This is a genomic window from Citrobacter sp. MGH100, assembly GCF_001034465.1.
Taxonomy (GTDB): Bacteria; Pseudomonadota; Gammaproteobacteria; order Enterobacterales; family Enterobacteriaceae; genus Citrobacter; species Citrobacter youngae.
Genome location: NZ_KQ089800.1, coordinates 1,831,364 through 2,062,049, shown reverse-complemented (window position 1 = coordinate 2,062,049; position 230,686 = coordinate 1,831,364). Strand labels below are relative to the sequence as shown.

The following is a 230,686-nucleotide window of genomic DNA, read 5'->3' as shown; positions in this document are numbered from 1 at the left end:
TGGCATTTGCCATCCGGTAATTCATCAGGCGTAAAACTTCAGCCGTTCCGCCAGCAGATCGACAAATCCCTGGCGATCAACGTCCACCATCACGGTGGCGTTTGGCTTATTGCCGCTCAGGAAGTAGTAGTCCACCACGGTCATGCCCTGCGTGTATTTGCCCTGAGTTTCCACACCAACCCAGCGATCAACGGTGGTAAACAGTTCCGGTTTCAGCAGCCAGGCAATAGTGCAGGGGTCGTGCAGCGGCGCGCCGATGAATCCCCATTTTTCGTCTTTGTGATATTCAAAGAAGAAGTCGAGGAGTTCAGCAACGATCGTTGAAACAGGATTGCCAATAGCGCGGAACCGTTCGGTATCTTCGCGATGTATTTGCGCTTTATGCGTGACGTCCAGACCCGCCATCACCACCGGAATGCCCGACTGGAATACGATTTCAGCGGCTTCAGGATCCACGAAAATGTTGAACTCAGCGGCGGGCGTCCAGTTTCCGAGCCCCATCGCACCACCCATTATCACGATACGGGCGATTTTAGCGTGCAGTTCAGGATGGCTATTCAGTAGCAATGCCACGTTGGTTTGCGGCCCGGTGGAGACAATGGTCACTGGCTCTGGGCTGTCACGCAGGGTTTTCGCCATCAGTTCCACAGCGGTACAGGCCTGTGGCGCAAAGGCGGGTTCCGGGAGCGCCGGGCCATCTAACCCACTCTCGCCGTGGACGTTATCGGCAATAATCAGATCGCGCATCAGCGGTTTCACAGCGCCACCGGCGACGGGAATATCACTACGATTGAGCAGTGTTAGCATGCGTAATACGTTACGCAGCGTTTTGTCGGGCGTCTGGTTCCCGGCTGACGAGGTTACCGCTTTCACATCCAGTTCAGGTGAGGCGAGGGCGAGAACAATTGCGATAGCGTCGTCATGACCTGGATCGCAATCAAACAGGATCGGAAGTGCCATTGTTGCTCCTTGTAAGTGGGACTCTGTGACAAGGTTAACGCTGGGCTGTATCTGTTTCGAGAAGTGAAGAGGTAAATCGTGAGATGGCGCGCACATGGCGATGCGCGCCAGCAAGATTAGTGCAGGATTTTCGCGAGGAAGTCTTTGGCGCGGTCCGATTTCGGATTGGCGAAGAACTCTTCTTTCGGTGAGTCTTCAACAATTTTCCCTTCATCCATGAAGATCACCCGGTTCGCCACTTTACGCGCAAAGCCCATTTCGTGGGTTACCACCATCATGGTCATCCCTTCATTGGCCAGTTCAACCATAACGTCCAGTACTTCGTTGATCATTTCAGGATCAAGCGCCGATGTCGGTTCGTCAAACAGCATGGCGATAGGATCCATACATAGCGCCCGGGCGATAGCGACACGCTGTTGCTGGCCCCCGGATAGCTGGGCCGGGAACTTCTCGGCATGTGCTGACAGACCAACGCGTTCCAGTAACTTTTGCGCTTTGTCGCGGGCCGGCTTTTTATCGCGCTTAAGCACTTTTACCTGCGCCAGAGTCAGGTTCTCAATGATCGACAGATGCGGGAACAGTTCAAAGTGCTGGAACACCATACCAACACGAGAGCGCAGTTTGGCCAGATCGGTTTTTTTATCATTTACCACGGTGCCATCAACGGTGATGACGCCCTGTTGCACTGGCTCCAGGCCGTTTACCGTCTTGATAAGCGTTGATTTACCGGAGCCTGACGGGCCACAGACAACCACCACCTCACCTTTTTTCACTTCCGTGGAGCAGTCGGTCAGCACCTGAAAGTGACCATACCATTTAGAAACATTTTTCAGGGTAATCATTAAACTGTCCTTTTCTTCAAATAGCTGACCAACAACGATGCGCTCAGACTGAATACAAAATAAACGGCGCCAGCAAACAGGATCATTTCAACCTGCGTGCCGTCACGCTCACCAATGGTGGAGGCGGTACGGAAGAAATCTGCCAGACTCAATACATAGACCAGCGAGGTATCCTGGAACAGTACGATGCCCTGGGTAAGCAGCAGCGGCACCATTGCGCGGAATGCCTGTGGCAGAATGATCAGCTTCATCGACTGCCAGTGGGTCATCCCCAGCGCCAACGCGGCGCTGGACTGCCCACGAGAAATACTCTGGATACCGGCACGGATAATTTCGGAATAGTACGCGGCTTCAAACATCGAAAACGCCACCATCGCCGAGATCAGGCGAATATCGGTTTTTGGCGACAGGCCCAGCACGTTTTGCAGGAAGCCGGGCACAATCAGGTAGAACCACAGCAGCACCATTACCAGCGGAATAGAGCGGAATACGTTGACGTAGCCCTTCGCAAACCAGGCAATCGGCGCAAAGCTCGACAGTCGCATGACGGCAAGGATGGTCCCCCAGACGATACCAATGACGACCGCTGTAACGGTGATTTTCAACGTGATGATCAATCCGTCCAGCAGATACGGCAGGGAAGGGACGATAGAACTCCAGTCAAATTCGTACATTATTTGCCTCCCAAATTGCCAGGCAGGCGGATTTTGCGTTCGACGAGATTCATCACCAGCATGATGACGGCGTTAATCAGGACGTAGGCCAGCGTGATGGCGGTAAACGATTCCCATGCGTGGGCGGAGTAATCCAGCAGCTTGCCCGCCTGCGCCGCCATATCCACCAGACCGATGGTGGAGGCGATTGCGGAGTTCTTCACCAGGTTCATCATCTCTGAGGTCATTGGCGGAACAATCACGCGATAAGCGTTTGGCAGCAGGACGTAGCGATAGGCTTGCGGCAGCGTCAGGCCCATCGCCAGCGCGGCGTTTTTCTGCCCGCGAGGCAGGGACTGAATCGCGGCGCGAACCTGCTCACAGACGCGCGCGGCGGTAAACAGCCCCAGACAAAGCATAGATGAGAGGAAGAACTGAATGTTGGGATCCAGTTCTGACTTGAACCACATGCCAATGTTTTCCGGCAGCAGTTCAGGAATGACCAGATACCAGGTAAAGAACTGGACGATGAGTGGAACGTTACGAAACAACTCAACGTACAGCGTGCCGATCCCGGAAAGGAAACGATTTGGTACGGTACGTAAAATGCCGAATAAAGAGCCTATGAGGAAAGCGATAATCCAGGCGGTGATAGATAACGCGACCGTGACCTGGAAACCACTCCAGAGCCAGCCGAGATAGGTGGTGTTGCCGAACGGGGCCTGTTGTAAAAAAATCCCCCAGTTCCAGTCTATAGACATAAATCTACTCCAGAAAAAAAAGGGTAGCAGCGCTACCCTCGAAGATTGTTATTCGGCGTTTTGCGGTTTTCAGGCCTGATGGGGAACGACCATCAGGCTTATAGTCTGTCCGTGCCAAGTAACAATCGAGAGGGCAAGGTGAACTCGCCCCATTTATTTTAGTTAGTTAAGCGCTTTATCATTCGGTGATTTGAACAGAGCCTTCATTTCGTCTGACAGTTCGAAATTCATGTTCAGGTTCTTCGGTGGAATTGGATTTTTAAACCACTTATCAAACCATTTCTCAGCTTCGCCTGAGGTCTGAGCCTGGGCAATGGTGTCATCCATCAGCTTTTTGAACTCAGGGTCATCTTTGCGCAGCATACAGCCGTAGGCTTCCTGAGATTGCGGCTTGCCGACAATCTCCCAGTTATCCGGTTTCTTCGCTTTCGCGCGTTCGCCAGCCAGCAGGGCGTCATCCATCATAAAGGCAACGGCGCGGCCGCTTTCCAGAGTACGGAAAGAGTCACCGTGGTCTTTCGCGCTGATGATGCGCATATCCATTTTTTGTTCTTCGTTCAGCTTGTGCAGCAGGACTTCTGAGGTGGTACCTGAAGTCACGACCACGGCTTTGCCTTTCAGGTCAGCGAAATCTTTGACGTCACCGCCTTTTTTCGCCAGCAGACGGGTGCCGACAACGAAAATAGTGTCAGAGAAGGCTGCTTGTTTCTGGCGCTCAACGTTGTTGGTGGTGGAACCACATTCAAAGTCGAAGGTACCGTTTTGCAGCAGCGGAATACGGTTCTGAGAGGTAATTGGGATCAGTTTCACCTGCAGGTCAGGCTTGTTCAGCTTTTTCTTCACCGCTTCAACAATTGCGTTGGAGTAATCCTGTGAATAGCCGACCACTTTTTGCTGATTATCGTAGTAAGAAAACGGTACCGAGGATTCACGGTGTCCGACGACGATTACGCCATTTTTAGCGATCTTATCCAGCGTACTGCCTGCCGCTGGTGCTGCGTCTTCTGCGTGCGCCAGACCAGCGGACATTCCCATGACCAGCATGGCTGTGGCGAGCTTACGTAATTGCATATCCAACTCCTTTATCGTCTGCGCCGGTGACGCATTGATACCCATTGTGATGTTGTTATTGTTTGCTACTTAAACGTGCAGTCTTGTATATGTTTGTTAACATTTAGTTTGGATGAATGTAAAGAATTTGCTGTGTTATTGTTTATTTTTGCGAAGTGCGCCGCACCATTTGGGGGCAAAAATATCCTGTTGCACTTTTCGGGTGCTACCTTCGCTCAACTTTGGTGCGACCAGGTTGCACATTCAGCCAAAACAGCGTTTGCCTTGTAGAACAAAGCAATAGACGTGCCAGAATGGGATGTGGGAAATGTTTATGGGCCGGATAAGCAAAGCGTTATCCGGCCGGGGAGGGGAGGTTACTTACGACGTTGACGCAGGCTCATGACCACCGCACCAAAGCCAAACAGTGCGGTCAGCAGCCACAGCGGCCAGTTACCGGTACGAGCATAAGGGGTTAAGCCCGTGGTCGGCGTAATGCTGGTGGTCAGAACCTGACGGGTAAACTGCGGGATCATCGCCTGAATTTCACCCTGCGGGCCAATCACCGCGGTAATACCGTTATTGGTGCTACGCAGCAGCGGGCGTGCCAGCTCCAGAGAACGCATCCGCGCCATCTGGAAGTGCTGCCACGGACCAATGGACTTACCGAACCAGGCATCGTTGGAGATAGTCAGCAGGTAGTCAGTATCCGGACGGAAGTTATCCCGAACCTGTTCGCCAAGAATGATTTCGTAGCAGATGGCAGCCGTCAGCTTAAAGCCGTGCGCATGCAGCTGTGGCTGTACATAAGGTCCACGGCTGAACGAAGACATTGGCAGGTCAAAGAACGGCGCTAACGGGCGTAGGATCGATTCCAGCGGGACAAACTCACCAAATGGGACAAGGTGATTTTTGTTATAGCGATTGGTCGAGTCATAACTGTACGGACTGTCTTTACCCAACGTGATGATGGTGTTGTAGGTGTCGTAACGATTCTGTTTGTTCAGGCGAGCATCTACAATCCCGGTAATCAGCGTGCTGTTTTTCGATTTCAGCAGGTCATCCATCATGCTCAGAAAACGCTGCTGGTTAATTTCCAGATCCGGAATAGCAGATTCTGGCCAGATGATGAGCTGTGATTTACCCATCTCGGGCTGGGTGGCGTCGAGATAAATCTTCAGGGTGTTGAGTAACTGACTTTCATCCCATTTGAGCGACTGTGGAATGTCGCCCTGCACCATCGACACTTGCGTGGTTTTTTCCGGCTCCAGCGTATACCACTGGATATAGCGTAGCGGGAAGGGCAGCGCGAAAAGTATCACGGCCACGACCAGCGGACGCCAGTTACGGCTGACTAACGCCAGCACCAGCAGGCCGCTAACCATCATCAGCAGGAAGTTGATTGCCTCTACGCCCATTACCGGTGCAAGCCCTTTTAGCGGGCCATCAATTTGGCTGTAACCAAACTGCAGCCATGGGAAGCCGGTCAGGACCCAGCCGCGCAGGAATTCAGTTATCTGCCAGATAACCGGCGCGGCAATCGCTACCCGAATCCAACTGGTTTTCGGCCACAGACGCGACAGAATGCCAGCAAACAGACCGGTGTAGAGGGAAAGGTAGGCGGCAAGCAGAACCACGAGAAAAACGTTTACCGGCCCCGGCATGCCGCCAAATTGCGCGATGCTGACGTAGACCCAGTTGATGCCTGAACCAAACAGGCCCATTCCCCAGAAATAGCCAATGGCAGCAGACTGGAGAGGACGGCGGTTGAGGGTAAGAGCCTGCAGACCCATCAGCGAAATAATCGCGGCGGGCCAGATGTCATACGGAGAGAACGCCAGCGTCCCGCAGGCACCGAATAATAACGCCAGCAGCAGGCGCATGCGCTGGCGTTCAATTAATGGGGCAAATGCCATGTAGTCTATGATCCAGTTTCGGGTTTATTCGTCCAGTTTGGGCTGGGGTGAGTCGTCCGGAATTCTGACATGAACCTGAATAATACGACGGCTGTCAGCCATCGCCACTTTGAACTGGTAACCATCAATGTCGATGGTCTCACCGCGAGCGGGTAAATGACCAAAGGCCTGCATAACCAGCCCGCCAATGGTATCGACTTCTTCGTCGCTAAAGTGGGTCCCGAAAGCGTCGTTGAAGTCTTCAATCGACGCCAGCGCGCGAATAGTCCAGGTGTGGCGACTGAGCTGACGGAAATCAATATCGTCTTCTTCGTCGTACTCATCTTCAATTTCACCGACAATCAGTTCAAGGATGTCCTCAATGGTCACCAGACCTGAGACACCGCCAAACTCGTCGATGACGATAGCCATATGATAACGCTGGGAGCGGAACTCTTTCAGCATGCGGTCAACCCGCTTGCTTTCAGGTACGACAACCGCCTGGCGTAACACTTTCTCCATGCTGAAGGCTTCGGCATCGCTGCGCATAAACGGCAGCAGATCCTTGGCCATCAGAATCCCTTCAATGTGATCTTTGTCTTCGCTGATCACCGGAAAACGCGAGTGGGCAGACTCGATGATCACATCGAGACATTCGTCCAGGGTCTGGTTGCGTTTCAGGGTAATCATCTGAGAGCGAGGGATCATAATGTCGCGTACGCGTTGGTCCGCAATATCCATCACCCCTTCGAGCATATCGCGCGTATCTTCATCGATAAGGTCGTTTTGCCCGGAATCACGGATCAGCTCCAACAGTTCGTCGCGGTTTTTCGGTTCACCGTGGAAAAGTTGGCTCAGTAACAGGGAAAAAAATCCCTTTTTGCTGTTTAAGGTGTCACTACTGTGTGAATTGTCGTCGCTCATGGCGTCGTATGGGTTCTCATGTTAGTTAACAGGTCGCTCAATGCGCGTAAACTCAGCGCACGGCTTTATGGGAAGCCCGGGCAGATGCCCGACGGCTTATTCCTTCTCGGCAATGTACGGATCCTCATAGCCCAGAGCAAGCATAATCTCTGTTTCGAGGGATTCCATCTCTTCCGCTTCATCGTCTTCGATATGGTCGTAGCCGAGCAAATGCAGGCTACCATGCACCACCATGTGCGCCCAGTGGGCTTCAAGCGGCTTACCTTGTTCCTGCGCTTCTTTCTCAACGACCTGACGGCAGATGATCAAATCACCCAGCAGCGGCATCTCAATGCCTGGCGGGGCTTCAAACGGGAAAGAGAGTACGTTTGTTGATTTATCTTTCCCGCGATAGGTCAGGTTCAGCTCGTGGCTTTCAGCATCGTCGACCAACCGAATCGTGACCTCTGACTCTTCCTGAAACTGCGGGATCACGGCATCCAGCCATCTCTGAAACTGACTTTCTGGTGGTAAGCCGGATTCGTTTTCGCATGCCAGCTGTAAATCGAGAATAACCTGACTCATTTTTGTTCCTGCTCCTGAGCTTCGCGCTTGCGTTCTGCCGCCAGCTCGGCTTTGCGTTTTTGTTCTGCTTCTTCCCAGGCTTCATACGCCGTGACGATACGGGCAACCACCGGATGGCGAACCACGTCTTCGCTATGGAAGAAATTAAAACTAATTTCGTCGACTTCAGCCAGCACTTCAATGGCATGACGCAGACCGGACTTGGTGCTGCGCGGCAGGTCAATCTGGGTGATATCGCCGGTGATAACCGCTTTGGAGTTAAAGCCGATACGAGTCAGGAACATTTTCATCTGTTCGATGGTGGTGTTCTGGCTCTCATCAAGAATGATAAACGCATCGTTTAACGTACGGCCACGCATATAGGCCAGCGGCGCAACTTCAATGACGTTACGTTCAATCAGCTTTTCAACCTTCTCAAAACCGAGCATTTCGAACAGCGCGTCATACAGCGGTCGTAAATAGGGATCGACTTTCTGGCTCAGATCGCCTGGCAGGAAACCCAGTTTTTCACCGGCTTCAACCGCTGGACGGGTTAGCAGAATACGGCGGATCTCCTGACGCTCTAGTGCATCGACCGCAGCGGCAACAGCCAGATACGTTTTACCTGTACCCGCAGGGCCAACACCAAAGGTGATGTCGTGGTCGAGGATATTCGCAATGTACTGTGCCTGATTCGGCGTGCGCGGTTTAATCACTCCGCGCTTGGTTTTGATATTCACCGCTTTGCCAAATTCCGGCACGCTGTCTGCGCTTTGCTCAAGCACACGCGCTTCTTTAATCGCAAGGTGAATTTGTTCTGGCTCGATGTCCTGTGTCTGGCCGCGCATTGGGGCCGTATCGACATACAGGCTGCGTAAAATATCTGCCGCAGCGGTGACACAAATTGGACGACCAGTCAGTTTGAAGTGGTTATCGCGGCGGTTAATTTCGATGCCGAGACGACGCTCCAGTTGTTTTATGTTGTCATCAAATGGCCCGCAAAGGCTCAACAGGCGGGCGTTGTCTGCGGGTTCAAGGATAATTTCGCGAGTGTCTATGTTCAAACTGTTCCTCTTATGCATGTCTCGCCGGACGCTGAACATTTACCGGCATCTAAGGAAATTATTCACGCCATGGGGGAAAGGCGCAAGCATTGCAATAAATATGGGGGTGCCAGGGCAAATTACAAGGCCCGCCGGAGCAGCGAGCCAGGAAGTGTAGGCCCGATAAGCGTGGCGCCATCGGGCATTGTTTGCGTTTTTCAGCAGGATTAAGGCTGATAAGTACCCACGCCCAGATCGTTTTCTTTGCGGGTACGCGCAATGACCGACTCAGGGGATTCTGCGATGCGCAGGCCCATTTCGTCTTCGGTACGCACCACTTTGCCGCGCAGTGAGTTGGTCCAGACATCGGTAATTTCAACATCAACAAACTTACCGACCATATCCGGGGTACCTTCAAAGTTCACCACGCGGTTATTTTCGGTACGCCCTGACAGTTCCATCACGCTTTTCCGTGACGTACCTTCGACCAGAATGCGCTGGGTCGTGCCGACCATACGACGGCTCCAGGCCATGGCTTGCTGGTTAATACGCTCCTGCAGGATGTATAAACGCTGTTTTTTCTCTTCTTCCGGTACGTCGTCAACCATATCGGCGGCAGGGGTGCCAGGACGCGCAGAGAAGATAAAGCTGTAGCTCATGTCGAAATTGACATCAGCGATCAGCTTCATGGTCTGCTCGAAGTCCTGGGTGGTTTCACCCGGGAAGCCGACGATGAAGTCGGAGCTAATCTGGATATCCGGACGTGCTGCGCGCAGTTTACGGATGATTGCTTTGTATTCCAGCGCGGTATGGGTACGACCCATCAGGTTCAGTACACGATCCGAACCACTCTGTACCGGCAGGTGCAGGAAGCTCACCAGCTCTGGCGTATCGCGATAAACTTCAACGATATCATCGGTGAATTCGATCGGATGGCTGGTGGTAAAACGGATACGGTCAATGCCGTCGATCGCTGCGACCAGACGCAGCAGATCGGCGAACGAGCCGGTGGTGCCGTCGTAGTTTTCACCGCGCCAGGCGTTGACGTTTTGCCCCAACAGGTTTACTTCACGCACGCCTTGGGCTGCAAGCTGGGCGATTTCAAACAGAATATCATCCGCCGGACGGCTGACTTCCTCACCGCGGGTGTAGGGAACCACGCAGTAAGTACAATATTTATTGCAGCCTTCCATGATGGACACAAACGCGCTTGGCCCTTCAGCACGCGGTTCTGGCAGGCGGTCGAATTTTTCGATCTCCGGGAAACTGATATCAACTACCGGACTACGGGTGGTGCTTCCACGCACTTTGTTGATCATTTCCGGCAGGCGATGCAGGGTTTGCGGCCCAAAAATAATATCGACGTAATGCGCGCGTTGGCGAATATGATCGCCTTCCTGAGACGCAACACAGCCACCAACACCAATGATGAGCTTGGGATTCTTCTCTTTTAACAGCTTCCAGCGACCTAATTGATGGAAGACTTTTTCCTGAGCCTTCTCGCGGATTGAGCAGGTATTCAGCAGCAGCACATCCGCTTCTTCCGCCACGTCGGTCAGTTGATACCCGTGAGTGGCATCCAGCAGATCGGCCATCTTCGATGAATCGTATTCGTTCATCTGACAGCCCCAGGTTTTAATATGGAGTTTTTTGGTCATCGACTTGCTCTTGCGAAATTGTGGCTGAAATGCAGGGCGCATAGTGTACTGCTTTGGCGCGGTTGTGACCAGTATGACGGATGTCAGCCTCAAGGGGGAAAAAATCCTGTAAACTTACACAATACATGTAACAGGATGATTGACCATGACAAATCAACCAACGGAAATTGCCATTGTCGGCGGGGGGATGGTCGGCGGCGCGCTGGCGCTGGGACTGGCGCAGCACGGATTTACGGTAACGGTTATCGAGCATGCCGTGCCCGCGCCGTTTGTGGCTGACGGACAGCCGGATGTCAGAATTTCGGCTATTAGCTCCGCCTCCGTGTCGTTGCTTAAAGGGCTGGGCGTCTGGGATACGGTGCAGGGGATGCGCAGCCATCCTTATCGTCGGCTGGAGACGTGGGAATGGGAAAATGCCCATGTGGTGTTTGATGCAGCGGAACTTAAGCTGCCGTTGTTGGGTTACATGGTGGAGAACACAGTCCTGCAACAGGCGCTCTGGCAGGCGCTGGAAGCTCATCCTGACGTGACGTTGCGCGTGCCCACCTCGCTGATTTCTTTACATCGACATAATGACCGGCATGAACTTGAGCTGGCAGACGGTGAAAAAATCAATGCGAAGCTGGTGATCGGTGCTGATGGTGCCAACTCTCAGGTACGCAAAATGGCCGGGATTGGCATCCATGCCTGGCAATACGCGCAATCTTGTATGCTGATAACTGTCCAGTGTGAAAACGCACCCGGAGACAGCACCTGGCAGCAGTTTACCCCTGACGGTCCGCGTGCATTTTTACCGTTGTTCGACGACTGGGCCTCGCTGGTGTGGTACGACTCACCAGCTCGCATCCGCCAATTGCAAGCGCTAAATATGCCGCAACTGCAGGCGGAGATCGCTAAACATTTCCCTTCACGACTCGGTAGCGTTACGCCTGTGGCGGCGGGGGCATTCCCGCTTACGCGTCGTCACGCGCTGCAATATGTGCAACCGGGGCTGGCGCTGGTAGGTGATGCCGCGCATACCATTCACCCACTGGCGGGGCAGGGCGTTAATCTGGGTTTTCGTGATGTCGATGCGCTGATTGATGTTCTGGTGAGCGCCCGCAGCTATGGTGAGGCGTGGGCCAGTCAACCGGTGCTCAAGCGTTATCAGAATCGTCGTATGACCGATAACTTCATTATGCAAAGTGGGATGGATTTGTTCTACGCCGGTTTTAGCAACAACCTGCAGCCGCTGCGCATCATGCGTAATCTCGGGCTTATGGCCGCAGAGCGCGCAGGTGTGCTGAAGCGTCAGGCGCTGAAGTATGCGTTAGGGTTGTAGCTCAAGTGGAGCCTGATGGCGCTACGCTTATCAGGCCTACAAGTCATGTAGGCCGGGTAAGTCTTGCCGTTACCCGGCGTTATAAAAGCAAAAAGCTCGCCGAAGCGAGCTTTTTTAATATGGCTGGGGTACGAGGATTCGAACCTCGGAATGCTGGTATCAGAAACCAGAGCCTTACCGCTTGGCGATACCCCAACGGGTGCACCCACAGAGTGGACGACTTTTTGAAATTGGCTGGGGTACGAGGATTCGAACCTCGGAATGCTGGTATCAGAAACCAGAGCCTTACCGCTTGGCGATACCCCAACAATTTTTTGGATTTACCGAACGAGTCGATACGTCCTTAATATGGTGGCTACGACGGGATTCGAACCTGTGACCCCATCATTATGAGTGATGTGCTCTAACCAGCTGAGCTACGTAGCCTGATACTATCATATTCTTCGATGGCTGGGGTACCTGGATTCGAACCAGGGAATGCCGGTATCAAAAACCGGTGCCTTACCGCTTGGCGATACCCCAATGACCGTCGCGGTGAACCGCTATATCGAAGAAAAAATGGCTGGGGTACCTGGATTCGAACCAGGGAATGCCGGTATCAAAAACCGGTGCCTTACCGCTTGGCGATACCCCATCCGTGCAACGCTTACGGGTGAATGGTGCGGGAGGCGAGACTTGAACTCGCACACCTTGCGGCGCCAGAACCTAAATCTGGTGCGTCTACCAATTTCGCCACTCCCGCAAAAAAGATGGTGGCTACGACGGGATTCGAACCTGTGACCCCATCATTATGAGTGATGTGCTCTAACCAGCTGAGCTACGTAGCCATCTTTTTTTCGCGTAACCTTATCGGCGTTGCGGGGCGCATTATGCGTATTGAGCCTTGAAGCGTCAACCCCTTTTTCATTGAAAATAGCTGGAATGTGACTGTTTGGTTAGGTTGCGAACAGCATGACGCAATATTCGGCAATTATTAGTTATTAATTGTTTTTTAGCACAGAAAACAGACATAAAAAAAGAGCCCCAGGGCCCTTTTCTAAGGATTAACTTATTTATAAGCGGACTGGTGTACGCCAACCGCGCGACCAGACGGATCGTTCATGGTTTTAAACGCTTCATCCCATTCGATCGCTTTGGCGGAAGAACAGGCAACAGAAGGGCCGCCCGGAACACATTCCGCAGCGCTGGCAACCGGGAACAGTTCCTCAAAAATCTCACGATACAAATACGCTTCTTTCGACGATGGCGTGTTGTACGGGAAACGGAAGCTGGCGGTTTCCAGTTGTTGGTCGGAAACTTGCTCTGCAGCGACTTCTTTCAGCGTGTCAATCCAGCTGTAACCGACGCCGTCAGAGAACTGCTCTTTCTGCCGCCATGCGACGCTCGCTGGCAGGTAGGATTCAAAACATTCGCGCAGAACATGTTTTTCCATTTTGCCGTTGCCGCACATTTTATCCTGCGGGTTGATGCGCATTGCCACATCAAGGAATTTTTTGTCCAGGAAGGGCACGCGAGCCTCCACGCCCCAGGCTGACATGGCTTTGTTGGCACGCGCACAGTCGAACATGTGCAGCGCCTGCAGTTTACGCACGGTTTCTTCATGCAATTCTTTCGCGTCTGGCGCTTTGTGGAAGTAGAGATAACCGCCAAACACTTCGTCTGACCCTTCGCCCGACAGCACCATTTTAATGCCCATTGCTTTAATCTTGCGCGACATTAAGTACATCGGCGTCGAGGCACGAATGGTTGTAACATCGTAGGTTTCGATGTGATAAATCACGTCGCGGATAGCATCCAGACCTTCCTGCACGGTGAAGTGGATCTCGTGGTGCACGGTACCCAGATGGTTTGCTACTTCTTGTGCGGCTTTCAGATCCGGTGCGCCTTCGAGGCCGACGGCGAAGGAGTGCAACTGCGGCCACCAGGCTTCACTGCGTTCCTGATCTTCAACACGACGCGCGGCGTATTTTTTGGTGATTGCGGAAATGACCGAAGAATCCAGACCGCCGGACAGCAATACACCATAAGGAACATCTGACATCAGGTGGCTTTTCACCGCATCTTCCAGCGCCTGACGCAGCTCGTTTTTATCGGTAACGTTGTCTTTTACCGCATCGTATTCAAACCAGTCGCGCTGGTAGTACTGACGAATTTCGCCGTCTTTACTCCACAGATAGCTACCGGCCGGGAATTCTTTAATCGTACGGCAAACAGGAACCAGTGCTTTCATTTCAGACGCAACATAGAAGTTACCGTGTTCGTCGTAGCCCATATACAGTGGGATGATCCCGATGTGATCGCGGCCAATCAGGTAAGCGTCCTGCTCGCTGTCGTACAGCGCGAAGGCAAACATGCCTTGCAGGTCATCCAGGAACTCTGGGCCTTTTTCCTGATACAGCGCGAGGATAACTTCACAGTCGGAACCTGTCTGGAACTGATAGCGATCGCCGTATTCAGCGCGCAGCGCCTGGTGGTTATAAATTTCACCGTTAACCGCCAGGATATGCGTTTTCTTCACGTTGTACAGCGGCTGAGCACCGGCGTTGACGTCGACGATGGACAGACGTTCGTGTGCCAGAATGGCGTTATCACTGGCGTAAATACCCGACCAGTCCGGGCCGCGATGGCGCATCAGACGAGACAATTCCAGGGCTTTTTTACGCAGTTCAACTGCGTCAGTTTTAATATCGAATACGCCAAAAATAGAACACATAACCTTCTCCGTTAACCTGTTGCGTGATGCTTTTTATGTTTGCTTGATAAAGAAAATGCCGCAAAGCGGGAGAGGGCGCAAGCGAATTGCGGGTCAGAAAATAAAAAATGCAATGGTCATTGTGGATTGGTGAAAAAAGATTATGCAATGAACATTGTTATTGATGAATCAGCAATGAAATGGTGATTTTATTGAATAGATGAGATTCTGTAGGCTGGATAAGGCGTTTAGGTCGCCATCCGGCAATAACGCTGTAGAATTGCCGGATGGCGACGCGGGGGCTCTTATCCGGCCTACGGATTAAATGACGTCAATCTCGGCAACGGAGGGATAGATCCAGCTTGGTCTGAATGGCATGTTGTCAATATCGTCAAGTTTGGATACGCCAGACAGTACCAGGATAGTTTCCAGACCCGCCTGGAAACCTGCCAGAATATCGGTGCGCAGATTGTCGCCAACAATGACCGTTTCTTCTGAGTGCGCCTGCATTTTGTTGAGTGCCGCGCGAATAATCCACGGGCTGGGTTTGCCGACATAAAACGGTTTACGGCCGGAGATCTTCTCAATACCGGCGCAGAGCGCACCACAGGCCGGGTAAAAGCCGCGACCATGGGTATCAGGGTTAGTGGCGATAAAACGTGCGCCGTTAGCCACAAAGTATGCCGCTTTATGCATCATGTCCCAGTTGTACGAACGGGTCTCTCCGACAATGACAAAATCAGGGTTAACGTCGGTAATAGTAAAGCCAGCTTTATACAGCTCATGGATTAACGCACCTTCACCCACCACGTAGGCTTTTTTCCCTTCCTGACGACGGAGAAAATCAGCAGTAGCCATAGCGGAAGTATAAAAGACGCTATCGGGGACATTCACACCCGCGGTGGCGAAGCGGTTTGCCAGATCTTGCCCGGTCTGCGAAGGGTAGTTCGTCAGCAGGACTAACGGTAAACCTTTCTCCAGAATGCCGGTCAGAAAGTCTGCCGCACCTGGTACGGCAACATTGTCGTGCATCAGCACGCCGTCGATATCACAAATTACATTCTTAATGGTCATGGACAATCCGACATTAAAAAAAGAAGGCATTACTATACACAAAATACACTACATCATTCGAGTTGCATCAAGGCGGCAAGTCTGCGAACTCCTGGAGCTTACTGAAATAAGTGACCGGGGTTCGCAGATGCAGCTTGAAGGATGACGTGTATTAGCTTTCCAGCAAACGCTGCAGCAATGTCCCGTTGAGCATTGCGCGTTTCACCAGCGCAAATGCACCAATCGCTGAACGGTGATCCAGCGTGGAACGTACCACCGGCAAATTGTGGCGAAACGCCTTCAGTGCCTGATTATTAATGCAGCTTTCTATTGCCGGAAGCAGGACTTTATCTGCTTCGGTAATCTCACCGGCAATGACGACTTTTTGCGGGTTAAACAGGTTAATCGCAATCGCGATGGTTTTACCCAGGTGTCGACCAACGTGCTCGATAACTTCTGCTGCCAGATTGTCACCTTTGTTGGCTGCCTTACAGATAGCTTTGATACTGCAATCATCCAGCGTGAGCCGACTTGGATAGCCTTGTTTTAGCAAGTTTTGTACGCGGTGTTCGATAGAAGCATTGGCAGCAATGGTTTCCAGACAGCCGAAATTACCGCAGTGACAGCGCTCACCCAGCGGTTCTACCTGAATATGACCAATCTCACCCACGTTGCCATTGCGACCGATAAAAATGCGGCCATTGGAGATAATCCCTGCGCCGGTTCCGCGGTGAACACGCACCAAAATAGAGTCTTCGCAATCCTGACTTGCCCCGAAATAGTGCTCGGCCAGCGCCAGACTGCGAATATCGTGACCGACAAAGCAGGTAACCTTAAAGCGTTTTTCAAGTGCTTCGACCAGCCCCCAGTTTTCAACCTGAATATGGGGCATATAACGAATGACGCCACTTTCGGGGTCAACGAGGCCTGGCAGGATGACAGAAATTGCGATCAACTCGCGGATTTTCCGCTGGCAACTGTCAATAAAGGTGGCAATGGTGTTGAGCAGCGCGTGCTCCAGCGTTTCCTGGGTGCGCTCGGGTAGCGGATAATGCTCTTCGGCAACCACTTTGCTGCTCATATCATAGAGCGTGAGCGTCGTATCGTGACGGCCAAGACGCACGCCAATTGCGTGGAAATTGCGGGTTTCGGTGACGATAGAGATAGCGCGGCGGCCCCCGGTGGAGGCCTGCTGATCGACTTCTTTGATCAGCCCGCGTTCGATCAGTTGACGCGTAATTTTGGTTACGCTGGCGGGGGCAAGCTGGCTTTGCTCGGCAATCTGAATTCGCGAGATTGGCCCATGCTGGTCAATCAGGCGATAAACCGCCGCGCTGTTAAGCTGTTTTACGAGATCAACATTACCTATTTGAGCTTGTCCGCCTGGTGTCATTCTTTCTCTTACTCAGTAACGACCTCGTTGCCATTAACGATGGTCTTGATAATTTTAAAGTCGTGCGTGAACGCAGTCAGGTTGGCTACTTTGCCTGGCGCGATACTGCCGAGTTGTTTGTCGACGCCAATGGCGCGAGCAGGGTAGAGCGTTGCCATGCGCAGGACTTCGTCCAGTGCGATACCGCAATGTTCAACCAGATTGCGTACACCTTCGATCATGGTTAATGATGAACCGCTCAGCGTGCCGTTCTCATCAACACACAGTCCATTGCGGTAGTATATTGTTTTACCAGCGAAAATGAACTGCTCAATGTTTGCCCCCGCCGGCGCGGTCGCGTCGGTGACCAGGCACAGCTTGTCGCCTTTCAGGCGTTTAGCATTGCGTATGTTGGCATAGTCAACATGCATGCCATCGGCGATGATACCGCAATAAATATCTGCCTCATCCAGAATCGCGCCTGCCAGACCTGGTTCGCGACCGGTAATATAAGGCATCGCGTTGAACAGATGTGTTGCAAAGGAAATGCCTGCACGGAAACCGATTTTTGCTTCCTTCAGCGTCGCGTTAGAGTGGCCCGCAGACACCACGATACCGGCATTCACCAGTTGGGTGATCACTTCGACAGGAACCATTTCAGGCGCCAGCGTCACTTTGGTGATGACATCCGCATTATCGCACAGGAAATCGACAAGTGCAGCGTCCGGTTGACGCACAAATCCCGGATTATGCGTACCTTTTTTCACCAGGTTCAGCCACGGACCTTCAAGGTGTAGCCCTAATGCTTGATTTGGATGCTTAGCGAGGTATTCACGCATGACGCGAACGCCCTGCTTCATCAGGTCATCGCTGGTGGTGATTAGCGTTGGCAGATAGTTGGTGCAGCCAGATTTTTCATTGGCTTTTTGCATGATTTCCAGCGTCTCAACGGTAACGGCTTCTGCCGTATCGTTAAACTGTACACCGCCACAGCCGTTTAACTGCACATCAATAAAACCGGGGGAGACAATGGCTCCATTTAGCGAGCGCTGTTCAATCCCTGACGGCAATTCAGACAGTTGGCAAACGCTATCGATCAGGCCATTGGCGACAACAATCGCATGGTCATCAAGAATTTCGTGACCGGTAAAAATCCGGCCCTGGGTTAAAGCATACATTCCGACCCCCGATTTCAAAAAAATGCCGCCCTGCACGTTTTCGACAGGGCGGAGACATCATTACAGACCTTTAATATTTTCCGCTTCTAACTCGTTAAAGTATTTCAGCGTCTTCACTTTCAGTTCCATAGTGGAAGGTTCATCGCAGACCACAACTGCTTTCGGATGAAGCTGCAGACAGCTGATGGTCCACATATGGTTAACGTTGCCTTCAACAGCCGCCTGCAGCGCCTGCGCTTTCTGGTGACCCAGCACCAGGATCATTACTTCTTCAGCATCCAACAGGGTGCCCACGCCTACGGTCAGTGCATATTTAGGCACCTGGCTTACGTCGCCGTCAAAGAAGCGTGAGTTAGCAACACGTGTGTCGTGAGTCAACGTTTTGATACGGGTACGGGAAGCCAAAGAGGAAGCCGGTTCGTTGAACGCGATGTGACCATCGTTACCTACGCCGCCCATAAACAGATGGATTTTACCGTAAGAACGGATTTTCTCTTCATACTGACGGCATTCTGCATCAATATCCGGCGCGTTACCATTGAGGAGGTTGATGTTTTCTGCTGGAATATCAACATGATCAAAGAAGTTACGGTGCATAAAGCTGTGATAGCTTTCCGGATGTTCCTTCGGCAGGCCAACGTATTCGTCCATGTTGAAAGTGACAACATGTTTGAAGCTCACCTGGCCCGCTTTGTGCATTTCAACTAATGCTTTATAGGCAGTCAGCGGAGTGCCGCCAGTCGGCAGGCCCAGAACGAACGGACGATCTGCCGTTGGTTTGAACGCGTTAATGCGGTTAACGATATGGCGAGCAGCCCATTTGCCGACTTGTTCAGCGGTATTCAGGGGGATCAGTCTCATTCTTCACCTCAAAAGTAAATGTAAGCAGTTGGCGGATTGAGTCTCTGTACAGTATTAAGCGTAACCTGGTTTTGCATCGGTAAGGATCAATCCGTTTCGATTTTTTGAATGATAAAATAAGTTTTCGTAGTTAGCCAGTGTAAGGGAGGGTTAATAACGATATTTGGTGATTGGAATCACAAAAAACACGCTTTTAATTTGCGATACGAATTAATTTTTCACACACTCTGAATGTAGATGAATGGTTAATGTTGTTGTCCCAAAATCTCTTGCTGTTGCAGTTAGGAATGGTCGCACAATAAAAATATGGCTTCAAAGGAGCCTAATCGGGGTCTCGTAGGGGGAATAAAATGAATATTTTAGGTTTTTTCCAGCGGCTGGGTAGGGCGTTACAGCTCCCCATCGCGGTGCTGCCAGTCGCGGCACTGTTGCTGCGATTCGGCCAACCAGATTTACTGAACGTACCCTTCATCGCGCAAGCGGGTGGAGCTATCTTTGATAACCTCGCGTTAATTTTTGCTATCGGTGTGGCTTCCAGCTGGTCTAAAGACAGCGCGGGTGCGGCAGCGCTGGCAGGTGCGGTTGGTTATTTCATATTGACCAAAGCAATGGTTACCATTAACCCGGCGATCAACATGGGCGTGCTGGCGGGTATCATCACCGGTCTGGTCGGCGGTGCTGTGTATAACCGTTGGTCTGGCATCAAACTGCCTGATTTCCTGAGCTTCTTCGGCGGCAAACGTTTTGTACCCATCGCCACTGGCTTCTTCTGTTTGATACTGGCTGCTATCTTCGGCTACGTGTGGCCGCCGGTGCAGAATGCCATCCATGCGGGTGGTGAGTGGATCGTGGGCGCTGGCGCGCTGGGTTCTGGTATTTTTGGCTTCATCAACCGTCTGCTGATCCCAACCGGTCTGCATCAGGTGCTGAACACCATCGCCTGGTTCCAGATTGGCGAATTCACTAACGCTGCAGGTACCGTATTCCACGGTGATATCAACCGCTTCTACGCGGGTGACGGCACTGCGGGTATGTTCATGTCTGGCTTCTTCCCGATCATGATGTTTGGTCTGCCGGGTGCGGCTCTGGCGATGTACTTCGCCGCGCCGAAAGCGCGTCGTCCGATGGTCGGCGGTATGCTGCTGTCCGTTGCTATCACCGCATTCCTGACCGGTGTTACCGAGCCGCTGGAATTCCTGTTTATGTTCCTGGCTCCGTTGCTGTACCTCCTGCACGCCGTTCTGACGGGTATCAGCCTGTTCGTTGCGACGCTGTTGGGGATCCATGCGGGCTTCTCTTTCTCCGCAGGTGCTATCGACTACGTGTTGATGTACAACCTGCCGGCTGCAAGTAAGAACGTCTGGATGCTGGTCGCCATGGGTCTGGTGTTCTTCGTTATCTATTTTGTGTTGTTCAGCGCGGTTATTCGTTTGTTTAACCTGAAAACGCCGGGCCGCGAAGATAAAGAAGACGAGATTGTTACTGACGAAGCAAACAGCAATACCGAAGAAGGTTTAGCTCAACTGGCAACCAACTACATTGCTGCGGTTGGCGGTACGGATAACCTGAAAGCGATTGATGCCTGTATCACCCGTCTGCGTCTGACCGTTGGCGATTCTGCCCGCGTCAATGATGCGATGTGCAAACGCTTAGGCGCATCGGGTGTGGTTAAGCTGAACAAACAAACTATTCAGGTTATCGTGGGCGCGAAAGCTGAATCTATCGGCGACGAAATGAAGAAAGTTGTGGCACGCGGCCCCGTTGCGGCAGCGTCTACTGACAATGCCCCGACAGCGGCTGCCCCGATTGCAAAACCGCAGGCTGTCGCGAATGCGGTCACCATTGAAGCGCTGGTTTCTCCGATTACCGGTGATGTGGTTGCACTGGAGCAGGTGCCTGATGAAGCCTTCGCCAGCAAAGCAGTGGGTGACGGCGTGGCGGTAAAACCAACGGATAAAATCGTGGTTTCTCCGGCAGCGGGTACTATTGTGAAAATCTTCAACACCAACCATGCGTTCTGTCTGGAAACGGAAAAAGGCGCGGAAATCGTGGTCCATATGGGTATCGATACCGTGGCGCTGGAAGGTAAAGGCTTTAAACGTCTGGTTGAAGAAGGTGCGGTTGTTGCAGCAGGTCAACCGATTCTGGAAATGGATCTGGAATACCTGAACGCCAACGCACGTTCCATGATTAGCCCGGTTGTGTGCAGCAACAGCGATGATTTCGGTGCGCTGGTCATTAAAGCCGAAGGTCATGTGGTTGCCGGTCAGACACCGCTGTATGAGATTAAAGGTAAATAACTGCTCCTGAGTAAAGTGAGTTAAGTGCCTTAAGCGGCGGGGGAGATTCCTCCGCCGCTTTTTTTTGCAGCAAATACCCTCATATATCCTGTTGAAACACCTTTTTTGTGCAACTAATAGTTGTCTCCTGACGTCGCTTATAAGATCATGTTCCGTTATACGTTGTTTACGCTTTGAGGAATCCACGATGAGTGAGGCTGAAGCCCGCCCGAGTAACTTTATTCGTCAGATCATCGATGAAGATCTGGCCAGTGGTAAGCACACCACTATCCATACACGTTTTCCGCCGGAGCCAAATGGCTATCTGCACATTGGCCACGCGAAATCCATTTGTCTGAACTTTGGCATTGCGCAAGATTACCAGGGCCAGTGCAACCTGCGTTTTGATGATACGAACCCGGTTAAAGAAGATATCGAGTACGTTGAATCGATTAAAAACGACGTTGAATGGTTAGGTTTCCACTGGACTGGCGACATTCGCTACTCTTCGGATTACTTCGATCAGCTTCACGCCTATGCGGTAGAGCTTATTAATAAAGGCCTGGCGTACGTTGACGAACTGTCAGCGGAAGAAATTCGCGAATACCGTGGCACGTTGACTCAGCCGGGCAAAAACAGCCCGTACCGCGATCGTAGCGTTGAAGAAAACCTCGCGCTGTTTGAAAAAATGCGTACCGGTGGTTTTGAAGAAGGTAAAGCCTGCCTGCGTGCGAAAATCGATATGGCTTCGCCGTTTATCGTGATGCGCGATCCGGTGCTGTACCGTATTAAGTTCGCTGAACACCACCAGACCGGCAATAAGTGGTGCATCTACCCGATGTACGACTTTACCCACTGCATCAGCGATGCGCTGGAAGGCATCACGCATTCACTGTGTACGCTGGAGTTCCAGGATAACCGTCGTCTGTACGACTGGGTGCTGGACAACATCACCATTCCGGTTCATCCGCGTCAGTACGAATTCTCGCGCCTGAATCTGGAATACACCGTGATGTCCAAGCGCAAGCTGAACCTGCTTGTGACCGACAAGCACGTTGAAGGCTGGGACGATCCGCGTATGCCGACGATCTCTGGCCTGCGTCGTCGCGGTTACACCGCTGCCGCGATCCGTGAGTTCTGCAAACGCATTGGCGTGACCAAGCAGGACAACACTATTGAGATCGCTTCTCTGGAATCCTGTATCCGCGAAGATCTGAACGAAAACGCCCCGCGCGCGATGGCGGTTATCGATCCGGTGAAACTGGTTATCGAAAACTACCCGCAGGGCGAAAGCGAACTGGTCACCATGCCTAACCATCCGAGCAAGCCGGAAATGGGCAGCCGTGAAGTGCCGTTCAGCGGTGAAATCTGGATCGACAGGGCCGATTTCCGCGAAGAAGCGAACAAGCAGTACAAGCGTCTGGTGATGGGTAAAGAAGTCCGTCTGCGTAATGCTTACGTGATCAAAGCTGAGCGTGTCGAGAAAGATGCAGAAGGGAAGATCACCACCATTTTCTGCACCTACGATGCTGACACCCTGAGCAAAGATCCGGCCGATGGTCGTAAAGTTAAAGGCGTTATTCACTGGGTGAGCGCGTCCCATGCGCTACCGATTGAAATCCGTCTGTACGACCGTCTGTTTAGCGTGCCAAACCCGGGGGCAGCGGAAGACTTCCTGTCCGTTATTAACCCGGAATCGCTGGTTATTAAGCAGGGTTACGGTGAGCCTTCGCTACAGGCCGCTGTTGCTGGTAAAGCGTTCCAGTTCGAGCGTGAAGGGTATTTCTGCCTCGACAGCCGCTACGCAACAGCTGACAAATTGGTGTTTAACCGCACCGTGGGTCTGCGCGATACATGGGCTAAAGTAGGCGAATAAACCGTCGTTACGCATCATCTTTTCAAACGCCGCACTCTGCGGCGTTTTTTTTCGCCTGAAAATGGTTAGCAGACTCTATTTGCGCAGCGAAATAATTGTTATTCAGGAATGGTTTTTGCCGTTTATATTTTTCTAACAAAAACCTTGTTTTATCAGCCACTCTGGACTGAAACCGATTTTATCTTTATGGAAAACAAGCCTTTTTTCAATTTTTCAACGCTTTTTTAACTCCCAGTGAAAATGTAACAGAAAGCAATGAAATATGTGCGGTTGCTCATGTTCTTACATACTGGTTACAAAAAGAGATTGATAATTCGCGTCGCGAAAAATAGTCTATTCATTGTAGTCAATGAGGTTTTCTCAGCGCTACTTTTTTAATTTTTGCTTTTTCGCTGTCCGCTTTTATCGGCAGCATTTTTATGTCAAAGAGGATTAACATATGCGTACGTTTAGTGGCAAACGTAGTACGCTGGCGCTGGCTATCGCCGGTATCACAGCAATGTCGGGTTTTGTTGTCGCTCCCCAGGTTCACGCCGAAGGTTTTATTGATGACTCTACCTTAACTGGCGGCATCTATTACTGGCAGCGTGAACGTGACCGTAAAGATGTGACCGACCACGACAAATACAAAACCAACCTTTCTCACTCCACCTGGAACGCTAACCTCGACTTCCAGTCCGGTTATGCGGCCGATATGTTTGGTATTGATATCGCAGCATTCACTGCTATTGAAATGAACGAAAGTAGCGAAAGCGGCCATCCAAACGAAATCGCATTCTCTTCAAAAAATAAAGGCTATGACGAAGATTACTCCGGCGATAAGAGCGGGATTAGCCTGTATAAAGCGGCAGCCAAATTCAAATTTGGCCCAACCTGGGCGCGCGCTGGTTATATTCAGCCAACCGGGCAAACTCTGCTGGCACCACACTGGAGCTTTATGCCTGGTACCTATCAGGGTGCTGAAGCCGGTGCCAACTTCGATTATGGCGATGCGGGTGCGCTGAGCTTCTCCTATATGTGGGCCAACGAATATAAAGCACCGTGGCACACCGAAGTCGATAAATTCTATCAGGCCGATAAAAAGACCAAAGTTGATTACCTCCATTCAATCGGCGCAAAGTATGACTTCAAAAATAACCTGCTGTTGGAAGCAGCATTCGGTCAGTCTGAAGGCTACGTCGATCAGTATTTCGCCAAAGCCAGCTACAAATTTGATTTAGGCGGTAACCCGTTTACCACCAGCTACCAGTTCTACGGTGCCCGCGATAAGGTTGATGACCGCACAGTTAACGACATTTATGATGGCACGGCCTGGCTGCAGGCACTGACCTTCGGCTACAAAGTGGCAGAAGTCGTTGATCTGCGACTGGAAGGGACCTGGGTTAAAGCTGACGGGCAGCAGGGCTACTTCCTGCAGCGTATGACCCCGACCTATGCGTCTTCAAACGGTCGTCTGGACGTTTGGTGGGATAACCGCTCTGACTTCAACGCCAACGGTGAAAAGGCCGTGTTCTTCGGCGCGATGTATGACCTGAAAAACTGGAACCTGCCTGGCTGGGCAGTGGGCGCATCATACGTTTACGCGTGGGATGCTAAACCGGCTACCTGGCAGCTCAACCCGGATGCGTACTACGACAAAAATCGTACTATTGAAGAGTCGTCTTACAGCCTGGATGCGGTCTATACCCTGCAGGATGGCCGTGCGAAGGGCACTATGTTTAAACTGCACTTCACCCAGTACGACAACCATTCAGATATTCCGAGCTGGGGCGGTGGTTACGGTAACATCTTCCAGGATGAGCGTGACGTGAAATTCATCGTTATTGCTCCGTTCACCATCTTCTAATGCCGACAGAGGCAGGCCGCAAGCCTGCCGTTTTGTTGAGGAATGTGTTATGAAAAAGCTGATACTCATCGCCGTCATGGCATCAGGGCTGGTTGCCTGCGCGCAATCACCCGCGCCGAAAGAAGATAGCCGTCTTAAGGAAGCCTATAGCGCGTGTATCAATACCGCGCAGGGTTCGCCGGAGAAAATCGAAGCCTGCCAAAGTGTGTTGAATGTGCTGAAGAAAGAAAAACAGCACCAGCAGTTTGCGAATGAAGAAAGCGTGCGCGTACTGGATTACCAGCAGTGTATCCAGGCAACGCGTACGGGTAACGATCAATCCGTTAAGGCCGATTGTGATAAGGTCTGGCAGGAAATTCGCAGTAATAATACGGCGAAATAAAACGTGGTATGAACAAGAACGGGCGGAGAGATTTCTTCGCCCGTTTGCATTTTAGCGTCGTTTCTCAATTGCCCACTTGAGTAATGCCGCACAACGGTAAAATCCGTGGGCAAATTTTCCGTATGGGATGGTCAGAAATAGCGCCATCACGACACCAAGATGAATAGCAAGCAAAATAGCCATCCCTGAGGTATCTCTGCCTGCCAACAACGCTAAGCCCGTCAGACTCGTCAGTAGCAGCAACAGGATAAAACCGCGATCCATCGGTTTTTGCCGTGCGTCGCCATGTAGCGGTGAGCGCTTAAGGTTCAGCCATAACAAACCCGCTGGGCCGACAACCAGGCCAATGCCGCCTAATGTGCCCAGCATGACCGGAACGCTGAGGAACGGATAGGGCGCTTCTATGTCGGCAAAGTAGTGATAGCCCGTTGCCACCACGGTGGCGGCAAAGCAGAGCAGAAAACCGTAGAAGGTGAAGTGATGGAAACGGCGGCGCATCAGGGTGAAGGCATCATCTGCTTCGTTACACCCTTTGCCGTGCCCGCCATCGAGATATTTCAGCGTCAGCGCATTATGAGAGGCTTCAGCAATGTCAGAGGAACGCGGCATCCCCGGAGAAATCTCCCGCCAGAAGCGGATAACGCCCGCCATCAGCAGACCCATCGCCAGAATAAAGACTGAACCAAACATCCATGCCAGCAGGTTATGCGGGAAAATTTGGTAGAAATCTCCGGCCAGCGGGGGATGGAGTAACGTGCCTGTTAAACCTATAGCGAGGAGTAAAAACAGGATCAGACCGAAAACCAGCGACAGCGTCACGGTGACGCCTGCGCGACGATAAAGCGCGCCAAAGGCGGCGGGTTGCGTGTAGTGCTGATAGGTTTCCAGCCTTACTTCTGCCATTGCTTTCGGCACATTGATAGCAAATTCATGGGGCGGTGCGTATTGACACGCGTGCAGGCAGGCGCCGCAGTTATGGCACAAGTTGGCCAGATAGTTGATATCCGCTTTACCGAATTCCAGACGCTGAGTCATCGCCGGGAACACGGCGCAAAAACCCTCGCAATAGCGGCAGGCATTGCAGACTTGCATAACTCGTTCAACTTCCGCTTCCGGCTCGGTAAGCATTTTCGCTTCGATAATTAATTTCTCAAGCGGTTTCATGATGTGCCTCCTCACGTGCTGCCAGAGCGGCTTCTTTTCCGGCAATACGGCCAAAGGTGGTCCCAATCGACATGCCCACGCCTGCGGTGTAGCCCTTGCCCAGCACGTTGCCCGCCATCATCTCCCCGGCGACGAACAGATTGCGACTTGGACGCCCGGCAAAATGCACTGCGGCGTGTTCATTCACCTTTAACCCCAGGTAGGTGAAGGTGATCCCCGGACGTAAGGCATAGCCATAGTAAGGTGGCGTATCCAGTGGTCGCGCCCAATGTGTTTTTGCCGGTGTCAGATTTTGTGTTGCACAGTTATCAAGAGTGGTGTGGTCAAAGTGGCCTGGCAGGCAGGCGCTGTTGTACTGCATGACAGTATGGGTAAAGCGCTCAGTATCCAGTCCTAACTGACGTGCCAGCTCTGCTAACGTAGTGGCCTGTGCGCCAGGAAAAACCGGGGGCATGAAGTGACCGATGGCTTTACTGTCGATAATGGAGTAACCAATTTGCCCGGGCTGGTGGGCGACCAGACGTCCCCAGATGGCATAACGTTTGGGCCAGAAATCCTCGCCTTCATCATAAAATCGTTCTGCATCGCGGTTCACTACGATGCCAAGCGAAACACAGTCCACGCGGGTGCAAATCCCGCCGTCATATAAGGGGGCCCGGGCATCAATCGCCACGCAGTGTGACTGGGAGGGGTCGCCGATGATGTCCGCGCCGGCATCGATCATAAATTTGAGCAGTACGCCCTGATTAAAGCGCGTGCCGCGAATGAGGAAGTTATCCGCAGGCCATTCACCGCGGGCGTTCTCACCCCAGGCTTCTCTCAGCCATTCGCGGTTAGATTCAAACCCGCCAGCGGCAAGCACGCAGGTCTTTGCCGGAATGCGCTCTGCACCAGCCAGCGCCGCCACGAACTCGCCGTTGTGCAGTTCAAGCGCCTGCACCGGTGTGTTATAGCGGATTTGCACGCCTAACTTTTCTGCGCTGCGATAATAGGCATTCACCAGGGCTTTCCCACCGCCCATAAAAAAGGCATTGGTTCGCGCCACGTGCAAAGCGCCAGAAAGTGGAGGTTGAAAGTTAACGCCGTGCTGGCGCATCCAGTCGCGACACTGTGATGAGGTACGGATCACCAGCCGTGCCAGGACCTCGTTGGTATTACCTTCTGTTACACGCCAGAGGTCCTGCCAGAATTCCTCTTCTGGATAGCTCTCCACCAGTACATCCTGTGGCGCATCATGCATACAGCGTAAATTACGCGTGTGTTGGGAGTTTCCTCCGCGCCATTCACGCGGGGCTGCCTCAAGCAACAGTACCGAAGCGCCTTGCTCCCGGGCGGTTAAGGCGGCACATAGTGCAGCATTGCCGCCGCCAATCACCAGAACATCAACCATCGCATACTCCATTACCACTTAACCAATTGTTAAGTTTGTAATTAAAATGTATACGAGTAAGTTGTGTGGACGCTATGACGTGATGCTAAACAGCCCTTTAATTATTGTAAAGGATCGCACCTGGCCAGTGTCCAGATTCCACCAGTTGATGCATCACTTTGGCTAGTACCACACGGGCAGCGAGACCTGCTGGGGTGAGTTCATCGTCAGAAAGGCTGACCAAAAAGTTGGGGCGGCTAAGTATGGGATTATGGATGCCAATCACTCTTAATGTCTCTTTATCGAGATGGGAAATTGCCGCACCGGGCTGAAGTGTTGCACCGATTCCGCTGCGAACGGCGTGCATCAGTAGCGTCAGGCCGTCAATTTCTGTCGCGATCTCAATGTTCAGCGCATGCTCCTGGCTGATAGCATCCAGTCTGCCGCGCAGACCATGTCCTGGGCTTGGCATTATCAATGGAATACGTGCCAATTGGGCTGGAGCAATATTGTCATCGGTAATATCAGCCAGTAGGGCATGAGTACCAATTAAAAATAGCCGTTCTTCGAGAATCGGTCTGGCGCTCCAGCGCAGGATCTTTTCTTTTTGAAATACCACCGCCAGATCAATCTGGCGGGTATTAATCATTCGTTCCAGGTTACCAGAGAGGCTTTCCACCACATGCAGGCGGACATCACTATAGCTTTCCCGCATGGCGTTGATGAAAGGCATCCCAAGAACGGAAGCAGTACTGGGGGCCATGCCGACGCTGACGTGCCCGGAAAGTCTGGCCTCCCGTGCGGCGAGGATCGCATCGTCTGCGTGACGGAGCGCCAGCTGTGCCTGGGCGTAAAATGCCAGTCCAGCGCTGGTGGGCGTCACGCCACGCGAGGTACGTTGCAGCAGACGTATGGCGAGTTCGTTTTCCAGGCGGGTCATTTGCTGGCTGAGCGCCGAAACACCGATACTGAGGTCGAGCGCCGCGCTACCCATGCTGCCGGTTTCTACAATGCGCACAAAATAACGTAGCTGGCGAAGTTCCATTTCGACTCTCCGGAAGGGACAATTGATTTTTACATTAAAGCAACACAAGAGTGGAGGGAAGGGGAAACACGCTGATAACGCGCATAAAAAAAGCCAACCGGATGGTTGGCTTTTCAGAGAGCATTACATTACTTGCCGTCGTGCGCGTGCTCATCTTCGCGGCAATCGCCTTCAGCGCAGTGACCGTACAGATAGAGGCTATGGTTAGTTAAACGAATGCCATGTTTAGCCGCAATCTCACGTTGACGCGCTTCGATGGAGTCATCGCTGAACTCGACCACTTTGCCGCAGTCAAGGCAAATCAGGTGATCGTGATGATGCTGTTGAGTCAGTTCGAAGACGGATTTACCACCTTCAAAATTATGGCGGGTCACGATACCGGCATCATCAAACTGGTTCAGCACGCGATACACGGTCGCCAGACCAATTTCTTCACCCATGTCGATCAGGCGTTTGTATAAGTCTTCCGCACTGACGTGATGGTTATCCGGTTCCTGAAGAACTTCCAGAATCTTTAAACGAGGAAGCGTTACTTTCAGGCCAGCCTTCTTTAATGCGGTATTGTTGTCAGTCATGCGGAATCTGTCCTGTAGCTAAACGGTTCACTTCATTAACAGAAGTGACAGAAATTGCACTTGAGATAATGCGTATCATTATAGAACTGCCATGCCTAAATGAAAACTGCAAGTCTCTGGCAAATATTGTTAATCAAAACGTGGTATCACCAACAAACACACTGTGCAATACCCGATTGGCATCCAGCCATTGTACAGGGTCAGGCGAAAAAGTTACAAATTTGTAGCAATTATTTTGATTGGTTTTATCTATTGATGCGGCGCAGATGAATATCTACGCCGCACGAAATCAGGCATTGATGATTTCGTCGAGGTGCAGCTCTTCAGAGATCTGCTTAACCCATTTTTCTACGCGTTCAGCGGTCAGTTCCGGCTGGCGATCTTCATCGATAGCCAGACCGACAAAGTGGTCGTCATCTGCCAGACCTTTAGACGCTTCAAAATGGTAACCCGCCGTTGGCCAGTGGCCGACGATGGTGGCGCCGCGCGGCTCAATGATGTCACGGATGGTGCCTAACGCATCACAGAAATATTCTGCGTAATCTTCCTGGTCGCCACAGCCGAACAATGCCACCAGTTTACCGTTAAAATCAATGTCTTCGAGAGTAGGGAAGAAGTCGTCCCAGTCGCACTGCGCTTCACCGTAGTACCAGGTTGGGATGCCGAGCAGCAGAATGTCATACCCTTCCAGGTCTTCTTTGCTGCTTTTTGCAATGTCATGTACATCGGCAACGTCTTTACCAAGCTGTTTTTGAATCATTTTTGCGATATTTTCGGTATTACCGGTGTCGCTGCCGAAAAAGATGCCAGTGATTGCCATGAGTAAAATAACCTCTTGAAACTTATTGAAATGGTGGTGGCGCATTGCCCACGGATAAGGGCAATCATAGCAGAACAGTCAGGCATGCGGAAACAGCAAACACGCAGGACTGCACTCTGTGCTACACGATTTATGATTTAGAGCAGAAATTCAGACTAAGCCTGACCGCGCAATGCGGTGAGTTGGTTCATCAGCATCTCTTCGATGAGTTCACTGCGACTCATGTTGCGTGCCTCGGCCAGCTCGTTCAGAGCGTCAACGGCATCGGCGTTCAGTTTCAGTTCGACACGCTTAAGCCCGCGAACTTTGTCGCGTTTAAGCTGATTACGTTTGTTAATACGTAACTGTTCATCACGCGAGAGCGGATTAGTTTTGGGTCGTCCCGGGCGACGCTCCTGCGCGAACAGATCTAATGTCGTACGGTCCGTTTGTTCTTTGGCCATGATCTTGGTGACTTCGGGGAAACAATCAGCCAGGCGTCCGCCCGGATGGATAGCGCGCCATAATACATCAGCAGGGGAGGCGCGCCAACGCCCACGCGCGTAATCACGCGCGGACGCTGAGTTTTTAATCAGTTAACCTGCTCGCTCAGATAACGACGGATGGCGCGCAGCACCGCATCGGGTTTTTCCGCATGTACCCAATGGCCTGCGCCGGCAATAACGTGTGCGCGGGCCTGCGGGAATTGCGCCAGCAGCTGTTCGCGATACGCTTCGGTCACATAAGGTGAATTACCGCCGGGGATAAACAGCGCCGGGTGTTCCCACGCCGGAATGGTCTCCCAACCGACGATATGCGGATATTGATCCCACAATACGGGAACGTTAAAGCGCCACTCGCCGTCAACAAAGGATTTCAGCAGAAACTGGATAACACCTTCCTCTTGCAGGTGCTGGCGCATGACGCTTGCCGCCTGCTGGCGTGAGGACGCTTGTGCATCGGTTACGGCATTGATTGCCGCAAAAATCTCATCGTGGCGGCGAACATGGTAGTCAACGGGAGCAATGTCGATGGCGACAAGACGTTCGATACGTTCCGGAGCCAGCGCAGTCAGCGCCATGACGGCTTTACCGCCCATCGAGTGGCCAATAAAGATCGCTTTTTCGATCTGCCTGGCGTCCAGCGTATCCAGCAGATCTTGCGCCATAGCCGGATAATTCATCTCAGGCGAACGGGGCGAGAGGCCATGGTTTCGCATATCGACCTGGATGATGTCGTGGTCGGCTACTAGATCGCGTGCCAGGATCCCGAGGTTATCCAGACTGCCAAACAGGCCGTGAACCAGGACGATGGGAGAATTATTGTGCAGGTTTTGCGCAGATTGCGCTCGGATATTCAATTTCATGGCAAAGTTCTTTTTTTCACACTCACGGGTTAGGGTATCATGTTGACCATTCTGCCACATGGCTGCAACAACTACGGTTACTCTGAGTTTTGCTGGCCACCAGGCTTGACGCTATCCGCTGTTGGGATCTGCCTTTACACTACGTGTGTTTACCCCGACAACTTGTATTCAGCTAAACACTGCACTGGATTAAGATGAAAACGATTGAAGTTGATGATGAACTCTATAGCTATATTGCCAGCCACACCAAGCATATTGGCGAGAGCGCATCCGACATTTTACGGCGTATGTTGAAATTTTCCGCCGCATCACAGCCTGTCACTCCGATAGTCAAAGAAGTCCGCGCTGTGCAACCTGTCGTGGAAGCCAAGCCGGTTAACCCCGTAAAAGATAAAGTGCGCGCGATGCGTGAACTGCTGCTGTCCGACGAATACGCGGAACAGAAGAAAGCAGTAAATCGCTTTATGCTGGTGCTGTCTACACTCTATTCACTGGATCAAAACGCGTTCGCCGAAGCAACGGAATCGTTGCATGGCCGTACGCGCGTTTATTTTGCAGCTGATGAACAGACGCTGCTGAAAAATGGTAATCAAACCAAACCGAAACACGTGCCAGGCACGCCGTACTGGGTGATCACCAACACTAATACCGGCCGTAAATGCAGCATGGTTGAACACATCATGCAGTCAATGCAATTCCCTGCGGAATTGATTGAAAAGGTTTGCGGAACAATTTAATCCTTGCATTAGAAGGACCAGGCAATGGCAATCCACAATCGTGCAGGTCAACCTGCGCAACAGAGTGATTTGATTAACGTCGCCCAACTGACGGCACAGTACTATGTACTGAAACCAACGGCAGGGAACGCTGAGCACGCTGTTAAGTTCGGTACGTCCGGACATCGCGGCAGTGCAGGTCGTCATAGTTTTAACGAGTCGCATATTCTGGCTATCGCCCAGGCGATTGCTGAAGAACGTGCGAAAAACGGGATTACTGGCCCGTGCTATGTGGGCAAGGATACCCACGCGCTGTCTGAACCGGCTTTTATCTCTGTACTGGAAGTGCTGGCGGCGAACGGCGTTGACGTCATCGTGCAGGAAAATAACGGCTTTACGCCAACCCCTGCTGTATCGAACGCTATCCTGGTCCATAACAAAAAAGGCGGCCCGCTGGCTGACGGCATTGTGATCACGCCGTCCCATAACCCACCAGAAGACGGCGGAATTAAATACAACCCGCCAAACGGTGGCCCGGCAGATACCAACGTCACCAAAGTCGTAGAAGACAGGGCTAATGCACTGTTGGCTGATGGTCTGAAAGGCGTGAAGCGTATTCCGCTGGATGCTGCGCTGGCGTCCGGTCATGTTAAAGAACAAGACCTGGTTCAACCCTTCGTGGAAGGGCTGGCAGATATCGTCGATATGGCGGCAATCCAGAAAGCGGGTCTGACGCTGGGCGTTGATCCACTGGGTGGTTCCGGTATCGAATACTGGAAACGTATCGCTCAGCACTACAACCTGAATCTGACCCTCGTTAACGATCAGGTCGACCAGACTTTCCGCTTTATGCATCTCGATAAAGACGGCGCCATTCGTATGGACTGTTCCTCCGAGTGCGCGATGGCCGGTCTGCTGGCGCTGCGTGACAAATTCGATTTGGCATTTGCCAATGACCCGGACTATGACCGCCACGGTATCGTAACACCGACTGGACTGATGAATCCGAACCACTATCTGGCGGTAGCGATCAACTACCTGTTCCAGCATCGTCCGCAGTGGGGCAAAGACGTTGCCGTCGGTAAGACGCTGGTGTCATCGGCGATGATTGACCGTGTAGTGAATGATTTAGGGCGTAAACTGGTCGAAGTGCCGGTTGGCTTTAAATGGTTTGTTGACGGTCTGTTTGACGGCAGCTTTGGCTTTGGTGGTGAAGAGAGCGCGGGGGCATCTTTCCTGCGTTTCGACGGTACACCGTGGTCAACCGACAAAGATGGCATCATCATGTGCCTGCTGGCAGCGGAAATTACGGCAGTGACAGGCAAGAACCCGCAAGAGCATTACAACGAACTGGCGGCGCGCTTTGGCGCACCGAGCTATAACCGAATTCAGGCTGGGGCCACCTCCGCGCAGAAAGCGGCGTTGTCTAAGCTCTCTCCGGAAATGGTGAGCGCCAGCACGCTGGCGGGCGACCCGATCACTGCGCGTCTGACGGCAGCGCCAGGCAACGGCGCATCGATTGGCGGCCTGAAGGTGATGACCGATAACGGCTGGTTTGCTGCGCGTCCTTCTGGTACCGAAGATGCTTACAAGATCTACTGCGAAAGCTTCCTCGGTGAGGAACACCGCAAGCAGATCGAGAAAGAAGCGGTCGAGATTGTCAGCGAAGTGTTGAAAAACGCATAAATCACCTGCCGGATAAGACGCTAGCGTCGTCATCCGGTATGAATGATGAAAAAGCCGGATAGCGTATCAGCTGATCCGGCTTTTTTATTCAGTGCATATTCACGGCATAAACCGATAACCAATCCCGGTTTCGGTCAGAAAATGACGCGGGCGGGCCGGGTCCAGTTCCAGCTTCTGGCGCAGGTGTCCCATATAAATACGCAGATAGTGACTGTGTTCGACGGCGTTTGGTCCCCAAACCTGATTCAATAACTGACGTTGCGTCAGCACCTTCCCGGCGTTATTCAGCAATACCGCTAACAGGCGAAACTCAATCGGCGTCAAATGAATTTCTTCGTCACCCCGGTGTACGAGGCGGGCGGCGATATCCACTTTAACATTAGAAAAATGCACGACCGGTTCGGGAGACGTCCCGCTGGCGTGGCGACGCAATGCCACACGCAATCGCGCCTGCAGCTCGCCAATACCAAAAGGTTTGCTGAGATAGTCATCGGCTCCGGCATCCAGCGCGGCGATTTTATCGCTTTCCTCACTGCGGGCTGAAAGCACAATCACCGGGATCGCGCTCCATTGACGCAGGTCGCGAATAAAATCAATGCCGTCGCCATCCGGCAGGCCGAGATCGAGAATGATGAGATCGGGTTTTCGCGTGGCGGCTTCCAGCAGACCACGTTGCAGCGTTTCCGCTTCAAATACACGTAGCCCATCGGCCTCCAGCGCGGTGCGTAGAAAGCGGCGAATGGCCTGTTCATCTTCAACAATCAGTACGTTCGTCACATATCCTCATGAAAATCTTCAAGTTCAGGGGGAATTTCCTGGGGCAGTGTAACACGAAAACATGCTCCTCCCTGCGCGCGATTGTGGACAGAAATAGTCCCGCCATGCACGTCTACAATGGCCTGACAAATTGCCAGCCCCAGCCCAACGCCTGGCACCGATGACTCTTTATTTCCCCGGGAGAATTTGTCAAAAACGCGCTGTTCCATACCCGATGGAACACCCGGCCCATTATCCCAGACGTCCAGTTGCAGGTGTTCGCCATCAACGCTGGCATCAATACCGATCTGCGCCTGTGGGCCCGCGTATTTGACGGCATTTTCCAGCAGATTAATCAGCACCCGTTCAAAGAGCGGGCCATCGACGTGAATCAATGTCAACGGTTCTGGTAACGACAGATTTATCGGGGCAGAGAGACCTGGCTCCAGCATCTGCAGGGCGCTGCCGACCACCTCTTCCAGCGTTAACCACTCCTTCTTAAGATTAAAGCCGCCAGACTGTATTCGCGCCATATCCAGCAGGTTATTAACCAGTCGGGTCGTATTCAGGACGTGCTGGCGAATTTCGCTGGCCTGACGCGCATGCGGCGATCCTTCGCTTGCCAGATCCAGCGTTAAGATTTCTGCCTGGCCGAACAACACCGTCAGCGGTGTGCGTAAATCGTGGGAAAGGGCGGCGAGCAGGGCGTTGCGAATACTTTCGCGCTCGCTGGCAAATCGGGCCTGCTCTTCGCTGGCGGTTAGCGTCAGGCGTTCCAGCGCACTGGCGACCAGTAAAGTGAAGGTTTCCAGCAGGCGTTGCTGTTCGGGGATCATCAACTGGCGTAAATTTCCCGGTTCCACGACCAGCAGCCCATGCGTTTTGTCGGCGCTTTTTAACGGTAAAATTTGATACGGCACGCCGGGTAAGGTGTCAGTGCCTGCGCCGGCGGGTTGCCCTTTATCAAAGCTCCATTGGGCAATAGCGTCATCCCAGGGCGTCATGCCCTGTTGATGGGTGAGAGGGGCCAGCTTACCGTTCTCGCCGGGTAGTAAAACCTGGCTGCGGGCCTGAAACGTTGAAGCGATAAACTGTTCGCTGGTGGCGGCGATATCCTGTTGGCTGCGCCCTACAGCCAGTGCTTTCGACATCTCATACAAATGACGCGTACGCTGTTCACGATAACGTGCAACCCGGGCCTGATAACGCACCCCGGCGGTCAGATTGCCGATAACCAGACCTACCGTTAGCATCACGGCAAAGGTAAGCAGGTACTGGACGTCGGAAACGGCAAGCGTGCCGCGTGGCGCAATAAAGAAGAGATCAAAGCTGGCGACGTTGATAAACGTCGCCACCACCGACGGCCAGCGCCCGTAGAACAGGGCGATCACCACCACGCCCAGTAGATAGAGCATCACCAGGTTGGCTGCGTCAAATGCAACCAACCACTGCATGGCAATCAATGTCGTAACAGCACACAATGCAGCAGCGACCACACAACCCTGGATTTGTACCCGCCATTTATCCTTAAAGGTGCGGTTATCTGCGGTTTGCAGCACAGGGCGTGCAGGGGGCTCATCGAGGGCTACAATCATCAGATCGAGATCCGGTGCGCGATGGGCCAGCTTGTCAGCAAAGGAGTCGCTGCGCCACCAGCGACGCGTAGTTGGACGCCCGAGGACAATTTTCCCCAGATTATGCTCACGGGCATAGCGGATCACCGCTTTATCTTCGGCAGGGTCGGAGAGAGTGGCCGTTTCAGCCCCCAGTTCCTGTGCCAGTCGCAGCGCGCTTAAGATTGCCCGCCGCCGTTTTTCGGGTAGCCGGTGTAGCGCAGGTGTTTCAACATATACCGCATGCCAGACGCTACCCAGACGCGCCGCCAGGCGTGCAGCCGCTCGCACCAGTTTCTCGCTGCCGGTGTTGTGTCCAATACACAGTAAAATGGCATCGCGGGTATGCCAGACTTTTTCTTCTCCCGGACGCCCCCGCCAGGCACGCATCTGATCGTCCACCCGATCGGCGGTGCGTCGCAGAGCCAGTTCGCGCAGCGCTATCAAATTACCTTTGCGGAAGAAATGCTCGATTGCACGCTCTGCCTGACCGGCAATATAGACCTTGCCTTCGTTCAGGCGCTGACGCAAATCGTCGGGAGGGAGATCGACCAGTACCACGTCGTCAGCGGCATCGAAAAACGGGTCAGGAACGGTTTCGCGTACCTGAATACCGGTGACGCCGCTGACCACATCATTCAGGCTTTCCAGGTGCTGAACGTTAACGGTGGTAAAAACATCAATCCCGGCTTCCAGCAGTTCTTCAATATCCTGCCAGCGGCGGGGGTGGCGTGAGCCTGGCGCATTGCTGTGCGCCAGTTCGTCCATCAAAATCAGCGCCGGGCGGCGGGCGAGGGCGGCATCAAGATCGAACTCGCTGATATGCCGCCCACGGTGTGCCTGACGTTTCAACGGCAGCACGGTGAGACCGTCAAGCAGTGCGGCGGTCTCCTTGCGCCCGTGGGTTTCCACCACGCCAATCAGCACATCCAACCCCTGCGACCGCAGTCGCTGGGCCTCCGCCAGCATGGCCCAGGTTTTCCCCACGCCCGCACAGGCGCCGAAGAAAATTTTCAGTTTTCCCCGGTGCGGCGCGGTGGTCTGCTCCAGCAGGCGATCGGGGTTAGGACGTAGGGGTTCGCTATGCATGTCCTTTTTCTCAGTGCTTATCCAGCGCTAAATTAAGTTCTACCAGGTTAACTACCGGCTGGCCGATAAAACTGACCAGTGGCTTTTGCGTGTATTGTGCAACCAGGCGCGTGACCTCTTCAACGCTGAGGTTGCGAGCCTGCGCCACGCGGGGGATTTGCCAGGCCACCGCAGCTGGCGTCAGGTTGTTATCCAGCCCGCTGGCGGAAGCTGTTACCAGCTCTACCGGAACGGCAGGATTTGCCTGCGGGTTGGCGGCACGCAGCGCGGTAATCCGGCTTTGCAGCTGTTTATCCAGTTCCGGGTTGCTGGCTGCCAGATTACTGCCGCCTGAAGCCATTGGATTATAGGGCATTTCCGCTGTGGCTGAGGGGCGTCCATGAAAATAACCCGCGGCGGTAAAATTTTGCCCGATCAGTGCAGAACCGCGAATTATCTGACCCTCACGCAGAAGCGAACCGTTAGCCTGGTGGGGGAACCACCACTGCCCCAGCGCGGTGGTCAGCAGCGGATAAACACCGCCGGTGATAAGCATCAGGAAAAGCAATGTTGATAATGCAGGACGTAATCCACTCATCTGAAACCTCACACCAGACCCAGCAGGGTCAGCAGTAAATCAATTACTTTGATACCGATAAACGGCACAACCAGACCACCCAGACCATAGATCCACAAATTGCGGCGCAGCATCGCGGAAGCGGATAACGGCTTATAGCTCACGCCTTTCAGCGCCAGTGGGATCAGGAAGACGATGACTAGCGCATTGAAGATGACGGCGCTGAGGATCGCCGAATCCGGCGAATGCAGTCGCATGACGTTCAGTGCGTTAAGCTGCGGGTAAGTTGCGGCGAACGCAGCCGGGATGATGGCGAAATATTTCGCAACGTCGTTGGCGATACTAAAGGTGGTCAGCGACCCACGCGTCATCAGCATCTGTTTACCAATGTGCACCACTTCAATCAGTTTGGTGGGGTTGGAGTCGAGATCCACCATATTGCCCGCTTCTTTCGCTGCCTGGGTTCCGGAGTTCATGGCAACGGCAACATCGGCCTGCGCAAGGGCTGGAGCGTCGTTAGTTCCGTCTCCGGTCATCGCCACCAGACGACCTTCTGCCTGATACTGACGAATTAGCGCCAGCTTGGCTTCCGGTGTGGCTTCGGCTAAGAAGTCATCCACACCGGCCTCTGCGGCGATTGCAGCAGCAGTCAGGCGGTTATCGCCGGTGATCATCACTGTTTTGATGCCCATTTTGCGCAGTTGGGCAAACCGTTCTTTAATCCCACCTTTTACGATATCTTTCAGGGCAATCACACCCAGTACGTGGGAGCCTTCGGCCACCACCAGCGGCGTTGCGCCAAGGCGAGCAACGTTTTCGACCTTCTGCTCCACATCGGCAGGGAAGTGGCCGCCGTTAGCTTCGACGTGACGACGAATGGCATCAACCGAGCCTTTGCGGATCATCCGGTTGTCGATGTTGATACCGCTCATCCGACTCTGCGCGGTAAACGGCACAAAGGTGGCATGGAGCGACTGTACGTCACGAATACGCAGGTTAAAGCGCTGTTTAGCCAGGACAACGATGCTGCGACCTTCCGGTGTTTCATCGGCCAGTGATGAAAGCTGCGCGGCATCGGCCAGCGTTTTTTCGTCCACGCCGTGGGCGGGCAGAAAATCAGAAGCCTGACGGTTACCCAGCGTGATGGTGCCGGTTTTATCCAGCAGCAGTACGTCCACATCACCAGCCGCTTCTACTGCACGTCCGCTGGTGGCAATGACGTTCGCACCCAACATGCGACTCATCCCGGCGACGCCAATCGCGGAGAGCAGACCACCGATCGTGGTGGGGATCAGACAGACCAACAGGGCAACCAGCACCGTGATGCTGACTGCACTGCCGTCCCAGGCAGAGAACGGCCACAACGTGGCGGTTGCCAGCAGAAAGACGATAGTCAGGGCAATCAGCAGGATCGTCAGCGCGATTTCATTGGGCGTTTTACGCCGCTGTGCGCCTTCGACCATAGCAATCATTCGGTCGAGGAATGTTTCTCCGGGGTTGACGCTACACGCGATCACCAGCCAGTCCGAGAGAATGCGTGTCCCGCCAGTGACGGAGGCAAAATCGCCGCCGGATTCACGGATTACAGGCGCGGATTCACCGGTAATGGCGCTTTCATCTACCGACGCGCCGCCTTCGATAACTTCGCCGTCACACGGGATAATATCGCCAGCTTCCACCAGCACGATATCCCCTTTACGTAACTCTTCGGCTGGCACGTGATCCATTTGCGCACCATATTTCGGTTCACGAAGTTTGCGGGCAAAGGCGGTTTTTTTAACCCCTTTCAGGCTGTTGGCCTGCGCTTTACTACGCCCTTCAGCCAGCGCTTCCGCAAAGTTAGCGAACAGAACAGTCACCCACAGCCAGAGGCTTATCGCGCCGGTAAACAGTGGATTACCTGATATATGGCCTGTCGCCATCGCCACCGTTAACAGGGTGGTCAGCAGGCTGCCCAGCCAGACGATAAACATCACCGGGTTACGCCACTGAGTATGTGGACTTAATTTTTTCACGGCGTCCATCAGCGCTTGTGCGACCAGAGAAGGTTCGAACAGCGCCAGTTGCTTGCGACTCATAGTCATGTGCTCCGCATCACTCAACGTAAAGAGAGGTATTCTGCTACCGGGCCAAGCGCCAGCGCAGGAACAAAGGTGAGGGCGCCAACCAGCAACACGGTACCGATCAACAACCCAACAAACAGCGCACCGTGGGTAGGTAGCGTGCCGGGACTTGCTGGCTGGCTCTTTTTACCAACAAGTGAACCGGCAATCGCCATCACCGGGATAATGACGCCGAAGCGGCCGAAGAACATGCATAAGGCCAGCAGGCAGTTCCAGAACGGGCTGTTGGCGCTTAACCCGGCGAAGGCGCTACCGTTGTTGTTCGAGGCGGACGACACGGCATACAGCACTTCGCTAAAACCATGCGGCCCGGGATTGAGCATGGCGCTACGCCCGGCATCGCTCATCATGGCTATCGCTGTCCCAAGCAGAACCAGCGCAGGGGTAACCAGAATCGCCAGCGCGGTCATTTTCATTTCACGGACATCGATTTTTTTACCCAGATACTCTGGTGTGCGGCCAATCATTAACCCGGCGATAAATACCGCCAGCAGCACGAACAGCAGCATGCCGTACAGCCCAGACCCCACGCCGCCGAAGACCACTTCGCCAATCTGCATCAACCACATCGGTACCATGCCGCCCAGCGCAGTGAAGGAGTCGTGCATAGCAATGACTGCGCCACAGGATGCGGCTGTCGTGACGACTGCAAACAGACTACTGACCAGCACGCCAAAGCGGCTCTCTTTACCTTCCATGTTGATATTGCTGTCTGCGCCAAACGCCATCAGATGCGGGTTACCCTGCACTTCGGCCCACATTACAACCGCTACGCAAACAACAAAAATAAGCGACATAGCCCACAGCAGGGTGCGTCCCTGTCGGCGATCGCCCACGACGTCGCCGAAGGCGAAACACAGCGCCGTGGGAATTAAGAAGATTGCCAGCATCTGGACCAGGTTGGTCAGTGCGGTTGGGTTTTCAAACGGATGTGAGGAATTGGCATTAAAAAAGCCGCCGCCGTTGGTACCGAGCATCTTAATGGCCTCTTGTGAGGCGACAGGTCCCATCGGTAGCAGTTGTTTTGTCCCTTCGAGCGTGGTGATCGCCTGATAAGGCAGCAGGTTTTGCAGCGCACCTTGTTGGATGAAAAACAGCGCGATGAGCAGAGAAATCGGCAGCAATATCCACAGCGTAATGCGGACCAGATCCACCCAGGCGTTGCCCAGCGTGTTCATACTCTGGCGCGTAAAGGCGCGAGCCAGGGCAAAGATCACCGCAATACCGGTCGCCGCAGACAGGAAATTCTGCACGGTCAGGCCGGCCATCTGGCTGAAGTAGCTTAAAGTGGTTTCACCCGCATAGGACTGCCAGTTGGTGTTGGTCACAAAACTAACAGCGGTATTGAGCGCGAGATCCCACGATAGCCCCGGTAACTGTTGTGGATTCAGCGGCAGCAGGTTTTGCGCCATTAACATCGCAAACAGTATCAGCAGGCCGAGGATATTAAGTGCGAGGATCGCCAGCAAATAGTGCAGCCAGGTCATTTCCTGCTGCGAAATACCCAGCCCACGCCACAGCACACGCTCAACGCCGGCAAGGCCGGGTAAGGATGTGTTGTTGATAAGACGCGCCAGCCCAAAGCCCAGCGGCCTGGCGAGAACAAACAGCACCAGCAGGAAACTGGCGATGAGTAAAAATCCTTGCGCTGCCATCAGAACGCCTCCGCATTAATCAAGGCATACACCAGATAACCCAGTAACAAAAAGACCAGCACAATGCCGGTTATCACGCCTGCACTCACAGTGCACCTCCAGTGGCATAAATGTGATAACCAGAGCGTAGGTTTTTGGTTGCAAAGATTTCGCAAAAATCTGCGGGCGGGGTGTAAAAAAAGTATAAAAATGGCAAAGACCATTATTTAACTAATGATTAGTATTAATTTAACCTTTATGTAACTTAATTACGAATTTACGTTAAACGAAGCATCAATAGATAAAAATAAGTGGTCGGATGAGTAGCAAGATTACACACAAGGCGGTATTATTTTCATCAGTTAACCAAGTTTATTTTTCCGGTGCTATTCACCGAGCAGATATATGGGAGAGGATTATGGACTTTTATAAAGAATATCCAGCACACATTGTTTTCTTGCGCCGTACCTTTGCCGTACTGGCTGGTGTTCTGGCGCTGCCGGTCATGCTGTTCTGGAAAGACCGTGCCCGTTTTTACAGCTACCTGCATCGCGTCTGGTCGAAAACCAGTGATAAGCCGGTGTGGATGGAGCAGGCTGAAAAAGCCACCTGCGATTTCTACTAAGTTACCGTTCAGGCTCAAAAAAACCGCCAACAGCAATGTGGCGGTTTTTTTATACGTCGCAGTCTACACTTACCTGTGTAACGGATAAGGAGTGGCGATGAGCAAGAGAGTTCCTGTTGGTGTCCGCGCCTGTCTGACCGCAGAAGCGAACGATAAATTTCTGTTTGACGAGAATACGCTGGTACGTATTTATGCCTTGCATGAATTGCACCGACTGCGCCAGAGCGGATTATCACGTGGCGCATTGATTGATTTTCACACCCGTTACAAGCTGGTGTTACTGGCACACTCCCAACCGGAGTATCGTGAGCTCGGCCCTTTTGTTGCCGCAATCCACGAATGGGCAAGCCTCGATGCTTTTTATACGGAGTACCGTTTACGGTTGATTCATCTGTTGTTTAATAACGCGACCCGACGCAACCATACCAATGTCCTGATGCATGTGCAGGGCTATTTCCGTAACCAGCTCAATCTTCGTCAACGTCAGGAACTGACCTCAATAATCGATAACTATCGACGTGAGATGCAGCCGCTGCTTGCGCCATTGATGCTCCTCCAACACTATATGACGGAGCACCCGAACAGCTGGTTGTCCGGGCAACGTTACTTTGAACTCTGGCCTGCGATTCTGCGTTTACACGGCAAAGCTTAATTTTTATTTGGGAGTTTTATGACCACTCATCTGGTCTGGTTTCGGCGAGATTTACGTTTGCATGACAATCTTGCGCTGGCAGCGGCATGTCGGGATCGTTCGGCACGGGTATTGGCGTTATATATTGCCACGCCCGCACAGTGGAAAGCGCATGATATGTCACCGCGTCAGGCGGCGTTTGTCGGCAAGCAGTTGAATGCGCTGCAAACGGCGCTGGCAGAAAAAGGCATCCCGCTGCTGGTTTATGACGTCGGGGATTTCACAGCCAGCGTAGAGATAGTCAAAAATGTCTGCGCACAGCATGACGTTAGCCGACTGTTTTATAACTATCAGTACGAAATCAACGAACGCCAGCGCGATGCTCAGGTTGAAAAATCATTATCGCAGGTGGTCTGTGAGGGTTTTGACGATAGCGTAATCCTGGCACCGGGCGCGGTAATGACCGGGAATCATGAGATGTATAAAGTCTTTACACCGTTTAAAAATGCCTGGCTGAAGCGGTTAAAAGACAGTATCCCGGAGTGTGTTGCGGCACCAAAAGCCCGCGAAAGCGGCGCAATTCCCCCCCCATCAACGCCAATTACGCTCAATTATCCACAGCAGGATTTTGATGTGGCGCTTTTCCCGGTAGAAGAAAAATCGGTTATCGCGCAATTACGTCAGTTTTGCCAGCAGGGCGCGGCAGAATATGAGCAACAACGTGATTTCCCGGCAAATGAAGGCACCAGCCGGTTGTCGGCAAGCCTTGCCACCGGTGGGTTATCACCGCGCCAGTGTCTGCACCGTTTGTTAGTCGAGCAACCGCAGGCGCTAGAGGGAGGCGCCGGGAGCGTTTGGCTAAACGAGCTCATCTGGCGCGAATTTTACCGCCATCTACTGACGTACTATCCTGCACTGTGTCGGCATCAGCCCTTTATTCGCTGGACTGATCGTGTGCAATGGCAAAATAGCGTGACGCATCTTCAGGCATGGCAGACGGGAAATACAGGGTATCCAATCGTAGATGCGGCGATGCGCCAGCTTAACGGCACAGGGTGGATGCATAATCGTTTACGCATGATCGCGGCTAGCTTTTTGGTGAAAGACCTGCTGATCGACTGGCGAAAAGGCGAGCAGTATTTTATGTCACAGCTGATCGACGGTGATCTGGCGGCGAATAATGGTGGCTGGCAGTGGGCTGCTTCTACCGGAACGGATGCTGCGCCGTATTTCCGTATTTTTAACCCCACCACGCAGGGGGAGAAATTCGACCGTGACGGTGATTTTATCCGCCAATGGGTACCGGAATTACGCGATGTACCGGGAAAAGCTATTCACGAACCGTGGCCGTGGGCGGAGAAAATGCAGGTGACACTCAACTATCCTCGTCCGATTGTCGATCATAAGCAGGCAAGGTTAGCCACGCTGGCAGCCTATGAGGCGGCGCATAAAGGGTAAAGGCATGGTGGATTTTGCGTAATACCTTCCAACAGAATGAACATGTTGCAGTCGGGTGATTTTAGCGCTGAAGCGTGTGCTCAGTACCGTGAATACCCTGCTGCACAAGTTTTCTCTCAGCAGTAAATTTCCGTCATCTGAATGAAAATGACGGAAATTAATGACAACGCCAACGACCTCCACCCCGCATGATGCGGTGTTTAAAACGTTTTTACATCATCCCGAAACTGCACGAGATTTTCTCGACATTCACCTGCCAGCTGAACTGCGGATGCTTTGCGATTTGAATTCGCTGCAACTGGAGTCAGAAAGCTTTATTGAAGCGGATTTACGTTCGCGCTACTCCGACGTGCTCTGGTCTTTGCACACACGCAACGGTGACGGTTATGTCTATGTGGTGATAGAGCATCAAAGTTCAGCCGAGCCACATATGGCTTTTCGTCTGTTGCGTTATGCGCTGGCGGCGATGCAGCGCCATCTGGACGCAGGGCACAAGGAACTGCCGCTGGTGATACCGATGCTGTTTTATCATGGCTGCCGAAGCCCCTATCCGTACTCATTGTGCTGGCTGGATGCCTTTGGCGACCCCGTGGCGGCAAGACAGCTTTATTCCAGCGCATTTCCGTTGGTAGACATAACGGTGGTACCCGATGATGAGATCATGGCTCACAGGCGAATGGCGCTGCTGGAATTAATGCAAAAACATATCCGTCAGCGGGATTTGATGGGGCTGGTAGAGCAACTGACCACGCTACTACTTACCGGATGCGCTAATGACACGCAACTGCAGGCGATGTTTAATTACATCCTACGATCCGGCGATGAATCTCGCTTTAATGAGTTTATGCAAGAGATGGCACAACGGATCCCCCAACATAAGGAGAGGCTGATGACTATTGCGGAGCGGTTACGGTTAGATGGATTACAGGAAGGTTTACAACAAGGGCTACAACAAGGCAAAGAAGTAGGAAAGCGAGAAGCTGCATTACGTATAGCGCAAACTATGCTGGAGCAGGGAATAGATCGCGCAATGGTACTACTAGTGACGGGGCTTACTGAAGAGGAACTCGCTGCAAGTTATGCGTAATTACCCGAAAAAACAGGCCCGAATAGTATTACATCATCGGGCCCTTACACTCAGGATTCTACCGCCAGCGGACGGTTTCTGAACTTAAGCGACTGGTACAGCCAAATCATCAGCACCAACGCCACACAGGCCAGCGCGCCCCAGGTAATTTCGCTAAAGACATCAATATAGGCGTTGATGGAATAGTTGATAGCACCGGAAGCATCAAACGCGCCCTGTGATGTCTGGTCGGCAATCACACCCGCCAGGTAGTTGGCAATGGCCCCGGAAAGCAGCATATAGATGCCGGTTAATACGCCGGTTACCCCTGGGATCTCAATGCGTGTAATTTGTGACATGGCGACAGGGTCGATAAACAGTTCGGCAAAGCCCATGACCGCCAGCCCCAATACCATCAGCGGCATGGAAGAGTGGCCGTAAGCTGCGGACCAACGGGCGCTTAAGGTCAGAATACAGAAACCCGCACTCATTAACCCCAGACCGAGAGCAAACTTACCCCAGATACGAACGGTACGATTGCCACTCACGCTTTCTTTGACCACCCAAGCCAGCACGATACCGCACAACATAACGGCGAAGGCGTTTACCGACTGAAACATGGCAGTAGGGACTGAATATCCCATCACGTCGCGATTGACAAAGCGGTCGATATACAGGCTGATGGAGCTACCACCCTGCTGTGCAAAGGCCCAGAACAACAAGCTGAAGAAGGTCAGCGTGACGATAAGCCCCAGCTCTTTACGCTGTTTCTGCGTTTGCGCCTGACGGTAAATTTTTGCCAGAACAGCCAAACCAATGACGGTGGCGACAATCAGCGCGTACACGGACCACTCTTTCCAGAACAGGACGGTAATTAAAAGCGGTGCGGCGACCAGCAGAACCAGCAGCCAGGCCCAGTTCGGCAGAATGAGCGATTTGGCACACAGCACGGCTTTGTTGACGCCGGTGGTGTGAGCGAAATGACGATTCCCGCATAAGAAAATGACCAGCCCGGCCAGCATACCGATAGCGGCCAGCGCAAAGCCCATTGCCCAACTGTACTCTTCCTGCACATAGCCGCAGGCGATAGGGGCAATAATTGAACCAATGTTACCGGCGGCATAGAGCAGAGAGAACCCGCCGTCACGGCGCGGATCTTCTGGTTTATACAATTCACCCAGCAGGCAACTGATGTTGGATTTAAACAAACCGTAGCCACAGACAATAATGGCCAGAGATAAATAGAGAAACGCCGGAGCCATTTCACTGGCGCCCAGGACCAGATGTCCTACTGCCATCAAAAATGCGCCAATCATTACCGCCATGCGGTTACCGAGCACTTTATCCGCCAGGTATCCCCCGAGAATAGGCGTGACATACACCAGCGAACAGTAAGCACTGAACAGTTCATACGCATGATTATCGTTGTACTTAAGCTGGTTAGTGAGATACAGGATCAGCAGTGCACGCATGCCATAAAAACTGAAGTATTCCCAAATTTGCAGCGCGACGACGTAATAAATCGCGCGCGGCTGAGATGCTTGTTTATTCATTATTTTCTCGAAGTAAATGCCTCACGACGGGAGGAACGTGCCGTGTGAGTGTGTTTCCTTAAAGTTGTAACTTTGATACAGATCTGATTATTTTTGCAATATGCTGTCTGATTGCATAAATATACATGAATAAAATCTCATGGTGGTAAGCAATTTACGTTTACAGGCCGCGTGATTGTTTCTTGATGTGTCAGCGAAATGGCTATCGACGAACGGAGATGAGGACGCTATTTTAACTGAAGCTGTGTTGCTGATTGGGCAGGCAGAATTTATGACAACGAGGACGATGATGAAAAACACCGAGCTGGAACAACTGATTAACGACAAGCTGAACAGCGCAGCCATAAGCGACTATGCACCGAATGGTTTGCAGGTTGAGGGCAAAGAAACGGTGCAAAAAATCGTGACCGGCGTAACCGCAAGCCAGGCATTACTGGATGAGGCTGTTCGCCTTGGGGCCGATGCGGTCATCGTTCATCATGGTTATTTCTGGAAAGGCGAATCTCCGGTTATTCGTGGCATGAAGCGCCGGCGTCTGAAAACGCTGCTGGAAAATGACATCAACCTGTATGGCTGGCATCTGCCGTTGGATGCCCACCCCGAACTGGGGAATAACGCACAGCTGGCCACGCTATTGGGGATCACGGTGATGGGGGAGATAGAGCCTCTGGTACCGTGGGGGGAACTCTCCATGCCGGTTCCTGGGCTGGAACTGGCATCCTGGATTGAAGCGCGTCTGGGACGTAAACCGTTATGGTGCGGTGATACCGGGCCTGAAAACGTTCAGCGTGTTGCCTGGTGTACCGGGGGCGGTCAAAGTTTCATTGATAGCGCAGCCCGCTTTGGTGTTGATGCCTTTATTACCGGGGAAGTTTCTGAACAAACTATTCACTCTGCCCGCGAGCAGGGACTGCATTTCTATGCTGCCGGTCACCATGCTACCGAACGCGGCGGTATTCGTGCATTGAGCGAATGGCTGAATGAAAATACCGATCTGGATGTGACGTTCGTCGACATCCCTAACCCAGCCTGATAAAGAGGGACGAAAGTGCAGCGAGCACGTTGTTATCTGTTAGGTGAAACCGCGGTGGTTCTGGAGCTGGAACCGCCGATTACGCTGGCAACTCAGAAACGCATCTGGCGTCTGGCCCAGCGTCTGGCTGATGCTCCGAATGTACTTGAAGCCATTCCGGGAATGAACAATATCACGGTGATCCTGAATTCCCCGCAGACGCTGGCGCTGGATGCCATTGAACGTCTGCAACGTTGGTGGGAAGAGAGCGAGGCGATGGAGCCGGATTCGCGCTTTGTCGAAATCCCCGTTATCTATGGTGGCGAATACGGGCCCGATCTGGCCGAAGTCGCCCGGCACAGTGGTTTGAGCGACAAGCAGGTCGTTGAATTGCATGCGTCAGTTGATTATGTCGTCTGGTTTTTAGGGTTTCAGCCGGGATTTCCCTATCTTGGGAGCTTACCGGAACCATTGCATACACCAAGACGAGCCGAACCGCGCTTACTTGTTCCGGCAGGCGCGGTGGGGATCGGCGGGTCACAAACCGGTATCTACCCGATTGCAACGCCCGGCGGGTGGCAATTGATAGGACGTACCGCCGTTAAGCTTTTTGATCCGCAGCGCGAGGAGCCGATCCTGTTACGGGCTGGAGATACTGTACGTTTTGTCCCGCAGAAGGAGGGCGTATGTTAAACATCATTCGTGCTGGCCTGTACACCTCCGTACAGGATGGGGGGCGTCATGGCTTTCGTCAGTCAGGGATAAGTCACTGCGGCGCGTTGGACAAACCGGCATTGAACGTCGCTAATCTGCTGGTAGGAAATGATGCGAATGCTGCCGCGCTGGAAGTCACGTTGGGTCAGCTGGTGGTGGAGTTTGACGCGGATGGTTGGTTTGCCTTGACCGGCGCGGGATGCGAAGCGCATTTGGATCGTACTCCGGTATGGAGCGGTTGGCGGTTGCCGGTTAAAGCCGGACAACGCCTGGCATTAAAACACCCGCATCATGGTATGCGCAGCTACCTGGCGGTGGCGGGCGGTATTGATGTTCCCGACGTTATGGGATCGCGCAGTACCGATTTGAAAGTTGGTATTGGCGGGTTTGAAGGACGTTTGTTACGTGATGGCGATAAGTTGGCGATTGGCGTTTCAACACGACAATTCAATGGCCCACAAGGGGTAAAACAGTTGATGTGGGGCAACCACATTCGTGCGCTGCCCGGACCTGAATATCAGGAATTTGACGAGGCATCGCAGGCATCGTTCTGGCGATCGCCGTGGCGACTGAGCCCACAGAGTAACCGTATGGGGTATCGCCTGCAGGGGCAGCCACTGACACGCGCGACAGACCGCGAGATGTTGTCACACGGTTTGCTCCCCGGCGTGGTACAGGTCCCGCATAATGGGCAGCCAATTGTACTGATGAACGATGCCCAGACCACGGGCGGATATCCGCGTATCGCCTGTATCATCGAGGCGGATATGTATCACCTTGCGCAGATCCCTCTTGGACAACCGATTCACTTTGTTCAGTGCTCGCTGGAAGAGGCGTTGAAGGCGCGTCACGATCAGCAGCGCTATCTGGAACAATTAGCATGGCGACTTAACGATGAAAATTGATTTGAATGCAGATCTCGGCGAAGGCTGTGCGAACGACGCGATGCTACTCCAACTGGTGTCATCGGCCAATATTGCCTGTGGGTTTCACGCCGGTGATGCGCAGACCATGCTCTTAAGCGTGCGCGAAGCGCTAAAAAATGGCGTGGCAATAGGCGCGCATCCGAGCTTTCCGGATCGGGAAAATTTTGGTCGTAGCGCCATGACCCTGCCTGTGGAAACGGTTTATGCGCAAACGCTGTATCAAATTGGTGCGCTGGCGACCATCACGCGCGCTGAGGGCGGCGTGATGCGTCATGTCAAACCGCACGGCATGCTTTATAACCAGGCCGCAAAAGATCCTGTGCTGGCCGATGCGATAGCCAGAGCGGTTTATGCCTGCGATCCGTCATTGATACTGGTAGGGCTGGCGGGAAGTGAGTTGATCCGTGCCGGAGAACATTATGGCCTGGTGACGCGTCAGGAGGTTTTTGCAGATCGGGGGTATCAGGCTGATGGTAGTCTGGTTCCGCGTAGTCAGCCAGGTGCACTGATCGAAGACGAAGAGCAGGCGCTGGCGCAAACGTTAGAAATGGTGCAGTCCGGGAGAGTAAAAAGTCACAGTGGAACATGGGCAAGCGTAACCGCGCAGACGGTATGCATTCACGGGGATGGTGAGCACGCACTCGCTTTTGCCCGTCGTTTGCGCAGCGCCTTTAATGCCTGCAATATTCAAATTAGCGCGTAAGTTTATTTATACAAAACAATAAGATATTACACAACAACATAAAGGATTTAATTATGGGAGAGGCTATTTCTCTCTGGCCATTGGCGGGTATCGCCGTCATCGTGGTCGGATTTCTTTTACGTTTTAACCCGGTATTGGTGGTTATCGTTGCCGGGATCGTCACCGGGCTGGCAGCGCATATGCCAATCGCCACTATTCTCGAAAAGCTGGGTGAAGGCTTTCTCAACACCCGCAACCTGCCGTTTATACTGCTGATTCCGCTGGCAGTCATTGGTCTGCTGGAACGTCACGGTCTGAAAGAGCGTGCCCAGGCGTGGATCGCGAAAATCCGCAGCGCCACCAGTGGTCGTCTGCTCATTGTCTATCTGTTTATTCGTGAAGCGACCGCCGCGCTGGGCTTGACCAGCCTGGGTGGGCATCCTCAGATGGTACGTCCGTTATTAGCCCCGATGGCTGAAGGAGCAGCGGAGAAAAACCACGGGGAATTGCCGGGGGCCGTGCGTTATCGCCTGCGTGCAATGTCTGCGGCGACTGACAACGTTGGTCTGTTTTTCGGTGAAGACATCTTCGTTGCCTTTGGGGCAATCATTTTCATGCACAACTTTATGCTGGAGTCCGGTGGGATCCAGACCGAGCCACTGCATATTGCTTTGTGGGGGATCCCAACGGCAATTTGCGCCTTCTTGATCCACGGTACGCGCTTGTGGCGTCTGGATAACTATCTGCAGCGTGAGGTGGCGAAAGCCAATGCGGCAGCGAAAGGAGCAGCGCAATGAATTTTCAGCAAAGCTATCTCTACTGGCTGGCGGGTGCGGTACTGTTGATTGTGGCGGTGATGTCATGGCAGGACAAAGCGAACCCACGCCGTCTGAGCACGGGGCTGTTTTGGGGACTGTATGGTGTGCTGTTCCTGCTTGGCGACTGGACGTACTCGCTGTTTGGCGACAAACGTACGGTACATATTGCGGTCGGCATTGCGGTGGTCGTCTTGGCGCTGATTGCCGGGTTTGGCGGCGTGAAGCTGGGCAGCTACCATCAGCGTACACAACAACAGCGTGAAGAAAGCGCCAGTCGACTGGGTAATCGCCTGTTTTTCCCGGCGCTGGCTATTCCGGTGGTGACCGTTATCGGTGTACTGATGTTTAATCATATTCCGGGCTTGCAGGATGCGCTGTTTGGGCCAGGGAATCACGCCACACTGGTCACGCTCTTTTCGATGACCGCAGGTTCGCTGATTGGTCTGGCAATGGCGATAAAAATGACCCATGAGCGCGTCCATCAGCCCATTCAGGAAGCCCGTCGTCTGCTGGATTCCATCGGCTGGGCGTTCATCCTGCCGCAAATTCTGGCGACGCTCGGGCTGCTGTTTACGGCTGCAGGGGTGGGCAGTGGTATATCGTATCTGACCCAGGAATACCTCGCGGTAGATAGCCGCTTTATCGCCGTGGCGGTGTACACCATCGGTATGGCGCTGTTGACGATGGTCATGGGGAACGCATTTGCTGCTTTCCCGATTGTGACCGCCGGAATCGGTATTCCGATTCTTGTGTTGCAGCATGGTGGTAATCCCGCGGTGATGGCGGCTATTGGCATGTTTTCCGGTTATTGCGGGACATTGATGACACCGATGGCGGCGAACTTTAACATTGTCCCTGCTGCGCTACTGGAGCTGCCGGACAAAAACGCGGTGATTAAGGCGCAGGTGCCAACCGGGATACTGCTGTTGCTGGTTAACGTGTTCCTGATGTATTTCCTGATGTTCTTGTAAGGTGACAGGATGAAAACAGTACTCATCACGGGATTTGAACCTTTTGGCGGCGAATCAGTTAACCCTTCCTGGGAAGTGGTCACGGGACTCGATAATGCTATCATCGGTGGATGCCGCGTCGTTGCCCGCCAACTGCCGTGCGTCTTTGGCGAGTCTCTTGCCGTACTCAATGGCGCGATTGACGCGCTGTCGCCATCGCTGGTTCTGGCGGTGGGGCAGGCGGGTGGCCGCACGGATATCACCGTGGAACGCGTGGCGATTAACGTTGACGATGCGCGTATTGCGGATAATCAGGGGCAACAGCCGGTAGATGTGCCGATTGTAGCCGATGGTCCAGCGGCATGGTTTAGCACGCTGCCGATCAAAGCGATGGTTATGGCGATGCGCAACGCGGGAATTCCGGCCTCGGTTTCCCAGACCGCTGGCACTTTCGTGTGTAACCACGTGATGTATGGCCTGCTGCATAAACTACGCGACGCCCCGGCAGTGAAGGGCGGTTTTATCCATATTCCTTATCTGCCACAACAGGCCGCCGCGCACCCCGGAGCGCCAAGTATGGCGAGCGAAACGGTACGCCGGGCGCTGGAAATTGCCATTGACACTGCATTGCAGGTGGACAGCGATATCGCAGTGACGGGCGGCGCAACACATTAACAAAGGACAGTATTATGCCTGAAGGCCCGGAGATCCGCCGCGCGGCGGATAACCTGGAGGCGGCAGTCAAAGGCAAACCCCTGACGGATGTCTGGTTTGCCTTTGAGCAGTTAAAACCGTATCAATCCCAACTCATCGGGCAGAGTGTTACCCAGCTTGAAACGCGGGGTAAAGCCTTGCTGACCCATTTTTCCAATGGTCTGACGCTGTACAGCCACAATCAGCTTTACGGCGTGTGGCGAGTGGTCAATACCGGCAACATTCCGCAAACCACGCGGGTGCTGCGCGTCAGGCTGCAAACAGAGGATAAAACTATCCTGCTGTATAGCGCGTCTGATATCGAGATGCTGACGCCAGAGCAGCTTACCACCCATCCGTTCCTGCAGCGGGTTGGGCCTGACGTACTGGATGTACGTTTAACGCCCGATGACGTTAAAGCACGTCTGCTTTCATCCCGTTTTCGTAATCGCCAGTTTTCCGGTCTGTTGTTGGATCAGGCATTTCTCGCGGGATTAGGTAACTATCTGCGGGTAGAAATTCTCTGGCAGGTGGGGTTGACCGGGCAACATAAAGCGTCACAGATTAGCGATGAACAGTTGGATGCACTGGCGCATGCGCTGCTTGATATTCCTCGTCTGTCCTACAACACCCGTGGGCTGGCGGATGAGAACAAGCATCACGGGGCGCTGTTTCGCTTTAAGGTTTTTCACCGGGACGGAGAAGCCTGTGAGCGCTGTGGTGGGATCATCGAGAAAACGACACTTTCCTCGCGACCGTTTTACTGGTGTCCGGGCTGCCAGCATTAGGTAGGCTGTCTTGGAGCATGCGCTGAGATAAACCGCGCCACCGCCGGACCGGTCAATAAGATACTGAACAGCCGCAGGGTTTGCATTGCCATGATTAGCGCCATATCGGCGTGGCTGCCTGCGGCAATTACCGCGACGGAATCCACGCCACCTGGGCTGGTCGCCAGATAGGCGGTGAGAAAATCGATTTGCATGTAATGCGCCAGACCCCAGGCCATAGCGGCGCAGATCGCCATCAGTGAAAAAATGGACAACAGGATCTGCGGCAAAGGGCGCAGCGCCATTAAAAAGATCTGCTTGTCAAAACCCAGGCCGATTTGCCAGCCGATGGCCATATACGCTATCGCCAATAGCCATTCCGGCAGTTCAATTACCATCACACCACCTGCGTTCAGCAGTGCGCCCGCCAGCATCGGCAGGAGCATGACGCCAGAGGGAATACGCAGTAAGCGCCCGGCTATACCGGCAACTGCGGCCAGCAAGATGGTGCTCAACAGATTAATACTCAGTGGTGGAAACCAGACGATTTGCTGACCGACCGTTTGCGCCTGATCGCCCATGACAAATCGGGTTACCAGCGCGGCAGCGCCGACCACCAACAGTACCCGCAGATACTGCATAAAGGCAACCAGGCGGATGTCAGCGCCATAATCCTGCGCCATCGCAACCATCGCGGCTGCCCCACCAGGTGATGAACCCCACGCGCCGGTGTTCCCTGGTAGATTGCTGTAGCGAACCAGCAGCCAGCCGATTACCGCGCTGCTAATGAGGGTTACCAGCAGGATGACAATTACCATCGGCCAGTGTGCCGCAAGCGTGGTTAAAATAGATCCTGTGAGGTTTTGCGCAATCATACAGCCGAGAACGGCCTGCGCGGCAAGAAATGTGCAGCGGGGAGGGTGCAGGGAGATCCCGCGCATACTGAAAATGATACCGACGATCATCGAACCGAGCAGCAATGCGCCTGGGAGATGTATCAACAGGAAGAACAGGGAAAGAAGGAGCGATAGCAGAAACAACAGGCTCCACTGTAAAACAGGCATCCCATGCTCCTGAGTTAAATGACGGAATTCTCAGTAAATCATAGAGAAAGCGTGATGAGAATAAAATAATGTGGATCAATAAAAACAGGCCGGACTCTGGCTTCAACGCCTTGTCCGGCCTGGGAGAGTTGATTGCTGTAAGCCGGACAGGCGCTAACGCTATCCGGCAGACAATTAACGCTTAATATCAGACTTAAAATCACGCTTGTCGTAGCCGGTGTACAGCTGACGTGGACGCGCGATCTTCATGCCATCGGTGTGCATTTCGTTCCAGTGCGCAATCCAGCCAACGGTGCGCGCCATGGCGAAGATAACGGTGAACATAGAAGACGGAATGCCCATCGCTTTCAGGATGATGCCGGAGTAGAAGTCGACGTTCGGGTAGAGTTTCTTCTCGATGAAGTACGGGTCGTTGAGCGCAATGTGCTCAAGCTCCATGGCCACTTCCAGCAGATCGTCTTTGGTGCCCAGCTCTTTCAGCACTTCGTGACAGGTTTCACGCATCACGGTGGCGCGCGGGTCATAGTTTTTATAAACACGGTGACCAAAGCCCATCAGGCGGAAAGAATCATTCTTGTCTTTCGCGCGGCGAACAAATTCCGGAATGTGTTTAACGGAGCTGATTTCTTCCAGCATTTTCAGCGCAGCTTCGTTTGCGCCGCCGTGCGCCGGTCCCCACAGGGAAGCAATACCGGCAGCGATGCAGGCAAACGGGTTAGCGCCAGAAGAACCCGCGGTACGTACGGTAGACGTTGAGGCGTTCTGTTCGTGGTCGGCGTGCAGGATCAGGATACGGTCCATGGCGCGTTCCAGAATCGGATTCACTTCGTATTTTTCGCACGGCGTGGAGAACATCATGTTCAGGAAGTTACCGGCGTAGGAGAGGTCGTTACGCGGGTATACGAACGGCTGTCCGATGGAGTATTTGTAGCACATCGCGGCCATGGTCGGCATTTTGGACAGCAGACGGAAAGCGGCGATTTCGCGGTGACGCGGATTATTCACATCCAGCGAATCGTGGTAGAACGCAGCCAGCGCCCCGGTTACACCGCACATAACGGCCATCGGGTGAGAGTCGCGGCGGAAACCGTGGAACAGACGAGTGATCTGCTCGTGGATCATGGTATGGCGAGTGACCGTGGTTTTGAACTCGTCGTACTCTTCCTGTGACGGTTTTTCACCGTATAGCAGGATATAACACACTTCCAGATAGTTGGACTCGGTCGCCAACTGGTCAATCGGGAAGCCGCGATGCAGCAAAATACCTTCGTCACCATCGATGAACGTAATTTTGGATTCGCAGGATGCGGTAGAGGTGAAACCTGGGTCAAAAGTGAACATCCCTTTTGAACCGAGACTACGAATATCAATAACATCTTGACCGAGCGTACCTTTCAGCACATCCAGTTCAATAGCAGCGTCACCATTTAGAGTGATTTTTGCTTTAGTATCAGCCATTTACGGTCTCCTTAGCGCCTTATTGCTTAAGACTGCCGGAACTCACATTTGCCTTCGTACATCAATGAACCGTTACCAGTTTGTTATTTGGCTCGCCGCTCTGCGAAAGAGGGGGTGACCTGGGTACAGAGCTATGGGCGCTTGCAGGTAAAACGGTCTTTTCATGGCGAATAAACTGCAAATCAAGAACTTAGCAATCCGAATTATTAAACCTGTCTATCACTAATAACTGTCCTGACGGTATTGGTCAATACTTCCACACTGTTGCATAACTAAATCTCCGGTGAAAGAGTGACCCCATAACTTTTACGCATTATATGCTTTTTCTGGTGTCGTTTGTAACAACTTTGTTTAATGATTGTCAAATCAGATGATTAAAAATTAAAATAATGTTGTTATCGTGACCTATGTCACTGTTCGGGATAAAACCCGACAAACTATATGTAGGTTAATTGTAATGATTTTGTGAACGTCCTATACTGCCGCCAGGTCTCCGGAATAACCTGCAATCCCGAGCCAACCAGCGTTGTAACGTGTCGTTTTAGCATCTGGAAGCAGTGTTTTATATGACGCGTAGTTATAGTAAGGACGCTGTCTGACCCGCACGCAGACCGGAGGAAGGAAATCCCGTCGTCTTTCAGGCTACAGGTGTCTTCATCTTCTGTACCCGAAGTCCAAAGGGAATAATAAGAACAGCATGTGGGCGTTATTCATGATAAGAAATGTGAAAAAACAAAGACCTGTCAATCTGGATCTACAAACGATCCGGTTCCCAATCACGGCGATAGCGTCCATTCTCCATCGCGTATCCGGAGTGATCACCTTCGTGGCGGTCGGGATTCTGTTGTGGTTATTGGGTACCAGCCTTTCCTCCCCTGAAGGTTTCCTCACCGCGTCATCCATTATGAATAACTTCTTTGTGGAGTTAATTCTGTGGGGGATCCTGATTGCGCTGGCCTATCACGCCGTTATGGGCATTCGCCATCTGTTAATGGATTTTGGCTATATCGAAGAAACCCTCGAAGCAGGGACACGCTCCGCCAAAATTTGTTTCGTTATTATTGTCGTGCTTTCACTTCTCGCAGGAGTCCTCGTATGGTAAGCAACGCCTCCGCATTAGGACGCAATGGCGTACATGACTTCATTCTGGTTCGTGCTACCGCTATCGTTCTGACGTTATACATCATCTATATGGTCGGCTTCTTCGCCACCAGCGGCGAGCTGACGTTTGAAATCTGGACCGGTTTCTTCTCATCGGCATTCACCAAAGTCTTCACCCTGCTGGTACTTTTCTCCATCTTGATTCATGCCTGGATCGGCATGTGGCAGGTGTTGACCGACTACGTTAAACCTCTGGCTGTGCGCCTGATTCTGCAACTGGCTATCGTCGTTGCGCTGGTGGTTTACGTCATTTATGGATTTGTTGTGGTGTGGGGTGTGTAATGAAACTGCCAGTCAGAGAATTTGATGCTGTTGTGATTGGTGCCGGCGGCGCAGGTATGCGCGCGGCGCTGCAAATTTCCCAGAGCGGTCAGACCTGTGCACTGCTCTCCAAAGTGTTCCCAACCCGTTCCCATACCGTATCTGCGCAGGGTGGCATCACCGTGGCGCTCGGTAATACCCATGAAGATAACTGGGAATGGCACATGTACGACACTGTCAAAGGGTCGGACTACATTGGTGACCAGGACGCTATTGAATATATGTGTAAAACCGGTCCGGAAGCGATTCTGGAGCTGGATCACATGGGGCTGCCGTTCTCTCGCCTCGATAATGGCACCATTTATCAACGTCCGTTTGGCGGCCAGTCGAAGAACTTCGGCGGTGAGCAGGCGGCACGTACCGCAGCGGCGGCAGACCGTACCGGTCATGCGCTGTTGCACACGCTGTACCAGCAGAACCTGAAAAACCACACCACCATCTTCTCCGAGTGGTATGCGCTGGATCTGGTAAAAAATGCTGATGGCGCGATTGTCGGTTGTACCGCGCTGTGTATCGAAACCGGTGAAGTGGTTTACTTCAAAGCCCGCGCCACCGTGCTGGCGACCGGCGGTGCTGGCCGTATTTATCAGTCCACTACTAATGCCCACATCAACACCGGTGACGGTGTGGGTATGGCTATCCGCGCTGGTGTGCCGGTGCAGGATATGGAAATGTGGCAGTTCCACCCAACCGGTATCGCCGGTGCGGGTGTTCTGGTAACAGAGGGTTGCCGTGGTGAAGGTGGCTACCTGCTGAACAAACACGGCGAGCGCTTTATGGAGCGTTATGCGCCGAACGCGAAAGACCTGGCGGGTCGTGACGTGGTGGCGCGTTCCATCATGATCGAAATCCGTGAAGGTCGCGGTTGCGACGGCCCATGGGGTCCGCACGCCAAGCTGAAACTCGACCACCTGGGTAAAGAAGTACTGGAATCCCGTCTGCCGGGCATTCTCGAACTGTCTCGCACCTTCGCTCACGTTGATCCGGTGAAAGAGCCGATCCCGGTTATCCCAACCTGCCACTATATGATGGGCGGTATTCCGACCAAAGTCACCGGCCAGGCGTTGACCGTAAACGAGCAGGGCGAAGATGTGGTGATCCCTGGGCTGTTCGCAGTAGGTGAAATTGCCTGCGTATCCGTTCACGGCGCCAACCGCCTGGGCGGCAACTCGCTGCTGGACCTGGTGGTGTTTGGTCGTGCGGTGGGTTTGCATCTGCAAGAATCTATCGCCGAGCAGGGTGACCTGCTGGATGCGACCGAAGATGAAATCGATGCTTCTCTGGCGCGTCTGAACCGCTGGAACGGTAACCGCAACGGTGAAGACCCGGTGGCCATTCGCAAAGCGCTGCAAGAATGTATGCAGCATAACTTCTCGGTATTCCGCGAAGGCGATGCGATGGCGAAAGGTCTGGAAGAGCTGAAAGCGATTCGCGAGCGTCTGAAAAATGCCCGTCTGGACGATACCTCCAGCGAGTTCAACACCCAGCGCGTTGAGTGCCTGGAGCTGGACAACCTGATGGAGACCGCGTACGCCACCGCAGTATCTGCAAACTTCCGTACTGAAAGCCGTGGCGCGCATAGCCGCTTCGACTTCCCGGAACGTGATGATGAAAACTGGCTGTGCCATTCCCTGTACCTGCCAGAATCGGAATCCATGACACGACGTCAGGTCAATATGGAACCGAAGCTGCGCCCGGCATTCCCGCCGAAGATTCGTACTTATTAATGCGGAGACAGGACAATGAAACTCGAGTTTTCAGTTTATCGCTATAACCCGGATGTTGACGACGCTCCGCACATGCAGGATTACACCCTGGAGGCGGAAGAAGGGCGCGACATGATGCTGCTGGATGCGTTGATGCAGCTGAAAGAAAAAGACCCATCGCTGTCGTTTCGCCGTTCCTGCCGTGAAGGGGTCTGCGGCTCCGACGGTCTGAACATGAACGGTAAAAATGGACTGGCCTGTATCACACCTATTTCTGCGCTGAATCAGCCGGGCAAGAAAATTGTCATTCGCCCGCTGCCGGGCTTACCGGTTGTGCGCGATTTGGTGGTAGACATGGGGCAATTCTACGCACAGTATGAGAAGATTAAACCTTACTTGTTGAATAATGGGAAAAATCCGCCGGCTCGTGAGCATTTACAAATGCCTGAGCAGCGTGAGAAGCTCGATGGGCTGTATGAATGTATTTTGTGTGCATGCTGCTCAACGTCCTGCCCATCATTCTGGTGGAACCCGGACAAGTTTATTGGCCCGGCAGGCCTGCTGGCCGCGTATCGCTTCTTAATTGATAGCCGCGATACCGAGACCGACAGCCGCCTGGAAGGTTTAAGTGACGCTTTCAGCGTATTCCGCTGCCATAGCATCATGAACTGCGTCAGCGTATGTCCTAAAGGGCTGAACCCGACGCGCGCCATCGGCCATATTAAGTCGATGTTGCTCAAACGTAGTGCATAAATAGTTGTTGTTGCCGGGGAAGTGATTCCCCGGTAGTGCAGGAAACCTCTAAAAACTGCCACATTGATAGCAATAATCGTAGCCTGAACAGCGAAGATTATTAGACAGTTTTTAAAGGTTCCTTAGCGGACGCAGAAAACACGACAGTCCGCAACAAGTGAACCCCGGCACGCACATCGGTGTGCGTGGTAGTATCCACGGCGAAATACTCGTCATAGATCACGTTGCATGTGCGTTGGCTGCGCTTGCTCACCCCGGTCACTTACTGGATGTAAGCTCCCAGGGATTCGCAAGCTTGCCGCCTTCCTGAAACGTGATCTATTTAGAGTATTAAATAAGCAGAAAAGATGCTTAAGGGATCACGATGCAGAACAGCGCTTTGAAAGCCTGGTTGGACTCTTCTTACCTCTCTGGTTCTAACCAGAGCTGGATAGAACAGCTCTATGAAGACTTCTTAACCGACCCTGACTCGGTAGATGCTAACTGGCGTTCGACGTTCCAGCAGTTACCTGGTACCGGAGTCAAACCGGATCAACTCCACTCAAAAACACGTGATTATTTCCGTCGGCAGGCGTTGATTACCCCACGTTACTCTTCTTCTATTTCCGACCCTGATGCCAATGTGAAGCAGGTTAAAGTCCTGCAGCTCATTAACGCCTACCGTTTCCGCGGTCATCAGCATGCGAATCTCGATCCGCTGGGACTGTGGCAGCAAGAAAATGTGGCAGATCTGGATCCGTCCTTCCACGATCTGACCGATGCGGATTTCCAGGAAAGCTTTAACGTAGGTTCTTTTGCCGGCGGCAAAGACACGATGAAGCTGAGCGACCTGGTTGTCGCGCTGAAACAAACCTACTGCGGCCCGATTGGCGCCGAGTATATGCACATCACCAGCACCGAAGAAAAACGCTGGCTTCAACAGCGTATTGAGTCTGGCCGTGCCGCGTTCAGTAGTGAAGAGAAGAAACGCTTCCTCAGCGAACTGACGGCAGCGGAAGGTCTGGAACGCTACCTGGGTGCGAAGTTCCCGGGCGCAAAACGCTTCTCGCTGGAAGGTGGAGATGCGTTAATCCCAATGCTCAAAGAGATGATCCGCCACGCCGGCAACAGCGGTACCCGTGAAGTGGTGCTGGGTATGGCGCACCGTGGTCGCCTGAACGTTCTGGTTAACGTACTGGGCAAACGCCCGCAGGAACTGTTCGACGAATTTGCGGGCAAACATAAAGAACACCTCGGCACCGGTGACGTGAAGTACCACATGGGCTTCTCGTCGGATATCGAAACCGAAGGCGGTCTGGTGCACCTGGCGCTGGCGTTTAACCCGTCGCACCTGGAAATCGTTAGCCCGGTGGTTATCGGCTCCGTACGTGCACGTCTGGATCGTCTGGACGAGCCAAGCAGCAATAAAGTGCTGCCAATTACCATTCACGGTGATGCGGCGGTAACCGGGCAGGGCGTGGTTCAGGAAACCCTGAACATGTCGAAAGCGCGTGGTTATGAAGTGGGCGGTACCGTGCGTATCGTCATCAACAACCAGGTGGGCTTTACGACCTCTAACCCGCTGGATGCGCGTTCTACTCCGTACTGCACCGACATCGGTAAGATGGTTCAGGCGCCGATTTTCCACGTTAATGCGGATGACCCGGAAGCGGTCGCTTTCGTGACGCGTCTGGCGCTGGATTTCCGTAACACCTTCAAACGCGATGTGTTCATCGATCTGGTGTGCTACCGCCGTCACGGCCACAACGAAGCCGACGAGCCGAGCGCAACTCAGCCGCTGATGTATCAGAAAATCAAAAAGCATCCGACCCCGCGTAAAATCTACGCTGACAAGCTGGAAGCGGACAAAGTCGCGACGCTGGAAGATGCGACCGAAATGGTCAATCTGTATCGTGACGCACTGGATGCTGGCGAATGCGTGGTGAAAGAGTGGCGTCCAATGAACATGCACTCCTTCACCTGGTCGCCATACCTCAACCACGAGTGGGACGAAAACTACCCGAACAAGGTTGAAATGAAGCGTCTGCAGGAGCTGGCAAAACGCATCAGCACCGTGCCTGAAGCCGTTGAAATGCAGTCGCGCGTCGCCAAAATTTACGGTGACCGTCAGGCCATGGCCGCAGGCGAGAAGCTGTTCGACTGGGGTGGCGCAGAGAATCTGGCTTATGCCACGCTGGTTGACGAAGGCATTCCGGTACGTTTGTCGGGTGAAGACTCCGGTCGCGGAACCTTCTTCCACCGCCACGCGGTGATTCATAACCAGGCGAACGGTTCAACTTACACGCCGCTGCAGCATGTGCATAACGGTCAGGGCACGTTCCGCGTATGGGACTCCGTGCTGTCTGAAGAAGCGGTACTGGCGTTCGAGTATGGTTATGCCACGGCAGAGCCACGCACGCTGACCATCTGGGAAGCGCAGTTCGGCGACTTTGCCAACGGTGCGCAGGTGGTTATCGACCAGTTCATCTCTTCCGGCGAGCAGAAGTGGGGCCGTATGTGCGGTCTGGTTATGCTGCTGCCGCACGGCTATGAAGGTCAGGGTCCGGAGCACTCCTCTGCACGTCTGGAACGTTATCTGCAACTTTGCGCTGAGCAAAACATGCAGGTTTGCGTCCCGTCCACCCCGGCACAGGTTTACCACATGCTGCGTCGTCAGGCGCTGCGTGGGATGCGTCGTCCGCTGGTGGTGATGTCACCGAAGTCGCTGCTGCGTCATCCGCTGGCGGTGTCTACGCTGGACGAACTGGCAAATGGCACCTTCCTGCCAGCCATTGGCGAAGTCGATGAACTTGATCCGAAAGGCGTGAAGCGCGTCGTGATGTGTTCTGGTAAGGTTTATTACGACCTGCTGGAGCAACGCCGCAAGAATGGCCAAAAAGATGTTGCCATTGTGCGCATCGAACAGCTCTATCCGTTCCCGCATAAAGCGGTGCAGGAAGCGCTGAAACCGTTTGCTCATGTACATGATTTTGTCTGGTGCCAGGAAGAGCCGCTCAACCAGGGCGCATGGTACTGCAGCCAGCATCATTTCCGTGAAGTAATTCCATTTGGGTCAGCTCTGCGTTATGCAGGTCGCCCGGCCTCTGCCTCTCCGGCAGTAGGATATATGTCCGTTCACCAGAAGCAGCAACAAGATCTGGTTAATGACGCGCTGAACGTCGATTAAATAAAGGATAAATAATGAGTAGCGTAGATATTCTTGTTCCCGACCTGCCTGAATCCGTAGCGGATGCAACGGTTGCAACCTGGCACAAAAAACCGGGCGATGCAGTACGTCGTGATGAAGTACTGGTAGAAATCGAAACTGACAAAGTGGTACTGGAAGTACCGGCATCAGCGGACGGTATTCTTGATGCGGTTCTGGAAGAGGAAGGGACAACCGTCACTTCTCGCCAGATCCTTGGTCGCCTGCGTGAAGGCAACAGCACCGGTAAAGAAACCAGCGCTAAGTCTGAAGAAAAAGATTCTACTCCGGCACAGCGCCAGCAGGCGTCTCTTGCTGAGCAGAACAACGATGCCCTGAGTCCGGCGATCCGTCGCCTGCTGGGTGAGCATAACCTCGAAGCCAGCGCTATCAACGGCACTGGTGTCGGCGGTCGTATTACGCGTGAAGATGTTGAAAAGCATCTGGCTAAAGCACCGGCGGCGAAAGCCGAAGCCAAAGCGCCGGCCGCTGCGCCTGCGCCACAGGCTCAACTGGGCGCGCGTGGTGAAAAACGTGTTCCGATGACCCGTCTGCGCAAACGCGTAGCTGAGCGTCTGCTGGAAGCGAAAAATTCCACCGCGATGCTGACCACGTTTAACGAAGTCAACATGAAGCCAATCATGGACCTGCGTAAGCAATACGGTGATGCGTTCGAGAAACGCCACGGTATCCGTCTGGGCTTTATGTCTTTCTACGTGAAAGCGGTTGTTGAAGCGCTGAAACGCTATCCGGAAGTGAACGCGTCCATCGACGGCGATGACGTGGTTTATCACAACTACTTTGATGTCAGCATGGCGGTCTCCACGCCACGTGGTCTGGTAACGCCGGTCCTGCGCGATGTGGATCTGCTGGGTATGGCAGACATCGAGAAAAATATTAAAGAACTGGCAGTCAAAGGTCGCGACGGCAAGCTGACGGTTGAAGATCTGACGGGCGGTAACTTCACCATCACTAACGGTGGTGTGTTCGGTTCCCTGATGTCCACGCCGATCATCAACCCACCGCAGAGCGCCATCCTGGGTATGCATGCCATCAAAGACAGGCCGATGGCGGTAGACGGCAAGGTTGAAATCCTGCCGATGATGTATCTGGCGCTGTCTTATGACCACCGTCTGATCGATGGTCGTGAGTCAGTAGGCTTCCTGGTAACCATTAAAGAGTTGCTGGAAGATCCAACGCGTCTGCTGCTGGACGTGTAGTTAATAAGAGTATCACCTGCCCCGTAGGTCTGGATGCTTATCAGACCTACGGGTAAAAGATAACGATTACCTGAAGGATGGACAGAACACATGAACTTACATGAATATCAGGCAAAACAACTTTTTGCCCGCTATGGCTTACCGGCACCGGTGGGTTATGCCTGTACTACTCCGCGTGAAGCAGAAGAAGCCGCTTCAAAAATCGGCGCTGGCCCGTGGGTAGTGAAATGTCAGGTTCACGCTGGTGGCCGCGGTAAAGCGGGCGGTGTGAAGGTTGTGAACAGCAAAGAAGACATTCGCGCTTTTGCTGAACACTGGCTGGGTAAACGTCTGGTTACTTACCAGACAGACGCCCATGGTCAACCGGTAAATCAGATTCTGGTTGAAGCAGCGACCGACATCGGTAAAGAACTTTACCTCGGCGCAGTTGTTGACCGTAGCTCCCGTCGCGTGGTCTTCATGGCCTCTACCGAAGGCGGCGTGGAAATCGAAAAAGTAGCGGAAGAGACCCCGCATCTGATCCACAAAGTGGCACTCGATCCGCTGGCAGGCCCAATGCCTTACCAGGGACGTGAGCTGGCGTTCAAACTGGGTCTGGAAGGTAAACAGGTTCAGCAGTTCACCAAGATCTTCATGGGTCTGGCGACTATCTTCCTGGAGCGCGACCTGGCGCTGATCGAAATCAACCCGCTGGTTGTCACCAAACAGGGTGACCTGATCTGCCTCGACGGCAAACTGGGCGCTGACGGCAACGCGCTGTTCCGCCAGGCTGACCTGCGCGAAATGCGCGACCAGTCTCAGGAAGATCCGCGTGAAGCGCAGGCTGCGCAGTGGGAACTGAACTACGTAGCGCTCGACGGCAACATCGGTTGTATGGTTAACGGTGCGGGCCTGGCAATGGGTACCATGGACATTGTTAAGCTGCACGGTGGCGAACCGGCTAACTTCCTTGACGTGGGCGGCGGCGCGACCAAAGAGCGCGTGACCGAAGCGTTCAAAATTATCCTCTCTGATGACAATGTTAAAGCCGTACTGGTTAACATCTTCGGCGGTATTGTACGTTGCGACCTGATCGCTGACGGTATCATCGGCGCGGTAGCAGAAGTAGGTGTAAACGTTCCGGTCGTGGTACGTCTGGAAGGTAACAACGCTGAACTCGGCGCGAAAAAACTGGCTGATAGCGGCCTGAATATTATTGCAGCGAAAAGTCTGACGGATGCAGCTCAGCAGGTTGTTGCCGCAGTGGAGGGGAAATAATGTCAGTTTTAATTAATAAAGATACCAAGGTTATCTGCCAGGGCTTCACCGGTAGCCAGGGGACATTCCACTCCGAACAAGCGATTGCTTACGGTACGCAGATGGTTGGCGGCGTAACGCCAGGTAAAGGCGGCACCACGCACCTGGGCCTGCCGGTGTTCAACACCGTGCGTGAAGCTGTAGAAGCGACGGGCGCAACCGCCACAGTTATCTACGTTCCGGCACCGTTCTGCAAAGATTCCATTCTGGAAGCAATCGATGCTGGTATCAAACTGATTATCACCATCACCGAAGGTATCCCAACGCTGGATATGCTGACCGTGAAAGTGAAGCTGGATGAAGCTGGCGTGCGCATGATCGGCCCGAACTGCCCAGGCGTTATCACCCCGGGCGAATGTAAAATCGGCATCATGCCGGGCCACATTCACAAGCCGGGCAAAGTGGGCATCGTTTCCCGTTCCGGTACCCTGACCTATGAAGCAGTTAAGCAGACTACCGACTACGGTTTCGGCCAGTCTACCTGTGTTGGCATCGGCGGCGACCCGATCCCGGGCTCTAACTTCATCGACATCCTGAAGCTGTTCCAGGAAGATCCGCAGACTGAAGCGATCGTCATGATCGGTGAGATCGGCGGTAGCGCGGAAGAAGAAGCGGCTGCGTACATTAAAGATCACGTCACCAAGCCGGTGGTTGGCTACATCGCGGGCGTCACAGCGCCGAAAGGTAAGCGTATGGGTCACGCTGGTGCCATCATCGCCGGCGGTAAAGGTACAGCGGATGAGAAATTCGCGGCTCTTGAAGCTGCAGGCGTGAAAACCGTTCGCAGCCTGGCCGATATCGGCGAAGCACTGAAAACCGTTATTAAGTAAGCCATAAAAATACAGCCCTGACTTTCTGCATGGTCAAGGGCTGGTCTAATTTCGACATGGTTGGCCATCTGATGATGGCCTTTTTTATTTTCTGTCATCCCGCATCATGCAATTTGATCACAATCATCTTCACAAATGAGATTATTTTTTGCGGCGAGCATCATTCTTTCTTTTGCCTGGATTTTGCATATTACCGCCTTTAATCATATTAAGGTTGGAGGATGGCGTGTCGCTGAAAATTCAGGATGATTACTTACCATGTTTTTTCTCTATAGCAGAAGTCTTCTCCAATGCGACGGGGTTAGCAACGGTAGTCGTTGATGTTACAGGCAGAGCTCTCTCTGATTGCCATAATTTTAATTCATTCTGTAAGCTGATGAGATCGAATAAACGCTACAGTGTTGGTTGCCAAACGTGCGATAAACAGTGTGTTTTTGAGGCACTGAAACAGTGTAAGCCCAGAATATTCAACTGCCATGCAGGGCTAAGTCTGTTCTCCATACCATTAATTTATGAGGAGAATCTGCATGGTTTTATTATCTGTGGTCAGGTTCGGGCTAAGTACCAGGAATATAAAACCATCATTGTTGAAGATGAATCACGATGGATGTGTGATCCTCAAATAAAAGCCGAGTGGGATCAGCTTGTTGCGGTTGATAATAATACGTTGGTGGCATCGGCTAATTTATTGCATTTTATTATTAACAATTTTGAGGTGCAAAAAAAACAATCTGAAGTGGTATTCGATAAACCGGCAAGTAACGTCCGGCACTATTTAACGGAGCTTTCTCGTCATGAGAAAAAACTACTGGCGGCACTGCGTTATATTGATGATAACCTGTATAGTGACTTATCTCTGGAGTCTGTGGCGGCACATGTCTGTTTAAGTGCAAATTATTTCAGCCGATTTTTTAAGAAGCGCCAGGGCGTTAACTTTAAAACATGGGTGAGTCAGAAAAAAATGCAAAAGGCGGGGGAGTTATTACACGATCCGGTTCATTCAATAGACAGTATCGCCCGGAAACTTCAGTACGCACAAACCAGCTATTTTTGTCGCGTTTTCCGGGCGGCGCATCAAACATCACCCCAGTCTTTTCGTCACGCCAGACTCTCGCAGTAAAGATGTTCAGGGAGGTCGATAGCGGCAGGAATAAAAGACAGACGATCGCTCAGCGTGACGACATCGCCAATGACGATCAGTGCAGGCGGCGTAATGTTGGCTTCCTGCGCATTGCTCAGTAACGAGCCGAGGGTACAGGTCAGCCGGCGCTGATTCTCCCGGGTCGCGGACATGATGATGGCCGCGGGCGTCTCCGCCGGTTTCCCACCCATCAACAGTTCTTCACAAATAAACGCCAGATTCGCAATACCCATAACGATAACCAATGTACCGTTAAGTTTCGCCAGTTGACGCCAGTCCTGCTGCTGGTTGCCTTCGCGTGTATGACCGGTCACCACGTGAAAACCAGAGGCGTAATCGCGATGTGTTACCGGGATCCCGGCACAGGTTAATCCCCCAATGGTTGAACTGATACCGGGGACGACTTCAAAAGGGATCCCCGGCTCAATAAGCCCTTCAACTTCTTCGGCCCCACGACCAAATACGTAGGGATCGCCACCTTTTAAGCGCACGATATTGTGATGCGTCTGGGCATACTGAACGAGAAGCGCGTTGATTTCATCCTGTGGCACACAATGAAATCCCGGATTCTTACCGACATTGATAAGCTCACAGTCAGCGGATGCCCATTCCAGAATCTTAGGATTGACCAACCTGTCGTAAATAATGACATCTGCTTGTTTAATGCACATCACTGCTTTGAGGGTGAGTAATGAAATATCACCGGGACCTGCGCCAACGAGCCAGACCTTTCCGAAAGTTTTCACATTGTGTCCTTTATCACGTCTAACAAAAAAAGGCAGAACCACTCCGGAGAATGATTAAAAGCAGTCGTTTGCCTGTAAGTTATAACGCTGAATTTTCCTAAATTATCACAAGGATAATATTGATTAATCTCGCAAAGTTTTTTCCACAATAAACAAGATGACTTGAAAAATTATTAAGAACTTATTGGCGCTATGTGTCTGAATTTAACCTTAATTAAATTGTGTTTATTGTTGTGCTTGAGTATTATTGGTTAATATTTATCCGCCATCAGTATGAACAAATCATGGATTGGATCAATGACATCAATGCCTGAAATAAAATATAACACTCGATGTTTATTCGGGTGATATGAATTATTTTTTATAAATTAAACTATTTTTGTACGCTGCATATGGAAGAGGTTATGAGAGGAAAAATACCCAAAACGGAGTTGCTGGTAACTTTTGAAGTGGTTGCGCGTCACGAAAGTTATACCCGGGCAGCTGAAGAGCTGGCTTTAACACAAAGTGCTGTTTTCCGCCAGGTGAATGCGCTAGAGGATTTTCTTAATACAGCGCTATTTAATCATGCCAAAAAGCGCATTTTTTTAAATGCGGCAGGCAAACACTATTTAACTATTGTTAAAGAAACACTGAACAAGCTTGAACGAGATACGACGACGATCATGACATGGCAGCCGACCGTACAAGTGATCGAACTGGCGGTTAACCCGACGTTCAGTACGCACTGGCTGATCCCAAACCTGCGTGAGTTCAATAAACTCAATCCTGATATTATCGTTAATATTCATTCTCTGGCGAATATTGGTGATTTTCTTAACCGGGAATATGACGCAGCGATCATGCGGGAAGATTTTTACTCGCCGTGGTCGGGGGTCGAGTACCTGTTCGAAGAGGAAATTCTGCCAGTGTGCAGCCGTTGCTTGCTTGCTGAACCGGACCGGAAGCTGTCCGTCGATGAACTGCTGAACGAATACCCGCTGTTGCATCAAAGTACCCGCATCAAAGGCTGGCAGGAATGGTTTGCGCTGTCCGATGTCAGCAGTCCGCTGGTGAATAAAGGTCCGCGATTTGATCTGTTGTCGATGCTGATTGCGGCGGTACGTTCCAATCTTGGCGTCGCATTGCTCCCCCGTTTTGCCATTCAGCACGATCTGGATAGTGGGGATATGGTGATTCCTTGCGATGTTCCAATGCGTACCGGGAATCGATTTATCATGACGTGGCGGGAGGAAAAATCAGAGTCCCTTCATTTGGAGATCTTCCGCAACTGGTTGCTAAATAAATCCGTGATGTCGGCTGCCTGATGGCGGCTTGCGCCTTATCAGGCCTACAGGTTTCGGTGTTCACCATAGGCCCGATAAGCGTATCGGTTTTGGGTAAATCGCCGGATGCGGCGTAAACGCCTTACCCGGCAAAAGAGCGATTACCAGTCGATCCCTGGCTGTGCCTGAATGCCGCTATCAAAAGCGTGTTTAACCGGGCGAAGCTCGCTGACCGTATCGGCAAGTTCAAGTAACAGCGCATGGCAACCGCGCCCGGTGACGATCACGCTCTGGTCGGCAGGGCGATTTTCGATGGCGCTGATTACCTCCTGCGTATCCAGATAGTGATAAGCCAACATATAGGTGAGTTCGTCCAGTACGACCAGATCGTAATGCGCATCAGCCAGCATGCGCTTACTTTCCTGCCACACAGCGGTGGCCGCCTCGATATCGGCTTCCCGGTTCTGGGTTTCCCAGGTAAAACCGGTACCCATAATATGAAACTCCACGCCGAGAGGGTGCAGTGTGTTGTACTCGCCATTATCCCACTGGCCTTTAATAAACTGCGCGACGCCAACGGTTTTTCCGTGACCAACCGCGCGTGTCGCCGTGCCGAAGGCTGCGGTAGATTTTCCTTTACCATTGCCGGTGAAGACAATCAGAATCCCTTTCTTCTCCGTTGCCGCCGCCACGCGGGTATCAACCTGCGCTTTCAGCTTCTGCTGACGCTGGCGATGTCGGTCATTGTTGGCTCGCGCTTCCATGATAGCTCCTTAATGTCCTGCCGGGCAGGTTGCGCAGCGATGCTGCTGCTCAAACTGACTGAAGAAGTTATTGCCTTTGTCATCTACTAATACGAACGCAGGCATATTTTTAACTTCCATCATCCACACCGCTTCCATGCCCAGTTCGGGATACTCAAGGCACTGCAGGCTCTTCACATACTGCTGGGCCAGCAGAGCCGCTGCGCCGCCAATGCTGCCGAGGCTAAATCCACCGTGTTTGTGACAGGCATCAGTGACCTGCTGACTGCGGTTACCCTTGGTGAGCATAATGAGACTTCCGCCTTGTGCCTGGAAAGCATCGACGTACCCATCCATGCGTCCGCCGGTTGTCGGCCCCATTGAACCGCAGGCCTGGTTTTCGGGGGTTTTGGCGGGGCCGGCGTAATAAACGATATGTTTTTTCATGTATTCCGGCATCGGTTCGCCGTTATCCAGGCGCGCTTTGATGTTTGCGTGGGCGATATCTCGGGCAACAACAATTGGGCCGCTTAACGACAAACGAGTCCCGATGGGCAGGGCGGAAAGGTCATGCAGGATTTCGCGTAACGGACGGTTCAGATCCAGTTGAACTGTCTGGGCGCCATTTTCCACCCGCTGTGAATCAGGGATAAATTTGCCCGGGTTATGCTCGAGTTTCTCCAGCCAGATACCGTGTTTGTTAATTTTGGCTTTGATGTTGCGGTCGGCAGAACAGGAGAGGGCCATGGCGATAGGGCAGGAGCCGCCGTGGCGCGGTAAGCGAATTACGCGAATATCGTGGGCAAAGTATTTGCCGCCAAACTGCGCGCCGATGCCAAACTCGCGGCTGGCATTGAGCAGTTCGGCTTCCAGTGCTGTATCGCGGAACGCCTGACCCAGCTCGTTCCCGCTGGTGGGCAGGTTATCGTAATATTTGGTTGATGCCAGTTTGGCTGTCTTCAGCGCCTGATCGGCGGACAAGCCCCCAACCACGAAAGCGATGTGGTACGGCGGGCAAGCGGCGGTACCCAGCGATTTCATTTTTTCGATCAGGAAGGCTGTGAGCTTTTCCGGCTGCAGAATGGATTTGGTTTCCTGGAATAGCGCCGCCTTATTGGCAGAACCACCGCCTTTGTTGACGAACAGGAATTTATACTCATTACCCGGCGTGGCGCTGATGTCGATTTGCGCTGGCAGGTTTGTCTGGGTATTGACCTCGGTATACATGTCCAGCGGGGCATTTTGCGAGTAACGCAGATTGTTTTCGGTGAAGGTGGTATATACGCCTTTGCTCAAAGCTTCGGCGTCATCGCCGCCTGTCCAGACATGTTGTCCTTTGCAGGCCACAATGGTTGCCGTCCCGGTGTCCTGACAGTTAGGCAGGACGCCTTTGGCCGAAACCTCAGCGTTGCGCAGCAGTTGTAATGCGACGTACTTATCGTTACCGCTGGCCTGCGGGTCGTGCAAAATGCTGGCTATCTGTTTCAAATGTCCGGCGCGCAGAAAAAATGAAGCCTCATAAAATGCCTGCTGTGCTAATAAGGTTAACGCTTCAGGCGCTACCTTAATCACTTCCTCTCCGTCTAACTCCGTTACCGTTACGTGCTGGTTACTCAGTAATTCATACTCGGTATTATCTTTACTCTGAACAAAGAGTTCCTGCCAGACAAATGGTTTAGACATGTTTACTTCTCACCTCTTCGTATTGTTTGCCGGATAAGCAATGTGCCATCCGGCGTAAAGTTATTTGGCTAAAAAGACGTTGGCTTTTGTCGCTTCGGCGACATATTCGATAGTTTTCTGGGCACGAACGCTGTTTCCGGCTTCATCAAGCGGCGGAGAATAGACCGCAATCGCATATTCGCCTGGGACGACGGCAACCATGCCGCCGCCGACGCCGCTTTTCGCCGGAATGCCAACGGTGTACAGCCATTTACCGCTGCCGTCGTACAGTCCGGCAATCGCCATTTCCGCCAGCACTTGCGGAACATATTTTTCATTCAGCAACTGCTTGCCGTTGAACGGCGATTTCCCTTTGTTCGCCAGTACGGCACCCATTTTGGCCAGTTGCTCAACGGTGATATCCACCGAGCACTGACGGGTATAAATTTCGACGGCGTCATCGGTGTTGCCATAGAAGCTGTTATAGGATTCCATCAGCTTCGCCAGCGCCTGATTGTGCTGGTTGGTCTCCATTTCAGATTTGTAAACCGGCTCATTAACCGTGAGCGTGGCATCGGCCCAGACGTTCAGGTTGTCGAGGATTTTGTTCCAGCGATCGGTTTTGTCTTTGGCTTCAATCAGACTAACGGTGCTCATGGCTCCGGCGTTTACCAGCGGGTTTTCCGGCGCACCTTTGGTCAGTTCAACCGCTAAACCGGAATTAAATGGCATGCCAGTGGCATTGGCCCCGAGTTTATCCAGCACTACCTGAGGACCGTGCTGTTCCATGGCGAGCGCCATGGTGAAGACTTTACTCAGGGATTCCATGGGAAAGGGTTTGTTAACATCGCCAACCTGGTAGATTTTTCCGTCCACCGTAGCAATAGTGATGGCAAAATTATTTGGGCTGTAGCTCGCCAGGGCAGGGATGTAGTCGGCGACTTTTCCATCATTGTTACTTTTGTACTTTTGATGCGCCTGTTCTATCAGTCTGGCGTAGTCCGGCGCGGTTTGCGCGAATGAGGTAGCGCTAAACAAGACGCTGAAAGAAAAGAGACTCACGCCGAGTAGAGTTTTAGTCATGGTGCTTTCCTGTTGGGGTACTTATCATGCGCCGGATGGCGGCGTACCGCCTGATCCGGCCTACGGATAATTAAACGTTATGTAGGCCGGATAAGCGCAAGCGCCATCCGGCAATAACGAGGTATCAGGACAACGCGACTTCTGTTTCGGTGACCGGGCGGTCTTGCTCCGGTGTTTTGACTGGCGCTGTTCCGCGGCAGCCTGAACCAAAGTGTTCACCTTCCCAGCGACCTACAATGGCAGCGCCCATGGCATTACTCATGACGTTGGTGGCGGAACGACCCATATCGAGGAACGGATCGACGCCCATCAGCAGGATCAAACCGGCTTCCGGAATGTTGAACTGGTTCAGGGTCGCGGCGATAACAACCATCGAGGCACGCGGTACACCCGCCATCCCTTTAGAGGTCAGCATCAGAATTAACAGCATGGTAATTTGCTCGCCCATGCTCAACTCAATGTTGCACGCCTGGGCAATAAAGACGGTGGCAAAGGAGCAATAGGCCATGGAGCCTACGAGGTTAAAGGAGTAACCGATCGGCAGAACGAAGCTGGCAATTTTTGAGGAAACGCCGAATTTTTCCAGTTTATCCAGCGTGCCCGGGAAGGCTGCTTCAGAACTGGAGGTCGTAAAGGCCAGCAGTGCAGGCTCGAAGATTGATTTGGTCAAACGCGCGATGCAAGGCCCGACTATCATGGTTGACAGGCCAATCAGAATTGCCCACAGCATACCCAGCGTCAGGTAGAATTCACCCATGAAGATCCCGGCGCTGACCATCACACCCAGACCACGTTCGGCAATCAAACCTGAAATAGCGGCAAAAACAGTCAGTGGGGCAAACAGCATGACGTAGCCTGTCAGCTTCAGCATCACGTGTACCAGCGAATCCAGAACCTTAACGATAGGCTCGGCTTTTTCACCAATAGCGGCCAGGCTGCAACCGAGGAAAATGGAGAACACCACGATCTGCAGGATTTCGTTACGCGCCATCGCGTCAACGATACTGGTTGGTACGGCATGTGAGATAAAGACTTTCAGCGTGAAGGGTTCAGACTTAACGGCGGCAACAGCGCCTGCGTCATGAGCAACAAAATTGATACCTGCGCCCGGCTGGAAGATATTAACGATAACCAGACCCAAGGCGATCGATAGCAGTGAGGCACAAATAAACAGGAAAAAGGTTTTAGAAAATATACGACCCAGCGTTTTGGCATCGCCCATCTTGGCAATACCGACAACCAGAGTTGAAATAACCAATGGCGCAATAATCATCTTCACCATACGTAGGAATATAGTGGTGAAAATGGAAATATCCTGTGCATATGATTTTGCTGTTTCAGCCGCGGCCATATTATTAATGGCCACCCCGGCAATCATGCCGAGTATCAGGCCTAATATGATCATCTTGGTTAAACTTATTTTCTTCATGTGTACTCCATCGGATAAAGGCTGGTAATTGGAATAATGTAGGGTGGCGTGTGCCTGAGCCTGGACAGCAGCTCAGGCGCACGCCTGTTGTGACCAACCGCATGAATATTCGAAGCACTGTGATACAGCTGAACTCTGTGCTCCAATGGCTGTTATTGTGTTTTTTTGTTACAGATCGAATTCAATACTTAATAATGGTGCGTGTTGCTGCGCGCCATAAACATCATTGTCACCGACATTGCCGGAAATAATATCGCGCGGCATGACAATTTTTACGGCATTTGCCGGATCGAACCACACAATATTGTGAATAAAGTCAGGTTCGACATTATATAACCCAGCAATAAGTTGCGGAGTTAATTGCTCTGAGCGTTTTACGCGCTGATAGTCTTCCCGGGTTTTAAACAAAATATCTAAAACCAGTTCGTACGGTCCGGCATTTTTTGAGCGAATGACCTGCGCCAGTGAACAAATTGAGTGTTTCATGCCTGAACTCCTTCTGGCGTCACCTGCTCAATGTGGAAATCAAACCGCAGTGCATCGCTGGCTTCAATCAGGTGATAGATCGAGAACTCATACACCGGCCCACTCTGAATATCAGATGGCGAGAATGGGAAAGCGAGGTTGCCCGCCGTGGCAATACGATTTTCATAGCCGTAGTGCAACAGGGTAGAGCGCACCAGCGAGCAAACGCTGTTGGCGATATCCTGCGTCGGCGCAACGACGTCCAGTAAAATCCCCAGTTCATGACCCGCGGTTTTCATCGGTTCATGGTTGCCCATCACGCCGTTCTTCCCGTACAGGTGGAACGTCATGCGGATGCTGTCGTCATTCAGGGAGAGGTTACGTGCTACGCTTGCCTGTACCTCTTCGAGAATGGTGTCAATTCCGGCAATCATAATCGGGTCGCGCGTTCCGGCGATGGTCAGGCAGCGGAAGCCAACCTGACGCGCGCCTTCCAGTTTCAACGCATACGGTGTTTCTTCATGACGTGAACCGCTGACATACACTTCGCCCTCGTTAACCTGGGCAAAGGTGCACGCTTTCAGGTTCAGCACACCGCCCGGTCCCGGCAGGAAGTACGGATCGGACTTCTCATACAGGGTGTGCGCCGCAGCAGACGTTTCAGTGAACTTACGCTTGGGATTGAACGCCTTCAGCGTAAAGCCGTTGTCGTCGATAATGCCCATCGCACAATCTGAGCCGGAGCCGGGGGTTGCTGCAATGGCAGCACACTCAAGGATCTTACCGCAGTGCAGCGCCAGACCTTCATCAAAGCCTTGCATAATCGGCAGCGCCGCGAAGCAGGCTGGATCGTAAGCGCGTCCGCCCAGAACAACCTGTGCCCCCGCTTTCAGCGCACGCTGGAAAGGTTCGACACCCATCTGCGCGACGATGTAGGTACTCTCTTCAATCGCCTCGTGAGTCAGTTCAGGCACAAAATCGAGCGCGGTGATTTTGCCGTTATCCAGCGCCTGATGAACGATTTCTTTGTCGACATCAGACGGGATCAGCGCCATTGAGAAGGACAGTTTTTCTTCCTGGGCAATCTCATGGATTATCTGGCGACACCACTCCAGATGCGGAGCGGCACCAGAACCACCGGCGGTACCGATCACGACCGGGATGTTGTTCTTAACGCCCGCCACGATCATATAGCGCAGATCGCGTTTTACCCCGGCTCTGTCGGTAAAGGGTTTACCTGCCCCCAGGTAGTGGGGGCCAGGATCGGAGGAACCTGCGTCAACAGCAATAAGATCCGGTGACTCTTCCATGGCTTTACGAAAACTTTCTTCCGGGAAGCCATAACCCAGGATAGCCGTCGGCGATAAGATCTTAAATGTGCGTGCCATCTCTTAATCCTTAGTTTGCAACAACGCGATGGTGCGATTCATCTCGTTAAACACGATGTTGAGACCTTCATCGAAACCCATACCCGGTTTAACCAGCATACGCATCGGACGCGCGGCAAGCGCCACGTGTACGCAGGTGCGGGCACTGATCTCGGTTTCGTTACAAGTACCGCCCTGATAAGCTTCCATGGCGTGTTTGTTGCAATACAGAACCGCATCAACGATGTTGTGAATACCGCCAAGATCAGGGGTTTTGATCTGTACCATGTGGCAGCTGCCCGCATCGGTAAAGTCCACGATATCCTGATAGGTGTTACACCATTCGTCGGCGACAATTTTCACGCCGGAACCCAGACGGGTCAGTTCTTTGGTGATGGCAGTCAACATGCGGATCTGATCCGGCTTGTTACCCGCATCTACTGGCCCTTCGATATACAGCGGCAGGCCCTGTGCTTCGGCTTCCAGGCTGGCGATGTATTCGGCGCAGCGCACGGGATCCATATCGAAGATCAAACCGATCGTGCCGTACACATCAATATGCAGCGTTGGGTGATAACGTTCGCTGGTGCGCAGGCTTAAAATGCGGTCGGACAACCAACGTACATACTCACGCAGTTTTTCGCCTTTAAAGCCCAGTTTCTCTTCCACGTTGTTGATCAGCGCATGCGGCAGGACGTCCACCCCTTTGAGGATCATTTTGTCAACGGCGATATAACGGTCGTCGCCGCTCTGACCAAATAATGGAATGGCTTCCGGCACGCACGGCAGTTGCCATTCATCGCAAACCACTTCAGTTTTCAGACGACCGGTAGCCAGCGCTGCCGCGTCGAGCAGCGCCTGAGACAGACCATAGCGGACGGCGGTATGCAGCAGATGACCGTCAATACGCAGTTGATCAAAGAAACGGGCGTTTGGCAGGAACGCATCAACGTCACGGCCTTCCAGCAGCGGTTTGATGTGATCGTTGAGGAACGGAATGAAATTTTCTGCCAGGAATAGCGGATCACGGCCACCTGCACCTGAATATTGCACCGCTGCGCAATCGCCCACCGCTACCGCGCCATTTTCCAGAATCAGTTGCACGGAAACGCATTCACCCGCCTGACGAACAGAGGTAAATCCAGGTGTTACCGGATCGCCGGTATAGATAAACCCGTCATGACCGGCGCCATTTTTGATGGCCTGCTGATCGTCAAAATAAAATGAGGAGTAGCCAGCGGTGAAAAGGGCCTTTTTGATTTTCATTATGGTCTTCCTATTAATTTACTGTGGGATACGGCGTTGATGTCATCAATGACCATCTGGAAAGAAGGCTTGCGGCCTTCAAAATGTGCGCGCTCTGCGACATAGTCGTGGTGCAGGGCGAGAATATCTTTCGGCAGTGGAACCGCACCGGCTTCGAGAATACGGATGGCGCCTGTGTTATCGCGCACCGGCAGAATTTTGCCCGCATTGCAGGCGGCAGGTGCGAACGGCACATCCAGTACGCCAGCTTCAAAGGCCAGCACTGTACCGCGCGCAATGTCGCCATTACCCAGTTCGAAGACTTTTTTCAGTACTGCGCGGACTTCACTCTTAATCAGTTCGACTTCCTGCTCGACGGCAGCGCATTGCGGGAATTTCTGGTCGCTGACCATGTTGAGCATCTGGCGTGACGCTTTCAGACCCTGGGCGTTGGCTGCAGCCGTTGGGATACCGAACGCTTCGTGCGGGCTTTTGGTAATGACTTTCGTGGCACCGGACATACCGGCAACCGCCGCACCCCAGGCGATAACGGAGAAGGCTTTCGCTTCATCTTCCGGGAATCCGCCCATCCACTGGTGGAAAACGGTACTCAGTTCGTAATCGTCGAAGCCGTGGTTATGGAAGTATTCGTGGGACAGTTCACGCAGCGCCTGAATGGCGGCGATATCCTGCGTCAGGCTACCGACCTGGCCGTAGCCGACGGTAATGGATTTCACGCCTTGTTCCAGCGCCAGCAGACCTTCAATAATCGCCACCGAGTGGGACATAAACGGCGGGATCAGGGTACCGGTCAGCGGGCCAAACGGCTCACGGTTGATGCGAATGCCGTTCTCTTCGTACAGACCCATCAGACGGTCGCAGTACTGCCAGTCGCGAATGGATTTTTCCAGGGTGACGCGTTTGGCGTAAGGGATGTTGTAGGAGATACCGCCACCTTCGTAGCTGGTAAAGCCACTGGCCATGGCGATTTCAGCCAGCAGGCGCGCATCCGGCGTTCCGTGGCGGACCTGGATTGGTTTTTCCAGCGACTCAGTCATACGGCGGCAGGCAGCAACCCCATGATTGACGACGGGTAAACCATTCAGTTTGGAGGTGCCCGCCTCGATAGATTTTTGGATCCCGACAGCTGCTTCTTCATAGCGGTTCAGACGGGTATAGGCATCGATGGTACTTGGCAGGAGGTCACATTCTTCCTGCAATGTTTTAAGCAGCTCAATATGTTCATCCATGAGTGCGACGCCTGCACGCGGCTGGCTCAGCGTTTTACCTTCTTGATCGGCCTTCAACAGCGCGAGGGAGAAGCGTTTTGAATCTGGAATTGATTGCTGGTACTTCACGCCATCTTCGAATTTCTCAACGTCTTTGCCGGTTTCCCAGGTTTGCAACACCTGGTGCCTTTCGGTCATGAATTCGTCGTGGGTCAATTTTTTATTTCGAAGTTCCATTCGTAGCTGCCTTTAGTTTTGTAGGGTTAAACACTGAATGCTGGTGCGAGCAGCGGCTTGCGGGTACAGCCTGGCGACGTTTGCCAGTAGCGGGAGCAGGCCATTTGAATCGCGGTAATACTCAAACTGATTCGGTAACAGAATTCTTTTACCCTGGTCGTCCAGCTCCCGGTATTTAAGCCAGTTATGGATATCGAACTGGCTGGCGCGAGAGAGCCATCCCCCTGAACCGACGACTTTGCGTACGGTGGTGAGATCGCGACCCATCTGTAAATCCACGTTACCGACGCAGGTGCAAACCTGCTTCTTAGTGCCCGCGTGGCGCTCAGTGGCATAGCCCACGCACAAACCGGCTAACAAAGTGTCGAAATATTTCTCTTCCTCGTTGACCGGCAGGTAGTCCGGCTGCCCAACCAGATGGCGCAGGTAGCGATAAAACGCTTCCTCACGTTGTGGTTGTTGGGCGAAAACAACTTTCACCATATCCTGCGTGCTTTCTCCCACCACGACGGCGGAAACGCGCATGCCCAAATCACCTTCAACGGTACGTTTGACGAACGGTTCAGGGACACCATGCAGGACCGTATCGGGGGAGAGGGTATTCGCGCTGGCTGAATAGACATCCGTGGTGGCGCCACCCATATCAATCAGCATGAACTCCTTCCATGCGTTGTCGTAATCGCTAATGGCTTTGACTAACTCATAGACCGTCCATGGCGTCGGCATTGGCTCTTCGCCTGTTTCGCCAACAATGACGTCCAGACCTTTACCTTTGACAATGCGTGACAAGAACACATCGCAAATCGCCTGGCGCGCGGCAAACGGATTCGGGTGATCGAGATCCGGCAGAATGTTGTCTACCGTGGTCAGATCTTTGTGTCCCAGAATCGTTTGTATTTCGTCCTGAATGTCCCGGTTTCCGGCGTAGATAATGGCGCAATCAAGCTTTGAACCTGCCAGCGCGTGCGCATTCGCCAGGCCGTAGCTTTCTTCGCCGCCGTCTGTACCGCCGGTAAACAACAGAATATCTGGCGGTGCAGATTCCAGTTCCTGGATGTCATGACGGTTCAGTTTGTACGAATAATATTGCGCGATTTTCGCTCCTGCCGAATGGGCGGTAACTTTTGCCGATTCCAGCGTAATGGAAGGCACCAGCCCCATTGCTGCCACGGCGAGTCCACCTTTGGCCGAGGAGGAGTATTTCAACTGCACTTCACCACTTTTCAGTAACGGGCGAGCATCGGCAACGTTCAGCACCTGATTCAGGCTGGCAAAAAAACCGTCTGCCAGATGATGTGTGGTGGTTGGGGTCAGGACATGGTTTACCAGGGTTAATTCCCCACCTTCATGGGCGAAGAGGGCTGCCTTGGTCCATGTCGAGCCGATATCGACAGAAACTGTTTGCATCAGATGGCCTCTTCCAGGCAACGCTGCTCGAGGCCATTGTGTTGGTGAATATCATTAGTGATAAGCGCACAGACATCTTCCAGGTCGTGGCTCGGTGCGAAGACGCGGTTAAACCCCATCTCTTTAAATTTCACTTCGACATCGGCGAAGTCATGTTTTCCGACGACCAGGTTGCCGCCGACGTACAACAGGATGTCGCCGAGGCCACGTTCAATACAGCGCTCACGCAAGCCGAGGCAGTCAATGTCGCCGTGGCCGTAGATGGAAGACACCACGATGGCATCAGCGCCTGTTTCAATCGCGGCATCAATATATTCATCCTGGCTCACCATCACCCCGAGGTTGATTACGTGAAAATCATGAGCAGTAAAAACGCGATCCAGAACTTTATTGCCTACTGCATGGCAGTCAGCACCGATGACGCCAATAACAAGTGTAGATTTCTTCATGGGTAATCCTCTGTAGGGCTGATGGTCAATAAGTGAAAATTGTTTTCTAATATTTAGAGCATGGGTTTTGACAACCTTTTAATAGGGTTGGAGTTTCTGTGGAAGCGGAAAAGGAAGCAATTGATCTATTTTCAAAATATCCTGCGCAAAATGATTGTTATATTTTGCCTTCATAAAAATTCATTTAAATCAATGTGTTATAAATTAATTTCCATTGGTTATTTTATTTATTAGCGAATTACCTAATAAACCACTTGCCATGTTTGTGATCGAAATCTTATTTTGTGGCGCAGGCTTTGTCAGGGGTGTTTTTAATAATTTCGAAAATGGTATTCGCTAAATAACTTGTGAACGGCATAACGGTTTTTTATTTATTAATCTTATATGTCGTAATTTTTTTTGTTAAATTTAAGATAAAAATGATAATGAATTGTTCGGAATATATATATTCTTTGGCATAGAAGCGATGTTGTGGTGGGAGTGATAACTTACAGTGATGATTTAAGCGAAACGGCGGGTCTCTGCAGGGAGATCGCCAAACCTCAGGGCGTCGGTCAATGCTTGCCGCTTCGCTTCCAGTTGAGATAGTTACATTGTGGTGTTAATTATAAGTAAAATTAAAATGAATGATTTGTATTAAATAATGATTACAGGACTTGCTAAACAAAAAACTGTGAGCTACCCAGCAATAGTGACTCTTTATCTGTCCATAATTTTGTCCCCCAGACTGGTTAAAAGATCGTGTAGATTTAAATAAATATCCTATCATTTGTAGTAACGGCAATTACTCATTGAAAAACATATCGTTAACATGGCGTTCACTAGTCACGCTAGCGATAAACACTATTAACATTTAAATTGAAAATTGATTTAAATCAATGTTTAAAACTTGGTAAACATCACCAAATGAGGTTAAATTGCTGCAGATCAAATTGGTCTGAAGGTGATAAATTAGCTATAAATTGATCACTATCGAAAAATGCAAATTTACCTCGATAAAAACCTGTTTATTGTAAGGATTTTACGGCGTAATATAATTGCGGGATCAATTTGAGTGTTTTATTAACATGTTTGTAACCTTTCATCATTGTCCTTTCTTCAAATGAGAAGAAAGAGCAGCGGGGGAAGGAAGCAAATAAATTTGTATTGGGGCATGCGTGTGACCCTTTCTAACGGGGTTCACTCTCGGAGTCTTCATGCGATGAGCAAGGAGTCATGATGTTAGATATAGTCGAACTGTCGCGCTTACAGTTTGCCTTGACCGCGATGTACCACTTCCTGTTTGTGCCACTGACGCTCGGTATGGCGTTCTTGTTGGCCATCATGGAAACGGTCTACGTCCTTTCCGGCAAACAGATTTATAAAGATATGACCAAGTTCTGGGGCAAGTTGTTTGGTATCAACTTCGCTCTGGGTGTGGCAACCGGTCTGACCATGGAGTTCCAGTTCGGGACTAACTGGTCTTACTATTCCCACTATGTAGGGGATATTTTCGGTGCGCCGCTGGCGATTGAAGGTTTGATGGCCTTCTTCCTCGAATCCACCTTTGTAGGTCTGTTCTTCTTCGGCTGGGACCGTTTGGGTAAAGTCCAGCATATGTGCGTCACCTGGCTGGTGGCCTTAGGTTCAAACCTGTCCGCACTGTGGATTCTGGTTGCGAACGGCTGGATGCAAAACCCAATCGCTGCGGATTTCAACTTTGAAACCATGCGTATGGAGATGCTGAGCTTCTCTGAACTGGTGCTCAACCCGGTTGCTCAGGTGAAATTTGTTCACACTGTGGCTTCTGGTTATGTTTGTGGCGCGATGTTCGTTCTGGGTATCAGCTCCTACTATATGCTGCGCGGCCGTGACTTCGCGTTTGCTAAACGTTCTTTTGCTATCGCTGCCAGCTTTGGTATGGCTGCCATTCTGTCTGTTATCGTTCTGGGTGATGAATCTGGTTACGAAATGGGCGACGTGCAGAAAACCAAACTTGCTGCTATTGAAGCCGAGTGGGAAACCCAACCTGCACCGGCATCCTTTACGCTGTTCGGTATTCCGGACCAGGATGCGCAGGAAAACCATTTTGCGATTCAAATTCCTTATGCCCTGGGCATCATCGCTACCCGCTCCGTTGATACACCGGTCATTGGTCTGAAAGATCTGATGGTGCAGCACGAAGAGCGTATCCGTAACGGGATGAAAGCGTATCAACTGCTGGAAGAACTGCGTGCAGGTTCTACCGATCAGGCTGTTCGCGACCAGTTCAACAGCATGAAGAAAGATCTGGGCTATGGTCTGCTGCTGAAACGCTACACGGACAACGTCACCGACGCGACCGAAGCGCAAATTCAGCAAGCCACGAAAGACTCTATCCCTCGTGTTGCACCGCTGTACTTCGCATTCCGTATTATGGTGGCGTGCGGCATCCTGATGCTGGCTATCATTGCTGTGTCCTTCTGGACCGTGATTCGTAATCGTATCGGCGAGAAAAAATGGCTGCTGCGCACCGCGCTGTATGCGATTCCGCTGCCGTGGATTGCTATTGAATCCGGTTGGTTTGTCGCAGAGTACGGTCGTCAACCGTGGGCGATTGGTGAAGTGTTACCAACAGCCGTAGCGAACTCTTCGCTGACCGCTGGCGACCTCATCTTCTCGATGCTGTTGATTTGCGGCCTGTATACCCTGTTCCTGGTGGCTGAACTGTATCTGATGTTCAAGTTCGCACGCCTTGGGCCGAGTAGCCTGAAAACCGGTCGTTATCACTACGAGCAGTCCACTGTGACTTCTCAGCCGGCACGCTAAGACAGGAGTCGTCAAATGATCGATTATGAAGTATTGCGTTTTATCTGGTGGCTGCTGGTTGGCATTCTGCTGATTGGTTTTGCGGTCACTGATGGCTTCGACATGGGGGTGGGCATGCTCACCCGTTTCCTCGGTCGTAATGATACCGAGCGTCGAATTATGATTAACTCCATCGCCCCGCACTGGGACGGTAACCAGGTTTGGCTCATCACCGCGGGTGGCGCACTGTTCGCTGCCTGGCCGATGGTGTATGCCGCTGCGTTCTCCGGTTTCTATGTGGCGATGATCCTGGTACTGGCGTCTTTGTTCTTCCGTCCGGTCGGTTTTGATTACCGCTCCAAGATCGAAGACATGCGCTGGCGCAACATGTGGGACTGGGGCATCTTCATCGGTAGCTTCGTGCCGCCGCTGGTTATCGGTGTTGCGTTTGGCAACCTGCTGCAAGGTGTTCCGTTCCACATGGATGAGTACATGCGCTTGTACTACACCGGTAACTTCTTCCAGTTGCTGAATCCGTTTGGTCTGCTGGCAGGGGTTGTGAGCGTAGGGATGATCATCACTCAGGGCGCAACCTATCTGCAGATGCGTACCGTAGGCGAACTACACCTGCGTGCACGTACCACCTCACAGGTTGCGGCGCTGGTGACTCTGGTTTGCTTCGCACTGGCCGGCGTTTGGGTTATTTACGGTATTGATGGTTATGTTGTGACTTCCGCACTGGATCACCACGCCGCCTCTAACCCGATGACCAAAGAAGTGGCGCGTGAAGCGGGCGCATGGATGGTGAACTTTAACAATGCACCTATTCTGTGGCTGGTTCCGGCGTTGGGCGTGGTTCTGCCGCTGCTGACTATTCTGACTTCCCGTATGGAGAAAGGGGCCTGGGCGTTCATCTTCTCCTCGCTGACGTTAGCCTGCATCATCCTGACTGCCGGTATCGCGATGTTCCCGTTTGTGATGCCATCCAGCACCATGATGAATGCGAGTCTGACCATGTGGGATGCAACGTCCAGTCAGCTGACGCTGAATCTGATGACGTATGTAGCTTGTGTGTTCGTACCGATCATTCTGCTGTACACCGGCTGGTGTTACTGGAAGATGTTTGGTCGCATCACCAAAGAAGATATTGAAAGCAACACCCACTCTCTGTACTAAGTAAGGAGCTTAAAATGTGGTATTTCGCATGGATTTTGGGAACGCTTCTTGCCTGTGCATTTGGGATAATCACAGCGCTGGCGCTTGAGCACGTTGAATCAGGCAAGGCCGGACAAGAAGACAGTTGATGATCAACATTATCGCGATGGTATACAACGCGATGGACAAGCGCCCCTTGCGGGCGCTTTCCTTTGTGCTGGCAATCGTGTTGGCCGGCTGCATATTCTGGGATCCGTCACGTTTCGCGGCCAAAACCAGTACGCTTGAAATCTGGCATGGTTTTCTGCTGATGTGGGCGGTCTGCGCAGGCATCATTCACGGCGTTGGCTTTCGTCCTCGCGCCGTACACTGGCAGGGCATCTTCTGTCCGCTGATCGCAGATATCGTCCTCGTTGTTGGTCTGATTTTCTTCTTCTTTTGAATAAGAAACATCCTTAAATATTTATGGGCTTGCATAAGCCCATAATTTTTTACTCTCCGTTTACTTTCCCCCATTCCAAAGCACCATTCCCGCGCGTATAGTAGCGAAGTTTGAAAGCACTAACCTAATTGCATTACCGGGATGTAAAGTGAAGACAGCGCGATATACAACGACATTCTTGATGCATCGCGGCGGCAAGAACGCGAGTCACCAGGCGCTTACAACGTTAAGCGACCGGTGTGAGTGGGCGAAGCCAACAAAGAGGCAGTAAGAATGAATAAGTATATTTTTCGATGGCCGGTTCGTGTCTATTATGAAGACACCGATGCCGGTGGGGTGGTTTATCACGCCAGCTACGTCGCTTTTTATGAAAGAGCACGCACAGAGATGCTGCGTCATCATCACTTTAGTCAGCAGGTTCTGTTGGCCGAACGTGTAGCCTTTGTGGTGCGCAAGATGACCCTGGAGTATTTTGCGCCTGCCCGGCTTGACGATATGCTCGAAGTCCAAACCGAAATTACGTCAATGCGTGGCACCTCATTGGTTTTCACGCAACGCATTGTCAACGCAGAGAACGTCGTGCTGAATGAAGCCGAAGTTCTGATTGTTTGCGTTGATCCACTCAAAATGAAGCCTCGTGCGCTTCCCAAGTCTATTGTCGCGGAGTTTAAGCAGTGACTGACATGAATATCCTTGATTTGTTCCTGAAGGCAAGCCTTCTGGTTAAACTTATCATGTTGATTTTGATTGGTTTCTCAATCGCATCCTGGGCCATTATTATCCAGCGGACCCGTATTCTTAATGCTGCTTCACGTGAAGCCGAAGCGTTTGAAGACAAGTTCTGGTCCGGCATTGAATTGTCGCGCCTGTACCAGGAAAGCCAGGGGCGTCGTGATAATCTGGCGGGTTCAGAGCAAATTTTCTACAGCGGATTCAAAGAATTTGCGCGTCTGCATAGGGCGAATAGTCATGCGCCGGAAGCGGTCGTTGAGGGGGCATCCCGTGCGATGCGTATCTCGATGAACCGTGAACTGGAAACGCTGGAAACGCATATTCCATTCCTCGGCACTGTCGGCTCCATCAGCCCGTATATCGGTCTGTTCGGTACCGTTTGGGGGATCATGCACGCATTTATCGCGCTGGGCGCGGTAAAACAGGCGACGCTGCAAATGGTTGCACCGGGTATCGCGGAAGCGTTGATTGCAACGGCCATCGGTCTGTTTGCGGCAATTCCGGCGGTTATGGCTTACAACCGACTGAATCAGCGCGTGAACAAGCTGGAACTGAATTACGACAACTTTATGGAAGAGTTCACCGCGATTCTGCACCGCCAGGCGTTTACCGTTAGCGAGAGTAACAAGGGGTAAACCATGGCCAGAACGCGTGGACGAGGTCGTCGCGAACTTAAGTCTGAAATCAATATTGTACCGTTGCTCGACGTACTGCTGGTGCTGTTGCTGATCTTTATGGCAACCGCGCCGATCATTACGCAGAGTGTGGAAGTCGACCTGCCGGATGCGACTGAATCGCAAGCCGTCAGCAGTAACGACGAGCCACCGGTCATTATTGAAGTTTCCGGTGTTGGGCAATACAGCGTGGTGGTTGAAAAAGACAGGATGGATCAGCTGCCGCCGGAGCAGGTTATCGCGGAAGCGAAGAGCCGCCTGCAGACCAATCCGAAAACGGTATTTTTAATCGGTGGTGCGAAAGACGTGCCTTATGATGAAATAATTAAAGCGCTGAACTTGTTACACAGTGCAGGCGTTAAATCGGTTGGCTTGATGACGCAGCCAATCTGATGACTGCGTATTGCTGGCTTGAAAGATAGCGCGTAACAGGCGAACAGTTTTTTGGGAACCGAGAGTGTCAAAGGCAACCGAACAAAACGACAAGCTCAAAAGGGCGATAATTATTTCAGCGGTGCTGCATGTCATTTTATTTGCAGCGCTGATCTGGAGTTCGTTCGATGAGCACATTGATGCTTCAGCCGGCGGCGGTGGCGGTTCGTCCATCGACGCCGTTATGGTCGATCCTGGTGCTGTTGTTCAACAGTACGACAGGCAGCAACAACAGCAGGCAAGTGCGAAACGTGCAGAAGAACAGCGTGAGAAACAGGCGCAGCAGCAGGCCGAGGAGCTTCGTGAGAAGCAGGCGGCAGAGCAAGAGCGTCTGAAACAGCTGGAGAAAGAACGTTTAGCGGCGCAGGAAAAAGTGCGCGAGCAGGCGGAACAGCAGAAACAGGCTGAAGCCGCTGCGGCGAAAGCACAGGAGCAACAGAAGCAGGCTGAAGAGGCTGCGGCGAAGGCTGCTGCAGATGCGAAAGCTAAAGCAGATGCTCAGGCGAAACAAGCGGCAGATGCCGCGAAGAAAGCCGCTGCTGATGCACAGAAGAAAGCTGAGGCGGAAGCTGCAAAAGCGGCTGCCGATGCTAAGAAGGTTGCCGAAGCACAAGCTGCTAAGGCAGCCGCGGACGCTGCGAAGAAAGCTCAAGCTGAAGCCGCTAAGCAAGCAGCAGCCGAGAAAGCTGCCGCTGAGAAAGCAGAAAAAGCCGCCGCCGCGAAAGCTGCCGCTGCTGAAAAGGCTGCCGCTGACAAGAAAGCTGCTGCTGAAAAAGCTGCAGCAGATAAAAAGGCTGCAGCCGAGAAAGCTGCTGCCGATAAGAAAGCTGCGGCAGATAAAGCCGCTGCTGCGAAAAAAGCCGCTGCCGAAAAAGCCGCTGCCGCTTCGGGTGTTGACGACTTATTAGGTGACTTAAGCTCCGGTAAGAATGCACCGAAATCGGGCGGTGGAGCGAAAGGAAACGGCCAACCGGCGAAAGATAGTGGTACAAGTGGTGCAAATGGCGGTGCATCTGGCGCTGATATCAGTGCTTACGCATCTCAAATTCGTAATGCGATTCAGAGTCGTCTGTATGGCGCCGATTTGTATGCGGGTAAATCCTGCGTATTACATATCAAGTTAGCGCCTGATGGTCTGCTACTGGATGTGACCGAAGAGGGCGGGGATCCGGCATTGTGCCAGGCTGCGCTGACGGCTGCGAAAACAGCCAGAATTCCTAAGCCGCCTAGCCAGGCTGTTTATGAAAAAGTAAAAGATGCCAAACTGGACTTTAAACTGTAATAACGACCCCTGAGGAATCGGGGGAAACAGTCTAAGGTTGAGACAGAGTTCTGGTAGTTTTGTGTATTTGAGTTTGTTAACATTCTGCTAAATTATCGTGGGCGTTCCGTCCAGATAAGGGAGATATGATGAAGCAGGCATTACGAGTAGCATTTGGTTTTCTGATGCTGTGGGCAGCAGTGCTGCATGCAGAAGTACGTATCGAGATCACCCAAGGGGTGGACTCGGCACGCCCGATTGGTGTTGTCCCGTTCCAGTGGGCAGGGCCGGGCGCCGCACCTGAAGATATCGGTGGTATCGTAGGTGCTGACCTGCGTAACAGCGGTAAATTTAACCCATTAGACCGTTCTCGCCTGCCGCAGCAGCCGGGGACTGCGGCTGAAGTTCAGCCTGCTGCATGGTCTGCCCTGGGTATTGATGCCGTAGTGGTTGGCCAGGTTACGCCAAACCCGGATGGTTCCTATAGCGTTGCATATCAACTGGTTGATACCGGTGGCGCACCAGGTACCGTACTGGCACAGAACACATATAAAGTGAACAAGCAGTGGCTGCGTTATGCGGGCCATACCGCAAGTGACGAAGTTTTTGAAAAACTGACTGGTATTAAGGGCGCATTCCGTACTCGTATCGCGTATGTTGTTCAGACGAACGGTGGTCAGTTCCCGTACGAATTACGTGTGTCTGACTACGATGGTTACAACCAGTTTGTCGTTCACCGCTCTCCGCAGCCGCTGATGTCTCCGGCGTGGTCTCCGGACGGTTCTAAACTGGCCTACGTTACCTTCGAAAGCGGTCGTTCAGCGCTGGTTATTCAGACGTTGTCCAACGGCGCAGTGCGTCAGGTTGCCTCGTTCCCGCGTCACAACGGTGCACCTGCGTTTTCTCCGGATGGCAGCAAACTGGCGTTTGCCCTGTCTAAAACCGGTAGCCTGAATCTGTATGTCATGGACATCGGTTCTGGTCAGATCCGTCAGGTCACTGATGGTCGTAGCAACAACACGGAACCTACCTGGTTCCCGGACAGCCAAAACCTGGCCTTTACGTCTGACCAGGCCGGTCGTCCGCAGGTGTATAAAGTTAACGTCAACGGCGGTGCTCCGCAGCGTATTACCTGGGAAGGTTCACAAAACCAGGATGCTGATGTCAGCAGCGACGGTAAGTTTATGGTAATGGTAAGCTCGGCTAATGGTCAGCAGCACATTGCCAAACAAGATCTGGTAGCGGGTGGCGTACAAGTTCTGTCGTCAACGTTCCTGGACGAAACGCCAAGTCTGGCACCTAACGGCACTATGGTAATCTACAGCTCTTCTCAGGGGATGGGATCCGTGCTGAATTTGGTTTCTACAGATGGGCGTTTCAAAGCGCGTCTTCCGGCAACTGATGGTCAGGTTAAATTCCCTGCCTGGTCGCCGTATCTGTGATAATAAATAATTGATTAATAAAGGAATCATTGAAATGCAACTGAACAAAGTGCTGAAAGGGCTGATGATTGCTCTGCCTGTTATGGCTATTGCGGCATGTTCTTCTAACAAGAACGCCAGCAATGATGGCAGCGAAGGCATGCTGGGTGCCGGCACTGGTATGGATGCAAACGGTAGCGGCAACATGTCCTCCGAAGAGCAAGCGCGTCTGCAGATGCAACAGCTGCAGCAGAACAACATCGTTTATTTCGATCTGGATAAGTACGATATCCGTTCTGACTTCGCTGCAATGCTGGATGCGCACGCTAACTTCCTGCGTAGCAACCCGTCTTACAAAGTCACCGTAGAAGGTCATGCGGACGAACGTGGTACGCCTGAGTACAACATCTCCCTGGGTGAACGTCGTGCTAACGCCGTTAAGATGTACCTGCAGGGTAAAGGCGTTTCTGCTGACCAGATCTCCATCGTTTCTTACGGTAAAGAAAAACCTGCAGTACTGGGTCATGACGAAGCGGCTTACGCCAAAAACCGTCGCGCCGTACTGGTTTACTAAGAGAATTGCATGAGCAGTAACTTCAGACATCACCTGTTGAGTCTGTCGTTACTGGTTGGCATAGCGGCCCCCTGGGCCGCTTTTGCTCAGGCGCCAATCAGTAGTGTCGGCTCTGGCTCGGTCGAAGACCGCGTCACTCAACTCGAGCGTATTTCTAACGCTCACAGTCAGCTTTTAACCCAACTCCAGCAACAACTCTCCGATAATCAGTCCGATATTGATGCCCTGCGTGGTCAAATTCAGGAAAGTCAGTATCAGCTGAATCAGGTTGTTGAACGCCAAAAACAGATATTGCTGCAGATGAATAATCTTGGCAGCGGTAGCGCGCCTGCGGCGCAATCTGCGGCTGGCGATCAGAGTGGGGCGGCAACCCCGGCACCCGATGCGGGTGCTGCAGCTTCGTCAGGCGCACCGGCGCAAACTGGCGATGCGAATACTGATTACAATGCGGCAATCGCCCTGGTGCAGGATAAATCCCGTCAGGATGATGCGATCGTTGCATTTCAGAACTTCATCAAAAAGTACCCGGATTCTACTTACCTGCCCAATGCGAATTACTGGCTCGGTCAGTTGAATTACAACAAGGGTAAAAAAGATGATGCAGCGTTCTATTTTGCATCCGTAGTTAAAAACTTCCCGAAATCACCGAAGGCTGCAGACGCGATGTACAAAGTCGGCGTCATCATGCAGGACAAGGGTGACACAGCAAAAGCGAAAGCGGTTTATCAGCAGGTTATCACTAAATACCCTGGTACTGATGGCGCGAAACAAGCGCAAAAACGCCTTGGCGCGATGTAATGCACACCATGCGACCAGAAATCGTGTTATTTCTGGTCGCGTCGTGTGATTCCTAAGCAGTTGAGTAATTTACATCGAAATTTTTGTTGCGCTAAAATCTGAAATCAGTAATATATGCCGCCGTTGCCAAGGGATATCAAACAAACCAAAAGCAGCGCAAAAGTGGGTCGTTAGCTCAGTTGGTAGAGCAGTTGACTTTTAATCAATTGGTCGCAGGTTCGAATCCTGCACGACCCACCAATCGCTAAGGTGGAACGCGATTGTAAAACGTGAAGGATAACGTTGCGTAAGCAACGGCCCGTAGGGCGAGACGAAGTCGAGTCATCCTGCACGACCCACCACTAACTCAGTTAGTAAGTAGTATCCAGCGTAGTATCGGGTGATTAGCTCAGCTGGGAGAGCACCTCCCTTACAAGGAGGGGGTCGGCGGTTCGATCCCGTCATCACCCACCACTCGGGGCGTTAGCTCAGTTGGTAGAGCAGTTGACTTTTAATCAATTGGTCGCAGGTTCGAATCCTGCACGCCCCACCAACTTTAACATCGTACTCAGGTGTTAAACGTGAAGGATAACGTTGCGTTAGCAACGGCCCGTCAGGGCGAGACGAAGTCGAGTCATCCTGCACGCCCCACCACTATTTTGGTGGTTCCGAGTAAAAAATTTTCAGGCAACACCCAAATGGGGCGTTAGCTCAGTTGGTAGAGCAGTTGACTTTTAATCAATTGGTCGCAGGTTCGAATCCTGCACGCCCCACCAATATTGTGGTGGGTTCCTGAAAAGAGTAAAGCAGTAAACCCCATATGGGGGCGTTAGCTCAGTTGGTAGAGCAGTTGACTTTTAATCAATTGGTCGCAGGTTCGAATCCTGCACGCCCCACCAGTGTAAAAAGGCGCCCTAAAGGCGCCTTTTTGCTATGCGCAGGATTTTTGATTCGAACCTGCAGCAGGTCCGAGTCGAACGTAGTGAGACAACGGAGCCGTTTACGGCGGCGGCCCGAAGGGCGAGCGAAGCGAGTCATCCTGCACGCCCCACCAGTGTAAAAAAGCGCCCTAAAGGCGCTTTTTTGCTATCTGCGATTTATAAGATTCGAACCTGCTTGCCGGATGTGTTTCGCTTATCAGCCCTACAGACGACACGACTCATGTAGGCCGGATAAGACGTCAGTCGCCATTCGGCATGCATCACACGCAATTCTTGTGACTTTTCTACACCAATCCGCTATCTTGTTTAGCATACAAAACAATTCTAACCGAATATGGCGTGCGTCACGCTTTTAATCGGTTATTTCGTTAAGCCAGTAAAACGAGAAAGCAAGATGAGCGTGATGTTTGATCCAGAAGCAGCAATTTATCCGTTTCCGCCGAAGCCAGCGCTGCTGAGTGCGGATGAAAAGCAATTTTATCGAGAGAAAATTAAACGTCTGCTGAAAGAGCGTGATGCCGTCATGGTCGCGCACTATTACACCGACCCTGAAATTCAGCAGTTGGCCGAAGAGACCGGTGGCTGTATCTCAGATTCGCTGGAGATGGCGCGGTTTGGTGCAAAACATTCTGCCTCTACGCTGCTGGTTGCGGGCGTAAGGTTTATGGGAGAAACCGCCAAAATTCTCAGCCCGGAAAAGACTATCCTGATGCCGACCTTACAGGCGGAATGTTCATTAGATCTGGGCTGTCCGATTGATGCGTTCAGCGCATTTTGCGACGCGCATCCGGACCGCACCGTGGTGGTCTATGCCAATACCTCAGCCGCCGTAAAAGCACGTGCGGATTGGGTTGTCACGTCCAGTATCGCGGTAGAACTTATTGAGCACCTTGATAGTTTAGGTGAAAAAATCATCTGGGCCCCGGACAGACATCTGGGCAACTACGTGCAAAAACAGACCGGCGCAGATGTGCTCTGTTGGCAGGGAGCCTGTATTGTTCACGACGAATTTAAAACCCAGGCTTTATCGCGTATGAAAGCGCTTTACCCTGATGCCGCAATATTGGTGCACCCAGAGTCCCCTCAGTCTATCGTTGATATGGCCGATGCGGTTGGCTCAACCAGCCAGCTCATCACCGCAGCTAAATCGTTACCGCATAAGCAGCTGATTGTGGCGACTGACCGGGGCATTTTTTACAAAATGCAGCAGGCCGTTCCGGATAAAGAATTGCTTGAAGCGCCGACGGCTGGCGAGGGGGCAACCTGTCGCAGCTGTGCGCATTGTCCGTGGATGGCGATGAACGGCCTCAAGGCGATTGCTGAGGGCCTGGAACAAGGCGGAGCGGCTCATGAGATACATGTTGATGCTGCGCTGCGAGAAGGGGCGTTGTTGCCGTTAAACCGCATGTTGGAATTTGCGGCTACACTTCGAGCTTAATTAATTTTTTTGCTCTGGGGGAAAAGATGGACTTTTTTAGCACGCAGAACATTCTGGTACATATTCCGATTGGCGCGGGCGGTTACGATCTGTCGTGGATCGAAGCTGTGGGGACGATCGCCGGGTTGCTGTGTATTGGCCTGGCGAGCCTTGAGAAAATAAGCAATTACTTCTTCGGCCTGATAAACGTCACGCTGTTTGCGATTATCTTCTTTCAGATCCAGCTTTATGCCAGCCTGTTGCTGCAAGTCTTTTTCTTTGCCGCCAACATCTACGGCTGGTACGCCTGGTCCCGGCAAACCAGCCAGCATGAAGCGGAACTTAAAATTCGCTGGCTACCGTTACCAAAAGCGCTGGGCTGGCTGGCGGCCTGCGTGGTAGCGATCGGCCTGATGTCGGTCTATATCGATCCGGTGTTTGCGTTCCTGACTCGCATTGCGGTGAACATTATGCAGGCATTAGGATTACAGGTTGTTGTGCCTGAGTTGCAACCCGATGCGTTCCCGTTCTGGGATTCCTGCATGATGGTGCTATCGATTGTGGCGATGATCCTGATGACGCGCAAATACGTTGAAAACTGGCTGCTGTGGGTAATCATCAACGTAATCAGCGTGGTGATCTTTGCCCTGCAAGGGGTGTATGCCATGTCGCTGGAATACATGATCCTGACGGTTATCGCCCTCAACGGGAGCAGGATGTGGATTAACAGCGCGCGTGAACGAGGTGTAGTGGTCAAGTAATACTGGCCACAGTTTTACAGTAAAAATGGTATCTGTTCTCAGACTCTTCCGGCGTCAGTCCACCGTTATAATGGTGAGGTCTGACGCTGTTGTAGTAGTTCAGTATGTAATCATTAATTTGCTGCCGGGCCTCGTCCTTGCCTGCATAACCATGTGCTGGCACCCATTCTGTTTTCAGACTGCGGAAGAAGCGTTCCATTGGACTGTTATCCCAGCAGTTTCCCCGTCGACTGACGCTTTGTTTTATTCTGTAACGCCAGAGAAGTTGCTGATATTTCAGACCTGTATATTGGCTTCCCTGGTCGCTATGGAACATGACATCACGCGGTTGACCACGCGTTTCATAGGCCATCCGCAGGGCACTGCTTATCAGTGCGGTATCGGCATGTACTGACAGACTCCAGCCGACAACCCTGCGGGCAAAAAGATCCATGACGACCGCCAGATAGCACCAGCGATTTCCTGCCCAGAGATACGTAATGTCTCCGCACCACACCCGGTCTGGTTCGGGCACAGCGAACTGACGCTCGAGCAGATTCGGCAGGCAGGTATGCTCCTGACGGGCATTTTTGTACTGATGTTTTCCGGGCTGATAACTGCTCAGGTTCAGATATTTCATCAGACGTCCGGCACGGTAACGGCTCATCGCGACGCCGTTTTGGGTCAGCATGTCAGCCAGAGTGCGTGCCCCCGCAGAGCCCCGACTCTGGTTCCACGCCCGACGTATTTCGCTGCACAACCTGACGTGTACCGGATTAACCATATCGCGTCGTTTTCGCCAGTACCGGTAACTGCTGCGGTGTATTTCCAGCGCGGAGCACAGGCTGACAACCGTGTGGCTGTCACTCAGTCTGGCAACTATCGTGAACCGTTCAGCGAGTCGGACATCAAGAGCGCAGTAGCCTTTTTTAATATCGTATTTTGTTCCTCCAGACGGCGAACCTGCTTTTCCAGCTCGCGGATACGTTGCTGGTCTGGAGTAATGGGCGTGGCAGTGGGCGTAATCCCCTGGCGCTCTCGTCTGAGCTGGCGTACCCAGGACTCAAGCGTGGTAGAACCAACATTCATTGCTTCACTGGCTTGTCGATATGAGTAGCCTTTATCAACAATCAGCTGTGCACATTCCAGCCTGAACTCAGGGGTGAAAGTACGTTTAGTTTTCTTGTTCATTAAGTCACCTGTTTTATGTTGTGGTGAGAATATCACCTTTAATCAGGTGGCCAAATTTACTGTGCCACTACAAATGGTGATGATGTGAATGGCCGGACACGCCCTGATACAGGTGGCAGTCCGGCCCATTGCATGGCTGATACTCCATCTGGATCGTCGCGTGTTCAATCTGGTAGTGATGGATAAGGAAATGCTGAATACGTTCCAGCAGGGCATCATGATCGTGCGGCGGGATCACCTGCACATGCAGCGTCATGACCGGCTTTTCACCCACCATCCAGACGTGGACATGGTGCACATTGCGAACTTCGGGAATATCCCGGCTGAGATGTCGCTGTAGGGCGGCGATATCCAGCGCATGAGGTGCGCCCTCCAGCAATTCATTGACGCTATCTTTTAACAATCGCCAGGCACTGCGCAGCACCAGTACGGAAACCAGAATAGAGAGAATAGGGTCCGCAGGGGTCCAGCCCGTCCAGATAATAATCAGCGCAGCGATGATCGCCCCGACCGAGCCGAGTAAATCCCCCATTACATGCAACGCTGCGGCGCGGACGTTGAGGTTTTTCTCTTCACTGCCGCGATGTAAAACCCAAAAAGCAAGCACATTGGCCAGTAAACCCGCGACAGCAATAACCATCATCATGCCGCCCGCCACGGGACGAGGTGTCTGGAAGCGCTCAATCGCCTCCCAGACGATTAAAATGGTGATAACGACCAATGCGATGGCATTAACGAATGCAGCCAGCGTCGTGAGCCTCAGCCAGCCGAAAGTGTGGCGTATTGTAGGCGGGCGACGGGAAAACTGGACGGCCAGCAGCGCGAAAAGCAGTGCTGCTGCATCCGTAAGCATATGCCCGGCGTCAGCCAGCAAGGCCAGCGAGCCGGAGAGTATCCCTCCCACCACTTCAACCAGCATGAACCCCGCTGTAATGCAGAAGGCGAACAGCAGTCGACGGGCGTTATTATCCTTTGGCTGGTCAGGGGAAGTATGAGTATGTGAGTGCGCCATTGTGCCATCCCTTTGTTATTCTCACCTTTACTGTATGACATCATACCGTTTTTGGGGGGATAAAATTAAAAAGGAGAGCTTCTATTCTCCCGTTATCAGCCACGTAAATATTGGGCATTGCCTTACAGTACAGTGGGTAAAAATCCACAATGTGCATCGATAGCCAGCACAGAATTTTGAAAATAATAATAAAATCCGCAATTACAGTTGGAATTTGCGGTTTGGATCTCATTATTCGCTACATTCTTGCGTTTTTTTGCGTAATCCCGGGATAACACGGTTCGTACTGTAAAACCCCGTTTACACTTTATGACTGAAGATATAGATTGGAGGGATTGCATTCATTTATATAAGTATGGCAACGCTGGAATAATCATGAATTATCAGAACGACGATTTACGCATCAAAGAGATCAACGAGTTATTACCGCCAGTCGCACTGCTGGAAAAATTCCCCGCTACTGAAAATGCCGCAAACACGGTGGCGCACGCCCGTAAGGCGATTCATAAAATTCTGAAAGGGAGCGACGATCGCCTGTTAGTGGTGATTGGGCCGTGTTCGATTCATGATCCGGCAGCCGCCAAAGAATATGCCGCTCGCTTGTTAGCGCTGCGTGAAGAGCTAAAAGACGAGCTTGAAATCGTCATGCGCGTCTATTTTGAAAAGCCGCGTACCACCGTTGGCTGGAAGGGGCTGATCAACGATCCGCACATGGACAACAGCTTCCAGATCAACGATGGCCTGCGCATTGCACGTAAGCTGCTGCTGGATATCAACGACAGCGGATTGCCGGCTGCGGGTGAATTCCTCGACATGATCACGCCGCAATACCTCGCCGACCTGATGAGTTGGGGCGCGATTGGGGCACGTACCACTGAGTCTCAAGTACACCGCGAGCTGGCCTCCGGTCTGTCTTGCCCGGTTGGTTTTAAAAACGGTACCGATGGCACGATCAAAGTTGCGATTGATGCGATCAACGCCGCAGGGGCGCCACACTGCTTCCTGTCTGTGACCAAATGGGGTCATTCGGCGATCGTAAATACCAGCGGTAATGGCGATTGCCATATTATTCTGCGCGGCGGCAAAGAGCCGAACTACAGCGCTCAGCACGTTGCCGACGTGAAAGAAGGTCTGACTAAAGCAGGGCTCTCTGCGCAAGTGATGATCGACTTTAGCCATGCCAACTCCAGCAAGCAGTTCAAAAAGCAGATGGATGTTGCGAAAGACGTTTGTGGACAAGTCGCTGGCGGCGAAAAAGCGATTATTGGCGTGATGATCGAAAGCCATCTGGTCGAGGGTAATCAGAACCCGGATAGCGGTGAGCCGCTGACCTACGGCAAAAGCATTACTGATGCCTGCATTGGTTGGGAAGACACCGATGCAGTGCTGCGCCAGCTGGCGGATGCGGTCAAGGCGCGTCGCGGTTAAAGTTATCTTCCTCCCTTATTAAAACCGGCGAATCAGGCCGGTTTTTTTAATTAATATTAATAAGCTCATTTTATTTTATATACTCAATATATTTCTAAGGTGAATATAAATATATTCCTAATTTTATCATTCCTGTAATAAATATATTAAATCCAGGGTTATCATATCCCCGGGATTTTTATAAATATAGAGGGATGAATATGAATAAAAACTTTAACATCGTCTGGAATACCGCGCGTAATATGTATGTCGTGGCTTCTGAATTTGCACAGGGTGACAGTCAGATAAAAAGCCAGGCCAGGGCGGCAGGCATCGCCACGCTGCTGGGGTTACTCTCTGGTCCGGCGATGGCGGATTACACCCCGACTGTTGCGGTCGGTGAGTCCGTTACCGGTGAAACTCTTAATCAGGGTGATATTCAGAGAGTTTATGGCAACGCATCAGATACCGCGATAGAGGGAGGACGCCAGGAGGTTTTTGGGCAATCTTCAGGTGCGACCGTTACTCTCGACGGGTGGATATCGGTCTGGAATGGGGGGGGTATTACTAATATTACGAGTAATGGCGGAACTGTTTCTGTAAATGACGGAGGGACGGCAACTGATATTACCTTTACGGATGGCGGGCGTTTTTATACAAACGGATCGGCAATAGCAACAAATGTAGTATTAGCAGAAAATACCTCATTTCAGTCTAGTACTTCTGCAACGGTTTCAGGTATGAATGGGGATGGGACAACATTCAGTATTGCGAATGGCTTAGCTAACAATATTATATTGAATACCTATGATTCCTCTTTTTATGTATATGATGGCTCTACCGCAACAGATATTACGGTTAATTCAGGTTATCTTGGAATAGATGGTGGGGCTGAAGCTGAAGGGGTAACGGTTAAAGATGGTTCTATCTATATAGCGGATGACGCTATAGTCAATGACGTCGAGTTATTTTCTGACGCGAATATGGATGTATCAACGGACGCCAGCGTTACCGGTACCCATGAAGAAGGCGGTGCATTTGATATTACAGACAATACTGCGAAAAATGTATGGATAACGGGTGGCGGTTTATTGACTGTTAAAAAAGACGGGATATCAATTGATACTGTTTTGAGTGGGGTCGATAGCACCCAATCTGTTACGGGCATAGCAAAACATACGACAATTAGCTCAGGTGCAATGAATATAATTAAAAAAACAGGAATAGCCGAGGATTCTGTCATTAACGCTTGGGGATCTGAATGGATTAATTCGGGTGAGTCTATTAATGCGACCATTAATGACGGTGGTAAGCAGATAGTTTATGGTGGTGGTCTTGCCGAAAGTTCAACGGTAAACGATGGTGGAACGCTGAAGGTCTGTGGTGGGAATGGTGGATGTGACGTGCTTGACGGTAATCCGGTACCGGGGGAAGGGACAGCCATCAATGCCACCGTCAACAGCGGCGGTACGCTCTGGCTGGAATCAGGTGATGCCATCCTTGAAGGCACCACGCTGATTAAAACCGGCGCCATCGTTAATGCCGTAACCGGTGTTATTACCAACAATGGGATCCTGGATTATGACCTCGACGCGGGAGCCTCCCGTACCGAGAGCAACACTATTCAGGGCATTGGGTCCCTGCAAAAAACCGGGCAGGGTACGTTGCTGCTTACCGGTAACAACACTTACGCTGGTGACACGCTTGTCGACGAAGGCACCCTCTGGCTCGCTGATTCTGCCGTTATCGGCGTCCCCACAGTATCTGGCTCATCTTCGCAGTTAATGGGCTACCTACCTTCCGGCTCTGTCAGCGTCGCTGCAGGGGCAACCCTCGGTGGTTCCGGCGTTATCAATGATGATGTCTCGAATGCTGGCAACATCGCCATCAGTCAGAGCAATGAGACCGGTCACACCCTCACAATTAACGGCAATTACACCGGTAATAATGGCACGCTCTCCCTTAATACACAGCTGGGGGATGATGCCTCCCCGACGGATAAGCTCCTCATTTCCGGCGATACCGCAGGCACGACCACTGTCTTTGTTACTAATACTGGCGGGGACGGAGCCCTCACCACGCAGGGGATCGAGGTGATAGATGTCGGCGGTCAGTCTGACGGCGTCTTCACCCAGGGCAACCAGGTTCAGGTCGGATTGTATGAATACCGCTTGTATCAGGACGGTGGTGACTGGTATTTGCACTCGCAGACCGTTACCCCGGTTAATCCTGACGATGGTGGCGATGTCACTCCGGTTAATCCGGATGACGGTGGCAATGCCGTCCCTGTGGACCCTCAGTATCGCGCTGATATCGGCGCCTATCTCGGCAACCAGTGGATGGCGCGTAATCTGCAAATGCAGACCCTTTATGACCGCGAAGGCAGCCAGTTACGTACCGATGACGGCAGTATGTGGATGCGCTTTAAAGCAGGTGATGCATCGTCACAGGCTGCAAACGGTCATGTGGATATTGACAACAACTATTCTCAGCTCCAGATTGGCGGCGATATACTGAGCTGGGATGATAGCGTGCAGAGCCTGAAAGCAGGGCTGATGGTGAGCTATATCAACGCCGATACGGACAGCACCGGTAACCGAGGGGCGGATGGGAGCCAGTTCTCTGCCAGTGGTAACGTAGCCGGTTACAATCTTGGGGCTTATGCCACCTGGTTTGCGGATGCGAAGGACCATAGCGGGCTGTATGTGGATAGCTGGTACCAGTACGGCCTCTACAATAACAGCGTAAATAACGGCGACGTGGGTTCAAAGGATTATGATTCGACAGCCAGCGCTGTTTCTCTGGAAACGGGCTATCGGTATGACATCGGACTTGAAAACCTGAACACTGTCAGCCTGACGCCACAGGCTCAGGTGACATGGCAACAATATAAAGCGGACGCGGTTGTGCAGAATGGAACGCGTATTGATGGACAAAACGGTGACAGCTGGAACACGCGCCTCGGACTGCGGGTAGATGGCAAGCTGCACAAGAATACCACATCGGTTATCCAGCCGTTTGCGGAGGTGAACTGGTTACACACCAGCGATGATGTTGCCGTTTCGTTTGATGGCGCGCAGGTGAAGCAGGATCTTCCGGCAGATCGCGCCGAGGTGAAAGTAGGTATTCAGGCGAATCTGAATAGCCAGTGGAGCATCACGGGTCAGGTTGCTGGGCAAAAGGGACGTAATGATTATGGCGATCTCAACGGTAGCCTGGACGTCCGTTACAGCTGGTAAAGTGACATAAAAAACAGAGTAATCAGGCCTACAAGTAAGCTTGTAGGCCTGATGAAATTACTTCGCTTTACCCTGGTTGGCTACCGCTGCAGCTTTTGCTGCGATCTCGTCAGCGTTACCCAGATAGTAATGTTTGATCGGCTTGAAGTTTTCGTCGAACTCATACACCAGCGGTACACCGGTCGGGATGTTCAGTTCGAGGATCTCATCTTCGCCCATGTTATCCAGGTATTTCACCAGCGCACGCAGGGAGTTACCGTGAGCGGCAATAATGACGCGCTCACCGCTTTTCATGCGCGGCAGAATGGTTTCATTCCAGTAAGGGATAACGCGATCGATAGTCAGTGCCAGGCTTTCGGTGACCGGAAGTTCTTTGTCGGTCAGTTTGGCATAACGCGGATCGTGACCCGGATAGCGCTCGTCATCTTTAGTCAGTTCCGGTGGGGTGACCGCAAAGCCACGACGCCATTGCTTAACCTGCTCGTCACCGTATTTTTCAGCAGTTTCGGCTTTGTTCAACCCCTGCAGTGCGCCGTAATGACGTTCGTTCAGTTTCCAGGATTTCTCAACCGGCAGCCAGGCCTGATCCAGTTCGTCCAGGACATTCCACAGGGTGTGGATGGCACGTTTCAGTACAGAGGTATAAGCAAAATCGAAGCTGTAGCCTTCCTCTTTCAGCAGTTTACCTGCCGCTTTTGCTTCGCCCACGCCTTTTTCAGACAGGTCAACATCATACCAACCGGTAAAGCGGTTTTCGTTGTTCCACTGACTTTCACCATGACGTACCAGAACCAGCTTAGTTACAGCCATACACTCACTCCTATAAATCATATTGAATGATAATAATTCTCATTATATTGCCGTAAAGTGTCAGCGGCAATGCTTACGCATAACCATAGCGAAAATAGCGGCACAGTGTAAGGTTCTTGTGAACTCAAGGTTGCGATTTTGTCTTTGAGTGGTGTGGTTTTGAGCGGATCTCGCGTGGGGATAAATGACGAGCCGGGTATCGACTCGTCACGGTTAACTATCAGGCAGGAATAAACCGGTATTCCGTCACGCTGGCGTATTCTTCGCCCGGTCGCAGGAAGCAGTCTGGCTGCGGCCATTCCGGATGATTTGGGCTGTCAGGCAGAAACTCACTTTCCAGCGCCAGTCCTTGCCAGTCTTCGTAGGCGTCAGGCCCACGGGATGGCGTACCACCGAGGAAGTTACCGGAATAGAACTGCAATGCCGGGGCAGAGGTGTAGACCTCCATTTGCAGTTTTTCATCCTGGGACCAGACCATGGCGACCGGTTTGCGGGCATCGCCTTGCGTCTGTAACAAGAAAGCGTGATCGTAACCTTTCACCTTGCGCTGATCGTCATCGGTCAGAAACTCGCTGTCGATGCGTTTAGGTGCACGGAAATCGAACGAGGTGCCCGCCACGGGTTTCAGTCCGTCATGCGGGATACCCATTTCATCAACCGGCAGGTACGTATCGGCCAGAATCTGCAGCTTGTGCTGGCGGACATCCGTTTTGTCGCCGTCGAGGTTGAAATAAACGTGATTCGTCAGATTCACCGGACAGGGTTTATCCACTGTCGCACGGTAGGTAATCGAAATACGGTTATCATCGGTCAGGCGATATTGCGCGGTGGCGCAGAGGTGACCCGGAAAGCCCTGATCGCCATCGTCAGACGTTAAGGCGAACAGCACCTGACGGTCATTCTGATTGACTATCTGCCAGCGACGTTTGTCGAAACCGTCCGGCCCGCCGTGCAGCTGGTTGTCGCCCTGGCTTGGTATTAATTCAACGGTTTCGCCGGCAAAAGTATAGCGGCTGTTGGCGATACGGTTAGCGTAGCGGCCAATCGAGGCCCCCAAAAATGCGGCCTGTTGTGGGTATTGTTCCGGGCTGGCGCAACCGAGTAATGCTTCGCGCACGCTACCATCGCTGAGCGGAATACGGGCAGACAGCAGGGTTGCGCCCCAGTCCATCAGCGTGACCACCATCCCTGCGTCATTGCGCAGGGTGAGCAGGCGAAACGGCTGACCGTCCGGAGCCTGCACGGGGATTTCGTTTAACATTGTCCGGCTCCTTGTGAGGGTTTGCAGACGTAGAATGTTTCTTTGATACCGGTTTTTGCTTCGTACTGCCCGGCGACAGCCTGCTTCACGGCAGGCACCAAATCTTGTGGGATCAGCGCCACGATGCAGCCGCCGAAGCCGCCACCGGTCATGCGTACACCGCCTTTATCGCCGATGGTCGCTTTGACAATCTCTACCAGCGTATCAATTTGCGGCACGGTAATTTCAAAGTCATCGCGCATTGAAGCGTGAGATTCCGCCATCAATTGGCCCATACGCAGCAGGTCGCCTTTTTCCAGCGCCTGCGCAGCTTCAACGGTACGCGCATTTTCCGTGATCACGTGGCGAACGCGTTTGGCGACAATCGGATCCAGCTCGTGGGCGACGGCGTTAAACGCTTCAAGGCTGACATCACGCAGCGCTGGCTGCTGGAAGAAACGCGCGCCGGTTTCACACTGTTCGCGACGGGTGTTGTACTCACTGCCAACCAGCGTACGTTTAAAGTTACTGTTGATGATCACCACCGCCACACCTTCCGGCATGGAAACGGCTTTGGTGCCCAGCGTACGGCAGTCGATCAGCAGCGCATGATCTTTCTTGCCCAGCGCGGAGATGAGCTGGTCCATAATGCCGCAGTTACAGCCGACAAACTGGTTTTCCGCTTCCTGGCCGTTCAGGGCGATCTGCGCGCCGTCGAGCGGCAGGTGATAGAGCTGCTGGAACACGGTGCCCACAGCCACTTCCAGCGAGGCGGAAGAGCTTAAGCCCGCGCCTTGCGGGACATTACCGCTGATCACCAGATCCGCGCCGCCAAAGGCATTACTGCGTTTTTGTAGATGCTTCACCACGCCAAGCACGTAGTTCGACCATTGCTGGCTATCGTGGGCGATAATCGGCGCATCGAGGGAGAACTCATCAATCTGATTGTCGTAATCAGCGGCGATCACGCGAACTTTTCTATCGTCGCGCGGCGCACAACTGATGACGGTTTGATAGTCGATGGCGCAGGGCAGAACGAAGCCGTCGTTATAATCGGTGTGTTCGCCTATCAGGTTTACGCGACCCGGAGCCTGAATAGTATGGGTGGCAGGGTAGCCAAACGTTTCTGCAAACAGAGATTGTGTTTTTTCTTTCAGACTCATTATTTAAACTCCGGATTCGCGAAAATGGATGTCGCTGACCGCACGCAGTCGCTCAGCCGCTTGCTCTGCCGTCAGGTCGCGCTGGGTTTCAGCCAGCATTTCGTAACCAACCATAAACTTACGTACGGTCGCGGAACGCAGCAGCGGCGGGTAAAAGTGTGCGTGCAACTGCCAGTGACCATTCTCTTCGCCGTTAAACGGCGCGCCGTGCCAGCCCATAGAGTAGGGGAAAGAGCACTGGAACAGGTTGTCATAACGACTGGTCAGTTTTTTCAACGCCAGCGCCAGGTCAGCACGCTGTTCGTCGGTCAAATCAGTAATACGCAGGACATGCGCTTTCGGCAGCAGCAGCGTTTCGAACGGCCATGCAGCCCAGTAAGGGACAACCGCCAGCCAGTGCTCGGTTTCTACGACCGTACGGCTGCCGTCCGCCAGTTCGCGCTGGACGTAATCAACGAGCATTGGCGTGCCCTGTTCAGTGAAGTACGCTTTCTGTAGGCGATCTTCACGTTCGGCTTCGTTGGGCAGGAAACTGTTGGCCCAAATTTGTCCGTGGGGGTGCGGGTTCGAGCAGCCCATCGCCGCGCCTTTATTCTCAAATACCTGCACCCAGGGATAGGTTTTGCCTAACTCTGCGGTTTGTTCCTGCCACGTCTGTACAATTTCTGTTAGCGCAGGGACGCTGAGCTCTGGCAGCGTTTTACTGTGATCGGGCGAGAAGCAGATCACGCGGCTGGTACCGCGTGCGCTCTGGCAACGCATCAACGGATCGTGACTGTCCGGCGCGTCCGGGGTATCAGACATCAGCGCGGCAAAGTCATTAGTGAAGACATAGGTCCCGGTGTAATCCGGGTTTTTGTCACCGGTAACGCGCGTATTGCCCGCGCACAGGAAGCAGTCCGGATCATGCGCGGGCAGTACCTGCTTAGACGGAGTTTCCTGCGCCCCCTGCCAGGGGCGTTTGGCGCGATGCGGTGAAACGAGGATCCACTGCCCGGTGAGCGGGTTAAAACGGCGATGTGGATGATCGACAGGATTGAATTGCGTCATGATTGGTCCTTAATCCGAATATCCCTGTGGATGGCGTGATTGCCAGTGCCAGGTATCTTGTGCCATTTCATCCAGTGTACGCGTCACGCGCCAGTTAAGTTCGCGGTCTGCTTTGCTGGCATCGGCCCAGTAGGCAGGCAGATCGCCGTCGCGGCGCGGAGCAAAATGGTAGTTCACTGGCTTACCGCAGGCTTTGCTGAAGGCGTTGACCACATCCAGTACACTACTACCAACGCCAGCGCCAAGGTTGTAAATATGCACACCCTGTTTGCCCGCCAGTTTTTCCATTGCGACAACGTGACCGTCGGCAAGATCCATCACGTGGATGTAATCTCGAACGCCGGTACCGTCTTCGGTCGGGTAGTCATTACCAAATATGGCCAGAGACTCACGGCGGCCCACGGCAACCTGCGCGATGTAAGGCATCAGATTGTTAGGGATGCCTTGCGGGTCTTCGCCCATGTCTCCTGACGGATGTGCGCCAACCGGATTGAAATAGCGTAACAACGCGATGCTCCACTCAGGTTGTGCTTTTTGCAGATCGGTCAGGATCTGTTCCACCATCAGCTTACTTTTGCCGTACGGACTTTGTGGTGTACCGGTCGGGAAGCTTTCAACGTAAGGAATTTGCGGCTGATCGCCATAGACTGTGGCGGAGGAGCTGAATATGAAGTTTTTCACGTTCGCGGCGCGCATCGCATTGACCAGACGCAGAGTGCCGTTGACGTTGTTGTCATAGTACTCCAGCGGTTTAGCAACGGATTCGCCGACGGCCTTCAGACCGGCAAAGTGGATGACCGTATCGATGGCATGATCGTGCAGGATTTCGGTGATCAGCGCTTCGTTACGGATATCACCTTCGACGAAGGTCGGATGTTTTCCACCTAAACGCTCAATAACGGGCAGTACGCTGCGCTTACTGTTGCAGAGGTTATCAAGGATCACGACGTCGTGGCCATTCTTAAGCAACTGCACACAAGTGTGGCTTCCAATGTAACCGCTACCACCTGTAACCAATACTCTCATAATTCGCTCCGTTATGCCTATATCATGTAATGAAGATAGCATAACAAAGTTGTGAAAAGTGTGACATGGAATAAATTAGTGGAATCGTTTACACATGCCGATTCTCAACGTCTGAATTGCATTTTTTGATTTTAAATCATTGTGTTATTCAATGATTGCAGCTTTTATCTGAAAAATCAGGCTTAAAAAAGGGCGCATTAGCGCGCCCAGGCATGAAAATTAACGCAGTGATGTTTGTTGATAGGCGTAGATATCGCCTTCGGGCACAAACTCCAGTCGGTGGGTAATGCAGGCGGGTGCATCTTCAGCATGGTGGGAAACAAACAGCAGTTGGGTTTCACCTTCACCGATCAGAACATCAACGAAGCGGCGGATCAATTGGCGGTTTAGCGGGTCCAGGCCTTGCAAGGGTTCATCAAGGATCAATAGCGTAGGGTGTTTAACCAGCGCGCGCACAATCAGCGCCAGCCGCTGTTGTCCCCAGGAAAGGCTGTGGAAAGGGGCGTCTGCAGTGCGTTTATCCATTCCCAGAATATCCAGCCACTGTTGTACCAGCTTGTGTTGTCTGTCTGATACGGCCTGATAAATACCGATGGAATCGAAGTAGCCTGAGAGAATGACGTTGCGCACCGTAGTGCTTACCCGGTAATCCAGATGCAGGCTGCTGCTGACGTAACCGATGTGTTTTTTGATATCCCAGATAGTTTCACCGCTACCCCGACGACGGCCAAACAGCGTCAAATCATTACTATAGCCCTGCGGATGATCGCCGGTGATTAAACTGAGCAGCGTTGATTTTCCCGCACCGTTTGGACCGACAATCTGCCAGTGTTCCCCTGGGTTTACCCGCCAGCTCAGATGATGAAGAATCGGGCGATCATTATAGGAAACGACCCCGTCGTTGAGCATAATCCGCGGTTCGTTCTCAGACAATATGCGACGTACGGAAGGCTCATCCGGTTCGGGCAGGGTAATACCATCAAGTCGTTCACTATGGGCAAGTTGGGCGATTAACGCTTGTTGCAGAAGACCCGTTTTTTCACCAGTTTCTGTCAATGTGCAATCGGCCAGCACGCCGGCAAACTGCACGAACTCGGGAATTTCATCGAAGCGGTTTAACACCAGCACTAACGTAAAACCGGCCTGATGTAACGCTGCGAGCAGCTCTGCCAACTGGCAACGTGAAGCCACATCCAGTCCGTCAAACGGTTCATCAAGGATCAGCAAATCGGGTTCAGACATCAGTGCCTGACAGAGCAGAGTTTTCCGCGTTTCGCCGGTGGAAAGGTATTTGAAACGTCTGCTGAGCAGTGAGGTAATACCAAACTGCTGTGCCAGGGCGGCACAGCGAGCAGGATCGCTGACCTCATCCTGAATAATTTCCGCAGTAGTACGCCCGGTATCGTCTTCGCCTGGGCTCAGAAGATCGGTGTTGTTACGCTGCCATTCGTCGCTGACCAGCTTTTGTAGTTGCTCAAAGGAGAGACGGGTTATACGCGTGAACTGGCTGTGGCGTTCGCCTTTTAGTAACGGTAATTCTCCGGCGAGCGCACGCGCCAGTGCGGATTTTCCGCTGCCGTTAGACCCCACAAACGCCCAGCTATCACCCGCGTTTAACGTCAACGAATTCAACTGAAGCGTTTTGGTATCACTCAGACGAAACATGCCTTGCGAAATTTGCAACGATGACATTTTGTATCCCATTTTTTGCAGCGATTAATAACAGGGATACGTGTTCTTCAGGCCGATGTCAATCACTCAGCACAGCGTTGCGATAATCACTCTGTCCGCGTTGAAATAGGCCGTGACATTCGCGCCTTCGTGCAGCGTCGCGGTATTTTCTGTCGGAATGGTCGCACACAGCGTCTGACCATCTGGTAGCGTCATCAATACTTCGCACTGTTCCGCGCCGCGTTCGATATGGCTGATGGTGCCTTGCAATTGGTTATCGGCGGCCTGAGCGATAGCGTCATCCTGGGTAATTCCGACCCACGGCGCTTTCAACAGGATCAAGACTTCCTTGCCTTCATCAAGCCCCAGACGTTCACCGCTCTGCGCGGTAATCGCGACTTTCAGCCGGGTTGCGCCATCAGCCAGCAGGACGTCAACATGCTGCTGAACCTGGTCGTGGTCGCGCGCGGTTATTGTGCCAAACCACTGGTTACGAGCGCTGGTTTGCAGTGAAAAACGAGAGATGGCCGCCAGCAGACTATTAAGTGGAACCGCATCGTCCTCGCTGAGGACATCGAAGGCTTTTTGCTGAATTTGCGCCAGCAGGTCGTACAACTGAATCAGGCGCTGGCCGTAGCGGGTTAACACTGCACCGCCGCCGCCTTTGCCTCCGGTGGCGCGCTCTACCAGCGTCTGCTCACTAAGCTGGTTCATTTCGTTAATCGCGTCCCAGGCGCTTTTATAACTGATACCTGCATCCTTCGCGCCCTGACTGATGGAGCCGGAAAGCGCAATGTGCTTAAGCAGAGAAATGCGGCGGGGATCGGCAAACAGTTTTTGCTGAAGTTTCAGTGTAAGTAGGATTTCGGCCTGCATAACAAGCTCCTGGCAAAAAAGGGTATTGTGACGGAAAACCGCGCCTGAGCAAAGTCGACCGCACAAAAGGGGAGTGCTTTTCTGTGTTATGTGGTTAGAATACAACTAAGGACTATATCTGGAGTTGACCATGTTAGAGTTATTGAAAAGTCTGGTATTCGCCGTAATCATGGTACCTGTGGTAATGGCCATCATTCTGGGACTGATTTACGGACTGGGTGAAGTGTTCAACATTTTTTCCGGTATCGGTCAGAAAGACCAATCCAGACAGAACCATTGATTCCCCGAACGCCCGCTTAGCCGGGCGTTTTTTATTGCTCATTATCCAACTGCGTTAGTTCCTCAAGATCCTGCTTTCCCTGCCGATATTTTCTTTGTGTAACCTCTAATTGGTAGTAATAACCGCTGGGAAAATCCTGATTTACTCGTTATATTTGCGCCTACATAACGAAACTCAAAGGAGTTACAGATGGCACGTACATGGTTACGCTTGTTTGCAGGGGCAACACTTTCTCTTTCTGTTGCCGGACATGCACTGGCGGATGAAGGTAAAATCACAGTGTTTGCAGCGGCGTCGTTAACGAACGCGATGCAGGATATTGCCGCAGAATATAAAAAAGAGAAGAACGTTGATGTCGTTTCTTCTTTTGCTTCTTCTTCCACGCTGGCGCGCCAGATTGAAGCAGGCGCACCGGCCGATCTGTTTATTTCTGCCGATCAGAAGTGGATGGATTACGCGGTAGACAAAAAGTCTATCGATACCGCAACGCGCAAAACGCTGCTCGGTAACAGCCTGGTCGTTGTCGCGCCGAAAGCCAGTGCACAGAAAGACTTCACTATCGACAGCAAAACCAACTGGACCAGTTTGTTGAACGGTGGACGTCTGGCCGTTGGCGATCCGGAGCATGTTCCGGCGGGCATTTATGCCAAAGAGGCGCTGCAAAAACTGGGAGCATGGGATACCCTGGCACCGAAACTGGCTCCGGCTGAAGATGTTCGTGGCGCATTGGCGCTGGTTGAACGCAACGAAGCCCCGCTGGGCATTGTCTATGGTTCTGATGCCGTCGCCAGCAAAGGCGTAAAAGTTGTGGCGACCTTCCCGGAAGACTCACATAAAAAAGTGGAATACCCTATCGCGGTTGTTGATGGCCACTCCAACGCAACGGTCAGCGCGTTCTATGATTACCTGAAAGGACCGCAGGCTTCTGAAATCTTCAAACGTTATGGATTTACGACCAAGTAATGATACTGACCGATCCTGAATGGCAGGCCGTCTTACTGAGCCTGAAAGTTTCTTCCCTGGCCGTGTTGTTTAGCCTGCCGTTTGGGATCTTCTTTGCCTGGCTACTGGTACGCTGTAAGTTCCCGGGCAAAGCGTTGCTCGACAGCGTACTGCACTTGCCGCTGGTACTGCCACCGGTTGTGGTGGGGTACCTGTTGCTAGTGGCTATGGGGCGGCGCGGATTCATTGGCGAATGGCTGTATGACTGGTTTGGCATCACCTTTGCCTTTAGCTGGCGCGGTGCGGTACTGGCCGCGGCGGTGATGTCTTTTCCTCTTATGGTGCGGGCTATTCGTCTGGCGCTGGAAGGTGTTGACGTCAAGCTGGAGCAGGCGGCCCGCACGCTGGGAGCCGGGCGTTGGCGCGTATTCATGACCATTACCTTACCGCTGATGCTGCCCGGTATTATTGTCGGTACGGTGCTGGCGTTCGCGCGTTCACTCGGGGAATTCGGCGCAACCATTACTTTTGTTTCTAATATCCCAGGCGAAACGCGCACCATTCCTTCGGCGATGTACACCCTCATCCAGACGCCTGGTGGCGAAAGCGCGGCGGCAAGGTTATGCATTATTTCTATCGTGCTGGCGCTGATTTCGCTGCTCATTTCTGAGTGGCTGGCGCGAATTAGCCGTGAGCGGACGGGGCGATAATCATGCTGGAACTTAATTTCTCCCAGACGCTGGGAACCCACTGCCTGACGCTCAACGAAACGCTGCCAGCCAGCGGTATTACCGCTATTTTTGGTGTCTCTGGCGCGGGCAAAACGTCGCTGATTAATGCTATCAGTGGTCTGACCCAACCACAGTCCGGGCGCATTGTGCTCAACGGTCGGGTACTGAATGACGTTGAAAACGGTATCTGCCTGACGCCTGAAAAACGCCGGGTGGGCTATGTTTTTCAGGATGCGCGTCTGTTCCCGCATTATAAAGTACGCGGCAATCTGCGTTACGGTATGGCGAAAAGCATGGCCGGACAGTTTGATAAGCTGGTGGCGTTGTTGGGTATTGAGCCTTTGCTCGACCGTCTACCCGGCGGCCTTTCTGGTGGTGAAAAACAACGTGTCGCCATCGGTCGGGCGCTGCTTACTGCACCGGAATTGCTGTTGCTTGATGAGCCGCTCGCCTCGCTGGACATTCCGCGTAAGCGCGAACTGCTGCCTTACCTGCAACGCCTGGCGCGTGAAATTAATATTCCGATGCTGTATGTCAGTCACTCGCTCGATGAAATTTTGCACCTGGCGGACAAAGTGATGGTGCTGGAAAACGGGCAGGTGAAAGCGTTTGGTTCGCTGGAGGACGTCTGGGGCAGCAGCGTGATGCACCCCTGGCTGCCGAAGGAACAGCAAAGCAGCATTCTGAAAGTCAGCGTACTGGAACATCATCCACACTATGCGATGACCGCGCTGGCGCTCGGCGATCAGCATCTGTGGGTCAATAAGCTGGATCAACCACTGCAAACCGCGCTGCGTATTCGTATTCAGGCATCAGATGTTTCACTGGTGCTCCAACCGCCGCAGCAGACCAGTATTCGTAACGTGCTGCGGGCGAAAGTCGCGCAGTGCTATGACGATAACGGTCAGGTGGAAGTACAGCTTGAGGTCGGCGGGAAAACGCTGTGGGCGAGAATTAGCCCATGGGCCAGGGATGAACTGGGTATCAAGCCTGGCCTGTGGCTGTACGCCCAAATTAAGAGCGTGTCGATTACCGCCTGATTACAGCAGGTGCGAGTAGATAAATTTCGCGATGCTGTCGGTGGTGTTGTCACCAATCACGATGTTGGCGCGGGCTTTGACCGCATCATCGGCATTGCCCATCGCTACGCCGGTACCTGCGGCTTTCAGCATACTGATATCGTTGAAGTTATCACCAAAGGCGATCACGTTTTCCATTGATCCGCCCTGGGCTTCAATCCACTGGGCAAGGCGTCGTCCTTTGCTGTTGCCTTTACGGGCCACGTCAACCTGATCATGCCAGGACCACTCACACTCCAGCCCCAGTTGCTGTTCAACATGTTTACCAAACTGCTGCAGCTTTGGAATATCTTCGTCAGTCAGGGCAAATTTCCACACGGCGTTGACGTCATGCGCCGCCTGCGCCAGTGAAGGTACCTGGGTGAAGGTCGGGCGCTGTTCCGGCGGCAGGGTTTGCGCCCAGTTAGCGGTACGCACCACATGCCCGGTTGGGCGCTCATACAGCATGGCTTCATCCACATACATCAGCCCGTGGATCTGATGTTCATTCAGCATATCGATCAGTTGCAACGCCTGGTTAACCGGGAGGGGATCGGATTCCAGCACCTTTTTCGCCTGATAATCATACAAGTAGGTACCGTTGCAGCAAATTGCAGGTGTATCCAGCGCCAGTGCCTGATAAAAAGGATGAATAGCAACGTGATGGCGACCCGTGACAATGATAAGTTGGTAGCCTGCTTCTCTGGCGCGCGCGAGCGCTTCGAGAGAGGAGGGCAGCAAGGTTTTCTTCGGGGTCAACAGGGTACCGTCTAAATCCAGGGCAATCACGCGTGCGGTCATAGGTTTTTCCAGATTAAGGTTGAGAATTTTGTCTGCTGGAATGGTACACCGAGACGGGAGCCGGACAAAATTCTGAGCCTTAATTAAGCATTCACCGTTAAAAGCGTCTACCTTAGGCGTGTGTCAGGCAATTGCAGCCACCTGCCAAAAGCAAAGGAGTTTTCATGAAGCAAACCGTTTATACCGCCAGCCCTGAGAGTCAGCAAATTCACGTCTGGAGCCTGAATCACGAGGGGTCTCTGACGCTGACGCAGGTGGTTGATGTGCCGGGTCAGGTACAGCCGATGGTCGTCAGCCCGGATAAGCGCTACCTCTATGTTGGCGTGCGCCCGGAGTTTCGCGTGCTGGCTTACCGTATTGCGCCTGATGACGGTGCGCTGACTTTCGCGGCAGAGTCTGCGCTGCCGGGGAGCCCGACGCATATTTCTACCGATCATCAGGGGCGTTTTGTGTTTGTTGGCTCTTATAACGCGGGCAGCGTGAGCGTTACCCGTCTGGATGATGGTCTGCCGGTAGAGCTGGTAGACGTGGTTGAAGGTCTGGACGGCTGCCACTCGGCCAACATCTCACCGGATAACCGTACCCTATGGGTTCCGGCGTTGAAACAGGATCGTATCTGCCTGTTTGACGTAAGCGATGATGGTCATCTGGTCGCGCAGGAGCCGGCGGAAGTGACTACCGTTGAAGGCGCAGGCCCGCGCCATATGGCATTCCATCCGAATCAGCAATATGCCTACTGCGTGAATGAGTTGAACAGCTCCGTTGACGTCTGGGAACTGAAAGATCCGTATGGCAAAATTGAGTGTGTGCAGACGCTGGATATGATGCCTGCTGATTTCTCTGATACCCGCTGGGCGGCAGATATCCATATTACGCCAGATGGTCGTCATCTGTATGCCTGTGACCGTACCGCCAGTCTGATTACGGTGTTTAGCGTCTCAGAAGATGGGAGCGTGCTGACGAAAGAAGGCTTCCAGCCGACCGAAACCCAGCCGCGCGGTTTTAATATCGACCACAGTGGGAAATACCTGATCGCCGCCGGGCAAAAATCGCACCATATCGCGGTGTATGAGATTGCAGGCGAACAAGGCCTGTTGACGGAGAAAGGTCGCTACGCGGTAGGGCAAGGTCCGATGTGGGTGGTGATTAACGCGTACTAACAACAGCGACGCCCGTCAGCGGGCGTCGCTATCTGTAAGATTGATTGCGAATACTTTTGCTGTTTCTGCCTGTTTGATCCCCTTCTACAGTCAGCCGTACTCGCGTTTCTGCTGACGGTTTACGTTTCTTCCTTTTTTCTGCATTAAACATCACTGAATTCTTGCGTAATAAAATTTTCCGGAAAATGGAGCGTTTTTTGAAATTTTCCATTCAAAATATATGAGATTCTACAGAGTGAAGAAATAGATCCTGCATATATGCTTGCTGTGATTTATTCAAAGTGGTGATAGTTAAATGGATTATATTCTGGGGGAATAATATGAGTACAATTGATGTATTGAATACCGGAAGCCAATGGAGCACTGTACCTGAAGCACAAAACTCAATTCCGAAACAATTATACAGAAACAAAACGGTAGGCAACTTTAGGGATAACATTAAATCTGTATCTAATTCATCAGACCAAAAACTTTCCAGAGCTGAAACATTTCACACCGTTCAACGTATTTCTGATTGTCGACCTAATAGTGAAACTACGGCCACTGTTAACGTGCCTCTAAAAGCGCAGGTTAGTGTCATGGGAACCCTGACCCTTGTTTCTGGCAGCGGTGATGGCAAGGGAACCCTTAACTTACATGTGCCTGCTAAACATGTTGGTAACCCTCTGGTCCAATATTCATTGGTAGAGAAGGATGGGGGGACTACATTTGCCAGAACGTTAGACAGAAAAGAAAGAATGATACTCATTGCTGATAGTGCCACCGATAGTACAGGAAATAAATTAATCAGTGCTAAAGGAATTCAATATAACGGTAAGAACATTTCATGGGGTAATATAATTGCCTGGCAGGAACCTGAGGCGGAATATAGCACTTTTGACAAATCAAACAATATTGCGAATTTAAAGTTATTTATCCGTGAGAAGAACCAGAATATCATTCTTAACGAAAAAAATGAACTTCCTCTCGGTGTATTATATGGAAAAGAATCGTTACAGACACACTTCCCCACACTTATGGATACATCAAAATCTTTTCAAGAGAATAAAGTCAGTGAATATGTAAAATCTCTTGTTCATGAGTTTGGCAGTGGTGTTCCTGCCAGGGTTATAGGTATAGGAACAGATGCTGATGCTAAGGAGTCTTTTGGAAAAGATAAATTGTATCATTTGCAGAATAATATCAATTTAATGTTCCGTAACTCTAATGGTAGAAATTGGGAATCGCTACAACAAAGTAAACGCCATGCAGATTCTCAGGCTCTAACGCGGTCTATGGCTAAAAAACACTACGCGAAAGGGATAGATGCACTGTGTGCGGACTGGCCTGCAGAATCCATGGAAGGCTGGACAGAAAAAGATAAACTCCGTTGTGCCGTTATTGAGAATTTGGTTAAAGAAGGACGTCTCAAGTTTATATCTAAAGCTGATGCGGCGAAATATCTTCCGACGATTTATAATGGTGAGAAATTCAAGCTGTATATTAATACTGTTTACGCCAATTCTGACTATCGAACAGTTCTGGGTAACATGGTGAACAGTAATGATTTTAGCGGAATACAAGATGTTAAGACGGTCTCTTCGAGAGTGAGAGCGGAAAATATCAAGGGTGCTATTTCCAGTCTGGAGGAACTGGCATCGCTAAACCCTAAAAAAATTAAGAGTGAACTGAAACGAAAGGAAAAGGAGTTACTCAATCATCTGGAGCATAATGGCATCACGGATGATGATGCCAAAACTTTAGAATACGGACAAGAGATTGGTAAACTAGCCAGACAGTTGAATCTGTTAAAAAATAAAGCATATCGTAAAGAAATTATCTCACTTAAAATAGAGTTGAAAAATATCACCGGAGCAGAACCCGGTAGTATGGCGAGTATGGTTGCAGAGTGCCTTAAAAAAAATAATGTAGAGTATGAGTTTTCTCAGAAAGGTATTGATACACTCAGGGAATTGAGAGATAGCAAGATATCTGGGCTTCACGAACTTAAAAACAAATATGAGCGAGAAAGTTCAAGACAGCAAATTGCCTGGCTGGATAACCACATTGAGTCTTTTGCAGTTAAAGATGCTATAAAAGACTTCTCTGTCGTGAGGTCATACTACCATGACTTATCGCCGAAAGATAAAGTTCTTTTTTTACAACAAGAATCTGCTATGGCGTGGGATAAGTATGCCTCGTATTCAAGTAAAGAACATACATCGGGCAACAGGGAGTTAGCCAGAAAATATCATCATCTGGCAATTACCAGAGAAAGTCAGTTGAAGTATTTGCTTTCGTCAATAGAAAAAATGGTCGATATAAAAGGTGCTAATTTTACATTTTCATCTCATGCGCTTAGAGAGATCAACTCGCTTAATGACGATAAATTAGCATCTGTAAACGGAACGGCGTTAAGCCATCATCAGAATAAAGAATCTAAAGAACAATGTCGCGCAACTGAGAAACAAGCAAAAAGGATTAATGAGTTTCTAAAATGGGCTAGTGATTTACCGCAAAATGCAAAAACTAACGTTACAGTAGGGCAACCCAGTCAGCCTGAAGCGAGTGAGCATATTGTTGATACGCAGGCAACTGAAGCCGCAGTGAGTCAATCCAGTGAGTCTGTAGCGGAAGGCTCGGTTATTGATCCGTTGGCACCCGATGCAGTAATAGATCAAACCAGTGAGCAAGTTGAGAAAAATTTTTCTATCGATATGTTGTCAAACGAAGAGGAAATGGGGCCAGCTAGTGAATCTGAACTGGCAACTGAAGCTGCAGTGAGTCAATTCAGTAAGTCTGCAGAAGATAAACCGATTGTTGAGTTACATTCCGGTAATGAAACCCTTGCATCAAATGTATCGACTGTCCCTGTGGGGCCGAATACTCCTGAGTTTAAAATCACCTTTAATAATAAAGTATATACGTTAAAAAATGTAAATACTCTTGAGGAAATGGCCTGGAAAACCTCTGATAGAGCAGAAAAAAAACAGTTGCTTGAAGAAATTAAAGAGCAAAAGTCAATTTTTAAAAAAATGAATATCCCATTTAAAGATGTTGAGTTTACTGAAAACGGTATGTATGTTACTAAGTTGGAAATGCAAAACAATGGGGGTGATAAAGAATTACGTGTACAAGTTAAATATTTTTATGACTCCAATGGTAAGCTCGATGAACTTGCAACAGAATATAAACCAATATCTGGCAGTGGGGACCTTAACATTCCGGGGGTGAATGGTAAGATTTATACTATCCCAGGTTGTAGTTATAAGAAATATGATAGAGGGTTAGCTGCTTCTCATTTTTATGAGCATTTTAAGCAAGTAGAGGAGGCAAAAACAACCCATTCTTCACATGAAGGTTTTATCGAGCATATTGATGCATTAATAAATGAAAACAGATTTGATTATATCAGAAGCATGACGCTATCGGAATTGGATGATTTTCGCGAGCAAGTTGGACGTATATCTCAGCAAAAGCTGATAGATAGTACTACTAGCAAAATCGAAAGCTATTTTAAACCGCAAATAGCGGAAAATGAAAATAATCCAGGTCAGGAGAATATTACCAGTATCAATTCTGGTAATAGAATTCCCATTATCAATAGTGAGACTAAAGGTCTTGATCCGAGATTAATGACCATTGTCAATGAGTTTCCGGGTGTTTTTGAAGAATATAAAAATAATGGCAATAACTTTTCAAGCAAAGTTATTTCTGAGTTTTGCAAAAGTAATGAGAATGAAGTTAGAAATATTCTTGCAAAAAATTATATTGAGTTGAAGAGTGAAGGCGGGATTTTTCTTCGTTTTATGGCAGATCTTTTATTTGTTGCATCCAGGGTAGACTCAGGTGCTCCTTATCTATTGAAGGATGAATCAACCGTACAAATAAAATCGCTATTATCTCCCGACGTTGAAGGTTTCCGTTCAAAGGGGCTAACATCTATAAAATTTAAAAATGGAGTTGATTTACCATTAAATGAATTATTTGTTAAAAAAAGATATAGTGCAGAAGTTACTATTGATGTGGGAAATAAATTTAATTACCCAGTTATTAATGAAACGACAAGTTTTAAAGATAAATTTATGTGGCAAGAGAAAGTAAAAACCAATGTTAACAATTCAAGAATATTACTTGATGTTGTTGTTCCTGCTGGTCGTATTGCGCAGGAAGTTATTAAAAATAATGATATTAGTGAGGTGAATATTGAATCAAAATTTTATAAATATGATGATTCAATACTTGAAGAAATGGAGGTGAATGAAAATCAATTTGTTGAAATAATTAATAATTTTAGATTGAAGAACAGCGGTTTGTTAGAAGTTTATCAAGATGACAAATATAACTGTGATAATCCTGACGATGACTCCTATTTTGACTTTAAAATGATTGAAACTAACTCTTATTTCGAAAATAAATTTAATCAATATTTTGGAGAAAAGTACTCGGACTCATTACCGGGTAGCGCTTCCGCATCTGGTGATAACGCGCTAAGTGACTTTCTGTCGGATGTGGAGAAACCCAGAGATGATATTGATGATATGATTGATGCTCTTGTACAGGATGATAATGCTTCACTACCTCAAACGGGTGCGGATAAACCCACAGCGGCAGTTTCTGTAAAATCAGTGTTGTCACCGGTAAGTGAGAATATTTCTCAGGAGTTGCCGCAGCGAACCCTGGAGCCGTCTCAATCATTGCAAGAAAATAATGTAATTAGCAAAACGATGAGTGGCCGGGAAATCCGCCGTCTACAGGAGTCCTCCCGTTCGCTTGTCAGCAACAGCAATGAAACTTATATTCAAAAAAATGAAAAAGTAGTAGAAAATAGCCAGAATATCGACAAAATTAAACGCCAGGAGCCCTCCCTGGATGACCTGGATGACCTGGATGACCGGGATACTATGTCCACGCTTAAGGCGTTCATACGTAATACTGTGCAACATTCATCAGCGGATGTGAAAGCTGAAATTGAGATTTCTGCACTTATTGAATTTGTAAAATCTGTATGTAAAAAAGAAATAGACCTCATTGAAGTCCCAGAAAGTTACTCGGAGAAAGAACGAGAAAAAATGTTTGACGATATTAAAAAAGTAAGTAATAAAGGCCATAAGAAGATTTCCATACTGGATTACGGCGATGGCTCATTCCAGCTAGTGGCCAAGAAGTATAAAAAAGCTAAAAAAGAAAGTATTTTTGAGGCAGTGAGTCGAGCATTACCTGAAGAAAAAAATATAACGCTCCCTCCGCTGAAACATCGGTCTTATGCGCGCTTCGCAGTGACAAGAACTCGTGATATAGGTCTCCCGGAACATATTCCACTGGATGAGTTCCTGAACAGGAATTGCGATTTTAATACAGTTCTCAATATGAGAACTCCAACACTAAAAAATGGTGGGAAAAATGATATAAAGATTCAAGAAATAAAAAGAATGAAGGATATTTTTTCAATTATAAAATCTGGAGATGTCATGAGTGTAATAAAACCTCTCAAGGAGGATGGTGATTATTATCTAGATAATAGGCCATCTGAATGGCCGAGTGAACCTAAAACTGTCAAAATTTCTAATCCTGAAGTTGCGTTAACTGATAAAGCTGTCGCTCCACAGCCTGCAGATAGCAAGACTTCAGAACGCGGACTCAGCAGAAAAGAACTCAACCGCCTTTACAGCAACCGGGCAGTGTTGGTGCAATAAGTAGATAGGCATGTTCAGGGATGGCGGTAAGCCATCCCTTTTCGCTGTTACTGCTTCGGTTCTGCGACCACTTTGCTACCGATACCGCGGTTGTTGTATTCCCACATGCGGTTGAAATTGGTGTCGTTCAGGTTGCGCTGAATTTCACCTTTGTCATCTTCCGCACCAGTGTTCCCGGCAAACGGGCGTTTTGCGATAACGCTGTCAGCCCATGGTTTTGCCATGTTAAAGCCTTCGTTAATCACGCTGTCACGGATAACGACCTGACCGTTAGTGTTCGAATCGACATCCAGCGAGCGACCCAACTGCGCTACGCCATCGCCTGCTGCAGTAAAGCGGCTATTAGTGGCGAGGAAACCGTAGTAGATGTTGGACAGGGTGGCCGGTGCAAACACGTACGCTTCCTGCTGGGTGCGGGAGTTTACTACGCGGAAATCGGTGTTATCGAATACCACCGCGCCGCGACCAGAAACAATATCCACATCGCCTTCAATGTAGCTGTTGGTTACCAGCGTACGCGGTTGACGATCGCTTTCCAGACGGTTTTGTACGCCGCTGTTGGTCACGAAAAACGTATTCTGGCGACCCAGAATGTTAACCTTGTTGATCTGCACTTTATCGCCATCGGTACGCAGTGCAACGGCCGGGTGGTTACCCGCATCAACGCTGTCACCGAGGTTATTTTCGATGGTCAGGTTCTGCAATTGCAGGCCGTTATTCTGTGACCAGACGACAGCAGAACACATCACGCCGATGTTGGTGCCGCGCTTGTTCTGGCAATTATCATACATATACCACGCAGGTTTACCCGGCATATATTTACCGCCTGGGTTCACCGTATGACGCCAGTCCGCGGTGCTCATTTCGCCATCAATAGCCTGGCCAATTTTCACATCCAGCGGTTTTTCGCCCATACCGTACAGCGTCAGGCTTCCCGTTGCTGCCGGGATGTAGACCGTGCCCTGATACTCACCTGGCATAATCGCGATGTACTGACGTTTGTTCGTACGTTTGATGATTGCCGCATCCACCGCAGCCTGAATGCTGGTATGGGTTACGCCCTGAGTGCCTGCCGGGCCAACGACGAAGTCAGGTTGTGCAGGCAGAGAAATTGAAGAAGGGCTCCACGGCGCAGTGTTTGGCGTCAGCGCGGAAAAATAGTGCGCAGCAACGAAATTTTTCGCTTCATTGGCCGACAGAATCGGGCGCATAGACGTTCCTGGCGCGGTCTGATCGGAAGGAATTTGATCGGGCGGTGTAGAGCTACAGGCAGTCAGCGTCACGCCAAAAGCCATAGCCAGCGCCAGACGGGAAACTGATGAAATGTTCACAGGTTGCTCCGGGCTTTGAAAGTTATCCATTGAAGCCTGCTTTTTTATACTAAGTTGAGCGAAACGGGAAGGTGAAAAGGTAAAAAGTTGTTTTTTATAGCAGCAATCTCGGGTGTAGAGAGTCCTTATATCACAATTAGATAACAATTTTGGTCCTTCAGGTTGACAACATCCACAGGATGCAAAATAAATGTCTATACAACCTATGACAAGTGGTGAGTCGAATGCAGCAATTTTTCCCTGATGATGCTATCTGGCGTAATGTCCGCCTGGCGACCATGGATCCTGAACGTGATACCCCGTATGGGCTGGTGGATGGTCATGCGCTGATCGTCCGCCAGGGCAAGATTCGCGATATCGTCCCGGAATCATCGTTATATCTCACACATGACAATACTTTTGATATGCAGGGCCGGCTGATTACGCCGGGTCTGATTGACTGCCATACGCACCTGGTGTTTGGCGGCAGTCGTGCAGGTGAATGGGAACAGCGGCTAAACGGCGTTTCATACCAACAGATCAGCGCCCAGGGGGGCGGGATCAATGCCACAGTGTCGGCGACGCGCAGCGCCTCCGATGAGCAGCTCTTACAGCTGGCGCAGGGGCGAATGGAACGGTTGATCAAAGAAGGCGTTACGTTGCTGGAAATCAAATCGGGCTACGGCCTGGATTTGACGACAGAAGAGAAAATTTTACGCGTCGTGGCTGCGCTGGCGGCAGAAAATACCGTCGAAATAAGCCCAACGCTGTTAGCTGCACATGCCACACCGGCGCAGTATCGCGATGATCCCGATAGCTACATTACGCTGGTTTGCGAGACTATTTTGCCGCAGTTGTGGGAACAGGGTTTATTTGAAACCGTTGACCTGTTCTGTGAAACCGTGGGCTTTACGCTGGCGCAGAGCGAACGCGTCTTTCAGGCCGCGCAGGCGTTGGGTATCCCGGTTAAAGGTCATGTCGAACAACTGTCATTACTGGGCGGGGCGCAGTTGGTAAGCCGCTATCACGGCTTATCCGCCGATCACATTGAATATCTGGATGAAGCGGGCGTGGCGGCGATGAGCCAAAGCGGTACGGTCGGTGTGCTATTGCCCGGCGCTTTTTATTTCCTCAAAGAGAAACAGCGTCCGCCAGTCGAGTTATTACGTCAGTATCAGGTTCCGATGGCGGTGGCGACCGACTACAACCCCGGCACCAGCCCGTTTATTAGCCTGCACTGGGCGATGAATATGGCCTGTGTACAGTTTGGCTTAACGCCGGAAGAGGCATGGGCGGGGGTAACCCGTCATGCTGCCCGCGCGCTGGGGCGTCATGCCACTCACGGTCAACTGAAAGCTGGGTTTGTGGCCGACTTTGTGGTGTGGGATGCCGAACTCCCGGTCGAAATTCTCTATGAACCTGGTCGCAACCCAATCTATCAACGTGTATTTAAAGGGCAACCATCATGACCAACTGGCAACCCGCTTCTCCTGCGCTGTGGCAGGGACGTGATGACCGGGCCGAATCGCCGAATGCGCTGCGCCTGTTTCAGACTATCACCCAGAGCCCGACGTTTAGCCCAGAAATGTATCGCGAGCAGATAGCGTTGCTCGGGTTTGCCTGCGACGAAGGCGTTAAACGTAATCAGGGACGCACGGGAGCCGCCGGAGCGCCGGACGCGCTGCGTAAAGCACTGGCCAATTTAGCCAGTCACGCGGGTCATCAACGGTTGGTCGATTTGGGAAACATTGTGGCCCAGGCTCCCGACCTTGAAGGTGCTCAGCAGGCGCTGCGTACAGCGGTGCAGCGTTGCCTGCAGGCGGAGATGCGCACCTTCGTGTTGGGCGGGGGACATGAAACGGCATTTGCGCATGGTGCAGGGGTGTTGGATGCCTTCCCGCAGGCAAAAGTGGGGATTGTTAACCTCGATGCGCACCTGGACCTACGCTACGCCGAACAACCCACTTCCGGTACGCCGTTTCGTCAACTGGCGCACCTCTGTGAGCAACAGCAGCGTGAATTTCATTACGCCTGCGTTGGCGTCAGTCGGGCAGCGAATACCCAGGCGCTGTGGGATGAAGCGCAACGGCTGGGGGTTACCGTGGTCGAAGATCTGCATTGTGATACGGCGCAGGCGCAGCTGGCGCAATTTGTTGCAAACATGGATGTCATCTATCTGACAATCGACCTCGACGTGCTGCCGGTGTGGGAAATGCCCGCCGTATCCGCGCCTGCCGCGTTGGGTGTCCCGCTGGCGACGTTGTTGGGGCTGATTGAACCTCTTTGTCGCAGCGGTAAACTCCAGGCGGTAGATATGGTTGAGTTTAACCCGCGTTTTGATGATGATGGCAGGGCTGCGCGGGTTGCGGCGCGATTAGGCTGGCAAATCGCCCACTGGTGGCACTGACATACCTGATGGCGTAGCGCTTATCAGGTTCGGGTAATGCCTGTAAACTGTACCCACTCACATTTTCAGCTTAAGGAAGGCTCACGCATGCTCCCATCCCGTTCTGCTCCGGCTCCTTTTTACGAAAAGGTCAAACAGGAGATCAGCGAAAAAATTGCCAGCGGTATCTGGCAACCTCACGATCGCATTCCGTCTGAGGCAGAGCTGGTGGCGCAGTATGGTTTCAGCCGCATGACCATCAACCGGGCGCTGCGTGAGTTAACGGATGAAGGTTTACTGGTGCGTTTGCAGGGCGTGGGGACGTTTGTCGCCGAGCCAAAAGGTCAGTCCGCGCTGTTTGAAATTCGCAGCATCGCGGATGAAATCAACGCCCGTCAGCATCAGCACCGGTGCGAAGTGCTGACGCTGGAAAGAACCCGGGCAAACGCGCAGCAGGCTTTGGTATTAAACGTCAAAGAAGGCACCTCTATTTTTCATTCTGTCATGGTGCACTACGAGAACGATCTGCCGGTACAGATTGAAGATCGCTGCGTGAATGCCGAAATTGTGCCGGAGTACCTGGCGCAGGATTACAGCCAGACTACGCCGCACGCTTACCTGTCGCTGATAGCCCCTTTAACGGAAGGTGAGCATATTGTTGAAGCGGTACGTGCCAGCGCTGAAGAGTGCGCGCTGCTGAATATCAAAGAACACGATCCCTGCCTGCTGATCCGCCGCAAGACCTGGTCTGCGTCTTCTATTGTCTCTCATGCCCGTTTGCTGTTCCCGGGTTCCCGCTATCGCCTGCAAGGGCGGTTTATGTCCTGATACAGGAGATGAAAACCGTGATTGCTGACGCAATATAATAAAAATGTATCTTAATTGTTAAAATCATCCTTGCGGTGACTTGTATAGACAAGTATATGTTACTTATCTATCCGACGTTCGCGAGGAGTTTTCTGTCATGTCCCATAGCAAATATCGTCAGCAGGATATTCGTGCCCCACGCGGCACCACCTTAACGGCCAAAAGCTGGCTGACCGAAGCGCCGCTGCGCATGTTAATGAATAATCTGGATCCCGATGTGGCGGAAAATCCGCATGAGCTGGTGGTTTACGGCGGGATTGGCCGCGCCGCGCGGGACTGGGAATGCTATGACGCCATCATCAACGCGCTGACCAAACTGGAGACCGATGAGACGCTGCTGGTCCAGTCCGGAAAACCGGTAGGCGTATTTAAAACTCACGACAACGCACCGCGCGTGCTGATTGCCAACTCCAACCTGGTGCCACATTGGGCTACCTGGGAACACTTTAATGAACTGGATGCCAAAGGGCTGGCGATGTACGGCCAGATGACCGCCGGGAGCTGGATCTACATCGGCAGCCAGGGCATCGTGCAGGGGACTTATGAAACCTTTGTTGAAGCCGGGCGTCAGCATTATCAGGGTAACCTGAGCGGGCGCTGGGTACTGACCGCCGGACTGGGCGGTATGGGCGGGGCGCAACCGTTAGCCGCTACGCTTGCGGGGGCGTGTTCGCTGAACATTGAATGCCAGCAAAGCCGAATCGATTTCCGTCTGCGTACCCGTTACGTCGACGAGCAGGCGACATCGCTTGACGATGCGCTGGCGCGTATCGACAAATACACTCGCGAGGGTAAAGCGGTCTCCATTGCGCTGTGTGCTAACGCCGCCGACGTTGTGCCGGAACTGGTGAAGCGCGGTGTGCGCCCGGATATGGTCACCGACCAGACCAGCGCCCACGATCCGCTGCACGGTTATCTGCCGTCCGGCTGGAGCTGGGATGAGTATCAGGCAAAAGCGGTGTCCGATCCGCAGGGCACGGTGCAGGCGGCGAAACGCTCCATGGCAACGCACGTTGAGGCGATGCTGGCGTTTAGCAAAATGGGCGTGCCGACGTTTGATTACGGCAATAACATTCGCCAGATGGCCAAAGAGATGGGCGTGGAAAACGCTTTTGATTTCCCCGGCTTCGTACCTGCTTACATTCGACCGTTGTTCTGTCGCGGCATTGGCCCGTTCCGTTGGGTGGCGCTTTCCGGCGATCCGCAGGATATTTATAAAACCGATGCCAAAGTGAAAGAGATCGTGGCTGACGATAAGCATCTGCACCACTGGCTGGATATGGCGCGTGAGCGGATTAATTTCCAGGGTTTACCGGCGCGTATCTGCTGGGTCGGGCTGGAATGGCGGCAAAAGCTGGGGCTGGCGTTTAACGAAATGGTACGTAGCGGTGAAGTGTCCGCGCCGATTGTTATTGGCCGTGACCATCTGGACTCTGGCTCCGTTGCCAGCCCGAACCGCGAAACCGAAGCTATGCGCGACGGTTCAGACGCCGTATCCGACTGGCCGCTGTTGAATGCGCTGCTTAATACCGCCAGCGGCGCGACCTGGGTGTCGCTGCACCACGGTGGCGGGGTAGGAATGGGCTTCTCCCAGCATGCCGGGATGGTGATTGTGTGTGATGGTACCGATGAAGCCGCGGCGCGTATCGCCCGGGTCTTACACAACGATCCGGCGACCGGGGTGATGCGTCACGCCGACGCCGGATATGACATTGCGGTGGAATGCGCCGTCGAAGAAGGGCTGAATTTGCCGATGATTGCTGCGACGCAGGAGAAACGCTGATATGAACACCATGACATTAACACCGGGTCATCTGAGCTTTGTGCAACTACGCGACATCTGGCAGCAGCCGGTCAAACTGAGCCTCGATGCTGCCGCGATTGATGCTATCAACGCCAGCGTCGCCTGCGTCAATAATATTGTCGCTGAAGGCCGTACGGCGTATGGCATTAATACCGGCTTTGGCCTGCTGGCCCAGACCCGTATCGCCACGGAAGATTTGCAAAATTTGCAGCGCTCGCTGGTGCTTTCCCATGCGGCAGGTGTCGGCGAGGCGCTGGACGACGCGATGGTGCGTCTGATTATGGTGCTGAAAATCAACAGCCTGGCGCGCGGTTTTTCCGGTATTCGCCTGAGCGTGATTGAAGCGCTGATTGCGCTGGTGAATGCCGAGGTGTATCCACTGATCCCGGCGAAAGGCTCAGTGGGGGCATCGGGTGACCTGGCGCCGCTGGCGCATATGTCTTTGACGCTGCTCGGAGAAGGGAAGGCGCGCTGGCAGGGGGAATGGCTCCCGGCGACCGAAGCGCTGAAAAAGGCCGGGCTGGAGCCGATTACGCTGGAGGCGAAAGAAGGGCTGGCGCTGCTCAACGGAACTCAGGCGTCCACCGCCTTTGCGCTGCGCGGATTAATTGAAGCTCAGGAGCTGTTCGCGTCTGCAACGGTGTGCGGGGCGCTGACCACCGAAGCCGTGCTGGGCTCTCGTCGTCCGTTTGATGCCCGTATTCATGCCGCACGAGGACAGCGTGGGCAGATTGATGCCGCGACGCTGTATCGTCACGTATTAACTGACACCAGCGCGCTTTCGCAGTCGCATCATAACTGTGAGAAAGTGCAGGATCCGTATTCTCTGCGCTGCCAGCCGCAGGTGATGGGGGCGTGTCTGACGCAAATGCGCCAGGTGATGGATGTTCTGCTGGTCGAAGCCAATGCGGTTTCCGACAACCCGCTGGTATTTGCCGAAGAGGGTGATGTCATTTCTGGCGGCAACTTCCATGCTGAACCGGTGGCTATGGCGGCAGATAATCTGGCGCTGGCGATTGCGGAAATCGGCTCGTTGTCGGAGCGACGCATTGCGTTAATGATGGATAAACACATGTCGCAACTGCCGCCGTTTTTGGTGAAAAACGGTGGGGTGAACTCCGGCTTTATGATTGCCCAGGTCACCGCGGCCGCACTGGCGAGCGAGAACAAAGCGCTGGCGCATCCGCACAGCGTAGACAGTTTACCGACGTCCGCCAACCAGGAAGATCATGTCTCAATGGCGCCAGCGGCGGGCCGCAGACTGTGGGAGATGGCGGCGAATACGCGCGGCGTGATTGCCGTAGAGTGGCTGGCGGCGTGTCAGGGGATTGACCTGCGTGAAGGGTTAACCTCAAGCCCGCTGCTGGAGCAGGCGCGCCAGACGCTACGTGAGCAGGTTGCCCACTATACACAGGACCGTTTTTTTGCCCCGGATATCGAGTGCGCGACCGAACTGTTAGCGCAGGGCGCGTTGCTGCATTTAGTTCCGGAGTTTCTGTAAAAATGCCGGATGGCGCTGGCGCTTATCCGGCCTACAAACCAGCTCGTAGGCCGGATAAAACGCGTTAGCGTTGCCATCCGGCACGGAGGTTAGCTAAACATCGCCGTAATTGAGGCGCTGGCGAGCGAGTGGAAATGGACGTTAAATCCAACCATCGCGCCGCTGGCGCCTTCATCGACATCAAGACGCTCCACATCCAGCGCATGAACCGTAAAGATATAGCGATGGGTTTCCCCTTTCGGCGGCGCTGCGCCACCATAACCGGCTTTACCAAAATCCGTACGGGTCTGAATCACGCCATCCGGTAGCGCAACCAGACCCGAGCTGTACCCTTGCGGTAGTACGCGGGTATCAGCAGGCAGATTTACCACCACCCAGTGCCACCAGCCGGAGCCGGTTGGCGCATCAGGATCGTAACAGGTCACGACAAAGCTTTTAGTCCCGGCGGGCACATCATCCCATGCCAGATGCGGGGAAATATTATCCCCGTCATATCCCATGCCGTTAAAGACGTGGCGATGAGGAAGCTTTTCGCCATCGCGCAGATCGTTACTGATTAGTTTCATGCTGACTCCTCTCGTTAGCCAAAAAGTGTAGCCAGAAACCGTAGAGCTTACCGCCGATTAATCGCTAAAAAATGTTGCATTGCGCACAGCCTCGTTGACGGCCTGGGTCAGACGACGCAATTGTTCGGGCTTGATGATGTACGGCGGCATCAGATAAATGAGCTTACCAAACGGTCTTACCCACACGCCCTGTTCGACAAAGAACTTCTGTAACGCGGCCATATTCACCGGATGTGTGGTTTCGATGACGCCGATGGCACCAAGCACGCGCACGTCGGCGACCCAACGGGAATCAGCCGCCGGGGCGAGCTCTGCCCGCAGCTGCGCTTCTATGTTCGCTACCTGCGAGCGCCACTCGCCGGTTTCGAGTAACGACAGGCTGGCGGAGGCGACGGCGCAGGCCAGTGGATTGCCCATGAAAGTCGGGCCGTGCATAAAACATCCGGCTTCACCGTTGCTGATGGTTTCCGCGACCTGGCGGGTGGTCAGAGTCGCGGAAAGGGTCATTGTCCCGCCGGTTAACGCTTTGCCAAGGCACAAAATATCCGGGGTGATATCGGCGTGTTCACAGGCAAACATTTTGCCGGTGCGACCAAATCCGGTGGCGACTTCATCGGCAATCAACAGGATACCTTCACGGTCACACATCTTACGGATGCGCTTTAACCACTCAGGATGGTACATGCGCATGCCGCCAGCGCCTTGTACGATTGGTTCAAGGATCACCGCCGCAATTTCGTGGCGATGTGCGGCCATCAGGCGGGCGAACGGTACCATATCCAGTTCGTCCCACTCGCCGCCCATGCGGCTTTGCGGGGCGGGCGCAAACAGGTTCTCCGGCAGATAACCCTTCCACAGACTGTGCATCGAGTTGTCGGGATCGCAGACCGACATTGCGCCGAAAGTATCGCCGTGATAACCGTTACGAAACGTCAGGAAACGCTGACGGGATTCACCTTTGGCCTGCCAGTATTGCAGCGCCATTTTCATCGCAACTTCCACGGCGACCGAACCAGAATCCGCGAGAAAAACGCACTCCAGCGCCTCGGGCGTCATCGCCACCAACTGGCGACACAGCGCAATAGCCGGGGCATGGGTAATGCCGCCAAACATCACGTGCGACATGGCATCAATCTGCGTTTTCATCGCGGCATTCAGCTGCGGGTGATTGTAACCGTGGATTGCCGCCCACCAGGATGACATACCGTCAATCAGCCGCTCACCGTTGGCTAATATCAGTTCACAACCTTCGGCACTGGCCACCGGATAAACCGGTAGCGGGGAGGTCATGGAGGTGTAAGGGTGCCAGATATGGCGTTGGTCAAACGCAAGATCGTCCGTTGTCATAATCGACTTGTAAACCAAATTAAAAAGATTTAGGTTTACGAGTCTACACCAAACTAACAACGAAACGTATACCAATATGGCTCATTCTTCTCGCTGGACAATGTCGCAAGTCACCGAATTATTTGAAAAACCGCTATTGGATCTGTTGTTTGAAGCGCAGCAGGTTCATCGTCAGCATTTCGATCCGCGGCAGGTTCAGGTCAGTACGCTGCTGTCGATTAAGACCGGTGCTTGCCCGGAAGACTGCAAATACTGCCCGCAAAGTTCCCGCTATAAAACCGGACTGGAAACGGAACGTTTGATGGAAGTTGAACAGGTTCTGGACTCTGCACGTAAGGCGAAGCAGGCAGGTTCAACGCGGTTTTGCATGGGCGCAGCGTGGAAGAACCCGCACGAACGCGATATGCCGTACCTAGAACAAATGGTTCAGGGCGTGAAAGAACTGGGGCTGGAAGCCTGTATGACGCTGGGCACGCTGGACGAATCTCAGGCCCAGCGCCTGGCCAATGCGGGTCTGGACTACTACAACCACAACCTCGACACCTCGCCGGAATTTTACGGCAATATCATTACCACCCGTTCGTATCAGGAGCGCCTGGATACGCTGGATAAAGTGCGTGAGGCGGGGATTAAAGTCTGCTCTGGCGGTATCGTGGGGTTAGGGGAAACGGTTACCGATCGTGCCGGTTTATTACTGCAGTTGGCGAACCTACCCACACCGCCGGAAAGCGTCCCCATTAACATGTTGGTGAAAGTAAAGGGTACGCCGCTTGCCGATAACGACGATGTGGATGCGTTTGATTTTATTCGTACTATCGCTGTCGCGCGCATCATGATGCCGACCTCGTACGTGCGTCTTTCTGCCGGGCGCGAGCAGATGAACGAACAGACCCAGGCAATGTGTTTTATGGCCGGGGCCAACTCGATTTTCTACGGCTGCAAACTGCTCACTACACCCAACCCGAACGAAGACAAAGATCTGCTTTTATTCCGCAAACTCGGTCTGAATCCGCAGCAAACGGCGGTACTGGCGGGCGATAACGAACAGCAGCAACGTCTGGAGCAGGCGCTGCGTACCCCGGATACCGACGACTACTACAACGCGGCAACCGTATGACCTGGCAGCAAAAAATTGACGATGCGCTCACTTTGCGTCGTTCTGCTGATGCTCTGCGTCGCCGCTATGTGGTGACACAGGGGGCAGGGCGCTGGTTGTTGGCCGAGGGGCGTCAGTATCTGAATTTTTCCAGTAACGATTATCTGGGGTTGAGTCACCATCCGCAGATAGTCTGTGCCTGGCAGCAGGGGGCTGAACGTTTTGGCGTCGGCAGCGGGGGTTCAGGCCATGTTAGCGGCTATTCCATCGCCCATCAGGCGCTGGAAGACGAACTGGCGCAATGGCTGGGTTATTCACGAGCATTGCTGTTCATTTCCGGTTTCGCCGCCAACCAGGCGGTGATCACAGCGTTGATGGGAAAAGATGACCGGATTGTCGCCGACCGCCTCAGCCATGCGTCGTTGCTGGAAGCGGCCAGTCTGAGTCCCGCCGTGTTACGCCGTTTTACCCATAACGACCCGCAACATTTGGCTCGTCTACTGTCTGCCCCCTGTCCGGGGCAGCAGTTGGTGGTGACCGAAGGCGTGTTCAGCATGGATGGCGACAGCGCACCGCTGGCGGAAATTCACGCTGAGGCGCAGCACCAGAATGCGTGGTTGCTGGTGGATGATGCCCACGGTATAGGCGTTAGCGGTGAGGAAGGGCGTGGCTCATGCTTCCGACAGCAGGTGAAACCTGAGCTGTTAGTGGTGACCTTCGGGAAAGGATTTGGCGTCAGCGGCGCGGCAATCCTGTGTTCAGACAGCGTGGCCGATTATCTGCTGCAGTTTGCCCGTCATCTGATTTACAGCACCAGCATGCCGCCTGCTCAGGCGCAGGCATTGCGTGCCGCGCTGGCAGTGATCCGCAGTCGTGAGGGCGATGAACGCCGGGAAAAACTGGCCATGTTGATCCAACGTTTTCGTGCTGGCCTGGATATTGCGGATTTCACGCTGGCAAACTCAGACAGTGCCATCCAGCCATTGATCGTGGGCGATAACCATAAAGCACTGCAACTGGCGGAGGTTTTACGCGCCCAAGGTTGTTGGGTGACCGCCATCCGGCCTCCTACGGTACCGGTCGGCACCGCCAGATTACGGCTGACGCTGACGCAGGCGCATGAATGCCAGGATATCGACCGCTTGCTGGAGGTGCTGCATGGCGCAGGTCAATAAGCAGGCCATTGCTGCTGCATTTGGACGCGCCGCTTCCCACTATGAACAACATGCCGGGCTACAGTGCCAAAGCGCCGACGCCTTGCTGGCGCTGCTTGGTGAACGGGATTATGCACGGGTACTGGATGCGGGGTGCGGCCCAGGGCGCATGAGTCGCTACTGGCGTGAGCAGGGAAGCGAAGTCAGCGCACTGGATCTTTCTGAACAAATGCTGGCAGAGGCACAGCGGCAAAATGCCGCCCACCACTATCTGCTGGCGGATATTGAAGCCATCCCTCAAAACGCTGCCACTTTTGACCTGGCCTGGAGCAATCTGGCGGTGCAGTGGTGCAGCGATTTACACGGCGCGTTAAGTGAGCTTTGCCGGGTTGTGCGCCCCGGAGGCACGGTGGCGTTTAGTACCCTGGCACACGGCTCGATGCCGGAATTACGCCGGGCGTGGCAAGCGGTAGATGACCGGGAGCACACCAACCGTTTCTTGCCCGTGGAGCAACTTGAAAAGGCTCTGCATGGCTGGGACGCCGAGTATCAGCTTCATCCGGTGACACTGTGGTTTGACGATGCGTTGAGCGCCATGCGCTCGCTCAAAGGGATCGGTGCGACGCATCTCCATGATGGACGCGAACAGCGCGTACTGACCCGTTCACAGCTGCAGCAGTTACAGTTAGCCTGGCCCTCTGTACAGGGAAAATACCCGCTGACGTATCAACTTTTTTTAGGAGTAATTCAACGTGACCAGAACGTATTTTGTCACCGGGACGGACACTGAGGTTGGTAAAACAATTGCCAGCTGTGCGCTCCTGCAGGCCGCGGGACAATTGGGTTATCGAACGGTCGGCTATAAGCCCGTGGCGTCCGGTAGTGAAATAACGGCTGAGGGTCTGCGTAATAGCGATGCTCTGGCATTACAGCGCAACAGCGCTGTGGCAGTGCACTATACGGCAATCAATCCCTATACCTTTGCCGAACCCACGTCACCGCATATCATCAGCGCTGACGAAGGTCGCCCTATTCAGGCCTCAGTGATGTCTGCGGGTTTACGCTTGCTTGAAGAACAGGCTGACTGGGTGCTGGTGGAAGGCGCTGGCGGTTGGTTTACGCCGCTTTCACCCACGCTGAGTTTTTCTGACTGGGTACAAGCAGAACAACTGCCGGTGATTATGGTGGTTGGCGTCAAGCTTGGCTGCATCAACCATGCCATTCTGACTGCGCAAGCAGTACAACAGGCTGGGTTGACGCTGGCGGGGTGGGTCGCCAATGATGTGACTCCGCCAGGGAAACGCCATGCTGAATATATGGCAACGCTGAAACGCGCGATTCCGGCTCCGCTGCTGGGGGAAATCCCATGGCTGGAGGACGAGCCAGAACGCGCAACGACAGGGCACTATCTCGACCTTAGCGTTTTGCCTCTGGCGCCATCCAGTCGTTAAGAAACGGGTCGCTGAGCTGCGCCAGTTGTCCCTGGGCCACATTGCGTCCGCGATGTAACAGGCAATAGCAATCAGCGACCCGACGAATAAACGGCAGGCTTTGCTCTGCGAGCATTATGGCGATGCCCAACTCCTGGCTTAGCCTCACAATCAGGTTCCCCAGCTTGTGGATATACGCCTGGCCCGTTCCTCGCGTAGGCTCATCGAGGATTAGCAGGCGTGGGCGTGTAACCAGCGCGCTGGCGAGTGCAAGCTGGTGCTGATTTTCCTCCGACAATGCCACCCCTTTGGCCTGACGCAGTACAAACAGCTGTGGAAACAGGCGGTAAATATCGCTGCTGTTCATTGCTTCGCTTTCCTCAACCGCCTGGCGCGCAATGTGCAGATTTTCCTCTACCGTCAGCTGCGAAAAAATTCGCCGCTCCTGTGATACACAGTTAATACCTAGTGCAATGCGCTTTGCCGCCGGAATCTGAAGCAGATCGCAAGGTGGTGCGCCAGCCTGATGCCAGAACATGGTTCCGCTCTCAATCGGTAAATTGCCGACGATGCAATTGGCCAGCGTCGTTTTCCCCATCCCCGGAAGTCCCAGCACACCGGTGCACTTGCCGGGCTGCAGGTCGAGATCCACATCCCATAGCGTGTGCTGGTTACCGTAATAGTGATTCACTGCGCGAAGACTCAACATAGGTTTTCTCCATCATGAAGTTATCCGCCCGACAGACCGGGGAGCAGAAGAAAATTGCAAATCTCTTGCCACAAATGGGAAATGCGCGAAAAACAGCGGGATAGCGTGATCCATCGGCAGCGATGTCTGGTTTTTAACGATCCGGGTTAATTTTGCGCACATTGCCAGTGCCTGGTCGCGTCGGGATGGTGCAGGCAGGTAAATGGTGAAAATGCGAGCAAGATCTCGACAGCCTCCAGGGCTCCGTTGGCTGATAAATATAAAAAAATGGCGATAATTTTTTTTTATCCCACCCGAAAAGAGCAAGTCGGTGTTTTTGCCAGGCGGCAGTCAGCACGGGCTGGAGGCAGTTATCCACTATTCCTGTGGATAACCTTGTGTATTAGAGTTAGAAAACACAATGTAAGCGAGAGAAGACGCGGCCTGCGACTAAATTGATGCGAAAGACGGCTCGAGAGAATAGTTATTGAAATACAGAATGTTAGATAAAAGCAATGGCTGTCGCGGAAGTGTCATGCGTTGCCATAAAACTTTCATCTGCCGTCTTGACAAATGTTAAAAAAGTCATTGGTTTGGGGATAACACATTTTTACTGGTGTTTTATCTCGCCAGTGCCAAAATTTTAGCCTGCTCTGACGGGCATTCTGATGGCGTAACAGAAATATTCTGGTGCGTTACTGTTTTTTCATCCAGTATATTTTACTGGCAAAATATACTACTGCGAGTAAAATTACACACCTGCCCGCCCATTGCTTCAGGTAGCTGCTCATGAGTAAACCGTTCAAACTGAATTCCGCTTTTAAACCCTCTGGCGATCAGCCTGAGGCGATTCGTCGCCTGGAAGAAGGGCTGGAGGATGGTCTGGCGCATCAGACGCTGCTCGGGGTGACGGGGTCGGGGAAAACATTCACTATTGCCAACGTGATTGCGGATTTACAGCGTCCGACGATGGTGCTGGCCCCTAACAAAACCCTCGCAGCCCAGTTGTACGGCGAGATGAAAGAGTTCTTCCCGGATAACGCAGTGGAATATTTCGTCTCCTACTACGACTATTATCAGCCGGAGGCTTATGTCCCGAGCTCTGATACTTTTATCGAGAAAGATGCGTCGGTAAACGAACACATTGAACAGATGCGTTTGTCGGCGACCAAAGCCCTGCTTGAACGGCGGGATGTGGTGGTGGTGGCCTCTGTTTCCGCGATCTATGGTCTGGGCGATCCGGATCTGTATCTGAAGATGATGTTGCATCTGACGGTGGGGATGATTATCGACCAGCGCGCGATCCTGCGCCGGCTTGCTGAACTGCAATACACGCGTAACGATCAGGCATTCCAGCGCGGGACGTTCCGCGTGCGTGGTGAGGTGATCGACATCTTTCCGGCCGAATCTGACGATATCGCGCTGCGTGTTGAACTGTTTGATGAAGAAGTTGAGCGCTTGTCGCTGTTCGACCCGCTAACCGGGCAGGTTGAATCCACTATTTCGCGCTTCACCATTTACCCGAAAACCCACTACGTGACGCCGCGCGAACGTATCGTGCAGGCAATGGAAGAAATTAAAGTCGAGCTGGCGGAGCGGCGTAAAGTCCTGTTGGCAAATAACAAACTGCTGGAAGAACAGCGCTTAAGTCAGCGTACCCAGTTCGATCTGGAAATGATGAACGAGCTGGGTTACTGCTCGGGGATTGAAAACTACTCCCGCTATCTGTCCGGGCGCGGCCCTGGCGAGCCGCCGCCGACGCTGTTTGATTACCTGCCTGCCGATGGCCTGCTGGTGGTGGATGAATCCCACGTTACGATTCCGCAAATTGGTGGCATGTATCGCGGTGATCGGGCGCGTAAAGAAACCCTGGTCGAATACGGATTCCGTCTGCCGTCGGCGCTGGATAACCGTCCGCTCAAATTTGAAGAGTTCGAGGCGCTGGCTCCGCAAACTATCTACGTTTCGGCGACGCCGGGCAACTATGAGCTGGAGAAATCCGGTGATGAAGTTGTCGATCAGGTGGTACGACCGACCGGCCTGCTGGATCCGGTCATTGAGGTGCGCCCGGTGGCGACGCAGGTTGACGATCTGCTGTCGGAGATCCGCACCCGTGCGGCGATTAACGAACGTGTGCTGGTCACAACGCTCACCAAACGCATGGCGGAGGATCTCACCGAATACCTCGAAGAACACGGCGAGCGGGTGCGCTATCTGCACTCCGACATCGATACCGTGGAACGTATGGAAATCATTCGTGATTTGCGCCTGGGCGAGTTTGACGTGCTGGTTGGTATCAACCTGTTGCGAGAAGGCCTGGACATGCCTGAGGTCTCTCTGGTGGCGATTCTGGATGCGGACAAAGAAGGGTTCCTGCGTTCGGAACGATCGCTTATCCAGACCATAGGTCGAGCGGCGCGTAACATCAACGGTAAAGCGATTCTCTACGGCGATAAAATTACCGCATCGATGGCGAAGGCCATTGGTGAAACCGAACGTCGTCGCGAGAAACAGCAACTGTATAACGAAGAGCACGGTATTACGCCACAGGGGCTGAACAAGAAAGTGGTCGATATTCTGGCGCTGGGGCAGAATATTGCGAAGACCAAAGCGAAAGGTAAAGGGAAGTCGCGTGCCGGGGCGAAATCCGAGGTTGTTGAGCTGGACATGACGCCGAAAGCGCTGCAGCAGAAGATTCACGAGTTAGAAGGTCAGATGATGCAGCATGCCCAGAACCTTGAGTTCGAAGAGGCCGCGACGATCCGCGACCAGTTGCATCAACTGCGCGAGCTGTTTATCGCGGCGTCTTAACGCGTAGCCGGATGGCGGGGTAAACCCTTTATCCGGCCTACAGGGTAGATCGTGTTTGTAGGCCTGATAAGCGCAGCGCATCAGGCAAATACGTTCAACCTAACGCCTGCACCGCTTTCTCCAGCGCGCTATGCAGCAATTGACGGTCATGACGGTAGGGAATATCGCTGGCCTCCAGTTCATCCTGAATCACAATGCGGTCGGTCATGGCCGAAACATCGACTTTTGGTCCGACAATCACCGCATCAATCACCTTCTTACCAACATATTGCTCAATGATGGCCAGCTTATCGGCAAGCGTCAGGCTGGCGGCTGGCAGGCTGAGTTCGCGTCCCAGATTGCCGATATAAACCATTGGTGCCGGTGTGCGACGTAATGCCTGTGACATTTCATCGAGTAACAGAATCGGCATCAGGCTGGTGTAAAAACTGCCAGGTCCTATCAGAATCAAATCCGCTTCGGCGATAGCCTCAACCGCCTCCCGCGTGGTGGGGACTTTAGGTGAGAGCATTAATTCTTGCGGCAGGGTAGTGAGCTGGTCGATATTTACTTCGCCATACACTTCATGTCCCTGATCGTCGAGCGCCATCAGGTCCACCGGTAGTTCTGACATGGGAATTAAATGTGCATCAACTTTTAGCAGGCTACGAATTAAATTGATGGCTTCCAGAGGCCGCACGCTGAGGTGATCGAGCGCCTTTAACATCAGATTTCCGAGGTTATGGCCGGAAAGTTCGCCATTACCGCCAAAACGATACTCAAACATCGCCGATGCGACGCTTGGTTGGGTAATTAACTGGTTGAGGCAGTTCCGCATGTCTCCCCAGGCAATACCGCCTTCTGAACGGCGAATTCGCCCCGTGGAACCGCCGTTATCGGTGGTCGTGACGATGCCCGTCAGGCGTGAACCTAAAGAAGAAAGTGACGACAGAACGCGTCCTAATCCATGCCCTCCGCCGAGAGCGACAACGCGATCCAGATCTGCCAGCGTACGAGTGCGCATAGTTATTCCTGATATCAATTGATCGGCGTTACAGTAACGTAAATAGCGTGTTTTCAGCAATTATCCAGTCGCCATCTGCAGAAAATAATTTTCTGCGATCTACCCCTTTCTGACGACATCCACCTGATAGCAAGATGATGTATATCAATGCAAAACGATGGTTTTTGCTTATTCTGTAGCGAAATTGCACGATCATGCCGCTATATACATATTTATACAGCGAAAGTGTACATGGCAAAAGTGTCATTTACACGCTAGTATCGGCATAACCACAATGTACTCGAAGCATGACGAGTATAAACACTCTAGCCTCTGCACCTGGGTCAAATGATACGGTGCTTTGGCCGTGACGATACGTGAATACGATTGTCACCAGGGCGCAGGAAGAAATGACTTCGCCTCCCGTATTTGGAAAGGTGTACATGGGCTCTCAACTTACCGATGCATTCGCGCGTAAGTTTTACTACTTGCGTTTGTCGATTACCGATGTGTGTAACTTTCGTTGCACTTACTGTCTGCCAGATGGCTATAAGCCAGGTGGTGTGACTAATAACGGCTTTTTGACCGTTGATGAAATTCGCCGCGTCACGCGTGCGTTCGCCAGCCTGGGAACGGAAAAAGTGCGTCTGACAGGTGGCGAACCGTCACTGCGTCGCGATTTTACCGACATTATTTCTGCCGTACGTGAAAACGACGCTATCCGTCAGATTGCGGTAACCACCAATGGTTATCGTCTGGCGCGCGATGCTGCTGCATGGCGCGATGCGGGGCTGACGGCACTCAACGTCAGCGTCGACAGCCTGGATGCCCGTCAGTTTCACGCCATTACCGGGCAGGATAAGTTTCAGCAGGTGATGGCGGGGATTGACGCCGCCTTCGATGCCGGTTTTGAAAAAGTGAAAGTCAACACCGTGCTGATGCGCGACGTAAACCATCATCAACTGGACACCTTCCTCGCCTGGGTTCAACCACGGCCGATTCAGCTACGTTTTATTGAACTGATGGAAACGGGCGAGGGCAGCTCTCTCTTCCGCAAACACCATATCTCCGGGCAGGTACTGCGCGATGAACTGCTTAAGCGCGGCTGGATCCACCAGTTACGCCAGCGCAGCGACGGTCCGGCTCAGGTTTTCTGTCATCCTGACTATGCCGGTGAAATTGGTCTGATCATGCCTTATGAGAAAGACTTCTGCGCCACCTGCAATCGCCTGCGTGTTTCATCCGTCGGCAAACTTCATCTGTGTTTATTTGGTGAGGGCGGGGTGAACTTGCGTGATTTGCTGACCGACGACGCCCAGCAGGCTGCGCTTGAAGAACGTATCTCTGCCGCGTTGCTGGAGAAAAAGCAGACCCATTTCCTGCATCAGAACAATACCGGTATTACGCAAAACTTATCTTACATTGGCGGCTGATCGCTAAAAGGAGTTTCTCATGAGTCAGGTAAGCGCTGAATTTATCCCGACACGCATTGCTATTCTTACTGTTTCCAACCGTCGTGGCGAAGAAGATGACACCTCCGGCCATTATCTGCGCGACTCGGCGCTGGAGGCGGGTCATCAGATTGTTGATAAGGCGATTGTCAAAGAGAACCGCTATGCGATTCGCGCTCAGGTTTCAGCCTGGATTGCCAGTGACGATGTGCAAGTGGTGCTCATTACCGGCGGCACTGGGTTAACCGAAGGGGACCAGGCACCGGAAGCGCTGCTGCCGCTGTTTGACAGAGAAGTTGAAGGGTTTGGCGAAGTCTTCCGTATGCTGTCGTTTGAAGAGATTGGTACCGCGACGCTGCAGTCTCGAGCGGTTGCCGGGGTGGCCAATAAAACGCTGATTTTCGCCATGCCGGGGTCGACCAAAGCGTGTCGTACCGCCTGGGAGAATATCATTGCGCCGCAGCTTGATGCCCGTACGCGTCCGTGTAATTTCCACCCACATTTGAAGAAATAAGTATGTCGCAACTGACTCATATTAACGCCGCTGGCGAAGCGCATATGGTGGATGTCTCCGCCAAAGCGGAAACCGTACGCGAGGCGCGTGCTGAAGCATTCGTGACCATGCGTAGCGAAACGCTGGCGATGATTATCGATGGCAGCCACCATAAGGGTGATGTATTCGCCACGGCGCGTATTGCGGGTATTCAGGCCGCCAAACGTACCTGGGATCTTATCCCGCTGTGTCACCCACTGATGCTGAGCAAGGTCGAAGTCAATCTTCACGCCGAGCCGGAGCACAATCGCGTACGCATTGAAACGCTGTGTCGCCTGACCGGTAAAACCGGCGTTGAAATGGAAGCGTTAACGGCTGCCTCCGTAGCGGCGTTGACCATTTACGATATGTGCAAAGCGGTGCAAAAGGATATGGTGATTGGTCCGGTGCGTTTGCTGGCAAAAAGCGGCGGCAAGTCGGGGGATTTTAAGGTGGATGCACATGATTAAGGTTCTCTTCTTTGCTCAGGTACGCGAACTGGTCAACACCGATGCGCTAGAAATGACGGCTGAATTTCCAACGGTAGAAGCGCTGCGCCAGCATCTGGCGGGCAAAGGCGATCGCTGGGCGCTGGCACTGGAAGACGGTAAGCTGCTGGCGGCGGTAAACCAGACGCTGGTCAGTTTTGATCATCCTCTTAACGCGGGTGATGAAGTCGCTTTCTTCCCGCCGGTAACCGGAGGCTAAAATGGCTGAAACGCGAATTGTTGTTGGCCATGCGCCATTTAGCGTAGGTGACGAGTACCCCTGGCTTGCCGGGCGCGATGAAGACGGCGCGGTAGTCACTTTCACCGGTAAAGTCCGCAATCACAATCTCGGTGACAGCGTTAAGGCGTTAACGCTGGAACACTATCCAGGGATGACTGAAAAAGCGCTGGCGGAAATCGTCGACGAAGCGCGTTCGCGCTGGCCGCTGGGCCGGGTAACGGTGATCCATCGTATTGGCGAACTGTGGCCGGGCGATGAAATTGTTTTTGTCGGTGTGACCAGTGCACATCGTAGTAGCGCGTTTGATGCCGGGCAATTCATTATGGATTACCTGAAAACGCGTGCGCCGTTCTGGAAACGCGAAGCCACGCCAGAAGGTGAACGCTGGGTCGACGCCCGCGACAGCGATAAGCAAGCAGCAAAACGCTGGTAGAGTACAATTGGTTTAGGCACATACTGACTCAGGAGATTGTCATGGACCGATTCCCACGATCCGATTCTATTGTGCAGGCCCGTTCCGGCCTGCAAACCTACATGGCGCAGGTCTACGGCTGGATGACCTGTGGGTTGTTACTGACGGCGTTTATTGCATGGTACGCGGCGAATACGCCTGCGGTGATGATGTTTGTCTTTTCCAGCAAAATTACCTTCTTTGGGCTGATCATTGCACAGCTGGCGCTGGTATTTGTCCTGTCCGGCATGGTGCAAAAGCTCAGTGCTGGAATGGCAACGACGCTGTTTATGCTCTACTCGGCGTTAACCGGTCTGACGCTATCAAGCATTTTCATTGTCTATACCTATTCGTCTATCGCCAGTACCTTTGTGGTCACCGGCGGGATGTTCGGTATCATGAGTTTGTACGGCTACACCACCAAACGCGATCTCAGCGGCTTCGGCAACATGCTGTTTATGGCATTAATTGGTATCGTTCTGGCCTCGTTGGTTAACTTCTGGCTGAAGAGCGAAGCGCTGATGTGGGCGGTGACCTACATTGGGGTGATTGTGTTTGTCGGCCTGACCGCCTATGACACGCAAAAGCTGAAAAATATCGGTGAGCAAATTGACCTGCGCGACAGTTCCAACTTGCGTAAATACGCCATTCTTGGGGCGTTAACGCTGTATCTGGACTTCATCAACCTGTTCCTGATGCTGCTGCGTATTTTCGGTAATCGTCGTTAATTCTCTGTTGCCGGATGGCGCCACGCTTATCCGGCCTACAGTCTTGTAACGAAAGTAGGCCGGATAAGGCGTTAAGCCGCATCCGGCACTACAGTCACGGTGATTTAGCCATCGCTTCCTCGTTTTTTACCCGTGCTTTTTCGTCCAACTTCGCTATCAGGTTTTTCCTCCTGCATCCTCGGTTTGAATGCGATCTTGTGTTTCGATCGCGGGTTGTGCTGGCGGCTCCACTTCAGTCAGGCGCGGAGTGTGTGCCGGTAGCCAACCGACCAGTGCCGGGAAGTGGCGTAAAAAGTGAAATGCTAATACGCTTTTGGTCAGGTTCCACCAGGTGCGTCTGGGTAACATTGATTCATCAACTCGCTGGCAGTCCTGCGCAATAATGGGATTCAGGTTGTCGCGCAGGATCTGATTGAAAGCACGGTCATGAATAATGAGATTGGCTTCCAGATTTAGCGACAGACTGAGCGGGTCAAGATTGCTGGACCCGACGGTAGCCCAGTGATCGTCCATCAGCGCCACTTTGCCATGCAGCGGCTTGCGGTGATATTCGTAGACGTGGACGCCCCCTTTGACCAGATAGTTATACAGCAGCCGGGCGCCCACTTTCACAATGGGTATATCTGGCTCGCCCTGAACGATGAGTTTTACCCGTACGCCGCGTCGTGCCGCTTTACGCAGGGCATGCAACAGACGATAACCGGGGAAGAAATAGGCATTGGCAATAATCACTTCCCGCTTTGCCTGCGCGAGCATTTTCAAATAATGGCGTTCAATATCATCGCGATGTTCCTCGTTATCACGCCAGACGAACAGCGCCTGCGCTTCACCGGGGCGATGATTTTCGACTGCCCGGTGATGCCGTCGCCACCAGCGGCGTACGGCGCTTTGTCCCGGCAGGTTTTCCAGCGCGAATGTCAGAATATCAACCACAATCGGACCTTCAACACGCACGGCGTAATCTTGCTTGGCTTCCGGCCCGTAGTCAGACATGTGTTCGGCGGAGTAATTAATACCGCCGACGAAGGCGACGCGATCGTCAATGACCACAATTTTGCGATGCATCCGGCGAAACAGATTGGTGCGCATCCCGAACAGGCGTGGGCGCGGATCGTAATAACGGAAAACAATACCCGCCGCGGTTAACTCTTCGACAAAGCTGTCGCTTAGATCCGGTGAGCCGTAGCCGTCCAGCAACACCTCTGCGGCGATCCCGCGGTGTGCGGCAGCGAGCAGTGCGGCATGTAGCTGTTTCCCGACCGCATCTTCAAACCAGATAAAGGTCTCCAGAATGATTTTTTGCTCCGCGTGCTCAATCGCGTGAAATACGGCGGGATAGTACTGATCGCCATTTTCCAGTAGCTGAATTTGATTGCCTTCACGCCAGCCAGTTTTCATACACGAATCTCCGCGCTCAGGGGGGCATGATCGGACAAATGTCGCCAGTGACGCAGCGCCAGCGTCGTTGGGGTACTGGCATTCGCGTTTTTCACATAGATCCTGTCCAGACGCAGCAGGGGAAACTGCACCGGAAATGTTCGCGCCGGGCGACCGTGAGCGCGGGTAAAAATCTCGTCAAGGCCGGCCTGGCTCTTCAACGGATAATTTGCCTGTTGTCGCCAGTCGTTAAAATCGCCAGCAACCACCACGGGATCCGCGTTGGGCAGGGCATTGACCCAATTTGCCAGCATGCTGAGCTGTGCCTGGCGATGGGCTTCACGCAAACCGAGGTGGACGCACATCACATGAATCGGGCGGGAAAGCATCGGCGGCATAATGCGACAGTAAAGCACACCGCGTTTTTCACTCGTGCCAACGGATACATCACGGTTTTCATAATGCTCAATGGGGTAGCGCGATAGCACGGCGTTGCCGTGATGCCCCTGTGAATACACGGCATTGCGCCCGTAGGCGAAATCGCGCCACATGGTGTCGGCCAGAAACTCGTAATGGCTGGTATCCGGCCAGTTTTCTATCTGCAGTGAGTGTACGTCGTGAGCGCCCAGCACTTCCTGCAGGCACACAATATCTGCGCCAACTGCCCTGACGGCATCCCGCAGCTCGGGCAAAATAAAGCGTCTGTTAAAGGCGGTGAAACCCTTGTGAGTGTTAATGGTGAGCACATTGAATGAAAATCGGTCTGCTGATTCGCTCATGATTCTCCCGTTGGCGTCACTTTCCTGACTCTCTCCATCATCCTTCGGGATGGGGGGTTTGACCGTATCGCGAATTCTGTGGCGAAATAAATAGTGTAGTCGCCGTCACAAAAAGATGCGGTGTTGCGGAATTTTCCGTAAAGTCCGGTACTCTGAATAATTAGTTAAAAATCCTTCAGGAGAAAAGCCATGAGGTGGCAACAACGTGTTCGTGTCGCAACGGGTCTAAGTTGCTGGCAGATTGTGTTGCATTTACTGGTAGTGGCGTTGCTGGTAATGGGCTGGATGAGCGGCAAGCTGGTGCACGTCGGCCTGGGATTATGCGTCGTGTATGGCGTAACGGTTATCTTAATGCTGGCATTGCAACGTCACCATGAACAGCGCTGGCGTGATGTGGCTGACGTGCTGGAAGAGCTGACGACCACGTGGTATTTCGGTGCGGCAATGATCGTACTGTGGTTACTGTCGCGTGTGCTGCAAAACAACGTGTTACTGGCGCTGGCGGGGCTGGCGATCCTTGCCGGACCCGCAGTGGTCTCGCTGTTGGCGAAAGACAAAAAGTTACATCACTTTGCGTCTAAACATCGCATACGCCGCTGAGCCTGTTGTGGCCGCTATCACCAATAGCGACCACAAACTTCCCAAGACAATCTGCAGACTCGCATCCTTCAGGTAAATCTGTTTTGTGATGTCCGTAAAGTGACGGATCGGGTTTATCCATGTCAGATTCTGCAACCACACAGGCATATTTTCGACCGGAGAGACATATCCGGACAGCAAAATCGCCGGCATCATAAAGACAAAGACGCCGATAAATGCCTGCTGCTGTGTCGCGCACAGTGACGAAATCAGCAAGCCAAATCCCACCAGCGACAGTCCGTAAATCACCATCGTGAAGTAGAACAGCCCCAGTGAACCGGCAAACGGGATGTGATAGGCCCAGATGCCGATTGCCAGTACGATGGTGGCCTGAAAGGTGGCAACAATCAGTGCCGGCACCGCTTTACCGATGAAAATCTGCCAGGTGGTAAGCGGGGAAACCAGCAGTTGATCCAGCGTGCCTTGCTCGCGCTCGCGAGCAACCGAGAGCGAGGTGACGATCATTACGCCGATAGTGGTGATCATGGCGATCAGCGACGGAACCACGAACCATTTGTAATCCAGATTCGGGTTGTACCAGTTACGCACGACCAGCTCGCTGTTGTTTGGTTTCGGCTTGCCGTCCATCAACTCCTGCTGATACGTCTTAACGATCTGCTGCAGATAATTTGCGGCAATCTGCGCGCTGTTGGAGTTGCGCCCATCGAGAATTAGCTGCATGGGTGCCTGCTGGAAAGTATCCAGATTACGCGAGAAGTCTGCCGGGAAGCGCACCAGTAGCAGTGCTTTTTGCGTGTCGATGGTGGGTTGGATTTCCTGGGGACTTTTTAGCAGCAGAATATGGGTAAAGGCGCTGGCGCGGGCGAAGCGTTGGGTTAACTCCACCGAATGTTTACCGTTGTCTTCGTTATAGATAGCGATAGTGGCGTTGGTCACTTCCAGCGTTGCCGCAAACGGGAACAGGATCACCTGAATCAGCACCGGTAAAATCAGAATGGCTCGCGTCTGCGGTTCGCGTAGCAGCGATTGCAGCTCTTTACGAATTAACGTCCATAAGCGATGAAACATGCCCGTCCCCTTAATCCAGCCGACGTTTGGTTTTTAGCCACGTCAGGCCAATAAACATTACCGCCGAAGCGATTAAAAACAGCACGTTAATAATCAGCACCACTGGAATATTTCCCGCCAGAAACAGGCTTTGCAGGGTGCTGACGAAATAACGCGCCGGAATAATGTAGGTTACCGCCCGGATAATCGCGGGCATGCTGTCTATCTGGAAGATAAAACCTGACAGCATAATCGAGGGCAGGAAAGCGGCGTTCAGCGCGACCTGCGCGGCGTTAAACTGGTTGCGGGTGATGGTGGAAATAAGCAACCCCATGCCAAGCGTACTGAGCAGAAACAGGCTGGTAATGAAAAACAGGATCAGCAGCGAGCCGCGATAGGGCACGCCAAGAATAAATACCGACACCAGCATACACAGCAGCATCGCCAGCATGCCGAGGAAATAATAGGGGATCAGTTTGCACAGCAGCAGCTCGACGCGGGTGACTTCGGTAGACAGCAGCGCCTCCATGGTTCCGCGTTCCCATTCGCGCGCCACCACTAATGAGGTGAGGATCGCGCCAATCACCGTCATGATGATGGTTACCGCCCCGGGAATAATAAAGTGCTGGCTGATGGCCGCCGGGTTAAACCAGTAGCGGGTCTGCACGTCGATCAAGGGCTTGAATGATTCTCCCCGGTCTTCCGCCCGCTGTTGTTGCCAGATCTGCCAGATACCTTCGACATAACCCTGTACAAAGTTGGCGGTATTCGGTTCGCTGCCGTCGGTGATCACCTGGAGCGGCGCCACGTCGTTGGGTCGCGCCATCTGCTGGGCAAAATCCACCGGGATCACCGCCAGCCCGCGAATGCGCCCGGCCTGCATTTTCTCAATCAATTCCTGACGGTTATCGCTGATGGTAGCGTCAATATACGGCGAGCTGGTCATGGTATGGGTAAAATCCAGCGCCTCCTCGCTTTGCTGTTCGAGCAAAATCCCTACCCGCAGCTTGCTGGAGTCGAGGTTGATCCCGTAGCCGAAGATAAACAGCAGCAGCAGCGGGATCACGACGGCAATCAGCCAACTGCTGGGATCGCGGACGATCTGGCGGGTTTCTTTCACGCACAGTGCGCGTACGCGACGCCAGGAGAGAGCGGAGTTACTCATGCGCGTGCTCCTTATCCCAGTCATTGATTAGCGTGATAAACGCCTGTTCCATCGTTGGGTCCGGCGTGTCGCTATCGGCTGCTTGTGCTTTCAGGTCATCAGGCGTGCCGCTGGCAATCAGTTTGCCACGATACACCAGCCCGATACGGTCACAGTATTCCGCCTCATCCATAAAGTGGGTGGTCACCATCACCGTGACGCCTTTTTCCACCATGCTGTTGATATGCAGCCAGAACTCCCGACGGGTGAGGGGATCGACTCCGGAAGTGGGTTCATCGAGGAACAGGATATCGGGTTCATGCATCAGCGAGCAGGCCAGTGCCAGGCGCTGCTTAAAGCCCAGCGGCAGATCGTCGGTGGCGTGAGACGCGATACTCTTCAGGCCAAATGCCTCGCTCATACGATCGATTTTCTCCTTCTGCGCCCGACCGCGCAGACCGTAGACGCCGGAGAAAAAGCGCAGGTTCTGCTCAACGGTCAGGTTGCCGTACAGGGAGAATTTTTGCGCCATATAGCCCAGATGCTGGCGTGCTTTGCCGGAGCTGACTTTCAGATCCATGTCCAGCACCAGTGCTTTGCCGGAGGTGGGAACCAGCAGGCCGCACATCATTTTAAAGGTGGTGGATTTACCGGCACCGTTGGGCCCTAGCAGGCCAAAAATCTCACCACGCTGTACGGAAAAGTCTACGTGGTCGGTCGCGGCAAAATCGCCAAACTTCTTGGTCAGCGCTTTGGCTTCGATCACCGTTTCGCCAGGCGTGCCTTCAACCGTATGCAGGATAGCGCCCAGTGGCGATTCCGATGTCCCGGCTCCGCCGAGTAAATCGATAAAGGCATCCTCAAAGCGGGGAGTCGTTTCGCTGATGTTAATCTCCGGCATGCCGTCTGCCCGACGAATATCGTCCGCAGTGGCTGCTTTTTTCAGGATTAAGCGTACCGATTTCCCCTGAATCATCCCGTCGCTGACCTGCGGTAGTTTTAATGCCCGCTGCAGCAATCGACGGTTATTTTCCTGCGGACTGCTCATCAGGAAACTGCGGCCCGCCATGGTTTGCGTCAGTCGCGTCGGCTCACCCTGATACAACAATTCGCCTTCGTTCATCAGCAGCACATCACGGCACTGCTCTGCTTCATCCAGATACGAGGTGCTCCAGAGGATCAACATGCCATCCCCGGCCAGCTCATGAACCATTTGCCACAGTTCACGACGGGAGATGGGGTCCACACCGACACCCGGTTCATCCAGCAGCAGCACTTTGGGTTCGCCGACCAGCGTACAGGCCAGCCCGAGCTTCTGCTTCATCCCACCGGAAAGTTTGCCGGCCAGTCGTCCGGTAAATGGCCCCAGCGAGGTAAATTCCAGCAGGCGGGCAAAGGTTTTTTCTCGCGCTTCGCCGGTGACGCTACGCAAATCAGCATAGAGATTGAGGTTCTCCATGACGGTTAAATCTTCATACAGGCCAAATTTCTGCGGCATATAGCCCAGTACCGCATGCAGCGCGCTGTCGTCCTTGATAGGGTCAAAGCCAATCACCGCAGCACTTCCGGCATCGGGTTTTAACAATCCCGCCAGCATGCGCATCAACGTGGTTTTCCCCGCGCCGTCCGGCCCGACAAGTCCGGTCACGTAGCCTGCATGTACGGTGCAGTCGAGCGGGGCAACGGCCGGTTTTTCCATTCCGGCAAAGTTTTTAGTCAGCCCTTTGAGCGTAATAACGGCATCATTCATGCCGTGCCTCGTCACTGAATTTGATCGTCACCGGCATTCCCTGACGCAGCGCATCGTCCGCGTCGGTTACGACAATTCGCAGGCGATACACCAGATCGGTGCGCAGATCAGGGGTCTCGACCGTTTTCGGCGTAAATTCGGCGGTTGGTGACACAAAGCCGATTTTGCCATGATACGGTTTGTCCGGGCGGCCGTCGGTATAGAGCAGGATCTCACGTCCTGGCTGCGCCTGGCTCAGATTGCGTTCGTCAACGTAGGCGCGGACCCATACCGGACGCGTGAGCGACAGCGTCAGTACCGTACCGCCTGCGCTTAGCATACTGCCGGGTTCGACTGCACGGGTAAGCAGCGTACCGTCAGACGGCGAGGTCAGCGTGGTGTCATGCAAATTAAGCTCTGCCTGTGCCAGCTCGGCCTGAGCTTGTTCGAGCGTGGCTTTTGCCTGCTCGATGTCCTGCACACGATTACCGCTGCGATATTGGCTGAGTTTATCCTGTGCGGATTTCAGTGAAGCTAACGCCTGATCGCGAGATGAACGCGCGTTTTCCAGATCGTTAGCGGAGATGGTGCGGCTTTTCCACAATCCGACCTGTCGATTATAAAAGTTCTGTGCGTAATCATAGGCAGCCTGTGCCTGTTTGACGGCCGCTGCCGCCTGGGCGATCTCTTCAGCGCGATACCCGGCCAGCATCAGATCGTATTGCGCCTGGGCGGCGGCAACATTGGCTTTGGCCTGCATTAATGCGTTTTCATACGGTGCGCGGTCCAGTTCGCCCAGCACCTGACCGGCGGTAATCGCATCGCCTTCATCAACCGCCAGCGAGGCCAGTCTGCCGCCGACGCGAAAACTCAGGTTGACGCTACGGATATCGACATTGCCGTACAGCGTCAGGCCATTATCTTGCCGACTCTGATACCACCACGTTCCACCGGCAATCACGGCAACGAGGGCCGCGATAACCAGCCCGAGAACGACAGGTTTTTTCATGACTCCAGACTCCTTTGCGTTAAACCTTGCAGAATAAGATCGATGTGACAGGTGATCGTTTGGTCAATCAGCGCGGTTTTATCCTCATCAAATTGTGACCAACCCGTACGCAACAGAATGGTTTCTTTCCCCAGACGAAAAGCCAGCACCTCGCCGAGGATGGCGTGGGTATGCAGAATCATTTGGGTATCGTTGGCATCGCCGCCGGTATAGGCGGCAATCAGGCGCGTCAGGTGTGTATGCAGCGGATTGATAACCTGGTCGTGCACCAGTTGATAAGCCGCAGTGGGGGAAAGCTGTTCACGCGAGATAAATTTGCTCAGGTTAACGGTGTCGTCCTGGGTTAACAGCATGATCATATTTTTGCAGGCGCGCAGGATCAGTTCGCGCATCGCGCCACGATCCGGTTCTGGCTGAGCGAATAAACGCTCGGCCTCTTCAGCGTGCGGACGAAACTGTGAGCCGATAAAATCGGCAATCCACTGGGCGCAGGCGAGATATAAATCCTCTTTTGAGCCAAAATAGTAGGTGATAGCCGCAATGTTTTGCCCGGCCTGTGCAGCGATATCGCGCGTCGTGGCGTGCAGACCATACTCGCCGAATTGCGCCAATGCTGCGGCAATGAGCTGGTTCTTCGCCTGTTCACCTTTGGTTGTCATGGTGGGTGTATTCATAGCATGACCTGATCTTAATCAATCGATTGATTAAGATTATGACTGATGTGCAACCTTGTCCAGTCCGGATCGTTATTTTCCTCGCAGGGATAATTTATGCGGCACATCACAAAAACTGCTACACTCCGCCCCTTCATGACATTGTGGTTTTTGTCATCTCTATTGTATGTATCTCCCTGAAAACGACACCGGTAACGGTCAGGGCGGTTCGGAGTTGTTATGTCTTTTGATTCCCTTGGTTTAAACCCTGAAATTTTACGTGCCGTTGCCGAACAGGGTTACCGTGAACCTACCCCTATTCAGCAACAGGCGATCCCTGCCGTGCTGGAAGGCCGCGATCTGATGGCCAGCGCCCAGACCGGTACGGGGAAAACGGCAGGTTTTACCCTGCCGCTGTTGCAGCACCTGATTACCCATCAGCCGCATGGTAAAAGCCGTCGCCCGGTGCGTGCGCTGATCCTCACGCCAACCCGCGAACTGGCTGCTCAAATTGGCGAAAACGTACGTGATTACAGTAAGTATCTGAACATCCGCTCGCTGGTGGTCTTCGGCGGCGTCAGTATTAACCCGCAGATGATGAAGCTGCGCGGTGGTGTGGATGTACTGATTGCCACACCTGGTCGTTTGCTCGATCTGGAACACCAGAATGCGGTGAAACTGGATCAGGTTGAGATCCTGGTACTCGATGAAGCTGACCGCATGCTGGATATGGGCTTTATTCACGACATTCGTCGCGTTCTGGCGAAGCTGCCGGCAAAACGCCAGAACCTGCTGTTCTCAGCAACGTTCTCTGACGATATTAAGTCGCTGGCCGAAAAGCTGCTGCACAACCCGCTGGAAATCGAAGTGGCGCGCCGTAATACCGCCTCAGAGCAGGTGACTCAGCACGTTCATTTCGTGGATAAAAAACGTAAACGTGAGCTGTTGTCGCAGATGATTGGTCAGGGCAACTGGCAGCAGGTGCTGGTGTTTACCCGTACCAAACACGGTGCGAATCATCTGGCTGAACAGCTGAATAAAGACGGTATCCGCAGCGCGGCGATCCACGGTAACAAATCTCAGGGAGCGCGTACCCGTGCGCTGGCCGATTTTAAATCCGGGGATATTCGCGTGCTGGTGGCGACCGATATTGCCGCGCGTGGCCTCGATATCGAAGAGTTGCCACACGTGGTGAACTACGAGCTGCCAAACGTCCCGGAAGATTACGTGCACCGTATTGGCCGTACCGGGCGTGCCGCAGCTACCGGCGAAGCGTTGTCTCTGGTGTGCGTCGATGAACACAAGTTGCTGCGTGACATCGAGAAGTTGCTGAAAAAAGAGATCCCGCGTATTGCAACGCCAGGCTACGAGCCGGACCCCTCCATCAAAGCCGAGCCGATCCAGAACGGTCGCCAGCAGCGTGGCGGCGGCGGTGGCGGTCGCGGTCAGGGTGGAGCAGGGCGTGGCCAGCAGCCGCGTCGTCAGGATGGCGGTGCGCCAAAAGCGAAGCCGCGTAGCGGCGAAGGCAAACCGGCAGGTGATAAGCCTCGTCCGCCGCGCCGTCCGCGCAAACCGTCTTCCGCCCAGTAATTCACCTTGCTGTCTGGCAGTATAAACACGCTATCCGGTCTACACAGGGTGTAGGCCGGACAGGTCAATCACTCCCCCGAACTTTGCGATTTCAGCACGATTGAGCAGGTATATCGTCCTGCCGGGTGAATCGAAATCGTCGTCTCAAATACTTTCCCGTCCCTGTCCAGATAACGACGCACAATTCTCATTGCTGGCGAATCAGGCGCTACGTTAAGGATCTTTGCCACCTTTTTGGGCACACCGACAGCCGTAATAGTCTGATGCACCTCATGGCTTTTGATGCCGTAATGCGTTTCGATCAAATCGCTGATTAATGAGTGTGGATCGTCACGGATGTAGGTGCGCAGCTTGGCGTAATCCGTGCTGGCATAGCTGTCCGTCCAGCAGATTGGCGCGTCGGGGTTTTGCGCATCTTCGCGAGTGCTGGCAATGTGCAGCCAGCGGGAACCTGGCGGGCAGCCAATCATCTGGGACAACTCGATGTCTGCCACAATCTCATCGATTTTCTTGATGACGCGCAGATTGTTTTTGGCCAGCAGCAACAGATCCTCAAGATGCGATAGCGGGTGATTGACACCGTTAGTCTTAGGTTCGCAAACGCGAGTTCCCGCGCCTTTACGCCGTGAAATCAGCCCCTGTTCTGTTAATTCCCTTAACGCCTCACGCATGGTGTGGCGGCTGACCTGCCATGTTTCGCACAGTTCCATTTCCGTTGGAAACAGCGAGCCGGGGGCAAAGGTCCCCACCGAAATTTGCTGCGCCAGTTCACGTGCTATTCGCTTGTACAGAGATTCTTTCATCGCGGTTTCATCAAAATATTAGTGATCTTTATCACGAAAATTTGTACGGACTATTCCCTACATTTCTTATGAATACTATAAATGTCCGTACATTCAAATGTACGGACATTTTATTATGTCTGGACATTGTGGCGGCGTTTGAATATCTAACAAACCACCGTAAACACGCATCTTATCACTATCAGATTTTCCAGGGGGATTTATGGCTTCGAATGTACTTGATTCTGTTCTGTTCAGGGATTCTTTCGGCACACCAGCGATGCGCGCGGTGTTTGACGATCGCGAGCTGGTACGCAAATACGTGGAAGTGGAAGTGGCATTAGCCAAAGCCCAGGCACGCTGCGGTGTGATACCCGAGGCTGCGGCGCAGGAAATTGCTGAAAAATGTAATGCCGATACGCTCGATTTTGATTTATTACGCCATGAAACCGAAATCGTGGGTTATCCGATCCTACCGCTGGTGCACCAGATTTCTAAACAGGCTGGCGAGTCCGGCGGCTATGTGCACTGGGGCGCAACCACGCAGGACATCATGGACACCGCGGTAGTTCTGCAAATTCGTGATGCATTCGCGTTAATTGAAACCGATATGGACAAGCTTCGTGCGACGCTTGCCGATCTCTCACGCCGTTACCGTGATACGCCGATGGCCGGGAGAACCCATTTGCAGCAGGCTCTGCCCGTAACCTTTGGTTATAAAACAGCCATCTGGCTGGATATGTTTGAACGTCACGCGGAACGTCTGACTCAGGCGCGTCCTCGTGTATTGGTCGGCGAATTTGCGGGTGCAGCCGGTACGCTGGCATCGCTGGGGGATAAAGGGCTGGCGGTACAAAAAGCGATGATGGAAGAACTTGGGCTGAATGTCCCTACGTCCACATGGCATGTTGCGCGTGATGGTTTTGCCGAAGCGGTGAATCTGTTAGCGGTGATTACCGGGTCGCTGGGCAAGATTGCCTACGACGTAATGCTGCTGGCAGCAAACGAGTTTGGTGAGTTGTATGAGCCGTTTGTTAAAGGGCGCGGCGCCAGCAGTACTATGCCGCAGAAACGCAACCCTATTTCCAGCGAGTTAATGCTGGCCTGTGCCAAAGGCGTTCGCCAACAGGCAGGGCTGATGCTTGATGCAATGGTGCAGGATCTGGAGCGTGCAACCGGGCCGTGGCATGCCGAATGGATTGCTATCCCGGAAAGTTTCGTCCTCAGCGCCGGGGCATTGCATCAGGCTAACTTTATGCTGGCGGGGCTGGTGGTTGATGAAGCGGCGATGAAACGTAACCTCGGCATGACCAACGGACTGATTGTGGCTGAAGCGGTCATGATGGGACTGGCGCCGTATATCGGTCGTCAGGATGCGCATGACGTCGTGTACGACGCCTGTCGTATCGTCAATGAACAAGGGGGACGACTGGCGGATGTGCTGAATGCGATGCCATCTGTCTCGGAACGACTTGACCCGCAGTTGATTGAAGAACTGACCGACCCGGCAAATTACCTTGGAATGGCGCCAGCAATGGTGGATCAGGTATTAGCGAGATATATGTCGCGGAAATGAACGCTCTTGGGCTAACGGAATAAGGATATTTTTATGTCAACGAATTCTGTCGCGGGAAAATCCATTCTGTCGTTCCTGATACCGCTGGCGATAGGCGCGATCGTTTGGTTTTATCCCGTACCTGATGGTCTGACGCCTCAGGCCTGGCATATGTTCGCGATATTTGCCGCGACCATTGCCGCGATCCTTACCCAGCCGCTCCCTTCGGGGGCGGTGATGTTGATTGCACTTTGCGTGGTCATTTTTACCAAAACCTTGCCAGAGGCAAAAGCATTGTCAGGTTTTGCATCCGGTACGGTATGGCTCATTTTCTGTGCCTACGTCTTGTCTCTTGGTTTTGTAACCTCGGGATTGGGGAAACGTATTGCGTATAAAATGTTATCGCTCTTTGGTGGCAGTAGCCTGGGTATCGCTTACTCACTGGGGGTTTCCGATCTGATTATGGCCCCGGCGATGCCATCCGTAACCGCGCGTTCCGGGGGGATTATTTTCCCTATCACTCGTTCCATCAATGATGTCTTGGGTTCCGCACCAGGGGCAACGGGCAAGCGTATCGGCGATTTCTTAACCATGGTGTGCTTCCAGTTTACGCCGATTACCGGGGCAATATTTCTCACCGGGATGGCGGCGAATCCGCTGGTAGCGAGTTTGGCGAAATCGTCATTAGGAATAGAGATAACCTGGGGTGGATGGTTTATTTCCGCAGTGGTCCCTGCGATGGTCTGTTTCTGCCTGATGCCGCTACTGGTCTATAAATTATTGGATCCCGAGCTTAAGCGTACGCCGGAGGCGAAAGCGATGGGCAAACAGGCCCTCGGTGAGCTCGGTTCGATGAGCAGCAACGAGAAAAAGGTCGCGTTTGGTTTTGTGCTGGCGCTGGTTGGCTGGGGTACCAGCTTGATTACGGGATTGTCTGCCACATCTGTCGGGCTGGGATTAGCTGCGTATCTGTTTGCCTCGGGCGCTGTTAGCTGGAAAAGTTTGCTTAATGACCATGCGGCCTGGGATACGGTGATCTGGTTTAGCGTCATTATTAGTCTGGCGACAGGGCTTGCCGATCTGGGCTTTATTAAATGGATGACCATAAAATTAGGCAGCGGTATTCAGGGTTTTGGCGCGATCGAATCGTTTATTGTGTTGGGGATCCTTTACATTTACGTCCATTATCTCTTCGCTACGGCGACCGGGCATGTCGCTGCACTGTATGCCCCTTTCGCGGCCACGGCGATCGCAGCAGGCGCGCCGCCGATGATGGTGGCTATTTGCTTCGGTATCTTTAGTAACCTGATGTGGGGGAATACCGAGTACGGTGGTGGACCTGGCCCCATTTATTTTGCCCAGGGTTATTTTGAACGTCCGCGCTTTTACAAAATCAACCTCTGCGTGGTGACGGCGAATGTGATTATCATTTTTGTCGTGGGCATGCTGTGGTGGAAGCTGTTGGGATACTATTAAGCGTTAGCGAATTATTGGCCGGACAGGACCCGAACAGCCGTCCGGCCAGGAAAAATGAATTGCGAAGCGCTTTCCAGAATGGGGGAAAAAGGTACATCCAGGGACTGAAATGTGCCACAATAGTGGCTGTTTATACAGTATTTCAGGTTTTCTCATGGCACTAACGGCCGCGTTAAAAGCGCAAATCGCCGCCTGGTATAAGGCGCTTCAGGAACAGATCCCCGACTTTATCCCCCGTGCGCCGCAGCGGCAGATGATTGCTGACGTTGCGAAAACGCTGGCAGGTGAAGAAGGGCGGCATCTGGCGATTGAAGCGCCGACCGGGGTGGGGAAAACCCTGTCGTACCTGATCCCCGGTATTGCCATTGCGCGTGAAGAACAAAAAACGCTGGTGGTCAGTACCGCTAACGTTGCGTTGCAGGATCAGATCTACAGCAAAGACCTGCCGTTGCTGCGTAAAATCATCCCCGATCTGCGTTTTACCGCTGCTTTTGGTCGTGGTCGTTATGTCTGCCCGCGCAATTTGGCCGCGCTGGCCAGTACCGAACCCAATCAACAGGATCTGCTGGCCTTTCTCGACGATGACCTGACGCCAAATAATCAGGAAGAACAAAAGCGCTGCGCCAGGTTGAAAGGCGATCTCGACAGCTATAAATGGGACGGACTGCGCGATCACACCGATATCGCCATTGACGACGGACTCTGGCAGCGTCTGAGCACCGATAAAGCCAGCTGTCTGAATCGCAACTGTCACTACTATCGTGAATGCCCTTTTTTTGTCGCCCGCCGCGAGATTCAGGAAGCCGAAGTGGTGGTAGCCAACCACGCGCTGGTGATGGCGGCAATGGAAAGCGAAGCCGTTTTGCCGGAGCCGAAAAACCTGCTGCTGGTCCTTGATGAGGGTCACCATCTGCCGGACGTCGCACGCGATGCGCTGGAAATGAGCGCAGAAATCAGCGCCCCCTGGTATCGGCTCCAGCTGGATCTGTTTTGCAAATTAGTGGCGACCTGCATGGAGCAGTTCCGCCCGAAAACCACGCCGCCGCTGGCGAATGCCGAGCGGTTGAACGGTCACTGTGAAGAGCTGTATGAACTGATTGCTTCACTTAATAACATCCTCAATCTCTATATGCCCGCTACCCAGGAAGCGGAACACCGCTTTGCAATGGGAGAACTGCCTGGTGAAGTGATGGAGATCTGCCAGCGGCTGGCGAAACTGACGGAAATGCTGCGCGGCCTGGCAGAACTGTTCCTCAACGATCTCAGTGAAAAAACCGGTACCCACGATATTGTGCGTCTGCATCGGGTTATTTTGCAGATGAACCGGGCATTGGGCATGTTCGAGGCGCAAAGCAAATTGTGGCGTCTGGCGTCGCTGGCACAGTCGTCAGGCGCGCCGGTGAGTAAATGGGCGACGCGCGAGGTGCGTGACGGACAGATCCACGTCTGGTTTCACTGCGTGGGGATCCGCGTGAGCGATCAGCTCGAAAGACTGCTGTGGCGTAGCGTACCGCATATTATTGTCACCTCTGCCACGCTGCGTTCTCTCAATAGCTTCTCGCGTCTGCAGGAGATGAGCGGTCTGAAAGAAAAAGCGGGAGACCGCTTTGTTGCACTGGACTCACCGTTTAACCACGTTGAACAGGGCAAAATCGTCATTCCGCAGATGCGCTACGAACCGTTAATTGATAACGAAGAGCAGCATATCGCGGAAATGGCCGCCTATTTCCGCGAGCAACTGGAAAGTAAAAAGCATCAGGGCATGTTGGTGCTTTTTGCCAGCGGACGGGCGATGCAGCGTTTTCTTGAGCACGTTACCGATCTGCGCTTGCTGCTGCTGGTACAGGGCGACCAGCCGCGCTATCGTCTGGTGGAGTTACACCGAAAGCGGGTGGAAAACGGTGAACGCAGTGTACTGGTTGGACTGCAATCTTTTGCCGAAGGTCTGGATTTGAAAGGCGAATTGCTGACCCAGGTACATATTCACAAAATCGCGTTTCCGCCCATCGATAGTCCGGTAGTGGTCACTGAGGGCGAGTGGCTGAAAAGCCTGAACCGCTACCCTTTTGAGGTGCAAAGCTTACCAGCAGCGTCGTTCAATTTGATCCAGCAGGTGGGGCGACTCATTCGTAGCCATGGCTGCTGGGGTGAAGTTGTGATCTACGATAAGCGGTTGTTGACCAAAAACTATGGCAAGCGTTTACTGAATGCGTTACCCATTTTTCCGATAGAGCAGCCTGCTGTGCCAGACGTTATAGTAAAACCAAAAGAAAAAGCGAAACCCACGCGCCGCCGTCGGCGTTAACGATGCGAGCAACAGGAAAGGAGTTATCGATGGATTACCGCAAAATCATCAAAGAGATTGGGCGAGGTAAAAATCACGCGCGTGACCTGGACCAGGATACTGCTCGCGGACTGTATACCCATATGCTGAATGGCGATGTACCGGATCTTGAAATGGGCGGCGTGCTGATTGCGTTGCGCATTAAAGGCGAGGGAGAAGCGGAAATGCTGGGCTTTTACGAAGCGATGCAAAACCATACCATTCGCCTGACGCCGCCGGTTGCCAAACCCATGCCCATTGTCATTCCCAGCTACAATGGCGCGCGCAAGCAGGCCAATCTGACGCCGCTGCTGGCTATCTTATTGCATAAGCTGGGCTTCCCGGTGGTGGTGCACGGCGTCAGCGAGGATCCTACCCGCGTGCTGACAGAAACCATTTTTGAGCTGATGGGGATCATGCCCACGCTGCATGCCGGCCAGGCACAGGCAAAACTGGATGGTCATGAACCGGTATTTATTCCGGTGCGCGCACTGTGTCCGCCTCTGGATAAGCAACTGGCGATGCGCTGGCGCATGGGCGTGCGCAACAGTGCACATACGCTGGCGAAGTTGGCCACGCCGTTTGCAGAAGATGCCGCGCTGCGTCTTGCCAGTGTTTCTCATCCTGAATATGTCTCGCGAGTGGCGAAATTTTTTGGCGACATCGGTGGCCGTGGTCTGCTGATGCACGGTACCGAAGGCGAGGTGTACGCCAACCCGCAGCGCTGTCCGCAGATAAGCCTGATAGACCCGACGGGAGTGCGCGTGCTACAGGACCGCCAGAGTGAGATGCCTGACGAGCCAGTCCCACTGCCGGTAGCAAAAGATCCGGAAACCACTGCCCGCTGGATAGAACGCTGTCTGGCCGGAAGCGAGCCGATACCGGCCTCATTGAAAATTCAGATGGCCTGCTGTCTGGTGGCCACCGGAGAATCCGCCACGCTGGCAGACGGGCTTGCTCGCGTCGATCAAAGCTTCTGACCCTTTCTTCATCCCGACGGGCCTGTCATCTGGCCCGTCAGTCGTTCCTGTCCTGCACCCTCTGCAACGTGAAATTTCTGCACGATTATTGACCTCCTGGCGACCGTAGCGCAGCATAGTTTGTTGAAAAATAAGAAACACAACAAACACGCAACACAACAGGAGATAACAATGGACAGTGGACATCGCTTTCACGCGCCAACGCTACATGCGTTTATTCAGGCCGTTTTCCGACAGATGGGGAGTGACGAGCAGGAGGCGCAGTTGGTGGCCGATCATCTGATAGCCTCAAACCTCGCCGGGCATGATTCACACGGTATCGGGATGATCCCAAGCTACATTCGCTCATTCTCGCAGGGACATCTGCAGATCAATCGTCATGCCAAAGTGGTCAAAGATGCGGGTGCAGTGGTTACGCTGGATGGGGATTGCGCATTTGGTCAGGTAGCCGCGCATGAAGCTATCGCGCTGGGGATTGAGAAAGCACAGCAGTATGGAATTGCTGCGGTAGCACTGCATAATTCTCACCACATTGGGCGCATTGGCTACTGGGCGGAGCAGTGTGCGGCGGCGGGCTTTGTCTCTATACACTTTGTGAATGTGGTGGGGATCCCGATGGTTGCCCCGTTCCATGGTCGTGATAGCCGTTTTGGCACCAACCCTTTCTGCGTTGTGTTTCCACGTAAAAATGATTTCCCGTTGCTGCTGGACTATGCGACCAGCGCCATCGCTTTTGGCAAAACGCGCGTGGCGTGGCACAAAGGTGAGCCGGTTGCGCCGGGCTGTCTGATTGATGCTCAGGGGGCTCCTACTACCGATCCTGCCGTTATGCAGGAATCGCCATTGGGCTCGCTGCTCACCTTTGCCCAGCATAAAGGCTACGCGCTGGCGGCAATGTGTGAAATCATGGGCGGTGCGCTTTCTGGCGGTAAAACGACCCACGAAGCCAGTTTGCAGAACAGCGCAGACGCCATTATTAACTGTATGACCACAATTATTATGAATCCGGAACTGTTTGGCGCGCCGGACTGTGACAACCAGGTTGCGGCATTTGCTGAATGGGTGAAAGCGTCCCCGCATGCTGAAGATTCCCCGATCCTGTTGCCAGGGGAGTGGGAAGTGAATACTCGCGAGGAACGGCTGGAAAAAGGTATTCCGCTGGATACCGGAAGCTGGCAGGCGATTTGCGAGGCGGCCCTGCAAATAGGCATGCCGGACGCCGTGTTGCAGGAATTCCGTCAACGGCTGGAATACTAAGCAAAAAAAAGCCCGTCCAGTGGCGGACGGGCAAACAAAGGGTAACAAACAGGGTCAATGAGGGTTGGAGCATTGGGTCGTACAGGAATTCTGTTGGTTATTTGTAGATAACCGCGGTGCCGCTCATTTTGTCGTTGCCGACAGCGGAGGTGATGCTGTAACCACTTGCACCAGCAGCAGCTGCTTTTTCAGCCAGTTTTGCTTCCAGGCCGTCCAGCGTGGTGGCGCCATCAGCAGATACCACACCCATTTTATTCATGCTTTGCGCCTGAGTGGAGGTAACCGGCTCAGCAGCGAAAACACCAAATGACAGGGTAGACAGGGCGATAGCAGCAACAGCAAATTTAATGTTTTTCATGATTTTTCTCTCGCAGGTTTATTCGGTTAGTCGATGTTCTGTTCAGCACACGTTGTTCTGTCGATGTGAGAAGTATCACGTTTTTTTCGGTGAGAGAAAATCGAATAGAATTGACGACATCAATCAAAAAAATTGAATGACAAATAACTTATTGAATATTAATAAATTCAGAAGAGGGATTTACAGTTCTTGTCATAGCGCTTTACAGAGAAAGTGACAACGGCACATTTTGCTACACCGCGAGTGAAAAAGCGTGCTCGTAAAGGAAATCGTATGCGCTGAAACTTTTGGTAAAGATGAGTCAACGTAGCTGGCTGTCTTTCGAACCTCTGCGATTATATCCTGAAAATGCGGAGTTATGTGAATCTTTATCCTGCTGGCAGGAGATGCACAAGCGCACGCCGGGTACCGCTTCACGGCGCGCCTGCGGGATAGGATTGCCACATTCTTCACATTCATGCAGACTTTCCCCCGTCGGTAACTCACCGCGGGCGCGGGCAACAGCATCTTCAATCGTATTGTTGATCTGTTCGTTAACAGCGTCGTCATTTGCCCATCCGGATGCCATATGTACCTCCTGTTGATGTCTACAGAATAAGTATAGCGAATGTGATGGGCGAAAAACGACCACGCATCAGCGGTATCAGATTTCAGACCATTCGCGCAGCAGGTTATGGTAGAGATTGAGTAATGACAGGATCTCGCTACTTTCCCCATGACGTGCCTTCAGGGACTGAATGTTTTTATCCAGTTCAAACAGCATGGCGCGATTCTTGTCGTCACGGATCATCGATTGTACCCACATAAAGGATGCCACACGAACGCCATGGGTTACTGGCGTGACGCAATGTAGGGTGCTGGAAGGGTAAAGCACCAGATCGCCTGCCGGAAGTTTCACCGCATGCTGGCCGTAGGTGTCATTGACCAGCAGCTCTCCTCCCGCATAATCGTCGGGATTACTGAGGAATAAGGTGGCGGAAAGGTCTGTGCGCATCCAGCCGTTTTCCGGGTGACTACGCACCGCGCCATCAACGTGAAAACCGTAGGTTTCGTTGTTCTGGTAGCGATTAAACAGCGGTGTGGAGAGCGTTTTCGGTAATGCTGCGGCGAAGAAAAGCGGGCTGTTATTTACCGCAGTCTGTACCGCCTGTTGCAAAATGCCGTAACGCTCACTTTGCGTATCCACCTGCTGGTTGTTTTTTACCTGCGCGCCCTGAGTGCCGGTGGTTGCGCGGCCATCAACCCAGTCGGCAGCGTCCAGTTGTTCGCGAAACCAGGCGACATCCTGCGCCGACAGTACGCCGGGAATGTGGTACATCATCAGTGTTTCTCCTGAAAGTGGGGCTTACGCCCCACGCGATGGATCAGAAATGCATATTGGCAGTGAGCAGGAAAGTTCTTGGCTCGCCCGGATGATAACGGTATCCACTCTTGTTAATGGAGGATACATAATCGGTGTCGAACAGGTTATAGACGTTCAGCTGGAAATCGAGATTGCGGTTTACGCGATAGCCTAACTTGGCATCCGCAACCCAGTAGCCTTCAGTATAAGATGGCGTACCCACGGCGCCGTCCGAGCCGCGATGCATACTGCCCACGTAACGTGCGCCCGCGCCAACGGAAATATCATCGGTAGCCTGATACTGGCTCCACAGCGTGAAGGCATGTTCCGGCGTATAGGGCAGGGAAGAAGAACCATCCTGAGCAACGTTTTTGCCGCTGTGGATCGTGGCGCGTTGCTGGGTGTATCCCCCAATAACCTGCCATGCGGGAGTGATGTTGCCAGCTACAGAGAGTTCGTAGCCTTCAACGCGTTTCTCCCCGTACTGGGAATATGTTCCGTCGTCGTTCTGCTCTACTTCATTTTCAATATCCGTACGGAAAATCGCGGCGGTTAACAGCAGGCGCTTATCCAGCACCTCCCATTTGGTGCCGATCTCGCTGGTTTTCGCTTTCTGCGGTTTAAAATCGGTCCGGTTGGCGCTGTTACCGCTTCCGCCCTGTGCAAGGGCAAAGTTACTGCCGCCCGGCGGTTGCTGAGAAACGGCATAGTTAATGTAGACATTGCCGTTATCGGTCAGGTGATACAGCGCGCCCGCTTTCCAGTTCACCAGATTGCCTGATTTGGCAGTATCCACGGTCGTAATCGGAGAACCTTTGGCGACGCCTGTCGGACATGTAACTGCACCACGGCCAGAAGCACCGCACGCGGTGGCGCTGTCATACTCGGTACGATAATTATCCAGACGAATACCACCGTTCAGTTCAATATCACGCGTAATTTGCAGAGTATCGAAGGCGTAAATACCGAAGGTATCGGTCTGGCCGTTGGCGTTGGCGCCATTACGGGATAATCCACCAATGTTCACGTTGCTGTTCGGTGAGTAAATATTGACCGGCGGCGGGGTGATCGGGACTACGCCATAGTTGGTTTGCGTTTCGCGCGTCAGCTCCACACCGGTGCTGATGTCATGACCGATGGATCCCGTGTAAAACTTTGAGGTCAGGTTGGTCTGGTTGGTCAGGATTTTATTGCTGACATCTTTGGTATTTGCCAGGCGTGACCAGGTCCAGGTGTCGACGCTGCTGGTGGGTTGGGTGATGTTAGATGCGCCGCCCATTACCGCCGTCATCAGATAATCCTGTTTAATGCGCGACCAGCGGGTGGTGTTGCGAATCGTGGTGCTGTCGTTCAGGTCATGTTCAAAACGCATCGTCGCGGTATCGGTCGTCGAATCGTCGTAATCCGAGTTTGTACCGTAGAAATTATGCGTATCCACTTTTCCTGAATGATTCAGTGCAGACGTCCCTGCGGAAGGCGCTGAATATCCCGGCAAGCCGATGGTGGGGACACCGCCATCCGGTGTGTTGTGTTGAGTAACGTGTAGATAGTTCAGATACAGTCGGTTCTCGGTGCCTAAGCCAAAAGCGAGAGAGGGGGCCACGCCGTAACGTTCATTCTGCACATTATCGCGACCGGCATCATGTGTTTTTTCACCCATCAGGTTTAAGCGTACTGCGGTGGTGTCACCGATGACCTGATTGATATCCAGCGTTCCCCGGCGAAACCAGGCGCTACCGACGCTGGCTGAGGCATCAATACCTGAATCGGTGCGCGGCTGCTTGCTGATCATATTGATGGAGCCAGTGGGGGCACTGCGACCATAGTCGGTACCGGAAGGGCCTTTAATCACTTCAACCTGTTCCGTATTGAAGGTGTCACGCGTGACGCTACCAATATCACGAATACCGTCGATATAAATGCTGTTTGAGGTGTCAGCACCTCGCATATACACCGCATCGCCGGTGGTGGAGTTACCATTTTCACCCGCAAAAAATGCGCCAACACCCGGCACGTTTTTCAACGCATCAGTAAGATTGGTTGCTCCCTGATCCTTAATAACCTGCTCAGAAATGACCGTCATGGTGCGAGTGGTATCCGCCACCGGGCGGGAGAATTTAGGGTCGGCAGACTGTGTTGGGGCGTACAGCGAAGGTTTGGCCGCTTCAACGACCAACGTATCTTCTTGTTTTTTATCCTGATCGCCTGCGGCTACAGCCTGGGCTGCCGGAGACAGGCCAATGCACAGACCGGCAAAAAAAGTCAGTGAATGAAAACTACTGGACGGCAAGTTGCGATTTTTATCCATGTTAATGAATGACTTATTATTTTTGAGTAGAAGGTTTCACTCAAACGAAGGGACATCTCTGTGGACGTTATACCCTGCAGGCCTCGCCTGAATGAAATGCGTAATTGATAATAATTTTGATAAGCATTATCAATAAGTGTGACGTTTTAGCATTCATTACTTCAAAAATAAATACATTTATTTACATTGAATTCAAAATTCCAACATGGCGGTTACAGTTCATGCAGGGGATTTCAGAAAGAAAGGACAGCAAACTGCATTCAGGGCGAATGCAGTTGAGCTGAGTGAGAGTTACTTATAAATAGTTGCTGTACCGTACATCTGATTTTTACCGCCAGCGGAATTAACCACAAAACCTTTCGCGCCTTGCTCTTTGGCTTTTTCTGCCAGCTTACCTTCGAGGTCATCCAGGCTTGATGCTCCGCTCACGGAAATCGTACCGGAGGCTTGTAGTGGACCGTTGGCAGGACTGGCATTGGGCTGGGCAGCAAAAGTCGCAAATGTCATGCCGGTAAGTATGGTAGCGGCAAGGAATGTGAGGCATTTCTTCATGATGATATCCTCTGAGAAACAACAGATCGTGCCTGATAAGTTTAGGTCGTCATTGCAGGGCATTTGCCGCAAAAAATCGACCAACAACAGGCTATTTTTTGAACGATGCAATTCGTATAAAAAATGAAATTTCCCTGCTGTGTATGTTTACCCCGTGGCGTTATGCGGGTATCTTACGCCGCTGTTAAAAGGAGAATGCTATGCCCCCCCAGAAACCGGGATTACATCCACGCAACCGCCACAATGGCCGTTATGATCTTGCGACGTTATGCCAGGTTACCCCCGAGCTGACGCAATTTCTCACCCTCACGCCCGGCGGCGAGCAGAGTGTTGATTTCGCCAATCCGCAGGCAGTTAAGGCGCTCAATAAAGCACTGCTGGCGCATTATTATGCGGTGGCAAACTGGGATATCCCGGAAGGTTTTCTTTGCCCACCGGTTCCGGGTCGTGCGGACTACATTCACCATCTGGCCGACCTGTTGGGTGAAACCACCGGAACCATCCCTGCAAATGCGAGCATCCTGGATATAGGCGTAGGGGCAAACTGTATTTATCCGCTGATCGGCGTGCATGAATACGGCTGGCGATTCACGGGCAGTGAGAGCAGTAGCGAAGCGTTTAACAGCGCTCAGGCAATCATCAATGGCAACCCTGGCTTAACCCGTGCTATTCGTCTGCGTCGTCAGAAAGATGCTTCGGCAATCTTCAACGGTATCATTCACAAAAATGAGCAGTATGAAGCCACATTGTGTAACCCGCCATTCCATGATTCTGCGGCCTCAGCCCGCGCAGGAAGCGAGCGCAAACGCCGCAATCTGGGCCAGGACAAAGATGATGCGCTGAACTTTGGCGGCCAGCAGCAGGAGCTGTGGTGCGAAGGGGGGGAAGTGGCGTTCATCAAGAAAATGATCGCCGAAAGCCAGGCCTTTGGTCGCCAGGTAATGTGGTTCACCACGCTGGTTTCGCGCGGCGAGAATTTGCCTCCGCTATATCACGCGTTAACCGATGCGGGCGCGGTGAAAGTGGTCAAGAAAGAGATGGCCCAGGGACAAAAGCAGAGCCGCTTTATTGCCTGGACCTTTATGGATAACGATCAGCGTCGTCGTTTTATGGCGCGTCAACGCTAAAGCGTGGGCTCGGCTGGCGGCAGCGGTTCGCTTGCCGCAGGGGTTGGGCCATGCACCGGTGCAGGCAAGACCTGATAGGTCTGTACCGGAGCGCGTACGTTGGCCAGATCGAAGTATTTTTTCACCTGGCTGTCGAGCGCAAAACGTACCGTCCACTGCTTCAGCGGCAAGGTGGTAAACGAAACCCGCAGCGTGAAGGCCGTATTGGTTAACCCCACAATCCCGGCAAACGACGGCTCGCCAATGATAAGCCCGCGGATATCTTCTTTTTCCATCACCGCAGCAACCGCGTCTTTCAATGCCTGATTCGCTTTATCCGCATCCTCATGGCGGTCTACATCGTAATTGGCGACGACCGATCCAATGCCACGCACAAAATTGGCGAAGGTCGTTATCGATGACCACGGGATGATATGGTACGCCCCGGTGTCCTGACGCACGCCCACTGAGCGGATGGACATCCGTTCTACCGTGCCGGTGAGTGGACCGATGGTCACCAGATCGCCGGTGTTCATGCCATTCTCGAACTGAATAAAGATCCCGGTAATAATATCTTTTACCAACGTTTGTGAGCCGAAAGAGATAGCCAGCCCCAACGCTCCGGCACCAGCCAGTAAAGGGGCGATATTGACGCCAATTTCGGACAGTACAATCATGATAGTGATCGTGCTGATGATCACCGCCAGTGCGTTGCGAAACAGCGTCAGCAGGGTGCGAGTACGCGCGCTGGGTAACGGGCGACCATGAATATCGGAAGCCAGACGATTTTCAATCAGGCTGGCGAGGATCGTCCAGCCGATGGCGGAGAAGAATAAAATCAGCGCGATACGGATCAGGATATCCACCGTTTTTTCGCCTGCGCCGTAATGCAGCCAGTTCCAGAAGTCGAACAGTCCCCAGGCGTTGAGTAGCAGCATGACCGCGACGCACACTGTCAGGATCCTGGCCACGCTTAACGCCGTTGACAGCCAGCCATTTAGCCGCTTTTGTAATTCCGGATAGCTGCGCTGCGTGTGCGGCGACAGGGTAATGGTTTTGGCAATCCAGCGGGATAACATGCCGGATACAAAGGCGGCTATCCCGATGATCACCAGGCTGCGCAGCGTGGCGCCCATCATGAATTTCAGGCTGTTGCCTGGATCAAACAGCGAGAAGAAAAACAGCACAATGAAGTAGGCGCTGGCCAGCCAATGCCATATCAGCGCAAAAGCACGGATAAACAGGCTAAAGAAAGCTAAAGAGCGTGCGGCAAGATTCTGTAAGTGCTGGGTAATCTCATTCTTGTTTCTGAAAATCAGGTACAGCGCCCACAGCGTAATGCACAGCATGATGATGACGTTTGCCATCGCGCCGACCTGCACATTAACCTGATTCGAAATAATGGGTACGGCAACGATAAGCCCGTAGCCAATCAGGCTGCTCAATGAACTCAAACGGCGATTCCAGTAGCGTGCGCCTGCATCCTGAATGTTAAACGGGCGCAGCTCGGTCACCGCCGGGCAAAATATCAGGCGCAAAATGGCCTTGAAGAATTCAATCAGGGCGAAGGCATTGAGAAACAGGCTTTGCTGAAAGGCGATGGTGCGACTGCCGGCGTTCATTTTGTCGCTCAGTATCTGCCCGACAAACAAGGTGAGCGCCAGTAGAAGCAAATCGATAACGAATGCGCCAACGATCATCGCCGGAAGCTGGAGCCAGTTGCTGCGCTCACGGTTTTTGCGTCGTGCCCATTGTCCCATTTTGCGATACAGCGGCAGCGCGCACAGGCGAACCAGCCAGAAAAAACCGAACACTGACACCGCCAGCATTAAAAAATGCGTCAGGGCATTGGTGAATGTTTGCGGGTTAAAGATCTTATGCGGGGCATCGGTAATATTGCGATAAAGCTGGGCAAAGCGGCTGGAGAGGGCTTCACCGTAGTGGCGGGTGACATCCGTGACGTTTTCCAGTACCGTTTTTTCTTCCGTTAACGTGGGCGGGACAATGGTCGGCACCGGCTCGGCAGGAGGGGCAGTGGCCACTTTGCGTAACTGGCCGATCAGCTCCTGACGCGAGGCGTCATTTTCCAGCACATCGGCCAGGGCGCCGTAAGCCGCCTTTTTCTGTTCAATATCCGGCTCTTTCGCCGGTGTGGTTTGCGCGTTGGTTGACGTTGGCGTGGTGACGCCAGGAATCGTCACCGCCTGGGTCGGAAGACTCAACAGACAAACAATGATGAACAGGATCCCGCGCATCACTCCTCCCATGAGAAAATAAATTCAAAAGGATAAGTATAGATGTCAGGGCGGGAGAGAATTGAAATGAGAGGATTCTGGTGAAAAACCTCCCTTCGGGCGAAGGGAGGCAGGGCTATCAGGAAACGTGCTGCAAGAATTCCTGTAAGCGTTGGCTGGGCGGATTTTCAATCAGGGCCTGCGGATTACCGTCTTCGGCAATTCTTCCCTTATCAATGAAAATCAGGCGTGAAGCCACTTTTTCGGCAAAACCGATTTCGTGGGTCACAATCACCATGGTCATTCCTTCTTCCGCCAGATCCTGCATAACTTTCAGAACTTCGTGGCGCAGTTCCGGATCCAGCGCTGAGGTTGGCTCATCAAACAGCATCATTTTCGGCTTCACCGCCAGCGCACGGGCGATAGCCACACGCTGTTGTTGACCGCCGGACAGCTCAGAAGGGTAGTGATGGGCGCGCTCGGCCAGACCCACTTTCGCCAGCAGTTCTTTCGCCAGTTTCTCGGCCTGTTCTTTATTTGCCCCGCGTACGCGCTGCGGCCCAAACATGACGTTTTCCAGCGCCGTCAGATGCGGGAACAGGTAGAACTGCTGAAACACCATCCCGGCTTCCTGGCGGATTAACCGCTCGTCTACCTTCGGATCGTTCACTTTCAGACCGTCAACAATCAGGTCACCGGAGGTAATTTCTTCCAGCTTGTTAATGCAGCGCAGCAGGGTAGATTTACCGGAGCCAGATGGCCCGATAATCACCACGACTTCACCTTGTTTAATATTCAGATCGATGTTGTGTAGCACCTGGGTTGGACCAAAGTGCTTAGAAACGTTTTTAAATTCAATCACAGGATTTTCATCCTTCTTTCCAGACGACGCAGAATGAAGCTCAGCACCAGCGTAATGATCAGATAGAACACTGCAACGGCGCTCCAGATTTCCAGGGCGCGGAAGTTACCAGCAATGATTTCCTGACCCTGACGCGTCAGTTCAGCGACGCCAATGACGATAAACAGCGAGGTATCTTTGATGCTGATGATCCACTGGTTGCCCAGCGGTGGCAGCATACGACGCAGCGCGAGAGGTAAAATTACGTGGCGGATGGTCTCCGTGCGTGAAAGTCCAAGCGCCAGGCCAGCCTCGCTGAATCCTTTGTGGATTGAGAGTACCGCGCCACGCGTGATTTCCGCGATATAGGCACCGGAGTTAATCATGATGGTGACAACAGCGGCGCTGAAGGGGTCAATACGCAAATCGTTAAACGCCATTGGCAGGGCGAAGTAGATAAACATCACCTGTACAACGATTGGCGTACCGCGGATGACTTCGATAAACACCAGCGCTACGTGGTTGGCTATCCAACCGCCGAAAGTACGCGCAAAACCTGCTGCAAGCCCGATAATCAGACCGCCAGCCAGACCGAGGATTGAAATCCACAGGGTCATTTTGGCGCCTTCTATCAAAAGCGGGATGGCGGGCCAGATGGCACTCCAGTCAAACTGCATATGTCGTTCCTGTTACCGTGGTGAAAAGAGTCAATTGCCCGTTTTACCGGATGTACTTATCCGGCCTACAGGTCTCAAAAATGCTGGCGTAGACCCGGCAAGCATCACGCTACCGGGCCTGTGCTGTAGATTATTATTTAGGTTCAGTACCGAACCATTTTTTGTAGATTTCGTTGTAAGTACCGTTCTCTTTCAGCGTTTTCAGCGCGCCGTTCACTTTCTCACGCAGTTCATCGCTGCCTTTCGGGAAGGCGATACCGTACTGCTGGGCTTCCAGGGAATCACCTACAGCTTTGAACTGACCGTTGCCCGCAGTCTTGATGAAATACAGAATGTTTGGTGTATCGTGCAGTACGGCGTCTGCGCGGTTGGTACCCAGTTCCATATACGCGTTATCGATGTTCGGGAACTGACGCAGGTCTTTAGTTTTGATGTTCGCTTTTGCGTAATCAACGGAACCGGTGCCGCCCTTCACTGCGACGACTTTACCGTCCAGATCTTTTACGCTTTTCACATCGTTATTGTTCGCTTTGACCATCACTAACAGGCCGCTTTTGTAGTAGCCGTCAGAGAAGTCGATGGCTTTTTTACGCTCTTCGGTAATAGTGATACCTGCCAGCGCCAAATCGACGTTTTTGGTTTGCAGAGCCGGGATGATGCCGCTGAAATCCATTGGTTTCAGTTCATAATCCAGCTTTAGTTCTTTGGCGACGGCAGCCCACAGATCCACATCAAAACCAACGTATTTGTCACCCTGTTTGAATTCAAAGGGAACAAAGGCGGTGTCGGTTGCGACAACCAGTTTCTTATCTGCGGCATGGGAGGACACCGCAAAAGCCAGGGTAAGTGCAGCCAGTGAAACTTTTAATACAGACTTCATAGGATTTCCTTTTATATCCACGGGGCGATCCCCTGCGAGAACATATGGCTTAATGAAAGAATCGTGCCAATTTTGCAACTCATTGTTTTAACAAGAGGGCGTCTCATTTTGTTGCACAATAAGTAGGGCAAAGCGGGCTGTTTGCACCGTTTCAGGGCACTCATTTGGTGCATGACGGGCGCGGTGCAAACGGTATGACTATTTAGCGTAAAAATTGTTGATAAAACAATCTTTCGTTAACGATTGTGTGAGGTGATTATTACAAATAATTTACTTTGGAGTGACGAATGATCAATGTTGTGCACCATAGAAGTGCAAAACCCCCGCAAATGCGAGGGTAATATAGGTATTTCTTATATGTCTGTTATTCGATGTTCGCTTCGATAAACCACAAGAATTTGTCGAGGTCACGGGAGGCCGCAGTGAAGATATCTGCTGTATCCTCATCTTTTGCTTCACTTATCGCTTTACGTACGCTGTTAGCAACCACGGCATAACGTTCGGCCAGCTCTTTTAAGTGGTCCTGTACGTTATGGATATCCAGCGGGTAGCTTTTCAGTGGCGTTTTGCTGTTAATAACCTGCGTTGTCCCCAGCGCCACACCGCCTAACTGTACGGCACGCTCAGCCATGGTATCGAGGTGATCGGTCAGTGCTGTCCGGAAACCATCCAGCATTTCATGTACGGCAATGAAGTTTGCGCCGCGCATATTCCAGTGTGCCTGTTTGGTGATCAATGACAGGTCGATGAATTGGATCACCTGCTGATTCAGCAGTTCAACGGTCGCTTTTTTATCGCTGTCGGTTACATCGTTACGGGTATAAAGGAGGGCTGATGCTTTTGTTTTTACCAGTTTTGCAGTACTCATAATCTCATATCCTCTTGATGTTTACGTCCCAAATCTTCAACGAGGATAAGTATAGCGCTAATTTCAGTTTTATTTTTCTGGTGTTGCCTATTGCTTTAATAGCGAGGCGAATGAAAATATAAAATATCGATATAAATCAATGTAATAAATTATTTTAGCACAGCGTATTGTTATTATTGTGTTAATGCTATGCCTCAGCATAAATAGCGTGCTTCAACAGGGAGGTAGAGGGCGATAATAATAGTGGGGATAGATAACAAGATATTCTGCATGATTATGCAAACCATGCAGAATATTGGCAGGTTAATTCACGTCAATTTGCTTAATTTGCGGGTCCTTACGGATGGTGAGCGTAGAGCCCATGGACGCAGCAATAATCGCTCCCAGAGCCAGCGTCTGGATAAACGTCAGCGTTTCCCCGAGGAAAATCATTCCAGACACTGCAGCCAGTGCAGGCTCCATGCTCATCAGTGTCCCAAAGGTACGTGTAGGCAGTCGCGTTAATGCGATCATTTCCAGCGAATAGGGGAGCGCAGTAGAGAGGACTGCTACCGCTAAGCCCAACGGGAGAATAGACCAGTGCCACAGCGCATCGCCTGCCTGAATGACGCCAATCGGCACGAAAACCAGCGCTGCGATTAATGAGCCAACTGCGACCGTTGCCGGGCCATGCTCTTCGCCTGCGCGTTGCCCGGTAAGAATATAGATAGCCCAACAGGCGCCAGCACCTAATGCCAGCGCGGCACCGGTTAAATCAACGTGAGAAACATCCTGACCTAACGGTAGCAGGAACCACAGTCCGAGCACGGCCAGCGCAACCCAGATAAAATCCACCGGGCGGCGGGAGGAAAATAATGCCACCGCGAGCGGGCCGGTAAATTCCAGCGCTACGGCAATACCCAGCGGTACAGTCTGAATTGACAGGTAAAAGAGATAGTTCATCCCACCCAGAGACAAACCATAAAACAGCAGGGGAAGACGTTGCTCTTTGGCAAAACGTAAACGCCAGGGTTTAAAGAATGCGATAAGGATGAGCGTTCCCAGTGCGAGGCGCAGGGCGGTAACGCCTGGCGCACCGACGAGAGGGAACAGCGATTTCGCCAGCGATGCACCGCTTTGAATCGAGGACATAGCTATCAGCAAAACCAAAATAGGCAACCAGACTGGCGCTTTACGTGACGACCCCGGCATCCTTTCTCCTGTCAAATGATGGTTACACACCTTGCCCCGCGGGACGCCGCAGATTTGCTGCGATGCGCGTGAGTTTGTGTATAGAAAAGTAAAACAGCGAGTGTAATGGAAATACGCTCGGCTGGTTGAGTATTCGTTGAAAAAAAAATTACTGAGATCCGTACAATGGCATGAAAACGATGGATTAATAATCTGCGCGATTAGGAATTATCTGGATGAATGTGCCGTGTTGTGCGCGCAATAATGGCATAAATCATTAGAAAAGTGATGTTAATTGAAAGAGATAGCGGGTTTATGAAACGTTCTGTTACATGAAAAGCTTCGTTAGACATCGCGAATCGCAAAGAGTTTCCCATCAGTTTTTGGTATATTTAAAACTTAAGATTTACTTGAAGCACATTTGAGGTGGTTATGAAAAAAATTGCATGTCTTTCAGCACTGGCCGCTGTTCTGGCTTTCTCCGCAGGTACCGCTGTAGCTGCTACTTCTACCGTTACTGGTGGTTACGCTCAGAGCGATGCTCAGGGCGCAGCGAACAAAATGAACGGTTTCAACCTGAAGTATCGTTACGAGCAGGACAACAGCCCGCTGGGCGTGATCGGTTCCTTCACTTACACTGAAAAAGATCGTACCGACTCGTTTGGCGATTACAACAAAACCCAATACTACGGCATCACTGCAGGTCCGGCTTACCGTCTGAATGACTGGGCAAGCGTCTACGGTGTTGTAGGTGTTGGCTACGGTAAATTCCAGGATGCAGCAACGCCTGCTGACAAACACGACACCAGCGACTACGGTTTCTCTTACGGTGCCGGTGTGCAGTTCAACCCGATCGAAAACGTTGCTCTGGACTTCTCTTACGAGCAGAGCCGTATTCGTAGCGTTGACGTAGGTACCTGGATCGCGGGTGTTGGTTACCGCTTCTAATCACTTCGGTGATATAAAAAATCCGCCTCCAGGGGCGGATTTTTTTTGCCTGCAATTATGAGCTGTTAACGAGATTTGGTCTCGAAGATATCAGTGCCCAAATGGTTGTAGTCCACCTTCTGCAATTTAAAGTTGGTGATATACACTGGCCCGGCTTTTTTCTCAGAGATAAAGCGGTAGCTGTTGATAATTTCCTTCGCGCTGATCCCCGTCCACTGTGAGAAAAAACTCAGGAAATCATTGGCGGAGCGGCGGGCTTTAATCACCCGATGCGCTTTATCATCGCTGGACAGTACCATAAAGGGCACCTGGAAGTTCTGTTGGAACTGGTCGTCATGCGCCAGGTACTGCACCTCTTTTCCGCGCTCTTTAAAGGCGAGGCCATGATCGGAGAAATAGACCATCGAGAAGCTACTGCCGCTGTTACGCAACTGCTCGTAAAGCTGGCGCAGCAGGTCATCCGTCTGCGTCATGGTGTACAGGTAACAGGAGGTCTCCTTGGACTGGACGAAAGTCTCATATTTTCCTTGTGTACGGTCGCAGGCCTGCGGGTGAGAACCCATTAAATGCAGTACAATCAGTTGCGGCTGGGTGCGTTCGGTGGCCAGCACCTGGGCGGTCATTTTCAACAGCGCTTCGTCACGGGTGTTTTTGTCCGCTTCGAAATCACCGTTTTTCAGGAACTGAACTTCATCTGCTCGCTTCGCAATGCTGGCGATTGCCGTATCGTATTCACCGATCTGCCCCTGATTGGAAAACCACCACGTCTGGAACCCAGCGCGGTTGGCCAGCGTGACAAAGTTATCCTGGAACTGAGGCTTATTATCGACGACCCGATTTAGCGTTAAGCCGAGCGATTTTTGCGTAGAACCACTGGCGGCAATGTAATCAGCAAAAATGTAGCCATTAACGGTGCTGGAAAACGGCGTGTTATCCCAGTGACCGCCAAACGCGCCTAACGCATCACGACGGGCGCTTTCACCGATCACCACAACATAGGTGTGATACTTCGGCTTCACGGCGGTGACTGTCCAGCTGTCTTTGACGCTCGACAGCTTCGCCATACGCTCTTGCTCATCAAGCACTTCGTTGTTATTGACGATAACGTCCTTGGCAAAGCGGAAAACCGGGTAACCGGTATCTTTTAACTTGAAAACGCCGCCCCATGCCAGGTTTTGTACCGGAGTAACAAAGAATGCAACGATGCTGAACAGCAAGCACAGGCTGTCGTACTTGTTCCAGCGACGTTTCTGCTCGTCTTTTTTACGCCGTACGGCGATAACGCCGAGCGCAAAAATAAACACGCCAACCAGGTAGTTGTACCAGGGGAAGATGGTCAGGATTTCGGTCGACTCTTCCATGTTGGTCGAGTGCAGCGCTAACAACGTATTAAAGTTTGGCGAGCCGTAAGCCTGGCCGAACGGAAAGTACATTGCCGCAATCAGCGAGCAAAGGCCAATCAGTGCTTTCTGCGCGCGCGGCGCGCTACGCCACATCAGCATTAATATACAGGTGAAAGCAACGCTATAGAGCAGGCTAAGCGGATAGCCCAGCGCAAGGTTGATCAGCAAAGACTGTAAGAAATAGAGGCCAGTCCACGGACTAATCGCCCGGCTACGAGCAATGATTGAATCTTTGAGGGTTAAATTCATATGCCACTGTTACAAAAACGCCATGTGCTACCCCTGGCGCAAAGGGTCATGCCTGCCTGAGAGAGCGAGAAGAGGGAATGGGTCCGCATCCGCGAGCCGCAATATACGCAGGGCTGCGAAAAGATAGAGTGTGCGCAAGAGAAGGTCAACTACTACAAAGAAATTGTTTTGCGAGGGACGTGGCAAAACTGACAAAAAGAAGGGTTATTGAGACGAAAACCACCACCGTACCCGGATGACGGCAGGAAAATGAAGCGGCGTACCGCGACGCCGCATTATTTTTCTGAAGGTTTATCCTTCTCTGGTTTGCTGTTAATCATGTCACACAGCATAGAGATCAGCATCAACCGTACTTTAAAGGGAGAGTGGCTAAACACGCGTATACACCTCTTAAATTCATTCATGTAAACCTCCTGACTTCACGATCCCATCAGTCCTTGAGGGATGTCTTTATTATATACAGATATAGCACAGGCTATATTATATAGCTATTGCTAAAACGTTAATTTTTTGTGCCCACGCAACTCTGGTTTACAATGAGCGTTCTCTAATCAGATGCCGTTAACGCGTCACAGTAACGAGGAAGCAGAATGAGTCGTCGCGCAGGTATGCCAACAACAAAAAAAGTGACGCAATTGGTGAATGTCGAAGAACACGTTGAAGGATTTCGTCAGGTCCGGGAGGCGCATCGCCGTGAGCTGATTGATGACTACGTAGAGCTGATTTCCGATCTCATTATCGAGGTGGGTGAAGCACGCCAGGTAGATATGGCCGCGCGGCTTGGGGTTTCCCAGCCGACGGTTGCCAAAATGCTTAAGCGCCTTGCCTCCGTTGGGTTGATTGAAATGATCCCCTGGCGGGGCGTGTTTTTAACCGCAGAAGGTGAGCGATTAGCTCAGGAGAGTCGGGAGCGTCATCAGATTGTGGAGAATTTCCTGTTGATGTTAGGTATCAGCCCGGAAATTGCCCGTCGCGACGCGGAAGGAATGGAGCATCACGTCAGTAAGGAAACACTGGAGGCTTTTAGCCGGTTTACGCAACAGCAAGGAACAGGCTCTGAATGAGTTTCCCTTTGCTACGCGCCTTACAGCGCGATCGCTTTTTCCAACTGTTAATCATTGTTGGGGTTGCACTGAGCCTTTTCACGCCATTTGCGCCCCGGCTGTGGCCGGGAGCCATTGACTGGCACACGATTATTACGCTTAGCGGTCTGATGTTACTGACCAAAGGCGTCGAGCTCAGCGGCTATTTTGATGTGTTAGGGCGCAAGATGACTCGCCGCTTCAACACAGAACGCCAACTGGCGATATTTATGGTGCTGGCGGCGGCGCTGCTGTCGACGTTTCTGACCAATGATGTGGCGCTGTTTATTGTTGTTCCGCTGACGATCACCCTGAAAAAATTGTGTGCTATTCCGGTGAATCGCCTGATTATCTTTGAGGCGCTGGCGGTTAACGCCGGATCGTTGCTCACGCCAATAGGTAACCCGCAAAACATTCTGATGTGGGGGCGTTCTGGCTTGTCATTTGCTGCGTTTACCTCGCAAATGGCGCCGCTTGCGGGGACCATGATGCTGACGCTGGTGGTACTGTGCTGGTTCAGTTTCCCGAATAAAGCATTGCATTATCACACCGGTACGTCCGCGCCTGACTGGCAACCGCGTCTGGTGTGGAGCTGTCTGGCGTTGTATATCATCTTCCTGACGGCACTGGAGTTAAAACAAGAGCTGTGGGGCCTGGCGATCGTCGCCGCGGGGTTCATGGTACTGGCTCGCCGTGTGATCCTCAGCGTTGACTGGACGTTGCTGTTAGTGTTTATGGCGATGTTTATTGATGTGCATTTGCTGACGCAGTTGCCGGTGTTACACGGAATAACCAGTCAGATTGGCACGCTTTCAGCACCGGGGCTGTGGTTGACGGCAATCGGCTTGTCGCAGTTTATCAGTAACGTTCCCAGCACGATTTTGTTGCTCAACTATGTTCCGCCGACGCTATTGTTGGCCTGGGCAGTTAATATCGGAGGGTTTGGCCTGTTGCCGGGGTCGCTGGCGAATCTGATTGCTTTACGCATGGCAAATGACCGACGCATCTGGTGGCGTTTTCATCTGTATTCGGTGCCGATGCTGATATGGGCGGCGTTGGTGGGATATGGCTTGCTGTTGATGATGTAATTGATGTGGTGTGCCGGATGGCGGCTGGCGCCTAATCCGGCCTACAGTGCTGGTAGGCCCGATAAGCGTAGCGCCATCGGGCATGTATAGCCGATTAGTTCAGACGAACCGGCATACCAGAACGGTTCTGTACCGCCTGCTCAACGACGGCCTGATCGACGTCAGACTGACCGGTGATGCTGGTAATGCTCTTATTCAGCGTAATTGGTACGATTTCCCCGCCTTCAAACTGTGCTTCAGTCGTAGACAGCGGGTTATGTACCTCGATGTAACGGCTGCCGTCTGGTTCGGTAGTGGCTTTTACCGGCTCATCGATAAACTGGACGCGAGTACCGACCGGCACATTTTCAAACAGGAACTTGATGTCATCGTTACGCAGACGCACGCAGCCGTGGCTGACGCGTAAGCCGACGCCGAAGTTAGCATTGGTGCCGTGGATGGCGTACAGGCGACCGATATACAGCGCGTACAGACCCATCGGGTTATCCGGACCTGCCGGAACAACGGCTGGCAGCGGTTCGCCCGCAGCGCGGTATTCCGCATGCATTTTCGCGGTTGGCGTCCAGGTTGGACCCGCTTTCTTACGTTCAACTTTGGTGGTCCAGTTGATAGGGGTGTCTTTACCTAACTGGCCGATACCGATAGGCAGAACGATGACGGTGTTAGTACCTTTCGGGTAGTAGTACAGACGCATTTCGGCGCTGTTAATCACAATACCTTCATGCACGGTATCCGGCAGGATCAACTGCTGAGGAATGTTCAGCACGGTGCCGCCTTTCGGCAGGAAGGTATCCACGCCCGGGTTAGCTTCCAGCATGTTAGACAGACCCATCTGATACTCTGCCGCAAAATATTCCAGCGGTTGGGTGTTGCCTTCAGGAATCGTGATGACCTGGTTCTGGCCAATCAAACGGCTGCCATCGGTAGGCAGCGGGTACGTGACGGCAGAAGCGGTGTTACAAAAACCAACTATTGCGAGTGCCGCCGCGAAAAGCGTTGTTAATTTCATATTCATGTTCATGTATGCGAGATTCAGTGCCAGGCAGGCTAGTGGGTTGAGATTTATGTAGTGTTGGGCAGGCATTATATGTGCATTCTGAGCAACAAGGAATTCGGATGTGTACTAAATCACATTTTTTTCCTTTTGCTTTCACTTTATCTGTGCTGCATGAACGGCGCGATCTTATTGCAGAGTTATGGCATAATAAGCGGTTTGTCACATATTTCTTTCTCTTTCAGGATACGCCAGTGTTAGTTTCCAGCAACGTCACTATGCAGTTCGGCAGTAAGCCGCTGTTTGAAAATATTTCCGTCAAATTTGGCGGCGGCAATCGTTACGGCCTGATTGGCGCGAACGGTAGCGGTAAATCCACCTTTATGAAAATTCTCGGCGGCGACCTCGAACCGACGCTGGGCAACGTTTCCCTCGATCCGAATGAGCGCATCGGTAAGTTGCGTCAGGATCAATTCGCCTTTGAAGAGTTCACTGTTCTCGACACAGTAATTATGGGGCACGCTGAACTGTGGGAAGTGAAGCAGGAGCGCGACCGTATCTACGCTCTGGCCGAGATGAGCGAAGAAGACGGCTATAAAGTGGCTGACCTTGAAGTTCAGTACGGCGAAATGGACGGCTACTCTGCGGAAGCGCGTGCGGGTGAACTGCTGCTGGGCGTCGGTATTCCGGTAGAGCAGCATTACGGCCCGATGAGCGAAGTCGCGCCCGGCTGGAAACTGCGTGTGCTTCTGGCACAGGCGCTGTTCTCTAACCCGGACATTCTGCTGCTCGACGAACCAACCAACAACCTGGATATCGACACCATTCGCTGGCTGGAGCAGACGCTGAACGAGCGTGACAGTACCATGATCATCATTTCGCACGACCGTCACTTCCTGAACATGGTCTGTACACACATGGCGGATCTGGACTATGGCGAACTGCGTGTTTATCCGGGTAACTACGATGAATACATGACGGCGGCAACCCAGGCGCGTGAACGTCTGCTGGCCGATAACGCCAAGAAGAAAGCACAGATTGCCGATCTGCAATCCTTCGTCAGCCGCTTTAGCGCCAACGCATCTAAATCTCGTCAGGCGACCTCTCGTGCGCGTCAGATTGATAAGATCAAGCTCGATGAAGTGAAAGCCTCCAGCCGTCAGAACCCGTTCATCCGTTTCGAGCAGGATAAGAAACTGTTCCGTAACGCGCTGGAAGTGGAAGCGCTGGCGAAAGGTTTTGATGAAGGCCCGCTGTTTAAAAACTTCAACCTGCTGCTGGAAGTGGGGGAGAAGGTTGCCATCATTGGTGCCAACGGCGTGGGTAAATCCACCATGCTGAAAACGTTGGTTGGCGATTTGCAGCCGGACAACGGTACCGTTAAGTGGTCTGAAAACGCCCAGGTTGGTTACTACGCGCAGGATCATGAATACGAGTTTGAAAACGATCTGACCGTTTTCGAATGGATGAGCCAGTGGAAACAAGAAGGCGACGATGAGCAGGTTGTGCGCAGCTTCCTCGGTCGTCTGCTGTTCAGCCAGGACGATATCAAGAAACCTGCAAAAGTGCTCTCCGGTGGTGAAAAAGGACGCATGCTGTTCGGTAAGCTGATGATGCAGAAACCGAATATTCTGGTGATGGATGAACCAACCAACCACCTGGATATGGAATCTATCGAGTCGCTGAACATGGCGCTGGAAATGTACCAGGGCACGCTGATCTTTGTTTCTCACGACCGTGAGTTCGTCAGTTCCCTGGCAACCCGCGTGATTGAAATTACGCCGGAACGCGTGATCGACTTCACCGGCAACTACGAAGATTACCTGCGAAGTAAAGGCATCGAATAAGTCTCTCTCCCCGCACTTTTCTGAAAAAAAGTTCTACTGATTAATCTTAGCCACAATTGTGGCTAAGATACTTTCCATAACGACCTATGCAAGGAAAGAAAATGAGTCAGATGGAACCACTCTCTTTAGCCAATCTTAAATTAAACTTACTAAATTTAAACAACAGCAACGAGCATCCTTTCATTTTACGTGAAGATGGTGATGATATTGTTGCATCCTGGAATATCGAAGATGCTGAGTGGATAGATTATTTCAGTCAATACGGATTGCAAAAACAATATGAGTTAAGACTGTTTTTCAATGAAAGCAAAAAGCAAATTACTTATCGTGAAAAAACGACCGATGTGGAGTGGGATGCAGATTTGGGTGGGTTCAGATTAAGCAAATCTGTCCAGATCGGGAAACGCCTTGAGTTTTCTGCTGGGGGATCCTGGGGTAAAAAAGAAGATGGTAGCTTCGGTAAAATTGATGGCTATAAATTTGTATCAACGGAAATTACCGATCCTATTTTTGATATTGTTCGTGATGCGGGATGGCAGGTTCGTGGTCTGTTAGCAGACAAGAAGAAAAGGAAATTTGTTATTGCGGGAGCGGTGATTGCCGCACTGATTATTTTTATCGGCCTTGGCACTTTCCTTTTTTCCACGATGGGTGATTTGAAGGATGCTGCGCGAACAGAGATAGATTTGCTCCGTGATGGAAAATATATTCAGGCTTATCAGGCAAGCTCTTCTTCTTTGCAAAGAAAAATGAACAGCGAGGATTTTAAGCTTGTAACCGAGTCTGTTCATTTTGATGATATTAGTGAATACAGTTTCGATAGTTCCAATGTAGTAAATGATGTTGGTTCTTTGTCTGGAAGCGTAGAGTTTAAAAACGGAGAGTCTGGCGAGATTAACGTTACTATGCTCAAAGAAAAGGATAAATGGAAACTGGCAGCAATTTCAGTAGAATAAAAAAATACCCGGTTTTTATCATATAATGAAGAAAACCGGACTATTTTAAAAGCGATGAAAGGGGAAGGATTATTCCATCCCCAGCGCGCGTTTACCGTGGATATTCAAATCCTCCAGCGTGAAGCGTCCTTCCCAGTTCGTTTCATAATCCTCGCGCGGGAAATCACCCGGCGACGCGCCTTTTTCCAGCGCGGCTTTCACTTTGTGAGCATAGGCCAGATTCTTTTCGCACATCGGTGCGGCAGGGATGTACATCACGTTGCCCCAACCCTGTTGATTTTCTACCGGCGCGACGGCGTGAATGACATCACAATGCCACCATACTGAGTCTCCGGCTTCCAGCTGTGGAATGCTGGTTAGCGCTTCAATCAGCAGTGGATGCCATTGCGCGGAAATCGGCAGGACTCTGCCGGGCGCGACGCCGCACAGTTCATCTTCCGGCACATCGTCAAGCAATGGGCGTAACAGCACATATGCCATCGCTTCTGGAATAGGGACCACGTGCAACAATCCCTGACCTGGCAGCATATCGGACAGTGCTGTCCAACCCTGGAAGGTACGGAACACTGAACATTTGGTGGTGTTATCCACCGTGTACTCTTCTACTTCGGTGCGATGCGCTGCCTGCCACGGATCGTAATCGTCCAGTTTACCATTGAAAACATGAGCAAATACCCGCTGATACGCAGGCAGCAGCCAGCGTTCCAGCGCGCCGGAATCCGTATGCGCGCCCAACCCTTTGGACGTGGTTCCCGGCGGACGGCGGCGTATACGGTCAGGGTAGATAACGCTGACATCCGGGTTAAACCATTGTTTACCTTCGCTTGAAAATGTCCAAAGGCGATTGAGGAACGACTGTGCATTGGCCATTTCTTCACTCTGGCGGGCCTGCATCTGCGCCTGGGACCAGTAAATGGGGTAGATTTCAGGTCGCGATGCGCTCAGGGTGCCGAAGAAGTTATCGCCCGGCCCTTTGTAGACGTCATCAAAATGGTTGCGATCCAGGTAATCGAGCATCGACAGATCCCATGCCAGCGCCTGTTCGCGGGGGAAATGCCCCTTAATGACCGCGCATCCGCGACGCTTAATTTCTTCACGCTGCTCTGCACTCACGCGACCCGCTTTGATATCCGTATAGGACAACACCGGCCATACCGGGGAGCCTTGCGCTTTGAGGGCGTTGATTTCCGCCACGCGGGTGGCAATGGCATCGCTCAGTTGATTGAAGACCAACTGAACATCCCCAAGCTGTACCCGCAGTTGCTGTTTCATCTGACGGATTGCCGCTTTGTGATCGGCGGGCAATGTGTCGCTGGTAAAAGTAAAAGCCATAACCACCTCGCATAACTTTCATTTGAAACTTATATAACTTACAAGTGCAATATAAGTTAAAAATAAGTTAATGCAAGTTTAAAAACTTGATGGTGTGCACGGAATGCAAAAACGGTGAGAACCGGAGCAAGTACTCCGGTTGGCAGGATCAGGCGTTAAAAGGCGAAGTGTTATCCAGCACCGCCTGAATCACGTTCAGCGCGCCTTGATGGTTATTATCGTCGGTCTGATAGCGGGCAATAAATTTGATGTTCTCGGCTGCATTAGCCATGGCGAAAGAGTAGTGCGCCATTTTCAACATTTCCGCGTCGTTGCCGCTGTCGCCAATGGCGACCACGTTTTGTGGTGACAGGTTCCAGCGTTTTAACAGACGGCTGATCCCGTTGGCTTTATGTAAGCCGGGAATGATCAGGTCGATAAACCCAAAGCCGCTGGTGACGGGCTTCATAATGCCGTCGAGAGCAGAATGAAGGTGATCGATAACTAATGGGATCTGTTGGTCAGGTAAATTCAGCGAGAACTTGAACAGCACATCGTCGATATCCTGGTAATCCTTTACGGGTTTCAGGCGATGGTAGTGTTTTGCCATCAATGCGACAAAGGACTCTGGGGCATTTTCGCTCACGTAGGCGCTTTGCAGTCCACAGGCCACAAAGTTGAGCTGCTTATCTTTGAGCAGTTCGCCAATGACAATGCGGGATTCGTGGCGGGTCAGCTCGCCGTGAAACAGTTGCTTACCATGTTCGAATACCAATGCTCCATTTTCGGCAACAAAGGAGATCTCATTTTTCAGCTCGGGGAAGAAGGAGATAAGCTGGTAGTACTGATTGCCGCTGGCCACGACAAATTCAATGTCTCTTTTTTTCAGTTCCTGGTACTGCGCCATAAAGCGTTCGCGATCGTATTGCTTGGCGTCGTCGAGAAACGTTCCGTCCATATCGGTGACGATAACGTTGATGGTCATATATGCTCCTGGCTTATAACTGCAACCAGAAACATTCTAATAACAATGTGACCTGTAGCACAAATTTAATTTCGAATGAAAGTAAAAGGCCGGGTGGCAGCTTCGCCTTACCCGGCTAAAGGGAGAGTATGTAGGCCCGGTAAGCATAGTGCCACCGGGCGGGAGGGGGTTACAGCATATGTTCAGTGCGCGCGATGATATCGTCCTGCGCATCCGGAGACAGCGCGGTGAAGAAGGCGGAATAACCCGCGACACGCACCACCAGGTCACGGTACTGATCCGGGTGTTTTTTGGCTTCCAGCAGCGTTTCACGAGAAACGATGTTGTACTGAATATGCCAGCCTTTGTGCTCTTCAAAGAAGGTACGCAGCAGAATCATCAGCTTCTGTTTATCAGACTCATTTTCCAGCGTAGCCGGGTTCAGCTTCTGGTTTAACAGTACGCCGCCGAGGATTGAGCCGGTAGGCAGTTTACCTACAGAGCCAATTACCGCCGTTGGACCGAGATGGTCCGTACCGGAGGCCGGGCTGGCACCTTCTGCCAGCGGAGTATGCGCTTTACGGCCATCCGGCGTTGCCATCGTTGCCGCGCCGAATGGTACGTTTGCGGAGATAGACGAGGTCCCGGCATAGTAGTTGCCGCCAACCGGACCACGGCCGTAACGCGGGTTGTGATACTGCTTAAGTTCGTCAATGTAGGTCTGATAAGCGCGAGCCAGCAGCGCATCAACGCTATCGTCATCGTTGCCGTACTTTGGCGCGCCGTTGATCAGGCGTTGACGCAACTGCTCGTGGGTCAGACCATCAAAATCATCAGCCAGCGCGGCGGCCAGTTGTTGTTGGCCGATAGTCCCCTGTTCAAAGACCAGTTTCTTCACTGCTGCCAGGCTGTTGCCGAGGTTGGCGATACCCACCTGCAGACCGGATACCCAGTCATACTTCGCGCCGCCTTGCTTAATGCTCTTCGCGCGCTCAATACAATCATCTACCAGCGCAGAGCACAGAATATCGTGTACGTTTTCTTCCAGCATGGTGTCGACGACATACTCTATTTCGATGGATTTGCGCGTGTAGTAGCGGATCTGCGTATCCCAGGCCTCCATCACTTCATCGAAATTATTAAAGTTGCCGACTGAAAGCGCTTTTTCCTGCGGCAGGAATACTTTGCCGCTGGTGGCATCGCGTCCGCCTTCCAGCGCCGCCAGCATCACGCGGGCAAAGTTAATAAAGCTCATACCCGTGCAGCGGTAGCCCCATTTGCCGCCAACGGCGGTTTCAATGCAACCAATAGCTGCATAGTCATAGGCGTCCTGCGGTTCAATGCCCAGCTTAATGAATTCCGGAATGACGATTTCATCGTTGTTAAAGGCTGGCATCCCGAAGCCGCAGCGGATCACCTGCACGCAGGCATCCAGGAAGTCATTACTCATCCCCGCATGATAACGCACGCTGAGGTTCGGCTGGGTAGAGCGCAGTCGGCCACAGGATTCCAGAATGGCATAGGAGAGCGGGTTGACGGCATCTATCGCCTGACCGTTGACCAGGTTCTGGCCACCGATGGTCACGTTCTGATACAGCGGGCTGCCTGCTGAGGCTTTCGAGTGGGAGCCAGAGCGAATTTTGTTTACTTCCAGCAATTTCAGCCAGCAGCTGTGCAACAGCTCAATGGCGTGCTCACGATCGAGACTCTGGTTTAGTTCTACGTCACGACGGTAGAACGGATAGAGGTACTGATCCATGCGGCCAAACGATACGGAGTGACCGTTCGATTCAATTTGCAGGATCAACTGGATGAAGTAGCACAACTGCAGCGCCTGCCAGAACGTTTTTGGCGGCTCATGGGCGATGACATCGCAGTTTTCCGCCATGGTCAGCAGTTCATCACGGCGGCTGGCGCGCGTTTCTGTGGACGCCATTTTACGCGCCAGCGCGGCAAAGCGCTCAATGTGCAGGCTGACGGCCTCCAGCACGATATCAATCGCTTTCAGGAACTGATCGCCATGGAGGTCTTCCAGACAAGTCAGATTAATGCGGGAACGACGTTCATCGACTTTGTGGCGCAGGCCGTCGAGACCTTTTTCCAGCAGCAGCGGGAAGTTCACCGCCAGGTGTGCGTCGCCGGAGGTCATATTACCTTCAGCTTTGATAATGCCGGTTTCCAGCAGCCCTTTTTGTTCGTCGGTAAACATGCCGTAGCAGCGGTCCTGTACGGTCTGACCGCGCCACCATGGGCACACCTCATGCAATACGCGCTTGTTCTCTTCGCTAACCGCGAAGCCTGCACCGGGCCTGTCGGCGAGATCATCGATCTCTTTTTCAATCCAGGAGACGGTGTATTCCGGGAAGATTGGCGCGGCGCGTACTTCGCTTGCCTGGTTACCGATGATCAACTCGTCATGCTTGATCCAGATAGTGCGTTCCGCCAGGTGATGAGCCAGTGCCAGCGCACGGCGTACCGGGATGGGTTTATCCAGATGCTGTTGGTACATCTCGGTATAGTGCTGCGCGCGCTCGGTACAAACCGGCGGTTTCACGATGTGGATCAGGGCCGTTTTATGCGCTTTGATACGATCGCTGAGTGTGTCCAGTTTCAGAGTAGTCATGGCGATTATCCTCGTAGGGTCGCGGTTAAACCTTTAAGGCTGGCGTACTGCTGGGCAAATTCGAGCAGCGCAGGCGCATCAAGCGGTTTATCCGGGGCGTTGTAGGGTTGATTGAGTAAGTTGTACTTGTTGATGCCCAGCGTGTGGTAGGGCAAAAAATGGATCTCTCCGACGTGGAGTTCGTCGGCGGCAAAATCGGTAATGGCCTGAATAGCTGCTTCGTCAGCGTTGAATCCCTGAATCAGCGGGACGCGGATAATTATTTTTTTACCGGCGGCGGCCAGTTTTTTCAGGTTTTCCAGCACGCGAGAGGCGTTGCCATCGGTCCACTGTTTAAACGGCGCGTCGGCGACATGCTTTAAATCGGCCAGGAACAGATCAACGTAGGGTAATGACGGCTCAATATACTTCCAGGGAACATGCAAACAGGTTTCTACTACCGTATGAATGCCTGCTTCGTGGCTGGCCTGGAACAATTCAGCCGCCAGCTCTGGCTGCATAAACGGTTCGCCGCCGGAAAGCGTGAGTCCCCCTCCGCTGCGGTCGTAAAACGGTTTATCCCGCAATACGGTCGTCATGATGTCATCCACGCTTTTTACCTCTCCGCAGACGGTCAGCGCCTGGGTAGGGCAGCAGTGGGTCAGCGCCGTCAGAGCATCATCGGTCAGTTTTTCGCGATGAATCAGCAACCCGCTCAGTGCCCGCTCAATCACCTCCGGTGCCGCCTGAGCACAAAGATCGCAACCATCAAGGCACAGACGTGCGTCATAGAGCAGATCCCGCGTCCGGGCGCGGCTTTCCGGATTCTGGCACCACCGACAACCCAGTGAGCATCCCTTAAGGAACACCACAGTGCGGATACCTGGACCATCATGCGTGGAATAGCGCTGGATATTGAAAATCATAAGCGGCCTCTTTTCTTTCGTATAAAGATTAAATTACTTTCGAATGAAAATTATATTGACGTGCGTCAACTAACCGCGAGGTTTCGCCGTGCTACCTTTTATTCATGCTAATTATTCGTTTGAGGAAAGGTGATGGAACTCTATTTAGATACGTCTGATGTTGCCGCGGTAAAAGCGCTGGCGCGTGTTTTTCCGTTGGCAGGGGTGACCACTAACCCTAGCATTGTGGCGGCAGGTAAGCAGACGCTGGACGTGTTGCTGCCGCAACTGCAGGACGCGATGGGCGGGCAGGGCCGCCTGTTTGCACAGGTAATGGCGACCACCGCCGAAGGGATGGTCAGCGATGCGCGTAAGCTGCGGGCAATCATCGCGGATATCGTCGTGAAAGTGCCGGTCACGGCAGAGGGTCTGGCAGCAATTAAATTGCTGAAAGAAGAGGGCATCCCGACGCTGGGGACCGCGGTTTACGGTGCTGCTCAGGGGCTTTTAGCTGCGCTGGCTGGCGCCGAATATGTTGCGCCATACGTTAACCGCGTGGACGCTCAGGGGGGCGACGGCATTCAGACGGTGACCGATCTGCAGGCCTTATTGAAAATGCATGCCCCGCACGCCAAAGTGCTGGCAGCCAGTTTCAAAACGCCGCGTCAGGCGCTGGATTGCCTGCTGGTCGGCTGTGAGTCCATCACGCTGCCGCTGGATGTCGCTCAGCAGATGATTAGCTCTCCAGCCGTTGATGCTGCCGTGGCGAAGTTTGAGCACGACTGGCAGAGCGCATTTGGTCGCACGTCGATCTGATGCTGTTGCTGGGTGGCGCTAACGCTTACCCGGCCTACGTTCGAGCCGTTGTAGGTCGGGTAAGGCGAAGCCGCCACCCGACTTTTTTACCGACTACAAACCTCGCACCCCGGATTACGCATCAGCTTCATTTCGCGAAACTGGCAGGTCATGGCGTCGTACATGACGATTTTTCCAGACGCCGGTTTACCATAGCTTGCCAGCAGCTTAATGGCTTCCATCGCCTGTAACGATCCGATCACGCCGATTAGCGGGGCCATCACGCCTGCCTCGACGCAGGTCAGGGCGTTTTCACCGAACAGACGGCTCAGGCAACGGTAGCAGGGCTCGCCTTCCTGATACGTAAAGACGGTAATTTGCCCTTCCATGCGAATTGCCGCACCGGAAACCAGCGGAACCCCGGCGGCAAAGCATCCTGCATTCAGCTGATTGCGGATGCTGACGTTATCCGTACAGTCCAGCACCAAATCGTGTTCGGCGATAAGCGAGTGAATCTCGCTCTCGTCCAGCAGCGCATTCACTGGCGTAATGGCGATATAGGGGTTGATTCGCGCCAGGGCGTCGCGGGCGGAGAGCACTTTCGGCTGTCCAACGGTCGCATCGCTGTGCAGCGTCTGGCGCTGGAGATTCGACACGGAGACCGTGTCAAAGTCGAGCAGGGTTAAATGTCCGATGCCCGCGCCCGCCAGATACTGAGTTGCCGCGCATCCCAGCCCTCCCAGACCAACGACCAGTACCCGCGCCTCCTTGAGCGCTTCCTGACCTTCGAAATCGAAGTCGCGCAGAATGATTTGCCGGTTATAGCGCATCATCTCCTGGTCGCTGAGTTCTGCCATTACAGGCCTCCAAACAGTGCGTTAAACGGCTCGACCTCAACCCATTCTCCGGCTTCGACGTTACCACGGTCGCGTTCCAGCACGATAAAACAGTTGCCCAGGCTAAAGGAGCTAAAAATATGCGAGCCCTGATGTCCGGTAGTGGTGACTTCCAGTTCGCCTTCTGCGGTACGCTGTAATACACCGCGCTGAAAATCCAGACGGCCAGGCGTTTTCTTCAGACGTGATGCGGTGCGCACGCGCTGGCGTGGCGGCAGTCCGCAGGCGGTGTTACCGCTGAGTTTCGCCAGTAGCGGTTGGACCAGTTGATAAAAGGTGAGGGCCGCTGACACCGGGTTACCCGGCAGGCCGCAAAACCAGCTGTTGCTCAGTTTGCCAAAGGCGAACGGTTTACCGGGTTTGATGGCCAATTTCCAGAAGGCAATTTCTCCCAGTTCTTCCAGAATGGTTTTGGTGTAATCCGCTTCGCCAACAGAAACACCACCGGAACTGATAACGACGTCGGCCTGGCTGTCGGCTTCGATAAACGCGGCGCGCAGCGCGTTGGGATCGTCACGAATAATCCCTAAGTTGATCACCTCGCAGCCCAACTGCTGCAGCATCAGATGTACGGTCAGACGGTTAGTATCATAAATCTGTCCGTCGCCCAGCGGCTGACCCGGCAGTTGCAGTTCATCACCGGTGGAGAACAACGCCACGCGGACTTTGCGCACGACGGGGACATCGGCAATACCGAGCGAAGCCAGCACGGGAAGCTCGGCGGTGGTCAGGCGAGTCCCGGCGGGAAATACCACCGCGCCGTTGGCAATATCTTCACCGCGCAGACGAATATTTTGTCCGCTGCGGACGTCGGCGGTAAAACGAATACCATCGTCAGTTTGTTCCGTTTGTTCCTGCATCACTACCGCTTCGCAACCGACAGGAACCGGGGCACCGGTCATAATACGGATGCAGGTTCCCGCAGGCCACTCGCCATGGAAAGGCTGACCGGCAAAGGCTTTACCTGCAACGGAGAGCGGCTGGCCGGATTGCAGATCGGCCAAACGCACCGCATAACCATCCATTGCAGAGTTATCGAATCCAGGGACATCAATCGGGGAGACGATGTCGGTCGCCAGAATACGACCAAAGCATTGAACCAGGGGCAGCGTTTCGACGGCGGTGAGTGGGGTAATGCGCGAAAGCATCTGAGAGAGAGCCGTTTCAAGCGGCATCAGTCCGGCGGTAAATTCCATGTGAAGACTCCTGCGGGGCAAAATCGAATCCGGTTATTATGTCAGAAAATGGACGCGGACAGTATGCCACCTCAGGCTTAGGATCGGATCTGATAACGGTTTTCTGCCAGAGGATAGCGCGACAGGAAAAATGCCGTATAAACTCACTATTTCCGCTCTTTTTTCCCTGGGGGCTAAATGACTCATAATATCCCGGACGCCATTCGACGCCAGGTGGATGCCGCCAGTGCGCTCATCCGCCAGATTTTCCAGGGGAATCTCGTTGCCATTCATTTGTATGGATCTGCTGTTGAAGGGGGATTAAAACCCCAAAGCGACATCGATTTACTGGTTACCATCAGGCAACCGCTGGATATGCAGCAAAGAAAAAAATTGATGCAGGATTTGCTGGCTATTTCTGCGCCTCCCGGCGTCTGCGTGCGGTATCGTGCGCTGGAAGTGACCGTTGTACTGTTCTCGCAGATTGTACCGTGGCGATTTCCACCGGCGAGAGAGATGCAGTTTGGTGAATGGTTGCGTGAAGATATCTGCGCTGGTGTGTATGAACCGGCGCAGGTGGATCCCGACCTTTCCATTCTGCTGACCCAGGCCCGGCGTGCCAGCGTACCGTTGTTCGGTGAACCCGCTGAGAGATTATTCAATGTCATCCCTTTTAGCGATATCGTACAAACATTTCGACATATCCTTGATATGTGGCAGAAACCGGCCGATTTAGAAGGGGACGAGCGGAATATTATCCTTGCTCTGGCACGCATCTGGTATAGCGTGGTTACGGGCAATATTGTCGCTAAAGATGAGGCTGCGTCCTGGCTGATACCGCAATTGCCCACTGAACATGCCGCCACGTTGCAGGCTGCGCGTGCGGAATATCTGGGGTTAACCAAAGAGAACTGGGCCGCATGTATGCCGTCTGTTGAACGCTTTGTGTTTTATGCAAAAAAACAGATTACCGATCGGTTGAATTCATTTATTCAATAACGTCGAGGAATCTCCTGTTTGTTGAACACTGCTGCATGACCTGATGCGAAGAAGTGTGAGGGGCGGGCCTTTACCTTTACATGACGTCTGCATCTTTCTATATTCAAAAATCGAATCAATAACTCACAGAAATTCTGATATTTATAACCCCGTTACCTGCCACCTTAATGGATGAAAAAAATGGGCAAAGCAGTCATTGCAATTCACGGCGGCGCTGGGGCAATAACCCGCGCTGAGCTAAGCCAGGAGCAGGAGTTGCGTTATATACAGGCGCTGTCAGATATCGTTGAAACCGGTCAACGTATGCTAGAAGCGGGCCGAAGCGCGCTGGATGTTGTCACTGAGGCTGTGCGCCTACTGGAAGAGTGCCCTTTGTTTAACGCCGGAATTGGTGCTGTGTATACCCGTGATGAGACCCATGAACTGGATGCCTGCGTCATGGATGGTAATACCCTGCAAGCGGGTGCTGTCGCCGGAGTCAGTCATCTGCGCAACCCGATCCTCGCGGCGCGCCTGGTGATGGAACACAGCCCCCACGTCATGATGATTGGTGAAGGGGCAGAAAATTTTGCCATTGCCCAGGGTATGGAGCGCGTTTCGGCGGATATTTTCTCGACGCCAGAACGCTATGCACAGCTGCTGGCGGCGCAAGCAGCGGGTCAAACGGTGCTGGATCACAGTGCGACCCCGCTGGATGAAAACAATAAAATGGGTACCGTGGGTGCGGTTGCGCTGGATATGTTTGGCAATCTGGCGGCAGCAACATCGACTGGCGGGATGACCAACAAATTACCGGGTCGGGTGGGGGATAGTCCGCTGGTCGGCGCAGGCTGTTATGCCAATAACGCAAGTGTGGCCGTCTCCTGCACCGGAACAGGTGAAGTTTTTATTCGCGCGCTGGCGGCCTATGACATTGCGGCATTGATGGATTATGGCGGCCTGAGTTTATCAGAGGCGTGTGAACGCGTGGTGATGGAAAAATTACCGGCGCTGGGCGGCAGCGGTGGATTAATTGCTATCGATCATGAAGGGAATGTGGCTTTGCCGTTTAACAGCGAAGGCATGTACCGCGCCTGGGGATACGCAGGCGACACGCCCACCACTGGTATTTATCGGGAAAAAGGAGATACCGTTGCCACACAGTGATGAGCTTGATGCCCGTGATGTGCTGTCCGTCAGCAACCTGAATATTGCCTTTGAACAGGAGCAGCAACGCGTTAGCGCTGTGCGCAATCTGTCATTTCGCCTGAAGCGTGGCGAAACGCTGGCGATTGTTGGCGAGTCCGGTTCCGGAAAATCGGTAACGGCCTTGTCGCTGATGCGTCTGATTGAACAGGCGGGCGGCGAGGTAAGCTGTGATGCGATGCTGCTACGGCGGCGTAATCGGCAGGTGATTGAACTCGGCGAGCAGAGCGCAGCCCAGATGCGCCATGTGCGTGGCGCGGATATCGCGATGATCTTCCAGGAGCCTATGACATCGCTTAACCCGGTGTTTACCGTCGGCGAGCAAATTGCCGAGTCTATCCGCTTGCACCAGGGTGCCAGTCACGAAGAGGCGATGGTAGAAGCGAAGCGAATGCTCGATCAGGTGCGTATCCCCGAGGCGAAGGCGATTTTATCGCGTTATCCACACCAGCTTTCCGGCGGTATGCGCCAGCGGGTGATGATCGCCATGGCGCTGTCGTGTCGCCCTGCGGTGTTGATTGCCGATGAGCCGACCACCGCGCTGGACGTCACGATTCAGGCACAGATCCTGCAACTGATAAAAGTGCTGCAGCAAGAGATGTCGATGGGCGTTATTTTTATCACCCACGATATGGGCGTGGTGGCAGATATCGCTGACCGGGTGCTGGTGATGTACCAGGGTGAAGCGGTCGAAACGGGCAGCGTTGAGCAGATTTTTCATGCTCCGCAGCATCCTTACACTCAAGCGCTGTTGGCAGCAGTGCCGCAACTTGGGGAGATGCGCGGGCATGACCTTCCGCGACGCTTCCCGCTTATTTCTCTGCACGATCCTCATCATGTTGAACCTCAAACCGAGCAGGACACGGTAGTTGAGGGAGAGCCGATTCTGCGGGTTCGCAACCTGGTGACACGTTTTCCCCTGCGTAGCGGCATCCTTAATCGCGTGACCCGCGAGGTGCATGCGGTGGAAAACGTCAGTTTTGATCTCTGGCCCGGCGAAACGCTTTCACTGGTAGGCGAGTCGGGGTGTGGTAAATCAACGACCGGGCGGGCATTGTTGCGTCTGGTGGAGTCCCAGCGCGGGGAGATTTTCTTCAAGGGACAACGCATTGATACCCTGGCCGCCAGCAAGTTGCAGCCGCTGCGTCGGGATATCCAGTTTATCTTCCAGGACCCTTATGCGTCGCTCGACCCCCGACAGACGGTGGGATATTCCATCTTAGAGCCACTGCGGGTGCACGGTTTGTTGCAAGGCGATGCGGCGACAAAACGGGTCGCATGGTTGCTCGAGCGTGTCGGGTTGCTACCTGAGCACGCCTGGCGCTATCCGCACGAATTTTCCGGTGGTCAGCGTCAGCGTATCTGTATAGCCCGGGCGTTGGCGCTCAATCCTAAAGTGATTATTGCCGATGAGTCCGTCTCGGCACTGGATGTCTCGATTCGCGGGCAAATTATTAATCTGTTGCTCGACCTACAGCGGGAAATGGGTATTGCGTACCTGTTTATTTCCCACGATATGGCGGTGGTGGAGCGTATTAGTCACCGCGTGGCGGTGATGTACCTGGGGCAGATTGTTGAGATCGGCACCCGACGGGCGGTGTTTGAAAATCCACAGCATCCCTACACGCGAAAACTTATGGCGGCAGTCCCGGTTGCCGATCCATCGCATCAAAGACCACAGCGCGTGCTGTTGTCGGATGATATCCCCAGTAATATCCGCAAACGCGGTGAAGAGATCCCCCCGGTTTCACTACAGTTAGTGGAACCGGGGCATTACGTTGCGCGCGTGCCAGCGGAAAGTGCGCTTTCGCGTTTATGACAGGCAGGCAGGGTTTAAGGAGAATAACATGACAAAAATTGTTGCTCGGAAATGGCTGGTTGCTGTGGGAGTGGCCTCTGCGCTGGCCGCATCGCCTGGCTGGGCCGCCAAAGATGTGGTGGTTGCTGTAGGGTCTAATTTCACCACGCTTGACCCCTATGACGCGAACGACACGTTGTCGCAGGCGGTAGCGAAGTCGTTTTATCAGGGGCTGTTCGGCCTTGATAAAGAGATGAAGCTGAAAAATGTGTTGGCGGAAAGCTATACCGTTTCTGATGATGGCCTGACGTACACCGTTAAACTGCGACAGGGCGTGAAGTTTCAGGATGGGACTGACTTCAATGCGGCTGCGGTAAAAGCCAACCTTGATCGCGCCAGTAATCCGGAAAATCACCTTAAACGCTATAACCTGTATAAGAATATCGATAAAACCGAGGTGGTTGATCCTGCTACGGTGAAGATTACGCTGAAGCAGCCATTCTCTGCCTTTATCAATATTCTGGCGCATCCGGCTACGGCGATGATATCTCCGGCTGCGCTGGAGAAATACGGGAAAGAGATAGGCTTTCATCCGGTAGGGACGGGGCCATATCAGCTTGATACCTGGAATCAGACGGATTTTGTGAAGGTTAAGAAGTTCGCGGGTTACTGGCAGCAAGGGTTGCCAAAGCTGGATACGATTACCTGGCGTCCGGTAACGGACAACAACACGCGTGCGGCAATGCTGCAAACCGGGGAAGCGCAGTTTGCTTTCCCTATTCCGTACGAGCAGGCGGCGTTACTGGCGAAGAATAAAAACCTGGAACTGGTCGCCAGCCCGTCTATTATGCAGCGTTATATCAGCATGAACGTCACGCAAAAACCGTTCGATAATCCGAAGGTGCGCGAGGCGTTGAATTATGCCATCAACCGTCAGGCGCTGGTGAAAGTGGCTTTTGCCGGTTACGCCACGCCGGCAACGGGCGTTCTTCCGCCATCAATAGCCTATGCGCAAAGCTACACGCCGTGGCCTTACGATCCGGCAAAAGCACGCCAATTGCTGAAAGAAGCGGGTTATCCCAACGGCTTTACCACCACGCTGTGGTCATCCCATAACCACAGCACCGCGCAGAAAGTGCTGCAATTTACCCAGCAGCAACTGGCGCAGGTGGGCGTGAAGGCTCAGGTGACGGCGATGGATGCCGGGCAGCGGGCGGCGGAAGTCGAGGGTAAGGCGCAGAAAGAAAGCGGGGTACGGATGTTCTACACCGGCTGGTCGGCGTCTACAGGCGAAGCGGACTGGGCGTTGTCGCCGCTGTTTGCGTCACAGAACTGGCCGCCAACCTTGTTTAATACCGCGTTCTACAGCAATAAGCAGGTGGACAGTGATTTAGCGGCGGCCTTGCAAACCAACGATCCGGCGCAGAAAGCGAAGCTGTACAAGGACGCGCAGGATATCATCTGGAAAGAGTCGCCGTGGATCCCGCTGGTGGTGGAGAAACTGATCTCGGCGCACAGTACGAATTTGACCGGATTCTGGATCATGCCCGACACCGGGTTTAGTTTTGATGACGCGGATTTGAAATAAGCTATTCATTCGGCCCTGCATGGACGGGGCCGGCGAAGGGAGTCTGATGCTCAACTATGTTTTCAAGCGCCTGCTGGGGTTGATTCCGACGCTGTTAATTGTGGCGGTGCTGGTATTTTTATTTGTTCACCTGCTACCCGGCGATCCGGCGCGGCTGATTGCCGGACCGGAAGCCGACGCCGAGGTGATTGAACTGGTGCGTACGCAGTTGGGTCTGGACCAGCCGCTGCATATTCAGTTCTGGCATTACATGACCAACGTGTTGCAAGGTGACTTCGGGACCTCGATGGTTTCTCGTCGTCCGGTTTCAGAAGAGATAGCCAGTCGTTTTATGCCGTCGCTATGGCTGACGATCGCCAGTATGGCGTGGGCGGTTTTGTTTGGTATGACGGCGGGGATCATTGCCGCCGTTTGGCGCAACCGCTGGCCTGACAGGTTGAGTATGACGCTGGCAGTAACCGGGATCTCTTTCCCGGCCTTTGCGCTTGGCATGCTGCTCATGCAGATATTCTCCGTTGAGCTTGGCTGGTTGCCCACCGTTGGCGCTGACACCTGGCTGCACTATATCCTTCCGTCAATTACGCTGGGTGCGGCGGTGGCCGCGGTGTTAGCCCGGTTTACTCGCGCATCGTTCGTCGATGTGCTCAGTGAAGACTATATGCGTACCGCGCGGGCCAAAGGGGTGAGTGAAACCTGGGTGGTATTAAAACATGGCTTGCGTAATGCGATGATCCCGGTGGTCACCATGATGGGGTTGCAGTTTGGCTTTTTGTTGGGCGGTTCTATTGTGGTTGAGAAGGTGTTCAACTGGCCTGGTCTTGGGCGATTGTTGGTCGACTCAGTTGAAATGCGCGACTACCCGGTGATCCAGGCCGAGGTGCTGTTGTTTTCTCTGGAGTTTATTCTTATCAACTTAGTGGTGGATGTGCTTTACGCCGCCATTAACCCGGCTATCAGGTACAAGTAAGGATGCGATTTTTTAACTGGCGCCGACAGGCGATTTTGAATGCAATGCCCCTTGTTAAGCCAGAGCAGATACGCACGCCGTGGCATGAGTTCTGGCGTCGTTTTCGCCGCCAGCGCATGGCGATGATTGCGGGTGTATTTGTCCTGGTCCTGATCGCGGTGGCGATTTTTGCTCGCTGGTTGACGCCATTTGATGCCGAGAACTACTTCGATTATGACCGACTGAATGATGGTCCCTCGATGCTGCACTGGTTTGGCGTTGACTCGCTTGGGCGGGATATTTTTAGCCGCGTACTGGTTGGCGCACAAATTTCTCTGGCGGCCGGGGTCTTTGCCGTCTTTATTGGCGCGGCGATTGGCACGGTACTGGGTCTGCTGGCTGGATATTACGAAGGCTGGTGGGATCGGCTGATTATGCGTATCTGTGATGTGCTGTTTGCCTTTCCAGGGATTTTGCTGGCAATAGCAGTGGTCGCCGTGCTGGGCAGCGGCATTGCGAACGTGATTATTGCGGTTGCGGTGTTTTCCATTCCGGCTTTTGCGCGACTGGTTCGTGGCAATACGTTGGTTCTCAAGCAACAAACATTTATTGAGTCAGCACGCAGCATTGGTGCCAGTGACGCGACCATCATTTTTAACCATATCCTGCCGGGGACGGTTTCATCGATCGTGGTCTTTTTTACTATGCGAATCGGCACGTCGATTATCTCTGCCGCGAGCCTGTCCTTCCTCGGTTTAGGGGCACAGCCGCCGACGCCAGAATGGGGGGCCATGCTCAATGAAGCGCGGGCTGATATGGTGATCGCGCCGCACGTGGCGATTTTCCCGGCGGTGGCGATATTCCTGACCGTGCTGGCGTTTAACCTGCTGGGGGATGGGTTGCGCGACGCGCTGGATCCGAAGATCAAAGGATAATACAAGGCCTGATAAGACGCGCTGGCGTCGTCATCAGGCGTTGCCGGATGCGGCGTAACGCCTTATCCGGCCTACGGTTGAGTTACGCTTATTAAACGCGAGTGCCCCACAGATCGTATTCATCTGCGTTTTCGACTTTCACGCGGAGGATATCGCCAGGCTTCACGTTGGTTTCGCCATTCAGGTACACCGCACCGTCGATTTCAGGGGCATCAGCCATACTTCGACCAATCGCGCCTTCTTCGTCAACTTCGTCCACGATGACCAGAATTTCGCGGCCCACTTTCTCCTGCAAACGTTCAGCAGAGATCTGCTGCTGCAGCTGCATAAAGCGGTTCCAGCGTTCTTCTTTTACCTCTTCCGGGATTTGATCTGGCAGATCGTTGGCTCCTGCACCTTCTACCGGGCTGTATTTAAAGCAGCCGACGCGGTCCAGACGCGCTTCTTTCAGGAAATCGAGCAGCATCTGGAAGTCTTCTTCGGTTTCGCCCGGGAAGCCAACAATAAACGTTGAACGCAGGGTCAGTTCAGGGCAGATTTCACGCCACTGTTTAATACGTGCCAGCTGTCGGTCCACAGAGCCTGGGCGTTTCATCAGTTTAAGAATTCGCGGGCTTGCATGCTGCAGTGGGATGTCCAGATACGGCAGGATTTTCCCTTCCGCCATCAGCGGGATCACATCATCAACGTGCGGGTACGGGTAGACGTAATGCAGACGGGTCCAGATCCCCAGTTTTGACAACTGTTCGCACAGGTCAACCATGCTGGTTTTAACGGGCTCGCCGTTATGGAAACCGGTACGATGCTTCACATCCACACCGTAAGCAGAAGTATCCTGGGAGATCACCAGAATCTCTTTCACGCCCGCATCGACCAGACGTTTAGCCTCGCTGAGAACATCGCCAATCGGACGGCTCACCAGATCGCCACGCATCGACGGAATAATGCAGAACGTACAGCGGTGGTTACAGCCTTCAGAAATCTTCAGATAGGCATAATGGCGCGGCGTTAGCTTGACGCCCTGTTCAGGAACCAGGCTCAGGAAAGGATTATGCTTTGGTTTGGGAACATAGTGGTGAACGTGCTCCAGAACCTGTTCGTAGCTGTGCGGTCCGGTAATTTCCAGTACCTTCGGGTGGACCTCACGGATCTGATCGACTTTCGCGCCCAGACAGCCAGTGACGATCACCTTGCCGTTTTCGTTCAGCGCTTCGCCAATGGCTTCCAGTGACTCCTGAACTGCGCTGTCGATAAAGCCGCAGGTGTTAACGATGACCATATCCGCGTCGTCGTAGCTTGGTACGACATCATAGCCTTCGGTACGAAGTTCGGTCAGGATGCGCTCAGAATCGACAAGGTTTTTCGGGCAGCCGAGGGAGACAAAGCCGATTTTCGGCTGGTGGGTTACATTGCTCATAGCGTAAAAAGTGTTCAGTTATTGGAATATTCAGGGCAGGGATTCTACAGAGTTCTGAACAAAAATTGTATCGCAATCTCAAATCATCAGCGGCCTGCCGGGCGCGGAATTAAAGATTATTTGTAAATTATGTTAATTTTAAGTGATGGATTGATCCTGGACACGACTTTGTTCAAAAAATAACCATACTATTAAGTTGCACCATAGTTGGAAAGAGGAGGAACAAGGTATGGTTGTTGACAGACTGAGAACCGATCTTCTCAACAAATTGATAAACGCCCGTATCGAACTTGCCGCTTATCTGCAGTTGAGAAAAGCGAAAGGCTATATGTCAGTCAGCGAGAGCGATCGTCTGCGTGATAACTTTTTTGAACTGAATCGCGAATTGCACGATCAATCACAGCTCCACGGTATGCATCTTGATCAGGAAGAGTGGAATGCCCTTCGTCGTGCTGAAGGGGCGTTAGCCGCCACCGCTGTTTGTCTGATGAGTGGACATCATGATTGTCCGAACTTTATTGCCGTTAATGCAGAGAAACTGGAAAACTGCCTGACAACGCTGACGCTGAGTATCCAGAGTTTGCAAGCTTATTCAACGCTGGAACACATCTGAACCAGGGGGAGGGCGCTCCCCCTTTTCGTTAAGATTATGTAAAAGTGGCGGGATAATTCCCCTTGCTGGCTACGCTTTAAGCAGAGCCATTAAGGAGGTGCTATGCGTCGACTCTTTCTCTGTGTTGCCTCACTGGCGTTGCTTTCCCCCTATGCCGCTGCCGTCAAGGTGGAGATCCTGCAAACCAAACTCGACCACCCGTGGTCGCTGGCCTTTTTACCCGATAATCGCAGTATGCTGATTACGCTCAGAGGAGGGCAACTTAGGCTCTGGCAACCTGATAAGGGGCTTTCCGACCCGCTGACTGGCGTACCCAAAGTCTGGGCGAATGGTCAGGGGGGACTGCTTGATGTGGCGTTGGCACCGGATTTTGCCCAATCCCGGCGGGTGTGGCTAAGCTTCGCGGAAGCTGACAGTGAAGGGAAAGCCGGAACAGCAGTAGGCTACGGGCGGTTAAGTGACGATCGTAAACACCTGCAGGGCTTCCGGACGGTGTTCCGCCAAATGCCTAAGTTATCAACCGGGAATCATTTTGGCGGGCGTATGGTATTTGATGGCAAAGGTTATTTGTTTATAGGCCTTGGCGAGAATAACCAGCGCATAACCGCTCAGGAACTGGATAAATTACAGGGCAAAGTGGTTCGACTAACAGACGAGGGCAAAATTCCACCGGATAACCCGTTTGTGAACCAGACTGGCGCGCGGGCTGAAATATGGTCGTATGGCATCCGCAATCCGCAGGGGATGGCGATGAATCCCTGGAGCGATGCGTTGTGGCTCAATGAGCATGGCCCGCGTGGCGGAGATGAGATCAATATCCCCGGGAAAGGCAAAAACTATGGATGGCCAATCGCGACATGGGGTGTTAACTACAGTGGTTTCAACATCCCCGAAGCAAAAGGCTCAATTGTGGCGGGCACCGAGCAGCCTATCTTTTACTGGGAAAAATCACCTGCTGTCAGTGGGATGGCCTTTTATAATCACGATACGTTCCCACAGTGGAGACACAAACTGTTTATTGGTGCGCTGAAAGAACAGGGGGTGATTGTGTTAAGCGTGAAAGGTAATACTGTGACGGAAGACGGGCGTATTTTGCATGACAGAGGGCAGCGAATCCGCGATGTGCGCGTCGGACCAGACGGTTATTTGTATGTATTAACCGACGAGTCCGACGGGGAATTGCTGAAAGTGAGTCCCTGACAGGATTAGCTGACCGGGATCATCACGACTTTCTGGAATGCCGGGCGCTCGGTGAGCTGTTGATACCAACGTTCCAGGTGAGGGCGTGGCGTCCAGCTCAGGCCGACATTAAACAGGTTATAGATGAACGGTGCGACGGCGATGTCCGCAGTGCCAAATTCAGCGCCAGAAAACCACGCCCGGTCGGCCAGCGCGTTGTCGAGAATGGCAAACAGGTTATCGCAGACCTTCGCACCGGCCTCGATGGCTGCCTGATCGCGTTGATCGGCAGGGGTTCTGACCAGACCAAATAAGATAACCCGATGTGCAGGGCTCAGCGTCTGGTTAGCCCAGTCCATCCATTTTTCACCCTCGGCACGTTTCGCCGGAGCGTCAACCCACAGTCGTTTTTGCCCGTACTGGGCCGCCAGGTAGCGGACAATGGTATTGGATTCCCACAGCAATACGTCTGTTTCGTCATCGCGTAGCAGTGGAACCAGTCCGTTAGGGTTCATCGCCAGATAGTCTGCGTCATGATTTACGCCATGCTGTCCCCCAGCCAGAATTTGGCTATACGGCAGTTCCAGTTCTTCGAGTGTCCACAATACTTTTTTTACGTTGGTCGAATTATTGCGACCCCACAGTGTAATCATAGTAACCCCGCAAATTAATTGAGCAGCTTTATGGCTGCATTCTCTATCTGACTCGCTCACATGGTGGGGTAAACCTAATATTTACGCAACAAGGCGCAAAAAAATCGTGATGAGAGCAGCGCAGCGCGGCGTTATTGCATAAACTTTAAAAACTTTACCAACTTACGGTTTCTTTAAGCTCGTTAGTGCGTTATTACTCACCGCACTTATTTTACACGTCATCCATCAGAACTTTTCTGTATGGTTGGCTGAGGCAACTTGGCCGGTTTTGTGTAAACACGGTGTGGTATGACGTGGTTTTTTGGAATGGATACTCGGGTGGCATTTATGACGCAATACTTCTCTTCCCTACGCAGCCTTGCTGCAGGTTCAGCACTCTTAATCCTTTTGGCGCCGACCGTACAGGCGGCGGAACAACCAACGGCCCCGCCGAGCGTTGACGCACGTGCGTGGATCTTAATGGATTACGCCAGCGGCAAAGTGCTGGCGGAAGGTAATGCCGATGAGAAACTGGATCCCGCCAGTCTGACCAAGATTATGACCAGCTATGTGGTCGGTCAGGCGCTAAAAGCCGGGAAAATTAATCTGAATGACATGGTTACCGTCGGGAAAGATGCCTGGGCGACCGGGAATCCGGCCCTGCGCGGCTCTTCGGTGATGTTCCTCAAGCCTGGCGATCAGGTTGCGGTGTCCGATCTGAACAAAGGCGTGATCATTCAGTCTGGTAATGACGCCTGTATTGCGCTCGCTGATTATGTTGCCGGCAGCCAGGAATCGTTTATCGGTTTGATGAACGGCTATGCGCAAAAACTGGGATTGACCAACACGACTTTCCAGACAGTACATGGTCTGGATGCAGCAGGGCAGTTCAGTACCGCGCGTGATATGGCATTGTTGGGTAAAGCGTTAATCCACGATGTGCCGGAAGAGTACGCCATCCATAAAGAGAAAGAGTTTACCTTTAATAAAATTCGCCAGCCTAACCGTAACCGCCTGCTGTGGAGTACCAACCTGAATGTGGATGGTATGAAAACGGGCACCACGGCGGGAGCCGGTTATAACCTGGTTGCATCCGCGACACAGGGCGATATGCGTTTGATCTCCGTGGTGCTGGGGGCAAAAACCGATCGTATTCGCTTTAATGAATCCGAAAAGTTGCTGACATGGGGTTTCCGCTTCTTTGAAACCGTTACGCCGATTAAACCGGACGCCACCTTTGTTACCCAACGAGTCTGGTTTGGCGATAAGAGTGAAGTCAATCTGGGCGCTGGGGAAGGTGGGTCTGTGACCATTCCGCGCGGTCAGCTGAAAAACCTGAAGGCGAGCTTTACCCTGACAGAGCCACAACTGACCGCGCCACTGAAGAAGGGCCAGGTTGTGGGGACAATCGACTTCCAGTTGAACGGAAAATCTATTGAACAGCGTCCGTTGATGGTGATGGAAGCGGTGGACGAGGGGGGATTCTTTAGCCGGATGTGGGACTTCGTTATGATGAAATTCCACCAGTGGTTTGGTGGCTGGTTCTCTTAATCGCTGATGCCGGATGACGATATGAAAGCACCGTCATCCGGCACAAATTTAGTACATCAATTTGATATGCTGCGCTTTGGCATACTCGACAAACGCATCATCCGGGCGGTTATCGCTGATGATGGTATCAAAGCGTTTTAATTCGCCCATCCTCGCGGGACGCACTTTCCCAAACTTGCTGTGATCGACCACCAGAACATGGTACTGCGCCATCGACATCGCCCAGTGTTTAACCGGTAATTCCTCAAGGTTAAAACAGGTTGCGCCTTTATCGATATGCACGCCGGCTGCGGAATAAAAAGCGATATCCGGGCAGACGTTATTCAGGGTTTCCTGGAAATCGAGTGGCTTGAAAATAGCATTACTGGCATGGAATTCGCCGCCACATAAAATGACGCGGCACTGTGGTTTCTCCTGTAACACCAGAAACGTATTCAGTGAATAGCAGATTGCGGTGAACGGTAATTCATTATCGATCGCTTCAATGATCCACGGCGTTGTTGTTCCGCAGTCGAAGAAAACGGTCTGATGCGCCTGGACGAGGCTGGCTGCCTGTTGCGCAGCCCGGCGTTTTTCATCAACCAGGCGGGATTTTTGATCGCTGATTAAATAGTGGCTGGCGCTACGGGGTTCCAGAACAATATAGCCCCCAAGCAGTACGACCGGGGCCGTGTTATTATTCAGATCGCGACGAATGGTCATTTCTGATACACCCAGCAGTGTCGCGGCTTCTTTAAGGTGTAATTTATCGCTGCGTTTTAGCGCCTGCAGTAATTGACCAATACGCTCGTCGCGTCGAGTTTCCATAGTTCCCCTGGAGAGTAGAATACGTGCTCAGTTTCGCGCTTAATACTACTCTCTTTACCGTGGGTTAGTCACGTACCCAGCCTTTACGAATAGGCAGGGCAAAACAGGTGCGATAGCAGGTCTGCAAACCGTGGTACAGGGTTGTGCCGAATCGTTGCCAGATCATCTGGGCGCTCAGGCAGCCGATCAGACCTGCCAGTAACCCCCCCAGCATATCCAGCGGCCAGTGTACGCCGAGGTAAACACGCGACCAGGCAATCGCCACGGCGACGACCATCAACAGTGCTCCGGACCACAGGCGGTGCCAGAACAGGAAGGCCAACGCGAAGGTAAAGATAACCGTACCGTGGTCGCTCGGGAAAGAGTCATCTGCAGCATGGTGCAGGAAGTTGTAGCCGATATGATTGACGAATGGCCGGTCGTGAGGGAATAAATGTCCCATGATCCATGAAATGGTCAAGCCGACTGCCAGCGCAATCGCCATTTTTATGACCAACTGGCGCTGGATGGTCACGCGGTTTTGCGGCCCCCAAAGCCAGAGAATGATCGCCAGTAGCGGTACGATGCTAATCAGATCTTTGGCAATAAAAATGGCGAGCGAGATCGTCCATTGCGCAGAGTCCGGCGTGGCGTTGATCAGGTAAAAAAGCGAGTTGTTCAGATTTTCCAGCATAACATCCAGACTCAATGTAATCGTTAAAAAGGCCCATATTGGGGATCATAAAATTGCTTTCAGGCGATAAAAAGCGGTCTTGTCCTATTTGTCTGTTAACTGACTCTTTTTAAGACAATTAATGAGGCTTATTGAGCATGATAGCGGTCTCAACTTAAATTAACCTTAAAACAAAAAGCTATCGTGCAATTGAGTGTAAAAATGTGCGCATTTTGCTTTCAAATCACATAATTCACTATCACCAGTAAGGCGCATTTATTACACTTTGCGCGTTTTTTCATTTGTTAAGAGATTGCATGCAGAACCGTTTATCTTCAGGCGCCCGCTTGGGGCGTCAGGCATTACTTTTCCCTCTCTGTCTGGTGCTTTACGAATTCTCTACATATATCGGTAACGATATGATCCAACCCGGAATGTTGGCGGTGGTGGAGCAATATCAGGCCGGTTTAGATTGGGTTCCAACGTCCATGACCGCTTATCTGGCAGGCGGCATGTTTTTACAGTGGTTGTTAGGGCCGCTGTCGGACCGTGTTGGTCGTCGTCCGGTGATGTTAACCGGGGTGGTTTGGTTCATTGTGACCTGCCTAGCAACGCTGTTTGCACAAAATATTGAGCAATTTACTTTCCTGCGTTTTTTACAAGGGATTAGCCTGTGCTTTATTGGCGCGGTAGGTTACGCCGCAATTCAGGAGTCCTTTGAAGAAGCGGTGTGCATTAAAATCACTGCGCTAATGGCAAACGTAGCATTGATTGCACCGCTTTTGGGACCGTTGGTTGGGGCCGCCTGGGTACATGTCCTTCCGTGGGAAGGCATGTTTGTCCTGTTTGCCGCGCTGGCTGCAATTGCCTTTTTTGGCCTGCAGCGCGCGATGCCGGAAACGGCTACCCGTCTGGGCGAGAAGCTTTCTATCAAAGAGTTGGGCAAAGATTATAAGCTGGTGCTAAAGAATGTGCGTTTTGTCGCAGGCGCACTGGCATTGGGCTTTGTCAGTCTGCCATTGCTGGCGTGGATTGCGCAGTCCCCGATCATTATTATCAGTGGCGAACATCTCAGCAGCTACGAATATGGCCTGCTGCAGGTGCCGATTTTTGGTGCACTGATTGCAGGTAACCTGGTGCTGGCGCGTCTGACATCCCGCCGCACGGTGCGCTCGCTGATCATCATGGGGGGCTGGCCAATCTCCGTGGGATTGATCATTGCCGCCGCGGCCACGGTTGTTTCTTCTCATGCGTATCTGTGGATGACGGCAGGTTTAAGTCTTTATGCATTTGGCATTGGCGTGGCGAATGCCGGGTTGGTGCGCCTGACGCTGTTTGCCAGTGAAATGAGCAAAGGGACAGTTTCAGCAGCAATGGGTATGCTGCAAATGCTGATATTTACCGTTGGTATTGAGCTGAGCAAACATGCTTATCTGCTGGGTGGAAACGGCTTGTTCAGTCTGTTTAATCTGGCCAGCGGTGTGCTGTGGCTGATTCTGATGGTTATCTTTCTGAAAGATAAGCGGGTAGGGAATTCCCGGGAAGGTTAAAGCCCGGTTTCCGGGCTTTGCAATCATTAGTGATGGTCATCAATCTGATGCTCAATGACCATCCCTTCACCTACGCTGGCAACATGACGCGCATACGGATGTGCGCGGTAAACAGGGGCTGGAGTGGCTGCCGGAGCAACATAAACCGTTTGCGGGGCAGTAGCGACACTGACCGCCTGCGGAACATTGACGGAAGAAGGAACAACCACTACTTTGTATCCGCTTGGTACATCAACGGTAACATTCTGTGCAAATGCTGTTCCTGCAAATCCCAGCAACACTGTTGCCATCAGTACACTTTTCTTCATAATCTGCTCACCTGAAATATTCACTGGAAGTAATAATCCAGTGGGTTAATTTGAGGCGGATTATGAATAGATCATGCCATCATTTTGTTGCCGTCTGTGCTGAGGCGTTAATGTGTAAACGGTGCTTCATTGTTTAACACGCGGTCGATAATATCCAGCACGCCCTCTTCGTTATTCGAACCCGCGCGATATTTCGCCGCCTGGATAACCGGCTCATGGGCGTTGGCCATTGCAAAACTAAATCCTGCCTGGCGCAGCATCTCGATATCATTTCCGCCATCGCCAAACACGACAACCTCATCGTTGGTAATATTCCAGCGTTGTTGCAGCAGGCGTAGGCCGTTGGCTTTATGAACACCCGGAATAATTAAATCGATACTGCCGTATCCGGTATGCACTGGTACCATAATGTCGCCAATCGCCTCATGAAGATCGGCCTGCACCTGGGGAATGCGATCGTCGGAGATATTCAGGCCAAATTTGAAGAATACATCGTTGATATTGTCGAAGTTATCGACAAATTCAAGACGGTGATAATACATGGCAGAGATGGATTTATGCTCATCGCTGTACTGCTTCAGGGTGTAGGCGCTGTTTTTACCACAGGCGATAATATCAACGTCTGCACGGGTCAGCAGATATTCTACGATGGTCTGGAAATCGTCTTTTGCCAGTTCACCGTTAAAAATATCTTCCCCTTCGCTGACCACCCAGCCACCGTTTTCCGCCACAAATGAGATTTCATTGGCCAGTTCGGGAAAAAAAGAGATCAACTGGTAATACTGATTGCCGCTGGCGACTACAAAGCGGATCCCTTGTGCTTTCATTTGACGGTACTGCGCCATAAACCGCTCGCGGTTATAGGTCTTTTGGTCACTTAAAAACGTACCGTCCATGTCTACTGCAATTAACTTGATACCCATTAGCCGTTCTCCATCACAGTGGTATTTTTGACATCCGGTTTAGCCACAGCCTTCGCTACGATGGCTGCGACAAGCACCAGCGCCAGCACAACCAACATGGCGCTGCGCAGGCCATAGTGTTCACCCAAATAGCCCAGCAGCGGCGGACCTACCAGGAATGCCAGATAGCCAGTAGTCGCAACAACGCTCACGCGGGTTGGCGCATCAGGGCCGGTATCGCTGGCGGCTGAAATGGTCAGCGGGAAGCCGAGAGAAGCCCCTAGCCCCCAAAGGATCACCGAGACACCTGCCACCCATGAGCTGTCGACAAAAATGATCAGGCTGATACCGAGCGCGCCCATCAGTGCACTGGCGCGTACTACTGCCACACGGCTGTAGCGGTCGATGAACCAGCCACCGGTGAAGCGCCCGACGGTCATACCGAGCGTAAAGCCGGCATAAATCAGCGATCCGGATGTCGGGCTAAATCCATGTCCATCAACCATCAGTAATGGAAGCCAGTCGTTGGCGGAACCTTCGGCAAATGCCATTGCGAGCACCACGACGCCAATCAGCAGCAACTGCATATCGCGATAGAATGGCAACCCTTTTTCAACGGCGTGCGAACCGTCAGTAGCATTCTTACCTGTGCCGTCGGGGATAGCCTTAATAGCGATAAAAATAGGGGTAATAGCCACCATCGCCGCCAGCAGAATATGTGCTGTCGCGGGGACGCTGACGGCGGTAAGTACCATGCCAACACCTGCGCCAGCCAGCGTTCCAAGGCTGTAGAAACCATGCATCATCGGCAGAACAGTTTTGTTCATTTCACGCTCAACCGCTGCACCTTCGACGTTGATAGCCACTTCTGCCGCGCCAAAACTGGCGCCAAACACGCACAGACCAAACGCAAACAGCCAGGCGGAATGCAACCATAATGCGAGGCTGAGAATTGTCATTCCCAGAACCGCGCATGACATGGTGGCGCGGATGACGTTGCGTGTGCCAAATCGTTTCACCAGCCAGGCCGAACAAAGAATGCCACTCATCGAACCAATTGAGAGTCCAAACAGCACCGCACCCATTTCGGCGGTAGAGATGGAGAGAATATCTCTGATGGCAGGGGTACGCGTTGCCCAGGAGGCCATTAATAATCCTGGTAAAAAGAAGAACGTGAACAGCGCCCAGGTGCGACGTCTTAAGGCCTTGCGTGATGAGATGCCAGTCATGAATTCGAGCCAAAGAAAAGAGGGAAGAAGACAACATTAGCAAGGTTGTGTACATTTGTACACAAATGCAAGAAGAGGTAAGGCAGTGCGACGCGCGAACGACCCACAACGACGGGATAAAATAGTCCAGGCCACGCTGGATGCGGTTATAATCCATGGTGTTCATGGGGTTACACACCGGAAAATCGCCATGATTGCCGAGGTGCCGCTGGGCTCAATGACCTATTACTTTTCGGGAATAGATGAGCTTTTAATGGAGGCATTCGAGCGTTTTGCTGACACCATGTCTGTGCAATATCAGGCATTTTTTGCCGGTGTTGAAAATGCGCCACAGGCCTGCCATGCGATTACCGATATGATCTATAGCTCTCAGGTCACAACGCCTGACAACATGGAGCTTATGTATCAGTTATATGCCTTCGCCAGCCGTAAACCGGCGCTAAAAACAGTGATGCAAAACTGGATGCTACGCAGCCAACAAACGCTGGAGCAGTGGTTCGAGCCGGTAACCGCACGAGCGCTGGATGCATTTATTGAAGGGATGACGCTGCATTTTGTCACAGACAAAAAACCGCTCTCGCGGGAAGATATTCTGGTGATGGTGGAGCGCATTGCCGGATTACATCAGAGATGAAATCATCAAAATGGTTTGTCGAGGCGGGTAACGGCCTGACGTAAAAAATCAATGACTTTCATCGCCTCTGGCGTCAACGGCCGGGCGGTTTTTTTTACCGTCCCGACATCCATATAAGTAATAAAATCATCAATCGTTCTGTGCATGACGCGCAGACCATCCAGTGACCACGGGCGATACACCAGGTCGGATAAAATGGTTATTCCTCTGCCTTTTGCAACCAGGCTTCTTATTGCTTCAAAAGAGTTGCTGCGAAAACTGATATTGGGCGTATAGCCACGCTGCTGCCAGTAATCGATGATTACGTCAGGGTACTTATCGGTTTCCAGCAGTAAAAATGGTAGCTTTTCGACGTCTATTAAACGGATCGATGCCCGACTCTGTAGCGGATGCCCAATAGACGTCCACAGGCGGCGCAGTGAACGAATGAATGTTTCGATCTCAAGGTCGTTATCATGGCTGATATTTGAGGTCAGAAGCAGGCAAAAATCGACCTTTTGTTCCCGTAGCGCCTGTACCAGTTCCGGTGCAGTAGCTTCATAAAATACGATCTCCAGCAAAGGGAAACGTCGTTCAAGATCGTTGAGTATATCCGGGATGAGATAGGCTGAGAGCGTTTCGGCAATGCCTATGCGCACCGTGCCGGTGAGAATTTCACTCCTGTCATGCAGGGCGTCAACAGCCGAGTGGCTACTGTTGATGATGTTGCAGGCATGTGCCAGAAAGCGCTCGCCCTCGGCGGTGAGCTTCACGCCTTTGGGGTAACGTACAAATAGCTGCACGTCTAATGATTCTTCCAGATTCCGCATGGCAATGGTCATTGATGACTGAGAAATATGGCAGCGCGCAGCAGCTTTGGAAATTTGTAATGTTTCTGCAAGTGCGATGTAAAACTCAAGTTGCCTTAGCGTAAATTTCATAGTTTTAATCTATGCAGATGGATAAAAACGTTATATTAGCATTCATTCTCACGCCGCCGTAGCCTTGTGGTCATACCGTACAACTGACAATAAGGCGCAAATATGCCCTATCTTTTACTCAGTCTGGCTGCCTGTTTTTGGGGCGGCAACTATGTGGTCGGCCATATATTGGTTGCCGAAGTTAATCCCATCGTTTTATCAGCAGCACGCTGGGTATTTACCGCATTGCTATTGATAGCGCTTTATTTCCGACAGATCGCCATGCAGTGGCCAGCGATGAGAAAATCCTTTGGTACTATCGTCTTCCTCGCGCTTTGTGGTCAGGTTCTTTTCCCCTTAACGTTATATATCGGCCTGCAATATACAACCTCGCTCAATGCCGCGATTTATATGTCCACCACACCGGCACTCGTTCTGTTAATCAATAAGTTCTTTTTTAAAGAGCGGATCTCTGCGCGAAATATAGCAGGTGTGCTCCTGAGTACCGTTGGTGTTATCTGGCTGGTGTCGCAAGGCGGGTTGATGCACGCACAGGTATTGGAACATCTCAATCGGGGCGATGTCTGGACCATGGGGTCAGCGCTGAGTTGGGCTGTTTATTGTGCCTTTCTACGCGTTAAACCGTGTGAGGTGAAGGGAAACGCATTTGTTGCCGTGAGCGCGTTGTTAGGTGCGATTGTACTTATTCCGGTACTGGCTCTGGCGTTGATACGCAATGGTATGCCGGGCTGGAATAGCTATGCAAATACAGGTGTTATTACTGGGCTGGCATACCTTGTTATTTTTCCTTCCTGGCTGTCATATCTGTTATGGAACAAAGGGATTAGCGCCATTGGCGCAACGCGCGGAGAGATCTATTCACACTTGATTCCACTGAGTGGCGGATTATTTAGCGTGATGTTTATGCACGTCACTCTGCATTCATATCATCTGGTGAGCGCGTTGGTTATTATGTGTGGCATAGCATTGTGTTCCCGCACGAGTGCAAAAAAAAGCTCGCAGCAGCGCACGGCGTGAAAGAGCGGGTAAATTAGCTTACGGTTGCGCCCCCGGTAATATTTACCACCGTAGCGGTCATTGCTCCGGCATGGTCTGAAGCCAGAAAGGCTGTAACCTCAGCGATTTGTGCAAGCGTAGGCAGGCGTCCGAGCATGGTGCCTTGCGCCGCGCCCGCTAACCATTGATCGACGGTTAAACCCATTGATTGCGCTTTAGCGGTGAAAATCTCCCCGGTATAGGAACCGGCCGCTACCGCGTCCACAATCGCATGTGAGCGCACGCCGACGACTCGAACATTTGCCGGCCCCAGTTCGCTGGCTAGCGCTTTAATAAAAGCCTCTGTTCCCGCACAGCCGACGATGTGCCCCAAATGCCCAGGCATTGCCATCGGGGCCGCGGGCGCGACAACGGTGAGAATGACGCCCGCTCGATTGCCGCCCATGTGCGGCGTTACGGATTTTGCGATATTGAACTGTGCCGAGAGGAAAGGAGTGATACCGCTCATAAACTCAGAGAGGGCTAATGCCTCGATGCGCTTGCCCTGTTCATGCATAAAGCCGGTCGCGTTAACCACCACATCAATTCCACCGATTTGCTGTACCAGGCGGGTAACTTGTGTTGAGGTGTCGTGCTCGTCGAGCACATCGGTGATAAACGTATCGACAGTACCACCCGCCATTCGCAGGCGACTGGCTGCCCAATCAAGCTTTTCCTGACGGCGTGCGCTCAGGTACACATGGGCACCTTCGCGCGCCATGGTCTGCGCAACCGCACTACCAATAGCCCCGCTGCCGCCGAAGATCACCGCGACTTTGCCTGCGAGTAACATAGCAACCCCCATCACCATTTAGCACCGAGTAAAAGTATGTGCCATAACCGGCGTGCTGCAAATTTTGGGCGGAATTTCGGGGGAGGAGGGAGTTAAAATCCAGGCAACAAAAAACCCATCAACCTTGAACCAAAACGGCGGGGTTGATGGGCTCCACAAATTGGGGACATCAAAGAAAAGCAGTGGCAATAGTTATGACTGACGCCTTTAAGAAAAGTTCTGCTTACCTGCAAAAAATTTTCATTAAAAGCAAAAAACAGTTCTAACCGATGCCGGGCCAGATGATGACGATGAGTGTCCCCGCCAGCGTCAACAGAACGTTAGCAATCGCGTATGTGCCCGCATAGCCTAAAGCAGGAATGTTGCTGCGCGCGGTATCGCTGATGATTTCCATTGCTGGCGCACAGGTACGCGCCCCCATCATCGCCCCGAACAGCAGGGCCCGGTTCATGCGCAATACATAAGCTCCAAACAAGAAACAGATGATCACTGGAACCAGGCTGACAATCAGACCCGAAATCAGCATCTGGCCACCCACTGCGCCGAGGCCATTACCAATGCCGCTACCTGCGCTTAAACCGACACCAGCCATAAAGACCATCAGGCCAAACTCTTTGACCATGTTCAGCGCACCTTGAGGAATGTAGCCAAACGTTGGATGGTTAGCACGCAGGAAGCCCAGCATGATCCCGGCGAACAACAGTCCAGCCGCATTTCCAATGCCAAAGCTGAAATTACTGAACTGGAAAGTGATCATCCCGATCATCAGGCCGATGATAAAGAATGCGCAGAAAGCAAGCAGATCGGTGACCTGGCTGTGAATGGAAATAAAGCCGATACGATCGGCAATGGTTTTCACACGGCGCGCATCGCCACTGACCTGTAATACATCGCCTTTATTAAGTACGACGTTGTCGTCAATGGGCATTTCGATCTGGCTGCGGATCACGCGGTTCAGGAAGCAGCCATGGTCAGTCAGCTTCAACTGGGCCAGACGACGACCTACGGCATTGTGGTTTTTCACCACAATCTCTTCGGTGACGATACGCATATCGAGCAGATCGCGATCGAACACCTCTTTACCGTTACGGAAGCTGGGGTCGAGGCGAGCATGTGCATCCGGATAGCCCACTAAGGCAATTTCATCGCCCATTTGCAGCACTGCGTCACCGTCCGGGTTGGCCAGAATACCGTTGCGGCGGATACGTTCAATATAACAACCAGTCTGGCGGTAGATGCCCAGCTCGCGCAGATTTTTCCCGTCAGCCCATGCAACCAGCTCTGGACCGACACGGTAGGCGCGGATCACCGGTAGATAAACCTTACGGTTGGCGTCAGTGTCCAGCCCGCGCTCACGCGCAATTTGTTGGGCGCTGGTTTGCAGATCCTGATGCTGCAGTTTTGGCAGATAGCGCGCACCCACAATCAGACTGACCAACCCAATTAAATAGGTGAGTGCGTAACCCAGACTCAGGTTATCAAGGGCGGTGGATAGCTGTGTACCTTCCATCCCTGAATGGCGCAACGTATCGCCCGCGCCGACCAGAACGGGCGTAGACGTCATTGAACCAGCCAACATGCCTGCCGTCAGGCCGATATCCCAGCCAAATAGCTTACCCAGTCCCAGGGCGATCAGCAGCGCGCTACCGACCATCACCAGTGCAAGCATCAGGTAATTTTTCCCATCCCGAAAAAAAATCGAAAAAAAGTTGGGACCGGCTTCCACCCCGACACAAAAAATAAACAGCATAAAGCCAAGATTTAATGCGTCAGTGTTAATACTAAAGTGCTGCTGACCTAATAATAGGGAGACCACTAAAACGCCAATGGAATTACCGAGTTGGACTGAACCCAGGCGTAATTTACCCAGACACAGGCCCAGAGCCAGGACCACAAATAATAACAGGATGTAATTCCCATTTAACAAATCTGCGACGTTTATATTCACGGAGGCTAACTTCTTGTTTACTAGTAAGCTATTGAAAGAAATGGCAATTTACGCTAATGTTTTTGCCAGATATTAAGGGGCGACAGCATCGTACACAGCCCCAAATAATGCAGCACGACAATATATGCGGCTAGTTTAATCTCATTACGTATCAACGGCTATAAGAATCGTGTGGGTGTGTTTTTGGCATGGAATGCCGAGTAACTTTATCTGACTGGACGCCTGCGGGCGAAAAGAGTGTTCGATAGAGAAGATGTCAGGAGGAACGATTGAAACATAAGCAAAGTTGGGCGGGTGCGATCTGCTGCTTTGTGCTCTTTATTGTAGTGTGTCTTTCATTAACGCTGAATATGAAAGGCGCATTTAGAGCGGCTGGGCATCCTGAGGTCGGGTTATTGTTTTTTATACTGCCTGGCGCTGTGGCAAGCTTTTTCTCCCACCGTCGCGAGGTGCTCAAACCCCTTCTTGGTGCAATACTGGCAGCGCCGTGCTGCTTGTTACTGATGCGGTTCGTTTTTATGCCGACGCGTTCACTGTGGCAAGAGCTGGCATGGCTGTTCAGTGCAGTGTTTTGGTGTGCGCTTGGGGCATTGTGTTTTTTATTTATCAGTAGCTTATTCAACCAGCGTCAGCGGCGGAAAAAAAACTGATTACGCCCTCCAGCGGAGGGCGTAGAAACAGCTATCAGGCGAACAGATTCATATTCTCTTTTGCCCACGCTTCAAAATCCGTGCAGCCGCCGATGTGTTGTTGATCAACGAAAATCTGCGGAACGGTCTCAACTGGCTTTCCTACCGTTTTTTCCAGATCTGCTTTAGTAATACCTTCGGCATGGATATCAATGTAGCGGAAGTTAAAATCGTCATGCTCATTGCTTAATTTTTCTGCTAATTCTTTTGCGCGCACGCAATACGGGCACCCTGGGCGACCAAAAATAACGGCAAACATCTCTATCTCCTCGAACTTATCAGGCCGGATGGCGAATGTTGTTATGATGCCGCGATTTGTGACGGATGGAAAGCAGGTTCAGCCTGTTGCTTTGATATCCTTAGTCTATGCCTTCGTTTTTTAATCCGCATTTTTGTTAAACATGGGCTGTCGGAACGTTTTACACTAAGCGCCATTTATCGGGAGGCACCTATGCGCACAGTGGGCGTGTTACCCAAAAGCGTATTGATTCTGGAAATCATCGGGATGGTTTTGTTATCGCTGGCGCTGCTGTCGCTTAACGATTATCTCACCTTACCCGCACCGCTGAACGGGCCATTGGCCTGTGTGGTAATGATATTTCTGGGTGTACTGTTAATGCTTCCCGCCGCGGTGGTGTTGATGTTGCGCATTGCGCAACTGTTGGCACCGCAGCTGATGTCGCGTGCTCCCGACGCTTCTTCCCATTCAGCCAGAGAAAAAAAAGATGACGCCAACCATTGATTTACTTCGCAGCCACCGTTCCATTCGCCATTTCACCGATGAAAGTATTTCGGACGCACAGCGTGAGGCGATCATTGCTGCCGCTCAAGGGACATCAAGTTCAAGTTTTTTGCAGTGCACGACGATAATTCGTATTACCGATCAAAGTCTGCGGGAGTCCCTGGTGACCTTATCCGGCGGACAAAAGCATGTCGCACAGGCCGCCGAGTTCTGGGTTTTTTGCGCCGATTTTAATCGCCATTTGCAGATTTGCCCCGATGCGCAACTGGGGCTGGCTGAGCAACTGTTGCTTGGCGTGGTTGATACGGCGATGATGGCGCAAAATGCGCTGACAGCGGCTGAATCGCTGGGACTTGGCGGTGTGTTCATTGGCGGTCTGCGCAACAATATTGAGCCGGTAACGGAATTACTGACGCTGCCGAAGCATGTTTTGCCACTGTTTGGTCTGTGTCTCGGCTGGCCTGCGGATAACCCGGACATCAAGCCCCGGCTGCCAGCAACACTGGTGGTGCATGAAAACCAGTATCAGCCGCTCGATCAGGATATTTTGTCGCAATATGATGAACAGCTTGCGCAATACTATCTGACCCGTGGCAGCAACACGCGTCGCGATACCTGGAGCGATCACATTCGCCGCACCATCATTAAAGAAAGCCGTCCCTTTATCCTGGAATATTTACATAAACAGGGGTGGGCGACGCGCTAAAGCGTTTAACCCGGTGTATGATACGCCAGCTTTTACCAGGTCTTTTAGAGAGGTGCAGGGTGAAAATTGCCATTTTGTCCCGGGATGGAACGCTCTATTCTTGCAAACGCCTGCGTGAAGCAGCGATGCAACGCGGTCACCTGGTAGAAATTATCGATCCCCTTTCTTGCTATATGAACATTAGCCCGGCAGCGTCTTCTATCCATTATAAAGGCCGCCAGCTTCCCCATTTTGACGCGGTCATTCCAAGAATTGGCTCAGCTATTACCTTCTACGGTACGGCGGCATTACGTCAGTTTGAGATGCTGGGTAGCTATCCGCTGAATGAGTCAGTAGCGATTACCCGCGCACGCGATAAGCTGCGCTCGTTACAACTGTTGGCGCGACAGGGAATTGACCTGCCCATTACCGGAATAGCCCACTCGCCGGATGATACCAGCGATATGATTGATATGGTCGGCGGTGCGCCGCTGGTGGTGAAGCTGGTGGAGGGGACTCAAGGGATCGGTGTGGTATTGGCCGAAACGCGCCAGGCCGCAGAGAGCGTAGTGGATGCATTTCGTGGTCTGAATGCCCATATTCTGGTCCAGGAATATATCGAAGAGGCGAAGGGGCGAGATATTCGCTGTTTCGTTGTGGGTGATGAGGTGGTCGCGGCTATTGAGCGGCGGGCCAAAGAGGGCGATTTTCGTTCTAATTTGCATCGCGGCGGAGTTGCCACGATTGCCAATATCACGCTGCAGGAAAGGGACATTGCGCTTAAAGCCGCCCGCACGATGGGGCTTGATGTTGCTGGCGTCGATATTCTGCGTGCAGAACGCGGACCGCTGGTTATGGAGGTCAACGCCTCTCCAGGGCTGGAAGGCGTGGAGAAAACCACAGGGATAGATATTGCTGCGCGAATGATCCAGTGGATCGAGCGTCATGCTACTCCTGAATTTTGTCTTAAAATCGGCGGCTAAACGCAATATCGATAGCGATCGTGGTATGACACGGTCTTTTTGCGTAAGCTGTGCCGGTAATTTTTTCATCAATAGAGGTCGCACATTATTATGACATCACTGGTCGTTCCCACTCTGGATACGTTGCGTCAATGGCTCGACGACCTGGGCATGAGTTTTTTTGAATGTGATACCTGTCAGGCGTTGCATCTACCGCACATGCAGAACTTCGATGGCATTTTTGATGCAAAAATTGATCTGGTGGATAACGTCATTCTATTTTCCGCGATGGCGGAAGTCAGACCTTCAGCGCTGCTGCCGCTGGCCGCCGATCTATCCGCTATCAATGCCAGCTCACTGACGGTAAAAGCCTTTCTGGATATGCAGGATGATAATCTGCCAAAACTGGTGGTTTGCCAGTCTTTATCCGTGATGCCGGGTGTGACGTTTGAACAGTTTGAATGTTTTGTGCGTCAGAGCGAAGAACAGATATCGATGGTGATCCTTGAAGCCGGGGCACATCAATTGTTGTTTAATGCCGAAGAAGACGGGCAAAACGGCAATGCAGAGGTTCATTTCCTCCATTAATCGTTCCTGATTTTGGGTATTTATAGCGCAGCCGCTGCCAGAGCGGTTGCGTATTTCACGTTTTTATTCTGCATTTAACCTTTTCTTAAAGAATTATTCACTTCGGTTCCGCCCCTTCCGCTTTACGTCATAGACAAAAACTGCATAAAAAATTGATAAAAGACGTTTTTTTATCTGGGCTATATCCTCGAATCCTGGCTAAAGTTATTCTTGCAAGGCTTGTAAACGCCACCGTTCAATTTGCCTATTATGAGCTATCTGTAGCTGTATGCATGTTGAATAAGTCAGCGGATATCAGCGAGCAATAGCGGCGGGGAGAGAGACCTCTCTTTCATTGATGCCGCATGAAATAATATGCACGTTTCTTGCATATCATTAGAGTGTGACTTTTTTGTTCGTTTGTTAACGAACTTTCAGAAGGAAAGAGATTATGACCGCCTTAAATAAAAAATGGTTATCAGGCCTGGTTGCAGGTGCTCTGATGGCCATCTCTGCTGGCACGCTCGCTGCTGAACAAAAAACACTGCATATTTATAACTGGTCTGACTATATTGCTCCGGACACGGTGGCTAATTTTGAGAAAGAGACCGGTATTAAAGTCATTTATGATGTATTTGACTCCAATGAGGTGTTGGAAGGTAAGCTCATGGCTGGCAGCACCGGTTTTGACCTCGTTGTCCCGTCAGCCAGTTTCCTCGAACGGCAACTGACCGCGGGCGTTTTCCAGCCCCTGGACAAGAGCAAACTGCCAGGCTGGAAAAACCTTGATCCTGAACTGCTGAAACTGGTGGGTAAACACGATCCAGACAATAAGTTTGCTATGCCGTATATGTGGGCAACCACCGGTATTGGCTACAACGTAGATAAAGTTAAAGCGGTGCTGGGGGCGGATGCGCCGGTTAACAGCTGGGATTTGATCCTCAAACCGGAGAATCTGGAAAAACTCAAAAGCTGCGGTGTCTCTTTCCTCGATGCGCCTGAAGAAGTGTTTGCTACTGTGCTGAACTATTTGGGTAAAGATCCAAACAGTACCAAAGCGGATGATTACACCGGGCCGGCAACCGATTTGTTGTTGAAACTGCGTCCGAATATCCGTTATTTCCACTCCTCGCAATACATTAACGATCTGGCAAATGGAGATACCTGTGTAGCGATTGGCTGGGCAGGGGATGTATGGCAGGCGGCAAACCGTGCGAAAGAAGCGAAAAATGGCGTCAATATCTCCTTCTCGATTCCCAAAGAGGGGGCGATGGCGTTCTTTGATGTGTTCGCGATGCCTGCAGATGCGAAAAACAAAGACGAAGCCTACCAGTTCCTTAATTACCTGCTGCGCCCTGATGTGATTGCGCATATTTCCGACCACGTGTTCTACGCCAATGCGAACAAAGAAGCGACGGCTCTGGTTAGCCCGGAAGTTCGTGATAACCCGGGTATCTATCCGCCAGCGGACGTGCGCGCCAAACTGTTCACACTGAAAGTACAGGATCCGAAGATCGATCGTGTACGCACCCGTGCCTGGACGAAGGTGAAAAGCGGGAAATAACCCGATGTTCGGGACATGACCCGGCGGTGCTTGTGCCTGCCGGGGATGTCGCGATCCCGAACACACAAAACCCGGCAATACGCACCAATAAGGTGCGTTATTTGCACTGTTTCTTTATTTATGCCGGAGAGCACTTGAGTGAATGATGCAACCCCACGCCCACAAGCGAAAATCCGCAAGGCGCTGACCCCGCTGCTTGAAATTCGCAACCTGACGAAGTCATTTGACGGTCAGCACGCCGTCGATGACGTCAATCTCACTATCTACAAAGGCGAAATATTTGCCCTGCTGGGTGCGTCCGGTTGTGGTAAATCAACCCTGTTGCGCATGCTGGCGGGGTTTGAGCTGCCGACTACCGGGCAAATCATGCTGGACGGTGTCGATCTGGCGCATGTCCCGCCTTATCTGCGTCCAATTAATATGATGTTTCAGTCCTACGCCTTGTTTCCGCATATGACTGTCGAGCAGAACATTGCCTTTGGTCTCAAGCAGGACAAACTGCCGAAGGCTGAAATCGCCAGTCGGGTGAATGAGATGCTGGGACTCGTGCATATGCAGGAGTTCGCTAAACGCAAACCACATCAGCTTTCTGGCGGCCAGCGTCAGCGCGTGGCACTGGCGCGCAGCCTGGCAAAACGTCCAAAGCTGCTGCTGCTGGATGAACCAATGGGGGCGCTGGATAAAAAACTCCGAGACCGCATGCAACTGGAGGTAGTGGATATCCTGGAACGCGTCGGTGTGACCTGCGTGATGGTGACGCACGATCAGGAAGAAGCCATGACGATGGCGGGTCGTATTGCGATCATGAATCGTGGAAAATTTGTCCAGATTGGTGAGCCAGAAGAGATCTACGAGCATCCGACCACGCGTTACAGCGCAGAGTTTATCGGTTCGGTAAACGTTTTTGAGGGACTGCTGAAAGAACGTCAGGAAGATGGTCTGGTGATTGAGTCTCCAGGACTGGTGCATCCGCTGAAAGTGGACGCCGATGCTTCTGTTGTCGATAACGTCCCGGTGTATGTTGCGCTGCGTCCGGAAAAAATCATGCTCTGCGAAGCGCCTCCGCCAGAGGGTTATAACTTCGCGGTAGGCGAAGTGGTGCACATTGCCTATCTGGGTGATTTGTCGGTGTACCACGTACGTTTGAAAAGCGGTCAGATGTTGAGCGCCCAGCTACAAAATGAGCATCGTTATCGTAAAGGGTTACCAACCTGGGGTGACGAGGTACGTTTGTGTTGGGATGCGGACAGCTGTGTGGTGTTGACGGTTTAAGGAGTAAAGATGAGTACACTTGAACCTCCGGCACGTGCCGAAAAAGCGAGCCGTTTCACGCTGTATATGTCGCAGTTGCAAATGAAACATGGTCGCAAGCTGGTGATCGCGTTGCCGTATGTGTGGCTGGTTCTCCTGTTTTTATTGCCGTTTCTGATTGTCTTCAAGATTAGCCTGTCAGAAATGGCACGGGCGATACCGCCGTACACTGACCTTGTGGCATGGGCCGATGGTCAGCTATCTATTACGCTCAATTTAGGTAACTTCCTGCAGTTGACGGATGACCCGCTCTATTTCGATGCTTACCTGCAGTCTTTGCAGGTAGCGGGGATTTCGACGATCTGCTGTCTGTTGTTGGGGTATCCACTAGCGTGGGCGGTGGCGCACAGCAAACCCTCGACGCGCAATATTTTGCTGTTGCTGGTGATCCTGCCTTCCTGGACCTCTTTCTTGATTCGCGTGTACGCCTGGATGGGGATCCTGAAAAATAACGGGGTGCTGAACAACTTCCTGATGTGGCTGGGCGTTATCGATCAGCCATTGACGATCCTGCATACCAACCTGGCGGTTTATATTGGCATTGTTTATGCCTATTTGCCCTTTATGGTGCTGCCGATTTATACCGCACTGACGCGCATTGACTATTCGCTGGTGGAAGCTGCGCTGGATTTAGGTGCCCGACCATTAAAAACCTTCTTTAGCGTGATCGTGCCGTTGACCAAAGGCGGGATTATCGCTGGCTCAATGCTGGTGTTTATCCCGGCGGTAGGGGAATTTGTTATTCCGGAACTGCTTGGGGGGCCGGACAGCATTATGATCGGCCGCGTACTATGGCAGGAGTTTTTCAATAACCGTGACTGGCCGGTGGCGTCTGCGGTTGCCATCATCATGTTGCTGTTACTGATTGTGCCAATCATGTGGTTCCATAAGTATCAGCAGAAAAGCGTGGGGGAACACGGATGAATAACTTACCGGTTGTCCGCTCGCCGTGGCGGATCTTTATCCTGGTCGTGGGGTTTACGTTTCTGTACGCCCCCATGCTGATGTTAGTTATCTATTCGTTTAACAGCTCCAAGCTGGTGACGGTGTGGGCGGGGTGGTCAACACGCTGGTACGGTGAACTTTTCCACGATACTGCAATGATGAGTGCCGTCGGCATGAGTTTAACGATTGCTGCCTGTGCTGCGACGATGGCGGCGATCCTCGGCACCATAGCTGCCGTGGTGATGGTGCGTTTTGGCCGTTTTCGTGGTTCGAATGGTTTTGCCTTTATGATCACCGCACCGCTGGTTATGCCGGATGTCATTACCGGTTTGTCGCTGCTGCTCCTGTTTGTGGCGCTGGCGCACGCCATTGGCTGGCCAGCGGATCGCGGTATGTTGACCATCTGGCTGGCGCACGTCACCTTCTGTACGGCGTATGTAGCGGTGGTGATTTCCTCACGTTTGCGCGAACTGGATCACTCCATTGAGGAAGCGGCGATGGATCTCGGCGCGACGCCGCTGAAGGTCTTTTTCGTCATTACGCTGCCGATGATTATGCCGGCGGTCATTTCCGGTTGGTTACTGGCCTTTACGCTATCGCTGGATGATTTGGTTATCGCCAGCTTTGTCTCTGGTCCTGGGGCCACAACGTTACCGATGTTGGTGTTCTCCAGCGTACGTATGGGGGTTAACCCGGAGATCAACGCACTGGCGACGCTGATCCTTGGCGTGGTAGGAATTATCGGATTTATCGCGTGGTATCTGATGGCGCGAACAGAAAAACAACGGATACGCGATATCCAACGTGCAAGACGCGGCTGAAAAAACTAAAATCTGCCAATCTGTCTATACGGCGCAGCTGTGGTGGTTGCGCCGTTTTCATGGAAGACGACGCGTTGGGATTTTTTAAGAAATCATCCACATCACATGCCCGCTTAAACGTCCCTGCTTTGGTGCAGGTGGCGGCGCTGGCTATCATTATGATCCGCTGTCTCGATCTGTTGATGATTTTTAATACGCTTGGGTTTCGTGGAACCAGTGAGTTTATTCATCGCAGTGTGCAGACCTGGAATTTGACGCTGGTATTTCTGGGCAGTCTGGTGCTGCTGTTTATCGAAATTTTCTGCGCATTTTCGCTGGTCAAAGGACGGAGCTGGGCCCGCTGGATCTATCTGCTGACCCAGATTATCGCCAGCGTCTATCTGTGGGCAGCTTCGCTGGGCTACGGATATCCGGAACTGTTCAGTATTGCGGGGGAGTCCAGACGCGAAATCCTGCATACGCTGGTGATGCAAAAATTGCCGGATATGCTGGTGTTGCTACTGCTTTTTGTTCCTGCGTCCAGCAGGCGGTTCTTCCGCTTGCAATAACGTGTATAATTTTGGCCCCCGGTTAATTTGTAGGTTTTTGTATGCAGTGCGCACTTTATGACGCCGAACGCTGTCGCTCCTGTCAGTGGATAGCACAGCCTGTCGCCGATCAACTCTTCGCCAAAACAGCCGATTTGCAAAATCTGCTGGCCGATTATCCGGTCGGAGAATGGTGCGCGCCGGTCAGCGGCCCGGAAAGCGCTTTTCGTAATAAAGCTAAAATGGTGGTTAGCGGCAGCGTGGAGAAACCGCTGTTGGGCATGCTGCATCGTGACGGTACGCCGGAGGATTTGTGCGACTGCCCGCTTTATCCTGAGTCTTTTGCGCCCGTGTTTGCCACTCTCAAACCGTTTATCGCCCGCGCGGGGCTGACGCCCTATAACGTGGCGCGTAAACGCGGGGAGCTGAAGTATCTGCTGTTAACGGAAAGCCAGTTTGATGGCGGTATAATGCTGCGTTTTGTCCTGCGTTCTGAAGCAAAACTGGCACAGCTGCGCGCGGCGCTGCCCTGGCTGCAGGCACAACTCCCACAGTTGAAAGTAATCACTGCCAATATTCAGCCGGTGCATATGGCGATTATGGAAGGGGAGACAGAAATCTTCCTGACGGAACAACAGGCGCTGGCGGAACGCTTTAACGATGTACCGTTGTGGATCCGCCCGCAGAGTTTCTTCCAGACTAACCCGGTGGTGGCAGGACAGTTGTATGCCACGGCGCGCGACTGGGTGCGTCAGCTTCCGGTTAATCACATGTGGGATCTGTTTTGCGGCGTTGGGGGTTTTGGTCTGCACTGTGCTACACCGCAAATGAAACTGACGGGGATTGAAATCGCGCCAGAGGCGATTACCTGCGCGAAACAGTCTGCGCAGGAGCTTGGGTTACAGAACCTGCATTTTCAGGCGCTGGACTCAACCCAGTTTGCTACCGCTCAGGGCGAAGTACCGGACCTGGTGTTGGTGAATCCACCGCGTCGGGGAATTGGCAAACCGCTGTGTGATTTTCTTTCCCACATGGCACCGCGTTTTATCATTTATTCCAGCTGTAATGCGCAAACCATGGCGAAGGATATTCGTGAGTTGCCAGGGTATCGCATTGAACGCGTCCAGCTTTTCGATATGTTTCCGCACACAGCACACTACGAAGTGTTGACGCTGCTTACTCGGCGATAAATGGCATGCCTGATGGCGCTTTGCTTATCAGGCCTACAGGTTGTTCGTCATTCGTAGGCCGGATAATGTGCTTGCACCGCATCCGGCAAATGCAACATACGAAAAAAAAGCCCGTACTTGCGTACGAGCTCTTTCTCGAATATGGCGGTGAGGCGGGGATTCGAACCCCGGATACGTTGCCGTATACACACTTTCCAGGCGTGCTCCTTCAGCCACTCGGACACCTCACCATATTGTATTGCTGCCTGACCACATGGGGGGCAACGGGGCGCTACTATAGGGAGTTGCGCTAAAACGGTCAAGCAGAATTTACATGTTCATATTCGTTTGGTCACGCAATGTACATATTCCCCACCCGGACAGGCGTGGGGGAGAGGATTAGCGCTGAGAGTCCAGTTTTTCACCGTTGGTGACGACTTCCTGGGCTTTGCTGTAGCTCTCAATCAGCAACTGATATGCCGGGAATACTTTCGTGTACACTTCTGCCCACTCTGCTGCATCTTCACGGTTCCATGTTCCCTGCAGTTCAGAAGCAACGGCGGCGGTATCCATCGGAACTACGCCAGCCTGAACGACACGTGCCAGGGTAATTTCCTGCGCCATTTTGCTGTAAGTACCGGAAGCGTCGATCACTGCGAAAACTTTGTAGCCTTCCGCAACCGCGCTGATGGCTGGGAAAGCCATGCAAACACTGGTGATGGTACCGGCGATAATCAGCGTCTTACGACCTGTTGCTTTGACCGCTTTCACGAAGTCTTCGTTATCCCAGGCGTTGATTTCGCCTTTACGCGCCACGTATTGAGCATGAGGCGCATTGGCGTGGATCTCAGGGATCAACGGGCCGTTCGGTCCCTGCGGTACTGATGCGGTGGTAATCACCGGCATCTTCGCCAGGGAGGCCATTTTAGCCAGCGCGGCAGCCTGGCATTGGCATATCGCCTACGGTTTGGAAAAGTCCGCTCTGGTGATCGATAAGCAGCATAACGGAATCATTTACATCAATGACCGGGCGTGAACCATTAAAGTTTGCAGGGCTGGACATAGTATTCTCCTTTGATTCAGATTTGGCCAAAGCGGCCGGAGTTAAAATCGCGTACGGCTTCTGCGATCTCTTGTTTCGTGTTCATGACAAACGGACCGTAACCCACAATCGGCTCATTCAACGGTTCGCCTGACAACAGCAATACGCTGGCATCGCTACTGGCTTCAATATGCAATGTTTTACCCTGCTGGCTTAACACCACCAGCTGTGCCTCGCTGACGGGCGTGGTGCCGTTTACGGTAATGTTGCCTTTCAGTACGACCAGCGCGGTGCTCCATCCTTCCGGCTGAGACAGCGTGAACTGATGATTACGCTGCAGACGCATATCCCAGACATTCAGCGGCGAAAAGGTATGTGCCGGACCTTTTGTTTCCTGATAGCTGCCCGCAATGACACGGAGAGTGCCGGCGTCATCTGGCAGCGCGACAGTAGGGATAACATCACTACTAATGCCCTGATATCCGGGTACGGCCATTTTGTCTTTCGCTGGTAGGTTGACCCAAAGTTGCACCATTTCCAGCTCGCCACCCTTCCGGGTAAATTCCGGAGAATGGAATTCTTCGTGTAAAATGCCTGCACCTGCAGTCATCCATTGCACGTCGCCTGGGCCGATAATCCCACCGCGACCGGTTGAGTCACGATGTTCAACTTCACCGCTGTAAACGATGGTCACCGTTTCGAAACCACGGTGAGGGTGTTCGCCCACGCCACGTTTTTCGTTACCCGGCGTAAACGTATGTGGACCGGCGTAATCCAGCAGCAGGAACGGACTTAGTTGCTCAGCATGAGACTGGTAAGAAAACATCGAGCGAACCGGAAATCCATCGCCAACCCAGTGCGGGCGAGGTGCGGTGTAGACGCCTGTTACGTGTTTCATTTGTGTCTCCTCAGTGGCGTTATCTTGATGTGAATAAGCTTATATTCATGACAGCGAGCTGAGTAGTAGCTAAAATAATTCTCACTGTCTCATAAATAGGACAATTAGATGACGAAGCCAGATCTCAATGATTTTGCATGGTTTGTGCATGTTGTAGAGGAAGGAGGATTCGCGGCGGCGGGTCGGGCGCTTGATGAACCGAAATCAAAGCTGAGCCGCCGAATTGCACAACTGGAGGAGAGGCTGGGGGTGCGATTGATTCAGCGAACCACCCGGCAGTTTAATGTTACTGAAGTTGGGCAAACGTTCTACGAACACTGTAAGGCAATGCTGGTGGAAGCGCAGGCAGCGCAGGATGCCATTGCTGCGCTACAGGTTGAACCGCGTGGAATTGTGAAGCTGACGTGCCCGGTTACGTTGCTGCACGTGCATATCGGACCCATGCTTGCCCGTTTTATGGCGCGTTACCCTGATGTATCTGTGCAACTCGAGGCCACGAACCGCCGTGTTGACGTCGTTGGAGAAGGTCTGGACGTGGCGATTCGTGTCAGGCCTCGACCATTTGAAGATAGCGACCTGGTGATGCGGGTGCTGGCGGACAGGGGGCATCGTTTGTATGCCAGTCCGCAGCTAATCGAGAAAATGGGCGCGCTACATTCTCCGGCTGAATTGACTCGCTGGCCGGGGTTAAGCCTGGCCTCGGGTAAACATGTGCATCGTTGGGAGTTATTTGGCCCGCAGGAAGCTCGTGCGGAGGTACATTTCACGCCACGAATGATCACCACCGATATGCTGGCGCTACGTGAAGCTGCCGTTGCCGGTGTGGGAGTTGTGCAACTTCCGCAGTTGATGGTCAAAGATCAATTAGCCGCAGGCGAGCTGGTGGCATTACTCGACGGTTGGGAACCAAAGCGAGAGATCATTCACGCGGTTTTTCCATCGCGCAGGGGGTTATTGCCGTCGGTTCGTGCATTGGTGGATTTCCTCACGGAAGAATATGCACGAATGATCGAGGATTAAATACGTAATATCAGTCCACAAAAAAGGCCGGTTAAACCGACCTTTTATTATCTGGACGCCATTCGGGCGTTAAAACAATCAGCGACTACGGAAGACAATGCGGCCTTTGCTCAGGTCGTACGGGGTTAGTTCAACAGTCACTTTGTCGCCCGTCAGGATGCGGATATAGTTTTTACGCATTTTACCGGAGATGTGTGCAGTAACCACGTGACCGTTTTCTAACTCTACGCGGAACATGGTATTAGGTAACGTATCGAGAACGGTACCCTGCATTTCAATATTGTCTTCTTTGGCCATCTAATCCTCTGGGGTATCACTACCGTAATTTGAACCGGCAAGATAATGCCGAAGTTCTTTTAATAAGTAAAGATTTGTGCGTTTAAAACGCAGCAAATCGGGTTTGGCGCATTACTCTAACCGCACACAACAAAGCCGCACTAAAAGCGCAACGTGTAAGGGAACGATGAGATAAACGATAGGCGTTGCCTGACGCGAACTGTTCCTTAACGGCGGCGGGGTAATGGGCTAAACCGACTCTGCGGCACCAATTATAACACCCCGACAAAAAATGTGCCGAAAACATTCACTCCTGAGGCGAAAATAACGTCCTGGGCACCCAGAAGTGGCTCGGTAGGCGCTGCTGGCGTAGCCTGCTTAAATGTTCAAGGTAGTCCCTGCGCGGAGTCTCAATGGCTCCCAGCGACGCGGTATGGGTATTTAACACCTGACAATCAATTAATTTTCCGCCCTGACGGATAAATTCAGCGCAAAAAACAAGCAGTGCGGTTTTGGAGGCATTTTCCTGGCGACTGAACATCGATTCACCGCAGAAAAGAGTACCTTGCGCAACGCCGTACATCCCGCCGACTAATTCATTTTGCCGCCATACTTCAATAGAGTGCGCATGTCCAAGTTCATGCAGCCGATGATAGGCATCCACGACATCATGCGTTATCCAGGTGCCTTCTTCCCGGTCGTTTGCACATCCTTCAATGACCTGACCAAACGCGTAATTGAGCGTCACGCGATAAGGCGAATTTTTATGAAAGCGCTTCATGCTGCGACTTATGTGAAATTTATCAGGCCAGAGAATGGCGCGTGGGTCGGGCGACCACCAGAGGATAGGGTCGCCAGGAGAAAACCACGGGAAAATACCGCGCTGGTAGGCCATTAGCAGGCGGGCAGGGCTGAGATCGCCCCCCAGCGCCAACAAACCGTTAGGCTCGCGTAAAGCGCCTTCCGGTGAGGGGAAGGCGATAGAATGGCGGGACAGTTGCACCAGGCGCATGACAGCAAAACTCCACTACGCGAGTTGGATCGTTCAATAATAGCTTACAGACGTTGCTTAAACTGGTAATAACGCCCCTGCCTGGCTAACAGATCTGCGTGATTACCTTGCTCAATTATGCGTCCGTTGTCCATCACTATTATTTGATTAAATCGCGACAGTCCGCGCAGGCGATGTGTGACCATGAGTACGGTTTTATTGCGCATCACATCGTTAATCAATTCAAGCATTTGGCTTTCCGTTGTCGCATCCAGACCTTCAGTAGGTTCATCCAGAAGCATCAGCGGCGCATCGTGCAGCAAAGCTCGCGCGATAGCCAAACGGCGTAGCTCTCCGCCTGAAAGCTGACGACCGCCTTCACCCAGCCAGGCATTGAGACCATCACCTTCAAGCAGTTTTTCCAGACCGACACGACACAGCATCCCGGATAACGCTTCATCGCTGGCGTGTGGCGCAGCCAGCAGCAGGTTATCGCGCAATGTCGCACTGAACAGATGCACTCGCTGTGGTACGACGCTGATGCATTGGCGCAATGCGGCTTCGTTCAGCGTTGAAATCGGACGATCGTTAATCAGGATTTCGCCGTGTTGTGGATCCCATGCACGGGTCAATAATTGCAGTAACGTTGATTTCCCACAGCCTGTCCGACCCAGAATCGCAATGTGTTCACCAGGTTTAGCGAGCAAAGAAAGGGTGTCCAGAGCTTTTTGTGTTTGCCCTGGATAGCTGAAAGACACCTCACGCAATGTCAGAGTAATCTGTTGCGAAACGGTAGCTTCCGTATCCGGGAAGGTGACTTCTGGTTGTTGTTCTGTCAGTTCGGTAATACGTAGTGCTGAAGCAATCACCTGGCCGAGATGCTGAAATGCGCCGGTAACAGGGGCCAGCGCTTCGAAAGCAGCCAGCGCGCAGAACACAAACAACGCTATCAGTGCGCCTGGTTGAGTGTTTCCGCCTACGCCACCTGAAGCCATCCATAACATCATCACCACAGCCAGAGCGCCAATCAGCAGCATGACAGCCTGAGATAAGGCCGTTAATTCGGACTGACGACGCTGGGCTTCATGCCATTGCAGCTCGGTGGCTTCCATTTGAGCGCGGTAGCGTTCACTGGCGCCAAAAATGGTCAGCTCAGCCTGACCCTGTAACCAGGAGGTCAACTGCTGGCGATATTGCCCGCGCAGATGCGTCAGGTTCTGCCCGGTGCTTTTACCCGCCTGGTAAAACAACGGAGGCAAGATAAACAGAGTCAGCAGCATAATACCGCCAAGGGTGATGGCGAGCGTGAGATCGAGAACGCTCAACCCTAGCGTGACTACTACAATAACGACAAACGCGCCAACCAGCGGGGAGAGCACGCGTAAATAGAGATGATCGAGCGTGTCGACATCCGCCACAACGCGGTTGAGCAGTTCGCCCTGGCCGTATCGGGCGAGCCCGGCAGGGGAGAGCGGCAGCAATTTGCTGAAGGTGTAAATACGCAGATGCTGCAATACACGAAACGTCGCGTCGTGACTGACCAGTCGTTCGAAATAACGACCTGCGGTTCGGGTAATTGCCGCCCCGCGAACGCCAGCCGCCGGAAGCATGTAGTTAAAACTGTAAATCCCGGTGACACCGGCAACGGCCGAAGCAGACAGGAACCAGCCTGAAAGCGTCAGTAAACCAATGCTTGCCAATAATGTAACGATCGCCAGAACGATCCCCAGTGTTAACATCCATTTATGACGTTTATACAGCGTCAGATAGGGTAGCAAAGCGCGCATTTAGATGTCCTCCTGACGGTGAGCCAGTAATGTCGCAAAAGCCCCGCTGGCTGCGCTAAGTTGCGCGTAGGTACCTTGTTCGACAATCTGACCGTCTTGCATGACCCAGATAGCGTCCCAGTCGGCAAGATCTTCCAACTGGTGCGTAACCATCAGCGTGGTCTGGCGGCGCGATGCCGCATTCAACGCCTGCATCACACGTTGTTCGCTGTGAGCATCAAGACTGGCTGCGGGTTCGTCGAGCAGCAGTAACTGACACGGGTTGAGTAAGGCACGGGCAACGGCAACACGCTGCGCTTGCCCGACAGAAAGTCGGCCTGCCTGGTCGCCCACAGGGGTATCCACACCCTGAGGAAGCAGCGGTAAAAACTCACTGACCCAGGCGCTATCAAGCGCGGCCTGTAGCTGTTCTTCGCTGGCATCAGGGCATGCCAGCAGCACATTTTCGCGCAATGTAGCAGCCGGAAGCTGCGGGTTTTGCCCGACCCATGAGAGTTGTTTACGCCAGGCATCAGGCGACAAGTCACGAAGTTCGAAGCCATTAATACGCAATGAGCCCTGATACGAGAGAAAACCGGACAGGACATTCAGCAACGAGCTCTTACCGGAACCACTACGCCCAACCAGCACCGCGCGCTGGCCTGCGGGTAGGGAGAAGTTAAGCGGACCAGCCAGGACTTTGCCTTCGGGTGAGGTGATGATCAGATCTTCGGCTTCAATTGAAACCGCGTCTTTGGTTGCCAGCTCAATATCGCCACGCTCAGGATGCGCGAGCGGGGTTTCCATAAAGGTTTTCAGGCTGTCGGCAGCGCCTACCGCTTGCGCCTTGGCATGGTAAAACGTCCCCAGATCGCGCAGCGGCTGGAAAAATTCCGGTGCCAGAATCAGCGCCAGGAAACCTGCCGCCAGCGTGACGCCGGTTCCGTAGTGGCCGAAATCAAGCTCGCCGAGATAAGAAAAACCGAAGTACACGGCTACCAGGGCAATAGAGAGCGAAGTGAAAAACTCCAGCACGCCCGAAGACAGGAATGCAAGGCGAAGCACTTCCATCGTGCGCTGACGGAAATCCTGCGATGCAGCCCGGATGCTTTCCGTCTCCGCTTCGCCGCGACCAAAAATTCTCAGTGTTTCCATGCCGCGCAAGCGATCGAGGAAATGACCGCTGAGTCGGGCAAGTGCCTGAAAGTTACGCCGGTTGGCATCGGCAGCGCCCATACCGACCATTGCCATAAACAGAGGGATCAGTGGTGCGGTTCCCAGCAGGATAAGGGCTGCAACCCAGTTTGACGGGAAAACGGCAGCCACAATCAATAGCGGGACGCATACCGCAAGCGCCATTTGCGGCAAATAACGCGCATAGTAGTCATGCATATCGTCAATCTGTTCCAGAATCAGCGTGGCCCAGCTTCCGGCAGGCTTCCCCTGTATCCATGCTGGCCCCGCCTGTTGCAGACGGTCCAGAACCTGGCGACGAATCTCAAAACGAATATGTTGACCCGCGTGAAACCCTATTCGCTCACGTAACCAGACAACCCACGCCCGCAGGATAAAAATCAAGACCAGCACGACGAAAGGGAACAGCAGCGCTTCACGGGGAATATTTTCCATGATCATGTGCTGCAGAATCCGAGCCATGAGCCAGGCCTGAGCGACAATTAACAGGCCACTCACGAACCCCAACAGG

207 protein-coding genes, 13 tRNA genes, 1 other RNA gene, 1 pseudogene and 1 riboswitch (1 of these 223 only partly in view) are annotated in these 230,686 nt (G+C 52.4%); of the genes and pseudogenes, 110 read left to right on the top strand and 112 right to left on the bottom strand.

Annotation, left to right across the window (positions count from 1 at the left end; all coding sequences use genetic code 11):
• Nucleotides 1-24: 24 nt before the first annotated feature.
• From rihA to miaB, 10 genes are all read right to left on the bottom strand, one after another.
• A complete protein-coding gene (rihA, locus tag SK32_RS09725) occupies nucleotides 25-960 on the bottom strand; it encodes a pyrimidine-specific ribonucleoside hydrolase RihA (protein ID WP_048212291.1) in 936 nt (311 codons plus the stop codon).
• A 116-nt stretch (nucleotides 961-1,076) separates the two neighbouring features.
• Nucleotides 1,077-1,802 carry a glutamate/aspartate ABC transporter ATP-binding protein GltL gene (gene gltL / locus SK32_RS09720; RefSeq protein ID WP_003022754.1) on the bottom strand — a complete coding sequence of 242 codons (726 nt, stop codon included), beginning with the start codon at nucleotides 1,800-1,802 and terminating at the stop codon, nucleotides 1,077-1,079.
• The gene (gene gltK / locus SK32_RS09715) at nucleotides 1,802-2,476 is read right to left on the bottom strand and encodes a glutamate/aspartate ABC transporter permease GltK (protein WP_003022757.1); all 675 of its coding nucleotides are present in this window, start codon (nucleotides 2,474-2,476) and stop codon (nucleotides 1,802-1,804) included. Before gltK ends, gltL begins: the two co-directional genes overlap by 1 nt.
• Nucleotides 2,476-3,216, bottom strand: a complete 741-nt coding sequence (gene gltJ / locus SK32_RS09710) for a glutamate/aspartate ABC transporter permease GltJ (protein ID WP_003022759.1) — start codon at nucleotides 3,214-3,216, stop codon at nucleotides 2,476-2,478. Before gltJ ends, gltK begins: the two co-directional genes overlap by 1 nt.
• 162 nt (nucleotides 3,217-3,378) lie before the next feature.
• A complete protein-coding gene (gltI, locus tag SK32_RS09705; RefSeq protein WP_048212290.1) occupies nucleotides 3,379-4,287 on the bottom strand; it encodes a glutamate/aspartate ABC transporter substrate-binding protein GltI in 909 nt (302 codons plus the stop codon).
• Between the two features lie 356 nt (nucleotides 4,288-4,643).
• Entirely contained in the window at nucleotides 4,644-6,182 is a 1,539-nt protein-coding gene (gene lnt, locus SK32_RS09700; RefSeq protein ID WP_048212289.1) for an apolipoprotein N-acyltransferase, read from the bottom strand.
• A 24-nt stretch (nucleotides 6,183-6,206) separates the two neighbouring features.
• Nucleotides 6,207-7,085, bottom strand: a complete 879-nt coding sequence (corC, locus tag SK32_RS09695; RefSeq protein WP_048212288.1) for a CNNM family magnesium/cobalt transport protein CorC — start codon at nucleotides 7,083-7,085, stop codon at nucleotides 6,207-6,209.
• Between the two features lie 96 nt (nucleotides 7,086-7,181).
• Nucleotides 7,182-7,649: an rRNA maturation RNase YbeY gene (ybeY, locus tag SK32_RS09690; protein WP_048212287.1), complete on the bottom strand. Its 468-nt coding sequence runs from the start codon at nucleotides 7,647-7,649 to the stop codon at nucleotides 7,182-7,184.
• Nucleotides 7,646-8,692 (bottom strand): PhoH family protein, encoded by a 1,047-nt coding sequence (locus SK32_RS09685; protein WP_048212286.1) that lies wholly within the window; start codon nucleotides 8,690-8,692, stop codon nucleotides 7,646-7,648. Before SK32_RS09685 ends, ybeY begins: the two co-directional genes overlap by 4 nt.
• A 206-nt stretch (nucleotides 8,693-8,898) precedes the next feature.
• Nucleotides 8,899-10,329 carry a tRNA (N6-isopentenyl adenosine(37)-C2)-methylthiotransferase MiaB gene (miaB, locus tag SK32_RS09680; RefSeq protein ID WP_005121416.1) on the bottom strand — a complete coding sequence of 477 codons (1,431 nt, stop codon included), beginning with the start codon at nucleotides 10,327-10,329 and terminating at the stop codon, nucleotides 8,899-8,901.
• A gap of 145 nt (nucleotides 10,330-10,474) precedes the next feature.
• Here miaB and ubiF point away from each other — a divergent pair, with 145 nt between their 5' ends.
• The gene (ubiF, locus tag SK32_RS09675) at nucleotides 10,475-11,650 is read left to right on the top strand and encodes a 3-demethoxyubiquinol 3-hydroxylase (RefSeq protein ID WP_048212285.1); all 1,176 of its coding nucleotides are present in this window, start codon (nucleotides 10,475-10,477) and stop codon (nucleotides 11,648-11,650) included.
• 120 nt (nucleotides 11,651-11,770) lie between these two features.
• Here ubiF and SK32_RS09670 read toward each other — a convergent pair.
• From SK32_RS09670 to nagB, 12 genes are all read right to left on the bottom strand, one after another.
• Nucleotides 11,771-11,845 (bottom strand) — tRNA-Gln (locus SK32_RS09670).
• A gap of 36 nt (nucleotides 11,846-11,881) precedes the next feature.
• A tRNA-Gln gene (locus tag SK32_RS09665) sits at nucleotides 11,882-11,956 on the bottom strand.
• A gap of 43 nt (nucleotides 11,957-11,999) precedes the next feature.
• A tRNA-Met gene (locus SK32_RS09660) sits at nucleotides 12,000-12,076 on the bottom strand.
• Between the two features lie 21 nt (nucleotides 12,077-12,097).
• Nucleotides 12,098-12,172: transfer RNA gene (locus SK32_RS09655), tRNA-Gln, on the bottom strand.
• A gap of 37 nt (nucleotides 12,173-12,209) precedes the next feature.
• Nucleotides 12,210-12,284 (bottom strand) — tRNA-Gln (locus SK32_RS09650).
• A gap of 23 nt (nucleotides 12,285-12,307) precedes the next feature.
• Nucleotides 12,308-12,392: transfer RNA gene (locus SK32_RS09645), tRNA-Leu, on the bottom strand.
• Nucleotides 12,393-12,400: 8 nt separating this feature from the next.
• Nucleotides 12,401-12,477 (bottom strand) — tRNA-Met (locus SK32_RS09640).
• A 221-nt stretch (nucleotides 12,478-12,698) separates the two neighbouring features.
• Nucleotides 12,699-14,363 carry an asparagine synthase B gene (asnB, locus tag SK32_RS09635; RefSeq protein WP_003835552.1) on the bottom strand — a complete coding sequence of 555 codons (1,665 nt, stop codon included), beginning with the start codon at nucleotides 14,361-14,363 and terminating at the stop codon, nucleotides 12,699-12,701.
• A gap of 300 nt (nucleotides 14,364-14,663) precedes the next feature.
• Entirely contained in the window at nucleotides 14,664-15,416 is a 753-nt protein-coding gene (gene nagD / locus SK32_RS09630) for a ribonucleotide monophosphatase NagD (RefSeq protein ID WP_048212284.1), read from the bottom strand.
• Between the two features lie 151 nt (nucleotides 15,417-15,567).
• Nucleotides 15,568-16,788 carry a DNA-binding transcriptional regulator NagC gene (gene nagC / locus SK32_RS09625; protein WP_048212283.1) on the bottom strand — a complete coding sequence of 407 codons (1,221 nt, stop codon included), beginning with the start codon at nucleotides 16,786-16,788 and terminating at the stop codon, nucleotides 15,568-15,570.
• Between the two features lie 8 nt (nucleotides 16,789-16,796).
• Nucleotides 16,797-17,945, bottom strand: a complete 1,149-nt coding sequence (gene nagA, locus SK32_RS09620; RefSeq protein WP_048212282.1) for an N-acetylglucosamine-6-phosphate deacetylase — start codon at nucleotides 17,943-17,945, stop codon at nucleotides 16,797-16,799.
• A 60-nt stretch (nucleotides 17,946-18,005) separates the two neighbouring features.
• Complete coding sequence (nagB, locus tag SK32_RS09615) at nucleotides 18,006-18,806, bottom strand: glucosamine-6-phosphate deaminase (RefSeq protein ID WP_003022803.1); 801 nt, start codon at nucleotides 18,804-18,806, stop codon at nucleotides 18,006-18,008.
• A gap of 350 nt (nucleotides 18,807-19,156) precedes the next feature.
• Between nagB and nagE the strand changes: the two genes are divergently transcribed.
• The 4 genes from nagE (at nucleotide 19,157) to chiQ (ending at nucleotide 25,189) form a co-directional block, all read left to right on the top strand.
• Entirely contained in the window at nucleotides 19,157-21,106 is a 1,950-nt protein-coding gene (nagE, locus tag SK32_RS09610) for a PTS N-acetyl glucosamine transporter subunit IIABC (protein ID WP_048212281.1), read from the top strand.
• 187 nt (nucleotides 21,107-21,293) lie between these two features.
• Nucleotides 21,294-22,961, top strand: coding sequence for a glutamine--tRNA ligase (gene glnS, locus SK32_RS09605; protein WP_048212280.1), 1,668 nt, complete (start codon nucleotides 21,294-21,296; stop codon nucleotides 22,959-22,961).
• Nucleotides 22,962-23,400: 439 nt separating this feature from the next.
• On the top strand, nucleotides 23,401-24,807 hold the full coding sequence (chiP, locus tag SK32_RS09600) for a chitoporin ChiP (RefSeq protein ID WP_048212279.1): 1,407 nt from the start codon (nucleotides 23,401-23,403) through the stop codon (nucleotides 24,805-24,807).
• 49 nt (nucleotides 24,808-24,856) lie between these two features.
• Nucleotides 24,857-25,189 carry a ChiQ/YbfN family lipoprotein gene (chiQ, locus tag SK32_RS09595; RefSeq protein WP_005121405.1) on the top strand — a complete coding sequence of 111 codons (333 nt, stop codon included), beginning with the start codon at nucleotides 24,857-24,859 and terminating at the stop codon, nucleotides 25,187-25,189.
• A 51-nt stretch (nucleotides 25,190-25,240) separates the two neighbouring features.
• Here chiQ and tcuB read toward each other — a convergent pair whose 3' ends face one another.
• From tcuB to ybfF, 8 genes are all read right to left on the bottom strand, one after another.
• Complete coding sequence (gene tcuB / locus SK32_RS09590) at nucleotides 25,241-26,353, bottom strand: tricarballylate utilization 4Fe-4S protein TcuB (protein ID WP_048212278.1); 1,113 nt, start codon at nucleotides 26,351-26,353, stop codon at nucleotides 25,241-25,243.
• A complete protein-coding gene (gene tcuA / locus SK32_RS09585; RefSeq protein ID WP_048212277.1) occupies nucleotides 26,340-27,743 on the bottom strand; it encodes an FAD-dependent tricarballylate dehydrogenase TcuA in 1,404 nt (467 codons plus the stop codon). Before tcuA ends, tcuB begins: the two co-directional genes overlap by 14 nt.
• A 97-nt stretch (nucleotides 27,744-27,840) precedes the next feature.
• Nucleotides 27,841-28,767 (bottom strand): tricarballylate utilization LysR family transcriptional regulator TcuR, encoded by a 927-nt coding sequence (gene tcuR, locus SK32_RS09580; protein ID WP_048212276.1) that lies wholly within the window; start codon nucleotides 28,765-28,767, stop codon nucleotides 27,841-27,843.
• A gap of 128 nt (nucleotides 28,768-28,895) precedes the next feature.
• Nucleotides 28,896-29,342: a ferric iron uptake transcriptional regulator gene (gene fur / locus SK32_RS09575; RefSeq protein WP_003022836.1), complete on the bottom strand. Its 447-nt coding sequence runs from the start codon at nucleotides 29,340-29,342 to the stop codon at nucleotides 28,896-28,898.
• Nucleotides 29,335-29,421 carry a ryhB-regulated fur leader peptide gene (locus SK32_RS26025; RefSeq protein ID WP_100247215.1) on the bottom strand — a complete coding sequence of 29 codons (87 nt, stop codon included), beginning with the start codon at nucleotides 29,419-29,421 and terminating at the stop codon, nucleotides 29,335-29,337. Before SK32_RS26025 ends, fur begins: the two co-directional genes overlap by 8 nt.
• Before the next feature lie 210 nt (nucleotides 29,422-29,631).
• Nucleotides 29,632-30,162, bottom strand: coding sequence for a flavodoxin FldA (gene fldA / locus SK32_RS09570; RefSeq protein WP_003022839.1), 531 nt, complete (start codon nucleotides 30,160-30,162; stop codon nucleotides 29,632-29,634).
• A gap of 155 nt (nucleotides 30,163-30,317) precedes the next feature.
• A complete protein-coding gene (ybfE, locus tag SK32_RS09565; protein WP_005121400.1) occupies nucleotides 30,318-30,605 on the bottom strand; it encodes a LexA regulated protein in 288 nt (95 codons plus the stop codon).
• A gap of 128 nt (nucleotides 30,606-30,733) precedes the next feature.
• The gene (ybfF, locus tag SK32_RS09560) at nucleotides 30,734-31,507 is read right to left on the bottom strand and encodes an esterase (protein WP_086523622.1); all 774 of its coding nucleotides are present in this window, start codon (nucleotides 31,505-31,507) and stop codon (nucleotides 30,734-30,736) included.
• Nucleotides 31,508-31,701: 194 nt separating this feature from the next.
• Here ybfF and seqA point away from each other — a divergent pair, with 194 nt between their 5' ends.
• Both seqA and pgm read left to right on the top strand, forming a co-directional pair.
• The gene (gene seqA, locus SK32_RS26020; protein WP_003022848.1) at nucleotides 31,702-32,244 is read left to right on the top strand and encodes a replication initiation negative regulator SeqA; all 543 of its coding nucleotides are present in this window, start codon (nucleotides 31,702-31,704) and stop codon (nucleotides 32,242-32,244) included.
• A 24-nt stretch (nucleotides 32,245-32,268) separates the two neighbouring features.
• Nucleotides 32,269-33,909 carry a phosphoglucomutase (alpha-D-glucose-1,6-bisphosphate-dependent) gene (pgm, locus tag SK32_RS09550; RefSeq protein ID WP_048212274.1) on the top strand — a complete coding sequence of 547 codons (1,641 nt, stop codon included), beginning with the start codon at nucleotides 32,269-32,271 and terminating at the stop codon, nucleotides 33,907-33,909.
• 99 nt (nucleotides 33,910-34,008) lie between these two features.
• Here pgm and kdpE read toward each other — a convergent pair whose 3' ends face one another.
• Genes kdpE through kdpF form a run of 6 tightly spaced genes read right to left on the bottom strand, consistent with a single transcriptional unit; the run spans nucleotide 34,009 to nucleotide 41,790 of the window.
• Entirely contained in the window at nucleotides 34,009-34,686 is a 678-nt protein-coding gene (gene kdpE, locus SK32_RS09545; protein ID WP_005121396.1) for a two-component system response regulator KdpE, read from the bottom strand.
• Nucleotides 34,683-37,367 (bottom strand): two-component system sensor histidine kinase KdpD, encoded by a 2,685-nt coding sequence (gene kdpD, locus SK32_RS09540; RefSeq protein WP_048212273.1) that lies wholly within the window; start codon nucleotides 37,365-37,367, stop codon nucleotides 34,683-34,685. The genes kdpE and kdpD overlap by 4 nt, the downstream gene beginning before the upstream one ends.
• Nucleotides 37,368-37,377: 10 nt before the next feature.
• The gene (gene kdpC, locus SK32_RS09535) at nucleotides 37,378-37,944 is read right to left on the bottom strand and encodes a potassium-transporting ATPase subunit KdpC (protein ID WP_048212272.1); all 567 of its coding nucleotides are present in this window, start codon (nucleotides 37,942-37,944) and stop codon (nucleotides 37,378-37,380) included.
• 8 nt (nucleotides 37,945-37,952) lie between these two features.
• Nucleotides 37,953-40,001 carry a potassium-transporting ATPase subunit KdpB gene (gene kdpB, locus SK32_RS09530; RefSeq protein ID WP_048212271.1) on the bottom strand — a complete coding sequence of 683 codons (2,049 nt, stop codon included), beginning with the start codon at nucleotides 39,999-40,001 and terminating at the stop codon, nucleotides 37,953-37,955.
• Nucleotides 40,002-40,021: 20 nt separating this feature from the next.
• On the bottom strand, nucleotides 40,022-41,701 hold the full coding sequence (gene kdpA, locus SK32_RS09525) for a potassium-transporting ATPase subunit KdpA (protein ID WP_048212270.1): 1,680 nt from the start codon (nucleotides 41,699-41,701) through the stop codon (nucleotides 40,022-40,024).
• A complete protein-coding gene (kdpF, locus tag SK32_RS25710) occupies nucleotides 41,701-41,790 on the bottom strand; it encodes a K(+)-transporting ATPase subunit F (RefSeq protein WP_001670793.1) in 90 nt (29 codons plus the stop codon). Before kdpF ends, kdpA begins: the two co-directional genes overlap by 1 nt.
• Nucleotides 41,791-42,098: 308 nt before the next feature.
• Here kdpF and SK32_RS09515 point away from each other — a divergent pair, with 308 nt between their 5' ends.
• The 4 genes from SK32_RS09515 to SK32_RS09500 all read left to right on the top strand — a co-directional run bounded on the left by SK32_RS09515 (nucleotide 42,099) and on the right by SK32_RS09500 (nucleotide 45,481).
• On the top strand, nucleotides 42,099-42,305 hold the full coding sequence (locus SK32_RS09515) for a YbfA family protein (RefSeq protein WP_005122569.1): 207 nt from the start codon (nucleotides 42,099-42,101) through the stop codon (nucleotides 42,303-42,305).
• A 97-nt stretch (nucleotides 42,306-42,402) separates the two neighbouring features.
• Nucleotides 42,403-42,957 (top strand): DUF1722 domain-containing protein, encoded by a 555-nt coding sequence (locus SK32_RS09510; RefSeq protein ID WP_048212269.1) that lies wholly within the window; start codon nucleotides 42,403-42,405, stop codon nucleotides 42,955-42,957.
• 18 nt (nucleotides 42,958-42,975) lie between these two features.
• The gene (phrB, locus tag SK32_RS09505) at nucleotides 42,976-44,394 is read left to right on the top strand and encodes a deoxyribodipyrimidine photo-lyase (protein ID WP_048212268.1); all 1,419 of its coding nucleotides are present in this window, start codon (nucleotides 42,976-42,978) and stop codon (nucleotides 44,392-44,394) included.
• Between the two features lie 160 nt (nucleotides 44,395-44,554).
• Complete coding sequence (locus tag SK32_RS09500) at nucleotides 44,555-45,481, top strand: Rpn family recombination-promoting nuclease/putative transposase (protein ID WP_048212267.1); 927 nt, start codon at nucleotides 44,555-44,557, stop codon at nucleotides 45,479-45,481.
• Nucleotides 45,482-45,531: 50 nt separating this feature from the next.
• Here the strand turns inward: SK32_RS09500 and dtpD are convergent, their stop codons facing one another.
• A complete protein-coding gene (gene dtpD / locus SK32_RS09495) occupies nucleotides 45,532-47,013 on the bottom strand; it encodes a dipeptide permease DtpD (RefSeq protein WP_048212266.1) in 1,482 nt (493 codons plus the stop codon).
• 289 nt (nucleotides 47,014-47,302) lie between these two features.
• On the opposite strand from dtpD, the gene ybgI reads away from it, so the two are divergent.
• Genes ybgI through nei form a run of 8 tightly spaced genes read left to right on the top strand, consistent with a single transcriptional unit; the run spans nucleotide 47,303 to nucleotide 53,596 of the window.
• Nucleotides 47,303-48,046 (top strand): radiation resistance protein YbgI, encoded by a 744-nt coding sequence (gene ybgI / locus SK32_RS09490; RefSeq protein ID WP_048212265.1) that lies wholly within the window; start codon nucleotides 47,303-47,305, stop codon nucleotides 48,044-48,046.
• Between the two features lie 15 nt (nucleotides 48,047-48,061).
• Nucleotides 48,062-48,718, top strand: coding sequence for a 5-oxoprolinase subunit PxpB (pxpB, locus tag SK32_RS09485; protein ID WP_048212264.1), 657 nt, complete (start codon nucleotides 48,062-48,064; stop codon nucleotides 48,716-48,718).
• A complete protein-coding gene (pxpC, locus tag SK32_RS09480; protein WP_048212263.1) occupies nucleotides 48,712-49,644 on the top strand; it encodes a 5-oxoprolinase subunit PxpC in 933 nt (310 codons plus the stop codon). The genes pxpB and pxpC overlap by 7 nt, the downstream gene beginning before the upstream one ends.
• Nucleotides 49,634-50,368, top strand: a complete 735-nt coding sequence (pxpA, locus tag SK32_RS09475; RefSeq protein WP_048212262.1) for a 5-oxoprolinase subunit PxpA — start codon at nucleotides 49,634-49,636, stop codon at nucleotides 50,366-50,368. The genes pxpC and pxpA overlap by 11 nt, the downstream gene beginning before the upstream one ends.
• Nucleotides 50,369-50,421: 53 nt before the next feature.
• Complete coding sequence (locus tag SK32_RS09470) at nucleotides 50,422-51,144, top strand: DUF969 domain-containing protein (RefSeq protein WP_048212261.1); 723 nt, start codon at nucleotides 50,422-50,424, stop codon at nucleotides 51,142-51,144.
• Nucleotides 51,141-52,136, top strand: a complete 996-nt coding sequence (locus tag SK32_RS09465) for a DUF979 domain-containing protein (RefSeq protein ID WP_048212260.1) — start codon at nucleotides 51,141-51,143, stop codon at nucleotides 52,134-52,136. Before SK32_RS09470 ends, SK32_RS09465 begins: the two co-directional genes overlap by 4 nt.
• Nucleotides 52,137-52,145: 9 nt before the next feature.
• Entirely contained in the window at nucleotides 52,146-52,790 is a 645-nt protein-coding gene (gene pcp / locus SK32_RS09460) for a pyroglutamyl-peptidase I (protein ID WP_048212259.1), read from the top strand.
• A 14-nt stretch (nucleotides 52,791-52,804) separates the two neighbouring features.
• The gene (gene nei / locus SK32_RS09455; RefSeq protein WP_048212258.1) at nucleotides 52,805-53,596 is read left to right on the top strand and encodes an endonuclease VIII; all 792 of its coding nucleotides are present in this window, start codon (nucleotides 52,805-52,807) and stop codon (nucleotides 53,594-53,596) included.
• Here nei and SK32_RS09450 read toward each other — a convergent pair.
• From SK32_RS09450 to SK32_RS26715, 3 genes are all read right to left on the bottom strand, one after another.
• A complete protein-coding gene (locus SK32_RS09450; protein ID WP_048212257.1) occupies nucleotides 53,593-54,639 on the bottom strand; it encodes an AbrB family transcriptional regulator in 1,047 nt (348 codons plus the stop codon). The two genes, nei and SK32_RS09450, sit on opposite strands and share 4 nt — an antisense overlap.
• 174 nt (nucleotides 54,640-54,813) lie before the next feature.
• Nucleotides 54,814-56,097: a citrate synthase gene (locus tag SK32_RS09445; RefSeq protein ID WP_048212256.1), complete on the bottom strand. Its 1,284-nt coding sequence runs from the start codon at nucleotides 56,095-56,097 to the stop codon at nucleotides 54,814-54,816.
• Between the two features lie 206 nt (nucleotides 56,098-56,303).
• A complete protein-coding gene (locus SK32_RS26715) occupies nucleotides 56,304-56,357 on the bottom strand; it encodes a hypothetical protein (RefSeq protein ID WP_418135082.1) in 54 nt (17 codons plus the stop codon).
• A 437-nt stretch (nucleotides 56,358-56,794) separates the two neighbouring features.
• On the opposite strand from SK32_RS26715, the gene sdhC reads away from it, so the two are divergent.
• From sdhC to SK32_RS09400, 9 genes are all read left to right on the top strand, one after another.
• Nucleotides 56,795-57,199 carry a succinate dehydrogenase cytochrome b556 subunit gene (gene sdhC, locus SK32_RS09440; protein WP_003831406.1) on the top strand — a complete coding sequence of 135 codons (405 nt, stop codon included), beginning with the start codon at nucleotides 56,795-56,797 and terminating at the stop codon, nucleotides 57,197-57,199.
• Nucleotides 57,193-57,540: a succinate dehydrogenase membrane anchor subunit gene (gene sdhD, locus SK32_RS09435; protein ID WP_048212255.1), complete on the top strand. Its 348-nt coding sequence runs from the start codon at nucleotides 57,193-57,195 to the stop codon at nucleotides 57,538-57,540. The genes sdhC and sdhD overlap by 7 nt, the downstream gene beginning before the upstream one ends.
• The gene (sdhA, locus tag SK32_RS09430) at nucleotides 57,540-59,306 is read left to right on the top strand and encodes a succinate dehydrogenase flavoprotein subunit (RefSeq protein WP_003022919.1); all 1,767 of its coding nucleotides are present in this window, start codon (nucleotides 57,540-57,542) and stop codon (nucleotides 59,304-59,306) included. The genes sdhD and sdhA overlap by 1 nt, the downstream gene beginning before the upstream one ends.
• Nucleotides 59,307-59,321: 15 nt before the next feature.
• Entirely contained in the window at nucleotides 59,322-60,038 is a 717-nt protein-coding gene (gene sdhB, locus SK32_RS09425) for a succinate dehydrogenase iron-sulfur subunit SdhB (protein ID WP_032948848.1), read from the top strand.
• Nucleotides 60,039-60,402: 364 nt separating this feature from the next.
• The gene (gene sucA / locus SK32_RS09420; protein WP_048212254.1) at nucleotides 60,403-63,204 is read left to right on the top strand and encodes a 2-oxoglutarate dehydrogenase E1 component; all 2,802 of its coding nucleotides are present in this window, start codon (nucleotides 60,403-60,405) and stop codon (nucleotides 63,202-63,204) included.
• 14 nt (nucleotides 63,205-63,218) lie between these two features.
• Nucleotides 63,219-64,442: a 2-oxoglutarate dehydrogenase complex dihydrolipoyllysine-residue succinyltransferase gene (gene odhB / locus SK32_RS09415; protein WP_048212253.1), complete on the top strand. Its 1,224-nt coding sequence runs from the start codon at nucleotides 63,219-63,221 to the stop codon at nucleotides 64,440-64,442.
• Nucleotides 64,443-64,532: 90 nt separating this feature from the next.
• Entirely contained in the window at nucleotides 64,533-65,699 is a 1,167-nt protein-coding gene (gene sucC / locus SK32_RS09410; protein ID WP_003022927.1) for an ADP-forming succinate--CoA ligase subunit beta, read from the top strand.
• Nucleotides 65,699-66,568 (top strand): succinate--CoA ligase subunit alpha, encoded by an 870-nt coding sequence (gene sucD, locus SK32_RS09405; RefSeq protein WP_003022929.1) that lies wholly within the window; start codon nucleotides 65,699-65,701, stop codon nucleotides 66,566-66,568. The genes sucC and sucD overlap by 1 nt, the downstream gene beginning before the upstream one ends.
• 226 nt (nucleotides 66,569-66,794) lie before the next feature.
• Nucleotides 66,795-67,688: a PocR ligand-binding domain-containing protein gene (locus tag SK32_RS09400; protein WP_048212252.1), complete on the top strand. Its 894-nt coding sequence runs from the start codon at nucleotides 66,795-66,797 to the stop codon at nucleotides 67,686-67,688.
• Here SK32_RS09400 and cobA read toward each other — a convergent pair.
• Nucleotides 67,667-68,455: a uroporphyrinogen-III C-methyltransferase gene (gene cobA / locus SK32_RS09395; protein ID WP_048212251.1), complete on the bottom strand. Its 789-nt coding sequence runs from the start codon at nucleotides 68,453-68,455 to the stop codon at nucleotides 67,667-67,669. The two genes, SK32_RS09400 and cobA, sit on opposite strands and share 22 nt — an antisense overlap.
• Before the next feature lie 404 nt (nucleotides 68,456-68,859).
• Here cobA and SK32_RS09390 point away from each other — a divergent pair, with 404 nt between their 5' ends.
• Nucleotides 68,860-69,762 carry a LysR family transcriptional regulator gene (locus SK32_RS09390; protein WP_048212250.1) on the top strand — a complete coding sequence of 301 codons (903 nt, stop codon included), beginning with the start codon at nucleotides 68,860-68,862 and terminating at the stop codon, nucleotides 69,760-69,762.
• A 119-nt stretch (nucleotides 69,763-69,881) separates the two neighbouring features.
• Here the strand turns inward: SK32_RS09390 and cobO are convergent, their stop codons facing one another.
• The 10 genes from cobO to glmS form a co-directional block, all read right to left on the bottom strand.
• Nucleotides 69,882-70,484 (bottom strand): cob(I)yrinic acid a,c-diamide adenosyltransferase, encoded by a 603-nt coding sequence (cobO, locus tag SK32_RS09385; protein ID WP_048212249.1) that lies wholly within the window; start codon nucleotides 70,482-70,484, stop codon nucleotides 69,882-69,884.
• 9 nt (nucleotides 70,485-70,493) lie between these two features.
• The gene (locus tag SK32_RS09380) at nucleotides 70,494-72,146 is read right to left on the bottom strand and encodes a class I fumarate hydratase (protein WP_048212248.1); all 1,653 of its coding nucleotides are present in this window, start codon (nucleotides 72,144-72,146) and stop codon (nucleotides 70,494-70,496) included.
• Between the two features lie 60 nt (nucleotides 72,147-72,206).
• On the bottom strand, nucleotides 72,207-73,208 hold the full coding sequence (glsA, locus tag SK32_RS09375) for a glutaminase A (protein ID WP_048212247.1): 1,002 nt from the start codon (nucleotides 73,206-73,208) through the stop codon (nucleotides 72,207-72,209).
• Between the two features lie 124 nt (nucleotides 73,209-73,332).
• Nucleotides 73,333-74,637: a dicarboxylate/amino acid:cation symporter gene (locus tag SK32_RS09370; protein WP_048212246.1), complete on the bottom strand. Its 1,305-nt coding sequence runs from the start codon at nucleotides 74,635-74,637 to the stop codon at nucleotides 73,333-73,335.
• A gap of 168 nt (nucleotides 74,638-74,805) precedes the next feature.
• On the bottom strand, nucleotides 74,806-75,123 hold the full coding sequence (locus tag SK32_RS09365) for a DUF4387 domain-containing protein (RefSeq protein ID WP_048212245.1): 318 nt from the start codon (nucleotides 75,121-75,123) through the stop codon (nucleotides 74,806-74,808).
• Complete coding sequence (locus SK32_RS09360) at nucleotides 75,120-76,490, bottom strand: acyclic terpene utilization AtuA family protein (RefSeq protein WP_048212244.1); 1,371 nt, start codon at nucleotides 76,488-76,490, stop codon at nucleotides 75,120-75,122. The genes SK32_RS09365 and SK32_RS09360 overlap by 4 nt, the downstream gene beginning before the upstream one ends.
• A gap of 3 nt (nucleotides 76,491-76,493) precedes the next feature.
• Nucleotides 76,494-77,735, bottom strand: a complete 1,242-nt coding sequence (locus tag SK32_RS09355; RefSeq protein ID WP_005122534.1) for a methylaspartate ammonia-lyase — start codon at nucleotides 77,733-77,735, stop codon at nucleotides 76,494-76,496.
• On the bottom strand, nucleotides 77,735-79,180 hold the full coding sequence (locus SK32_RS09350) for a methylaspartate mutase subunit E (protein WP_048212243.1): 1,446 nt from the start codon (nucleotides 79,178-79,180) through the stop codon (nucleotides 77,735-77,737). Before SK32_RS09350 ends, SK32_RS09355 begins: the two co-directional genes overlap by 1 nt.
• A gap of 12 nt (nucleotides 79,181-79,192) precedes the next feature.
• Nucleotides 79,193-80,587 (bottom strand): methylaspartate mutase accessory protein GlmL, encoded by a 1,395-nt coding sequence (glmL, locus tag SK32_RS09345; protein WP_048212242.1) that lies wholly within the window; start codon nucleotides 80,585-80,587, stop codon nucleotides 79,193-79,195.
• On the bottom strand, nucleotides 80,587-81,036 hold the full coding sequence (glmS, locus tag SK32_RS09340) for a methylaspartate mutase subunit S (RefSeq protein ID WP_003022963.1): 450 nt from the start codon (nucleotides 81,034-81,036) through the stop codon (nucleotides 80,587-80,589). Before glmS ends, glmL begins: the two co-directional genes overlap by 1 nt.
• Before the next feature lie 1,218 nt (nucleotides 81,037-82,254).
• Between glmS and cydA the strand changes: the two genes are divergently transcribed.
• The 19 genes from cydA (at nucleotide 82,255) to pnuC (ending at nucleotide 94,389) form a co-directional block, all read left to right on the top strand.
• Nucleotides 82,255-83,823 (top strand): cytochrome ubiquinol oxidase subunit I, encoded by a 1,569-nt coding sequence (cydA, locus tag SK32_RS09335; protein WP_005125442.1) that lies wholly within the window; start codon nucleotides 82,255-82,257, stop codon nucleotides 83,821-83,823.
• Between the two features lie 15 nt (nucleotides 83,824-83,838).
• Nucleotides 83,839-84,978, top strand: a complete 1,140-nt coding sequence (cydB, locus tag SK32_RS09330) for a cytochrome d ubiquinol oxidase subunit II (RefSeq protein ID WP_005125441.1) — start codon at nucleotides 83,839-83,841, stop codon at nucleotides 84,976-84,978.
• A gap of 14 nt (nucleotides 84,979-84,992) precedes the next feature.
• Complete coding sequence (cydX, locus tag SK32_RS24595) at nucleotides 84,993-85,106, top strand: cytochrome bd-I oxidase subunit CydX (protein WP_003022970.1); 114 nt, start codon at nucleotides 84,993-84,995, stop codon at nucleotides 85,104-85,106.
• The gene (ybgE, locus tag SK32_RS09325) at nucleotides 85,106-85,399 is read left to right on the top strand and encodes a cyd operon protein YbgE (RefSeq protein ID WP_048212241.1); all 294 of its coding nucleotides are present in this window, start codon (nucleotides 85,106-85,108) and stop codon (nucleotides 85,397-85,399) included. Before cydX ends, ybgE begins: the two co-directional genes overlap by 1 nt.
• Nucleotides 85,400-85,672: 273 nt before the next feature.
• On the top strand, nucleotides 85,673-86,077 hold the full coding sequence (gene ybgC, locus SK32_RS09320) for a tol-pal system-associated acyl-CoA thioesterase (protein WP_005125439.1): 405 nt from the start codon (nucleotides 85,673-85,675) through the stop codon (nucleotides 86,075-86,077).
• Nucleotides 86,074-86,766, top strand: a complete 693-nt coding sequence (gene tolQ / locus SK32_RS09315) for a Tol-Pal system protein TolQ (RefSeq protein WP_003022976.1) — start codon at nucleotides 86,074-86,076, stop codon at nucleotides 86,764-86,766. Before ybgC ends, tolQ begins: the two co-directional genes overlap by 4 nt.
• A gap of 3 nt (nucleotides 86,767-86,769) precedes the next feature.
• A complete protein-coding gene (gene tolR / locus SK32_RS09310) occupies nucleotides 86,770-87,198 on the top strand; it encodes a colicin uptake protein TolR (RefSeq protein ID WP_005125437.1) in 429 nt (142 codons plus the stop codon).
• Nucleotides 87,199-87,262: 64 nt separating this feature from the next.
• Nucleotides 87,263-88,519: a cell envelope integrity protein TolA gene (tolA, locus tag SK32_RS09305; protein WP_003022980.1), complete on the top strand. Its 1,257-nt coding sequence runs from the start codon at nucleotides 87,263-87,265 to the stop codon at nucleotides 88,517-88,519.
• 128 nt (nucleotides 88,520-88,647) lie between these two features.
• Complete coding sequence (gene tolB / locus SK32_RS09300) at nucleotides 88,648-89,940, top strand: Tol-Pal system beta propeller repeat protein TolB (protein WP_038638949.1); 1,293 nt, start codon at nucleotides 88,648-88,650, stop codon at nucleotides 89,938-89,940.
• A gap of 34 nt (nucleotides 89,941-89,974) precedes the next feature.
• On the top strand, nucleotides 89,975-90,493 hold the full coding sequence (gene pal / locus SK32_RS09295; RefSeq protein WP_003022983.1) for a peptidoglycan-associated lipoprotein Pal: 519 nt from the start codon (nucleotides 89,975-89,977) through the stop codon (nucleotides 90,491-90,493).
• A 9-nt stretch (nucleotides 90,494-90,502) separates the two neighbouring features.
• Entirely contained in the window at nucleotides 90,503-91,291 is a 789-nt protein-coding gene (cpoB, locus tag SK32_RS09290; protein ID WP_048212240.1) for a cell division protein CpoB, read from the top strand.
• A 164-nt stretch (nucleotides 91,292-91,455) separates the two neighbouring features.
• Nucleotides 91,456-91,531, top strand: a tRNA-Lys gene (locus tag SK32_RS09285).
• Nucleotides 91,532-91,668: 137 nt separating this feature from the next.
• Nucleotides 91,669-91,744, top strand: a tRNA-Val gene (locus tag SK32_RS09280).
• A gap of 3 nt (nucleotides 91,745-91,747) precedes the next feature.
• Nucleotides 91,748-91,823 (top strand) — tRNA-Lys (locus tag SK32_RS09275).
• A gap of 147 nt (nucleotides 91,824-91,970) precedes the next feature.
• Nucleotides 91,971-92,046: transfer RNA gene (locus SK32_RS09270), tRNA-Lys, on the top strand.
• Between the two features lie 47 nt (nucleotides 92,047-92,093).
• Nucleotides 92,094-92,169 (top strand) — tRNA-Lys (locus tag SK32_RS09265).
• A 22-nt stretch (nucleotides 92,170-92,191) separates the two neighbouring features.
• A non-coding RNA gene (locus SK32_RS24590) (RtT sRNA) lies at nucleotides 92,192-92,324 on the top strand.
• Between the two features lie 281 nt (nucleotides 92,325-92,605).
• Nucleotides 92,606-93,649, top strand: a complete 1,044-nt coding sequence (nadA, locus tag SK32_RS09260) for a quinolinate synthase NadA (protein ID WP_048212239.1) — start codon at nucleotides 92,606-92,608, stop codon at nucleotides 93,647-93,649.
• 26 nt (nucleotides 93,650-93,675) lie between these two features.
• On the top strand, nucleotides 93,676-94,389 hold the full coding sequence (gene pnuC, locus SK32_RS09255; protein ID WP_048212238.1) for a nicotinamide riboside transporter PnuC: 714 nt from the start codon (nucleotides 93,676-93,678) through the stop codon (nucleotides 94,387-94,389).
• On the opposite strand, the gene SK32_RS25705 is transcribed toward pnuC, so the two are convergent.
• Both SK32_RS25705 and zitB read right to left on the bottom strand, forming a co-directional pair.
• Nucleotides 94,382-95,595, bottom strand: a protein-coding gene (locus SK32_RS25705; RefSeq protein ID WP_148735742.1) for an IS3 family transposase whose coding sequence is annotated in 2 segments (ribosomal slippage) — nucleotides 94,382-95,301 and nucleotides 95,301-95,595 — 1,215 coding nt in all. Because the reading frame shifts where the segments join, the coding sequence is not laid out codon by codon here. The genes pnuC and SK32_RS25705 overlap by 8 nt on opposite strands.
• Nucleotides 95,596-95,626: 31 nt before the next feature.
• The gene (gene zitB, locus SK32_RS09240) at nucleotides 95,627-96,571 is read right to left on the bottom strand and encodes a CDF family zinc transporter ZitB (protein ID WP_048212237.1); all 945 of its coding nucleotides are present in this window, start codon (nucleotides 96,569-96,571) and stop codon (nucleotides 95,627-95,629) included.
• Between the two features lie 375 nt (nucleotides 96,572-96,946).
• On the opposite strand from zitB, the gene aroG reads away from it, so the two are divergent.
• Together aroG and SK32_RS09225 are read left to right on the top strand one after the other, a co-directional pair.
• Nucleotides 96,947-97,999, top strand: a complete 1,053-nt coding sequence (gene aroG / locus SK32_RS09230) for a 3-deoxy-7-phosphoheptulonate synthase AroG (protein ID WP_048212235.1) — start codon at nucleotides 96,947-96,949, stop codon at nucleotides 97,997-97,999.
• A 200-nt stretch (nucleotides 98,000-98,199) separates the two neighbouring features.
• Complete coding sequence (locus tag SK32_RS09225; protein ID WP_048212234.1) at nucleotides 98,200-101,217, top strand: autotransporter outer membrane beta-barrel domain-containing protein; 3,018 nt, start codon at nucleotides 98,200-98,202, stop codon at nucleotides 101,215-101,217.
• A gap of 57 nt (nucleotides 101,218-101,274) precedes the next feature.
• Here the strand turns inward: SK32_RS09225 and gpmA are convergent, their stop codons facing one another.
• The 7 genes from gpmA to modE form a co-directional block, all read right to left on the bottom strand.
• Entirely contained in the window at nucleotides 101,275-102,027 is a 753-nt protein-coding gene (gene gpmA / locus SK32_RS09220) for a 2,3-diphosphoglycerate-dependent phosphoglycerate mutase (protein ID WP_003022999.1), read from the bottom strand.
• A 220-nt stretch (nucleotides 102,028-102,247) separates the two neighbouring features.
• Nucleotides 102,248-103,288 (bottom strand): galactose-1-epimerase, encoded by a 1,041-nt coding sequence (gene galM / locus SK32_RS09215; RefSeq protein WP_048212233.1) that lies wholly within the window; start codon nucleotides 103,286-103,288, stop codon nucleotides 102,248-102,250.
• Nucleotides 103,282-104,430 carry a galactokinase gene (gene galK, locus SK32_RS09210; RefSeq protein WP_048212232.1) on the bottom strand — a complete coding sequence of 383 codons (1,149 nt, stop codon included), beginning with the start codon at nucleotides 104,428-104,430 and terminating at the stop codon, nucleotides 103,282-103,284. Before galK ends, galM begins: the two co-directional genes overlap by 7 nt.
• A gap of 3 nt (nucleotides 104,431-104,433) precedes the next feature.
• Nucleotides 104,434-105,480, bottom strand: coding sequence for a galactose-1-phosphate uridylyltransferase (gene galT / locus SK32_RS09205; protein WP_048212231.1), 1,047 nt, complete (start codon nucleotides 105,478-105,480; stop codon nucleotides 104,434-104,436).
• 9 nt (nucleotides 105,481-105,489) lie between these two features.
• The gene (gene galE, locus SK32_RS09200) at nucleotides 105,490-106,506 is read right to left on the bottom strand and encodes a UDP-glucose 4-epimerase GalE (RefSeq protein WP_040232497.1); all 1,017 of its coding nucleotides are present in this window, start codon (nucleotides 106,504-106,506) and stop codon (nucleotides 105,490-105,492) included.
• A 219-nt stretch (nucleotides 106,507-106,725) separates the two neighbouring features.
• Nucleotides 106,726-108,198 carry a molybdate ABC transporter ATP-binding protein ModF gene (modF, locus tag SK32_RS09195; protein WP_048212230.1) on the bottom strand — a complete coding sequence of 491 codons (1,473 nt, stop codon included), beginning with the start codon at nucleotides 108,196-108,198 and terminating at the stop codon, nucleotides 106,726-106,728.
• Between the two features lie 66 nt (nucleotides 108,199-108,264).
• Nucleotides 108,265-109,053: a molybdenum-dependent transcriptional regulator gene (modE, locus tag SK32_RS09190; protein WP_048212229.1), complete on the bottom strand. Its 789-nt coding sequence runs from the start codon at nucleotides 109,051-109,053 to the stop codon at nucleotides 108,265-108,267.
• A gap of 130 nt (nucleotides 109,054-109,183) precedes the next feature.
• Here modE and SK32_RS24580 point away from each other — a divergent pair, with 130 nt between their 5' ends.
• The 4 genes from SK32_RS24580 to modC all read left to right on the top strand — a co-directional run bounded on the left by SK32_RS24580 (nucleotide 109,184) and on the right by modC (nucleotide 112,046).
• Nucleotides 109,184-109,333: an AcrZ family multidrug efflux pump-associated protein gene (locus tag SK32_RS24580; RefSeq protein ID WP_003023026.1), complete on the top strand. Its 150-nt coding sequence runs from the start codon at nucleotides 109,184-109,186 to the stop codon at nucleotides 109,331-109,333.
• A gap of 189 nt (nucleotides 109,334-109,522) precedes the next feature.
• Nucleotides 109,523-110,296: a molybdate ABC transporter substrate-binding protein gene (modA, locus tag SK32_RS09180; protein ID WP_048212228.1), complete on the top strand. Its 774-nt coding sequence runs from the start codon at nucleotides 109,523-109,525 to the stop codon at nucleotides 110,294-110,296.
• Nucleotides 110,296-110,985, top strand: coding sequence for a molybdate ABC transporter permease subunit (modB, locus tag SK32_RS09175; protein ID WP_005125418.1), 690 nt, complete (start codon nucleotides 110,296-110,298; stop codon nucleotides 110,983-110,985). Before modA ends, modB begins: the two co-directional genes overlap by 1 nt.
• 2 nt (nucleotides 110,986-110,987) lie before the next feature.
• Nucleotides 110,988-112,046: a molybdenum ABC transporter ATP-binding protein ModC gene (gene modC / locus SK32_RS09170; protein WP_040232493.1), complete on the top strand. Its 1,059-nt coding sequence runs from the start codon at nucleotides 110,988-110,990 to the stop codon at nucleotides 112,044-112,046.
• Here the strand turns inward: modC and SK32_RS09165 are convergent, their stop codons facing one another.
• Nucleotides 112,047-112,865: a pyridoxal phosphatase gene (locus SK32_RS09165; RefSeq protein WP_048212227.1), complete on the bottom strand. Its 819-nt coding sequence runs from the start codon at nucleotides 112,863-112,865 to the stop codon at nucleotides 112,047-112,049.
• Between the two features lie 164 nt (nucleotides 112,866-113,029).
• Here SK32_RS09165 and pgl point away from each other — a divergent pair, with 164 nt between their 5' ends.
• Together pgl and SK32_RS09155 are read left to right on the top strand one after the other, a co-directional pair.
• Nucleotides 113,030-114,025 carry a 6-phosphogluconolactonase gene (pgl, locus tag SK32_RS09160; RefSeq protein WP_048212226.1) on the top strand — a complete coding sequence of 332 codons (996 nt, stop codon included), beginning with the start codon at nucleotides 113,030-113,032 and terminating at the stop codon, nucleotides 114,023-114,025.
• Between the two features lie 320 nt (nucleotides 114,026-114,345).
• Nucleotides 114,346-119,700, top strand: a complete 5,355-nt coding sequence (locus SK32_RS09155; protein WP_231591568.1) for a hypothetical protein — start codon at nucleotides 114,346-114,348, stop codon at nucleotides 119,698-119,700.
• Between the two features lie 47 nt (nucleotides 119,701-119,747).
• Here the strand turns inward: SK32_RS09155 and SK32_RS09150 are convergent, their stop codons facing one another.
• The gene (locus SK32_RS09150; protein WP_048212610.1) at nucleotides 119,748-121,031 is read right to left on the bottom strand and encodes a putative acyl-CoA thioester hydrolase; all 1,284 of its coding nucleotides are present in this window, start codon (nucleotides 121,029-121,031) and stop codon (nucleotides 119,748-119,750) included.
• A 224-nt stretch (nucleotides 121,032-121,255) separates the two neighbouring features.
• On the opposite strand from SK32_RS09150, the gene hutI reads away from it, so the two are divergent.
• The 5 genes from hutI (at nucleotide 121,256) to hutH (ending at nucleotide 127,568) form a co-directional block, all read left to right on the top strand.
• On the top strand, nucleotides 121,256-122,479 hold the full coding sequence (hutI, locus tag SK32_RS09145; protein ID WP_048212225.1) for an imidazolonepropionase: 1,224 nt from the start codon (nucleotides 121,256-121,258) through the stop codon (nucleotides 122,477-122,479).
• The gene (hutG, locus tag SK32_RS09140; protein ID WP_048212224.1) at nucleotides 122,476-123,417 is read left to right on the top strand and encodes a formimidoylglutamase; all 942 of its coding nucleotides are present in this window, start codon (nucleotides 122,476-122,478) and stop codon (nucleotides 123,415-123,417) included. Before hutI ends, hutG begins: the two co-directional genes overlap by 4 nt.
• A gap of 87 nt (nucleotides 123,418-123,504) precedes the next feature.
• Nucleotides 123,505-124,224, top strand: coding sequence for a histidine utilization repressor (locus tag SK32_RS09135; protein ID WP_003023059.1), 720 nt, complete (start codon nucleotides 123,505-123,507; stop codon nucleotides 124,222-124,224).
• 136 nt (nucleotides 124,225-124,360) lie between these two features.
• Nucleotides 124,361-126,046 (top strand): urocanate hydratase, encoded by a 1,686-nt coding sequence (gene hutU / locus SK32_RS09130; RefSeq protein WP_048212223.1) that lies wholly within the window; start codon nucleotides 124,361-124,363, stop codon nucleotides 126,044-126,046.
• A 1-nt stretch (nucleotide 126,047) separates the two neighbouring features.
• Nucleotides 126,048-127,568: a histidine ammonia-lyase gene (gene hutH, locus SK32_RS09125; protein ID WP_048212222.1), complete on the top strand. Its 1,521-nt coding sequence runs from the start codon at nucleotides 126,048-126,050 to the stop codon at nucleotides 127,566-127,568.
• Between the two features lie 89 nt (nucleotides 127,569-127,657).
• Here the strand turns inward: hutH and SK32_RS09120 are convergent, their stop codons facing one another.
• Together SK32_RS09120 and bioA are read right to left on the bottom strand one after the other, a co-directional pair.
• On the bottom strand, nucleotides 127,658-128,134 hold the full coding sequence (locus SK32_RS09120; RefSeq protein ID WP_048212221.1) for a kinase inhibitor: 477 nt from the start codon (nucleotides 128,132-128,134) through the stop codon (nucleotides 127,658-127,660).
• 57 nt (nucleotides 128,135-128,191) lie between these two features.
• Nucleotides 128,192-129,481 (bottom strand): adenosylmethionine--8-amino-7-oxononanoate transaminase, encoded by a 1,290-nt coding sequence (gene bioA / locus SK32_RS09115; RefSeq protein WP_048212220.1) that lies wholly within the window; start codon nucleotides 129,479-129,481, stop codon nucleotides 128,192-128,194.
• A gap of 76 nt (nucleotides 129,482-129,557) precedes the next feature.
• On the opposite strand from bioA, the gene bioB reads away from it, so the two are divergent.
• Genes bioB through bioD form a run of 4 tightly spaced genes read left to right on the top strand, consistent with a single transcriptional unit; the run spans nucleotide 129,558 to nucleotide 133,182 of the window.
• Nucleotides 129,558-130,598, top strand: coding sequence for a biotin synthase BioB (bioB, locus tag SK32_RS09110; RefSeq protein ID WP_003837062.1), 1,041 nt, complete (start codon nucleotides 129,558-129,560; stop codon nucleotides 130,596-130,598).
• Complete coding sequence (bioF, locus tag SK32_RS09105) at nucleotides 130,595-131,752, top strand: 8-amino-7-oxononanoate synthase (RefSeq protein WP_048212219.1); 1,158 nt, start codon at nucleotides 130,595-130,597, stop codon at nucleotides 131,750-131,752. The genes bioB and bioF overlap by 4 nt, the downstream gene beginning before the upstream one ends.
• Nucleotides 131,736-132,521, top strand: coding sequence for a malonyl-ACP O-methyltransferase BioC (gene bioC / locus SK32_RS09100; RefSeq protein ID WP_048212218.1), 786 nt, complete (start codon nucleotides 131,736-131,738; stop codon nucleotides 132,519-132,521). The genes bioF and bioC overlap by 17 nt, the downstream gene beginning before the upstream one ends.
• Nucleotides 132,484-133,182, top strand: coding sequence for a dethiobiotin synthase (gene bioD / locus SK32_RS09095; protein WP_048212217.1), 699 nt, complete (start codon nucleotides 132,484-132,486; stop codon nucleotides 133,180-133,182). The genes bioC and bioD overlap by 38 nt, the downstream gene beginning before the upstream one ends.
• Here the strand turns inward: bioD and SK32_RS09090 are convergent.
• Nucleotides 133,148-133,870 (bottom strand): ABC transporter ATP-binding protein, encoded by a 723-nt coding sequence (locus tag SK32_RS09090; RefSeq protein ID WP_048212216.1) that lies wholly within the window; start codon nucleotides 133,868-133,870, stop codon nucleotides 133,148-133,150. The genes bioD and SK32_RS09090 overlap by 35 nt on opposite strands.
• A 768-nt stretch (nucleotides 133,871-134,638) precedes the next feature.
• Here SK32_RS09090 and uvrB point away from each other — a divergent pair.
• Nucleotides 134,639-136,660, top strand: coding sequence for an excinuclease ABC subunit UvrB (gene uvrB, locus SK32_RS09085; RefSeq protein ID WP_003831523.1), 2,022 nt, complete (start codon nucleotides 134,639-134,641; stop codon nucleotides 136,658-136,660).
• A gap of 94 nt (nucleotides 136,661-136,754) precedes the next feature.
• On the opposite strand, the gene yvcK is transcribed toward uvrB, so the two are convergent.
• On the bottom strand, nucleotides 136,755-137,663 hold the full coding sequence (gene yvcK, locus SK32_RS09080; protein WP_048212215.1) for a uridine diphosphate-N-acetylglucosamine-binding protein YvcK: 909 nt from the start codon (nucleotides 137,661-137,663) through the stop codon (nucleotides 136,755-136,757).
• 289 nt (nucleotides 137,664-137,952) lie between these two features.
• A riboswitch (molybdenum cofactor riboswitch) is annotated at nucleotides 137,953-138,098 on the top strand.
• On the opposite strand from yvcK, the gene moaA reads away from it, so the two are divergent.
• The 6 genes from moaA (at nucleotide 138,086) to SK32_RS09050 (ending at nucleotide 141,533) form a co-directional block, all read left to right on the top strand.
• A complete protein-coding gene (gene moaA / locus SK32_RS09075; protein ID WP_048212214.1) occupies nucleotides 138,086-139,075 on the top strand; it encodes a GTP 3',8-cyclase MoaA in 990 nt (329 codons plus the stop codon). (Overlaps the previous riboswitch by 13 nt.)
• 19 nt (nucleotides 139,076-139,094) lie before the next feature.
• A complete protein-coding gene (moaB, locus tag SK32_RS09070) occupies nucleotides 139,095-139,607 on the top strand; it encodes a molybdenum cofactor biosynthesis protein B (RefSeq protein ID WP_048212213.1) in 513 nt (170 codons plus the stop codon).
• A 2-nt stretch (nucleotides 139,608-139,609) separates the two neighbouring features.
• Nucleotides 139,610-140,095, top strand: a complete 486-nt coding sequence (gene moaC / locus SK32_RS09065) for a cyclic pyranopterin monophosphate synthase MoaC (protein WP_003035188.1) — start codon at nucleotides 139,610-139,612, stop codon at nucleotides 140,093-140,095.
• Nucleotides 140,088-140,333 carry a molybdopterin synthase sulfur carrier subunit gene (gene moaD, locus SK32_RS09060; protein WP_048212212.1) on the top strand — a complete coding sequence of 82 codons (246 nt, stop codon included), beginning with the start codon at nucleotides 140,088-140,090 and terminating at the stop codon, nucleotides 140,331-140,333. The genes moaC and moaD overlap by 8 nt, the downstream gene beginning before the upstream one ends.
• A gap of 1 nt (nucleotide 140,334) precedes the next feature.
• On the top strand, nucleotides 140,335-140,787 hold the full coding sequence (moaE, locus tag SK32_RS09055; RefSeq protein WP_048212211.1) for a molybdopterin synthase catalytic subunit MoaE: 453 nt from the start codon (nucleotides 140,335-140,337) through the stop codon (nucleotides 140,785-140,787).
• Nucleotides 140,788-140,828: 41 nt separating this feature from the next.
• A complete protein-coding gene (locus SK32_RS09050; protein ID WP_040230421.1) occupies nucleotides 140,829-141,533 on the top strand; it encodes a Bax inhibitor-1/YccA family protein in 705 nt (234 codons plus the stop codon).
• 156 nt (nucleotides 141,534-141,689) lie between these two features.
• Here SK32_RS09050 and clsB read toward each other — a convergent pair whose 3' ends face one another.
• Both clsB and SK32_RS09040 read right to left on the bottom strand, forming a co-directional pair.
• Nucleotides 141,690-142,931, bottom strand: coding sequence for a cardiolipin synthase ClsB (gene clsB, locus SK32_RS09045; RefSeq protein ID WP_048212210.1), 1,242 nt, complete (start codon nucleotides 142,929-142,931; stop codon nucleotides 141,690-141,692).
• Complete coding sequence (locus tag SK32_RS09040) at nucleotides 142,928-143,689, bottom strand: endonuclease/exonuclease/phosphatase family protein (protein WP_048212209.1); 762 nt, start codon at nucleotides 143,687-143,689, stop codon at nucleotides 142,928-142,930. The genes clsB and SK32_RS09040 overlap by 4 nt, the downstream gene beginning before the upstream one ends.
• A gap of 189 nt (nucleotides 143,690-143,878) precedes the next feature.
• Here SK32_RS09040 and SK32_RS09035 point away from each other — a divergent pair, with 189 nt between their 5' ends.
• Nucleotides 143,879-144,289 (top strand): YbhQ family protein, encoded by a 411-nt coding sequence (locus tag SK32_RS09035; protein WP_048212208.1) that lies wholly within the window; start codon nucleotides 143,879-143,881, stop codon nucleotides 144,287-144,289.
• On the opposite strand, the gene SK32_RS09030 is transcribed toward SK32_RS09035, so the two are convergent.
• The 5 genes from SK32_RS09030 to cecR are packed head-to-tail and all read right to left on the bottom strand — an operon-like array spanning nucleotide 144,251 to nucleotide 149,892.
• Nucleotides 144,251-145,357, bottom strand: coding sequence for an ABC transporter permease (locus tag SK32_RS09030; protein WP_048212207.1), 1,107 nt, complete (start codon nucleotides 145,355-145,357; stop codon nucleotides 144,251-144,253). The two genes, SK32_RS09035 and SK32_RS09030, sit on opposite strands and share 39 nt — an antisense overlap.
• Nucleotides 145,358-145,367: 10 nt before the next feature.
• Entirely contained in the window at nucleotides 145,368-146,501 is a 1,134-nt protein-coding gene (locus tag SK32_RS09025) for an ABC transporter permease (protein WP_048212206.1), read from the bottom strand.
• Nucleotides 146,494-148,230 carry an ATP-binding cassette domain-containing protein gene (locus SK32_RS09020; RefSeq protein ID WP_048212205.1) on the bottom strand — a complete coding sequence of 579 codons (1,737 nt, stop codon included), beginning with the start codon at nucleotides 148,228-148,230 and terminating at the stop codon, nucleotides 146,494-146,496. The genes SK32_RS09025 and SK32_RS09020 overlap by 8 nt, the downstream gene beginning before the upstream one ends.
• Nucleotides 148,223-149,218 (bottom strand): secretion protein HlyD, encoded by a 996-nt coding sequence (hlyD, locus tag SK32_RS09015; protein WP_048212204.1) that lies wholly within the window; start codon nucleotides 149,216-149,218, stop codon nucleotides 148,223-148,225. The genes SK32_RS09020 and hlyD overlap by 8 nt, the downstream gene beginning before the upstream one ends.
• Nucleotides 149,215-149,892 (bottom strand): transcriptional regulator CecR, encoded by a 678-nt coding sequence (gene cecR, locus SK32_RS09010; protein ID WP_003035216.1) that lies wholly within the window; start codon nucleotides 149,890-149,892, stop codon nucleotides 149,215-149,217. The genes hlyD and cecR overlap by 4 nt, the downstream gene beginning before the upstream one ends.
• Before the next feature lie 219 nt (nucleotides 149,893-150,111).
• On the opposite strand from cecR, the gene rhlE reads away from it, so the two are divergent.
• Nucleotides 150,112-151,461: an ATP-dependent RNA helicase RhlE gene (rhlE, locus tag SK32_RS09005; protein WP_048212203.1), complete on the top strand. Its 1,350-nt coding sequence runs from the start codon at nucleotides 150,112-150,114 to the stop codon at nucleotides 151,459-151,461.
• 68 nt (nucleotides 151,462-151,529) lie between these two features.
• Here the strand turns inward: rhlE and SK32_RS09000 are convergent, their stop codons facing one another.
• Nucleotides 151,530-152,264 (bottom strand): GntR family transcriptional regulator, encoded by a 735-nt coding sequence (locus SK32_RS09000; protein ID WP_005123711.1) that lies wholly within the window; start codon nucleotides 152,262-152,264, stop codon nucleotides 151,530-151,532.
• Nucleotides 152,265-152,466: 202 nt separating this feature from the next.
• Between SK32_RS09000 and SK32_RS08995 the strand changes: the two genes are divergently transcribed.
• From SK32_RS08995 to SK32_RS08975, 5 genes are all read left to right on the top strand, one after another.
• Nucleotides 152,467-153,819 carry a class-II fumarase/aspartase family protein gene (locus SK32_RS08995; RefSeq protein ID WP_005123710.1) on the top strand — a complete coding sequence of 451 codons (1,353 nt, stop codon included), beginning with the start codon at nucleotides 152,467-152,469 and terminating at the stop codon, nucleotides 153,817-153,819.
• A 33-nt stretch (nucleotides 153,820-153,852) separates the two neighbouring features.
• The gene (locus SK32_RS08990) at nucleotides 153,853-155,274 is read left to right on the top strand and encodes a DASS family sodium-coupled anion symporter (RefSeq protein ID WP_005123709.1); all 1,422 of its coding nucleotides are present in this window, start codon (nucleotides 153,853-153,855) and stop codon (nucleotides 155,272-155,274) included.
• Between the two features lie 154 nt (nucleotides 155,275-155,428).
• The gene (gene dinG, locus SK32_RS08985; protein ID WP_048212202.1) at nucleotides 155,429-157,579 is read left to right on the top strand and encodes an ATP-dependent DNA helicase DinG; all 2,151 of its coding nucleotides are present in this window, start codon (nucleotides 155,429-155,431) and stop codon (nucleotides 157,577-157,579) included.
• A 29-nt stretch (nucleotides 157,580-157,608) separates the two neighbouring features.
• Nucleotides 157,609-158,577, top strand: coding sequence for a DNA-binding protein YbiB (gene ybiB, locus SK32_RS08980; protein ID WP_048212201.1), 969 nt, complete (start codon nucleotides 157,609-157,611; stop codon nucleotides 158,575-158,577).
• A 171-nt stretch (nucleotides 158,578-158,748) separates the two neighbouring features.
• Complete coding sequence (locus SK32_RS08975; RefSeq protein WP_048212200.1) at nucleotides 158,749-159,834, top strand: malate/lactate/ureidoglycolate dehydrogenase; 1,086 nt, start codon at nucleotides 158,749-158,751, stop codon at nucleotides 159,832-159,834.
• Between the two features lie 97 nt (nucleotides 159,835-159,931).
• Here the strand turns inward: SK32_RS08975 and ybiJ are convergent, their stop codons facing one another.
• The 5 genes from ybiJ to mcbA form a co-directional block, all read right to left on the bottom strand.
• Nucleotides 159,932-160,192 carry a DUF1471 family protein YbiJ gene (gene ybiJ, locus SK32_RS08970; RefSeq protein WP_048212199.1) on the bottom strand — a complete coding sequence of 87 codons (261 nt, stop codon included), beginning with the start codon at nucleotides 160,190-160,192 and terminating at the stop codon, nucleotides 159,932-159,934.
• A gap of 301 nt (nucleotides 160,193-160,493) precedes the next feature.
• On the bottom strand, nucleotides 160,494-160,760 hold the full coding sequence (locus SK32_RS08965; RefSeq protein WP_048212198.1) for a DksA/TraR family C4-type zinc finger protein: 267 nt from the start codon (nucleotides 160,758-160,760) through the stop codon (nucleotides 160,494-160,496).
• A 75-nt stretch (nucleotides 160,761-160,835) separates the two neighbouring features.
• Nucleotides 160,836-161,513 carry a PKHD-type hydroxylase YbiX gene (ybiX, locus tag SK32_RS08960; RefSeq protein WP_048212197.1) on the bottom strand — a complete coding sequence of 226 codons (678 nt, stop codon included), beginning with the start codon at nucleotides 161,511-161,513 and terminating at the stop codon, nucleotides 160,836-160,838.
• A 43-nt stretch (nucleotides 161,514-161,556) separates the two neighbouring features.
• Nucleotides 161,557-163,842, bottom strand: coding sequence for a catecholate siderophore receptor Fiu (locus tag SK32_RS08955; RefSeq protein WP_048212196.1), 2,286 nt, complete (start codon nucleotides 163,840-163,842; stop codon nucleotides 161,557-161,559).
• A gap of 291 nt (nucleotides 163,843-164,133) precedes the next feature.
• Nucleotides 164,134-164,394, bottom strand: coding sequence for a DUF1471 family periplasmic protein McbA (mcbA, locus tag SK32_RS08950; protein WP_048212195.1), 261 nt, complete (start codon nucleotides 164,392-164,394; stop codon nucleotides 164,134-164,136).
• 200 nt (nucleotides 164,395-164,594) lie between these two features.
• Here mcbA and rlmF point away from each other — a divergent pair, with 200 nt between their 5' ends.
• Complete coding sequence (gene rlmF / locus SK32_RS08945) at nucleotides 164,595-165,521, top strand: 23S rRNA (adenine(1618)-N(6))-methyltransferase RlmF (RefSeq protein ID WP_048212194.1); 927 nt, start codon at nucleotides 164,595-164,597, stop codon at nucleotides 165,519-165,521.
• Here the strand turns inward: rlmF and ybiO are convergent.
• The 6 genes from ybiO to rhtA form a co-directional block, all read right to left on the bottom strand.
• Nucleotides 165,518-167,755 carry a mechanosensitive channel protein gene (gene ybiO, locus SK32_RS08940; protein ID WP_048212193.1) on the bottom strand — a complete coding sequence of 746 codons (2,238 nt, stop codon included), beginning with the start codon at nucleotides 167,753-167,755 and terminating at the stop codon, nucleotides 165,518-165,520. The genes rlmF and ybiO overlap by 4 nt on opposite strands.
• Before the next feature lie 118 nt (nucleotides 167,756-167,873).
• Nucleotides 167,874-168,596, bottom strand: coding sequence for a glutamine ABC transporter ATP-binding protein GlnQ (gene glnQ / locus SK32_RS08935; RefSeq protein ID WP_042309588.1), 723 nt, complete (start codon nucleotides 168,594-168,596; stop codon nucleotides 167,874-167,876).
• Nucleotides 168,593-169,252, bottom strand: a complete 660-nt coding sequence (gene glnP / locus SK32_RS08930) for a glutamine ABC transporter permease GlnP (RefSeq protein ID WP_005123684.1) — start codon at nucleotides 169,250-169,252, stop codon at nucleotides 168,593-168,595. Before glnP ends, glnQ begins: the two co-directional genes overlap by 4 nt.
• A 133-nt stretch (nucleotides 169,253-169,385) precedes the next feature.
• Entirely contained in the window at nucleotides 169,386-170,132 is a 747-nt protein-coding gene (gene glnH, locus SK32_RS08925; protein WP_048212192.1) for a glutamine ABC transporter substrate-binding protein GlnH, read from the bottom strand.
• Nucleotides 170,133-170,496: 364 nt separating this feature from the next.
• Nucleotides 170,497-171,000 (bottom strand): DNA starvation/stationary phase protection protein Dps, encoded by a 504-nt coding sequence (gene dps, locus SK32_RS08920; protein WP_005123679.1) that lies wholly within the window; start codon nucleotides 170,998-171,000, stop codon nucleotides 170,497-170,499.
• Between the two features lie 303 nt (nucleotides 171,001-171,303).
• Entirely contained in the window at nucleotides 171,304-172,191 is an 888-nt protein-coding gene (gene rhtA / locus SK32_RS08915; protein WP_048212191.1) for a threonine/homoserine exporter RhtA, read from the bottom strand.
• A 411-nt stretch (nucleotides 172,192-172,602) separates the two neighbouring features.
• On the opposite strand from rhtA, the gene ompX reads away from it, so the two are divergent.
• Nucleotides 172,603-173,118: an outer membrane protein OmpX gene (ompX, locus tag SK32_RS08910; protein ID WP_048212190.1), complete on the top strand. Its 516-nt coding sequence runs from the start codon at nucleotides 172,603-172,605 to the stop codon at nucleotides 173,116-173,118.
• Between the two features lie 65 nt (nucleotides 173,119-173,183).
• On the opposite strand, the gene SK32_RS08905 is transcribed toward ompX, so the two are convergent.
• Together SK32_RS08905 and mntS are read right to left on the bottom strand one after the other, a co-directional pair.
• On the bottom strand, nucleotides 173,184-174,770 hold the full coding sequence (locus tag SK32_RS08905; RefSeq protein ID WP_048212189.1) for a phosphoethanolamine transferase: 1,587 nt from the start codon (nucleotides 174,768-174,770) through the stop codon (nucleotides 173,184-173,186).
• Nucleotides 174,771-175,045: 275 nt separating this feature from the next.
• Nucleotides 175,046-175,174: a manganase accumulation protein MntS gene (gene mntS / locus SK32_RS08900; protein ID WP_003035262.1), complete on the bottom strand. Its 129-nt coding sequence runs from the start codon at nucleotides 175,172-175,174 to the stop codon at nucleotides 175,046-175,048.
• Nucleotides 175,175-175,360: 186 nt separating this feature from the next.
• Between mntS and mntR the strand changes: the two genes are divergently transcribed.
• Both mntR and SK32_RS08890 read left to right on the top strand, forming a co-directional pair.
• Nucleotides 175,361-175,834, top strand: coding sequence for a manganese-binding transcriptional regulator MntR (gene mntR, locus SK32_RS08895; protein ID WP_003831586.1), 474 nt, complete (start codon nucleotides 175,361-175,363; stop codon nucleotides 175,832-175,834).
• Nucleotides 175,831-176,940, top strand: coding sequence for an anion transporter (locus tag SK32_RS08890; protein WP_048212188.1), 1,110 nt, complete (start codon nucleotides 175,831-175,833; stop codon nucleotides 176,938-176,940). The genes mntR and SK32_RS08890 overlap by 4 nt, the downstream gene beginning before the upstream one ends.
• A gap of 94 nt (nucleotides 176,941-177,034) precedes the next feature.
• Here the strand turns inward: SK32_RS08890 and ldtB are convergent, their stop codons facing one another.
• A complete protein-coding gene (gene ldtB, locus SK32_RS08885; RefSeq protein WP_003035268.1) occupies nucleotides 177,035-177,955 on the bottom strand; it encodes a L,D-transpeptidase in 921 nt (306 codons plus the stop codon).
• Nucleotides 177,956-178,188: 233 nt separating this feature from the next.
• On the opposite strand from ldtB, the gene SK32_RS08880 reads away from it, so the two are divergent.
• Both SK32_RS08880 and SK32_RS08875 read left to right on the top strand, forming a co-directional pair.
• Nucleotides 178,189-179,781 (top strand): ABC-F family ATPase, encoded by a 1,593-nt coding sequence (locus SK32_RS08880; protein ID WP_048212609.1) that lies wholly within the window; start codon nucleotides 178,189-178,191, stop codon nucleotides 179,779-179,781.
• 101 nt (nucleotides 179,782-179,882) lie between these two features.
• On the top strand, nucleotides 179,883-180,737 hold the full coding sequence (locus SK32_RS08875) for a hypothetical protein (RefSeq protein WP_048212187.1): 855 nt from the start codon (nucleotides 179,883-179,885) through the stop codon (nucleotides 180,735-180,737).
• Between the two features lie 69 nt (nucleotides 180,738-180,806).
• Here SK32_RS08875 and SK32_RS08870 read toward each other — a convergent pair whose 3' ends face one another.
• The 4 genes from SK32_RS08870 to SK32_RS08855 form a co-directional block, all read right to left on the bottom strand.
• Entirely contained in the window at nucleotides 180,807-182,069 is a 1,263-nt protein-coding gene (locus SK32_RS08870) for a DUF1479 domain-containing protein (RefSeq protein WP_048212186.1), read from the bottom strand.
• A gap of 148 nt (nucleotides 182,070-182,217) precedes the next feature.
• Nucleotides 182,218-183,033, bottom strand: coding sequence for a Cof-type HAD-IIB family hydrolase (locus SK32_RS08865; RefSeq protein WP_048212185.1), 816 nt, complete (start codon nucleotides 183,031-183,033; stop codon nucleotides 182,218-182,220).
• 169 nt (nucleotides 183,034-183,202) lie between these two features.
• On the bottom strand, nucleotides 183,203-185,635 hold the full coding sequence (locus SK32_RS08860) for a glycyl radical protein (RefSeq protein ID WP_048212184.1): 2,433 nt from the start codon (nucleotides 185,633-185,635) through the stop codon (nucleotides 183,203-183,205).
• A gap of 5 nt (nucleotides 185,636-185,640) precedes the next feature.
• Complete coding sequence (locus SK32_RS08855) at nucleotides 185,641-186,540, bottom strand: glycyl-radical enzyme activating protein (RefSeq protein ID WP_048212183.1); 900 nt, start codon at nucleotides 186,538-186,540, stop codon at nucleotides 185,641-185,643.
• 132 nt (nucleotides 186,541-186,672) lie between these two features.
• On the opposite strand from SK32_RS08855, the gene fsa reads away from it, so the two are divergent.
• The gene (fsa, locus tag SK32_RS08850; RefSeq protein ID WP_048212182.1) at nucleotides 186,673-187,335 is read left to right on the top strand and encodes a fructose-6-phosphate aldolase; all 663 of its coding nucleotides are present in this window, start codon (nucleotides 186,673-186,675) and stop codon (nucleotides 187,333-187,335) included.
• Between the two features lie 86 nt (nucleotides 187,336-187,421).
• Here the strand turns inward: fsa and moeB are convergent, their stop codons facing one another.
• Together moeB and moeA are read right to left on the bottom strand one after the other, a co-directional pair.
• Nucleotides 187,422-188,171 (bottom strand): molybdopterin-synthase adenylyltransferase MoeB, encoded by a 750-nt coding sequence (moeB, locus tag SK32_RS08845; RefSeq protein WP_048212181.1) that lies wholly within the window; start codon nucleotides 188,169-188,171, stop codon nucleotides 187,422-187,424.
• The gene (gene moeA, locus SK32_RS08840; protein WP_048212180.1) at nucleotides 188,171-189,406 is read right to left on the bottom strand and encodes a molybdopterin molybdotransferase MoeA; all 1,236 of its coding nucleotides are present in this window, start codon (nucleotides 189,404-189,406) and stop codon (nucleotides 188,171-188,173) included. Before moeA ends, moeB begins: the two co-directional genes overlap by 1 nt.
• A 177-nt stretch (nucleotides 189,407-189,583) precedes the next feature.
• On the opposite strand from moeA, the gene SK32_RS08835 reads away from it, so the two are divergent.
• The 6 genes from SK32_RS08835 (at nucleotide 189,584) to gsiD (ending at nucleotide 196,836) form a co-directional block, all read left to right on the top strand.
• Entirely contained in the window at nucleotides 189,584-190,384 is an 801-nt protein-coding gene (locus SK32_RS08835; protein ID WP_048212179.1) for an aminoglycoside adenylyltransferase family protein, read from the top strand.
• Between the two features lie 180 nt (nucleotides 190,385-190,564).
• Complete coding sequence (iaaA, locus tag SK32_RS08830; protein ID WP_048212178.1) at nucleotides 190,565-191,530, top strand: beta-aspartyl-peptidase; 966 nt, start codon at nucleotides 190,565-190,567, stop codon at nucleotides 191,528-191,530.
• Nucleotides 191,517-193,388, top strand: coding sequence for a glutathione ABC transporter ATP-binding protein GsiA (gsiA, locus tag SK32_RS08825; protein ID WP_048212177.1), 1,872 nt, complete (start codon nucleotides 191,517-191,519; stop codon nucleotides 193,386-193,388). Before iaaA ends, gsiA begins: the two co-directional genes overlap by 14 nt.
• A gap of 28 nt (nucleotides 193,389-193,416) precedes the next feature.
• On the top strand, nucleotides 193,417-194,955 hold the full coding sequence (gene gsiB / locus SK32_RS08820) for a glutathione ABC transporter substrate-binding protein GsiB (protein ID WP_048212176.1): 1,539 nt from the start codon (nucleotides 193,417-193,419) through the stop codon (nucleotides 194,953-194,955).
• A 46-nt stretch (nucleotides 194,956-195,001) separates the two neighbouring features.
• Entirely contained in the window at nucleotides 195,002-195,922 is a 921-nt protein-coding gene (gene gsiC / locus SK32_RS08815) for a glutathione ABC transporter permease GsiC (protein ID WP_048212175.1), read from the top strand.
• A 2-nt stretch (nucleotides 195,923-195,924) separates the two neighbouring features.
• A complete protein-coding gene (gene gsiD / locus SK32_RS08810; RefSeq protein WP_048212174.1) occupies nucleotides 195,925-196,836 on the top strand; it encodes a glutathione ABC transporter permease GsiD in 912 nt (303 codons plus the stop codon).
• 91 nt (nucleotides 196,837-196,927) lie between these two features.
• Here gsiD and rimO read toward each other — a convergent pair whose 3' ends face one another.
• The gene (rimO, locus tag SK32_RS08805; RefSeq protein ID WP_048212173.1) at nucleotides 196,928-198,253 is read right to left on the bottom strand and encodes a 30S ribosomal protein S12 methylthiotransferase RimO; all 1,326 of its coding nucleotides are present in this window, start codon (nucleotides 198,251-198,253) and stop codon (nucleotides 196,928-196,930) included.
• Nucleotides 198,254-198,482: 229 nt separating this feature from the next.
• Here rimO and bssR point away from each other — a divergent pair, with 229 nt between their 5' ends.
• Nucleotides 198,483-198,866: a biofilm formation regulator BssR gene (gene bssR, locus SK32_RS08800; protein WP_048212172.1), complete on the top strand. Its 384-nt coding sequence runs from the start codon at nucleotides 198,483-198,485 to the stop codon at nucleotides 198,864-198,866.
• A 102-nt stretch (nucleotides 198,867-198,968) separates the two neighbouring features.
• Nucleotides 198,969-200,066: a PQQ-dependent sugar dehydrogenase gene (locus tag SK32_RS08795; protein ID WP_048212171.1), complete on the top strand. Its 1,098-nt coding sequence runs from the start codon at nucleotides 198,969-198,971 to the stop codon at nucleotides 200,064-200,066.
• A 5-nt stretch (nucleotides 200,067-200,071) separates the two neighbouring features.
• Here the strand turns inward: SK32_RS08795 and SK32_RS08790 are convergent, their stop codons facing one another.
• Nucleotides 200,072-200,698 carry a glutathione S-transferase family protein gene (locus tag SK32_RS08790; protein WP_048212170.1) on the bottom strand — a complete coding sequence of 209 codons (627 nt, stop codon included), beginning with the start codon at nucleotides 200,696-200,698 and terminating at the stop codon, nucleotides 200,072-200,074.
• 327 nt (nucleotides 200,699-201,025) lie between these two features.
• On the opposite strand from SK32_RS08790, the gene dacC reads away from it, so the two are divergent.
• The gene (dacC, locus tag SK32_RS08785) at nucleotides 201,026-202,228 is read left to right on the top strand and encodes a serine-type D-Ala-D-Ala carboxypeptidase (protein ID WP_048212608.1); all 1,203 of its coding nucleotides are present in this window, start codon (nucleotides 201,026-201,028) and stop codon (nucleotides 202,226-202,228) included.
• A 48-nt stretch (nucleotides 202,229-202,276) separates the two neighbouring features.
• Here the strand turns inward: dacC and deoR are convergent, their stop codons facing one another.
• On the bottom strand, nucleotides 202,277-203,035 hold the full coding sequence (deoR, locus tag SK32_RS08780) for a DNA-binding transcriptional repressor DeoR (protein ID WP_048212169.1): 759 nt from the start codon (nucleotides 203,033-203,035) through the stop codon (nucleotides 202,277-202,279).
• A gap of 64 nt (nucleotides 203,036-203,099) precedes the next feature.
• Nucleotides 203,100-203,708, bottom strand: coding sequence for an undecaprenyl-diphosphate phosphatase (ybjG, locus tag SK32_RS08775; protein WP_048212168.1), 609 nt, complete (start codon nucleotides 203,706-203,708; stop codon nucleotides 203,100-203,102).
• 296 nt (nucleotides 203,709-204,004) lie between these two features.
• On the opposite strand from ybjG, the gene SK32_RS08770 reads away from it, so the two are divergent.
• The gene (locus tag SK32_RS08770) at nucleotides 204,005-205,237 is read left to right on the top strand and encodes an MFS transporter (protein WP_048212167.1); all 1,233 of its coding nucleotides are present in this window, start codon (nucleotides 204,005-204,007) and stop codon (nucleotides 205,235-205,237) included.
• A 26-nt stretch (nucleotides 205,238-205,263) separates the two neighbouring features.
• Here SK32_RS08770 and SK32_RS08765 read toward each other — a convergent pair whose 3' ends face one another.
• The 3 genes from SK32_RS08765 to SK32_RS08755 form a co-directional block, all read right to left on the bottom strand.
• Nucleotides 205,264-205,545 (bottom strand): hypothetical protein, encoded by a 282-nt coding sequence (locus SK32_RS08765; RefSeq protein ID WP_048212166.1) that lies wholly within the window; start codon nucleotides 205,543-205,545, stop codon nucleotides 205,264-205,266.
• A gap of 107 nt (nucleotides 205,546-205,652) precedes the next feature.
• Nucleotides 205,653-206,468, bottom strand: a complete 816-nt coding sequence (locus SK32_RS08760) for a Cof-type HAD-IIB family hydrolase (RefSeq protein ID WP_048212165.1) — start codon at nucleotides 206,466-206,468, stop codon at nucleotides 205,653-205,655.
• Nucleotides 206,468-207,676, bottom strand: coding sequence for an MFS transporter (locus tag SK32_RS08755; protein WP_048212164.1), 1,209 nt, complete (start codon nucleotides 207,674-207,676; stop codon nucleotides 206,468-206,470). The genes SK32_RS08760 and SK32_RS08755 overlap by 1 nt, the downstream gene beginning before the upstream one ends.
• Nucleotides 207,677-207,761: 85 nt before the next feature.
• Between SK32_RS08755 and SK32_RS08750 the strand changes: the two genes are divergently transcribed.
• On the top strand, nucleotides 207,762-208,310 hold the full coding sequence (locus SK32_RS08750; RefSeq protein WP_048212163.1) for a TetR/AcrR family transcriptional regulator: 549 nt from the start codon (nucleotides 207,762-207,764) through the stop codon (nucleotides 208,308-208,310).
• 5 nt (nucleotides 208,311-208,315) lie between these two features.
• Here SK32_RS08750 and SK32_RS08745 read toward each other — a convergent pair whose 3' ends face one another.
• Nucleotides 208,316-209,230, bottom strand: coding sequence for a LysR family transcriptional regulator (locus tag SK32_RS08745; protein ID WP_048212162.1), 915 nt, complete (start codon nucleotides 209,228-209,230; stop codon nucleotides 208,316-208,318).
• Between the two features lie 102 nt (nucleotides 209,231-209,332).
• Between SK32_RS08745 and SK32_RS08740 the strand changes: the two genes are divergently transcribed.
• Nucleotides 209,333-210,247, top strand: coding sequence for a DMT family transporter (locus SK32_RS08740; protein ID WP_048212161.1), 915 nt, complete (start codon nucleotides 209,333-209,335; stop codon nucleotides 210,245-210,247).
• Nucleotides 210,248-210,260: 13 nt separating this feature from the next.
• Here the strand turns inward: SK32_RS08740 and SK32_RS08735 are convergent, their stop codons facing one another.
• Nucleotides 210,261-211,058 (bottom strand): SDR family NAD(P)-dependent oxidoreductase, encoded by a 798-nt coding sequence (locus SK32_RS08735; protein ID WP_048212160.1) that lies wholly within the window; start codon nucleotides 211,056-211,058, stop codon nucleotides 210,261-210,263.
• A gap of 262 nt (nucleotides 211,059-211,320) precedes the next feature.
• The gene (locus tag SK32_RS08730) at nucleotides 211,321-213,006 is read right to left on the bottom strand and encodes an aspartate:alanine antiporter (protein WP_040233921.1); all 1,686 of its coding nucleotides are present in this window, start codon (nucleotides 213,004-213,006) and stop codon (nucleotides 211,321-211,323) included.
• Between the two features lie 269 nt (nucleotides 213,007-213,275).
• Here SK32_RS08730 and SK32_RS08725 point away from each other — a divergent pair, with 269 nt between their 5' ends.
• Complete coding sequence (locus SK32_RS08725) at nucleotides 213,276-213,656, top strand: inner membrane protein YbjM (protein ID WP_040233923.1); 381 nt, start codon at nucleotides 213,276-213,278, stop codon at nucleotides 213,654-213,656.
• Nucleotides 213,657-213,690: 34 nt separating this feature from the next.
• Here SK32_RS08725 and SK32_RS08720 read toward each other — a convergent pair whose 3' ends face one another.
• Nucleotides 213,691-213,954: a GrxA family glutaredoxin gene (locus tag SK32_RS08720; protein ID WP_005123606.1), complete on the bottom strand. Its 264-nt coding sequence runs from the start codon at nucleotides 213,952-213,954 to the stop codon at nucleotides 213,691-213,693.
• A 192-nt stretch (nucleotides 213,955-214,146) separates the two neighbouring features.
• On the opposite strand from SK32_RS08720, the gene SK32_RS08715 reads away from it, so the two are divergent.
• The 10 genes from SK32_RS08715 to rlmC all read left to right on the top strand — a co-directional run bounded on the left by SK32_RS08715 (nucleotide 214,147) and on the right by rlmC (nucleotide 223,009).
• The gene (locus tag SK32_RS08715; RefSeq protein WP_048212159.1) at nucleotides 214,147-214,437 is read left to right on the top strand and encodes a YbjC family protein; all 291 of its coding nucleotides are present in this window, start codon (nucleotides 214,147-214,149) and stop codon (nucleotides 214,435-214,437) included.
• The gene (gene nfsA, locus SK32_RS08710) at nucleotides 214,421-215,143 is read left to right on the top strand and encodes a nitroreductase NfsA (protein WP_048212158.1); all 723 of its coding nucleotides are present in this window, start codon (nucleotides 214,421-214,423) and stop codon (nucleotides 215,141-215,143) included. Before SK32_RS08715 ends, nfsA begins: the two co-directional genes overlap by 17 nt.
• A gap of 59 nt (nucleotides 215,144-215,202) precedes the next feature.
• Nucleotides 215,203-216,105 carry a 30S ribosomal protein S6--L-glutamate ligase gene (gene rimK / locus SK32_RS08705; RefSeq protein WP_048212157.1) on the top strand — a complete coding sequence of 301 codons (903 nt, stop codon included), beginning with the start codon at nucleotides 215,203-215,205 and terminating at the stop codon, nucleotides 216,103-216,105.
• Between the two features lie 90 nt (nucleotides 216,106-216,195).
• A complete protein-coding gene (locus SK32_RS08700) occupies nucleotides 216,196-216,672 on the top strand; it encodes a type III secretion system chaperone family protein (protein ID WP_005123602.1) in 477 nt (158 codons plus the stop codon).
• 430 nt (nucleotides 216,673-217,102) lie between these two features.
• The gene (gene potF, locus SK32_RS08695; protein WP_048212156.1) at nucleotides 217,103-218,215 is read left to right on the top strand and encodes a spermidine/putrescine ABC transporter substrate-binding protein PotF; all 1,113 of its coding nucleotides are present in this window, start codon (nucleotides 217,103-217,105) and stop codon (nucleotides 218,213-218,215) included.
• A 138-nt stretch (nucleotides 218,216-218,353) separates the two neighbouring features.
• Nucleotides 218,354-219,487 (top strand): putrescine ABC transporter ATP-binding subunit PotG, encoded by a 1,134-nt coding sequence (gene potG, locus SK32_RS08690; RefSeq protein ID WP_003831665.1) that lies wholly within the window; start codon nucleotides 218,354-218,356, stop codon nucleotides 219,485-219,487.
• A 9-nt stretch (nucleotides 219,488-219,496) separates the two neighbouring features.
• Nucleotides 219,497-220,450 (top strand): putrescine ABC transporter permease PotH, encoded by a 954-nt coding sequence (potH, locus tag SK32_RS08685; RefSeq protein WP_005123598.1) that lies wholly within the window; start codon nucleotides 219,497-219,499, stop codon nucleotides 220,448-220,450.
• Complete coding sequence (potI, locus tag SK32_RS08680) at nucleotides 220,447-221,292, top strand: putrescine ABC transporter permease PotI (protein ID WP_048212155.1); 846 nt, start codon at nucleotides 220,447-220,449, stop codon at nucleotides 221,290-221,292. Before potH ends, potI begins: the two co-directional genes overlap by 4 nt.
• Nucleotides 221,293-221,351: 59 nt before the next feature.
• Nucleotides 221,352-221,840: a YbjO family protein gene (locus SK32_RS08675; RefSeq protein WP_048212154.1), complete on the top strand. Its 489-nt coding sequence runs from the start codon at nucleotides 221,352-221,354 to the stop codon at nucleotides 221,838-221,840.
• Between the two features lie 41 nt (nucleotides 221,841-221,881).
• A complete protein-coding gene (rlmC, locus tag SK32_RS08670; protein WP_048212153.1) occupies nucleotides 221,882-223,009 on the top strand; it encodes a 23S rRNA (uracil(747)-C(5))-methyltransferase RlmC in 1,128 nt (375 codons plus the stop codon).
• A gap of 142 nt (nucleotides 223,010-223,151) precedes the next feature.
• Here the strand turns inward: rlmC and SK32_RS08665 are convergent.
• The 3 genes and pseudogenes from SK32_RS08665 to SK32_RS08655 all read right to left on the bottom strand — a co-directional run bounded on the left by SK32_RS08665 (nucleotide 223,152) and on the right by SK32_RS08655 (nucleotide 224,928).
• Nucleotides 223,152-223,239 (bottom strand) — tRNA-Ser (locus tag SK32_RS08665).
• 148 nt (nucleotides 223,240-223,387) lie between these two features.
• A pseudogene (locus SK32_RS08660) lies at nucleotides 223,388-224,051 on the bottom strand (hydrolase).
• A gap of 16 nt (nucleotides 224,052-224,067) precedes the next feature.
• On the bottom strand, nucleotides 224,068-224,928 hold the full coding sequence (locus tag SK32_RS08655) for a pirin family protein (protein ID WP_048212152.1): 861 nt from the start codon (nucleotides 224,926-224,928) through the stop codon (nucleotides 224,068-224,070).
• A gap of 108 nt (nucleotides 224,929-225,036) precedes the next feature.
• On the opposite strand from SK32_RS08655, the gene SK32_RS08650 reads away from it, so the two are divergent.
• On the top strand, nucleotides 225,037-225,948 hold the full coding sequence (locus tag SK32_RS08650; RefSeq protein WP_048212151.1) for a LysR family transcriptional regulator: 912 nt from the start codon (nucleotides 225,037-225,039) through the stop codon (nucleotides 225,946-225,948).
• Nucleotides 225,949-226,026: 78 nt separating this feature from the next.
• On the opposite strand, the gene infA is transcribed toward SK32_RS08650, so the two are convergent.
• From infA to cydD, 4 genes are all read right to left on the bottom strand, one after another.
• A complete protein-coding gene (infA, locus tag SK32_RS08645) occupies nucleotides 226,027-226,245 on the bottom strand; it encodes a translation initiation factor IF-1 (RefSeq protein ID WP_002211347.1) in 219 nt (72 codons plus the stop codon).
• 286 nt (nucleotides 226,246-226,531) lie between these two features.
• The gene (gene aat, locus SK32_RS08640) at nucleotides 226,532-227,236 is read right to left on the bottom strand and encodes a leucyl/phenylalanyl-tRNA--protein transferase (RefSeq protein ID WP_048212150.1); all 705 of its coding nucleotides are present in this window, start codon (nucleotides 227,234-227,236) and stop codon (nucleotides 226,532-226,534) included.
• Nucleotides 227,237-227,280: 44 nt separating this feature from the next.
• A complete protein-coding gene (cydC, locus tag SK32_RS08635) occupies nucleotides 227,281-229,002 on the bottom strand; it encodes a heme ABC transporter ATP-binding protein/permease CydC (protein ID WP_048212149.1) in 1,722 nt (573 codons plus the stop codon).
• Nucleotides 229,003-230,686, bottom strand: the 3' portion of a protein-coding gene (gene cydD, locus SK32_RS08630; protein ID WP_048212148.1) for a heme ABC transporter permease/ATP-binding protein CydD. The gene runs 83 nt beyond the window's last position; the window shows 1,684 of its 1,767 coding nt (coding positions 84-1,767); its start codon lies beyond the right edge, outside the window; the stop codon is at nucleotides 229,003-229,005.

Bases quoted from the DNA above. Each gene is read 5' to 3' on its own strand.
- fldA (WP_003022839.1), bottom strand. From the start codon at position 30,162: ATGGCAATCACTGGCATCTTTTTCGGCAGCGACACCGGTAATACCGAA.
- miaB (WP_005121416.1), bottom strand. From the start codon at position 10,329: ATGACCAAAAAACTCCATATTAAAACCTGGGGCTGTCAGATGAACGAA.
- SK32_RS24580 (WP_003023026.1), top strand. From the start codon at position 109,184: ATGTTAGAGTTATTGAAAAGTCTGGTATTCGCCGTAATCATGGTACCT.
- SK32_RS08755 (WP_048212164.1), bottom strand. From the start codon at position 207,676: ATGACTGGCATCTCATCACGCAAGGCCTTAAGACGTCGCACCTGGGCG.
- sdhA (WP_003022919.1), top strand. From the start codon at position 57,540: ATGAAACTGCCAGTCAGAGAATTTGATGCTGTTGTGATTGGTGCCGGC.
- SK32_RS09090 (WP_048212216.1), bottom strand. From the start codon at position 133,870: ATGTTGAGTCTTCGCGCAGTGAATCACTATTACGGTAACCAGCACACG.
- sdhD (WP_048212255.1), top strand. From the start codon at position 57,193: ATGGTAAGCAACGCCTCCGCATTAGGACGCAATGGCGTACATGACTTC.
- sucD (WP_003022929.1), top strand. From the start codon at position 65,699: ATGTCAGTTTTAATTAATAAAGATACCAAGGTTATCTGCCAGGGCTTC.
- clsB (WP_048212210.1), bottom strand. From the start codon at position 142,931: ATGAAAACTGGCTGGCGTGAAGGCAATCAAATTCAGCTACTGGAAAAT.
- pgl (WP_048212226.1), top strand. From the start codon at position 113,030: ATGAAGCAAACCGTTTATACCGCCAGCCCTGAGAGTCAGCAAATTCAC.
- moeA (WP_048212180.1), bottom strand. From the start codon at position 189,406: ATGGAATTTACCGCCGGACTGATGCCGCTTGAAACGGCTCTCTCTCAG.
- phrB (WP_048212268.1), top strand. From the start codon at position 42,976: ATGACCACTCATCTGGTCTGGTTTCGGCGAGATTTACGTTTGCATGAC.
- moeB (WP_048212181.1), bottom strand. From the start codon at position 188,171: ATGGCAGAACTCAGCGACCAGGAGATGATGCGCTATAACCGGCAAATC.
- seqA (WP_003022848.1), top strand. From the start codon at position 31,702: ATGAAAACGATTGAAGTTGATGATGAACTCTATAGCTATATTGCCAGC.
- hutI (WP_048212225.1), top strand. From the start codon at position 121,256: ATGCAGCAATTTTTCCCTGATGATGCTATCTGGCGTAATGTCCGCCTG.
- cobO (WP_048212249.1), bottom strand. From the start codon at position 70,484: ATGGAAGCGCGAGCCAACAATGACCGACATCGCCAGCGTCAGCAGAAG.
- glnP (WP_005123684.1), bottom strand. From the start codon at position 169,252: ATGCAGTTTGACTGGAGTGCCATCTGGCCCGCCATCCCGCTTTTGATA.
- glmS (WP_003022963.1), bottom strand. From the start codon at position 81,036: ATGAAGAAATCTACACTTGTTATTGGCGTCATCGGTGCTGACTGCCAT.
- glnS (WP_048212280.1), top strand. From the start codon at position 21,294: ATGAGTGAGGCTGAAGCCCGCCCGAGTAACTTTATTCGTCAGATCATC.
- SK32_RS09350 (WP_048212243.1), bottom strand. From the start codon at position 79,180: ATGGAACTTCGAAATAAAAAATTGACCCACGACGAATTCATGACCGAA.
- cydB (WP_005125441.1), top strand. From the start codon at position 83,839: ATGATCGATTATGAAGTATTGCGTTTTATCTGGTGGCTGCTGGTTGGC.
- cpoB (WP_048212240.1), top strand. From the start codon at position 90,503: ATGAGCAGTAACTTCAGACATCACCTGTTGAGTCTGTCGTTACTGGTT.
- SK32_RS08655 (WP_048212152.1), bottom strand. From the start codon at position 224,928: ATGAAACACGTAACAGGCGTCTACACCGCACCTCGCCCGCACTGGGTT.
- nei (WP_048212258.1), top strand. From the start codon at position 52,805: ATGCCTGAAGGCCCGGAGATCCGCCGCGCGGCGGATAACCTGGAGGCG.
- pxpC (WP_048212263.1), top strand. From the start codon at position 48,712: ATGTTAAACATCATTCGTGCTGGCCTGTACACCTCCGTACAGGATGGG.
- glsA (WP_048212247.1), bottom strand. From the start codon at position 73,208: ATGACTAAAACTCTACTCGGCGTGAGTCTCTTTTCTTTCAGCGTCTTG.
- mntR (WP_003831586.1), top strand. From the start codon at position 175,361: ATGAGTCGTCGCGCAGGTATGCCAACAACAAAAAAAGTGACGCAATTG.
- potF (WP_048212156.1), top strand. From the start codon at position 217,103: ATGACCGCCTTAAATAAAAAATGGTTATCAGGCCTGGTTGCAGGTGCT.
- cydC (WP_048212149.1), bottom strand. From the start codon at position 229,002: ATGCGCGCTTTGCTACCCTATCTGACGCTGTATAAACGTCATAAATGG.
- SK32_RS09370 (WP_048212246.1), bottom strand. From the start codon at position 74,637: ATGAAGAAAATAAGTTTAACCAAGATGATCATATTAGGCCTGATACTC.
- pal (WP_003022983.1), top strand. From the start codon at position 89,975: ATGCAACTGAACAAAGTGCTGAAAGGGCTGATGATTGCTCTGCCTGTT.
- moaA (WP_048212214.1), top strand. From the start codon at position 138,086: ATGGGCTCTCAACTTACCGATGCATTCGCGCGTAAGTTTTACTACTTG.
- tcuB (WP_048212278.1), bottom strand. From the start codon at position 26,353: ATGAAACCGCTTGAGAAATTAATTATCGAAGCGAAAATGCTTACCGAG.
- SK32_RS26025 (WP_100247215.1), bottom strand. From the start codon at position 29,421: ATGATACGCATTATCTCAAGTGCAATTTCTGTCACTTCTGTTAATGAA.
- ybiO (WP_048212193.1), bottom strand. From the start codon at position 167,755: ATGCGCGGGATCCTGTTCATCATTGTTTGTCTGTTGAGTCTTCCGACC.
- fur (WP_003022836.1), bottom strand. From the start codon at position 29,342: ATGACTGACAACAATACCGCATTAAAGAAGGCTGGCCTGAAAGTAACG.
- ybeY (WP_048212287.1), bottom strand. From the start codon at position 7,649: ATGAGTCAGGTTATTCTCGATTTACAGCTGGCATGCGAAAACGAATCC.
- sucC (WP_003022927.1), top strand. From the start codon at position 64,533: ATGAACTTACATGAATATCAGGCAAAACAACTTTTTGCCCGCTATGGC.
- bssR (WP_048212172.1), top strand. From the start codon at position 198,483: ATGGTTGTTGACAGACTGAGAACCGATCTTCTCAACAAATTGATAAAC.
- kdpB (WP_048212271.1), bottom strand. From the start codon at position 40,001: ATGAGTCGCAAGCAACTGGCGCTGTTCGAACCTTCTCTGGTCGCACAA.
- SK32_RS08715 (WP_048212159.1), top strand. From the start codon at position 214,147: ATGCGCACAGTGGGCGTGTTACCCAAAAGCGTATTGATTCTGGAAATC.
- SK32_RS08735 (WP_048212160.1), bottom strand. From the start codon at position 211,058: ATGTTACTCGCAGGCAAAGTCGCGGTGATCTTCGGCGGCAGCGGGGCT.
- SK32_RS09450 (WP_048212257.1), bottom strand. From the start codon at position 54,639: ATGCCTGTTTTACAGTGGAGCCTGTTGTTTCTGCTATCGCTCCTTCTT.
- galK (WP_048212232.1), bottom strand. From the start codon at position 104,430: ATGAGTCTGAAAGAAAAAACACAATCTCTGTTTGCAGAAACGTTTGGC.
- SK32_RS09025 (WP_048212206.1), bottom strand. From the start codon at position 146,501: ATGAGTAACTCCGCTCTCTCCTGGCGTCGCGTACGCGCACTGTGCGTG.
- hutG (WP_048212224.1), top strand. From the start codon at position 122,476: ATGACCAACTGGCAACCCGCTTCTCCTGCGCTGTGGCAGGGACGTGAT.
- SK32_RS09510 (WP_048212269.1), top strand. From the start codon at position 42,403: ATGAGCAAGAGAGTTCCTGTTGGTGTCCGCGCCTGTCTGACCGCAGAA.
- lnt (WP_048212289.1), bottom strand. From the start codon at position 6,182: ATGGCATTTGCCCCATTAATTGAACGCCAGCGCATGCGCCTGCTGCTG.
- SK32_RS08745 (WP_048212162.1), bottom strand. From the start codon at position 209,230: ATGAAATTTACGCTAAGGCAACTTGAGTTTTACATCGCACTTGCAGAA.
- glnH (WP_048212192.1), bottom strand. From the start codon at position 170,132: ATGAAGTCTGTATTAAAAGTTTCACTGGCTGCACTTACCCTGGCTTTT.
- ybgC (WP_005125439.1), top strand. From the start codon at position 85,673: ATGAATAAGTATATTTTTCGATGGCCGGTTCGTGTCTATTATGAAGAC.
- gpmA (WP_003022999.1), bottom strand. From the start codon at position 102,027: ATGGCTGTAACTAAGCTGGTTCTGGTACGTCATGGTGAAAGTCAGTGG.
- kdpC (WP_048212272.1), bottom strand. From the start codon at position 37,944: ATGAGTGGATTACGTCCTGCATTATCAACATTGCTTTTCCTGATGCTT.
- moaE (WP_048212211.1), top strand. From the start codon at position 140,335: ATGGCTGAAACGCGAATTGTTGTTGGCCATGCGCCATTTAGCGTAGGT.
- nagE (WP_048212281.1), top strand. From the start codon at position 19,157: ATGAATATTTTAGGTTTTTTCCAGCGGCTGGGTAGGGCGTTACAGCTC.
- pgm (WP_048212274.1), top strand. From the start codon at position 32,269: ATGGCAATCCACAATCGTGCAGGTCAACCTGCGCAACAGAGTGATTTG.
- SK32_RS08955 (WP_048212196.1), bottom strand. From the start codon at position 163,842: ATGGATAAAAATCGCAACTTGCCGTCCAGTAGTTTTCATTCACTGACT.
- gsiB (WP_048212176.1), top strand. From the start codon at position 193,417: ATGACAAAAATTGTTGCTCGGAAATGGCTGGTTGCTGTGGGAGTGGCC.
- rimO (WP_048212173.1), bottom strand. From the start codon at position 198,253: ATGAGCAATGTAACCCACCAGCCGAAAATCGGCTTTGTCTCCCTCGGC.
- SK32_RS08905 (WP_048212189.1), bottom strand. From the start codon at position 174,770: ATGAATTTAACCCTCAAAGATTCAATCATTGCTCGTAGCCGGGCGATT.
- tolB (WP_038638949.1), top strand. From the start codon at position 88,648: ATGAAGCAGGCATTACGAGTAGCATTTGGTTTTCTGATGCTGTGGGCA.
- deoR (WP_048212169.1), bottom strand. From the start codon at position 203,035: ATGGAAACTCGACGCGACGAGCGTATTGGTCAATTACTGCAGGCGCTA.
- ybfF (WP_086523622.1), bottom strand. From the start codon at position 31,507: ATGAAATTGAATATCCGAGCGCAATCTGCGCAAAACCTGCACAATAAT.
- ldtB (WP_003035268.1), bottom strand. From the start codon at position 177,955: ATGAATATGAAATTAACAACGCTTTTCGCGGCGGCACTCGCAATAGTT.
- SK32_RS08770 (WP_048212167.1), top strand. From the start codon at position 204,005: ATGCAGAACCGTTTATCTTCAGGCGCCCGCTTGGGGCGTCAGGCATTA.
- ybiJ (WP_048212199.1), bottom strand. From the start codon at position 160,192: ATGAAAAACATTAAATTTGCTGTTGCTGCTATCGCCCTGTCTACCCTG.
- chiP (WP_048212279.1), top strand. From the start codon at position 23,401: ATGCGTACGTTTAGTGGCAAACGTAGTACGCTGGCGCTGGCTATCGCC.
- SK32_RS08835 (WP_048212179.1), top strand. From the start codon at position 189,584: ATGACTCATAATATCCCGGACGCCATTCGACGCCAGGTGGATGCCGCC.
- rhtA (WP_048212191.1), bottom strand. From the start codon at position 172,191: ATGCCGGGGTCGTCACGTAAAGCGCCAGTCTGGTTGCCTATTTTGGTT.
- dinG (WP_048212202.1), top strand. From the start codon at position 155,429: ATGGCACTAACGGCCGCGTTAAAAGCGCAAATCGCCGCCTGGTATAAG.
- SK32_RS08675 (WP_048212154.1), top strand. From the start codon at position 221,352: ATGGAAGACGACGCGTTGGGATTTTTTAAGAAATCATCCACATCACAT.
- gsiC (WP_048212175.1), top strand. From the start codon at position 195,002: ATGCTCAACTATGTTTTCAAGCGCCTGCTGGGGTTGATTCCGACGCTG.
- SK32_RS09225 (WP_048212234.1), top strand. From the start codon at position 98,200: ATGAATAAAAACTTTAACATCGTCTGGAATACCGCGCGTAATATGTAT.
- nfsA (WP_048212158.1), top strand. From the start codon at position 214,421: ATGACGCCAACCATTGATTTACTTCGCAGCCACCGTTCCATTCGCCAT.
- SK32_RS08890 (WP_048212188.1), top strand. From the start codon at position 175,831: ATGAGTTTCCCTTTGCTACGCGCCTTACAGCGCGATCGCTTTTTCCAA.
- fsa (WP_048212182.1), top strand. From the start codon at position 186,673: ATGGAACTCTATTTAGATACGTCTGATGTTGCCGCGGTAAAAGCGCTG.
- pcp (WP_048212259.1), top strand. From the start codon at position 52,146: ATGAAAACAGTACTCATCACGGGATTTGAACCTTTTGGCGGCGAATCA.
- iaaA (WP_048212178.1), top strand. From the start codon at position 190,565: ATGGGCAAAGCAGTCATTGCAATTCACGGCGGCGCTGGGGCAATAACC.
- ybfE (WP_005121400.1), bottom strand. From the start codon at position 30,605: ATGGCCAAAGAACAAACGGACCGTACGACATTAGATCTGTTCGCGCAG.
- corC (WP_048212288.1), bottom strand. From the start codon at position 7,085: ATGAGCGACGACAATTCACACAGTAGTGACACCTTAAACAGCAAAAAG.
- SK32_RS09365 (WP_048212245.1), bottom strand. From the start codon at position 75,123: ATGAAACACTCAATTTGTTCACTGGCGCAGGTCATTCGCTCAAAAAAT.
- rhlE (WP_048212203.1), top strand. From the start codon at position 150,112: ATGTCTTTTGATTCCCTTGGTTTAAACCCTGAAATTTTACGTGCCGTT.
- SK32_RS09165 (WP_048212227.1), bottom strand. From the start codon at position 112,865: ATGACCGCACGCGTGATTGCCCTGGATTTAGACGGTACCCTGTTGACC.
- potI (WP_048212155.1), top strand. From the start codon at position 220,447: ATGAATAACTTACCGGTTGTCCGCTCGCCGTGGCGGATCTTTATCCTG.
- SK32_RS08965 (WP_048212198.1), bottom strand. From the start codon at position 160,760: ATGGCATCCGGATGGGCAAATGACGACGCTGTTAACGAACAGATCAAC.
- sdhC (WP_003831406.1), top strand. From the start codon at position 56,795: ATGTGGGCGTTATTCATGATAAGAAATGTGAAAAAACAAAGACCTGTC.
- sdhB (WP_032948848.1), top strand. From the start codon at position 59,322: ATGAAACTCGAGTTTTCAGTTTATCGCTATAACCCGGATGTTGACGAC.
- pxpA (WP_048212262.1), top strand. From the start codon at position 49,634: ATGAAAATTGATTTGAATGCAGATCTCGGCGAAGGCTGTGCGAACGAC.
- SK32_RS08700 (WP_005123602.1), top strand. From the start codon at position 216,196: ATGACATCACTGGTCGTTCCCACTCTGGATACGTTGCGTCAATGGCTC.
- bioC (WP_048212218.1), top strand. From the start codon at position 131,736: ATGGCGCAGGTCAATAAGCAGGCCATTGCTGCTGCATTTGGACGCGCC.
- galE (WP_040232497.1), bottom strand. From the start codon at position 106,506: ATGAGAGTATTGGTTACAGGTGGTAGCGGTTACATTGGAAGCCACACT.
- cecR (WP_003035216.1), bottom strand. From the start codon at position 149,892: ATGAATACACCCACCATGACAACCAAAGGTGAACAGGCGAAGAACCAG.
- moaD (WP_048212212.1), top strand. From the start codon at position 140,088: ATGATTAAGGTTCTCTTCTTTGCTCAGGTACGCGAACTGGTCAACACC.
- nagD (WP_048212284.1), bottom strand. From the start codon at position 15,416: ATGACCATTAAGAATGTAATTTGTGATATCGACGGCGTGCTGATGCAC.
- gltI (WP_048212290.1), bottom strand. From the start codon at position 4,287: ATGCAATTACGTAAGCTCGCCACAGCCATGCTGGTCATGGGAATGTCC.
- SK32_RS09515 (WP_005122569.1), top strand. From the start codon at position 42,099: ATGGACTTTTATAAAGAATATCCAGCACACATTGTTTTCTTGCGCCGT.
- SK32_RS09360 (WP_048212244.1), bottom strand. From the start codon at position 76,490: ATGGCACGCACATTTAAGATCTTATCGCCGACGGCTATCCTGGGTTAT.
- SK32_RS09050 (WP_040230421.1), top strand. From the start codon at position 140,829: ATGGACCGATTCCCACGATCCGATTCTATTGTGCAGGCCCGTTCCGGC.
- gsiD (WP_048212174.1), top strand. From the start codon at position 195,925: ATGCGATTTTTTAACTGGCGCCGACAGGCGATTTTGAATGCAATGCCC.
- SK32_RS09470 (WP_048212261.1), top strand. From the start codon at position 50,422: ATGGGAGAGGCTATTTCTCTCTGGCCATTGGCGGGTATCGCCGTCATC.
- SK32_RS08865 (WP_048212185.1), bottom strand. From the start codon at position 183,033: ATGACCATCAACGTTATCGTCACCGATATGGACGGAACGTTTCTCGAC.
- uvrB (WP_003831523.1), top strand. From the start codon at position 134,639: ATGAGTAAACCGTTCAAACTGAATTCCGCTTTTAAACCCTCTGGCGAT.
- SK32_RS08790 (WP_048212170.1), bottom strand. From the start codon at position 200,698: ATGATTACACTGTGGGGTCGCAATAATTCGACCAACGTAAAAAAAGTA.
- SK32_RS08650 (WP_048212151.1), top strand. From the start codon at position 225,037: ATGACGAAGCCAGATCTCAATGATTTTGCATGGTTTGTGCATGTTGTA.
- dps (WP_005123679.1), bottom strand. From the start codon at position 171,000: ATGAGTACTGCAAAACTGGTAAAAACAAAAGCATCAGCCCTCCTTTAT.
- nagB (WP_003022803.1), bottom strand. From the start codon at position 18,806: ATGAGACTGATCCCCCTGAATACCGCTGAACAAGTCGGCAAATGGGCT.
- zitB (WP_048212237.1), bottom strand. From the start codon at position 96,571: ATGGCGCACTCACATACTCATACTTCCCCTGACCAGCCAAAGGATAAT.
- SK32_RS09030 (WP_048212207.1), bottom strand. From the start codon at position 145,357: ATGTTTCATCGCTTATGGACGTTAATTCGTAAAGAGCTGCAATCGCTG.
- tcuR (WP_048212276.1), bottom strand. From the start codon at position 28,767: ATGGAACTTCGCCAGCTACGTTATTTTGTGCGCATTGTAGAAACCGGC.
- SK32_RS09390 (WP_048212250.1), top strand. From the start codon at position 68,860: ATGAGAGGAAAAATACCCAAAACGGAGTTGCTGGTAACTTTTGAAGTG.
- aat (WP_048212150.1), bottom strand. From the start codon at position 227,236: ATGCGCCTGGTGCAACTGTCCCGCCATTCTATCGCCTTCCCCTCACCG.
- kdpD (WP_048212273.1), bottom strand. From the start codon at position 37,367: ATGCATAGCGAACCCCTACGTCCTAACCCCGATCGCCTGCTGGAGCAG.
- aroG (WP_048212235.1), top strand. From the start codon at position 96,947: ATGAATTATCAGAACGACGATTTACGCATCAAAGAGATCAACGAGTTA.
- moaB (WP_048212213.1), top strand. From the start codon at position 139,095: ATGAGTCAGGTAAGCGCTGAATTTATCCCGACACGCATTGCTATTCTT.
- SK32_RS08855 (WP_048212183.1), bottom strand. From the start codon at position 186,540: ATGATTTTCAATATCCAGCGCTATTCCACGCATGATGGTCCAGGTATC.
- rihA (WP_048212291.1), bottom strand. From the start codon at position 960: ATGGCACTTCCGATCCTGTTTGATTGCGATCCAGGTCATGACGACGCT.
- gltJ (WP_003022759.1), bottom strand. From the start codon at position 3,216: ATGTCTATAGACTGGAACTGGGGGATTTTTTTACAACAGGCCCCGTTC.
- odhB (WP_048212253.1), top strand. From the start codon at position 63,219: ATGAGTAGCGTAGATATTCTTGTTCCCGACCTGCCTGAATCCGTAGCG.
- dacC (WP_048212608.1), top strand. From the start codon at position 201,026: ATGACGCAATACTTCTCTTCCCTACGCAGCCTTGCTGCAGGTTCAGCA.
- pnuC (WP_048212238.1), top strand. From the start codon at position 93,676: ATGGACTTTTTTAGCACGCAGAACATTCTGGTACATATTCCGATTGGC.
- rlmF (WP_048212194.1), top strand. From the start codon at position 164,595: ATGCCCCCCCAGAAACCGGGATTACATCCACGCAACCGCCACAATGGC.
- SK32_RS09155 (WP_231591568.1), top strand. From the start codon at position 114,346: ATGAGTACAATTGATGTATTGAATACCGGAAGCCAATGGAGCACTGTA.
- moaC (WP_003035188.1), top strand. From the start codon at position 139,610: ATGTCGCAACTGACTCATATTAACGCCGCTGGCGAAGCGCATATGGTG.
- sucA (WP_048212254.1), top strand. From the start codon at position 60,403: ATGCAGAACAGCGCTTTGAAAGCCTGGTTGGACTCTTCTTACCTCTCT.
- tolR (WP_005125437.1), top strand. From the start codon at position 86,770: ATGGCCAGAACGCGTGGACGAGGTCGTCGCGAACTTAAGTCTGAAATC.
- yvcK (WP_048212215.1), bottom strand. From the start codon at position 137,663: ATGCGCACTCGTACGCTGGCAGATCTGGATCGCGTTGTCGCTCTCGGC.
- SK32_RS08765 (WP_048212166.1), bottom strand. From the start codon at position 205,545: ATGAAGAAAAGTGTACTGATGGCAACAGTGTTGCTGGGATTTGCAGGA.
- SK32_RS08720 (WP_005123606.1), bottom strand. From the start codon at position 213,954: ATGTTTGCCGTTATTTTTGGTCGCCCAGGGTGCCCGTATTGCGTGCGC.
- hutH (WP_048212222.1), top strand. From the start codon at position 126,048: ATGAACACCATGACATTAACACCGGGTCATCTGAGCTTTGTGCAACTA.
- SK32_RS09380 (WP_048212248.1), bottom strand. From the start codon at position 72,146: ATGTCTAAACCATTTGTCTGGCAGGAACTCTTTGTTCAGAGTAAAGAT.
- SK32_RS09355 (WP_005122534.1), bottom strand. From the start codon at position 77,735: ATGAAAATCAAAAAGGCCCTTTTCACCGCTGGCTACTCCTCATTTTAT.
- SK32_RS08870 (WP_048212186.1), bottom strand. From the start codon at position 182,069: ATGGCTTTTACTTTTACCAGCGACACATTGCCCGCCGATCACAAAGCG.
- mcbA (WP_048212195.1), bottom strand. From the start codon at position 164,394: ATGAAGAAATGCCTCACATTCCTTGCCGCTACCATACTTACCGGCATG.
- nadA (WP_048212239.1), top strand. From the start codon at position 92,606: ATGAGCGTGATGTTTGATCCAGAAGCAGCAATTTATCCGTTTCCGCCG.
- modE (WP_048212229.1), bottom strand. From the start codon at position 109,053: ATGCAGGCCGAAATCCTACTTACACTGAAACTTCAGCAAAAACTGTTT.
- modF (WP_048212230.1), bottom strand. From the start codon at position 108,198: ATGTCATCGTTGCAAATTTCGCAAGGCATGTTTCGTCTGAGTGATACC.
- SK32_RS09020 (WP_048212205.1), bottom strand. From the start codon at position 148,230: ATGAATGATGCCGTTATTACGCTCAAAGGGCTGACTAAAAACTTTGCC.
- ubiF (WP_048212285.1), top strand. From the start codon at position 10,475: ATGACAAATCAACCAACGGAAATTGCCATTGTCGGCGGGGGGATGGTC.
- SK32_RS08975 (WP_048212200.1), top strand. From the start codon at position 158,749: ATGGACAGTGGACATCGCTTTCACGCGCCAACGCTACATGCGTTTATT.
- SK32_RS09120 (WP_048212221.1), bottom strand. From the start codon at position 128,134: ATGAAACTAATCAGTAACGATCTGCGCGATGGCGAAAAGCTTCCTCAT.
- ybiB (WP_048212201.1), top strand. From the start codon at position 157,609: ATGGATTACCGCAAAATCATCAAAGAGATTGGGCGAGGTAAAAATCAC.
- SK32_RS09135 (WP_003023059.1), top strand. From the start codon at position 123,505: ATGCTCCCATCCCGTTCTGCTCCGGCTCCTTTTTACGAAAAGGTCAAA.
- asnB (WP_003835552.1), bottom strand. From the start codon at position 14,363: ATGTGTTCTATTTTTGGCGTATTCGATATTAAAACTGACGCAGTTGAA.
- dtpD (WP_048212266.1), bottom strand. From the start codon at position 47,013: ATGAATAAACAAGCATCTCAGCCGCGCGCGATTTATTACGTCGTCGCG.
- ybgE (WP_048212241.1), top strand. From the start codon at position 85,106: ATGATCAACATTATCGCGATGGTATACAACGCGATGGACAAGCGCCCC.
- galM (WP_048212233.1), bottom strand. From the start codon at position 103,288: ATGTTAAACGAAATCCCCGTGCAGGCTCCGGACGGTCAGCCGTTTCGC.
- chiQ (WP_005121405.1), top strand. From the start codon at position 24,857: ATGAAAAAGCTGATACTCATCGCCGTCATGGCATCAGGGCTGGTTGCC.
- SK32_RS08760 (WP_048212165.1), bottom strand. From the start codon at position 206,468: ATGGGTATCAAGTTAATTGCAGTAGACATGGACGGTACGTTTTTAAGT.
- ybjG (WP_048212168.1), bottom strand. From the start codon at position 203,708: ATGCTGGAAAATCTGAACAACTCGCTTTTTTACCTGATCAACGCCACG.
- mntS (WP_003035262.1), bottom strand. From the start codon at position 175,174: ATGAATGAATTTAAGAGGTGTATACGCGTGTTTAGCCACTCTCCCTTT.
- gltL (WP_003022754.1), bottom strand. From the start codon at position 1,802: ATGATTACCCTGAAAAATGTTTCTAAATGGTATGGTCACTTTCAGGTG.
- ompX (WP_048212190.1), top strand. From the start codon at position 172,603: ATGAAAAAAATTGCATGTCTTTCAGCACTGGCCGCTGTTCTGGCTTTC.
- bioB (WP_003837062.1), top strand. From the start codon at position 129,558: ATGGCTCATTCTTCTCGCTGGACAATGTCGCAAGTCACCGAATTATTT.
- ybiX (WP_048212197.1), bottom strand. From the start codon at position 161,513: ATGATGTACCACATTCCCGGCGTACTGTCGGCGCAGGATGTCGCCTGG.
- gltK (WP_003022757.1), bottom strand. From the start codon at position 2,476: ATGTACGAATTTGACTGGAGTTCTATCGTCCCTTCCCTGCCGTATCTG.
- glmL (WP_048212242.1), bottom strand. From the start codon at position 80,587: ATGCAAACAGTTTCTGTCGATATCGGCTCGACATGGACCAAGGCAGCC.
- SK32_RS08995 (WP_005123710.1), top strand. From the start codon at position 152,467: ATGGCTTCGAATGTACTTGATTCTGTTCTGTTCAGGGATTCTTTCGGC.
- modB (WP_005125418.1), top strand. From the start codon at position 110,296: ATGATACTGACCGATCCTGAATGGCAGGCCGTCTTACTGAGCCTGAAA.
- SK32_RS08875 (WP_048212187.1), top strand. From the start codon at position 179,883: ATGAGTCAGATGGAACCACTCTCTTTAGCCAATCTTAAATTAAACTTA.
- modA (WP_048212228.1), top strand. From the start codon at position 109,523: ATGGCACGTACATGGTTACGCTTGTTTGCAGGGGCAACACTTTCTCTT.
- bioF (WP_048212219.1), top strand. From the start codon at position 130,595: ATGACCTGGCAGCAAAAAATTGACGATGCGCTCACTTTGCGTCGTTCT.
- SK32_RS09445 (WP_048212256.1), bottom strand. From the start codon at position 56,097: ATGGCTGATACTAAAGCAAAAATCACTCTAAATGGTGACGCTGCTATT.
- cydX (WP_003022970.1), top strand. From the start codon at position 84,993: ATGTGGTATTTCGCATGGATTTTGGGAACGCTTCTTGCCTGTGCATTT.
- SK32_RS09500 (WP_048212267.1), top strand. From the start codon at position 44,555: ATGACAACGCCAACGACCTCCACCCCGCATGATGCGGTGTTTAAAACG.
- galT (WP_048212231.1), bottom strand. From the start codon at position 105,480: ATGACGCAATTCAATCCTGTCGATCATCCACATCGCCGTTTTAACCCG.
- SK32_RS09040 (WP_048212209.1), bottom strand. From the start codon at position 143,689: ATGAGCGAATCAGCAGACCGATTTTCATTCAATGTGCTCACCATTAAC.
- tcuA (WP_048212277.1), bottom strand. From the start codon at position 27,743: ATGGTTGATGTTCTGGTGATTGGCGGCGGCAATGCTGCACTATGTGCC.
- modC (WP_040232493.1), top strand. From the start codon at position 110,988: ATGCTGGAACTTAATTTCTCCCAGACGCTGGGAACCCACTGCCTGACG.
- SK32_RS09035 (WP_048212208.1), top strand. From the start codon at position 143,879: ATGAGGTGGCAACAACGTGTTCGTGTCGCAACGGGTCTAAGTTGCTGG.
- SK32_RS08740 (WP_048212161.1), top strand. From the start codon at position 209,333: ATGCCCTATCTTTTACTCAGTCTGGCTGCCTGTTTTTGGGGCGGCAAC.
- kdpA (WP_048212270.1), bottom strand. From the start codon at position 41,701: ATGGCAGCGCAAGGATTTTTACTCATCGCCAGTTTCCTGCTGGTGCTG.
- rlmC (WP_048212153.1), top strand. From the start codon at position 221,882: ATGCAGTGCGCACTTTATGACGCCGAACGCTGTCGCTCCTGTCAGTGG.
- infA (WP_002211347.1), bottom strand. From the start codon at position 226,245: ATGGCCAAAGAAGACAATATTGAAATGCAGGGTACCGTTCTCGATACG.
- SK32_RS08860 (WP_048212184.1), bottom strand. From the start codon at position 185,635: ATGACTACTCTGAAACTGGACACACTCAGCGATCGTATCAAAGCGCAT.
- ybgI (WP_048212265.1), top strand. From the start codon at position 47,303: ATGAAAAACACCGAGCTGGAACAACTGATTAACGACAAGCTGAACAGC.
- SK32_RS08990 (WP_005123709.1), top strand. From the start codon at position 153,853: ATGTCAACGAATTCTGTCGCGGGAAAATCCATTCTGTCGTTCCTGATA.
- hutU (WP_048212223.1), top strand. From the start codon at position 124,361: ATGTCCCATAGCAAATATCGTCAGCAGGATATTCGTGCCCCACGCGGC.
- hlyD (WP_048212204.1), bottom strand. From the start codon at position 149,218: ATGAAAAAACCTGTCGTTCTCGGGCTGGTTATCGCGGCCCTCGTTGCC.
- SK32_RS09465 (WP_048212260.1), top strand. From the start codon at position 51,141: ATGAATTTTCAGCAAAGCTATCTCTACTGGCTGGCGGGTGCGGTACTG.
- cydA (WP_005125442.1), top strand. From the start codon at position 82,255: ATGTTAGATATAGTCGAACTGTCGCGCTTACAGTTTGCCTTGACCGCG.
- SK32_RS08795 (WP_048212171.1), top strand. From the start codon at position 198,969: ATGCGTCGACTCTTTCTCTGTGTTGCCTCACTGGCGTTGCTTTCCCCC.
- potH (WP_005123598.1), top strand. From the start codon at position 219,497: ATGAGTACACTTGAACCTCCGGCACGTGCCGAAAAAGCGAGCCGTTTC.
- nagC (WP_048212283.1), bottom strand. From the start codon at position 16,788: ATGACACCAGGCGGACAAGCTCAAATAGGTAATGTTGATCTCGTAAAA.
- nagA (WP_048212282.1), bottom strand. From the start codon at position 17,945: ATGTATGCTTTAACCCAGGGCCGGATTTTTACCGGTCACGAAATTCTT.
- bioA (WP_048212220.1), bottom strand. From the start codon at position 129,481: ATGACAACGGACGATCTTGCGTTTGACCAACGCCATATCTGGCACCCT.
- SK32_RS09000 (WP_005123711.1), bottom strand. From the start codon at position 152,264: ATGAAAGAATCTCTGTACAAGCGAATAGCACGTGAACTGGCGCAGCAA.